Source organism: Pseudomonas sp. PDM22 (assembly GCF_014851965.1).
In the GTDB taxonomy this organism is placed as follows: domain Bacteria; phylum Pseudomonadota; class Gammaproteobacteria; order Pseudomonadales; family Pseudomonadaceae; genus Pseudomonas.
In genome coordinates this window covers 55610-279777 of the sequence record NZ_JACVAR010000001.1, presented here as the reverse complement: position 1 = coordinate 279777, position 224168 = coordinate 55610, and the positions used below count along the sequence as shown (strand labels likewise).

The 224168-nt window shown below is 65.4% G+C and carries 208 protein-coding genes, 9 tRNA genes and 1 pseudogene (2 of these 218 running past the window's edge); 153 read left to right on the top strand and 65 right to left on the bottom strand.

Features of this window, described 5'->3' with window-relative positions:
• Both IB255_RS01365 and IB255_RS01360 read right to left on the bottom strand, forming a co-directional pair.
• Positions 1 to 888 carry the 5' portion of a methyltransferase domain-containing protein gene (locus tag IB255_RS01365; protein ID WP_081519264.1) on the bottom strand. 699 nt of this gene lie to the left of the window's left edge, so the window shows 888 of its 1587 coding nt (coding positions 1–888); it begins with the start codon at positions 886 to 888; its stop codon lies beyond the left edge, outside the window.
• A 91-nt stretch (positions 889 to 979) separates the two neighbouring features.
• Entirely contained in the window at positions 980 to 2617 is a 1638-nt protein-coding gene (locus IB255_RS01360) for a hypothetical protein (RefSeq protein WP_081519265.1), read from the bottom strand.
• Positions 2618 to 2826: 209 nt separating this feature from the next.
• On the opposite strand from IB255_RS01360, the gene IB255_RS01355 reads away from it, so the two are divergent.
• The 17 genes from IB255_RS01355 (at position 2827) to IB255_RS01275 (ending at position 19496) form a co-directional block, all read left to right on the top strand.
• A complete protein-coding gene (locus IB255_RS01355) occupies positions 2827 to 3972 on the top strand; it encodes a flagellin (protein WP_081519266.1) in 1146 nt (381 codons plus the stop codon).
• Between the two features lie 78 nt (positions 3973 to 4050).
• Positions 4051 to 4392, top strand: a complete 342-nt coding sequence (locus tag IB255_RS01350) for a flagellar protein FlaG (RefSeq protein WP_081519267.1) — start codon at positions 4051 to 4053, stop codon at positions 4390 to 4392.
• Between the two features lie 101 nt (positions 4393 to 4493).
• Positions 4494 to 5894: a flagellar filament capping protein FliD gene (gene fliD / locus IB255_RS01345; RefSeq protein ID WP_081519268.1), complete on the top strand. Its 1401-nt coding sequence runs from the start codon at positions 4494 to 4496 to the stop codon at positions 5892 to 5894.
• Between the two features lie 137 nt (positions 5895 to 6031).
• Positions 6032 to 6412 carry a flagellar export chaperone FliS gene (gene fliS / locus IB255_RS01340; protein ID WP_081519269.1) on the top strand — a complete coding sequence of 127 codons (381 nt, stop codon included), beginning with the start codon at positions 6032 to 6034 and terminating at the stop codon, positions 6410 to 6412.
• Between the two features lie 26 nt (positions 6413 to 6438).
• Positions 6439 to 6735: a flagellar protein FliT gene (gene fliT / locus IB255_RS01335; protein ID WP_081519270.1), complete on the top strand. Its 297-nt coding sequence runs from the start codon at positions 6439 to 6441 to the stop codon at positions 6733 to 6735.
• A gap of 269 nt (positions 6736 to 7004) precedes the next feature.
• Positions 7005 to 8480 (top strand): sigma-54 dependent transcriptional regulator, encoded by a 1476-nt coding sequence (locus tag IB255_RS01330; RefSeq protein WP_081519271.1) that lies wholly within the window; start codon positions 7005 to 7007, stop codon positions 8478 to 8480.
• A gap of 122 nt (positions 8481 to 8602) precedes the next feature.
• Complete coding sequence (locus tag IB255_RS01325; RefSeq protein ID WP_412548074.1) at positions 8603 to 9832, top strand: sensor histidine kinase; 1230 nt, start codon at positions 8603 to 8605, stop codon at positions 9830 to 9832.
• Between the two features lie 5 nt (positions 9833 to 9837).
• Positions 9838 to 11253 (top strand): sigma-54-dependent response regulator transcription factor FleR, encoded by a 1416-nt coding sequence (fleR, locus tag IB255_RS01320; RefSeq protein ID WP_081519272.1) that lies wholly within the window; start codon positions 9838 to 9840, stop codon positions 11251 to 11253.
• A 153-nt stretch (positions 11254 to 11406) separates the two neighbouring features.
• Positions 11407 to 11745 (top strand): endonuclease domain-containing protein, encoded by a 339-nt coding sequence (locus tag IB255_RS01315; protein WP_081519273.1) that lies wholly within the window; start codon positions 11407 to 11409, stop codon positions 11743 to 11745.
• 342 nt (positions 11746 to 12087) lie between these two features.
• Positions 12088 to 12417: a flagellar hook-basal body complex protein FliE gene (gene fliE, locus IB255_RS01310; RefSeq protein WP_081519275.1), complete on the top strand. Its 330-nt coding sequence runs from the start codon at positions 12088 to 12090 to the stop codon at positions 12415 to 12417.
• A 19-nt stretch (positions 12418 to 12436) separates the two neighbouring features.
• On the top strand, positions 12437 to 14230 hold the full coding sequence (gene fliF / locus IB255_RS01305) for a flagellar basal-body MS-ring/collar protein FliF (protein WP_081519276.1): 1794 nt from the start codon (positions 12437 to 12439) through the stop codon (positions 14228 to 14230).
• Entirely contained in the window at positions 14223 to 15239 is a 1017-nt protein-coding gene (gene fliG, locus IB255_RS01300; protein ID WP_045212107.1) for a flagellar motor switch protein FliG, read from the top strand. Before fliF ends, fliG begins: the two co-directional genes overlap by 8 nt.
• Before the next feature lies 1 nt (position 15240).
• A complete protein-coding gene (gene fliH, locus IB255_RS01295) occupies positions 15241 to 16038 on the top strand; it encodes a flagellar assembly protein FliH (protein WP_081519277.1) in 798 nt (265 codons plus the stop codon).
• On the top strand, positions 16028 to 17383 hold the full coding sequence (fliI, locus tag IB255_RS01290; RefSeq protein WP_081519278.1) for a flagellar protein export ATPase FliI: 1356 nt from the start codon (positions 16028 to 16030) through the stop codon (positions 17381 to 17383). Before fliH ends, fliI begins: the two co-directional genes overlap by 11 nt.
• Positions 17384 to 17510: 127 nt before the next feature.
• On the top strand, positions 17511 to 17957 hold the full coding sequence (gene fliJ, locus IB255_RS01285) for a flagellar export protein FliJ (RefSeq protein WP_081519279.1): 447 nt from the start codon (positions 17511 to 17513) through the stop codon (positions 17955 to 17957).
• Between the two features lie 61 nt (positions 17958 to 18018).
• Entirely contained in the window at positions 18019 to 18855 is an 837-nt protein-coding gene (locus IB255_RS01280) for an aminoglycoside phosphotransferase family protein (RefSeq protein ID WP_081519495.1), read from the top strand.
• Positions 18843 to 19496 carry a DUF1345 domain-containing protein gene (locus IB255_RS01275; RefSeq protein WP_081519280.1) on the top strand — a complete coding sequence of 218 codons (654 nt, stop codon included), beginning with the start codon at positions 18843 to 18845 and terminating at the stop codon, positions 19494 to 19496. Before IB255_RS01280 ends, IB255_RS01275 begins: the two co-directional genes overlap by 13 nt.
• A 9-nt stretch (positions 19497 to 19505) precedes the next feature.
• Here the strand turns inward: IB255_RS01275 and IB255_RS01270 are convergent, their stop codons facing one another.
• The 3 genes from IB255_RS01270 to IB255_RS01260 all read right to left on the bottom strand — a co-directional run bounded on the left by IB255_RS01270 (position 19506) and on the right by IB255_RS01260 (position 21975).
• A complete protein-coding gene (locus tag IB255_RS01270; protein WP_192209725.1) occupies positions 19506 to 20123 on the bottom strand; it encodes a LysE family translocator in 618 nt (205 codons plus the stop codon).
• Positions 20124 to 20172: 49 nt separating this feature from the next.
• Positions 20173 to 20973: an AraC family transcriptional regulator gene (locus tag IB255_RS01265; RefSeq protein WP_081519282.1), complete on the bottom strand. Its 801-nt coding sequence runs from the start codon at positions 20971 to 20973 to the stop codon at positions 20173 to 20175.
• A 285-nt stretch (positions 20974 to 21258) separates the two neighbouring features.
• Positions 21259 to 21975, bottom strand: coding sequence for a TorF family putative porin (locus IB255_RS01260; protein ID WP_081519283.1), 717 nt, complete (start codon positions 21973 to 21975; stop codon positions 21259 to 21261).
• 252 nt (positions 21976 to 22227) lie between these two features.
• On the opposite strand from IB255_RS01260, the gene IB255_RS01255 reads away from it, so the two are divergent.
• The 29 genes from IB255_RS01255 (at position 22228) to IB255_RS01115 (ending at position 49045) form a co-directional block, all read left to right on the top strand.
• Positions 22228 to 22533 carry an STAS domain-containing protein gene (locus tag IB255_RS01255; RefSeq protein WP_081519284.1) on the top strand — a complete coding sequence of 102 codons (306 nt, stop codon included), beginning with the start codon at positions 22228 to 22230 and terminating at the stop codon, positions 22531 to 22533.
• 28 nt (positions 22534 to 22561) lie between these two features.
• Complete coding sequence (locus IB255_RS01250) at positions 22562 to 24259, top strand: SpoIIE family protein phosphatase (protein ID WP_081519285.1); 1698 nt, start codon at positions 22562 to 22564, stop codon at positions 24257 to 24259.
• A gap of 54 nt (positions 24260 to 24313) precedes the next feature.
• Entirely contained in the window at positions 24314 to 24655 is a 342-nt protein-coding gene (locus IB255_RS01245; RefSeq protein WP_081519286.1) for an Hpt domain-containing protein, read from the top strand.
• Positions 24656 to 24721: 66 nt separating this feature from the next.
• Positions 24722 to 26026 (top strand): flagellar hook-length control protein FliK, encoded by a 1305-nt coding sequence (locus tag IB255_RS01240; protein ID WP_081519287.1) that lies wholly within the window; start codon positions 24722 to 24724, stop codon positions 26024 to 26026.
• A 216-nt stretch (positions 26027 to 26242) separates the two neighbouring features.
• Positions 26243 to 26764, top strand: coding sequence for a flagellar basal body-associated protein FliL (gene fliL / locus IB255_RS01235; protein WP_081519288.1), 522 nt, complete (start codon positions 26243 to 26245; stop codon positions 26762 to 26764).
• A 9-nt stretch (positions 26765 to 26773) separates the two neighbouring features.
• Complete coding sequence (gene fliM, locus IB255_RS01230) at positions 26774 to 27745, top strand: flagellar motor switch protein FliM (protein ID WP_081519289.1); 972 nt, start codon at positions 26774 to 26776, stop codon at positions 27743 to 27745.
• 22 nt (positions 27746 to 27767) lie between these two features.
• Entirely contained in the window at positions 27768 to 28235 is a 468-nt protein-coding gene (gene fliN, locus IB255_RS01225) for a flagellar motor switch protein FliN (protein ID WP_081519290.1), read from the top strand.
• A gap of 1 nt (position 28236) precedes the next feature.
• A complete protein-coding gene (gene fliO / locus IB255_RS01220; protein WP_081519291.1) occupies positions 28237 to 28713 on the top strand; it encodes a flagellar biosynthetic protein FliO in 477 nt (158 codons plus the stop codon).
• 77 nt (positions 28714 to 28790) lie between these two features.
• Positions 28791 to 29501, top strand: a complete 711-nt coding sequence (fliP, locus tag IB255_RS01215; RefSeq protein WP_225594669.1) for a flagellar type III secretion system pore protein FliP — start codon at positions 28791 to 28793, stop codon at positions 29499 to 29501.
• A 34-nt stretch (positions 29502 to 29535) separates the two neighbouring features.
• The gene (gene fliQ / locus IB255_RS01210; RefSeq protein WP_045212070.1) at positions 29536 to 29805 is read left to right on the top strand and encodes a flagellar biosynthesis protein FliQ; all 270 of its coding nucleotides are present in this window, start codon (positions 29536 to 29538) and stop codon (positions 29803 to 29805) included.
• Positions 29805 to 30581 (top strand): flagellar biosynthetic protein FliR, encoded by a 777-nt coding sequence (gene fliR, locus IB255_RS01205; RefSeq protein WP_081519293.1) that lies wholly within the window; start codon positions 29805 to 29807, stop codon positions 30579 to 30581. The genes fliQ and fliR overlap by 1 nt, the downstream gene beginning before the upstream one ends.
• Positions 30581 to 31720 (top strand): flagellar biosynthesis protein FlhB, encoded by a 1140-nt coding sequence (gene flhB / locus IB255_RS01200; protein WP_081519294.1) that lies wholly within the window; start codon positions 30581 to 30583, stop codon positions 31718 to 31720. The genes fliR and flhB overlap by 1 nt, the downstream gene beginning before the upstream one ends.
• An 88-nt stretch (positions 31721 to 31808) precedes the next feature.
• A complete protein-coding gene (locus tag IB255_RS01195; RefSeq protein WP_081519295.1) occupies positions 31809 to 33095 on the top strand; it encodes a TPM domain-containing protein in 1287 nt (428 codons plus the stop codon).
• Positions 33096 to 33197: 102 nt separating this feature from the next.
• Positions 33198 to 33782, top strand: a complete 585-nt coding sequence (locus IB255_RS01190; protein ID WP_192209724.1) for a hypothetical protein — start codon at positions 33198 to 33200, stop codon at positions 33780 to 33782.
• 114 nt (positions 33783 to 33896) lie between these two features.
• Positions 33897 to 36020: a flagellar biosynthesis protein FlhA gene (gene flhA, locus IB255_RS01185; RefSeq protein WP_151187833.1), complete on the top strand. Its 2124-nt coding sequence runs from the start codon at positions 33897 to 33899 to the stop codon at positions 36018 to 36020.
• 15 nt (positions 36021 to 36035) lie between these two features.
• Complete coding sequence (gene flhF / locus IB255_RS01180) at positions 36036 to 37346, top strand: flagellar biosynthesis protein FlhF (protein WP_081519298.1); 1311 nt, start codon at positions 36036 to 36038, stop codon at positions 37344 to 37346.
• 163 nt (positions 37347 to 37509) lie between these two features.
• Positions 37510 to 38337 carry a flagellar synthesis regulator FleN gene (fleN, locus tag IB255_RS01175; RefSeq protein ID WP_017520297.1) on the top strand — a complete coding sequence of 276 codons (828 nt, stop codon included), beginning with the start codon at positions 37510 to 37512 and terminating at the stop codon, positions 38335 to 38337.
• Positions 38334 to 39083, top strand: coding sequence for an RNA polymerase sigma factor FliA (fliA, locus tag IB255_RS01170; RefSeq protein ID WP_081519299.1), 750 nt, complete (start codon positions 38334 to 38336; stop codon positions 39081 to 39083). The genes fleN and fliA overlap by 4 nt, the downstream gene beginning before the upstream one ends.
• Positions 39084 to 39280: 197 nt before the next feature.
• Positions 39281 to 39655 (top strand): chemotaxis response regulator CheY, encoded by a 375-nt coding sequence (locus IB255_RS01165; protein ID WP_085988857.1) that lies wholly within the window; start codon positions 39281 to 39283, stop codon positions 39653 to 39655.
• A gap of 19 nt (positions 39656 to 39674) precedes the next feature.
• Complete coding sequence (locus IB255_RS01160; protein ID WP_045212054.1) at positions 39675 to 40457, top strand: protein phosphatase CheZ; 783 nt, start codon at positions 39675 to 39677, stop codon at positions 40455 to 40457.
• A 31-nt stretch (positions 40458 to 40488) separates the two neighbouring features.
• Positions 40489 to 42729, top strand: a complete 2241-nt coding sequence (locus IB255_RS01155) for a chemotaxis protein CheA (protein ID WP_192209723.1) — start codon at positions 40489 to 40491, stop codon at positions 42727 to 42729.
• A gap of 62 nt (positions 42730 to 42791) precedes the next feature.
• Positions 42792 to 43910, top strand: a complete 1119-nt coding sequence (locus IB255_RS01150) for a protein-glutamate methylesterase/protein-glutamine glutaminase (protein WP_192209722.1) — start codon at positions 42792 to 42794, stop codon at positions 43908 to 43910.
• Positions 43910 to 44650 (top strand): flagellar motor protein, encoded by a 741-nt coding sequence (locus IB255_RS01145; protein ID WP_192209721.1) that lies wholly within the window; start codon positions 43910 to 43912, stop codon positions 44648 to 44650. Before IB255_RS01150 ends, IB255_RS01145 begins: the two co-directional genes overlap by 1 nt.
• 16 nt (positions 44651 to 44666) lie before the next feature.
• Entirely contained in the window at positions 44667 to 45548 is an 882-nt protein-coding gene (motD, locus tag IB255_RS01140) for a flagellar motor protein MotD (RefSeq protein ID WP_081519496.1), read from the top strand.
• Between the two features lie 49 nt (positions 45549 to 45597).
• Positions 45598 to 46386, top strand: a complete 789-nt coding sequence (locus tag IB255_RS01135; RefSeq protein ID WP_151187830.1) for a ParA family protein — start codon at positions 45598 to 45600, stop codon at positions 46384 to 46386.
• 97 nt (positions 46387 to 46483) lie between these two features.
• On the top strand, positions 46484 to 47434 hold the full coding sequence (locus tag IB255_RS01130; RefSeq protein WP_192209720.1) for a CheW domain-containing protein: 951 nt from the start codon (positions 46484 to 46486) through the stop codon (positions 47432 to 47434).
• A gap of 73 nt (positions 47435 to 47507) precedes the next feature.
• Entirely contained in the window at positions 47508 to 47987 is a 480-nt protein-coding gene (locus tag IB255_RS01125; protein WP_015476565.1) for a chemotaxis protein CheW, read from the top strand.
• A gap of 49 nt (positions 47988 to 48036) precedes the next feature.
• Positions 48037 to 48396, top strand: a complete 360-nt coding sequence (locus IB255_RS01120) for a DUF2802 domain-containing protein (RefSeq protein WP_192209864.1) — start codon at positions 48037 to 48039, stop codon at positions 48394 to 48396.
• A 151-nt stretch (positions 48397 to 48547) separates the two neighbouring features.
• Positions 48548 to 49045 carry a hypothetical protein gene (locus IB255_RS01115; RefSeq protein WP_225594635.1) on the top strand — a complete coding sequence of 166 codons (498 nt, stop codon included), beginning with the start codon at positions 48548 to 48550 and terminating at the stop codon, positions 49043 to 49045.
• A gap of 6 nt (positions 49046 to 49051) precedes the next feature.
• Here IB255_RS01115 and IB255_RS01110 read toward each other — a convergent pair whose 3' ends face one another.
• Positions 49052 to 49393 (bottom strand): EscU/YscU/HrcU family type III secretion system export apparatus switch protein, encoded by a 342-nt coding sequence (locus IB255_RS01110; RefSeq protein ID WP_081519305.1) that lies wholly within the window; start codon positions 49391 to 49393, stop codon positions 49052 to 49054.
• Positions 49390 to 51006 (bottom strand): flagellar hook-length control protein FliK, encoded by a 1617-nt coding sequence (locus tag IB255_RS01105; protein ID WP_192209719.1) that lies wholly within the window; start codon positions 51004 to 51006, stop codon positions 49390 to 49392. The genes IB255_RS01110 and IB255_RS01105 overlap by 4 nt, the downstream gene beginning before the upstream one ends.
• Before the next feature lie 271 nt (positions 51007 to 51277).
• On the opposite strand from IB255_RS01105, the gene ccmA reads away from it, so the two are divergent.
• The 10 genes from ccmA (at position 51278) to IB255_RS01055 (ending at position 58692) form a co-directional block, all read left to right on the top strand.
• Positions 51278 to 51934, top strand: a complete 657-nt coding sequence (ccmA, locus tag IB255_RS01100; RefSeq protein WP_139791617.1) for a cytochrome c biogenesis heme-transporting ATPase CcmA — start codon at positions 51278 to 51280, stop codon at positions 51932 to 51934.
• Entirely contained in the window at positions 51931 to 52602 is a 672-nt protein-coding gene (ccmB, locus tag IB255_RS01095; protein WP_017520311.1) for a heme exporter protein CcmB, read from the top strand. The genes ccmA and ccmB overlap by 4 nt, the downstream gene beginning before the upstream one ends.
• A 65-nt stretch (positions 52603 to 52667) precedes the next feature.
• A complete protein-coding gene (locus IB255_RS01090; protein WP_088416741.1) occupies positions 52668 to 53414 on the top strand; it encodes a heme ABC transporter permease in 747 nt (248 codons plus the stop codon).
• Complete coding sequence (ccmD, locus tag IB255_RS01085; RefSeq protein ID WP_081519307.1) at positions 53411 to 53587, top strand: heme exporter protein CcmD; 177 nt, start codon at positions 53411 to 53413, stop codon at positions 53585 to 53587. Before IB255_RS01090 ends, ccmD begins: the two co-directional genes overlap by 4 nt.
• The gene (gene ccmE, locus IB255_RS01080; RefSeq protein ID WP_045212029.1) at positions 53584 to 54069 is read left to right on the top strand and encodes a cytochrome c maturation protein CcmE; all 486 of its coding nucleotides are present in this window, start codon (positions 53584 to 53586) and stop codon (positions 54067 to 54069) included. The genes ccmD and ccmE overlap by 4 nt, the downstream gene beginning before the upstream one ends.
• Before the next feature lies 1 nt (position 54070).
• A complete protein-coding gene (locus tag IB255_RS01075) occupies positions 54071 to 56044 on the top strand; it encodes a heme lyase CcmF/NrfE family subunit (protein ID WP_081519308.1) in 1974 nt (657 codons plus the stop codon).
• Between the two features lie 2 nt (positions 56045 to 56046).
• Positions 56047 to 56589, top strand: a complete 543-nt coding sequence (gene dsbE / locus IB255_RS01070) for a thiol:disulfide interchange protein DsbE (protein ID WP_081519309.1) — start codon at positions 56047 to 56049, stop codon at positions 56587 to 56589.
• Positions 56586 to 57056 carry a cytochrome c-type biogenesis protein gene (locus IB255_RS01065; protein WP_081519310.1) on the top strand — a complete coding sequence of 157 codons (471 nt, stop codon included), beginning with the start codon at positions 56586 to 56588 and terminating at the stop codon, positions 57054 to 57056. Before dsbE ends, IB255_RS01065 begins: the two co-directional genes overlap by 4 nt.
• Positions 57053 to 58264, top strand: coding sequence for a c-type cytochrome biogenesis protein CcmI (gene ccmI / locus IB255_RS01060; RefSeq protein WP_081519311.1), 1212 nt, complete (start codon positions 57053 to 57055; stop codon positions 58262 to 58264). Before IB255_RS01065 ends, ccmI begins: the two co-directional genes overlap by 4 nt.
• Positions 58265 to 58287: 23 nt before the next feature.
• Entirely contained in the window at positions 58288 to 58692 is a 405-nt protein-coding gene (locus IB255_RS01055; RefSeq protein ID WP_081519312.1) for a hypothetical protein, read from the top strand.
• A 31-nt stretch (positions 58693 to 58723) separates the two neighbouring features.
• On the opposite strand, the gene IB255_RS01050 is transcribed toward IB255_RS01055, so the two are convergent.
• Complete coding sequence (locus IB255_RS01050; protein ID WP_192209718.1) at positions 58724 to 59926, bottom strand: GGDEF domain-containing protein; 1203 nt, start codon at positions 59924 to 59926, stop codon at positions 58724 to 58726.
• Between the two features lie 261 nt (positions 59927 to 60187).
• On the opposite strand from IB255_RS01050, the gene IB255_RS01045 reads away from it, so the two are divergent.
• The 3 genes from IB255_RS01045 (at position 60188) to IB255_RS01035 (ending at position 63681) form a co-directional block, all read left to right on the top strand.
• Entirely contained in the window at positions 60188 to 60901 is a 714-nt protein-coding gene (locus tag IB255_RS01045) for a biotin/lipoate A/B protein ligase family protein (RefSeq protein WP_192209717.1), read from the top strand.
• A 58-nt stretch (positions 60902 to 60959) separates the two neighbouring features.
• The gene (locus IB255_RS01040; protein WP_081519315.1) at positions 60960 to 62774 is read left to right on the top strand and encodes a monovalent cation:proton antiporter-2 (CPA2) family protein; all 1815 of its coding nucleotides are present in this window, start codon (positions 60960 to 60962) and stop codon (positions 62772 to 62774) included.
• A gap of 82 nt (positions 62775 to 62856) precedes the next feature.
• Positions 62857 to 63681 (top strand): enoyl-CoA hydratase/isomerase family protein, encoded by an 825-nt coding sequence (locus IB255_RS01035; RefSeq protein ID WP_192209716.1) that lies wholly within the window; start codon positions 62857 to 62859, stop codon positions 63679 to 63681.
• A 19-nt stretch (positions 63682 to 63700) separates the two neighbouring features.
• Here IB255_RS01035 and IB255_RS01030 read toward each other — a convergent pair whose 3' ends face one another.
• Entirely contained in the window at positions 63701 to 63967 is a 267-nt protein-coding gene (locus IB255_RS01030) for a hypothetical protein (RefSeq protein ID WP_151187825.1), read from the bottom strand.
• Between the two features lie 249 nt (positions 63968 to 64216).
• Positions 64217 to 64939: an RNA pseudouridine synthase gene (locus IB255_RS01025; protein WP_151187824.1), complete on the bottom strand. Its 723-nt coding sequence runs from the start codon at positions 64937 to 64939 to the stop codon at positions 64217 to 64219.
• 104 nt (positions 64940 to 65043) lie between these two features.
• Between IB255_RS01025 and IB255_RS01020 the strand changes: the two genes are divergently transcribed.
• Positions 65044 to 65667, top strand: coding sequence for a hypothetical protein (locus tag IB255_RS01020; protein WP_081519319.1), 624 nt, complete (start codon positions 65044 to 65046; stop codon positions 65665 to 65667).
• Positions 65668 to 65689: 22 nt separating this feature from the next.
• On the opposite strand, the gene IB255_RS01015 is transcribed toward IB255_RS01020, so the two are convergent.
• From IB255_RS01015 to IB255_RS01005, 3 genes are all read right to left on the bottom strand, one after another.
• Positions 65690 to 66298, bottom strand: a complete 609-nt coding sequence (locus IB255_RS01015; RefSeq protein WP_168190527.1) for a DUF4893 domain-containing protein — start codon at positions 66296 to 66298, stop codon at positions 65690 to 65692.
• 66 nt (positions 66299 to 66364) lie between these two features.
• Positions 66365 to 67462, bottom strand: a complete 1098-nt coding sequence (locus IB255_RS01010; RefSeq protein ID WP_081519321.1) for an AI-2E family transporter — start codon at positions 67460 to 67462, stop codon at positions 66365 to 66367.
• A 206-nt stretch (positions 67463 to 67668) separates the two neighbouring features.
• Positions 67669 to 67869 carry a hypothetical protein gene (locus IB255_RS01005; RefSeq protein ID WP_024765957.1) on the bottom strand — a complete coding sequence of 67 codons (201 nt, stop codon included), beginning with the start codon at positions 67867 to 67869 and terminating at the stop codon, positions 67669 to 67671.
• A 157-nt stretch (positions 67870 to 68026) separates the two neighbouring features.
• Here IB255_RS01005 and IB255_RS01000 point away from each other — a divergent pair, with 157 nt between their 5' ends.
• Both IB255_RS01000 and IB255_RS00995 read left to right on the top strand, forming a co-directional pair.
• The gene (locus IB255_RS01000) at positions 68027 to 69796 is read left to right on the top strand and encodes an ABC transporter transmembrane domain-containing protein (RefSeq protein ID WP_081519322.1); all 1770 of its coding nucleotides are present in this window, start codon (positions 68027 to 68029) and stop codon (positions 69794 to 69796) included.
• Positions 69797 to 69910: 114 nt separating this feature from the next.
• Positions 69911 to 70747, top strand: coding sequence for a S1 RNA-binding domain-containing protein (locus IB255_RS00995; protein WP_081519323.1), 837 nt, complete (start codon positions 69911 to 69913; stop codon positions 70745 to 70747).
• Between the two features lie 5 nt (positions 70748 to 70752).
• Here IB255_RS00995 and IB255_RS00990 read toward each other — a convergent pair whose 3' ends face one another.
• The 3 genes from IB255_RS00990 to IB255_RS00980 all read right to left on the bottom strand — a co-directional run bounded on the left by IB255_RS00990 (position 70753) and on the right by IB255_RS00980 (position 73454).
• On the bottom strand, positions 70753 to 71166 hold the full coding sequence (locus IB255_RS00990) for a DUF5064 family protein (RefSeq protein WP_081519324.1): 414 nt from the start codon (positions 71164 to 71166) through the stop codon (positions 70753 to 70755).
• Positions 71167 to 71243: 77 nt separating this feature from the next.
• Entirely contained in the window at positions 71244 to 72674 is a 1431-nt protein-coding gene (arcD, locus tag IB255_RS00985; protein WP_081519325.1) for an arginine-ornithine antiporter, read from the bottom strand.
• A 225-nt stretch (positions 72675 to 72899) separates the two neighbouring features.
• Positions 72900 to 73454 carry an NAD/FAD-utilizing enzyme apparently involved in cell division gene (locus IB255_RS00980; protein ID WP_081519326.1) on the bottom strand — a complete coding sequence of 185 codons (555 nt, stop codon included), beginning with the start codon at positions 73452 to 73454 and terminating at the stop codon, positions 72900 to 72902.
• 240 nt (positions 73455 to 73694) lie between these two features.
• Between IB255_RS00980 and def the strand changes: the two genes are divergently transcribed.
• Complete coding sequence (def, locus tag IB255_RS00975; protein WP_081519327.1) at positions 73695 to 74234, top strand: peptide deformylase; 540 nt, start codon at positions 73695 to 73697, stop codon at positions 74232 to 74234.
• Positions 74235 to 74292: 58 nt separating this feature from the next.
• On the opposite strand, the gene IB255_RS00970 is transcribed toward def, so the two are convergent.
• The gene (locus tag IB255_RS00970; RefSeq protein WP_081519328.1) at positions 74293 to 75150 is read right to left on the bottom strand and encodes a MurR/RpiR family transcriptional regulator; all 858 of its coding nucleotides are present in this window, start codon (positions 75148 to 75150) and stop codon (positions 74293 to 74295) included.
• Between the two features lie 186 nt (positions 75151 to 75336).
• Between IB255_RS00970 and zwf the strand changes: the two genes are divergently transcribed.
• From zwf to IB255_RS00955, 3 genes are read left to right on the top strand one after another with little or no spacing between them, the layout of a single operon-like run.
• Positions 75337 to 76806, top strand: a complete 1470-nt coding sequence (gene zwf, locus IB255_RS00965) for a glucose-6-phosphate dehydrogenase (RefSeq protein WP_151187816.1) — start codon at positions 75337 to 75339, stop codon at positions 76804 to 76806.
• Positions 76793 to 77509 carry a 6-phosphogluconolactonase gene (gene pgl, locus IB255_RS00960; protein ID WP_192209715.1) on the top strand — a complete coding sequence of 239 codons (717 nt, stop codon included), beginning with the start codon at positions 76793 to 76795 and terminating at the stop codon, positions 77507 to 77509. Before zwf ends, pgl begins: the two co-directional genes overlap by 14 nt.
• 17 nt (positions 77510 to 77526) lie before the next feature.
• Entirely contained in the window at positions 77527 to 78174 is a 648-nt protein-coding gene (locus IB255_RS00955) for a bifunctional 4-hydroxy-2-oxoglutarate aldolase/2-dehydro-3-deoxy-phosphogluconate aldolase (RefSeq protein ID WP_192209714.1), read from the top strand.
• A 133-nt stretch (positions 78175 to 78307) separates the two neighbouring features.
• On the opposite strand, the gene IB255_RS00950 is transcribed toward IB255_RS00955, so the two are convergent.
• From IB255_RS00950 to IB255_RS00935, 4 genes are all read right to left on the bottom strand, one after another.
• Entirely contained in the window at positions 78308 to 80140 is a 1833-nt protein-coding gene (locus tag IB255_RS00950; protein WP_081519332.1) for an ABC transporter ATP-binding protein, read from the bottom strand.
• 77 nt (positions 80141 to 80217) lie between these two features.
• Positions 80218 to 80778, bottom strand: a complete 561-nt coding sequence (locus IB255_RS00945) for a peptidylprolyl isomerase (protein ID WP_225594666.1) — start codon at positions 80776 to 80778, stop codon at positions 80218 to 80220.
• 29 nt (positions 80779 to 80807) lie between these two features.
• The gene (locus tag IB255_RS00940) at positions 80808 to 81599 is read right to left on the bottom strand and encodes an alpha/beta fold hydrolase (protein WP_081519334.1); all 792 of its coding nucleotides are present in this window, start codon (positions 81597 to 81599) and stop codon (positions 80808 to 80810) included.
• Between the two features lie 31 nt (positions 81600 to 81630).
• Positions 81631 to 82557: a LysR family transcriptional regulator gene (locus IB255_RS00935; RefSeq protein ID WP_081519335.1), complete on the bottom strand. Its 927-nt coding sequence runs from the start codon at positions 82555 to 82557 to the stop codon at positions 81631 to 81633.
• A gap of 55 nt (positions 82558 to 82612) precedes the next feature.
• On the opposite strand from IB255_RS00935, the gene IB255_RS00930 reads away from it, so the two are divergent.
• The 9 genes from IB255_RS00930 to IB255_RS00890 all read left to right on the top strand — a co-directional run bounded on the left by IB255_RS00930 (position 82613) and on the right by IB255_RS00890 (position 90276).
• Positions 82613 to 82927 carry a 3-phosphoglycerate kinase gene (locus IB255_RS00930; protein WP_081519336.1) on the top strand — a complete coding sequence of 105 codons (315 nt, stop codon included), beginning with the start codon at positions 82613 to 82615 and terminating at the stop codon, positions 82925 to 82927.
• Positions 82928 to 83068: 141 nt separating this feature from the next.
• Complete coding sequence (locus IB255_RS00925; RefSeq protein ID WP_151187813.1) at positions 83069 to 83668, top strand: FMN-dependent NADH-azoreductase; 600 nt, start codon at positions 83069 to 83071, stop codon at positions 83666 to 83668.
• A gap of 198 nt (positions 83669 to 83866) precedes the next feature.
• Positions 83867 to 84151 carry an integration host factor subunit beta gene (gene ihfB / locus IB255_RS00920; protein WP_015478091.1) on the top strand — a complete coding sequence of 95 codons (285 nt, stop codon included), beginning with the start codon at positions 83867 to 83869 and terminating at the stop codon, positions 84149 to 84151.
• Between the two features lie 33 nt (positions 84152 to 84184).
• Complete coding sequence (locus IB255_RS00915; RefSeq protein WP_151187812.1) at positions 84185 to 84490, top strand: lipopolysaccharide assembly LapA domain-containing protein; 306 nt, start codon at positions 84185 to 84187, stop codon at positions 84488 to 84490.
• Positions 84483 to 85634: a tetratricopeptide repeat protein gene (locus tag IB255_RS00910; protein WP_192209712.1), complete on the top strand. Its 1152-nt coding sequence runs from the start codon at positions 84483 to 84485 to the stop codon at positions 85632 to 85634. Before IB255_RS00915 ends, IB255_RS00910 begins: the two co-directional genes overlap by 8 nt.
• 55 nt (positions 85635 to 85689) lie before the next feature.
• On the top strand, positions 85690 to 86652 hold the full coding sequence (locus IB255_RS00905; RefSeq protein ID WP_192209711.1) for a UDP-glucose 4-epimerase family protein: 963 nt from the start codon (positions 85690 to 85692) through the stop codon (positions 86650 to 86652).
• Positions 86649 to 87674 (top strand): MraY family glycosyltransferase, encoded by a 1026-nt coding sequence (locus tag IB255_RS00900; RefSeq protein ID WP_192209710.1) that lies wholly within the window; start codon positions 86649 to 86651, stop codon positions 87672 to 87674. Before IB255_RS00905 ends, IB255_RS00900 begins: the two co-directional genes overlap by 4 nt.
• A gap of 72 nt (positions 87675 to 87746) precedes the next feature.
• Complete coding sequence (locus IB255_RS00895; protein ID WP_081519342.1) at positions 87747 to 89735, top strand: polysaccharide biosynthesis protein; 1989 nt, start codon at positions 87747 to 87749, stop codon at positions 89733 to 89735.
• Between the two features lie 193 nt (positions 89736 to 89928).
• Positions 89929 to 90276: a ComEA family DNA-binding protein gene (locus tag IB255_RS00890; protein ID WP_081519343.1), complete on the top strand. Its 348-nt coding sequence runs from the start codon at positions 89929 to 89931 to the stop codon at positions 90274 to 90276.
• Positions 90277 to 90385: 109 nt separating this feature from the next.
• Here the strand turns inward: IB255_RS00890 and IB255_RS00885 are convergent.
• A tRNA-Asn gene (locus tag IB255_RS00885) sits at positions 90386 to 90461 on the bottom strand.
• Between the two features lie 69 nt (positions 90462 to 90530).
• Complete coding sequence (locus tag IB255_RS00880) at positions 90531 to 91727, bottom strand: amino acid aminotransferase (protein ID WP_045211941.1); 1197 nt, start codon at positions 91725 to 91727, stop codon at positions 90531 to 90533.
• Positions 91728 to 91911: 184 nt separating this feature from the next.
• Between IB255_RS00880 and uvrB the strand changes: the two genes are divergently transcribed.
• Positions 91912 to 93927, top strand: a complete 2016-nt coding sequence (uvrB, locus tag IB255_RS00875; RefSeq protein ID WP_192209709.1) for an excinuclease ABC subunit UvrB — start codon at positions 91912 to 91914, stop codon at positions 93925 to 93927.
• 16 nt (positions 93928 to 93943) lie between these two features.
• On the opposite strand, the gene IB255_RS00870 is transcribed toward uvrB, so the two are convergent.
• Together IB255_RS00870 and IB255_RS00865 are read right to left on the bottom strand one after the other, a co-directional pair.
• On the bottom strand, positions 93944 to 95443 hold the full coding sequence (locus IB255_RS00870; protein WP_139791626.1) for an MDR family MFS transporter: 1500 nt from the start codon (positions 95441 to 95443) through the stop codon (positions 93944 to 93946).
• Positions 95444 to 95492: 49 nt separating this feature from the next.
• A complete protein-coding gene (locus tag IB255_RS00865) occupies positions 95493 to 96527 on the bottom strand; it encodes an HlyD family secretion protein (protein WP_151187807.1) in 1035 nt (344 codons plus the stop codon).
• A 110-nt stretch (positions 96528 to 96637) separates the two neighbouring features.
• Between IB255_RS00865 and IB255_RS00860 the strand changes: the two genes are divergently transcribed.
• The 11 genes from IB255_RS00860 (at position 96638) to IB255_RS00810 (ending at position 103711) form a co-directional block, all read left to right on the top strand.
• Complete coding sequence (locus tag IB255_RS00860; protein WP_081519347.1) at positions 96638 to 97558, top strand: LysR family transcriptional regulator; 921 nt, start codon at positions 96638 to 96640, stop codon at positions 97556 to 97558.
• A gap of 61 nt (positions 97559 to 97619) precedes the next feature.
• Entirely contained in the window at positions 97620 to 99104 is a 1485-nt protein-coding gene (gltX, locus tag IB255_RS00855) for a glutamate--tRNA ligase (RefSeq protein WP_081519348.1), read from the top strand.
• A gap of 281 nt (positions 99105 to 99385) precedes the next feature.
• Positions 99386 to 99461, top strand: a tRNA-Ala gene (locus IB255_RS00850).
• Between the two features lie 53 nt (positions 99462 to 99514).
• Positions 99515 to 99590 (top strand) — tRNA-Glu (locus IB255_RS00845).
• A gap of 44 nt (positions 99591 to 99634) precedes the next feature.
• Positions 99635 to 99710: transfer RNA gene (locus IB255_RS00840), tRNA-Ala, on the top strand.
• A 58-nt stretch (positions 99711 to 99768) separates the two neighbouring features.
• Positions 99769 to 99844 (top strand) — tRNA-Glu (locus IB255_RS00835).
• 168 nt (positions 99845 to 100012) lie between these two features.
• Positions 100013 to 100552 (top strand): TetR/AcrR family transcriptional regulator, encoded by a 540-nt coding sequence (locus tag IB255_RS00830; protein WP_081519349.1) that lies wholly within the window; start codon positions 100013 to 100015, stop codon positions 100550 to 100552.
• Between the two features lie 13 nt (positions 100553 to 100565).
• Entirely contained in the window at positions 100566 to 101405 is an 840-nt protein-coding gene (locus tag IB255_RS00825) for an alpha/beta fold hydrolase (protein WP_081519350.1), read from the top strand.
• Positions 101406 to 101572: 167 nt separating this feature from the next.
• The gene (locus tag IB255_RS00820; RefSeq protein ID WP_081519351.1) at positions 101573 to 102223 is read left to right on the top strand and encodes a bifunctional 4-hydroxy-2-oxoglutarate aldolase/2-dehydro-3-deoxy-phosphogluconate aldolase; all 651 of its coding nucleotides are present in this window, start codon (positions 101573 to 101575) and stop codon (positions 102221 to 102223) included.
• Positions 102220 to 102675: an acyl-CoA thioesterase gene (locus tag IB255_RS00815; RefSeq protein ID WP_192209708.1), complete on the top strand. Its 456-nt coding sequence runs from the start codon at positions 102220 to 102222 to the stop codon at positions 102673 to 102675. The genes IB255_RS00820 and IB255_RS00815 overlap by 4 nt, the downstream gene beginning before the upstream one ends.
• Before the next feature lie 76 nt (positions 102676 to 102751).
• Complete coding sequence (locus tag IB255_RS00810) at positions 102752 to 103711, top strand: tRNA dihydrouridine synthase (RefSeq protein WP_192209707.1); 960 nt, start codon at positions 102752 to 102754, stop codon at positions 103709 to 103711.
• A gap of 66 nt (positions 103712 to 103777) precedes the next feature.
• On the opposite strand, the gene IB255_RS00805 is transcribed toward IB255_RS00810, so the two are convergent.
• Complete coding sequence (locus IB255_RS00805; protein ID WP_192209706.1) at positions 103778 to 104524, bottom strand: SDR family oxidoreductase; 747 nt, start codon at positions 104522 to 104524, stop codon at positions 103778 to 103780.
• A 146-nt stretch (positions 104525 to 104670) separates the two neighbouring features.
• Here IB255_RS00805 and IB255_RS00800 point away from each other — a divergent pair, with 146 nt between their 5' ends.
• The gene (locus IB255_RS00800) at positions 104671 to 105117 is read left to right on the top strand and encodes an Hsp20 family protein (protein ID WP_081519355.1); all 447 of its coding nucleotides are present in this window, start codon (positions 104671 to 104673) and stop codon (positions 105115 to 105117) included.
• Positions 105118 to 105212: 95 nt separating this feature from the next.
• Here IB255_RS00800 and IB255_RS00795 read toward each other — a convergent pair whose 3' ends face one another.
• From IB255_RS00795 to IB255_RS00785, 3 genes are read right to left on the bottom strand one after another with little or no spacing between them, the layout of a single operon-like run.
• The gene (locus tag IB255_RS00795; protein ID WP_081519356.1) at positions 105213 to 106280 is read right to left on the bottom strand and encodes a hypothetical protein; all 1068 of its coding nucleotides are present in this window, start codon (positions 106278 to 106280) and stop codon (positions 105213 to 105215) included.
• A 58-nt stretch (positions 106281 to 106338) separates the two neighbouring features.
• The gene (locus IB255_RS00790; protein WP_081519357.1) at positions 106339 to 106713 is read right to left on the bottom strand and encodes a RidA family protein; all 375 of its coding nucleotides are present in this window, start codon (positions 106711 to 106713) and stop codon (positions 106339 to 106341) included.
• Between the two features lie 20 nt (positions 106714 to 106733).
• On the bottom strand, positions 106734 to 107846 hold the full coding sequence (locus tag IB255_RS00785; RefSeq protein ID WP_151187802.1) for an NAD(P)/FAD-dependent oxidoreductase: 1113 nt from the start codon (positions 107844 to 107846) through the stop codon (positions 106734 to 106736).
• A gap of 111 nt (positions 107847 to 107957) precedes the next feature.
• On the opposite strand from IB255_RS00785, the gene IB255_RS00780 reads away from it, so the two are divergent.
• On the top strand, positions 107958 to 108581 hold the full coding sequence (locus tag IB255_RS00780) for a helix-turn-helix domain-containing protein (RefSeq protein WP_151187801.1): 624 nt from the start codon (positions 107958 to 107960) through the stop codon (positions 108579 to 108581).
• A gap of 6 nt (positions 108582 to 108587) precedes the next feature.
• Here the strand turns inward: IB255_RS00780 and IB255_RS00775 are convergent, their stop codons facing one another.
• A complete protein-coding gene (locus IB255_RS00775; RefSeq protein ID WP_192209705.1) occupies positions 108588 to 111464 on the bottom strand; it encodes a GGDEF domain-containing phosphodiesterase in 2877 nt (958 codons plus the stop codon).
• Positions 111465 to 111576: 112 nt separating this feature from the next.
• Positions 111577 to 112470 carry a LysR family transcriptional regulator gene (locus IB255_RS00770; protein ID WP_017520368.1) on the bottom strand — a complete coding sequence of 298 codons (894 nt, stop codon included), beginning with the start codon at positions 112468 to 112470 and terminating at the stop codon, positions 111577 to 111579.
• A 166-nt stretch (positions 112471 to 112636) separates the two neighbouring features.
• Here IB255_RS00770 and leuC point away from each other — a divergent pair, with 166 nt between their 5' ends.
• The 20 genes from leuC to IB255_RS00670 all read left to right on the top strand — a co-directional run bounded on the left by leuC (position 112637) and on the right by IB255_RS00670 (position 133021).
• On the top strand, positions 112637 to 114064 hold the full coding sequence (gene leuC / locus IB255_RS00765) for a 3-isopropylmalate dehydratase large subunit (RefSeq protein ID WP_081519361.1): 1428 nt from the start codon (positions 112637 to 112639) through the stop codon (positions 114062 to 114064).
• A gap of 11 nt (positions 114065 to 114075) precedes the next feature.
• The gene (gene leuD, locus IB255_RS00760; RefSeq protein WP_081519362.1) at positions 114076 to 114720 is read left to right on the top strand and encodes a 3-isopropylmalate dehydratase small subunit; all 645 of its coding nucleotides are present in this window, start codon (positions 114076 to 114078) and stop codon (positions 114718 to 114720) included.
• A gap of 32 nt (positions 114721 to 114752) precedes the next feature.
• Positions 114753 to 115517: a class I SAM-dependent methyltransferase gene (locus IB255_RS00755; RefSeq protein WP_081519363.1), complete on the top strand. Its 765-nt coding sequence runs from the start codon at positions 114753 to 114755 to the stop codon at positions 115515 to 115517.
• A 104-nt stretch (positions 115518 to 115621) separates the two neighbouring features.
• Positions 115622 to 116704: a 3-isopropylmalate dehydrogenase gene (leuB, locus tag IB255_RS00750; protein ID WP_192209704.1), complete on the top strand. Its 1083-nt coding sequence runs from the start codon at positions 115622 to 115624 to the stop codon at positions 116702 to 116704.
• 80 nt (positions 116705 to 116784) lie between these two features.
• Entirely contained in the window at positions 116785 to 117897 is a 1113-nt protein-coding gene (asd, locus tag IB255_RS00745; protein WP_045211887.1) for an aspartate-semialdehyde dehydrogenase, read from the top strand.
• Between the two features lie 282 nt (positions 117898 to 118179).
• On the top strand, positions 118180 to 119343 hold the full coding sequence (locus tag IB255_RS00740; protein WP_177429493.1) for a FimV family protein: 1164 nt from the start codon (positions 118180 to 118182) through the stop codon (positions 119341 to 119343).
• Positions 119344 to 119438: 95 nt separating this feature from the next.
• Complete coding sequence (locus tag IB255_RS00735; RefSeq protein WP_081519366.1) at positions 119439 to 120449, top strand: aspartate-semialdehyde dehydrogenase; 1011 nt, start codon at positions 119439 to 119441, stop codon at positions 120447 to 120449.
• A gap of 168 nt (positions 120450 to 120617) precedes the next feature.
• The gene (locus IB255_RS00730) at positions 120618 to 123491 is read left to right on the top strand and encodes a FimV family protein (RefSeq protein WP_192209703.1); all 2874 of its coding nucleotides are present in this window, start codon (positions 120618 to 120620) and stop codon (positions 123489 to 123491) included.
• A 19-nt stretch (positions 123492 to 123510) separates the two neighbouring features.
• Complete coding sequence (gene truA / locus IB255_RS00725) at positions 123511 to 124368, top strand: tRNA pseudouridine(38-40) synthase TruA (RefSeq protein ID WP_081519368.1); 858 nt, start codon at positions 123511 to 123513, stop codon at positions 124366 to 124368.
• 57 nt (positions 124369 to 124425) lie between these two features.
• Complete coding sequence (locus IB255_RS00720; protein ID WP_081519369.1) at positions 124426 to 125049, top strand: phosphoribosylanthranilate isomerase; 624 nt, start codon at positions 124426 to 124428, stop codon at positions 125047 to 125049.
• A gap of 257 nt (positions 125050 to 125306) precedes the next feature.
• Positions 125307 to 126182 carry an acetyl-CoA carboxylase, carboxyltransferase subunit beta gene (accD, locus tag IB255_RS00715; RefSeq protein WP_081519370.1) on the top strand — a complete coding sequence of 292 codons (876 nt, stop codon included), beginning with the start codon at positions 125307 to 125309 and terminating at the stop codon, positions 126180 to 126182.
• Positions 126179 to 127459, top strand: a complete 1281-nt coding sequence (folC, locus tag IB255_RS00710; RefSeq protein ID WP_081519371.1) for a bifunctional tetrahydrofolate synthase/dihydrofolate synthase — start codon at positions 126179 to 126181, stop codon at positions 127457 to 127459. The genes accD and folC overlap by 4 nt, the downstream gene beginning before the upstream one ends.
• Positions 127460 to 127481: 22 nt before the next feature.
• Positions 127482 to 128138: an SPOR domain-containing protein gene (locus IB255_RS00705; protein ID WP_081519372.1), complete on the top strand. Its 657-nt coding sequence runs from the start codon at positions 127482 to 127484 to the stop codon at positions 128136 to 128138.
• Between the two features lie 104 nt (positions 128139 to 128242).
• Complete coding sequence (locus tag IB255_RS00700) at positions 128243 to 128785, top strand: CvpA family protein (RefSeq protein ID WP_139791618.1); 543 nt, start codon at positions 128243 to 128245, stop codon at positions 128783 to 128785.
• 106 nt (positions 128786 to 128891) lie between these two features.
• Positions 128892 to 130397 (top strand): amidophosphoribosyltransferase, encoded by a 1506-nt coding sequence (gene purF, locus IB255_RS00695; RefSeq protein WP_081519374.1) that lies wholly within the window; start codon positions 128892 to 128894, stop codon positions 130395 to 130397.
• 27 nt (positions 130398 to 130424) lie between these two features.
• Positions 130425 to 131636, top strand: coding sequence for an O-succinylhomoserine sulfhydrylase (locus IB255_RS00690; RefSeq protein ID WP_081519375.1), 1212 nt, complete (start codon positions 130425 to 130427; stop codon positions 131634 to 131636).
• Positions 131637 to 131641: 5 nt separating this feature from the next.
• Complete coding sequence (locus IB255_RS00685) at positions 131642 to 132400, top strand: SDR family oxidoreductase (RefSeq protein WP_192209702.1); 759 nt, start codon at positions 131642 to 131644, stop codon at positions 132398 to 132400.
• A 278-nt stretch (positions 132401 to 132678) separates the two neighbouring features.
• Positions 132679 to 132754, top strand: a tRNA-Val gene (locus IB255_RS00680).
• A gap of 16 nt (positions 132755 to 132770) precedes the next feature.
• A tRNA-Asp gene (locus tag IB255_RS00675) sits at positions 132771 to 132847 on the top strand.
• A 97-nt stretch (positions 132848 to 132944) separates the two neighbouring features.
• Positions 132945 to 133021, top strand: a tRNA-Asp gene (locus tag IB255_RS00670).
• A gap of 252 nt (positions 133022 to 133273) precedes the next feature.
• Here IB255_RS00670 and IB255_RS00665 read toward each other — a convergent pair.
• The gene (locus tag IB255_RS00665; RefSeq protein WP_081519377.1) at positions 133274 to 134311 is read right to left on the bottom strand and encodes an AraC family transcriptional regulator; all 1038 of its coding nucleotides are present in this window, start codon (positions 134309 to 134311) and stop codon (positions 133274 to 133276) included.
• Complete coding sequence (locus IB255_RS00660) at positions 134308 to 135426, bottom strand: carbon-nitrogen hydrolase family protein (protein WP_081519378.1); 1119 nt, start codon at positions 135424 to 135426, stop codon at positions 134308 to 134310. The genes IB255_RS00665 and IB255_RS00660 overlap by 4 nt, the downstream gene beginning before the upstream one ends.
• Positions 135427 to 135634: 208 nt before the next feature.
• Here IB255_RS00660 and IB255_RS00655 point away from each other — a divergent pair, with 208 nt between their 5' ends.
• The 3 genes from IB255_RS00655 to IB255_RS00645 all read left to right on the top strand — a co-directional run bounded on the left by IB255_RS00655 (position 135635) and on the right by IB255_RS00645 (position 140387).
• Positions 135635 to 137668, top strand: coding sequence for an FAD-dependent oxidoreductase (locus tag IB255_RS00655; protein ID WP_081519379.1), 2034 nt, complete (start codon positions 135635 to 135637; stop codon positions 137666 to 137668).
• Positions 137669 to 137971: 303 nt separating this feature from the next.
• A complete protein-coding gene (locus tag IB255_RS00650) occupies positions 137972 to 139432 on the top strand; it encodes a chromosome partitioning protein ParA (RefSeq protein ID WP_081519380.1) in 1461 nt (486 codons plus the stop codon).
• 10 nt (positions 139433 to 139442) lie between these two features.
• Positions 139443 to 140387 (top strand): 1-aminocyclopropane-1-carboxylate deaminase/D-cysteine desulfhydrase, encoded by a 945-nt coding sequence (locus tag IB255_RS00645; RefSeq protein WP_081519381.1) that lies wholly within the window; start codon positions 139443 to 139445, stop codon positions 140385 to 140387.
• Here IB255_RS00645 and IB255_RS00640 read toward each other — a convergent pair.
• A complete protein-coding gene (locus IB255_RS00640; protein ID WP_081519382.1) occupies positions 140375 to 141313 on the bottom strand; it encodes a DUF1853 family protein in 939 nt (312 codons plus the stop codon). The genes IB255_RS00645 and IB255_RS00640 overlap by 13 nt on opposite strands.
• Positions 141314 to 141425: 112 nt before the next feature.
• On the opposite strand from IB255_RS00640, the gene IB255_RS00635 reads away from it, so the two are divergent.
• The 10 genes from IB255_RS00635 to IB255_RS00590 all read left to right on the top strand — a co-directional run bounded on the left by IB255_RS00635 (position 141426) and on the right by IB255_RS00590 (position 155970).
• A complete protein-coding gene (locus tag IB255_RS00635) occupies positions 141426 to 142313 on the top strand; it encodes an NAD(+) kinase (RefSeq protein ID WP_017519352.1) in 888 nt (295 codons plus the stop codon).
• The gene (locus IB255_RS00630; RefSeq protein WP_081519383.1) at positions 142313 to 143293 is read left to right on the top strand and encodes a metallophosphoesterase; all 981 of its coding nucleotides are present in this window, start codon (positions 142313 to 142315) and stop codon (positions 143291 to 143293) included. The genes IB255_RS00635 and IB255_RS00630 overlap by 1 nt, the downstream gene beginning before the upstream one ends.
• On the top strand, positions 143290 to 144156 hold the full coding sequence (locus IB255_RS00625) for a rhomboid family intramembrane serine protease (RefSeq protein ID WP_081519384.1): 867 nt from the start codon (positions 143290 to 143292) through the stop codon (positions 144154 to 144156). The genes IB255_RS00630 and IB255_RS00625 overlap by 4 nt, the downstream gene beginning before the upstream one ends.
• 247 nt (positions 144157 to 144403) lie before the next feature.
• The gene (locus IB255_RS00620; RefSeq protein ID WP_045211838.1) at positions 144404 to 144664 is read left to right on the top strand and encodes a YeaC family protein; all 261 of its coding nucleotides are present in this window, start codon (positions 144404 to 144406) and stop codon (positions 144662 to 144664) included.
• Positions 144665 to 144677: 13 nt separating this feature from the next.
• Positions 144678 to 145505, top strand: coding sequence for a DUF2797 domain-containing protein (locus IB255_RS00615; protein ID WP_081519385.1), 828 nt, complete (start codon positions 144678 to 144680; stop codon positions 145503 to 145505).
• 144 nt (positions 145506 to 145649) lie between these two features.
• Positions 145650 to 148307 (top strand): aminopeptidase N, encoded by a 2658-nt coding sequence (pepN, locus tag IB255_RS00610; protein WP_081519386.1) that lies wholly within the window; start codon positions 145650 to 145652, stop codon positions 148305 to 148307.
• A 488-nt stretch (positions 148308 to 148795) separates the two neighbouring features.
• A complete protein-coding gene (locus IB255_RS00605) occupies positions 148796 to 150763 on the top strand; it encodes a DUF1302 domain-containing protein (protein WP_081519387.1) in 1968 nt (655 codons plus the stop codon).
• A gap of 74 nt (positions 150764 to 150837) precedes the next feature.
• Positions 150838 to 152205: a DUF1329 domain-containing protein gene (locus IB255_RS00600; RefSeq protein WP_081519388.1), complete on the top strand. Its 1368-nt coding sequence runs from the start codon at positions 150838 to 150840 to the stop codon at positions 152203 to 152205.
• Between the two features lie 286 nt (positions 152206 to 152491).
• Complete coding sequence (locus IB255_RS00595; RefSeq protein WP_081519389.1) at positions 152492 to 153574, top strand: WD40/YVTN/BNR-like repeat-containing protein; 1083 nt, start codon at positions 152492 to 152494, stop codon at positions 153572 to 153574.
• Positions 153575 to 153588: 14 nt separating this feature from the next.
• Positions 153589 to 155970: an efflux RND transporter permease subunit gene (locus IB255_RS00590; protein ID WP_081519390.1), complete on the top strand. Its 2382-nt coding sequence runs from the start codon at positions 153589 to 153591 to the stop codon at positions 155968 to 155970.
• Positions 155971 to 156039: 69 nt separating this feature from the next.
• On the opposite strand, the gene IB255_RS00585 is transcribed toward IB255_RS00590, so the two are convergent.
• Entirely contained in the window at positions 156040 to 156837 is a 798-nt protein-coding gene (locus tag IB255_RS00585) for a cyclase family protein (protein ID WP_192209701.1), read from the bottom strand.
• Between the two features lie 112 nt (positions 156838 to 156949).
• Between IB255_RS00585 and IB255_RS00580 the strand changes: the two genes are divergently transcribed.
• Entirely contained in the window at positions 156950 to 157366 is a 417-nt protein-coding gene (locus IB255_RS00580; protein WP_081519392.1) for a carboxymuconolactone decarboxylase family protein, read from the top strand.
• Positions 157367 to 157726: 360 nt separating this feature from the next.
• Here IB255_RS00580 and IB255_RS00575 read toward each other — a convergent pair whose 3' ends face one another.
• The 8 genes from IB255_RS00575 to IB255_RS00540 all read right to left on the bottom strand — a co-directional run bounded on the left by IB255_RS00575 (position 157727) and on the right by IB255_RS00540 (position 166622).
• Positions 157727 to 158827: a chlorophyllase/cutinase-like alpha/beta fold protein gene (locus IB255_RS00575; RefSeq protein WP_081519393.1), complete on the bottom strand. Its 1101-nt coding sequence runs from the start codon at positions 158825 to 158827 to the stop codon at positions 157727 to 157729.
• Between the two features lie 37 nt (positions 158828 to 158864).
• A complete protein-coding gene (locus IB255_RS00570; RefSeq protein ID WP_081519394.1) occupies positions 158865 to 160508 on the bottom strand; it encodes a BatD family protein in 1644 nt (547 codons plus the stop codon).
• Positions 160505 to 162265, bottom strand: a complete 1761-nt coding sequence (locus tag IB255_RS00565) for a VWA domain-containing protein (protein ID WP_192209700.1) — start codon at positions 162263 to 162265, stop codon at positions 160505 to 160507. Before IB255_RS00565 ends, IB255_RS00570 begins: the two co-directional genes overlap by 4 nt.
• Positions 162262 to 163296 (bottom strand): vWA domain-containing protein, encoded by a 1035-nt coding sequence (locus IB255_RS00560; protein WP_081519396.1) that lies wholly within the window; start codon positions 163294 to 163296, stop codon positions 162262 to 162264. Before IB255_RS00560 ends, IB255_RS00565 begins: the two co-directional genes overlap by 4 nt.
• Positions 163289 to 163786 carry a DUF4381 domain-containing protein gene (locus tag IB255_RS00555; protein WP_081519397.1) on the bottom strand — a complete coding sequence of 166 codons (498 nt, stop codon included), beginning with the start codon at positions 163784 to 163786 and terminating at the stop codon, positions 163289 to 163291. The genes IB255_RS00560 and IB255_RS00555 overlap by 8 nt, the downstream gene beginning before the upstream one ends.
• Entirely contained in the window at positions 163783 to 164727 is a 945-nt protein-coding gene (locus IB255_RS00550) for a DUF58 domain-containing protein (protein ID WP_081519398.1), read from the bottom strand. Before IB255_RS00550 ends, IB255_RS00555 begins: the two co-directional genes overlap by 4 nt.
• 1 nt (position 164728) lies before the next feature.
• Positions 164729 to 165688 carry an AAA family ATPase gene (locus IB255_RS00545; RefSeq protein ID WP_045211803.1) on the bottom strand — a complete coding sequence of 320 codons (960 nt, stop codon included), beginning with the start codon at positions 165686 to 165688 and terminating at the stop codon, positions 164729 to 164731.
• Positions 165689 to 165749: 61 nt separating this feature from the next.
• Positions 165750 to 166622: a DUF1353 domain-containing protein gene (locus IB255_RS00540; RefSeq protein ID WP_081519399.1), complete on the bottom strand. Its 873-nt coding sequence runs from the start codon at positions 166620 to 166622 to the stop codon at positions 165750 to 165752.
• Between the two features lie 305 nt (positions 166623 to 166927).
• Between IB255_RS00540 and IB255_RS00535 the strand changes: the two genes are divergently transcribed.
• A complete protein-coding gene (locus IB255_RS00535; protein WP_081519400.1) occupies positions 166928 to 171790 on the top strand; it encodes an NAD-glutamate dehydrogenase in 4863 nt (1620 codons plus the stop codon).
• A gap of 397 nt (positions 171791 to 172187) precedes the next feature.
• On the opposite strand, the gene IB255_RS00530 is transcribed toward IB255_RS00535, so the two are convergent.
• Positions 172188 to 172403, bottom strand: a complete 216-nt coding sequence (locus IB255_RS00530) for a hypothetical protein (protein WP_081519401.1) — start codon at positions 172401 to 172403, stop codon at positions 172188 to 172190.
• A gap of 199 nt (positions 172404 to 172602) precedes the next feature.
• Between IB255_RS00530 and IB255_RS00525 the strand changes: the two genes are divergently transcribed.
• Positions 172603 to 173133: a hypothetical protein gene (locus tag IB255_RS00525; RefSeq protein ID WP_081519402.1), complete on the top strand. Its 531-nt coding sequence runs from the start codon at positions 172603 to 172605 to the stop codon at positions 173131 to 173133.
• Here the strand turns inward: IB255_RS00525 and IB255_RS00520 are convergent.
• Complete coding sequence (locus tag IB255_RS00520; protein ID WP_081519403.1) at positions 173124 to 173336, bottom strand: DNA-binding protein; 213 nt, start codon at positions 173334 to 173336, stop codon at positions 173124 to 173126. The two genes, IB255_RS00525 and IB255_RS00520, sit on opposite strands and share 10 nt — an antisense overlap.
• 121 nt (positions 173337 to 173457) lie before the next feature.
• Here IB255_RS00520 and IB255_RS00515 point away from each other — a divergent pair, with 121 nt between their 5' ends.
• Positions 173458 to 173871, top strand: a complete 414-nt coding sequence (locus IB255_RS00515; protein WP_225594633.1) for a helix-turn-helix domain-containing protein — start codon at positions 173458 to 173460, stop codon at positions 173869 to 173871.
• A 9-nt stretch (positions 173872 to 173880) separates the two neighbouring features.
• Here the strand turns inward: IB255_RS00515 and IB255_RS00510 are convergent, their stop codons facing one another.
• Positions 173881 to 174762 carry a DUF6685 family protein gene (locus IB255_RS00510; protein ID WP_081519404.1) on the bottom strand — a complete coding sequence of 294 codons (882 nt, stop codon included), beginning with the start codon at positions 174760 to 174762 and terminating at the stop codon, positions 173881 to 173883.
• Between the two features lie 149 nt (positions 174763 to 174911).
• On the opposite strand from IB255_RS00510, the gene IB255_RS00505 reads away from it, so the two are divergent.
• Together IB255_RS00505 and IB255_RS00500 are read left to right on the top strand one after the other, a co-directional pair.
• The gene (locus tag IB255_RS00505; protein ID WP_081519405.1) at positions 174912 to 175133 is read left to right on the top strand and encodes a DUF2835 domain-containing protein; all 222 of its coding nucleotides are present in this window, start codon (positions 174912 to 174914) and stop codon (positions 175131 to 175133) included.
• Between the two features lie 53 nt (positions 175134 to 175186).
• Complete coding sequence (locus tag IB255_RS00500) at positions 175187 to 176212, top strand: quinone-dependent dihydroorotate dehydrogenase (RefSeq protein ID WP_081519406.1); 1026 nt, start codon at positions 175187 to 175189, stop codon at positions 176210 to 176212.
• A gap of 103 nt (positions 176213 to 176315) precedes the next feature.
• Here the strand turns inward: IB255_RS00500 and rmf are convergent, their stop codons facing one another.
• Positions 176316 to 176534, bottom strand: coding sequence for a ribosome modulation factor (gene rmf, locus IB255_RS00495; RefSeq protein ID WP_081519407.1), 219 nt, complete (start codon positions 176532 to 176534; stop codon positions 176316 to 176318).
• 480 nt (positions 176535 to 177014) lie between these two features.
• Here rmf and rlmKL point away from each other — a divergent pair, with 480 nt between their 5' ends.
• A complete protein-coding gene (gene rlmKL, locus IB255_RS00490; RefSeq protein WP_081519408.1) occupies positions 177015 to 179198 on the top strand; it encodes a bifunctional 23S rRNA (guanine(2069)-N(7))-methyltransferase RlmK/23S rRNA (guanine(2445)-N(2))-methyltransferase RlmL in 2184 nt (727 codons plus the stop codon).
• A 102-nt stretch (positions 179199 to 179300) separates the two neighbouring features.
• Positions 179301 to 181712 carry a diguanylate cyclase gene (locus IB255_RS00485; protein WP_081519409.1) on the top strand — a complete coding sequence of 804 codons (2412 nt, stop codon included), beginning with the start codon at positions 179301 to 179303 and terminating at the stop codon, positions 181710 to 181712.
• Between the two features lie 40 nt (positions 181713 to 181752).
• Here the strand turns inward: IB255_RS00485 and dacB are convergent, their stop codons facing one another.
• On the bottom strand, positions 181753 to 183189 hold the full coding sequence (gene dacB / locus IB255_RS00480) for a D-alanyl-D-alanine carboxypeptidase/D-alanyl-D-alanine-endopeptidase (RefSeq protein WP_081519410.1): 1437 nt from the start codon (positions 183187 to 183189) through the stop codon (positions 181753 to 181755).
• 255 nt (positions 183190 to 183444) lie between these two features.
• Between dacB and IB255_RS00475 the strand changes: the two genes are divergently transcribed.
• Entirely contained in the window at positions 183445 to 183792 is a 348-nt protein-coding gene (locus IB255_RS00475; protein WP_081519411.1) for a YggL family protein, read from the top strand.
• On the opposite strand, the gene IB255_RS00470 is transcribed toward IB255_RS00475, so the two are convergent.
• On the bottom strand, positions 183773 to 184189 hold the full coding sequence (locus tag IB255_RS00470; RefSeq protein WP_081519412.1) for a response regulator: 417 nt from the start codon (positions 184187 to 184189) through the stop codon (positions 183773 to 183775). The genes IB255_RS00475 and IB255_RS00470 overlap by 20 nt on opposite strands.
• Before the next feature lie 799 nt (positions 184190 to 184988).
• On the opposite strand from IB255_RS00470, the gene IB255_RS00465 reads away from it, so the two are divergent.
• Together IB255_RS00465 and IB255_RS00460 are read left to right on the top strand one after the other, a co-directional pair.
• On the top strand, positions 184989 to 185615 hold the full coding sequence (locus IB255_RS00465; RefSeq protein WP_081519413.1) for a response regulator transcription factor: 627 nt from the start codon (positions 184989 to 184991) through the stop codon (positions 185613 to 185615).
• An 8-nt stretch (positions 185616 to 185623) separates the two neighbouring features.
• Positions 185624 to 189265, top strand: coding sequence for a transporter substrate-binding domain-containing protein (locus IB255_RS00460; protein WP_081519414.1), 3642 nt, complete (start codon positions 185624 to 185626; stop codon positions 189263 to 189265).
• A gap of 14 nt (positions 189266 to 189279) precedes the next feature.
• Here the strand turns inward: IB255_RS00460 and IB255_RS00455 are convergent, their stop codons facing one another.
• From IB255_RS00455 to IB255_RS00435, 5 genes are all read right to left on the bottom strand, one after another.
• A complete protein-coding gene (locus IB255_RS00455; protein WP_081519415.1) occupies positions 189280 to 190611 on the bottom strand; it encodes a deoxyguanosinetriphosphate triphosphohydrolase in 1332 nt (443 codons plus the stop codon).
• A 69-nt stretch (positions 190612 to 190680) separates the two neighbouring features.
• Complete coding sequence (locus IB255_RS00450) at positions 190681 to 191847, bottom strand: EAL domain-containing protein (protein ID WP_081519416.1); 1167 nt, start codon at positions 191845 to 191847, stop codon at positions 190681 to 190683.
• Between the two features lie 82 nt (positions 191848 to 191929).
• Positions 191930 to 192274: a hypothetical protein gene (locus IB255_RS00445; protein WP_081519417.1), complete on the bottom strand. Its 345-nt coding sequence runs from the start codon at positions 192272 to 192274 to the stop codon at positions 191930 to 191932.
• Complete coding sequence (locus IB255_RS00440) at positions 192271 to 192651, bottom strand: phage holin family protein (RefSeq protein ID WP_139791629.1); 381 nt, start codon at positions 192649 to 192651, stop codon at positions 192271 to 192273. Before IB255_RS00440 ends, IB255_RS00445 begins: the two co-directional genes overlap by 4 nt.
• A gap of 15 nt (positions 192652 to 192666) precedes the next feature.
• On the bottom strand, positions 192667 to 192984 hold the full coding sequence (locus tag IB255_RS00435) for a DUF883 family protein (protein ID WP_045211754.1): 318 nt from the start codon (positions 192982 to 192984) through the stop codon (positions 192667 to 192669).
• Between the two features lie 404 nt (positions 192985 to 193388).
• On the opposite strand from IB255_RS00435, the gene IB255_RS00430 reads away from it, so the two are divergent.
• Positions 193389 to 194597 carry an ammonium transporter gene (locus tag IB255_RS00430; RefSeq protein WP_081519419.1) on the top strand — a complete coding sequence of 403 codons (1209 nt, stop codon included), beginning with the start codon at positions 193389 to 193391 and terminating at the stop codon, positions 194595 to 194597.
• Between the two features lie 65 nt (positions 194598 to 194662).
• Here the strand turns inward: IB255_RS00430 and IB255_RS00425 are convergent, their stop codons facing one another.
• From IB255_RS00425 to IB255_RS00415, 3 genes are all read right to left on the bottom strand, one after another.
• Positions 194663 to 195934 carry an OprD family porin gene (locus tag IB255_RS00425; protein ID WP_081519420.1) on the bottom strand — a complete coding sequence of 424 codons (1272 nt, stop codon included), beginning with the start codon at positions 195932 to 195934 and terminating at the stop codon, positions 194663 to 194665.
• Positions 195935 to 196111: 177 nt separating this feature from the next.
• A complete protein-coding gene (locus IB255_RS00420; protein WP_081519421.1) occupies positions 196112 to 196978 on the bottom strand; it encodes an MBL fold metallo-hydrolase in 867 nt (288 codons plus the stop codon).
• A gap of 71 nt (positions 196979 to 197049) precedes the next feature.
• Positions 197050 to 197646, bottom strand: coding sequence for a glutathione S-transferase family protein (locus IB255_RS00415; protein WP_081519422.1), 597 nt, complete (start codon positions 197644 to 197646; stop codon positions 197050 to 197052).
• A 181-nt stretch (positions 197647 to 197827) separates the two neighbouring features.
• Here IB255_RS00415 and IB255_RS00410 point away from each other — a divergent pair, with 181 nt between their 5' ends.
• The 3 genes from IB255_RS00410 to IB255_RS00400 are packed head-to-tail and all read left to right on the top strand — an operon-like array spanning position 197828 to position 199581.
• A complete protein-coding gene (locus IB255_RS00410; protein WP_081519423.1) occupies positions 197828 to 198385 on the top strand; it encodes a TetR/AcrR family transcriptional regulator in 558 nt (185 codons plus the stop codon).
• Positions 198386 to 198413: 28 nt separating this feature from the next.
• Positions 198414 to 198653 (top strand): glutaredoxin family protein, encoded by a 240-nt coding sequence (locus IB255_RS00405; protein ID WP_081519424.1) that lies wholly within the window; start codon positions 198414 to 198416, stop codon positions 198651 to 198653.
• Between the two features lie 52 nt (positions 198654 to 198705).
• Positions 198706 to 199581: an NAD(P)-dependent oxidoreductase gene (locus IB255_RS00400; RefSeq protein ID WP_081519425.1), complete on the top strand. Its 876-nt coding sequence runs from the start codon at positions 198706 to 198708 to the stop codon at positions 199579 to 199581.
• A gap of 113 nt (positions 199582 to 199694) precedes the next feature.
• Here the strand turns inward: IB255_RS00400 and IB255_RS00395 are convergent.
• The 3 genes from IB255_RS00395 to mobA form a co-directional block, all read right to left on the bottom strand.
• Positions 199695 to 199771 (bottom strand) — tRNA-Pro (locus IB255_RS00395).
• 143 nt (positions 199772 to 199914) lie between these two features.
• A complete protein-coding gene (locus IB255_RS00390) occupies positions 199915 to 200136 on the bottom strand; it encodes a YgdI/YgdR family lipoprotein (protein WP_081519426.1) in 222 nt (73 codons plus the stop codon).
• A 91-nt stretch (positions 200137 to 200227) separates the two neighbouring features.
• On the bottom strand, positions 200228 to 200815 hold the full coding sequence (gene mobA / locus IB255_RS00385; RefSeq protein ID WP_081519427.1) for a molybdenum cofactor guanylyltransferase MobA: 588 nt from the start codon (positions 200813 to 200815) through the stop codon (positions 200228 to 200230).
• 70 nt (positions 200816 to 200885) lie between these two features.
• Here mobA and moaB point away from each other — a divergent pair, with 70 nt between their 5' ends.
• Entirely contained in the window at positions 200886 to 201425 is a 540-nt protein-coding gene (gene moaB, locus IB255_RS00380) for a molybdenum cofactor biosynthesis protein B (RefSeq protein ID WP_081519428.1), read from the top strand.
• Complete coding sequence (gene glp / locus IB255_RS00375) at positions 201422 to 202636, top strand: gephyrin-like molybdotransferase Glp (protein WP_081519429.1); 1215 nt, start codon at positions 201422 to 201424, stop codon at positions 202634 to 202636. Before moaB ends, glp begins: the two co-directional genes overlap by 4 nt.
• Before the next feature lie 30 nt (positions 202637 to 202666).
• On the opposite strand, the gene IB255_RS00370 is transcribed toward glp, so the two are convergent.
• The gene (locus tag IB255_RS00370) at positions 202667 to 203695 is read right to left on the bottom strand and encodes an AraC family transcriptional regulator (RefSeq protein ID WP_081519430.1); all 1029 of its coding nucleotides are present in this window, start codon (positions 203693 to 203695) and stop codon (positions 202667 to 202669) included.
• A gap of 159 nt (positions 203696 to 203854) precedes the next feature.
• Here IB255_RS00370 and IB255_RS00365 point away from each other — a divergent pair, with 159 nt between their 5' ends.
• The 7 genes and pseudogenes from IB255_RS00365 (at position 203855) to IB255_RS00340 (ending at position 211646) form a co-directional block, all read left to right on the top strand.
• Positions 203855 to 205450, top strand: coding sequence for an FAD-binding oxidoreductase (locus tag IB255_RS00365; protein ID WP_192209699.1), 1596 nt, complete (start codon positions 203855 to 203857; stop codon positions 205448 to 205450).
• A gap of 4 nt (positions 205451 to 205454) precedes the next feature.
• Positions 205455 to 207029, top strand: coding sequence for a glycerol-3-phosphate dehydrogenase/oxidase (locus tag IB255_RS00360; protein ID WP_192209698.1), 1575 nt, complete (start codon positions 205455 to 205457; stop codon positions 207027 to 207029).
• 26 nt (positions 207030 to 207055) lie between these two features.
• On the top strand, positions 207056 to 208615 hold the full coding sequence (locus IB255_RS00355; protein WP_192209697.1) for an FGGY-family carbohydrate kinase: 1560 nt from the start codon (positions 207056 to 207058) through the stop codon (positions 208613 to 208615).
• A 79-nt stretch (positions 208616 to 208694) separates the two neighbouring features.
• Positions 208695 to 209615, top strand: a complete 921-nt coding sequence (gene yegS / locus IB255_RS00350) for a lipid kinase YegS (RefSeq protein ID WP_192209696.1) — start codon at positions 208695 to 208697, stop codon at positions 209613 to 209615.
• A 15-nt stretch (positions 209616 to 209630) separates the two neighbouring features.
• Positions 209631 to 209774, top strand: a pseudogene (locus tag IB255_RS31145) (hypothetical protein); the annotation flags it as partial.
• Positions 209729 to 210658 carry a chemotaxis protein CheV gene (locus IB255_RS00345; protein ID WP_081519435.1) on the top strand — a complete coding sequence of 310 codons (930 nt, stop codon included), beginning with the start codon at positions 209729 to 209731 and terminating at the stop codon, positions 210656 to 210658. The pseudogene IB255_RS31145 and the gene IB255_RS00345, both read left to right, overlap by 46 nt.
• Positions 210659 to 210836: 178 nt before the next feature.
• Positions 210837 to 211646 carry an MOSC domain-containing protein gene (locus IB255_RS00340; protein WP_192209695.1) on the top strand — a complete coding sequence of 270 codons (810 nt, stop codon included), beginning with the start codon at positions 210837 to 210839 and terminating at the stop codon, positions 211644 to 211646.
• 45 nt (positions 211647 to 211691) lie between these two features.
• Here IB255_RS00340 and IB255_RS00335 read toward each other — a convergent pair whose 3' ends face one another.
• A complete protein-coding gene (locus tag IB255_RS00335; protein ID WP_151187753.1) occupies positions 211692 to 212072 on the bottom strand; it encodes a lysozyme inhibitor LprI family protein in 381 nt (126 codons plus the stop codon).
• A gap of 59 nt (positions 212073 to 212131) precedes the next feature.
• Positions 212132 to 214057 (bottom strand): transglycosylase SLT domain-containing protein, encoded by a 1926-nt coding sequence (locus tag IB255_RS00330; protein WP_151187752.1) that lies wholly within the window; start codon positions 214055 to 214057, stop codon positions 212132 to 212134.
• 210 nt (positions 214058 to 214267) lie between these two features.
• Between IB255_RS00330 and IB255_RS00325 the strand changes: the two genes are divergently transcribed.
• Together IB255_RS00325 and IB255_RS00320 are read left to right on the top strand one after the other, a co-directional pair.
• The gene (locus tag IB255_RS00325; RefSeq protein WP_081519439.1) at positions 214268 to 216181 is read left to right on the top strand and encodes an ATP-binding cassette domain-containing protein; all 1914 of its coding nucleotides are present in this window, start codon (positions 214268 to 214270) and stop codon (positions 216179 to 216181) included.
• A 62-nt stretch (positions 216182 to 216243) separates the two neighbouring features.
• On the top strand, positions 216244 to 216930 hold the full coding sequence (locus IB255_RS00320) for a DUF6901 family protein (RefSeq protein ID WP_081519440.1): 687 nt from the start codon (positions 216244 to 216246) through the stop codon (positions 216928 to 216930).
• 43 nt (positions 216931 to 216973) lie between these two features.
• Here IB255_RS00320 and IB255_RS00315 read toward each other — a convergent pair whose 3' ends face one another.
• Positions 216974 to 217414 carry a universal stress protein gene (locus IB255_RS00315; protein ID WP_024766849.1) on the bottom strand — a complete coding sequence of 147 codons (441 nt, stop codon included), beginning with the start codon at positions 217412 to 217414 and terminating at the stop codon, positions 216974 to 216976.
• A gap of 81 nt (positions 217415 to 217495) precedes the next feature.
• Here IB255_RS00315 and IB255_RS00310 point away from each other — a divergent pair, with 81 nt between their 5' ends.
• The gene (locus tag IB255_RS00310) at positions 217496 to 217930 is read left to right on the top strand and encodes a hypothetical protein (protein ID WP_081519441.1); all 435 of its coding nucleotides are present in this window, start codon (positions 217496 to 217498) and stop codon (positions 217928 to 217930) included.
• Between the two features lie 5 nt (positions 217931 to 217935).
• Here the strand turns inward: IB255_RS00310 and IB255_RS00305 are convergent, their stop codons facing one another.
• The gene (locus IB255_RS00305; RefSeq protein ID WP_081519442.1) at positions 217936 to 218742 is read right to left on the bottom strand and encodes a hypothetical protein; all 807 of its coding nucleotides are present in this window, start codon (positions 218740 to 218742) and stop codon (positions 217936 to 217938) included.
• Positions 218743 to 219216: 474 nt separating this feature from the next.
• Here IB255_RS00305 and fadB point away from each other — a divergent pair, with 474 nt between their 5' ends.
• The 4 genes from fadB to topA form a co-directional block, all read left to right on the top strand.
• The gene (gene fadB, locus IB255_RS00300; protein ID WP_081519443.1) at positions 219217 to 221364 is read left to right on the top strand and encodes a fatty acid oxidation complex subunit alpha FadB; all 2148 of its coding nucleotides are present in this window, start codon (positions 219217 to 219219) and stop codon (positions 221362 to 221364) included.
• 30 nt (positions 221365 to 221394) lie between these two features.
• Positions 221395 to 222570, top strand: coding sequence for an acetyl-CoA C-acyltransferase FadA (gene fadA / locus IB255_RS00295; RefSeq protein ID WP_081519444.1), 1176 nt, complete (start codon positions 221395 to 221397; stop codon positions 222568 to 222570).
• Positions 222571 to 222693: 123 nt separating this feature from the next.
• The gene (locus IB255_RS00290; RefSeq protein ID WP_045211689.1) at positions 222694 to 222957 is read left to right on the top strand and encodes a DUF1653 domain-containing protein; all 264 of its coding nucleotides are present in this window, start codon (positions 222694 to 222696) and stop codon (positions 222955 to 222957) included.
• 92 nt (positions 222958 to 223049) lie between these two features.
• On the top strand, positions 223050 to 224168 hold the 5' end (the start) of the coding sequence (gene topA / locus IB255_RS00285; RefSeq protein WP_081519445.1) for a type I DNA topoisomerase. 1488 nt of this gene lie beyond the right edge of the window; the window shows 1119 of its 2607 coding nt (coding positions 1–1119); it begins with the start codon at positions 223050 to 223052; its stop codon lies beyond the right edge, outside the window.

The following is a 224168-nucleotide window of genomic DNA, read 5'->3' as shown; positions in this document are numbered from 1 at the left end:
CTCGCGCAGGTTGTGCTCGGCCCAGACCTCCAGCACGTCCGGTGAGGTTGGCACGGCGGCGCGGCGGATCAGCACCGGGGCGTGGCGGCCTTCGTATTGCAGGAAGCCCTGGTAGTAGAAGTAGCCCATGCGGATATAGGGCACGTGCTCGTAGGGCGCCGCGTAGATGATGCCGTTGCCGGATTCGAAGAACAGCGGAGCGATCTTCTGCACCAGGTCTTTCGGATCGAACAGCGCCTGCAGGTTCAGGGTGCCAGCTTCGATGCGCTGCCAGCCGGTGACCGCCAGCAGGTCGTCGCGTTGGCTCGGGTTGTTCTCCATGATCGCCTTGGCGCCGGGAGGGCCGCCGACGGTCGCTGCGTGGCTGGAACGGGCGAACACCCGGGCCTTGCCGAAGAAGCTGCTGGCCTCGGCCTGGCGCATGCCCTGGAGCATCTCCAGCTGCGCCAGCAGGTCAGCGGTGTCAGCGCGCTTCTCGTAGGTGGAGAGGCTGGCCAGCCAGTGGTATGCCTCTTCCAGGTGGCCCTGGAACAGCGCCAGGGTCGCCAGGGTGTTGCGTACCTCGAAGTCTTCCGCATCCAGTTGCACCGCCAGGTGCAGGTAGGGGTGGGCCTCGTCGTAGCGACGCAGGCGCACCAGCAGGCGGCCGAGCAGGCTGTTCACCGCGGCGTTGTCAGGCACCGCCTGCTGGATATGCAGCAGGTGGTCGAGGGCTTCGTCGTTGTTCTTGCCGAGCTCGCCCAGGGCGATGGCCAGGCTCAGGCGCACCGGCAGGTCATCAGGACGTTCGCCGTGCAACTCGCGGAAGGCGGCGACGGCCGCTTCACGCTGACCGCTTTGTTGCAGTTGCTGAGCCTGGGCAATGCGGGCTTCAAAAGGTTGGGACACTGGGGTTCTCCTCCAAGCGGAGTCGCTGGCGATCAGGGTTGGCGGGCGCCGCACGGGCGGGCCGGTTGAAAGGTGTTGGCGCGGACGGCGTTCATAGCACGCCACTCCCGCGCATGCGCTGCACGGCCTGGTCCAGGGCTTCGCCCCAGCGGCCCAGCTCGCGGTTGCGGATCAGTTGTACGGATGGGTACCAGTAGCTGGTCGCATCGTCGACAGCCCAGCGCCAGTTCGGATTGAGCTGGAGCAGCACGAAGGTCGGCACGCCCAGCGCCCCGGCGAGGTGGACAGTGGTGTTGTCGATGCTCAGCACGGCGTCCAGCGCGGCCAGTTGGCTGGCCTGGGCATCCATGTCCTTGAGCGGATTGACCGCGGCGTCATGGTGGATATGCAGCCCGAGGCTCTCGGCTTCGGCGCGCTCCGGCTCGGTATTGCCGTACTGCAGGTTGATCAGCTGTACGTTGTCCAGCTTTGCCAGTTGCGCCAGTTCCTGCATCTCGATGCGGCGGCTCTGCATGTCGTTGGCAGTATCGGTGCCGCCACGCCAGGAAATGCCCACCAGGCGTTTACCGGGGAACAGACGCTGGTACTCGGCTCGTTTGGCCTGGGTCTGCTGCTCGTCGGCCTTGAGGAAGGCGCGGGTACCGGCGAAGGAGGCGAGGGTAGGGCGCAGGAACTCGCCCAGGCTGCCCATGGGAATCTGGTAGTCACTGCGTGGCCAGGTCTGCCGGTGCATCATGCGCTGGCCGTTGTGGACCTGGCCGGTGCTTTCGCGCTGGATGATCGACAGGCCCGGCATGCTGCGCTGCAGCAGTGGGCAGAGACGGTCGTAGGTCTCGACATGCACCTGGCCGCCCAGCTTGAGCAGGTCCGGCAGCATGCTGACGAACATGACGTGGTCACCGATGCCTTGTTCGGCCCAGACCAGCAGGGTCTTGCCTTCCAGCGGCTCGCCGCGCCAGCGCGGGGTATTGAACTCCTGGTAGTGCTCCTTCAGCGAGGTCTTCCAGCGCGCCTCGTAGTGCGGCCAGCCGACATCGAACTGCTTGAGGCGCAGTTGCAACAGCGACAGGTTGTTATGCGTGCCCGAATGCTCCGGCATCTTCTCCAGCGTCTGCATATAGAGACGGTAGGCGTCCTGGTAGCGCGCCACCTGCTCCAGGGACAGTGCCAGGTTGAAGGGGCCGAACAGGTAGTTGGGGGCCAGTTCCAGCGTCAGCTGATGGCAGGCGACGCTGTCATGGAAGCGCCCGCACTCGAAGTACAGGGTGCCCAGCAGGCCGAGCAGGATGCTCTGCTGCCATGGCTCCTGCGGCTTTTCCAGCGCCTGGGTATAGAGCGCCTCGGCTTCGTCGAAGCGTTTGCGCAGGCTCAGCGCGGCGCAGTACAGGGCCAGGCGCGGCAGGCTCGGCGAGGCCCGGTACCAGCGTTCGGCACGCTCAAGGTTCTTTATGAACAGCCGATGAGTACGCATCGTGTCCAGCAGCTCTTCATCGACCTTGGGGTCGGTGGTCATGTCGAGCGCGCGCTCGGCCCAGGCTTCCGCCGATTGCGGGTCCTGCAGCTCCAGGTGCAGGCGGGCGATCTTGGCGTGGACCATCGCGGTGTTGGGCACCAGTTTCGCCAGCGCTTCATATAGACGGATCTGTTCCGCGCGGTCTTCGCGGTCTTCGGCAATCTGCAACGCCTGGCTGAGGCGCTGGATCTCGGATTGAAGCTTGTGGTTGGACATGCGGAACCTGCTGGTGACGGAGCTTTGGCGCGTGTCCGGGGGCTTTGCAAGAACGAGGCCAGCCGGGGCCTACAGAGCGGTCTGAAGAAAATTCGAAAAAAAAGTTAAAGCCCGTCCGACTTGGGACGATAACCCTAACGAAGGTTCTCCACGCCATTTCGAATCAAACGGGCAGGGAGGCCACTTAGCCCTAACACGAGGAATTCGTCATGGCTCTTACCGTCAACACCAACATCGCCTCGCTGTCGGTTCAAAAGAACCTGACCAAGGCCGCCAACAACCTGAACACTTCGATGACCCGTCTGTCCACCGGCCTGCGTATCAACAGCGCCAAGGACGACGCCGCCGGCTCGCAGATTTCCAACCGTCTGACCAGCCAGGTCAACGGCCTGAACGTAGCCGTGAAGAACGCCCAGGACGCCAACTCCATCGCCCAGGCCGCCGAAGGCGCCCTGCAGGAGTCCACCAACATCCTGCAGCGTATGCGTGAGCTGTCCCTGCAGTCCGCCAACGGCTCCAACAGCAGCGAAGACCAGACTTCGCTGAACCAGGAGTTCAAGTCGCTGACCGCTGAACTGACCCGTATCTCCAAGACCACCACCTTCGGTGGCGGCACCTCCGGTATCAAGCTGCTCGACGGCACCGCCGGCACCAACGGCACCCTGACCTTCCAGGTCGGCGCCAACGCCAACGAAACCGTCAGCTTCACCCTGAGCGACATGAGCGCCACCGCTCTGAAAGGTACCTCGCAACTGGCTTCCGGCACCCTGGACCTGTCCACCGTACTCAGCGGCTCGGGCGGCGTTGCAGCCACCGCCGGCTCGGTCACCGTCAACGGTACCCAGGTCAGCTACGCCAAGGGCGCCAGCGCCAACGACATCGTCTCGGCGATCAACACCAACATCAGCGGCGTAGCGGCAGTGGCCGGCGCGGCTGGCACCGGCGGCACCACCACCTCCATCTCGCTGACTTCCGGCAAGGACTTCACCGCAGGTGTGGGCACCGGTGCCGGCAGCGCGCACGCTGTGGTCACCTCGAACTCCACCATCCAGGCGCTGGACATCGCGACCGCCAAAGGTGCCCAATCGGCTACCCAGGTGATCGACGCCGCCCTGAAGCAGATCGACAGCCAGCGCTCCTCGCTGGGCGCCATCCAGAACCGTCTGGACAGCACCATCTCGAACCTGCAGAACGTGTCCGAGAACGCCACTGCTGCACGCAGCACCATCCAGGACGTGGACTTCGCCGCAGAAACCGCGGAGATGACCAAGCAGCAGACCCTGCAGCAGGCCGCCACCGCGGTTCTGGCCCAGGCCAACCAGCTGCCTTCCGCTGTCCTGAAGCTGCTCCAGTAAGGGGTTGCCGCAAGGCATAAACGGAAAGGAAGGGCGCTCAGCGCCCTTCCTTGCTTTGCATTCGGAGGGTAATACCTGATGGATACCAGCCTCGGAATCAACACCCTGCGACCGGCCGACAACGCCGCCGCGGGTAGCAAGCCGGCCAGCGGCAACAGCTTGCCGCAGAGCGCCAAGGAATCGCCGGCGGCCAACAACCGTCGCAACCTGAACGAAGCCGTCAGCCGTTTGCGCGAGCAGGCCCAGTCGGTGCAGCGTAACCTGGAGTTCTCGGTGGACGACGCCAGCGGCGAAACCGTCGTGAAGGTCGTGGCCTCCGATACCGGCGAGGTGATTCGCCAGATTCCTTCGGAAGTTGCGCTCAAGTTGGCAGAAAGCCTGAAGGAAGCGGGTAATCTGCTGTTCAGTGAACGCGCCTGATCCCGAGCTTTGAGGGCTCTGGCGCGATTCTTGAATGAAGCGTCACAAGACGCAGGCGGCAATCAGAAAACCGTCAGAAATTTGGACAGGAGGGTAGGCAAATGGCCGGGACTTCGATCAATGGCGTAGGGTCGGGATACGACATCGACTCCATCGTGACTGCTTTGGTGAATGCGCAGAAGGCGCCCAAATCGAACCAGATCGCCACCCAGAAGACCGCGACCAATACCACGCTGTCCGGTATCGGTTCGCTGCAGAGTGCCCTGGATACCTTCCAGACGGCCATGGGCAAGCTCAACGACGCCAACTCCTTCGCTGGTTTGGCCGTAAAGTCGTCGAACGCCGATGCATTGACTGCCACCCTGGGCACCGGCGCTGCCGCCGGTACCTATGCCATCGATGTGGAAAGCCTGGCCACCAGCTCCAAGGTCGCTACCCAGTACATCGACAAGTCCGCCAGCTTCGGTGCCGGCAAGCTGACGATCACCCAGGGCAGCAGCACCTACAACGTCACCGTCAAGGCGGGAGCGAGCCTGTCCGACATCCGCGACAGCATCAATACCCAGCTCAAGGACCAGGGCCTCACCGCCAACATCATCACTGATGCCAGCGGCCCGCGCCTGGTTCTGGGGTCCAGTGTCACCGGTGCAGGCAGCGATATCAGCGTAGCCACCAGCGGCGACTCGAGCCTCGATGTGCTCAAGATCGACGGTGCCGGCACCAAGGCGTCGGCCACCGCCGGCGGCTATGTCAGCGCGCCCGCGGCGAATGCCAAGTACACCATCGACGGCCTGGAAATGAGCAGTTCGGTGAACAAGATCTCCAGCGCCATCAGCGGCGTGGAGCTCAACCTGGTCGCCACGGGCAAGTCGACCGTCACCGTGGATACCAACACCGACGGCCTGAAGACTTCCATCCAGTCTTTCGTCTCGGCGTACAACGCGTTGATGACCAGCATCAATTCGCTGACCAAGGTCACCACCACCACGGACTCCAGCGGCAACCCGACGACCTCGGCCGCTTCGCTGGCCAGCGACTCGATGACCCGCAACCTGCTCAACACGCTGCGCACCCAGTTGGTCGGCTCCTCTACGGAGGGCGGCTCGATCAAGCTGTTGTCGCAGCTGGGCATCTCCACCAAGACCGATGGCACCCTGGACGTCGACGACACCAAACTCGACGCCGCCCTGGAGAAGAACTTCGCCTCGGTGCAGGGCTTCTTCACCGGTGATGGCGGCCTGCTCAATCGCATGAGCAGCAGCATGGACCTCTACACCAAGAGCAACGGCCTGCTTGACCAGCGCAAGGCGTCATTGAACGACACCCTGAGCGACCTGGCCGACCAGTCGACCAAACTGGATACCCGCATGACCAAGCTGACCGAGACGCTCATGGCGAAGTACACCGCCATGGACACCCTGGTCGCCCAGCTCAACGCCACCAAGTCCAGCGTGCTGACCACGCTGAACGCGCTGAACAAGGCCAGCAGTTCCGATAGCTGACGCTTCGGTGGTCCGCCTCTCAAGGGCGGGCTGCGGGGCAGTACGCCAGTGCAGATTTTTGCCTAAAGCTTTTCCCGCCCGCGCCGATACTTTGAATATCGACGATTTGATCGTTCAGCGAATCAAGGGGAAATCAGATGAACGCTTCGGCCGCACTGCGTCAGTACCAGAACGTGAACAACCAGTCGCAGGTGCACGACGCCTCTCCCCACCGTCTGATCCAGATGCTGATGGAAGGCGGCCTGAGCCGCATCGCCCAGGCCCGCGGTTCGATGGAGCGCGAGCAGTTCGCCCAGAAAGGCATGCTGATCGGCAAGGCCACCGCCATCATCGGCGGCCTGCGCGAAGCGCTGAACTTCGAAGCCGGTGGTGAGCTGGCGGAAAACTATGCCAACCTGTACGACTACATGAGTCGTCGCCTGGGCGACGCCAACCGCAGCAACGAAGTCGAAGTTCTCGACGAAGTATCCGGCCTGCTGCGCACCATCAAGGAAGGCTGGGACGCGATTCCGCAGTGATCGCCGCTCGCCAGGAGATACCGAACATGACTCTCGCCGTCCAGCAGATCGAACAGACCCGCCTTGCTTTGGGCGCGGCGCTGGCCCTGGAAGACTGGGAAGCCGTTGCCCAACTCGACCTTCAGTGTCGCGAGCATGTCGATGCCGCCATGGTCGAGCCGATGGACGATGACAGTGACCTCAAGCGCAGCCTCGAAGGGTTGCTGGCGCTGTACCGCGAGCTGGTCCAGGCTGTCACCCGGCAGCGTGAAGAAGTGGCCACCGAGATCGTCCGCGTCAACCGTTCGCACCAGGGCGCCAAGGTCTACCAGATGTTCGGCTGATCCATTCGGATCGGCTCTCTTTCGGCGGTGATCGGCCAGGTGCCGGTGGCCGCCGTCTCTGCTTCGAACTACGCTCCATTTCAGTTGCCATGACAGGGATCAACACCCTTCGTCGGGCCGCACCAAAAAAAACACGCCATAAATTTGACTCGAGCCACAATTTTGACTTAACTAGTGGCCAAATGCTGGCTAGCACGAGGAAATTGTGCTGTGGCCAGGTCGTGTCAGCCGCCGTAGTACGGCCTTCAAGCCCGGGATGACAAGCTAAGATGTGGCGCGAAACGAAAATCCTCGTGATCGATGACAACCAGGACCGTTGCCGGGACCTCTCGGTGATCATCAGCTTCCTGGGTGAAGACCAACTGTCCTGCAGCAGTCGTGACTGGCGCCAGGTCGTCGACCCGCTGCCCAACGGCAGCCGCGACGTACTCTGCGTACTGGTCGGCGCGGTGGACAGCAAGGGCGGGGCGCTGGAGCTGCTCAAGCAGCTCGCGGCCTGGGATGAGTACCTGCCGGTCCTGCTGATGGGCGAGCCGGTGCCCAACGAGTGGCCCGAAGAGCTGCGCCGCCGCGTGCTGGCCAGCCTGGAGATGCCGCCCAGCTACAACAAGCTGCTCGACTCCCTGCACCGCGCCCAGGTTTATCGCGAGATGTACGACCAGGCCCGCGAGCGTGGTCGTCAGCGCGAACCCAACCTGTTCCGCAGCCTGGTGGGCACCAGCCGTGCCATCCAGCAGGTGCGGCAGATGATGCAGCAGGTCGCCGATACCGACGCCAGCGTGCTGATCCTTGGCGAGTCCGGCACCGGCAAGGAAGTGGTGGCGCGCAACCTGCACTATCACTCCAAGCGTCGTGACGCGCCCTTTGTGCCGGTCAACTGCGGCGCGATCCCGGCGGAGCTGCTGGAAAGCGAATTGTTCGGCCACGAGAAGGGCGCCTTCACCGGTGCCATCACCACCCGTGCCGGGCGCTTCGAACTGGCCAACGGCGGCACCCTGTTCCTCGACGAGATCGGCGACATGCCGCTGCCGATGCAGGTCAAGCTGCTGCGCGTGCTGCAGGAGCGCACCTTCGAGCGCGTGGGCAGCAACAAGACGCAGAACGTGGACGTGCGCATCATCGCCGCGACCCACAAGAACCTCGAGAAGATGATCGAGGACGGCAGCTTCCGCGAAGACCTGTACTACCGCCTCAACGTCTTCCCCATCGAGATGGCCCCGCTGCGCGAGCGCGTGGAAGACATCCCGTTGCTGATGAACGAACTGATCTCGCGCATGGAGCACGAGAAGCGCGGTTCGATCCGCTTCAACTCCGCCGCCATCATGTCGCTCTGCCGCCACGACTGGCCGGGTAACGTGCGCGAACTGGCGAACCTGGTCGAGCGCCTGGCGATCATGCACCCCTACGGCGTGATCGGCGTGGGCGAACTGCCGAAGAAATTCCGTCACGTCGACGACGAGGACGAGCAGTTGGCGACCAGCCTGCGCGAGGAGCTGGAAGAGCGCGCGGCGATCACCGCCGGCCTTCCGGGCCTCGACTCGCCGGCCATGCTGCCGGCCGAGGGCATCGACCTGAAGGATTACCTCGCCAACCTCGAGCAGGGATTGATCCAGCAGGCGCTGGACGACGCCAGCGGCGTGGTCGCCCGTGCCGCCGAACGCCTGCGCATCCGCCGTACCACCCTGGTGGAGAAAATGCGCAAGTACGGCATGAGTCGCCGCGAAGAGGAAATGGCGGAGGATTGACGCCTTCGCCTGACTCGTTTTTTCAAGTTATTGAAATATAACGAGTAAATTTTAGGCACGGGGTTTGCTAAGACTCATCCGACCGACAGATTCACGCCGTCGGACGGATGAGGAAAACCCGCATGATGCCCGCCACCAATCGCCAGACTGACCTTGCTCCGCAACTGCCGGCAGAACCGCTGCAGGTGCCGGTGGAGCAGCAGAGCCGTGCCCATCTGGAACAGACCTTCGAGCTGTTCAGCCAGATGTCCAGCCAGCTCAATCAGTCCTACAGCCTGCTGGAAGCCCGCGTCACCGAGCTGAAGGGCGAGCTGGCGCTGGTCAGCGCGCAGCGCATGCAGGAGCTGGCGGAGAAGGAGCGTCAGGCCAACCGCCTGCAGAGCCTGCTCGACGTGCTGCCCGGCGGCGTCATCATGATCGACGGTCAAGGCGTGGTGCGCGACGCCAATCCGGTGGCGGTCGCGCTGCTCGGCAAACCGCTGGTGGGCATGCTCTGGCGTGAAGTCATTGCCCGCAGCTTCGCCCCGCGTGCCGACGACGGCCACGAAGTTTCCCTGCGCGATGGACGTCGCGTGTCCATTGCCATCCGCCCGCTGAACGGCGAGCCCGGCCAGCTCATCCTGCTCAATGACCTGACGGAAACCCGTCGCCTGCAGGACCAGCTCGCCCGCCACGAGCGCTTGTCCGCCCTGGGCCGGATGGTCGCCTCCCTGGCTCATCAGATTCGTACTCCGCTGTCCGCCGCCATGCTCTATGCCGGTCACCTGAGCGAGGGCGAGCTGCCGGTCGAGCATCAGCAGCGCTTCGCCGGGCGCATCAAGGAGCGCCTGCACGAACTGGAAAGCCAGGTGCGCGACATGCTGGTGTTCGCCCGCGGCGAGCTGCCGCTGCCGGATCGCCTCGCGCCCAACCAGTTGTTTGCCAGCCTGCGCGCCGCCGCCGAATCCCATGTCGCCGGCCTCAACCTGCGTTGGCAGTGCGACGCCCGCGTCGGCGAGTTGCTGTGCAACCGCGACACCCTGGTCGGCACCGTGCTCAACCTGGTGGAGAACGCCATCCAGGCCGCCGGCCGCGATGTACGCCTGAAGGTGCACCTGTATCAGCGCGACAACAGCCTGCGCCTGTCGATCAGCGACAACGGCCCGGGCATGAGCGCGGAAACCCTGGCGCGCCTGGGCGAGCCTTTCTTCACCACCAAGACCACCGGCACCGGCCTCGGCCTGGCCGTGGTGAAAGCCGTCGTCAAGGCCCACCAGGGCGAGCTGCGCCTGCGCTCGCGTCCTGGTGTCGGTACCTGCGCCACCCTGATCCTGCCGCTGATCCTGGCTCAACCCGTCGTCCACGAGGAGTGATTTCCATGGCCGCCAAAGTCCTGCTGGTCGAAGACGACCGCGCCCTTCGTGAAGCCCTCTCCGACACCCTGTCGCTTGGCGGGCACGACTTCGTCGCCGTCGATTGCGCCGAGGCCGCGTTGCCTGCACTGGAGAAAGAGGTCTTCGGCCTGGTGATCAGCGACGTGAACATGCCGGGCATGGACGGGCACCAGCTGCTCGGCCTGATCCGCAAGCGCTACCCGCAACTGCCGGTGCTGCTGATGACCGCCTACGGAGCCGTTGATCGCGCCGTGGACGCCATGCGCCAGGGCGCCGCCGATTACCTGGTCAAGCCTTTCGAGCCGCGCGCGCTGCTGGAGCTGGTGGCGCGTCATGCGCTGGGTGCCGTTCCCGCCAGTATCGGCGAAGGTCCGGTGGCGCTGGAGCCGGCCAGCCAGCAATTGCTGGAGCTGGCCGCCCGTGTCGCGCGCAGCGATTCCACCGTGCTGATCTCCGGCGAGTCCGGTACCGGCAAGGAAGTCCTGGCGCAGTACATCCACCAGCAGTCGCCGCGGGTTGGTAAACCCTTCGTCGCGATCAACTGCGCGGCGATCCCGGACAACATGCTCGAGGCCACCCTGTTCGGCCACGAGAAGGGCGCCTTCACCGGCGCCATCGCCGCCCAGCCGGGCAAGTTCGAACTGGCCGACGGCGGCACCATCCTGCTCGACGAAATCTCCGAGATGCCGCTGGCCCTGCAGGCCAAGCTGCTGCGTGTACTGCAGGAGCGCGAAGTGGAGCGCGTCGGTGCGCGCAAGCCGATCAGCCTCGACATCCGCGTGCTCGCCACCACCAACCGCGACCTGCTCGGTGAAGTGGCTGCCGGACGTTTCCGCGAGGACCTCTACTATCGCCTGTCGGTCTTCCCGCTGGCCTGGCGCCCGTTGCGCGAGCGTCCCGCCGATATTCTGCCGCTGGCCGAACGGCTGCTGGCCAAGTACGCACGCAAGATGAACCACACGCCGGTGACCCTGGCCGACGACGCCCGCGCCGCTTTGCTGGCGCATCCGTGGCCGGGCAACGTGCGTGAGCTGGACAATGCCATCCAGCGCTCGCTGATCCTGCAGCAGGGCGGCCAGGTCCAGGCCGCCGATCTGTGCCTGACCGCGCCCATCGGTCTTGCTCCGCGCCCGGTGCTGGCGGCCGTTCCGGTTTCGACTGCGCCGCAGGTTCCGGTCGGCGTCGAAATTCCGTCGCCTGCCGCCGCAGAAGCCGGGCAACTGGGTGAGGACCTCAAGCGCCGCGAGTTCCAGATGATCATCGACACCCTGCGCAGCGAGCGTGGCCGCCGCAAGGAAGCCGCCGAGCGACTGGGCATCAGTCCGCGCACCCTGCGTTACAAGCTCGCGCAGATGCGCGACGCCGGCATGGATGTGGAGGCTTACCTCTACGCCAGTTGAGCCACTGACAGACCCCCTCTTGGCCCGCATTCGTGCGGGCCTTTTCTTGGTTGGGTTCGGCGTTTTCGCTGGCATGTTGACGCCGTGTCCGGCTGCACGCCTCCAGAGAATCGCTGAGCTTTCTCCCTGGTCAGTCAATAGGAGGGGAGAGCCGTGGATGAGGTGGAGTTCGCGCGGCAGTTGCGGCGGCGGCAAACCGACGCTGAGTTCAGGTTGTGGGGATATCTGCGGGATCGCAGATTCCTCGGTTTGAAGTTCAGGCGGCAGGTGCCGAGTGGCCGGTATGTGCTGGACTTCTATTGCCATGAGCTGCGGATGGCGGTGGAGCTCGATGGTGGCCAGCATCTGGAGTCTGCGTACGACATTGAGCGCGATGCCTGGCTGGTGGAGCAGGGAATTCGCGTCGTTCGGTTCTGGAACCATGATGTGCTGGCGCGCACGGACGTCGTGCTGGAGGCGCTTCGATTGACGGTCGAGTCCGGCGCGGGGTGATTGCCCTCACCCCAACCCTCTCCCGGAGGGAGAGGGGGCCGTCTTCTGCCAGGCGGATGTCTGGCGCTTTTCCTGATACTGCGAGGTGTCCGGCTGACTGCCGATCTTCTCGCCTACGCCGACCTGCCCCCTCTCCCTCTGGGAGAGGGCTGGGGTGAGGGGCCTTTGCCACCGCCCCAAAGGACTCAGCCAGGAGCGCCTGAACAGAAGTCCCTGAATCCCCATCCCAGAGCCATCCTGCGCATTTTTCCTACGCCCTAAGAAACTGGCACCCAAGTTGCAATCACCTCTGCAAAGCGCCGCGCAGTGTCAAAAAACCGCGGACAGTCGGAGGGGTAAGTGATGAGTCAGGGTATCGAGTTCAATCGTCTGCTGCTGGAAATGCGCTCCATGCAAATGGAGGCCATGGCCAAGGCGAAGACGCAGGCCGCACCGGCCGAGCCGGGGGCGCCAAGCTTCTCGCAGATGCTCGGACAGGCCGTGGACAAGGTGAACGGTACCCAGCAGGCCGCCTCCGACATGGCGACCGCTTTCGAGATGGGGCAGGGCGGGGTCGATCTCACCCAGGTGATGATCGCTTCGCAGAAGGCCAGTGTTTCTTTCCAGGCGATGACCCAGGTACGCAACAAGCTCGTCCAGGCGTACCAGGACATCATGCAGATGCCGGTTTGAGCGGCGAGGATCGTAGGTAATGTCCCAAGCCTCCGTTGTTGACAGTCAGGTTCCGGCCAAGGTCGGTGCCGACGCGCCGAAGAAGCCGCTGCTCGGCCTGACTTTCCTCGAGAACCTCGCGGACATGCCGGTGCTGCGCCAGGTCGGCCTGCTGGTCGGTCTCGCCGCGAGCATCGCCATCGGTTTCGGCATGGTCCTGTGGTCGCAGCAGCCGGACTACAAGCCGCTGTACGGCAGCCTCAACGGCGTCGACGCCAACAAGGTGGTCGAGGCGCTGTCCGCCGCCGACATCGGCTACAAGATCGAGCCCAACTCCGGCGCGCTACTGGTGAAGGCCGACGACCTGGGCCGCGCGCGCATGAAAGTCGCCGGTGCCGGCCTGGCTCCGACCGACAGCAACGTCGGCTTCGAGATCCTCGACAAGGAACAGGCGCTGGGCACCAGCCAGTTCATGGAAGCGACCAACTACCGTCGCGGCCTGGAAGGTGAACTGGCGCGCACCGTCTCCAGCCTCAACAACGTCAAGGGCGCCCGCGTGCACCTGGCGATCCCCAAGAGCTCGGTGTTCGTCCGTGACGACCGCAAGCCCAGTGCCTCGGTGCTGGTCGAGCTTTACCCGGGCCGCACCCTGGAGCCGAGCCAGGTGCTGGCCATCGTCAATCTGGTCGCCACCAGCGTGCCGGAACTGGATAAATCCCAGGTCACCGTGGTCGACCAGAAGGGCAACCTGCTCTCCGACCAGCAGGAGCTCTCCGAGCTGACCATGGCCGGCAAGCAGTTCGACTTCACCCGTCGGATGGAAACCAACTTCACCCAGCGCGTACACAGCATCCTCGCGCCGGTGCTGGGCAGCGGCCGCTACAAGGCCGAGGTGTCGGCGGACGTCGACTTCAGCGCGGTGGAATCCACCTCGGAGTCGTTCAACCCGGACCAGCCGGCCCTGCGCAGCGAGCAGAGCAACAACGAGGAACGCCAGAACAGCAACGGCCCGCAGGGCGTGCCGGGTGCGCTGTCGAACCAGCCGCCGGGCCCGGCCAGTGCGCCGCAGACCACGGCGCAGAACAAGCCGGCAGACTTCGTCGCGCCGGGCCAGCCGCTGAAGGACGCCAACGGCCAGCCGATCATCGACCCCAAGACCGGCAAGCCGGAACTGGCGCCGTACCCGACCGACAAGCGCCAGCAGAACACCCGCAACTACGAGCTGGATCGCTCGGTGAGCTACACCAAGCAGCAGCAGGGTCGCCTGCGCCGGCTTTCCGTCGCGGTGGTGCTGGATGACCGCATGATCGCCGATCCGAAGACCGGCGAAGTCAGCCACCAGCCCTGGACCGCCGATGAGCTGGGTCGCTTCACCCGCCTGGTGCAGGACGCGGTAGGCTATGACGCCAGCCGTGGCGACAGCGTCAGCGTGATCAACGCGCCGTTCGCCCCGGAACTTGGCGATGAAATTGCATCGCCGCCGTTCTACTCCCAGCCCTGGTTCTGGGACGTGGTCAAGCAGGTGCTGGGCATCGTCTTCATCCTGGTGCTGGTGCTGGGCGTGCTGCGCCCGGTGCTGAACAACCTGTCGGGCAACAAGAGCAAGGCCCTGGTGGCCGGTGGCGCAGCAGGCGAAGGTGGCCTGGGCGAGTTGGGCGGTCTGGAGGGCGAGTTGTCCGAAGACCGTGTGAGCCTCGGTGGCCCGGCCAGCATCCTGCTGCCCAGCCCGTCCGAGGGGTACGATGCACAATTGAATGCGATCAAGACACTGGTCGCCCAGGACCCGGGGCGCGTTGCCCAGGTAGTGAAGGACTGGATCAATTCCGATGAGTGAAGCGCGCATGAACGCCAAACTGAACAAGGTCGACAAGGCTGCCATCCTCCTGCTCTCCCTGGGTGAGACCGATGCCGCGCAGGTGCTGCGCCACATGGGTCCGAAGGAAGTGCAGAAGGTCGGCGTGGCCATGGCGCAGATGCGCAACGTGCACCGTGAGCAGGTCGAGCAGGTGATGGGCGAGTTCGTCGAGATCGTCGGCGACCAGACCAGCCTGGGCGTTGGCGCCGACAGCTACATCCGCAAGATGCTCACCCAGGCTCTGGGCGAGGACAAGGCGAACAACCTCATCGACCGCATCCTGCTGGGCGGCAACACCAGCGGCCTGGACAGCCTGAAGTGGATGGAGCCGCGCGCCGTGGCCGACGTGATCCGCTACGAGCACCCGCAGATCCAGGCCATCGTGGTCGCCTACCTCGACCCGGACCAGGCCGGCGAAGTGCTCAGCCACTTCGACCACAAGGTGCGCCTGGACATCATCCTGCGCGTGTCCTCGCTCAACACCGTGCAGCCGTCCGCGCTCAAGGAACTGAACCTGATCCTGGAGAAGCAGTTCGCCGGCAACGCCAACTCCACCCGCACCACCATGGGCGGCGTGAAGCGCGCGGCGGACATCATGAACTACCTCGACAGCTCGGTCGAAGGCGCGCTGATGGACGCCATCCGCGAAGTCGACGAGGACCTGTCGGGCCAGATCGAAGACCTGATGTTCGTCTTCGACAACCTCGCCGATGTCGACGACCGTGGCATCCAGGCACTGCTGCGCGAGGTGTCCTCGGACGTGCTGGTGCTGGCCCTCAAGGGTTCGGACGAGGCGATCCGCGAGAAGATCTTCCGCAACATGTCCAAGCGTGCCGCCGAACTGCTGCGCGACGACCTGGAGGCCAAGGGCCCGGTGCGCGTCAGCGAAGTGGAAGGCGCGCAGAAGGAAATCCTCACCATCGCCCGCCGTATGGCCGAGTCCGGCGAAATCGTGCTGGGTGGCAAGGGCGGCGAGGAGATGATCTGACGTGGTACCGCCGGCCAAAGACGAAGACAAACTCAGCGAGCTGATCCGCGCGCGCGACGTGGCGGGCTTCGACCGCTGGTCGCTGCCCAGCTTCGACCCGGCGCGGCCGGCCCCGGAGCCTGAGCCCGAACCCGAGCCGGTAGTCGAGGAGCCGCCGCAGATCGAAGAGGTGCCCGAGGAAGAGGTCAAGCCGCTGACGCTCGACGAGCTCGAGGCGATCCGCCAGGAGGCCTACAACGAGGGCTTCTCCACCGGCGAGAAGGACGGCTTCCACGCCGGCCAGATCAAGGCGCGTCAGGAAGCCGACGCGGCGCTGCAACCGCGCCTGCAGAATCTCGAAACCCTGATGTCGCACCTGCTCGAGCCCATTGCCGAACAGGACCAGATGCTCGAACAGGGCATGCTCAACCTGGTGACCCACGTGGTGCGCCAGGTGGTGCAGCGCGAGCTGGCCACCGATTCCAGCCAGATTCGCCTGGTGCTGCGCGAGGCGCTCAAGCTGCTGCCGATGGGCGCCAGCAACATCCGCATCCAGGTCAATCCGCAGGACTTCGAACTGGTGAAGGCCTTGCGCGATCGCCACGAGGAAAGCTGGAAGATCATCGAGGACGACGGCCTGCTGCCCGGCGGCTGCCGCATCGAGACCGAACATTCGCGCATCGACGCCACTGTCGAAACGCGCCTGGCCCAGGCCGTGAAGCAGCTCTTCGAGCAGCAGCGCGACCAGGCGACCCACGCCCTGGAGCCAGACCTGCACGTGATCCTCGAAGCCGATCAGGGCGGCGCCGATGCGTCTTGATCGCGTCAGCTTCGCCCGTCGTCTGCAGGGCTACAGCGACGCCGTGAGCCTGCCGACCCAGCCTGTGGTGGAGGGCCGCCTGCTGCGCATGGTAGGCCTGACGCTGGAGGCCGAGGGGCTGCAGGCCGCCGTCGGCAGCCGCTGCCAGGTGATCAACGACGGCGGCTATCACCCGGTGCAGGTGGAAGCCGAAGTCATGGGCTTTGCCGGCAGCAAGATCTACCTCATGCCGGTGGGCAGCCTCGTCGGCATCGCCCCTGGCGCCCGCGTGGTGCCGCTGCCGGACTCCGGCCGGCTGCCCATGGGCATGTCCATGCTCGGTCGCGTGCTCGACGGCGTCGGCCGGGCGCTGGACGGCAAGGGCGGCATGCGCGCCGAGGACTGGGTGCCGATGGATGGCCCGATCATCAACCCGCTGGCGCGCGACCCGATCCACGAGCCGATGGACGTCGGCATCCGCTCGATCAACTCCCTGCTCACCGTCGGCCGTGGCCAGCGCCTGGGCCTGTTCGCCGGTACCGGCGTGGGTAAGTCCGTGCTGCTGGGCATGATGACCCGCTTCACCAAGGCCGACATCATCGTGGTCGGGCTGATCGGCGAACGGGGCCGCGAGGTGAAGGAGTTCATCGAGCACATCCTCGGCGAGGAAGGCCTCAAGCGCTCCGTGGTCGTTGCTTCGCCGGCGGACGATGCGCCGCTGATGCGCCTGCGCGCCGCGCAGTACTGCACCCGCATCGCCGAGTACTTCCGCGACAAGGGCAAGAACGTCCTGTTGCTGATGGATTCCCTGACCCGTTACGCCCAGGCCCAGCGTGAGATCGCCCTGGCCATCGGCGAGCCGCCGGCGACCAAGGGCTATCCGCCGTCGGTGTTCGCCAAGCTGCCGCGTCTGGTCGAGCGTGCCGGCAACGGCGAGAAGGGCGGCGGTTCGATCACGGCGTTCTACACCGTGCTCAGCGAAGGCGACGACCAGCAGGACCCGATCGCCGACGCCGCGCGGGGTGTGCTCGACGGCCACTTCGTGCTGTCGCGCCGGCTGGCCGAGGAAGGCCATTACCCGGCCATCGACATCGAAGCCTCGATCAGCCGGGTGATGCCCCAGGTCACTACGCCCGAGCACATGCGTGACGCCCAGCGCTTCAAGCAGCTGTGGTCGCGCTACCAGCAGAGCCGCGACCTGATCAGCGTCGGCGCCTACGTGGCCGGCGGCGATCCGGAAACCGACCTGGCCATCCAGCGCTTCCCGATCATGCGCCAGTTCCTCCGCCAGGCCCTGGACGAGAGCCAGAACCTCGACGACTCGCGCCTGCTGCTGGATGCAGTCGTCAGCGGCAAGGCCGGCTGATGAAGCGGCCAGGAACTGCTTTGCGTAGGATGGGTGGAGCTTGCGATACCCATCGTCTTTCAGCTCGTGGCGAGATGCAGCATGGGTACCGTTGCGCTCCACCCATCCTACGGCTCGTGGTGAGCCAATGAACCGCCGCGCCGAACGCCTCGCCCCGGTGGTGGACATGGCGCTCAAGGCCGAGCGCGAGGCCGCGCGTCAGCTCGGCCAGATGCAGGGCCAGCTGCAGCAGGCGCAGCGCAAGCTCGCCGAGCTTGAGCGCTACCGCTACGACTACCAGCAGCAATGGATCACCAACGGCCAGCAGGGTGTCAGCGGCCAGTGGCTGATCAACTACCAGCGCTTCCTCTCCCAGCTCGAAGGTGCCGTCGAGCAGCAGAATCGCTCGGTGGCCTTCCACGAGACCAACGTGGGCAAGGCGCGGGTCATCTGGCAGGAGAAGTACGCGCGCCTCGAAGGGCTGCGCAAGCTGGTGGAACGCTACCGCGAGGAAGCGCGTCTGGCTGCCGACAAGTACGAGCAGAAACAGCTCGACGAATTCGCCCAGCGCCTGAAGCCTTCCGCCGAGCAATAGCGATCGGGTTCCGCGGAGCGCCGTGCTAGGCTCCAGTCAGTCTCCCCGGTTGGACTCCTTCATGCCTCTTCCCACGCCTGTGCCTGTGGATTTCCGGCACGTCTTCTCGTTATGGCGCCTGAGCGCCGAAGGCGATCCGATCATCACGCCGAGCAGCCACCTGCTGCCGGTTCGCTGGCAGGGGCGCTCAGCCATGCTCAAACGCGCCCTGGACATCGACGAACGCCTGGGCTCGAAGGTGCTCGACTGGTGGGGCGGCGACGGCGCAGCGCTGGTCTATGCCTACGACGGCGACACCATCCTCATGGAGCGCGCCGAGGGCACGCGGTCGCTGATGCACATGGCGCTGAACGGCGAGGACGACCAGGCCAGCCGCATCGTCTGCGATGTCGTGCGCAAGCTGCATCAGCCACGGGAAAAGCCCCTGCCGGAGGTGATCGACCTGCGCGAGTGGTTCCGCGATCTCGCGCCTGCCGCCGTGCGCTATGGCGAGCTGTTCCCGCGTTGCCTGGAGACCGCCGAGGCGCTGCTGGCCAGCGAGCATGACCAGTGCGTACTGCATGGCGATATTCACCACGACAACATCCTGGATTTCGCCGAGCGCGGCTGGCGGGCCATCGACCCCAAGCGCCTGCATGGCGAGCGCCTGTTCGACTACGCCAACCTGCTGTGCAATCCGGACCTGCCGACCTCCCGCGAGCGCACGCGCTTCCTGCGCCAGCTCGACGTGATCGTCGAGCACGCACGCGTCGACCGGCGCCGCCTGCTGGAATGGGTGCTGGCTTTCGCCGGTCTCTCCGCCGCCTGGTTCCTCGACGATGGCATGGCCGCCGACAGCGACCTGAGTGTGGCGCACCTGGCCGCCGCCGAGCTGGACCGCATGGCATGCTGCGCCTGAACCGGGCCCTGTTGCAGGCGCATCCGCGGCTGATCAGCTCCGTCGTCATGGGTGTGCTGGTGGGGCTGGCATGCTACCCGTTTTCGCCCATGACCCGTGTGCTGCTGGGCTGGAACTGCATGGCCTGGCTCTACGTGCTGCTGATCGGCTGGCTGGCGCTGCGCGCTGCGCCCGCGGAAGTGCGCCGCCTGGCCGAAATCGAGGACGAGAATGCCGAAGCGGTGCTGGTGCTGATCACCGTTGCCGCCGTGGCCAGCCTGGTCGCCATCGTCGTCGAGCTGGCCACCGCCGGGCATGCCAACGGCGGTGAGAAGATCGTCCGCTACGCCTTTACCGCCAGCACGGTGCTGGGCTCCTGGTTCCTCATCGGTACCATCTTCACCATGCACTACGCCCGGCAGTTCTACTCGGCCGATGCGGCGAAACCAGCGCTGCGCTTCCCCGAGGGCGAGAAGAATCCAGACTACTGGGACTTCCTCTACTTTTCATTCACCCTCAGCGTAGCGGTGCAGACCTCCGACGTTGAGGTCGCCTCGCGTGCGATGCGCAAGGTGGTGCTGGCGCACTCGGTGATCGGCTTCCTGTTCAACACCGCGATCCTGGGGCTGGCGATCAACATGGGCGCGGGGCTGATCGGCTAGCGTGGGTGATCAGGGCTGCAGCGCCTCGACAGCCAGCCGTAGCGCCAGCACGACGAAGGCGAGAGTGAAGCTCCTGCGGATCAGCGTCATCACCGCCGGACGCCCGATCACATAATCGCGCACCCAGGATGCCAGCAGTCCGTAGCCGATGAACACGACGAAAGTCATCAGTGCGAACACCAGGCCCAGCATCAGGAACAGCCCCTGCGTGTCCTCGCTGCCGGCCGGCACGAACTGCGGCAGGAAGGCCAGGAAGAACAGCCCCAGCTTGGGGTTGAGCAGGTTCAGCCAGAGCCCGGTGCCCACCAGTTGCGGGATGCTGCGTGGGCTGCTGGCCGAATCCAGCGCCAGGGCGCCGCTGCCGCGAAACACCTGCCAGGCGATGAACAGCAGGTAAGCCGTGCCCAGCAGCCGGATGAACTGGAAGCTGGCCGCGCTGGCCTGCAGGATCAGCGACAGGCCGAAGGTGGCGAGCAGCAGTTGCGGGAGCATGCCCAGCGTACAGCCCAGCGCCGCAAGGCTGGCGGCGCGGGCGCCCAGGCCGAGACCGACGGCCAGGGTGTAGAGCACGCCGGTGCCGGGCAGCAAAACGACGACGAACGCCGTCAGCAGGAATTCTGCGTTCATTCCCGTGGGTTTCCTGTGTGGAAGAAATGAGGCCGTGAGACCGGAGCAATCAGGGCGTTGGCGGCTGCCTGAACGATGAGCGCCATTGCCCCGGTGTCAGCCCGAGCTGGCGGGCGAAGGCGCGGGTCATATGCGACTGGTCGGCGAAGCCGGCGAGCAGGGCGGCGTCGGCCAGCGTGCGCCCCTCGCCGATGGCCTTGTGGGCCTGTCGCACTCGGTACTGCAGGAGGTAGGCGTGGGGCGTGGTGCCCAGTTCGCGGCGGAAGCGGCGCAGTGCCGCATAGAGCGTCAGCCCGGCAATGCCAGCCAGCTCCGCCAGCGCGGGAGCGTTGCGTGGGTCGTCGTGAATCCGTTCGAGCATGCGCGCCACGCTGCGGGAAGGGAGGGGCGCCACGCTCGTGTCTGGGCGCTGGTCGAGCAACTCGCCGAACAGGTCGAGCACGCCTTCGCTGGCTTCATCGGCACTGGCCCCCGGCAGGTGTTGCAGCAGGCTGGCAATGCGCTGGGCGAGTGGCGGGTAGGCAAGGGCAGGGAGGGTGAACTCGCGCTGGGCCATGTTGCCGCCGGCCAGTTCCGCCAGCAGCGCCGGTTCCACGTAGAGCATCCACCAGCGCCGCGGCGCGCCGCGCAGGGGAATGCCGTCGTGGAGTTCATTGGGGTTCACGGTGATGATGTCGCAGGGCCCGGCCTCGACCTGTCCGCGGCCACTCCACGAGCGGTGCCCGCCTTCGAGCATCACGCCGATGCCGTACTCGTCGTGGGCGTGGCGCGGGAAGCTGCGCTGCGTGAGTATCTCGACGCTGCGCAGGCCGGGCAGGGCGGTCGTGGTGCAGATCACTTGGTGGAGCATTGGGGCAGGCCTGCGGGAGCGGAGGGTGATAGGCAGAGTAGCCCCTCAGACCGGCGCCATCTTGAATGAAATTGACTTTCTTGGAGCCGGGAGCTTTCGGCGCGCGGTCTCGCCCTCACCCCAGTCCTTTCCCAGGGGGAGAGGGGGCCGTTCGGCAGGGATGCGGGCATCGGAGTCAGCTGGGAATGGAGGTGCAGGAAGGGCGCAGGAGTGGCGCCTGGCAGCGGATTGCTCCCTCTCCCTCCGGGAGAGGGCTGGGGTGAGGGGGCCAGGGTGGCAGGCGCCTCAGAAGAACGGCCGCGAAGCCTTGAACATGAACGCCGAGTCGCAATAGGCGTTGTGTCCGGAGTAGGCGCTGCAGTCTCCGCCGGTGAGGCTGCTGCCGCTGTACGAGAAGTTCAGGTCGATGCCGTTCCAGGGGCGGCTGAAGTTCACCGACCAGTCGCCGAATTCGCTGACGCTGCCACCGCTGTTCAGGCTCACGGGGGAGGCGAGGTTGTAGGTGGAATACTTGAAGGTCACGTCGAAGCCGAGGTCAGGCTGCACGCCCAGGTCGGTGAACAGCGTGGTGGTGCTGCGCCCGGCCTGGGCGCTGTAGGCCGCGCCGAGACGGCTGCCGAATACCGAGAGGCCGCCGTACAGGGCCTGGCTGTCGTAGTCGGGTTGTTCCGGCCGGGTGTAGCGCAGTGTGCCCACTTCGTAGCCCAGCTTGCCGTCGCCCAGTGGGTGCTTGAAGCCGGCGTAGCTGTCGATCTCCAGCGGCTTTTCCTGCTCGATGTTCGAGGTCCAGCTGCCGACGTACCAGCCACTGTCGTGGGTGATGTCGAGGCCGCCCTGGGCGCTGTTGGCCTGGCCCGGCTGGACCAGCCCCTGGGCCATGCTGCGCGTTGGCGAGTTGGCGAACTTGAGTTCGAAATCGCCCAGTTCGCGCTGCATCACCTGGGCACCTGCGTACGGCGCCGCGCACAACACGCAGGCCGCGATGAGAATGGACTTGTACATGCTCCCCTCTTCATTTGCCGGGTGCGACTGCGGACGGCTGGTAAGCCTTGGCTCCTTGTCGCCTGGGCCAAGGTTACGGTATTTGTCGGGCTTGTGCGGTCCGGCAGTCCATTTCAGGTATTTCGGACATTGTCAGATTATTCCTGCACTCCAGTGTGGTAGTTGTCTGTCGAATGCCGAGGTTGCCGCTGTCACCGCTAGCTGCTACATCTTCAAGCTCGTGCGCGACCATCGATCGATAAGGAGAATCCCATGGCCATCACTTCCGTTCCCTCCGCTGACGGGCAGGAGCTCACCATCGTGGTCCAGGGACGTTTCGATTTCGGCGCACACCAGGAATTCCGCAATGCCTACGAGCGTGTCGAAACCACACCCAAACGCTACGTGGTGGACCTGAAGGGCGCGACTTACCTCGACAGCTCGGCGCTGGGCATGCTCCTGCTGCTGCGCGACCACGCCGGCGGCGAGAGCGCGCAGATCAGCCTGGCGCACTGCAATCCGGACGTGCGCAAGGTGCTGTCTATCTCCAACTTCGAGCAGCTGTTCAAGATCAGCTGACGCGACGCGCTCTGCAGTGGCAACGGCCATGTCCGAACTCCTCACCGTCCTGATCGCCGACGACAACGCTGCCGATCGCCTGTTGCTGTCGACCATCGTCAGCCGCCAGGGGCATCGCGTGATCACCGCCGGCAACGGGCTGGAAGCGCTCGCGCTGTTCGCCCAGGAGCGCCCGCAGCTGGTGCTGATGGATGCGCTGATGCCGGTGATGGATGGCTTCGAGGCGGCGCGGCGGATTCGCCGGCAGGCTGGCGAGGAGCTGGTGCCGATCATCTTCCTCACGTCGCTGAGCGAGCCCGAGGCGCTGGTGCAGAGCCTGGAGGCGGGCGGCGATGACTTCCTCTCCAAGCCCTACAACCGCGTCATCCTCGAAGCCAAGATCCGCGCCATGGGACGCCTGCATCACCTGCAGCGGATGGTGCTGGAGCAGCGCGACCTGATCGCCCGGCACAACGAGCACCTGCTCAACGAGCAGCGGGTGGCCAAGGCGGTGTTCGACAAGGTGGCGCACTCGGGTTGCCTGAACGCGGCGAACATCCGCTACCTGCAATCCCCCTTCGCACTGTTCAACGGCGACCTGCTGCTGGCGGCGTTCAAGCCCTCCGGCGGCATGCACGTGCTGCTCGGCGATTTCACCGGCCATGGCTTGCCGGCGGCCATCGGCGCCATGCCGCTGGCCGAGGTGTTCTATGGCATGACCGCCAAGGGCTACCCGATGGCGGACATCCTTCGCGAGATGAACGCCAAGCTCAAACGCATTCTCCCGGTGGGCGTGTTCTGCTGCGCCGCGGTGCTCAACCTGAGTTTCCAGCGCGGCCTGGTGGAGGTGTGGAATGGCGGCCTGCCCAACGGCTACCTGCGCCGCCACGCCAGCGGCGAACTGCAGCCGCTGGTGTCGCGGCATCTGCCGCTGGGCATTCTCGACCCGTCCGCCTTCAGCGACCATGTCGAGGTCTACGCGATGGAGGAGGGCGACCGTGTGTTCCTCTTCTCCGATGGCGTGCTGGAGGCGCGCAATGCCACGGGCGAAGCCTTCGGCGAGGAGCGCCTGCGCCAGGTGTTCGGCGAGGGCCTCGCGCCGTCGCGCCTGTTCGACGGCATCCAGGCGGCGGTGGCGCGTTTTCGCGGTGAGGCCCAGGACGACGTCAGCATGCTGGAGATCGCGCTGGTCCCCGAGGACTCGCTGCAGCGCCCGCCGCTGGCGTTCTCCGACAACGGCCTGAGCAGCCCGCTGGACTGGTCCGCCAGCTTCGAATTCCGCGCGCCGACTCTGCGCAACTTCAATCCGCTGCCCTTCCTGTTGCAACTGCTGATGGAAGTGCAAGACCTGCGCCCGCGCGGTGGTGCGCTCTACACCGTGCTCGCCGAGCTGTACTCCAACGCCCTGGAGCACGGCGTGATGGGCCTGGACTCTTCGCTCAAGTGCGATGCCGCCGGCTTCGCCCGCTATTACCAGGAGCGCAGCAAGCGCCTGTCCACCCTGCGCGACGGCTTCGTGCGCTTCCATCTTGATCTCGCCCCCCACGGCGATGGCGGGCGCCTGCTGGTGCGGGTGGAGGACAGCGGCGACGGTTTCGACGTGGGCGCGGTGCTGGCTTCGCAGCGGGCCGCCGGCAGCCTCTGCGGGCGCGGCCTGACGCTGGTCCGGCAGTTGTCTGACCGCTGTCAGTGGTCGGGCGACGGCAAGGCGGTCTCCGTGGAGTTCTTCTGGTCGGCTCAGGCATAATCGGGGCCTTCTTGTCCCCCGCAGGGTGGCGAGCCGTCTTTCAGGGAGTGCCCAATGTCCGAGCCGCATCTCGATGGCGCCGTGCTGAGCAATTTGCTGTCGATCATGGAAGACGAGTATCCGCTCCTGGTGGAAACCTTCCTCAGCGACTCCGAGGAGCGCCTGCGCAGCATCCGCGAGGCCTCCGCCGCCAGTGATGCGCCGGCCTTGCGCCACGCCGCGCACAGCTTCAAGGGCAGTTGCGGCAACATGGGCGCCTTGATACTGAGCAGCCTGTGCAAGCGCCTGGAGGAGGCCGCGCGGCAGAACGACCTGGCCGGCGCGCAAGGCCTGATCGGCAAGGTCGAGCACGAATTTTCCATCGTCCGCACCCTGCTGTTGCCCGGTCGCCCCTGACCTTTTTCGAGTTGGCCCGCGCCTTGCTATCTCCGTGTTGGATATTCACATCAACGGAGAACTCCGATGGCTGTCGCCCCGGATATTTTATTGACGTCGACGCCTGACACCCGGCCCAAGGCGGCGCTCTCCAAGTCTGCGCAAAGTTCGTCGAACAGCAGCAGCGACAAGGGTTCCAGCTTCGCCGACGTCTACGCCAAGGAGCAGCGGCCAGCCGCCAGCGAGCGCGCCGACAAACCGGTGAAGGCGAAGAACGACAAGCCGCGGGACAGTGCCGACAAGGACACCGCGAGCAAGGATTCCACCGCGCCGGCTGCCGCCGACCAGCCAAAGGTTGCCGAGGACGGCAAGGCCTTGCCGGCCGATGGCGCCAGCAAGGCGGAGGAGAAGGTGGCGGATACCGAGACCAGCCCCGACGCGACCCTCGACCCGCTGCTGATGCTCGGTATGACCGGCCAGCTGCCGGAGCCTGAGGCGCCGCCGCTGGTGGTCAGCAGCGGTACCAGCCCGCTCACCGATGCCAGCAGCGATGGCGATCTGCAGAAGCTCAACGAGATTCCGGGGGTGAACCTGACGCTCGCCGTGGGCGCCGACGACCAGGCCCAGCAGGCGCAGCAGACCCAGCTCACCGGTCATCTCGGCGCCAAGGCGGGGGACAAGTCACTGGATGCCAGCGGCAAGAACGATCTGTCCGCCGCCCTCGCTGCACTGAGCCCGGATGCGGCAGCCAAGGGCGCCGAAGGCAAGCTTGCCGAGGGTGCGCTGAAGGATGGCGTCGACCTGACCCAGCAACTGGCAGACGTGCAGGCAGACGCCAAGCCGGAGATGCCGCGCAACGAGGCCTTTGCCGCACGCTTGGAGTCGCTGACGCAGGCGCTGAACACGCCGCAGGCCATGACCAGTCGCCCGGTGAACCCGCTGGTGCCGGGGCAGGCGGTGTCCGTGCAGCAGAACGGCTGGACTGATCAGGTGGTGGACCGGGTGATGTGGATGTCCTCGCAGAATCTCAAGTCGGCCGAGATCCAGATGGACCCGGCCAACCTCGGCCGCCTGGAAGTGCGCATCCACATGACCGGCGACCAGACCCAGGTGAACTTCGTCAGCGCCAACGCCAACGTCCGCGAAGCGCTGGACAGCCAGCAGCATCGCCTGCGCGAGATGTTCAACCAGCAAGGCATGCAACTGGACGTGAACGTTTCCGACCAGTCCGCCCGTGGCTGGCAGCAACAGCAGCAGGGCGACGGCCGTGGCAGCTCGCGGAGCGTGGCGGGTAGTGGCAGCGGTGACGATGAGCCGATGCTCAGTGGCGTGTCCGAGATCCGCCCGCAGACGGCGGCGCAGGGCAGGGGACTGGTGGATTACTACGCGTGATCCCCGCGGGCTTCATGGGGCGTAGAACGGACAGCGTTTTACGCCCCATACCCCGATAAGCCGGCATCGACTGAAATTTCTCTTCGCTCCCCGTGACATCCTCCGTCTAGCCTGTAATATCCGCGGCGTCGCCAGTAGGACTCCTGCAAACTGGCACAGCCCTTGCTGCTACCCCGGTATCAGCGCTTCGCGCCGCAAAAGTGACGGATTATTGGCATGGCCAAGAAAGAACAGACGCCTTCTCTCCCCGATGGCCAGGCGCCCGGCAAGGGCAAGCTGAAGCTCATCATCATCATCGTGCTGGCCTTCCTGCTGGCGGTGGGTGCGTCGGTGGGCGGTACCTGGTTCTTCCTGCACAAGAGCGCCAAGCCCGACGAAGCCGAAGCCAAGGCCGCGGAACACGCCGAGCCGACGAAGAAGCAGGCGGTCTACGAGATTCTCGCGCCGTCCTTCGTGGTCAACTTCAATCAGAACGGCCGCCAGCGCTATCTTCAGGTAGCCGTTGCCCTGATGGGCCGCGACCAGGCGCAGATGGATGCCCTGCGCGAGCAGATGCCGCTGGTGCGCAACCAGCTGGTGATGCTGTTCTCCAGCCAGAATTTCGACAATCTGGTGACCCCGGTCGGCAAGGAGATGCTTCGCCAGCAGGCCACGTCCAGTCTTCAGGAACTGGCGAAGAAGGCGACCGGTCAGTTGACCGTGGAGCAAGTGCTTTTCACCAATTTCGTATTGCAGTAGGTACCCGCCATGGCCATGCAGGATCTACTTTCCCAGGACGAGATCGACGCGCTGTTGCACGGCGTCGACGACGGCCTGGTGGAAACCGAGTCCGACGTCGAGCCGGGGGCGATCAAGTCCTACGACCTGACCAGTCAGGACCGCATCGTCCGGGGCCGCATGCCGACCCTGGAGATGATCAACGAGCGGTTCGCCCGCTACACCCGTATCAGCATGTTCAACCTGCTGCGTCGCTCGGCGGATGTTGCCGTGGGCGGCGTGCAGGTGATGAAGTTCGGTGAGTACGTGCACTCGCTGTACGTGCCCACCAGCCTCAACCTGGTGAAGATGAAGCCGCTGCGCGGCACCGCGCTGTTCATCCTCGATGCCAAGCTGGTGTTCAAGCTGGTGGACAACTTCTTCGGCGGTGACGGTCGTCACGCCAAGATCGAGGGGCGCGAGTTCACCCCCACCGAGCTGCGGGTGGTGCGCATGGTCATCGAGCAGGCCTTCGTCGATCTCGCCGAAGCCTGGCATGCGGTAATGCCGATCACCTTCGAGTACGTGAACTCCGAGGTGAACCCGGCGATGGCCAATATCGTCAGCCCCAGCGAAGTGGTGGTGGTCTCCACCTTCCATATCGAGCTGGATGGCGGCGGCGGCGACCTGCACATCACCCTGCCGTACGCGATGATCGAGCCGATCCGCGAGATGCTCGACGCCGGTTTCCAGTCCGATGTGGACGATCAGGACGAACGCTGGATCAACGCCCTGCGCGAGGACATCCTCGACGTCAACGTGCCGCTGGGCGCCACCGTCGTGCGTCGTCAGCTCAAGCTGCGGGACATCCTGCACATGCAGCCGGGCGACGTGATCCCGGTGGAGCTGCCCGATCACATGATCATGCGCGCCAACGGCGTGCCTTCCTTCAAGGTCAAGCTGGGTTCGCACAAGGGCAACCTGGCGCTGCAGATTCTCGATCCGCTCGTGCGCCCGCGCTGAGCGAATCCCAAGAGGACACACCATGTCAGACGAAGAAAACGTAACTCCCGAAGAGCAGGCGCTGGCCGACGAGTGGGCCGCGGCGCTCTCCGAATCGGGTGACGCCAACCAGGACGACATCGATGCGATGATGGCCAGTGCTGCGGCTCCGGCCGTGCCCGCCGCGCCGCGCGCGCCGATGGAAGAGTTCGGCATGGCGCCCAAGGCACCGACCATTGCTGGGCTCGAAGGCCCGAACCTGGACGTGATCCTGGATATCCCGGTGACCATTTCCATGGAGGTCGGCCATACCGACATCAGCATCCGCAACCTGCTGCAGCTCAACCAGGGCTCGGTGATCGAACTCGATCGCCTGGCCGGCGAGCCGCTGGACGTGCTGGTCAACGGCACCCTGATCGCACACGGCGAAGTGGTGGTGGTGAACGAGAAGTTCGGCATCCGCCTCACTGACGTGATCAGCCCCAGCGAACGCATCAAGAAGCTGCGCTGACATGGGCCGCCTGCTCTCCAGCGTTTGCGCCCTGCCGTTGCTGGGCCTGTCCCTGCTCGCCCTGGGCGAGGAGGCCAAGGCGCCGGCATCCAACCCGGCCATCGTCCATGCCAGCTCCACGCCGAGCCTCATCACCGGTAGTGCCGGCGCGCAGCTGATGCAGTTGCTGCTGGGCCTGGTGCTGGTGGTCGGCCTGATCTTCCTGCTGGCCTGGCTGGTGCGCCGCGTGCAACAGGTCGTGCCGCGCGGCAACCAGGCAATCCGCCTGATTTCCAGCCAGTCCCTCGGCCCGCGTGATCGGCTGGTGCTGGTGCAGGTGGGCGAGGAGCAGGTGCTGCTGGGCCTGACGCCTGGTCGCATCACCCCGCTGCACGTCATGCGCCAGCCAGTGCATGCCGCCGAATCGGAACCGGCGCAGCCGGAATTCGCCCAGCGCCTGCTGGAATTGCTGAACAAGGACAAGGGCCGCCCGCAGTGACCCGCTCGCCGAACCTCTCCGTTCTGATCGGTGCGCTCAAGGCAGTCGCGCCGCTGCTCCTGGGTCTGCTGGCGCTGATGGCGCCGCAGGCCTTCGCCGCCGATCCGACGCAGCTGACGGCGATCACCGTGACCACCAACCCGCAGGGGCAGCAGGAATACTCGGTCAGCCTGCAGATCCTGCTGATCATGACCGCGCTGAGCTTCATCCCGGCGTTCGTCATGCTGATGACCAGCTTCACCCGGATCATCATCGTCTTCTCCATCCTGCGCCAGGCGCTGGGCCTGCAGAGCACGCCGTCGAACCAGGTACTGATCGGCCTGGCGATGTTCCTCACCTTGTTCGTCATGGCGCCGGTGTTCGACAAGATCAACACGACTGCGCTGCAGCCTTACCTGAGCGAGCAGATCCCCGCGCAGGAAGCACTTACTCGCGCGGAAGTGCCGCTCAAGGCCTTCATGCTGGCGCAGACCCGGCAATCGGACCTGGAGCTGTTCGTGCGGCTGTCCAAGCGCACCGACATCGCCAGCGCCGACGCCACGCCCCTGACCATCCTGGTGCCGGCGTTCGTCACTTCGGAGTTGAAGACTGCGTTCCAGATCGGTTTCATGATCTTCATTCCGTTCCTGATCATAGACCTGGTGGTGTCCAGCGTGCTGATGGCGATGGGCATGATGATGCTGTCGCCGCTGATCATCTCGCTGCCGTTCAAGATCATGCTGTTCGTCCTGGTGGACGGCTGGGCATTGATCATCGGCACGCTCGCCGGCAGTTTCGGGACGGTCTAGCGATGAACCCCTCTGCTGAACGACAGGAGCAGCCATGACCCCCGAAGTCGCCGTCGACCTGTTCCGTGAAGCGCTCTGGCTGACCGCCGTGATGGTCGGCATCCTGGTGCTGCCCAGCCTGCTGGTGGGCCTGATCGTGGCGATGTTCCAGGCCGCCACGCAGATCAACGAGCAGACCCTGAGCTTCCTGCCGCGCCTGCTGGTGGTGCTGCTCACCCTCATCGTGCTGGGCCCCTGGCTGCTGCGGCAGTTGATGGAATACACCCAGTCACTGATCACCAGCATCCCGACGCTGATCGGCTGATGCTCGAGCTCAGCAACGCGCAGATCGGCGGCTGGATCGGAGCCTTCCTGTTCCCGTTGTTCCGCATCGCCGCCATGCTGATGGTGATGCCGATCATCGGCACCCAGCTGGTACCGACCCGCGTGCGCCTGTACCTGTCCGTGGCGATTGCCGTGGCGCTGGTGCCCAACCTGCCGCCGATGCCACAGGTGGATGCGCTGAGCCTCAAGGCGATGGTCTACATCGCCCAGGAAATCCTCGTCGGCGCCATGCTCGGCTTCGTCCTGCAGCTGATGTTCCATGCCTTCGTCATTTCCGGGCAGATCATCTCCATGCAGATGGGCCTGGGCTTCGCGTCCATGATCGATCCCACCAACGGCATCTCGGTGCCGGTACTGGGGCAGTTCTTCACCATGCTGGTGACCCTGCTGTTCCTCTCCATGAACGGCCACCTGGTGGTCTTCGAGGTACTGGCGGAAAGCTTCACCACGCTGCCGGTGGGCGAGGGGCTGTCGAGCAACCATTTCATCACGGTGGCCGGCAAGCTCGGCTGGGTGCTGGGCGCAGGCCTGATGATCGCCTTGCCGGCGATCACCGCGCTGCTGGTGGTCAACCTGGCGTTCGGCGCCATGACCCGCGCGGCACCCCAGCTGAACATCTTCTCGATCGGTTTCCCGCTCACCCTGATCATGGGCTTCGTCATTGTCTGGATTGGCAGTGCCGAGATTCTCACCCAGTACCAGGCGCTGGCCAGTGAGGGCCTGCGCCTGCTTCGCGAACTCGTGGGGGCCCACTGATGGCCGAAAACGACAGTAGTAGCGAAGACAAGACAGAGGAACCTACAGAGAAACGGCGCCGCGACGCGCGCGAGAAGGGGCAGCTCCCTCGGTCCAAGGAGCTCAATACCCTGGCCGTGCTGCTCGCTGGCGCCGGAGCCCTGCTGATGTTTGGCGCCAGCCTGGCCGATGCGCTGATGCGCCTGATGCGCGGCAGCTTCGAGCTGGACCGCGCCACGGTGATGAACAGCGAGAGCATGCTCAACCTGTTGATCGCTGGCGGCAAGATCGGCGCCGATGCGGTCTGGCCGGTCCTGGCGGTGTTGCTGGTCGCGGCGCTGGTCGGCCCGGTCGCGCTGGGTGGCTGGCTGTTCTCCGGCGAAGCGCTGGCCCCCAAGTTCAGCCGGCTCAATCCGCTGGCCGGGCTCAAGCGCATGTTCTCGCTGCGCTCGCTGACCGAGCTGCTCAAGGCCCTGGCCAAGTTCGTGCTGGTGCTGATCGTGGCGATCCTGGTGCTCAAGTCCGATCAGGACGACCTGTTGGCCATCTCCCACGAGCCGCTGGAACAGGCCATGGTGCACAGCGCACGGATCGTCGGCTGGAGCGCCTTCTGGCTGGCCTGCAGCATCATCTTCATCGCCGCCGCGGACGTGCCCTTCCAGCTCTGGGACAACCGCAAGAAGCTGATGATGACCAAGCAGGAGGTCAAGGACGAGTACAAGGACTCCGAGGGCAAGCCGGAGGTCAAGGCCAAGGTCCGTCAGATGCAGCGCGAGATGGCCAACCGGCGGATGATGCAGGCGGTGCCCGAAGCCGACGTCATCATCACCAACCCGACGCACTTCGCCGTGGCCCTGAAATACGACGCGGAGAAGGGCGGGGCGCCCAGGCTGCTGGCCAAGGGCAACGACTTCATGGCGCTGAAGATTCGCGAGATCGCCCAGGAACACAAGGTCACGGTGCTCGAGTCGCCGGCCCTGGCACGGGCGGTCTACTACTCCACCGAACTCGACCACGAGATTCCTGCAGGCCTGTACCTCGCCGTGGCCCAGGTACTGGCCTACGTCTACCAGCTCAAGCAGTACCGCTCCGGCAAGGGCAAGCGTCCGGGACCGATGCCGGACCTGCCGATCCCGCCGGATTTGCGACGCGACGAGTGATTCGTCGGCGCTGCTGCTGCGCTAGGATGGTCGGCTCGTGCCCGGCGTCAGAGATGCCGGGCAGCCTGTTCTGCCAAGGGAAAGTGCCATGTTGCAAGGAGCCTTGTTCCAGGGGGCCGGCGCGCGTTTCGCGTTCTGGCTGCTCTTCTGCCTGCTTTGCGCCCCGTTCGCCTGGGCTGCCGAACCTGTCGACGGCGGCGTGCTGCTGCCGCTGAACGAACGTGTGGTGGACGTCACTGGCACGCTCGACCCCGCCGCCAAGTCCCATCTGATCGACAAGCTCAAGGCCCTGGAGGACCGGCGCGGCGCGCAGATCGCCGTGGTGATGCTGCCCACCGTGGGCAAGATGGGCATCGAGGCCTTCTCCAACAAACTCTTCAACCTCTGGAAGCTCGGCCGCAAGGGCGTTGACGACGGTGTGCTGGTGGTGGTGGCGAAGGAAGACCACCTGATGCGCATCGAGGTCGGCTATGGCCTGGAAGGCGCGATTCCCGACGTGCTGGCCGGGCGCATCATCCGCGAGCGCATGGCGCCGGCCTTCCGCGAGGGCGACTATGCCGGCGGCATCGAGTCGGCGGTGGATGCACTGATCCTGCTGGTCGATGGCGAGGCGTTGCCTGAGCCGGCCCCCGAACCTTTGACGTTCCCGCTGCAGGCGTGGCTGCTGCTGGCGTCCTTCGTGGCCGGTGGCGTGGGTGGCGTGCTGCTTGCCGCACGGCGGATCGGCTGGCGCGGCGCACTGGCGTTCTGCGCGGTGGTGGTCGTGCTGGTGGCCATATTGTCCGGCGGCAAGGATGCCCTGGGAGTGGTTGCCGTCACGCCAATCTGCCTGCTGGTCGGCGGCGCTACCTTCGGTGCGCTGTGGACGGTGCGTGTGGTGTTCTACGGCGTGCTGGGGCTGATTGCCTACTGCATCCTGCTCGGCTTCCTGACGCCGCGCTTCGGCGGCCTGCTGTGGGTCTATGCGCTCGCAGCTCCGCTGGGCGTGCTTATGGTCACTGGCCTTTGGTGGCTGCTGATCTCGATGATGCGCGACGTCTGGCGCGGACCTCGCAAGGGGCGCAAAGGGCGCAAGACCGCCAAGGCGCCGGCCGGGCACAAGGCCTTCTACTGGCGCCTGGCGATATTCTTCGGCCTGTACCTGCTGATCGGTTTCTCCGCCGGTGCTCCGGCGGCTCCGTTGAACTGGCTGCTGGTGCTGCCGTTCATGTGCCTGCCGGGGCTGGTGGTGTTCGCGGCGGGGCAGGGCGGCGCGGGCGGCAGCTCGGGCTCCGGCGGTAGTTCGTCCAGCGGGTCATCCGGCGGCAGTTCGGGCGGTGGGTTCTCCGGTGGCGGTGGTTCCAGCGGCGGAGGCGGTGCCTCCGGGAGCTGGTGACCGGCCTAAAGACAGGGGAACCTTTCGCCGGGACGTGCCAGTCGAACCTTCGAGGCGAGGGCTCCAGCCTTCGTGCGCCGGGACACTGCGCGGAGAAGGACGATGAGCGAAGCGGGACACTTCAGGATGCTGGCGATGGCGGTGGGCGTCGGTCTGTGCTGCGCGTGCGCGCCCGATACGCCGACGACGCAGTATCGCCTGCAGGTCTGCGGCACGCAGCACGAGGCGCAGGTGACGGATCGCTGGTGGGGCTCGCTCTATGTCGCCCAGCTCAGCGGCGACAACCAGCTGGTGGTTGGCGTGCCGCTGGCGGTCCAGGGGGAGGGTGGTCGCCCGGCGATGCTGACCGCGCAGTTCCACCTGACCACTGCGCAGGACCAGTTGCGCCTCGATCCTTCGAAGCTCTCCGGGCGCTACGCCATCGGTCCGCAGCACGAGGGCCGGACAAGGCTGGGTGAGGGCGCGGCGGTACTGTTCCAGGAGGTGCCCGAGGATGCCCTGCGCGCCAGCCATGGCGAGCTGGTGATCGACCGCGTGGAGATCGTCCGCAGCGAGGACGACACCGAGTACGGCGTGATGTCCGGGCACTACCGTTTCGAGGCGCGAAGTGACGCCAACCAGTCCACCTGCGCGGTGGCGGGCAGCTTCAATGACGGCACTTTCAAGCTGGTGAAAGACAGTTCCTGAAGCGTTTCGAAGAAGTTGGAACGCTTCCTGCAAAACCCTGTGCGGATGCCCGGTTGGGCGTCAAAAGTTTGATCCGGTGGCCGGCTCGGTCACCAACGCGCAGGGGAAATTCGGGTGGATCGTACGCAACTGATCGGCACTGTTCGCAGCAATCTGGTAGGGCTCAGCCGGGGCAACCTCGGCGTGCCGCTGCTGTTGCTCGCCATGCTGGCGATGATGACCCTGCCCATCCCGCCGTTCCTGCTGGATGTGCTGTTCACCTTCAACATCGCCCTGTCCATCGTGGTCCTGCTGGTCAGCGTGTACGCCCTGCGCCCGCTGGACTTCGCCGTGTTCCCGACCATCCTGCTGGTCGCCACCCTGCTGCGCCTGGCGCTGAACGTCGCGTCCACCCGCGTCGTGCTGCTGCACGGCCACGACGGCCACGCGGCTGCGGGCAAGGTGATCCAGGCCTTCGGCGAGGTGGTGATCGGCGGCAACTACGTCGTCGGTATCGTGGTCTTCGCGATCCTCATGATCATCAACTTCGTGGTGGTCACCAAGGGTGCCGGGCGTATCTCCGAGGTGAGCGCGCGTTTCACCCTCGACGCCATGCCCGGCAAGCAGATGGCCATCGACGCTGACCTCAACGCCGGCCTGATCGAGCAGGCGGAAGCCAAGAAGCGCCGCGCCGAAGTGGCCCAGGAGGCTGACTTCTACGGCTCGATGGACGGTGCCAGCAAGTTCGTCCGCGGTGACGCCGTCGCCGGCCTGCTGATCCTCTTCATCAACCTCATCGGTGGCGTGGCCATCGGCATGATCCAGCACGCGATGAGCTTCGGCGACGCCGGCAAGGTCTACGCCCTGCTGACCATCGGTGACGGCCTGGTGGCGCAGCTGCCTTCGCTGCTGCTGTCCACCGCCGCCGCGATCATGGTGACCCGTGTCTCCAGCTCCGAAGACATGGGCCAGCAGGTCAACCGCCAGATGTTCGCCTCGCCCAAGGCGCTGGCGATCTCTGCCGCCATCCTGATCGCCATGGGCCTGGTCCCCGGCATGCCGCACGTCTCCTTCGTCGGCCTGGGTGGCCTGGCCGCTGCTGGCGCGTACCTGATCTGGCATCGCCAGCGCCAGGCCAGCCAGAAGGCCGAGCAGGAAGCCCAGACCCAGCAGGAACTGCTACCCGCCCAGCGCGCCGAGCAGACCAAGGAACTGGGCTGGGACGACGTGACCCCGGTGGACATGGTCGGCCTGGAAGTGGGCTACCGCCTGATTCCGCTGGTGGACCGCAACCAGGGCGGCCAGTTGCTGGCGCGGATCAAGGGCGTGCGCAAGAAGCTGTCCCAGGACCTGGGCTTCCTGATGCCGTCGGTGCACATCCGCGACAACCTCGACCTGTTGCCCAACGCCTATCGTTTGACGCTCATGGGCGTCAGCGTGGCGGAAGCCGAGATCTACCCGGACCGCGATCTGGCGATCAACCCCGGCCAGGTGTTCGGCACCCTCAACGGCATCGCCGGCAAGGATCCGGCCTTCGGCCTGGAAGCCGTGTGGATCGAGGCCTCGCAGCGTGATCAGGCGCAATCGCTGGGCTACACCGTGGTCGATGCCAGCACCGTGGTCGCCACCCACCTGAACCAGGTGCTGCACAAGCATGCCCACGAGCTGCTGGGCCACGAGGAAGTCCAGCAACTGATGCAGCTGCTGGCCAAGACTTCGCCCAAGCTCGCCGAAGAGCTGGTGCCGGGGATGATTTCCCTGTCGACGCTGCTCAAGGTCCTTCAGGCGCTGCTGCAGGAACAGGTGCCGGTACGTGACATCCGTACCATCGCGGAAGCCATCGCCAACGTGGCGGTGAAGAGTCAAGATCCCGCCGCGATGGTGGCGGCAGTTCGCGTCGCGCTGTCTCGCGCAATCGTGCAAACCATTGTGGGACTAGAGCCGGAGCTGCCTGTGATCACTCTGGAACCCAGGTTGGAACAGATATTGCTCAATAGTCTTCAGAAGGCCGGACAGGGCTCCGAAGAAGGCATGTTGCTGGAACCCGGAATGGCCGAAAAGCTGCAACGCTCGATGGTTGAAGCGGCGCAGCGTCAGGAGATGCTCGGCAAGCCGGCGATTCTGCTGGTGGCAGGTCCCATCCGCGCGATGATGTCGCGATTCGCCCGGATGGCGGTTCCCACCATGAACGTGCTGGCTTACCAGGAAATCCCCGACAACAAACAAGTCACGATCGTTGCCACCGTTGGGCAGAATTGATTGAGGTCGCAGGCCATGCAGGTAAAACGCTTCTTCGCCGCTGATATGCGTCAGGCCATGAAACTGGTCCGTGACGAGCTGGGCCCGGACGCCTCGATCATCGGCAATCGCCGTGTCGCAGGTGGCGTAGAGCTGACCGCGGCGCTGGATTACCAGGCTCCGGTGGCGGCCAGCAAGCCGAACCCGGCGCTGGAAGCCGAGCTGCGCAAGACCCAGGCGAAGATCGCCCAGGCCAAGGCTGACCTGTCGGCTCCGACCCGCGCCAGCGATAGCGTGCGCGGCGACCGTCAAATGTACGGCACCGAGAAGCCGCGTCGCAGCGCCGCCGAAACCCTGGCCGCCGCCATGGATGCACCGGTTGCCCCGGCGCCGGCCGCTGTCGGCCAGCAGGCGCTGGAAGCCATGCGCTTCGAGCTCAACGGCCTGCGCGAACTGATCGAAGTGCAGCTGGGCTCGATTGCCTGGAACCAGCTGCAGAACCAGCGCCCGAAACAGGCCGGCCTGTGGCGTCGCCTGCAGCGCATGGGGCTGCCGGCCGACCTGTCGCGCAACCTGCTGGAACGCGTGGCGTCCATCGCCGATCCGAAGCAGGCCTGGCGCATGCTGCTGGCGCACCTGGCGCGCTCGATCAACACCCCGGAAATCGACCTGCTGGAACAGGGCGGCGTGATCGCCCTGGTCGGCCCGGCCGGCATGGGCAAGACCACCACCCTGGCCAAGCTGGCCGCCCGCTACGTACTGAAGTACGGCGCGCAGAGCATCGCCCTGGTGTCCATGGACAGCTTCCGCATCGGTGCGCAGGAGCAGATCAAGACCCTCGGCCGCATTCTCAATGTGCCGGTGACCCTGGTCGATCCGGGCCAGTCGCTGATCCAGGCCATGGCGCCGCTGGCGCGCAAGCGCCTGGTGCTGATCGATACCGCCGGCCTGCCCGCCAACGATCCGGCGCTGCGCATGCAGCTCGAAGCGCTGTCGTCGCTGAGCCTGAACGTGAAGAACTACCTCGTGCTGGCCGCGACCAGCCAGAGCCAGGTACTCAAGTCCGCCTGGCAGAACTATCGTTCCTGTGGGCTGGCCGGGTGCATCCTGACCAAACTGGACGAAGCGGGAAGCCTCGGCGAAGCTCTGGCTCTGGCTATCAGCCAGCATCTACCGGTAGCCTATCTGGCTGACGGGCCGAAGATCCCGGACGACCTGCATGTGGCACGCGCGCACCAACTGGTCAGCCGCGCGGTGAGCCTACAGTCGCCCGAAGAGCCCTGCGAGGATGCCATGGCGGACATGTTCGCCGGCCTTTACCAACAGCCGGTGCGTCGCGCCAGCTGAAGATTGTGAGCCCCGGGTGGGGCGTGGGGTGGCCGGTTGAGCCGCCCAAGCGATGCGGATGCTCTGCAAGACGATCCGCGAGCGCCGGAGGCGGTAGAGCACTGCAGCCGGATTAGCCGAAACGCCGATGCGTGACGGTCGAACGACGAGACAAGGTATTGATATGGGTATGCATCCCGTTCAGGTAATCGCAGTCACCGGCGGCAAGGGTGGCGTGGGCAAGACCAACGTGTCGGTGAATCTGTCGCTGGCGCTGGCCGATCTCGGCCGCCGCGTCATGCTGCTGGATGCCGACCTGGGCCTGGCCAACGTCGACGTGTTGCTGGGCCTGTCGCCCAAGCGCACGCTGGCCGACGTCATCGAAGGCGAATGCGACCTGCGTGACGTGATCCTCCAGGGGCCTGGCGGCATTCGCATCGTCCCGGCGGCCTCGGGCACCCAGAGCATGGTGCACCTCACGCCGATGCAGCACGCCGGCCTGATCCAGGCGTTCAGCGACATCAGCGACAACATCGACGTGCTGGTGGTGGACACCGCCGCCGGCATCGGCGACTCGGTGGTGAGCTTCGTGCGTGCCGCCCAGGAAGTGCTGCTGGTCGTTTGTGATGAACCCACGTCCATCACCGATGCCTACGCTTTGATCAAGCTGCTCAACCGCGACTACGGCATGACCCGTTTCCGCGTGCTGGCGAACATGGCCCACAGCCCTCAGGAGGGCCGCAACCTGTTCGCCAAGCTGACCAAGGTCACCGACCGCTTCCTGGACGTGGCGCTGCAGTACGTCGGCGCCATTCCCTACGACGAGTCGGTGCGCAAGGCCGTGCAGAAGCAGCGTTCGGTGTATGAGGCGTTCCCGCGCAGCAAGGCTTCCCTGGCCTTCCGTGCGGTGGCGCAGAAGGTCGACAGCTGGCCGCTGCCGGCCAACCCACGAGGGCACCTGGAGTTCTTCGTCGAGCGCCTGGTGCAACATCCCACGGGTTCGGCCGTATGACCGCGGCCTCCGGAGCGCGTATGTACAGCAAGGCACAGGCGCACAACTCCCAGGAACTGCTGATCCAGAAACACGCCCCACTGGTGAAGCGCATCGCCTACCACCTGCTCGGCCGCCTGCCGGCCAGCGTGCAGGTGGAGGACCTGATGCAGGCCGGCATGATCGGCCTGCTGGAGGCGGCGAAGAAATACGATCAGGGCAAGGGCGCGAGCTTCGAAACCTACGCCGGCATCCGTATCCGCGGCGCCATGCTCGACGAGGTGCGCAAGGGTGACTGGGCCCCGCGTTCGGTCCACCGCAACACCCGCATGGTCAGCGACGCCATCCGCGCCGTCGAAGCGCGTACCGGACGCGACGCTAAAGATCAGGAGGTTGCTGCCGAACTCAATATGAGCCTCGAAGATTATTACGGCATCCTCAGCGACACCCAGGGCAGCCGTCTGTACAGCTTCGATGACATGTTGCAGGACGGCGACCAGGGCGGCGGCTTTGCCGAAGACGCCTCGCACCACGAGAACGAGCCGTCCCACGGGCTGGAAGACGAGCGCTTCCAGGCGGCCCTGGCCGACGCCATCACCAAGTTGCCCGAGCGCGAGCGACTGGTGCTGGCGCTGTACTACGACGAGGAACTCAACCTCAAGGAGATCGGCGAAGTGCTGGGCGTCAGCGAATCCCGCGTCAGCCAGCTGCACAGCCAGTGCGCCGCGCGCCTGCGTTCGCGACTGGCGGAGTGGCGCGCTCGCTGAGCATCGGGTAGTTTCGCGTCGGCTGCTTCTGAGAGGCGGTGCTGAAGGGATTTTCCTTAGGCAAGTTATAGGCTTACGAATTTTTGGGTGACGTTCCTTTGACGCGCCCACAGCAAAGAGCGCACGGCGCTCGATGAATTGACGGCACGCCCGCCAGGGCGCGTTTGGTATCGATGGAGGCAGGTTTGGACAAGAACATGAAAATTCTCATCGTGGACGACTTTTCCACGATGAGGCGCATCATCAAGAACCTCCTGCGGGACCTGGGGTTCACCAACACCGCAGAAGCCGACGACGGCACCACTGCGCTGCCGATGCTGCACAGCGGCAACTTCGACTTCCTCGTTACCGACTGGAACATGCCCGGCATGACCGGCATCGACCTGCTGCGTGCGGTCCGCGCCGACGAGCGTCTGAAGCACCTGCCGGTACTGATGGTCACCGCCGAAGCCAAGCGCGACCAGATCATCGAAGCGGCCCAGGCCGGGGTCAACGGCTATGTGGTCAAGCCTTTCACCGCTCAGGTGCTGAAAGAAAAGATCGAGAAGATTTTCGAGCGGGTCGGCAGCTGAGGCTGACCAAGAGGGCGTCATGGATTTCAACGAATCCGCGGGTGACTTCGAGTCGACCCTGAAAAAACACGCGCGCGAATTGGTCGACTGCCTCGAGCAGGGCGACGTACAGACCGCCGTGCAGCTGATCTCCGAGCTCAATCAGGCGCGTGATCGCGGGCTCTACCAAGAGGTAGGCAAGCTTACCCGCGAACTGCACAACGCCATCGTCAACTTCCAGATCGATCCCAGTTCCCCGCGCGCCCAGGAAGTCTCGCAGATTGCCGACGCCACCGATCGCCTGTCCTACGTGGTGACGATGACCGAGAAAGCGGCCAATCGCACCATGGACCTGGTGGAAGAGTGCACCCCGGTGGTCATGCACATCGAGACCCAGGCCAAGGAGCTGCAGGAAGACTGGTCGCGTTTCATGCGTCGCGAGCTGGGCCCCGAGGCCTTCCGTGACCTGGCCAAGCGTGTCGAGCAGTTCCTCTACATCAGTGCCCAGGACAGCCGCAAACTTTCCGCGCACCTGAACGACATCCTGCTCGCGCAGGACTTCCAGGACCTCACCGGGCAAGTGATCAAGCGCGTCACCAAGCTGGTGACCGAGGTCGAGTCGAACCTGGTGAAGCTGGTCTGGATGGCGGGTCAGGTCGATCGCTACGCCGGCATCGAGCATGACCACGAGAGCATGCGCGACGCGGTGGAAAAAGAAAGATCGTCCAAGGGTGAAGGTCCGCAGATTGCTGCCGATACAAGAAAGGACGTCGTATCCGGTCAGGACGATGTCGATGACCTGTTGTCCAGCCTTGGTTTTTAAGCGTCCGCTGACGCTGTAGAGGGAGCACCGAATGAGCTTCGACGCCGATGACGAAATCCTCCAGGACTTCCTGGTGGAGGCCGGCGAGATTCTCGAGCTACTGTCCGAACAACTGGTCGAGCTGGAAAGCCGCCCGGATGACATGGACCTGCTCAATGCAATCTTCCGTGGGTTCCATACCGTCAAAGGTGGTGCCGGCTTCCTCCAGCTGAATGCGCTGGTGGAGTGCTGCCACATCGCCGAGAACGTGTTCGACATGCTGCGCAAGGGCGAACGCCGCGTGGATGCCGAACTGATGGACGTGATGCTGCAGGCGCTGGATACCGTCAACGTCATGTTCCAGCAGGTGCGTGATGCGGAGGAGCCGACGCCGGCGACTCCCGAGCTGCTGGCCGCGCTGTCGCGCCTGGCCGACCCGAACGCTGCTCCCGCCGAAGCTCCCGCTGCGGCTGTTGCCGAGCCTGTCGTGGAAGAGGCTCCGGCCGCTGCGGCCGCTTATGGCGACATCACCGACGCCGAGTTCGAACAGCTGATGGATGCCCTCGAGCCTGCCGCTGAAGCGCCCGCCGCGCCGGTTGGCAGCGGTGGCGACGACATCACCGACGACGAATTCGAAGCACTGCTCGACCAGTTGCACGGCAAGGGCCAGTTCAGCGCTGCTGCCAAGGAACCCGTCAGTGCGGCTCCGGCACCGGTTGCCGAGGCGCCCGCCGCCGGTGCTGGCGACGAGATCAGCGACGACGAGTTCGAAGCGCTGCTCGACCAGTTGCATGGCAAGGGCCAGTTCACCGGTGCGAAGGAAGAGGCACCGGCTGCCGTCGAGGCTGTTGCCCAGACCAAGCCTGAGGAAGCTCCGGCGGTCGGCGGCGACGACAACATCACCGACGACGAATTCGAGAAGTTGCTCGACGAGCTGCACGGCAAAGGCCAGTTTACCGGCGCGAAGGAAGAGCCGGTCGCGGCTGCGCCATCCAATGCACAGCCCAAAGCGGCTGCTGCGCCTGCGCCCGCACCCAAGTCTGCTGCCGCTCCGGCGCCGGCCGCTGCCGCCAAGCCTGCATCGGCCAAGCCCGCCGCTGCGGCTGTGGAGAAGCCGGCCAACGAAGCGGAAACCACCGTGCGCGTGGACACCGCCCGCCTGGACGAGATCATGAACATGGTCGGCGAACTGGTGCTGGTGCGTAACCGTCTGGTGCGCCTGGGCCTGAACAGCGGCGACGAGGCGATGGCCAAGGCCGTCTCCAACCTCGACGTGGTCACCGCCGACCTGCAGTCGTCGGTCATGAAGACCCGCATGCAGCCGATCAAGAAGGTCTTCGGCCGCTTCCCGCGCCAGGTCCGCGATCTGGCGCGCAACCTGAAGAAAGAGATCAACCTCGAGCTGATCGGCGAAGAGACCGACCTGGACAAGAACCTGGTCGAAGCCCTGGCCGACCCGCTGGTGCACCTGGTGCGCAACGCAGTGGACCACGGCATCGAAGGCCCCGACGAGCGCGAGGCCGCCGGCAAGTCGCGTTCGGGCAAGGTGGTGCTGTCCGCCGAGCAGGAAGGCGACCACATCCTGCTGTCGATCTCCGACGACGGCAAAGGCATGGACCCGGATGTGCTGCGCGCCAAGGCCGTGGAGAAGGGCCTGCTGGACAAGGATGCGGCCGATCGCCTGTCCGAGTCCGACTGCTACAACCTGATCTTCGCGCCGGGCTTCTCGACCAAGACCGAGATATCCGACGTCTCCGGCCGCGGTGTCGGCATGGACGTGGTGAAGACCAAGATTTCCCAGCTCAACGGCATCATCAACATCTACTCGACCAAGGGCCAGGGCTCGAAGATCGTCATCAAGGTCCCGCTGACCCTGGCGATCATGCCGACCCTGATGGTGATGCTGGGCAACCAGGCCTTCGCCTTCCCGCTGGTCAACGTCAATGAGATCTTCCACCTCGACCTGTCCAACACCAACGTGGTGGACGGCCAGGAAGTGGTGATCGTCCGCGACAAGGCCCTGCCGTTGTTCTACCTCAAGCGCTGGCTGGTGCCGGGCGCGCAGTATGACGAGCCGGGCGAGGGCCACGTGGTGATCCTCTCCGTGGGCACCCAGCGCATCGGCTTCGTAGTCGACCAGCTGGTGGGCCAGGAAGAAGTGGTGATCAAGCCGCTGGGCAAGATGCTGCAGGGCACGCCGGGCATGGCGGGGGCGACCATTACCGGGGACGGCCGCATCGCGCTGATCCTCGACGTGCCGAGCATGCTCAAGCGCTACGCCCGTCGTATCTGACCGCCATGGGCGAGCCGCAGGGCTCGCCCATGTGATGGAAGAAGTTTTTTTCAGGAGTGTCTATGGCTGTCAAAGTCCTGGTGGTGGACGATTCGGGGTTCTTCCGCCGCCGCGTCTCGGAGATTCTTTCGGCTGACCCGCAGATCCAGGTGGTCGGCACGGCAACCAACGGCCGCGAGGCGATCGATCAGGCGCTGGCGCTCAAGCCCGACGTGATCACCATGGACTACGAGATGCCGCTGATGGATGGCATCACCGCCGTGCGGACCATCATGCAGCGCTGCCCGACGCCGGTCCTGATGTTCTCCTCGCTGACCCACGAGGGCGCGCGGGTGACCCTGGACGCGCTGGACGCCGGCGCCGTCGACTACCTGCCGAAGAATTTCGAGGACATCTCGCGCAACCCGGACAAGGTCCGTCAGCTACTGTGCGAGAAGGTCCACACCATCGCCAAGAGCAACCGCCGCTTCGCCGCGTACTCTTCGTACTCGTCGAGCCCGGCCGCGCCGGCTTCGACTCCCGCTGCCGGCACCGCGCGCACGGCCGCTCCCGCTTCGTCGGGCCCCAGCCATGCGCCGGCCGCTCCGGCTCCGGCGACTTCCGCCGCCCCAAAGCGTAAGCCCTACCGGCTGGTAGCCATCGGCACTTCGACCGGTGGGCCGGTGGCGCTGCAGCGGGTCCTGACCCAGCTGCCTGCCAATTTCCCCGCGCCGCTGGTGCTGATCCAGCACATGCCGGCGGCCTTCACCAAGGCCTTCGCCGAGCGCCTGGACAAGCTGTGCAAGATCACCGTCAAGGAAGCCGAGGATGGCGACATCCTGCGTCCCGGCGTGGCCCTGCTGGCTCCCGGCGGCAAACAGATGATGGTCGACGCCCGTGGCGCGATCCGCATCCTGCCCGGTGACGAGCGCCTGAACTACAAACCCTGCGTCGACGTGACCTTCGGTTCCGCGTCCAAGGCCTATGGCGACAAGGTCCTGGCGGTGGTTCTCACCGGCATGGGCGCCGACGGTCGCGAAGGCGCGCGCATGCTCAAGCAGGGCGGCGCCCAGGTGTGGGCGCAGGATGAAGCCAGCTGCGTGATCTACGGCATGCCCATGGCGATTGCCAAGGCGGGCCTGGCCGACGCGGTGTACAGCCTGGACGACATCGGCCGCCACCTCACCGAGGCCTGCGGCTGATGGATGTCCTCAGCCTGGTCGGCCTGATCCTCGCGATGGTTGCCATCATTGGTGGCAACTTCCTCGAGGGCGGGCACGTCGGTGCCCTGGCCAATGGCCCGGCGGCACTGATCGTGGTGGGCGGCACCCTGGCCGCTGCACTGCTGCAGACCCCGGTCGCGGTGCTCAAGCGCGCCGTGACCATGCTGCGCTGGATGGTCCTGCCGCCCAGGGTGGATCTGGTCGGCGGCATCAACCACGTGGTCGGCTGGAGCATGACGGCGCGCAAGGAAGGCCTGCTGGGCCTGGAGACCGTCGCCGACGCCGAGCGTGACCCCTACGCGCGCAAGGGCCTGCAACTGCTGGTGGACGGCACCGAGCCCGAGGCCATCCGCAGCATCCTCGAAGTCGACCTGTACAACCAGGAAAGCCGCGACCTGGCGGCTGCCAAGGTATTCGAAGCCATGGGCGGCTACTCGCCGACCATCGGTATCATCGGTGCGGTGATGGGCCTGATCCACGTGATGGGCAATCTCGCCGACCCCAGCCAGCTGGGCAACGGCATTGCCGTGGCCTTCGTCGCCACCATCTACGGCGTCGGCCTGGCCAACCTGCTGTTGCTGCCCATCGGCAACAAGCTGAAAAGCATCGTGCTGCGCCAGTCCTGCTACCGCGAAATGCTCATGGAGGGCCTGCTGTCCATCGCCGAGGGTGAGAACCCGCGCTCCATCGAGCTGAAGCTGCAAGGCTTCGTCGGCTGAGGGGGAGGGGATGCGCATGCCTCGCCGCAGACGTCATGAGGAACACGAGAATCACGAACGCTGGCTGGTGTCCTACGCGGACTTCATCACCCTGCTGTTCGCCTTCTTCGTGGTGATGTACTCGATCTCCTCGATCAACGAGGGCAAGTACAAGATCCTCTCGGAAACCCTGACCGGCGTGTTCAACCAGCCGGACCGCTCGATCCGCCCGATCCCTGTCGGTGAGGAGCGCCCGCGCACCCAGCAGCCGGACCAGTCGCTCAACGAGCCGCAGGACGACGGCCAGGCCCAGGGCAACCCCGATACCCTGCAGCAGATCACTGACAGCGTGCGCCAGGCCTTCGGTGACCTGATCTCCACCGATCAGCTGTCGGTGCGTGGCAACGAGTTCTGGATCGAGATCACCCTCAATTCCAGCTTGCTGTTCCCCAGCGGCGATGCCATTCCCAATGACGCCGCCTTCGAGATCATCGAGAAGGTCGCCAGGATTCTGGCGCCTTACCGCAACCCGGTGCACGTCGAAGGTTTCACCGACAACGTTCCGATCCATAATTCGCAGTACCCGACCAACTGGGAACTGTCCGCGGCCCGCGCCGCCAGCATCGTCCGCATGCTCGCCCAGGATGGCCTCGACGCCGGTCGGCTGGCCGCGGTGGGCTATGGCGAATTCCAGCCAGTGGCGGACAATGCCACGGCGGATGGCCGCGCACGCAACCGCCGGGTGGTGCTGGTGATCTCCCGCAACCTGGAGGTGCGCCGCAGCATCAGCGGGGTGGGCAGTGGCAAGGCGCAGCCGGACCCGGCGTTGCGGCATGCTGGCACGCAATCTGCACCAGTGATTGCCAGTGAGGCGCCCGGCAGTGGCGCCGTCAATTCTTCGTCATCGGCAGGGGACTGAACGATATGAAAACCCTGAACCGAATCACGGCCTGCGGGGAGCCAGCACTATGAAAGTCTGGGCGGTAGCCAACCAGAAAGGTGGCGTCGGCAAGACCACATCCTCGATCGCATTGGCAGGCCTGCTGGCGGACGCCGGCAAGCGCGTGCTGATCGTCGACCTGGACCCCCATGGCTCGATGACCAGCTACTTCGGTCATGACCCTGACACCCTGGAACACAGCGTGTTCGACCTGTTCCTGCACCAGGGCAACGTGCCTGAGGGACTGCCGGAGTCGCTGCTGCTGCCCACCAGCCACGAGAACATCCGCCTGCTGCCGTCGAGCACCGCGCTGGCCACCCTGGAGCGCCAGTCGCCGGGGCAGAACGGTCTCGGCCTGGTGATCGCCAAGAGCCTGGCGCAGCTGTGGAACGAGTTCGACTACGCGATCATCGACAGCCCGCCGCTGCTGGGCGTCCTGATGGTGAACGCCATGGCGGCCAGCCAGCACCTGGTGATCCCGGTGCAGACCGAGTTCCTCGCCCTCAAGGGCCTGGAGCGCATGGTCAACACGCTGAAGATGGTCAATCGCTCACGCAAGCAGGCGCTGCCGTTCACCATCGTGCCGACCCTGTTCGACCGCCGTACCCAGGCGTCGCTGGGCACCCTGCGGGTGCTGCGCGATACCTACCCGGATACCCTCTGGCAGGCGTTCATCCCGGTGGATACCAAGCTGCGCGACGCCAGCCGCCTGGGCACGGTGCCCTCGCGCAACGACGGCAACAGCCGTGGCGTGATCGCCTACCGCGCGCTGCTCAAGCATCTGCTGGCCCATGTGCCGGCGAGCCAGGTAGCCTGAAGATGACAGGCCTGAACAAAAGAATCCGACGGATGCGCTCAAGAGCGGCGCGTCCGCTGCCGATAGGCTGGACAGTCACCTTGCGCGGTTATCCATCATGAGTCGTTCCGCTACCGCCACTCGCCCCCAGCTCGCGCTGCAGTCCTACCTGGACGCGCTGCTGCAGGAGGCCACTTTCGAAGACTTCGCCCCGGAACCGGTGGCGCAGCCTGTTGTTGCCCCCGTGGTTCCGGCTCCGGTCGCCCTGGTGGTCAGCGAGCCGGTCGCGCCGCTGGTCGCCGAACCCCAGGCTGCGGTGCTGCAGGCGCCGGAAACCAGCGTCAGCCTCGATGAGTTCGAAGCGGCCGTGCTCGAAGAGCAGGTCCGTGATGCCCGCCTGAGCGTGGCCACCCGCGCGCCAGTTGCCCAGGCTACGGTGGCTGAGCTGCGCCTGCCCGAGCCCGTAGCACCGGTCATCGAAGCGCCCGTTGCCGACGCTCCCGTCGCGGATGAACCACCGGCGCAACTGGCCCAGGTCATCGACCTGCACCAGCCCGGCAGCGCCGAGATGCCCGCCGCGCCGCTGAAGCTGCTCGACGACGGTCGCCCGGTGTGGGCCGCCGAGCCGTTCGAGTGCCTGCTGTTCGACGTCGCCGGGCTGACCCTGGCGGTGCCGCTGGTTTGCCTGGGCTCCATTTATCCACTGGCGGGGCACGACCTGACCCCGCTGTTCGGCCAGCCCGACTGGTTCCTCGGCATCCTGCCGGGCCAGAACGGCAACCTGAAGGTGCTCGACACCGCGCGCTGGGTGATGCCCGAGCGCTACCGCGACGACTACCGCGAGGGGCTGCAGTATGTGATTTCCGTGCAGGGCTACGAGTGGGGGCTGGCCGTGCATCAGGTCAGCCGCTCGGTGCGCCTGGACCCGTCCGAGGTGAAGTGGCGCAGCCAGCGCCAGCAACGCCCGTGGCTGGCCGGCACGGTGATCGACCAGATGTGCGCGCTGCTCGACGTCTCGGCCCTGGCCGAACTGATCGCCAGCGGCGCCGCCAAGCGCCTGCAGCCCTGAGGCTGCGCGCAAGCAGATTTGAAAGACAACCTCCACGCCGCAGGCGGCGTGGAACCAGAAGAGGCGAGGGGATATGAAGAAAACGTCAGCGCAAGGTGCCGAAGATCCGATTCTGCAGTGGGTCACCTTCCGCCTGGACAACGAGACCTACGGCATCAACGTGATGCAGGTCCAGGAAGTGCTGCGCTACACCGAGATTGCGCCGGTCCCGGGTGCCCCGAGCTACGTGCTGGGCATCATCAACCTGCGCGGCAACGTGGTCACCGTGATCGACACCCGCCAGCGCTTCGGCCTGGACCCGGCGCCGGTCTCGGACAACACCCGCATCGTCATCATCGAAGCCGACAAGCAGGTAGTGGGCATCCTGGTCGACAGCGTCGCCGAGGTCGTCTACCTGCGCCAGTCCGAGATCGAGACTGCGCCGAACGTCGGTAACGAGGAATCGGCCAAGTTCATCCAGGGCGTCTGCAACAAGAACGGCGAGCTGCTGATCCTGGTAGAGCTGGACAAGATGATGACCGAGGAAGAGTGGTCGGAGCTGGAGAGCATCTGAGGTGCTGATCGCTCTGGTGGTGCTCGGTATCGCCTGCGCGGGCCTGGCGATGGCCTGCGTCTGGCTGTCCGGCCGGCAGCGTGCCCAGGAAGCCCAGGCGGTGCAGCTGGCCAAGCAGCTGGCGGTGTTCGAGCAGCGCCTGAAGGAACAGGGCAAGCGCATCGAGTCGTACCAGCAGATCAATATCCGCATGGGCGAGGAGCTGCGCGAGCTGAACAAGCAGGTCGCGCCGCTGCCCGAGCGCCTGGTGCGCATCGAGCAGCGCGACCCCACCAGCCTCTCCTTCAGCCAGGCGGCACGTCTGGTTGGCATGGGCGCCAGTCCCGAAGACCTGACCCAGAGCTGCGGCCTGTCCCAGGCCGAAGCCGAACTGGTCGCCCGCCTGCATCAGGGCAAGACGCGGGACTGAGCCCGCGCCGCCGCCTTTTTCGAGCCCGAGCCGCCTGTCGGGATTCCTGGCTTGTAGGAGTTTAACTACAGGCAATTAGGACTCGTCTGATAAGAATCGCGGCAATACGTCGCTAAATTGGCCTCGTCAAAATTTTTCCGAGGCCATCGATATGGCGACCATTTCCCGTCGGGCCATGGTGCTGTGCTCGCACCCCGGCCGGCTACTGAACTACAGCGTGCTGCTCAATCGCCTGGAGTTCTACCACCTGAGCCTCTGCCTGAACCTGGATGAAGTGCGCAAGGCGCTTTCGGGCCGCCAGCGCTACAGCCTGTTCATCCACGACGATTTCCGCCCCGGCCCCAACGAACTGATGAGCCTGAAGGCGCTGAGCCAGAGCAACACCTTCCGCCAGTTCCTGCTGGTGGGGAACTACAGCGCGGAGGAGCGGCGCGGCCTGATGCAGTGGGCCTGGGCCAACCGTGTGCCGCTGCTGGATGTGCTGGACAAGCCGATTTCCCTGGCGCAGCTGCGCGAGGTGACCAGCAGCATGGTGCTCTACCACAGCGAGGACGCGCAGCCGATCTGCAAGGCCGTGCACGATTTCAGTGAGCTCGCTCCGGCCGCCGAGCTGCCGACGTCCCGTACTGTCTGCGACTGGCGCGGCTGAGCAGGCTCACCGGCGACGGGAGTCCGGCCCTTCCAGCAACAGCGGCATCGCGTCCGGCGGCGCCCCTGGCTTATCGTTAAGCGGGCTCTTGCCCTTGAGGTACCAGGCGAAGGCGATGATTTCCGCGATGGTACGGTAGAGCGCCTCGGGAATCGCATCGCCCAGCTCCAGGCGCGCCAGCAAACGCACCAGCTCGCCGTTCTCGTAGATCGGCACCTCGTGGTGGCGGGCGATGGCGAGGATGGTCTCCGCCAGTTCATCGTCGCCCTTGGCGGTGAGCGTCGGTGCGCTCTGCCCGTCATAGTTGAGGGCAATGGCCTGGCGCGGCGCTTTCCTGGATTTCTTCATGCAGTCTCGTCCACCCAGCGTTGTTCCACCGCCGTGCGCGCGCCCTGGGGCGGCTTGCCCTGGCGGCAACTCAGCTCGCCCACACTGAGTCCGGCGTCGTTCAGGCGCTGGCGCAGGGTGCCCAGTTCGCCATCGATCAGGCTGGCGGTGGCGGCGCGCTCGGCCCACAGCTGGGTGCCGATGCTGCCGTGGGCCAGGGTGGCCTGGACCTGCAGCGGGCCGAGGCTGTCCAGGTCGAAGGCCAGATCGACGCGCCAGAGCATTTCCCGCGGCTGCTCGCGCTCGCTCGCCGGGCTGTCTTTTTCTTCCTGCTGGATACGCACCTGGATCGGCACCATCTGCTGTTGATGGCGCAGGGGAATCTCCAGCTGCCAGGTGTTCAATACCGTGCCGTCAGGCAGCACGTCGCTCTGCGCCAGGCTGCCCAACTGGTGGGTCTGCAGGCGGGAGACCGCGGCGGCGGCCAGCTTGAGCAGCGACTCGAGGTCGCCTTCTTCTTCCAGTTCATTGGCCAGCCGGCTGGGGAGCGGGAAGCTGACCGGTGGCGGTGTGCGCCCACTGGTCTGGCCGATCACGCCCAGCGCATTGCGGACGAACGCCGGCATGGCCTGTGCCAGATTGTTGGCACCGGCCAGGGCACTGCCCGGCAGGTTGCCCAGCACCGCGGCCGCCGTACCGCCCTGGACGGTTGGCAGTATCTGGGCAATCAGCCGCAGCAGGTTGGCCTTGAGGTCCTGGGGCAAACCCTCTACGCCGCGCAGCAACTGCCCTTCGAGGAACGCGCCGCTTTGCTGGAAGGCCTGGGCGACACCCTTGGCATCACTGAGCTGGCGGATGTCCGGCAGGGCGCCGAGCAGCTTGTCCACCGACTGGCGCAGCTCCGGGCTCAGGTTCGGGTTGCTGCCGCTACCCTGCAGCGCTTTGAACAGATTATCCAGCGGGCCCTGGCGGTTCTGCTGGGCGCCGAGCTGCAGGCTCAGGTCGAGCTGGTCCATGCGGGCGTTCATCGGCAGGAACTGCAGGGCCTGCTGGTCCTGCACGCGGGCGCTGAGCAGGCTGTTGAGGGGGAGCGGGTTGGGCGATTCGATGCTCAGCTGGCGCCCGGCCAGCGGCGTATTGAGCAACGTCACCAGCACCTTGTAGACCACCTGCTCGGCCTTGCCGAGGGCGATCAACTGGCTGGCGTCCACCTTGCCCTGGATCAGGGTGCCCACGGGCAGCACGTCGAGGTCGAGGCTACCCAGTGGCGCCTGGTTGGTGCCACTCATGCCGAGGGGGCCAAGCGAGCCGAGGCTCGGTTGCGTCAGCAGGGTGGCGGCGAGGCTGGTCTGGTTCAGCGTCGACAGTTGCAGGGTGCTGCCCTTGGGCAGCGCCTGAGGGCTCTCCGCCACCACCAGCGCCTGCTGCCCGCTGGCCATGGTCAGGCGCAGCAGCAGCTGAAAATTCACCTGTCCGTCGCGCACTGCCAGTACTTCTGCGTGGGCCTTGTCTCCCGGCGGCAGCAGATCGCCGAGACTCTGCGCGAGCTTGAGCGTCAGCTCGGCCGCGCTTTGCGTGCTGCGCAGCGGCGGGGTAGGCGGTAGCGGACGGGAAGCGCCAATTTCACTCGGCATCGGGGACCTGCAGGCGGCGTGACGGGGTTGCGCCCAGTGTATCGGCGGCCATTGCGCGCACTTTAGACCGTCCGGCGGCCGGAGGGCAGGGCGGTGGTTGCGCATGGACGCAGCTCAAGGTGCGCTGATTTGACGTTACACCCTGTCGAAAAACCTGACGTCGGGTGTAGGAACCGCTGTGTATAATGCGCCGCCCGAGGCCGTGCTTGGCGGCCCGCGTGGTATGGCCGCGTTTTTGCACTACTGACTGTTTTCTGCCCGACGGTTGCCGATGCCCTTGACCCATCCCCTCCTCGAAACCGTGGCGCTCGCTTGCGAGCGGGACTGGCGCATGCTGTTCGAGCGTCTCGATCTGCGACTGGGCGCGGGCGAAATGCTACAGATCGTCGGCCCCAACGGTAGCGGCAAGACCAGCCTGCTGCGCCTGCTCAGCGGGTTGATGCAGCCTACCGCCGGTGATGTGCTGCTCAACGGCAAGCCGCTGACCGAACAACGCCATGAACTGGCCCGTCAGCTGCTGTGGATCGGCCACGCGGCCGGTATCAAGGGCCTGCTCACCGCCGAAGAGAACCTCGCCTGGCTCTGTGCCCTGCACCAGCCGGCCAACCGCGATGCCATCTGGCGGGCGCTGGAGGCCGTCGGCCTGCGCGGCTTCGAGGACGTTCCCTGCCATACCCTGTCCGCCGGCCAGCAGCGTCGCGTGGCCCTGGCGCGCCTGTATCTGGACGCGCCGCCGCTGTGGATCCTCGATGAACCCTTCACCGCCCTGGACAAGCAGGGCGTGGCGCAGCTGGAAGAACACCTGGCCGGCCATTGCGAGCGCGGTGGACTGGTTGTGCTGACCACCCACCACAGCCTGGAGCGCATGCCGCAAGGCTACCGCGCCCTCGATCTGGGCCAGCACGCACGGGAGGTTGCGGCGCGATGAGCAACGTCTTCACCCTGTTGCTCGCCCGCGAAGCGCGCCTGCTGTTCCGTCGTCCGGCGGAGCTGGCTAATCCTTTGGTGTTCTTCGCCATCGTCATCGCGCTGTTCCCGCTGGCGGTCGGCCCCGAATCGGAAATGCTCAAGAACCTCTCGCCGGGGCTGGTCTGGGTCGCGGCATTGCTGGCGGTGCTGCTGTCGCTGGACGGCCTGTTCCGCAGCGATTTCGAAGATGGTTCTTTGGAACAGTGGGTCCTTTCGCCGCACCCCCTGCCACTACTGGTCCTGGCCAAAGTGCTGGCACACTGGCTGGTTTCAGGGCTGGCCCTGGTGCTGCTGTCGCCGCTGTTCGCCCTGATGCTGGGCCTGCCGGCGCGCTGCCTGCCGGACCTGCTGCTGTCGCTGCTGCTGGGGACACCGATCCTGAGCCTGCTGGGCGCCGTGGGCGCGGCGCTCACCGTGGGTCTCAAGCGCGGCGGCCTGTTGCTGGCCCTGCTGATCCTGCCGCTTTACATTCCGGTGCTGATCCTGGGCAGCGGAGCGCTGCAGGCGTCGCTGCAGGGGCTGCCCACCGCCGGGCACCTGCTGTGGCTGGCCAGCCTGACGGCGTTAGCATTGACGCTGACGCCATTTGCCATCGCCGCCGGGCTGAAGATCAGCGTCGGCGAGTGAACGAACGATCGCCGGGCTGGGAAGCGGCACCGGCGGCAGACTAGAGCTTTGAATTACAGAGCCTGATGATGAACTGGACTTGGTTTCACAAGCTTGGCTCGCCCAAGTGGTTCTACGAGATCAGCGGACGCTGGATGCCCTGGTTCGCGGTCGCCGCGATCCTGCTGATGGTTGCCGGCACCGTCTGGGGCCTGGCCTTCGCGCCGCCGGATTACCAGCAGGGCAACAGCTTCCGCATCATCTATATCCACGTGCCGGCGGCGTTCCTCGCCCAGTCCTGCTACGTGATGCTGGCCGTGGCCGGCGCGGTCGGGCTGATCTGGAAGATGAAGATCGCCGACGTCGCCGTGCAGTGCGCCGCGCCGATTGGCGCCTGGATGACCTTCGTCGCGCTGGTCACCGGTGCCATCTGGGGCAAGCCGACCTGGGGCGCCTGGTGGGTCTGGGACGCGCGCCTGACCTCGATGCTGATCCTGCTGTTCCTCTATTTCGGCATCATCGCCCTGGGCCAGGCCATCACCAACCGTGACAGCGCGGCCAAGGCCTGTGCCGTACTGGCCATCGTCGGCGTGGTGAACATCCCGATCATCAAGTACTCGGTGGACTGGTGGAACACCCTGCACCAGCCGGCCACCTTCACCCTGACTGAAAAGCCGCCGATGCCGCCGGAGATGTGGATTCCGCTGCTGATGATGGTCGCCGGCTTCTACTGCTTCTTCGCCGTGGTGCTGATGATGCGCATGCGCCTGGAAGTGCTCAAGCGCGAAGCCCGCGCGAGCTGGGTCAAGGCCGAGGTGGAGCGCGCGCTATGAGTTTCGAGTCCTTTTCCGATTTCCTCGCCATGGGTCACCATGGCCCTTACGTGTGGTCCGCCTACGCCATCTGCCTGGTGGTCCTGGCGATCAACGTCGTCTCGCCGATCGTGGCGCGCCGGCGTTACCTGCAAGAAGAGGCGCGTCGTCTGCGCCGGGAGGCCAGCAAGTGAATCCGGTCCGCAAGAAGCGTCTGTACATCGTCCTCGCCATCGTCGCCGGCGTTGGCGTCGCCGTCAGCCTGGCGCTGTCGGCCCTGCAGGAAAACATCAACCTGTTCTACACCCCGACCCAGATCGCCAACGGCGAAGCTCCGCACGACACGCGTATCCGCGCCGGCGGCATGGTGGAGAAGGGCTCGCTCAAACGTTCGGCGGATTCGCTGGACGTGGAGTTCGTGGTCACCGACTTCGCCAAGGAAGTGACGGTGAAATACCGCGGCATCCTCCCGGACCTGTTCCGCGAAGGACAGGGCATCGTCGCCCTGGGCAAGATCAACGAAGCCGGCGTGCTGACCGCCGATGAAGTCCTGGCCAAGCACGACGAGAAGTACATGCCGCCGGAAGTCACCAAGGCGCTCAAGGACAGCGGCAAGCTGGAGCACTACGAAGCCAGCCAGAGCGGCAACGCCGCGCCGCAACAGGGGAGCAACTGACATGGTTCCCGAACTCGGTCACCTTTCGCTGATCCTCGCGCTGTGCATGGCGCTGGTGATGTCGTTCTTCCCGCTGGTCGGTGCCTGGCGCGGCGATCGCCAGTGGATGAGCCTGGCGCGCCCGGCAGCCTGGGGGCAGTTCGCCTTCCTGCTGTTCTCCTTCGGCTGCCTGACCTGGGCCTTTCTCCACGATGATTTCTCGGTGGCCTACGTCGCCAGCAACTCCAACAGCGCGCTGCCCTGGTTCTACAAGTTCAGCGCCGTGTGGGGCGCCCACGAAGGCTCGCTGCTGCTCTGGGCGCTGATCCTCGGCGGCTGGACCTTCGCCGTGTCGGTGTTCTCCCGCCAGTTGCCGGAAGTGATGCTGGCCCGCGTGCTGGCCGTGATGGGCATGATCAGCACCGGCTTCCTGCTTTTCCTGATCATCACCTCCAACCCCTTCAGCCGCCTGCTGCCGCAGGTGCCGGCCGACGGTAACGACCTCAACCCGCTGCTGCAGGACCCGGGCCTGATCTTCCACCCGCCGATGCTCTACATGGGCTACGTGGGCTTCTCGGTGGCCTTCGCCTTTGCCATCGCCGCACTGCTCGGCGGCCGTCTCGATGCCGCCTGGGCGCGCTGGTCGCGGCCGTGGACCCTGGTGGCCTGGACCTTCCTCGGCGTCGGCATCGTGCTCGGCTCCTGGTGGGCCTACTATGAACTGGGCTGGGGCGGCTGGTGGTTCTGGGACCCGGTGGAAAACGCATCCTTCATGCCCTGGCTGGTGGGCACCGCGCTGATCCACTCGCTGGCGGTGACCGAGAAGCGCGGTGTGTTCAAGAGCTGGACCGTGCTGCTGGCGATCGCGGCCTTCTCGCTGAGCCTGCTGGGCACCTTCCTGGTCCGCTCCGGCGTGCTGACTTCGGTGCACGCCTTTGCCTCGGACCCCGAGCGCGGCGTGTTCATTCTCGCCTTCCTGCTGGTGGTGGTCGGCGGCTCACTGACGCTGTTCGCCCTGCGCGCACCGGTGGTCAAGAGCCAGGTCGGCTTCGCCCTGTGGTCCCGCGAGACCCTGCTGCTGCTGAACAACCTGATCCTGGTGGTCACCGCCTCGATGATCCTGCTGGGCACCCTCTACCCGCTGGTGCTCGACGCCATCAGCGGCGCCAAGCTGTCGGTCGGCCCGCCGTACTTCAACGCGCTGTTCGTGCCGCTGATTGCCATCCTCATGCTGGCCCTGGCGGTTGGCGTGCTGGTGCGCTGGAAGGACACCCCAACCCGCTGGCTGCGCAACATGCTTACTCCGGTGCTGATCGGCACCGTGGTGCTCGGCGGTGTCGGCAGCTTCCTGTATGGCGAGCTGCACTGGGAAGTACTGACCGTGTTCATGCTGGCCGCCTGGGTCGTACTGGCCGGTCTGCGCGACTTCTTTGACAAGGTCCGTCACAAGGGCGTGATTGCCGGTGCCGCGGGCCTGAACCGCAGCTACTGGGGCATGCAGCTGGCGCACTTCGGTATCGCCATCTGCGCCATCGGCGTGGTGCTCACCAGCCAGTTCAGTGCCCAGCGTGACCTGCGCATGGCGCCGGGCGAGTCGGTGGAGCTGGCCGGCTACCAGTTCCGCTTCGAGGGCACCCATCACTTCGAGGGGCCGAACTTCACCTCCGACAAGGGCACTATCCGCGTGACCCGCAAGGGTTCCGAAGTGGCCGTGCTGCACCCGGAGAAGCGTCTGTACAGCGTGCAGAACTCGATGATGACCGAGGCCGGCATCCACGGCAGCCTGACCCGCGACCTCTACGTCGCCCTGGGTGAGCCGCTGGACAACGGCGCCTGGGCCGTGCGTGTGCACATCAAACCCTTCGTGCGCTTCATCTGGCTCGGCGGCCTGCTGATGGCCCTGGGCGGCGTGCTGGCGGCGCTGGATCGTCGCTACCGCCTGAAAGTGAAAACGCGTGTACGCGAGGCCCTGGGCCTCGCCGGACAGGGAGCCTGAGTGTGAAGCGTGCGATCCTGCTGTTGCCCCTGGCGATCTTCCTGGTCGTCGCGGTATTCCTCTTCCGTGGCCTGTGGCTGGACCCCAGCGAGCTGCCCTCGGCGCTGATCGGCAAGCCGTTCCCGGCGTTCTCCCTGCCCAGCGTCACCGAGCCGGGCAAGACCTACACCGAGGCCGACCTCAAGGGCAAGCCGGCGCTGGTCAACGTCTGGGGCACCTGGTGCCCGACCTGCCGCTTCGAGCACCCGGTGCTCACCGATCTGGCCGCCAAGGGCGTGGTGATCTACGGCATCAACTACAAGGACGACGGCGCCGCGGCGCAGAAGTGGCTCAAGGAGCTGCACAATCCCTACCTGATGAACATCGCCGACGTGCAGGGCACCCTGGGTCTCGACCTGGGCGTCTACGGCGCGCCGGAGACCTACATCATCGACAAGGACGGCATCATCCGCCACAAGCTGGTCGGCGCCGTCGACGAGAAGGTCTGGCGCGAACAGCTGGCGCCGATCTACCAGGGTCTGGTCGACGAAGCGGAGGGCAAATGAAGCGACTTCTCGCCGCCGCCGCGCTCGGGCTGTGCCTGACCGGCATCGCCCACGCCGCCATCGACACCTACGAGTTCGCCAACGACGCCGAGCGTGCGCGCTTCCGCGAACTGACCACCGAGCTGCGCTGCCCCAAGTGCCAGAACCAGGACATCGCCGACTCCAACGCGCCGATCGCCGCCGATCTGCGCAAGCAGATCTACACCCAGATGGCGGCCGGCAAGAGCAACCAGCAGATCGTCGACTACATGGTCGACCGCTACGGCGAGTTCGTGCGCTACAAGCCTGAAGTCAGCGAGCGCACCTGGCTGCTCTGGTTCGGCCCCGCCGCGTTGCTGGGCCTGGGCGTGATCGTCATCGGCGCCATCGTCGCGCGCCGTCGGCGCCCTGCCGCTGCCACCTCCACCACGCTGTCCGCCGAGGAGCAGGCGCGTCTCGACCAATTGCTGGATAACCAAGACAAATGATCGATTTCTGGCTCGCCGCCGGCCTGCTGTTGCTGGTGGCCCTGGCATTTCTCCTCGTCCCTCTGCTGCGCGGCCGCAAGGCCCAGGCTGAGGAAGACCGCACCGCCCTCAACGTCGCCCTGTACCAGGAGCGCCTGGCCGAGCTGGGCTCCCAGCGTGACGCCGGCACCCTCGACGCCGCGCAGTTCGAAGCCGGCCGCGCCGAAGCAGCTCGCGAGCTGCTTTCCGACACCGAAGGCGCCGGCGATGATCGCCGCTCCCGTCTCGGCCGTGCCGCGCCGCTGGTGGTAGCGCTGGTCCTGCCGTTCCTCGCGCTGGGCCTCTACCTGCACTGGGGGGCCAGTGACAAGGTCGAGCTGGCTCGCGAATTCGCTACCGCGCCCAAGTCCATGGAAGAGATGACCTCGCGTCTGGAGCGCTCGCTCAAGGCTCAGCCGGACTCCGCTGAAGGCTGGTACTTCCTCGGCCGCGCCTACATGACCCAGAACCGCGCCGCCGACGCCGCCAAGGCCTTCGAGCAGGCCGCGCGCCTCTCCGGCCGCCAGCCGGAAGTGCTCGGCCAATGGGCGCAGGCGTTGTACTTCGCCGGTGACAAGGCGCTGAGCCCGGAAGTCCGCGCACTGGCCGACGAAGCGTTGAAGAAGGACCCGCAGGAAGTCACCACCCTCGGCCTGCTCGGCATCGCCGCGTTCGAGGACGAGAAGTACGCCGACGCCATCGACTACTGGGGCCGTCTGGTCACCGTGCTGCCACAGGACGATCCGTCCCGCGACGCCATCGCCGGTGGCATCGAGCGCGCGCGCCAGCGGATGGTCGAGAAGGGCCAGACTCCGCCCGAAGCCCCGGTTGCTGCCGCCACTGCTGGCGTGACCCTGAAGGTGAAGGTCGACCTGACCGACGCCGTGAAGGGCCAGGTCAAGCCGGACGACAGCGTGTTCGTCTTCGCCCGTGCCGTGAGCGGCCCGCCGATGCCGCTGGCGGTGAAGCGCCTGAAGGTCTCCGACCTGCCCAGCGAGGTGTCGCTGAGCGACGCCGACGCGATGATGCCGCAGCTCAAGCTCTCCCAGCATCCGCAGGTGCAACTGGTCGCGCGCATCTCCCGCGCGGGCAACGCCACTGCCGGGGAATGGATCGGACGAAGTGCTTCGTTGTCTACTTCCCAGGCGGGCGAGCAGAGCGTGACAATCGACAGCCCGGATCAGAAGTAATCACGACAAGAGAGGGTTGAGCGATGAAGGGCAGATTGCTGGCGCTGGGCGCCATGCTGGTACTGGGTGGTTGCGTGGTGCAACCGCAGCAGCCGGAGCAGCCGCCTTCGCAGATTCCGCCGCCCTCGCAACCGAGCAAGCCGATCCCGCCGGCCAAGACCTCCAGCTCGCCGATCACCCCGCAGCCCAGTGCTGCGCCGGCCGCCAAGCGCCCGACCCAGTTCGCCCCGCCGCCCGGCGGCAAGGGCCGCTGGGACGCCAGCCTCGGCGTCTACGTGATCCAGGGCCAGAAGGACCTCTACTACCGCCAGCGCACCTACTACCACTGGGACAGCGGCTGGTACTGGGGCGTCGGCCCGCAAGGCCCCTGGACCGAGACCGACAGCAGCGGCGTACCGCCGGGGCTGACGCGTAAATACGCCCAATAGGGCGCACCCGGATAGCAGGGAGCCTGGGCGCTCAATCGAACGTCCCCATCTCCGTCCCCAGCTCTATCACCTCCACCCGATTGCGTCCGCTCGCCTTGGCCTTGTACAGCGCCTTGTCCGCCGCCGCGTAGAGCCCCTCATAGGTGCCCGGAATGCCGGCCTCCAGGCAGGCGATACCGAAGCTCGCGGTGAGGTAGAGCAGGCCGTCCTTCATCGGCAGCGGGGTTTCCTCCAGCAGCCGGCGCACCTTCTCGGCGATCACCCGTGCCTGCGGCTGCGAGGTGTCGGGCAGCAGCAGCAGGAATTCCTCGCCGCCCAGGCGCGCCACGCTGTCGCCGGTGCGGGTGTAGTTCCTCAGCAGGCTGGCGGTGTGGCGGATGACCTCGTCGCCCAGCGGGTGGCCGTAGCGGTCGTTGATGAACTTGAAATGATCCAGGTCCACCATGAGCAGGCTGATCGGTGCGGGCTGACGGGCGGCTCGCGAGAGCTCCATGCCCACCAGTTGGTCGAACTGGCGGCGGTTGAACAACCCGGTCAGCGGATCGTGCCCGGCGAGGTATTCCAGCTGGCGGTTCTTTTCCTCCAGTTCCAGCCTTTGCCGGCGGAGGAACTCGCGCTGGCGCAGGTTGCGCACATGGCCGTGCCAGAGGATGAACGACAGCACCAGGCCGATGCCGCAGATGGTCAGCCCGCCCATCTGGTTCGACAGGCGCAACTGCGGGCTGGCCTGCGTCAGGACCATGGTCACCTCGAAGGCGGCCAGGGCGAGGATATAGAGGGCGACGGCCAGGCTCGGGCGCAGCAGGATCAGCAGGGCGGTGGCCACGGAGGACATGAGGAAGGGCGTGATGCTGCTGGTGACCTGCTGGTCGGCACCGGTGATGGCGATGCCGAACCCCAGCACCAGGATGCTGCCGAGCACGGTGAGGGTCTGCATGTAGCGCAACGATGCGCTGCGGCGCGGTGGTGCAGCCAGCCAGGCGAGCAGGCCGAGGAGGGTGAAGAGCACGGCGACCACGGCGTGGACGCGGATGATGTCCACCCGCCAGCCGTCGTACTCAGCGCTTGAACCCTGCAGATTGAGGCGGAATACCAGGATGTGGATCAAGTCGAAAGGCACCGCCAGCAGGGCGGAGAAGTACAGGCGCCGCAGGTTTTCCCGGGCGATCGGCAGCGCCAGTGCGTCGTTGACGGCAATGGCGTGGTGCAGACGCTGAAGCAACGTCCTGGACACGGGCTCTGGCCTCCTGCGCAAGTGCCGGCCACTAGCAGGATAGACGCAGCGCCGCTTCGCTGTGGTGTGGATTGAAATCGACGTGACTTGGCGCGACACCGGCGCAGTCACAGCCCGCTACGCTGAAATTTCCGAGCGTGGCAACAAATTGGCTTGGAACATTGTCGGATAAGCCCTCGGCGGGCATAGTCCGCAACCCGGTTTACCCAAGGACGCTGCCATGAACCCCCAGGACGCTGTGATGAATCCAGGTGCGCTGTCATGAATAGAGTGCAACGACTGTCGGCGCAACAGGGCCTGGATGCCGAGCGCGCACTGCTCGACGCCACCTTCGCCGGTGAGCGCGACAGCGGCCTGCTGTTCTGGAGCCCGCTGGAACAGTCCCTGGTGATGCCGCGCCGGCTGAGCCGCCTGGAAGGCTTTGCCGCCGCCGAGGCCGCCTGCGCCGGGCTGGGCTGGCCGATCGCCCTGCGTGATACCGGCGGCGAGCCGGTGCCGCAGTCCGCCGGGGTGCTCAACGTCGCGCTGGTCTATGCGATCCCGCCGGGCGACAACGAGCAGACGCGCATCGAGACCGCCTACCTGCGCCTGTGCCAGCCGCTGTGCGACTGGCTGGCGGCCTTGGGCCTCGATCCGGGCCTGGGGGAAGTGGAAGGCGCTTTCTGCGATGGCCGCTACAACGTCAACCTGGGCGGGCGCAAGCTGGTGGGTACCGCCCAGCGCTGGCGCCGCCGGCCCAGCGACGGGCGCTACGTGGTGCTGGCTCACGGCGCCATCCTGATGGAGAACCAGCGCGAGCCGATGGTGGCCGCGGTGAACGCCTTCTACGAGCACTGCGGGCTCGATGCCCGTGTGCGCGCCGGCAGCCATGTCGCGCTGGACGAGCGCTACGAGCAGCCCTGGGACCAGGTGGACGCCCTGGCCGGGCAGTTCCAGCGGCACCTGCTGGCCGAGGGCGTGGCGTTGGATGTATGAGATGAACGACGTGGGTGGATCTTCGCTTCGCCCCAACCCTTCCAAGGAGTCTTGATAGATGGAACATGGGACGAATTACCTGCAGTCGGCAGTGGTCTTCCTGCTCGCGGCGGTGTTCATGGTGCCGCTGGCCAAGCGGCTGCAACTGGGCGCCGTGCTCGGCTACCTGCTCGCCGGGGTGTTCATCGGCCCGTCACTGCTGGGGCTGATCGACAACCCCGAAAGCGTCGCCAGCCTGTCCGAACTGGGCGTGGTGCTGCTGCTCTTCATCATCGGCCTGGAGCTTTCGCCCAAACGCCTGTGGGTGATGCGCAAACAGGTGTTCGGCGTCGGCCTGGCGCAGGTGCTGCTCACCGCGCTGGCCATTGGCAGCGTAGCGGTGCTGGCTTTCGACATGCCGGTGAATACTTCCGTGGTGCTGGGCGGCGGCCTGGCGCTGTCGTCTACCGCCTTCGGCCTGCAGATTCTCGCGGAGCGCAAGGAGCTGAACAGCCCCTACGGCCGCCTCGGCTTTGCCATCCTGCTGTTCCAGGACATTGCCGCGATTCCGCTGATCGCCATGATCCCGCTGCTGGGCGCGCGCGCCGATTCGGCGGCGCCGGGCGGTGACCTGGCTCACGTCATGGAAGTGGTCGGCAGCATCGCCGTGGTGGTGATCGGCGGTCGCTTCCTGCTGCGCCCGGTGTTCCGCTCGGTGGCCCGCACCGGTCAGGCTGACCTGTCCACCGCTACCGCGCTGCTGGTGGTGGTCGGCACCGCCTGGCTGATGGAGTGGGCCGGTGTGTCCATGGGCCTGGGCGCCTTCCTCGCCGGCCTGCTGCTGGCGGACTCGGAGTACCGCCACGAACTGGAAGCACAGATCGAACCCTTCAAGGGCCTGCTGCTCGGCCTGTTCTTCATCAGCGTGGGCATGAGCGCGGACCTCGGCCTGCTCAAGAGCGAGCCGCTGGTGGTGCTCGGCCTGACCCTGCTGTTGGTGGGCATCAAGCTGCCGCTGCTGTTCCTCATCGGCCGTCTGGCCGGCGGGTTGGACAAGGTCTCGGCGATCCGCCTGGGCGTGCTGCTGGGCGCCGGTGGCGAGTTCGCCTTCGTGGTGTTCAAGCTGGCCCTGGCCCAGGGGCTGATGGACGGCAAGCTGCACTCGCTGCTGGTGCTGTGCATCACCCTGTCCATGGCGATGACGCCACTGCTGGTGCTGGCCCTGGCGCGCAGCATCAAACCCAAGCCCGCCGTGCTGCGCGAGCCTCCGCCTGAATACCGCCAATTGCCGGACGATGCGCCGCGCGTGGTGATTGCCGGCATGGGCCGGATGGGCCAGGTGGTTGCCCGTATCATGCGCGCCCAGGGCGTGCCCTTCGTCGCACTGGATACCTCGGTGGACACCATCGAGCTGACCCGCAGCTACGGCAATATCCCGATCTTCTATGGCGACCCGCTGCGCCCGGAAATCCTCCGCGCGGCCCAGGTGGAGAAAGCCGAGTTCTTCGTCGTCGCCACCGACGATCCGCAGACCAACATCGAGACCGCGCGCCTGGTGCGCAAGCTCTACCCGCACCTGAAAGTTATCGGCCGGGCCCGCAACCGCCAGCACGTCTACCACCTGCTGGACGCCGATGCGACGCCGGTGCGCGAGACCTTCCACTCGAGCCTGGAGATGAGCCGCCTGCTCCTCACCGGCCTGGGCCTGACCGAGGAGCAGGTCGCCGCGCGCATCCGCCGCTTCAAGCGCCACGACGAAGCGGTGCTGATGGCACAGTACCGGGTCTACGACGACGAGACCGCGGTGATCCAGACCGCCCGCGAGGCGCGCAAGGAGCTGGAGACCCTGTTCGAGGCCGACCACCTGGAAGACCAGGGCATCGGCCACCACTGACCGGCCATTCCGCGCATCGATAGTGCTGGGGCGCCACGCGCGCCCCGGCGCATCCTCGGGCCTTCGCAACGGAGGCCCATCGATGAGCAACTACCGCACTTTCACCCGTGAAGACCGCGACGGCGTTGCCGTGGTGAGCTTCTGCCACCCGCCGATCAACCTGGTCGACCGCGCCATGGTCATCGACCTGCTGCACCTGGCCGATGAGCTGGAGCGAGACAGCGATACCCGCGTGGTGCTGCTGCGCAGCGCCAACCCGGATTTCTTCCTTGCCCACTACGACCTCGGCAGCCAGCTGGACGTGCCGCCGATGAAGCTGCCGGCCGGCATGGCCAGCCCGCTCAGTGCGCTGTTCAGCCGCTTCAGCCGGCTGCCGCAGGTGACCATCGGCGAACTGCGCGGCCGCGCGCGGGGCGCCGGCAGCGAATTCCTCCTGGCGCTGGACATGCGCTTCGCCTCCCGCGAGCGGGCGCTGCTCGGCCAGCCGGAAGTGGCGGTCGGTCTGCTGCCCGGTGCGGGCGGCACGGTGCGCCTTGCGCAAATGCTGGGGCGGGGCAGGGCGCTGGAGGTCTGCCTGGGCGGCGAGGATTTCGATGCGGATACGGCAGAGCGCTACGGCTGGATCAACCGGGCCCTGGCGGACGCGGAGCTGGAGAGGTTCTGCGAGGCCCTGGCGCGACGCATTGCGGCCTTCCCGGCGGCGGGCATCGCCCATGTGAAGGCGCTGGTGGAGCAGGTGACGGCGGCGGATCAGACGGCGTTGGTGGAGGAGTCGCAGCGCTTCGTCGGTGATATGTCGGCGCCGGAAACGCTGGAGCGGGTGCGCTGGATGATGGACAACGGCGGCCAGCAGGACGGGGATCTCGAGCGCGACCTGGGGGCCGCACTCGGGCGCTACCCGGGCTGAATCGCTGGCGAGGACGGCTTCACGCGGTTTTTGCCAGGATCGGTTCGTTCGCTACGGCGACCAGTACGGGGCGGGCCAGCTGATGCTTCACCGCCGGACGCGGCTGGCGGCTGACCGAGGGACGGCGGTCGGGGATCATCACGGCCGAGCCCGGCGAACGCAGGGTCAGCACGGCGATGCCACCGGCCAGCAGGGTGGTAGCGAGTACGACGCTGGCGAGGGCGACGTACAGCAGCAGCTCCACCAGGGAGCCAATGAGCAGCAGGAAATCGAGAATGACTTGCATGGTGGTGTCCTCTTGACGATCCGTTTGGGGGCGTCTCGCGAGTAGCCTGTTCGCCCCTGCGGCCCGACTGCGGGGCCGGCGAATCTCCTGCCAGCGAGTTGATGGGGCAAAGATGCCGCGCGCGGACTATCAAGAGAACTGAATGCGTCGACTGGTGACTATCGACGTTATCGATAGCGGCTGTAAGCCGCGGATTAGAGGGGCGCCCTGGTTATCCGCGGGCGCCCGCGACCTTGGTCGGGTAGACGGTCAGAACTTCTCGCCCGGCTGCAGGAAACGCCACTGGCCGACGGGCAGCTTGCCCATGGCCACGCCGCCCAGGCGCAGGCGGCGGATCGACACGGCGTGCAGGCCGACCGCGCGGCACATAGCGGCGATCTGGCCGGGGCGGAACTGCTTGCCGGCGAAGCGCAGGCGGGTCTCGCTCTGCCAGCTGACCTTCAGCGGCGGCAGTTCGCGGCCGTCGATCAGCATGCCGCGGCAGAGGCGCTTCAGGCCGTTGTCGGCGATCTGCCCGCTGACCTCGACCACGTACTCGTGCTCGATGTTGTCCGCCTCGTCCACCAGCCGGCGCTGCACGCCGCGGCTCTGGGTGTAGACCAGCAGGCCGCTGGCGTCGGTTTCCAGCACGGTGGTGTTGAACTGGTGGCCGAAGTGCTTGCGCAGCAGGCGCTGTTGCAGGTTGTCTTCGGTCCAGCGCTTGTCCGGCGTCAGCAGTTGCTGGGCGGAGTTGGCGCCGTTGCCGCTGCCCAGGCCGACCGGCTTGTGCACGAGGATGGTCACCGGCGGAATCGGGTCGGGAGAGGCGCCCGGCAGCAGTTCGATGCGCTGGGTATCGACCTTGAACTGCGGTTCCTCCACGCGCTGGCCGTCGACCGTGACCCAGCCACCCTCGATGTACAGCTCGGCGTCGCGGCGCGAACAGGGCAGCAGCTCGGCGAGACGCTTGGACAGGCGGATGGCTTCGGACATTTCGGGTAACCAGGCAGGGGAAAGCGTTCATTGTAACCGCAAGCCGGTGGAATGATCCGCGCCGTGTCCGGTCACAACCTCAGACCAAGCAACGAGGAAGCGCGATGCAGATCACCCTGATCGACGGCCTGGGCTGGGACCTGGACGAGCACGGCACCGGCGGCCTGACCAACCGGCGTGGCGAGAAGGTGCACCTGCGCCAGGGCGACATGGACGGCGCCTGCGGGCCCTACTGCCTGGTGATGGCCATGCTCGCCCGCAACCAGCTGGCGCGGCGCCAGGCCAAGGGGTTGGCGCCGGTGGATTCGCGGACCCGCTACGGGCGGCTGATGGAGGCGCTGAACCAGCACGAGACGCTGGTGCGCGTCGGCACCACGGGCGCCGACCTGCTGGAACTGCTCAAGGTCATCAGCGACAAGGAGTACCGCGTCGAGCGTGGCAACGGCACGCGGATGGTCGAGCTGACCCGGCGGCACCTGGAGGAGAACATCCCGGTGGTGCTCGGCTTCCATGGCCGCAAGGACAGTGACATCCGCCACTGGTGCCTGGCGGTGGGGATGAGCGACGACGCCTTCTTCCTCCTCGACCCGGCCCACGACCTGCAGCGCGGGCTGGCCTGGAACGCGGTGCTGACCACCCAGGCCAACGGTTCGCGCTTCGGTTATCGCTACCTGAATGCGAAGGGGACCTGGGCGGTGACGCTCAAGGAGATGGTGGCGCTGCTCTGAGCCTTTCCTGGCGAGAGTGGGCTCAGCGGGTGAAGCGGAACAGGTTGTAGCCACCGAGCTGTTCGGGCACCAGCAACACGAATCCATCGTACGAATTGCGCACTACGCCGACCACGTCGGACTCGCGTGCGGCGGCTTGCTCCAGCCCGCTGTAGCCGACCTGCGGGTCGTCGTTCACCGAAGCGCCGCCGACGAACACCAGCTGCCTGTCGTCCAGGCGCTGCAGGTAGCCGCTGATGCGCTGCGAGCCGCTGGTCTTCTCCAGGAACAGGCCCCTGGGCGTCTGCCGCACCGAGCACTTGAAGTTCGGGTAGCCGTACAGCGCTTGTGCTTCGAGCTGCACCGAGCGGCACTTCCAGTTGCCGGTGAGGGCGGTGTCGGCAAGCGGTTCCGGGTCTTCCAGCACGATGCGGTAGAGGTTCAGCGCTTCGTTGCGGGTGGTTTCGTCCTCGCTCTGCTGGAGCTGGTCGAGCAGTTGCTTGACCTGCGCGTCGAGGGTGGTCAGGCGCTGCTGGTCGGCGGCGTTGACCGCGGCCGGCCAGACGACGGCGGTCTCTTCGGCAAAGGCCAGCGGGGAGAGCAGCAGGCCGGTGGCGAGCAGGGCGGCGGTGAGGGTGCAGCGTTTGGACATCGTGTGCATTCCATTGCGGGTGAATGCCCGTAGCTCATGCCACGGGCGGGTGTCAGGTTTACGGCATCAGGGCGTCGGTTCGACCGGCGGCGCGACCGGCGCCTCGCGCTCGTGGACCCAGGACATGAACAGCTCATAGCCCAGGGCCAGCACCACGGGGCCGACGAACAGGCCGATGATGCCATTGCTGAGCATGCCGCCCAGGGCGCCGATCAGGATCACCGCCATCGGCACCTTGCTGCCACGGCCGAACATCAGCGGCTTGAGCACGTTGTCGGAGAGCCCGCCGGCCACCGTCCAGACGGTGAACAGGATGGACACCAGCAGCGAGTCGTTGGTCATGAACACATAGGCCACTGCAGGCAGGGTGATCAGCACCACCGGCAGCTGGGTGATGCCCAGCAGCAGCACACCCAGAGCCAGCAGGCCGGCGCCGGGGATGCCCATGACGATGAAGCCCAGGCCGAGGATCAGCGTCTGGATGAAGGCCACGCCCACCACGCCCTGGGCCACCGCACGGATGGTGCCGGTGCACAGCTCGGCCAGGCCCGGGCCACGGTCAGGGCCGGAAATGCGTACGGCAATGTCACAAGCGGTACGGCTGCCCAGCTTGCCGTAGGCCATGATCACCCCGGCGATGACGAAGGCGGCGAGGAACTGCATCAGCCCCATGCCGACGCCCGCCGCCTGCCCGGCGACCTTCTTCGCCACGCCCTGCAGGTGCGGCGCCAACTGGTGCGCGACGCCCATGAAGTCGGTGGCCACGCGATGCCAGAAGGGATAGACGTACTGCCCGATCACCGGCCAGTTCTGTACCGAGTCCGGCGGCAGCGGGATCTGCAGGGTGCGGTTCTGGATGGCGTGCACCAGGTCGCGCACCGAATCGGCCATGGACAACCCGATCACCACCACCGGCACCAGCAGGATTACCAGGCCCAGCACCACGATCAGGCTCGCGGCGCTGTTCGGGCGCTCGCCCAGCCAGCCGCTGAGCAACTGGTGCATGGGGTAGAGGGTAATGGCGAGGATCACCGACCAGAGCATCAGGTCGAGGAAGGGATGGAAGATGCGGAAGCAGAAAACGGCCAGCAACAGGATCAGGCCGGCGCGGATCAGCACATCGAGCAGGTTGCGCGACAGCAGCTTTTCCGGAGAGGGCAGCATGGGGTGCTCCTTGCGAGTGGCCTGGGATAGGCCAAGTCCTGACTATGGGCGGACTCTGCCCGAGTGCAAGGCGCACAGGCAACACAGGATCGACGGAATTGCGGAGGCTTTGGTGTAAAGCGGGGTATCAGGGAGGGGGAACGCAGGACGGGCGAAGCGGGGGAGGCGGGCAGCCTGCCGGGAGCCGGCAGGCTTGCCTGCGAATATTACTTCTTGCCGAGGCTGATGTGGCGGCTCGGTGCGCCGTAGTTCTGACCGGTCACGCCCTTGGCGATCTGCTGGATCTCACCGCCGGAGTTCAGGAAGGCCGCGATCTGGGCTTCCAGGGCTTCGCTGGTCGCGGTAGCGGCGGGGGCCTTGGGGGCTGCTTTCTGGCGGGTGGAGGGCTTGGTAGTCATATCTGCCATACCTGTCTGCGCAAATTGGCCGCCCATTGTACATCAAACGAGCACCTTTCGGGGCGGTTATGGAACGAACGGTCCCATTGCTCTGCCTGAATCGTCCTTCACGCGGCTCGCTGCGGCGGTGCTACCCTCTGCCCATTCCGGCCGTTCAGAGCCCGCCATGTCCCTGTTGTCGTCCCGCCAGCGCAATGCCCTGCGCCTGGCTCGTTCGTTTCTCGCTCCCTACCGCTGGCGGGCCCTCGGCGCCTTGCTGGCGCTGCTGTTCACCGCCGCCATCACCCTGTCCCTGGGGCAGGGCATCCGCCTGCTGGTGGACCAGGGCTTCATCACCCAGTCCGAGCAGTTGCTCACCCGCGCCATCGGCATCTTTTTCCTGCTGGTGCTGTGTCTGGCGGTGGGCACCTTCGTGCGCTTCTATCTGGTGTCGTGGATCGGCGAGCGCTTCGTCGCCGATATCCGCCAGCGCGTGTTCGACCACCTGATCGAGCTGCATCCCGGTTTTTACGAGAACAACCGGTCCTCGGAGATCCAGTCGCGCCTGACCGCCGACACCACGCTGCTGCAGTCGGTGATCGGTTCCTCGTTGTCCATGGCGCTGCGCAACGTGCTGATGCTGCTGGGCGGGATCATCCTGATGTTCTTCACCAACGCCAAGCTGACCAGCATCGTGGTCGCTTCGCTGCCGCTGGTGATCGCGCCGATCCTGCTGTTCGGCCGCCGCGTGCGCAGCCTGTCGCGGCTCAGCCAGGACCGCGTGGCAGACGTCGGCAGCTATGTCGGCGAGTCCCTCGGCCAGATCAAGACGGTGCAGGCCTACAACCACCAGGCGCAGGACCGCGCGCGCTTTGGCCGCACAGTGGAGGACGCCTTCGACACCGCGCGCAAGCGCATCATGCAACGCTCCTGGCTGGTCAGCGTGGTGATCCTGCTGGTACTCGGCGCGGTCGGCGTGATGCTCTGGGTCGGCGGCATGGACGTGATCGCCGGGCGCATCAGCCCGGGGGACCTCGCGGCCTTCGTGTTCTACAGCCTGATCGTCGGCATGGCCTTCGGCACGTTGAGCGAAGTGATCGGCGAGCTGCAGCGCGCGGCCGGTGCCGCCGAGCGCATCGCCGAACTGCTGCGCGCGCGCAGCGAAATCCATCCCCCGACCAGCGACCTGCTGCACCTGCCGGAGCGCATCGTCGGCAGTATCGAGTTGCAGGGCGTGCACTTCGCCTATCCGTCGCGCCCGGAGCAGTGGGCCATCGATGGCATCGACCTGCGCGTCGAACCGGGCGAGACCCTGGCGCTGGTCGGACCGTCCGGCGCCGGCAAGTCCACCCTGTTCGACCTGTTGCTGCGCTTCTACGACCCGCAGCAGGGGCGCATCCTGATCGACGGCCAGCCCATCGCCCGGCTCGATCCGACGGACCTGCGCCGCAGCTTCGCGCTGGTGTCGCAGAACCCGGCGCTGTTCTTCGGCACGGTGGAGGAGAACATCCGCTACGGCCGCCCCGGCGCCAGCGATGCGGAAGTCGAGGCCGCCGCCCGCGCGGCCCATGCCCACGAGTTCATCCTGCGCCTGCCGCAGAGCTACCGGACGCACCTGGGCGAGAGCGGCCTGGGCTTGTCCGGCGGCCAGCGCCAGCGCCTGGCGATTGCCCGTGCGTTACTGGTGGACGCGCCTATCCTGTTGCTCGACGAAGCCACCAGTGCGCTGGATGCCGAGAGCGAACACCTGATCCAGCAGGCACTGCCGGGGCTGATGCGCGACCGCACCACGCTGGTGATCGCCCACCGCCTGGCCACGGTGCTCAATGCCGACCGCATTGCGGTGATCGAGCACGGTCGCCTGGTGGCGCTGGGGCGGCACGCCGAGCTGGTGCTCAGCAATCCGCTGTATGCGCGGCTGGCGGAACTCCAGTTCGGCCAGGCGGAACACCTGTAGGAGCGGGCCATGCCCGCGATGCGCGTCGATGACGCGCGCCCGATCCGGCAACCGGCGGCAGCCAGAACGCGCCAATGCGCGTAGAATGCCCGCCCCGTTCACGAGGTAAGCGTCATGGCAGTCATAGGTCGGTTCAATTCGTTGCAGGTGGCCAAGCACACCGATTTCGGTCTCTACCTGGATGGCGAGAGCCACGGCGAAATCCTCCTGCCCAAGCGCTACGTGCCGAAGAACGAACCTACCGAAGTGGGTGACTGGCTCAACGTGTTCATCTACCTGGACAGCGAAGACCGCCTGATCGCCACCACCCAGAAGCCCAAGGTGCAGGTTGGCGGCTTCGCCAGCCTGAAGGTGGTGGAGGTCAACCGCGTTGGCCTGTTCCTCGACTGGGGCCTGCCCAAGGACCTGCTCCTGCCGCACTCGGAAGAGAAGCGCCCGTTGCAGGTCGGCGATTACTGCGTGGTCTACGTCTACCTCGACGAGCGCAGCCGTCGCATCACCGCCACTGCGCGCCTGGACCGCTACCTGGACAATGTCCCGGCCAATTACAAGGCCGGCCAGCAGGTGGACCTGCTCGTCGTCGAGCGCACTGACCTGGGCTACAAGGCCATCATCGATGGCAAACACTGGGGCCTGATCCACAAGAACGAAGTCTTCAAGTTCATGCGCAATGGCCTGCGCGAGACCGGCTACATCAAGGAAATGCGCGCCGACGGCAAGATCAGCCTGAGCCTGCAGCCGGCTGGCGCCGGCCTGTCCGATGCGCTGAGCGAGCAGATCCTCAAAGCCCTGCGCGAGGCTGGCGGCCAGCTGGCGCTCAGCGACAAGAGCCCGCCGGACCTGATCGCGCAGCAGTTCGGCGTCAGCAAGGGCAACTTCAAGAAGGCCATCGGCGGCCTGTTCAAGCAGGGCCTGATCGTCATCCACGACGACGGTATCGAACTGGTCTGACCGGCTCAGCCGCGCCCGCGGACTATGGACTCGGCCACCGCGCAACGCGGTTCGGCCGGGGCCAGCGAGCCCATGCGCTGCAGGTCGACCGGCGTGCCTGGCTCTGCCTTCAGCCGACGACGCAGGTCGTCGAACACCCGGTCATGTTCCCTGCGAAAGCGCAGCACCGGCCCGTGGCAGACCCGCAGGCCGTGGCGGCGCAGGATGCGCGTGGCGCTGCCGGCGAAATTGAAGGCGAGGTCGCCGGGCAGGTCGAAGCCATCCTTGAACGGCTGGCCGTCGATCTCGCCGTCCAGCTCGAACTTCACCAGCGCATCCCGGCTGGCGGCGTTCTCCACCGTGTAGCTCAGGCGGATGCGGTACTGCTGGCGGTCGAGGCCGGTGCTGGAATGGATAGTGACCTCGGTGGGTGTGCTCATTCTCTTCTCCTGAAGTCAGCCATTTCTCCTGGAAAGCAAAAGCCCGCGGCCTGAGCCGCGGGCATCGGCGCTGCACCTCAGAGGCTCAGCTGACCCGCATACAGACCGTAGCCGGCGGCCAGGGTCGCGGCCAGCAGGAGGGCGAAGATCAGCCATTCCGCCTTGCTGAACACGCGCTCGCCGCGCTCGCGCTTGGCCATGATGAACAGCACCACGCCCGGTGTGTAGAGCAGCGCCGAGAGCAGCAGGTGGTCCATGCCGCCGGCATACACCAGCCACAGGCTGTAGATGAGGGCGATGGTGCCGATTACCAGGTCCTTGCGGCGCTCGCGCAGCAGGCCTTCGTAGCCTTCCCCGCGCAGGCTCAGCAGCACGGCATAGCCGGCGGAGAACAGGTAGGGCAGCAGCGCCATGGACGCGGCCAGGTACACCAGGCTGGTGTAGGTGCTGGCGGCAAATAGGGTGACCACCAGGAACACCTGCACCGTGGCGTTGCTCATCCACAGCGCGTTCACCGGTACGTCCTTGTCGTTCTCGCGGGCGAGGAACTTCGGCAGGGTGTGGTCGTGGGCGGCGGCGTACATGATCTCCGCGCTGAGCAGGATCCACGCCAGCAGCGCGCCGAACAGCGAGACGACGAGCCCGGAGATGATCAGCACCGCGCCCCAGTGGCCGACCACGTGCTCCAGCACATAGGCCATGGACGGGTTGGGCAGGCCGGTCAGTTGCGCCTGGCTCATCATGCCCATGGACAGCACGTTCACCAGCACCAGCAGCGCCATCACCGAGACGAAGCCGATCACCGTGGCGGTGCCGACGTCCGAGCGCTTCTTCGCGTGGCCCGAGTAGAGGTTGGCGCCCTCGATGCCGATGAACACCCAGACGGTGATCAGCATCATGTTGCGCACCTGGCTCATCACGCTGTCGAAATCGACGTGGCCATGGCCCCAGAAGTCGGCGGTGAACAGGTCCATGTCGAATGCCACCAGGCCGATCAGGATGAACAGCACGATGGGCACGACCTTGGCGACCGTGGTGACCTGGTTGATGAAGGCGGCCTGCTTGATCCCGCGCAGAATCAGGAAGTGCAGGCCCCACAGCAGCAGGGAAGAGCAGGCGAAGGCGATGACCGTGTTGCCCTCGCCGAACACCGGGAAGAAGTAGCCCAGTGCGCTGAAGATCAGCACGAAGTAGCTGACGTTGCCGAGCATGGAGCTGATCCAGTAGCCCCAGGCCGAGTTGAAGCCGATGTAGTCGCCGAAGCCGGCCTTGGCGTAGGCGTAGACGCCTGCGTCCAGTTCCGGCTTGCGGTTGGACAGGCTCTGGAAGACGAAAGCGAGCATCAGCATGCCGATGCCGCTGATGGCCCAGCCGATCAGCACGGCGCCGGGGCTGGCGCTTTTCGCGACGTTCTGCGGCAGCGAGAAGATGCCGCCGCCGATCATGGAGCCGACCACCAGGGCGGTGAGCGCGGCCAGGCCGAGTTTCTGGTTGGGCGATGAAGACATGTCCCAGCCTCCTGAGTAATGGGGAACTCGAATAGTTTCGAGTTCGACCGGAGGCGCGCGGCTGACATGTATCAATAGCAAGCTAACGGTTTCTGAATGATTCCTGAACGGCAGCCATTCTCGTCCTGCCGACAGTGCTCTGCGCGGCGCACAACTGCCAGGCCGCTGGCCGCACGGGCGCGGAGGGGAGGGTCCGCATAACCACCGGCGCGCGGCCGGTGCGCATCACATCATGTGGCGGAAGCGGTTCCAGGCCTGCTCGACGGAGAGCCACCAGGCCGGCATGGCGCTGCCGAAGCCGGCGATCTCCAGGCGCGGGTGGTGGCGCACCACCATGTCCAGCACCGGTTCCTGCTCGGGCTTCACGTCGACGAAGAACACGTGGCGGCCTTCATGCAGGTTGTCCTGGAAGCGGCGCACGTCGCCGCTGGGGCGCTGCAGGCCGAAGAAGCTGCTTTCCCACAGGCTGAAGCCCAGCAGCACCGCGGCGAGGAAGACCACCGGAATCCAGCCGGCCGCCGTCTGCGTCCAGCCGCTCAGGTAGCCGACCACCATTACCAGCACGGCCAGCGCGGCACCGATCATCAGGCCGATCTTGCCCCAGTGGACGACGTCCTTCTTCATCATCGAGGGCACTTCGTGGAGGCGGTGCTCCTGCAGTTCCGCGTCGCTGTCGCTGAGCACATGCATCTGCTCGATGCCGATGCCGCTTTCGGAGAGTTCCTGCTCGACCTGCTCCAGGTCGTCCAGGTTGTCGCTGATGTAGTAATGCCTGTTCATGACGAACCTCACGCCCCTCGGAATGAAAGTTCCCCCCAGGGTTCGACCGCCATCTGCCGTGAAATTCGGCAAATATCCGTCGTTCGATGGTTGTCGTCGCAGATCAGTCTAACACCGCGGCGCTGCGGGCTCCGGGGCGCTGCCCGGCGGTCGCGGGGTTGCCAAGACCGGTTGCGGGGGCCGAGGATGCAGCTCTCATTGGAAGCATGCCGCTTTCACGCAACGGCGAACGAGGCCGAGATGATCCGCGAGATTCTCAAGATGGGCGATGAGCGCCTGCTGCGCATCGCCCCACCGGTGCCCGAGTCGATGATCGGCAGCGCCGAGCTGCAGCAACTGATCGACGACATGTTCGAGACCATGCACCACGTCGGTGGTGTAGGCCTCGCCGCGCCGCAGATTGGTGTCGACCTGCAGCTGGTGATCTTCGGCTTCGAGCGCAGCGAGCGCTATCCGGACGCGCCGGCGGTGCCGCCGACCATCCTGCTCAACCCGGTGATCACGCCCATCGGCGATGAGCTGGAGGAGGGCTGGGAAGGCTGCCTGTCGGTGCCGGGCCTGCGCGGTGCGGTGAACCGCTACCAGCGCATCCGCTATCAGGGCGTCGACCCGCAGGGCCAGCCCATCGACCGCACCGTGGACGGCTTCCACGCCCGCGTGGTGCAGCACGAGTGCGACCACCTGATCGGCCGCCTGTACCCATCGCGCATTACCGATTTCAGCAAGTTCGGCTTTACCGAGGTGCTGTTCCCGGGGCTCGATCCGGGCGCGGATGACTGATCAGGCACGAATCGAGTCAGAGGCAGGCGCAGGATTCTAACTGCGGGAGCGGCGGCGTTCAGTCTTCCTCGTCGAGCTGGTAGCGCGTCGGCACCAGGCTCTCCTTGATCTTGCGCAGGTGCGGCTGGAAGTCCACGCCACGGCGCAGGGTCACGCCGGTGGCGAGCACGTCGAGTACGGTCAGCTGGATGATCCGAGAAGTCATCGGCATATAGATGTCGGTGTCCTCCGGCAGCGGGATGTCCAGGCTCAAGGTGCTGGCGCGGGCCAGCGGCGAGTCGGCGGCGGTCAGGCCAAGCACCGAGGCGCCGTTCTGCCGAGCCAGGTGCGCCACGTCGACCAGCTCGCGGGTGCGCCCGGTGTAGGAAATCACCACGAACAGGTCGCCGGTGTGCGCCACCGAGGCGATCATTCGCTGCATCAGCACATCGCTCTGCGCCGACACCGCCAGGTTGAAGCGGAAGAACTTGTGCTGGGCGTCCAGCGCCACGGAGCTGGAAGCGCCGAGGCCGAAGAAGTGAATCTGCCGGGCCTGGATCAGCAGGTCCACGGCGCGGTCGATCAGCTTCGGGTCGAGCACCTTGTGGGCGCTGTCCAGCGAGGCGATGGTGCTGCTGAAGATCTTGCGCGTGTAGGCCTCGGGGCCGTCGTCGGCGGCCACCGCCTGGGTTACGAAGGCCGCGCCGCTGGCCAGGCTCTGGGCCAGCTGGATCTTCAGCTCGGGGTAGCCGCTCATGCCGAAGGAACGGCAGAAGCGGTTCACCGTCGGCTCGCTGACGCTGGAGGCCTGGGCCAGCGCGGCGATGCTGAAGCGCGTGGCCTGCTGCGGGTCGCGCAGGATCACTTCGGCGACCTTGCGCTCGGCCTTGTTCAGCTCTTCCAGACGGCTCTGGATCTGCTCCAGCAGGTTTTTCATCCGTGCTCCTTGGGCAATCGACGGTTGGCCGGGTAGGTGCGGCCAGCGGCGCTATCCTAACGTCAGGCCGGCAGGCGACCAACAACGGCGCGAAGCGGCAAAAATATGTTGTTTAATTACTACATATTTGTCTTAATGCCGGCGTAGACGGCTAACTATCGTCCAAAATTTGGTTGGTAACAACAAATGCCTGAAGTCCGTGTTCTGCCCTGCACCCTCGCGTTGTTCGGCGCCCTGGGTGATCTCGCCCTGCGCAAGCTGCTGCCGGCGCTCTACCAGCTTGACCGTGAAGACCTGCTGCACCGCGACACCCGCATTCTCGCGCTGGCCCGCGACGACGGCGCCAGCGAAGCCCCCCTGGCGACCATCGAGAGCCGCCTGCGCCAGGCCGTGCCGGCGAAGGAGTGGGACGAAACCGTCTGGGCCCGCTTCCAGGCGCGCCTGCATCACCTGAGCATGGATTTCCTCGATGCCGGTTCCTACCAGGCGCTGGCCGAGCTGGTGGGTGACGAGAAGACCCTGGTCGCCTACTTCGCTACCGCCGCATCGGTATTCGGCGGTATCTGCGAGAACCTTGCCGCCGCCGGCCTCGCCGAGCGCACCCGGGTAGTCCTGGAAAAGCCCATCGGCCACGACCTGGAATCGTCCCGCGCGGTGAACGACGCGGTGGCGCGCTTCTTCCCGGAAAACCGCATCTACCGGATCGACCACTACCTGGGCAAGGAGACAGTGCAGAACCTCATCGCGCTGCGCTTTGCCAACAGCCTGTTCGAGACCCAGTGGAACCAGAACCACATCTCCCACGTGGAGATCACCGTGGCCGAGAAGGTCGGCATCGAAGGCCGCTGGGGTTACTTCGACAAGGCCGGCCAGCTGCGCGACATGGTGCAGAACCACCTGCTGCAACTGCTCTGCCTGATCGCCATGGACCCGCCGGCGGACCTTACCGCCGACAGCATCCGTGACGAGAAGGTGAAGGTGCTGCGCGCGCTGGAGCCCATCGCCCCCGAACAGCTGGCAACCCGCGTAGTGCGTGGCCAGTACACCGCCGGCTACATCGATGGCAAGGCAGTGCCCGGCTACCTCGCCGAGGAAAACGCCAACCCCAACAGCGATGCCGAGACCTTCGTCGCCCTGCGCGTGGACATCCGCAACTGGCGCTGGTCCGGCGTACCGTTCTACCTGCGCACCGGCAAGCGCATGCCGCAGAAGCACTCGCAGATCGTCATCCACTTCAAGGAACCGCCGCACTACATCTTCGCCCCGGAGCAGCGCTCGCTGATCAGCAACCGGCTGATCATCCGCCTGCAACCGGACGAGGGCATTTCCCTGCAGGTGATGACCAAGGACCAGGGCCTGGGCAAGGGCATGCAACTGCGCACCGGCCCGCTGCAACTGAATTTCTCCGAAACCTTCCAGACCGCCCGGACGCCGGATGCCTACGAGCGACTGTTGCTGGAAGTCACGCAAGGCAACCAGAACCTGTTCGTCCGCAAGGATGAGATCGAGGCCGCCTGGAAATGGTGCGACGGCCTGATCGACGGCTGGGGGCGCCTGGGCGAGGAGCCCAAGCCCTATCCGGCCGGAAGCTGGGGACCGCAGGCCTCGGTTGCCCTGATCGCACGCGACGGGAGGGACTGGTATGGCGATCTTTGAACCCCAACTGGCTGAAGGCATGGCCTGGAAGACCTGGAACAACGCCGCCGAGCAGGCTCGCGGCCTGGCTGAGGCGGTAGCCGATGCGCTGCGCGAGGCATTGATCGAACGCGGCCGCGCGCTGCTGGTGGTGTCCGGCGGGCGCAGCCCGGTGGCTTTCCTCGAAGCCCTGAGTGGCGCCGTGCTGGACTGGTCGAAAGTGGCCGTCAGCCTTGCCGACGAGCGCTGGGTGCCCGAGTCGCATCCGGACAGCAACGCCGGCTTGCTGCGTCGTCACCTGTTCAAGGGCGCGGCAGCCAAGGCGCAGTTCATCGGCATCTACCAGCCGGCAGCCAGCCTGGAAGAAGCGGCCGACAAGGCCGATCGTTACCTGCATGAACTGATGCTGCCCATCGATGTGCTGGTGCTGGGCATGGGCGACGATGGCCACACGGCTTCGCTGTTCCCCGGCAGCACCAACCTGGTGGAGGCGCTCGACCCGGCCGGCACGCGCCGTTGCCTGCCGATGTGGGCGCCGACCGTACCGCACCAGCGCCTGACCCTGACGCGCACCGTGCTTCAGGGCGCGCGGGTGCAGATCCTGGCCATCCAGGGCGAGTCCAAGCTCGCCACCCTGAGCCAGGCGCTCAGCGACAACGACGACCAGCGCATGCCCATCAATGCGTTCCTGCGTTCGCCTCTTTCGATCCACTGGTGCCCCTGAGGCACGGAGTTACCGCAATGTCTGAACAACACATCCAGCAGATCGATGCCCTCGCGCAGCGTGCTCGCATCCTGCCGGTGATCACCATCGACCGCGAGGCGGACATCCTGCCCATGGCGGATGCTCTGGCAGCCGGCGGCATCACCGTTCTGGAAGTGACCTTGCGGACGTCGCTGGGCCTCACCGCGATTCGCCAGCTGAGCGAGCAGCGCCCGGAGCTGATTGTCGGCGCCGGCACCGTGCTCGACCCGGAAACCTTCGCCCAGGCGGAAGAGGCGGGGGCGAAGTTCATCGTCACCCCCGGCTGCACCGACGAGTTGCTGCAGTACGCGGTGACCCGCCCGGTGCCGCTGTTGCCCGGCGTGGCTACCGCTTCGGAGATCATGGCGGCGTACCGTCATGGCCTGCGCCGCTTCAAGCTGTTCCCGGCGAAGGTCGCCGGCGGCGTGGAAGCGCTCAAGGCCTTCGGCGGGCCGTTCCCGGAGGTGCGTTTCTGCCCCACCGGCGGCGTCGGCCCGGACAACCTCAACGACTACTACCGGCTGGCCAACGTGATGTGCGTGGGCGGCAGCTGGATGCTGCCCAAGGCCGCCATCGACAGCGGCGACTGGGCCGCGGTCGAGCGCCTGAGCCGCGAGGCACTGGCGCTGCTGGACACACACTGAGCTGTCCTGATCTGGACATGCCCGGCCTTGTGCCGGGCTTTTTTATGCGTGCTGGATAAAACGGCGCGCCCTGTAGGAACGCCCCATGGGCGCGATCGCGGGCATGGCCCGCTCCTGCAGTGTGGCTCCGGATTCAATCCACCCCGACGAACCCGCCCGTCTGGTGCCGCCACAGCCGTGCATAGAGCCCGCCGTGGGCGAGCAGCTCGGCATGGCTGCCGCTCTCGACCACGCGGCCATGTTCCAGCACCACCAGGCGGTCCATGCGCGCGATGGTCGAGAGGCGGTGGGCGATGGCGATCACGGTCTTGCCCTGCATCAGGGTCTCCAGGCTTTCCTGGATCGCTGCTTCCACTTCCGAATCCAGCGCCGAGGTGGCCTCGTCAAGGATCAGGATCGGCGCGTCCTTGAGCAGCACGCGGGTGATCGCGATGCGCTGGCGCTGGCCGCCGGAGAGCTTCACGCCGCGCTCGCCGACGTGGGCGTCCAGGCCGAAGCGGCCCTCGGCATCACTCAGCTGCGGGATGAACTCCGAGGCGCGGGCCTTCTGGATCGCGTCCTGCAACTCTGCCTCGCCGGCATCCGGGCGGCCGTAGAGCAGGTTGGAGCGGATCGAGCGGTGTAGCAGCGAGGTGTCCTGGGTGACCATGCCGATCTGCGCGCGCAGGCTTTCCTGGGTCACGTGGGCGATGTCCTGGCCGTCGATCAGGATGCGTCCACCCTCCAGGTCGTAGAGGCGCAGCAGCAGGTTCACCAGGGTCGACTTGCCGGCGCCGGAGGGGCCGACCAGGCCGATCTTCTCGCCGGGGCGCACGGTCAGGTCGAGGCCGCTGATCAGGCCGCCACCCTTGCCGTAGCTGAAGTTCACCTGATCGAAGCGCACTTCGCCGTGCTTCACCACCAGCGGCTTGGCGTCCGGCGCATCGGTCACCTGGCGGGGCAGGGCGATGGTCTGCATGCCGTCCTGCACCTGGCCGACGTTCTCGAAGATGCCGCCGACCACCCACATGATCCAGCCGGACATGTTGTTGATGCGGATGACCAGGCCGGTGGCCAGGGCGATGGCGCCCACCGAGATCAGCGACTGGGTCCACAGCCACAGGGCGAGGCCCGTGGTGCCGGCGATCAGCAGACCGTTGAAGATGGTGATGGTGACGTCCATCGAGGTGACCACGCGCCCGGCGCGCTGGGCCTTGCGGGTCTGGTCGTCGATGGCTTCGCGGGCGTAGTCCTCTTCCTGGCGCGTGTGGGCAAACAGCTTGAGGGTGGTGATGTTGGTGTAGCCGTCGACGATCCGACCCATGAGTTTCGAGCGGGAATCCGAGGCGATCACCGAGCGCTGCTTCACCTGCGGAATGAAGTAGCCCAGCGCGCCGACGTAGCCGACTACCCACAGCACCAGCGGAATCATCAGGCGCCAGTCGGCCTCGGCGAACAGCACCAGGGCGCTGATGGTGTAGATCAGCACGTGCCAGATGGCGTCGACCACCTGCACGGCGGAGTCGCGCAGGGAGTTGCCGGTCTGCATGATGCGCTGGGCGATGCGCCCGGCGAAGTCGTTCTGGAAGAAGCCCAGGCTCTGCTTGAGTACGTAGCGGTGGTTCTGCCAGCGGATCAGGTTGGTCATGCTGGGGTTGATGCTCTGGTGCACCAGCATGTCGTGCAGGCCGTTGAACACCGGACGCAGGACCAGTGCGACCACGGCCATCCAGATCAGCTCGCGGCCGTGTACGGTGAAGAAGTCAGCGGGGGCGGTGCCCTGGGCGAGGTCGACGATGCGCCCCAGGTAGCTGAACAGCGCGACTTCGATCAGTGCGACGATCAGCCCGACGAAGAGCAGGGCGAGGAAGACCGGCCAGACCTGGCGCAGGTAGTAGACGTAGAAGCGGACGACGTCGGAAGGCGGCATGCGCTCGGGGACGTCGCGGAAGGGATCGATCAGACGCTCGAAACGACGGTAAAGCATGATGGCTCTCGGGTTGTGTTGGCGAGCCCGTCCCGGGCTCGCCTTGAATGGCCTCCGTCAGCCGTGGTTGCGCAGAATCACAGACGCTTGGCGGAGAGGATGACCACCGGGGTGGTCGGTACGTCCTGGAACATGCCCTTGTTGCCAGTCTTCACGCCGGCGATCTGGTCGACCACGCCCATGCCGCGCACGACCTTGCCGAATACCGCATAGCCGAAGTCGCGGGCGCCGTGGTTGAGGAAGTCGTTGCCGGTCAGGTTGATGAAGAACTGGCTGGTGGCGGAGTTCACGTCGCTGGTGCGGGCCATGGCCAGGGTGCCGCGCTCGTTGAGCAGGCCGTTGTCGGCCTCGTTCTTGATCGGCGCCTGGGTGTCCTTCTCCTTCATGGCTTCGGTGAAGCCGCCACCCTGGATCATGAAGTTGGGGATCACGCGGTGGAAGATGGTTCCGTTGTAGAAGCCGCTGTCGACGTAGGACAGGTAGTTCTTCACGGAAATCGGCGCCTTGTCGGCGTACAGCTCGATTTCGATTTCACCCGAGGTGGTGGACAGCAGCACGTGGGGTTTGTTGGTGTCGGCGGCGATTGCCGAGCCGGCCAGGACCAGGGAGCAGGCAGCGAGCAGGAAGCGTTTGAACAGGGTCATTTGGCGGATGTTTCCTGAAGGTTCTAGGGATGGTCGACCTGCTCGAGGAAGTCGAGCAGGGTGGTATTGAATCTTTCCGGCTGGTCCAGCGGCGTGGCGTGGCGCGAGTCCTCGATCACCACCAGGCGTGCGTTGGGCATGCGCCCGACGTAGGCCTGCTTGAGCGAGACCGGGGTGTAGTCGCGGTCCGCGCTGATCACCAGGGTTGGACAGGTTATGCGCGCCAGGCGTTCCTGCACACCCCAGCCGATGATGGCGTGCAGGCTGGAGAGGTAGGCGCGCTTGTCGTTCTGCGGCCAGCGTTGCTGGATCTTGCGGCGCAGGTCGCTCTGTTCGGGCTTGGGGAACAACATCTTGCCCAGCGCCTTGCCCACCGTATCCAGGCCCAGCACATGGGCGAGGAACAGCCGGCGCGCCACTTCCAGGTACTCGCGCAGGCTGCGTGGCTTCACTTCCGGGGCGCTGTTGACGATGGTCAGGCTGTTCAGCCGCTCCGGCCAGCGGGTGGCGAGTTCGAAGCCGATCATGCCGCCCATGCTGATGCCCACCAGATGCACACGGCCAAGGCCCAGGTGATCGAGCAGGGCGATCACGTCCTCGGCGAAGGCGGCGATGCTGTAACGCTGGCGCGGTTTGTCCGACTGGCCGTGGCCGCGTACGTCGAGGGCGATCACCCGATGACGTTTCTCCAGCTCCGGCACCTGGTATTCCCAGTCGCGGGTGCTGGAACCGAGCCCATGCACCAGCAGCACCGGCGTGCCGAGTCCGCTTTCCTCGTAGTGCAGACGGTGACCGGCGTGGTCGAAGAACGGCATGACGAGCTCCTTGTTCGTGCGGGCTGTGGCTTCAGGCCGGGCTTTCCGGGGCGGCGAAATGGGCGTCGAGGGGCACGTTGGCGAAGGTGGTCAGCAGTTCCACGAGGATCTGCGTGGCCGGGCCCAGGGGCTTTTCCTTGTTCGGGTAAAGATAGAAGCGGCTCTCGCGCACGCCGCCCTGTTTCATCAGCAGCGGCTTGAGCTGCCCGTCGCGCAGTTCGCGCTCGATCATGTGCCGCGGCAGCCAGGCGAAGCCCAGGCCGTTGCTGACGAAGGTGGCGGCGGTGGCGAGGCTGCCGACGGTCCAGCGCTGCTCGGCGCCGAGCCAGCCGACGTCGCGCGGTTGCAGGCGGCCGGAGTCGCGGATGACCACCTGCATCTGGGTTTCCAGGTCCTGGTGGGTGACCTCGCGTTGCAGGCGATGCAGTGGGTGATCGGGATGGGCGACAGCGACGAAGTCGACGATGGAGAGATCGGCGCCCAGGTGGCCGGGAATGTTCAGGCCACTGATGGCGAGGTCCGCGTGGCCCTGCACCAGCGCTTCCTCCACACCCGACAGCACCTCTTCGCGCAGCAGCACGCGGCAGCCGCGGCTCTGTGGCATGAAGGCCGACAGCGAACGCACCAGACGCACGGTGGGGTAGGCGGCGTCGACGACCAGGCGCACTTCCGGCTCCCAGCCCTGTTCCATGTGGTGGGCCAGTTCTTCCAGCTGGCCGGCGGATTTCACCAGTTGCCGCGAGCGGCGTAGCAGTACTTCACCGGCCTCGGTGAGCACGGCCTTGCGTCCGTCGATGCGCAGCAGCGGCACGCCGAGCTGCTCCTGCATACGCGCCACGGTGTAGCTGATCGACGACTGCGAACGGTGCAGGGCTTCGGCCGCCTGGGCGAAGCCGCCGTGATCGACCACGGCCTGCAGGGTTCTCCACTGATCCAGGGTAACGCGGGGCGCTTTCATCCTCGCTTCCTCTTGTCTACTCTGGCGGTCCGCAGAAGACCAACAAGAGACCGCCATGAAAAAATTCTGTTGTGCCGTTCTGGCCATGTTGCCGCTGACCGCCCTGGCCTATCCCATCGAAGTGCAGAAGAGCCTCAATGGCACCGAGATGGACATCGAGACCCAGGATATCGGCGACCAGATGGGGGCGATCCTCCTGCGCAACGGCGGCCAGCAGCCGGTGACCTGCACCGCGGTCTTCGTCAACGGTCCCGAGACACCGCATGTGCGCAAGGCGACCATTGCACCTGGCAAGGAGGCCAATCTGACTTCCAGCTTCAGCCGCGCAGTGATCAAGCTGCGCATCAAGCTGACCTGTAACCCTTCCTGAGTTCCCCCAAGCCTAGAAGCAGTCACGCAAGAAATCAATTTATTCGATAATTAGAAGCGACTATTTACGCTTTTTTATCGATTTGTTCATCTTTAGGATGGCCTCCATCGACACATTCAGCGACCGATGGAGGTCCAGTCCATGTCCCGCGTTCTGGTTATCGAAAGCAGTGCCCGTCAGGAAGGTTCCGTTTCCCGCCAGCTGACCCGCGATTTCATCGCCCAGTGGCAGGCCGCCCACCCGGCCGACGACATCCAGGTCCGCGACCTGGCCGTAGAACAGGTGCCGCACCTGGACGCCAACCTTCTGGGTGGCTGGATGAAGCCGGCGCAGGAGCACAGCGAGATCGAACGCGCCGCGCTGGAACGCTCCAACCAGCTGACCGCCGAGCTGCAGGCTGCCGACGTGCTGGTCCTGGCTGCGCCAATGTACAACTTCGCCATCCCCAGCACCCTGAAATCCTGGCTGGACCACGTGCTGCGCGCCGGTGTCACCTTCCAGTACACCGAGACCGGCCCGCAGGGCCTGCTCACCGGCAAGCGCGCCTTCGTCCTGACCAGTCGCGGTGGCGTCTACGCCGGCGGTGCGCTGGATCACCAGGAGCCCTACCTGCGCCAGGCGCTGGGCTTCGTCGGCATCCACGACGTGACCTTCATCCATGCCGAGGGCCTGAACATGGGCGGTGAATTCGCCGAGAAGGGCCTCGCCAAGGCCAAGGCTCAGCTCGCCGCCATCGCCTGATCTGCTTTTCTCCCTTGCGCGTCCTTCCGCTCCTGGACGCGACCGTGGCCGATCGCCTCCCGGGGATCGGCCATTTTTTATTTGCCAACTACTTGACCGGATGAAAACACATCCTTTCCGTTCGGGCTGTTCAAAGCATGACCAGCATGCTAAAAGAACCTTGAGCTGATCTAGCCGCTTGAAAAAGAAGGGAAAACCATGACCAAGTCGGAGTTGATCGAGAGAATCGTCACCCATCAGGGGCAGCTTTCCGCAAAGGATGTGGAGCTGGCGATCAAGACCATGCTTGAGCAAATGTCCCAGGCTCTGGCCACTGGGGATCGCATCGAAATCCGGGGTTTCGGTAGCTTCTCGCTGCATTACCGTGCGCCGCGCACCGGCCGCAATCCGAAGACTGGCGAGTCCGTGCGCCTGGACGGCAAGTTCGTCCCGCACTTCAAGCCCGGCAAGGAGCTGCGCGACCGCGTCAACGAACCCGAGTGACCCCGGGGTATCCGTCTTCAAGAAGGAGTGTCCATGCTTCGGGCAAAACGTTTCCTGCTGATTCTGGCGCTGGTCGTCCTGGCCGCCGTCGTCGTGGTTTTCGTCCTTGAAAACCTGCAGCCCGCGCAGCTGACCTTCCTCGGCTGGCAGTCGCCGCAGTGGCCGCTGGTGATCTTCATCTCCCTTGCCTTCATCGTCGGCGGCGTGATCGGCCTGCTGCTGAGCATTCCCTTCCGCGCGAAGACGCACGTCCGCATGACCGGGCTGCGCTCCGAGGTCACCCGTTTCCGCAAGGAGAATGACGCGCTGCGTGAAAAGTCGCTGACGGACCATGCCTAGCGTCATTGCCACGCTGTTCTTCTTCTGCGCCCTGGCCATCGGCTGGTGGATGGGGCGTCGCTCGCTTTCCCGCACCCAGCCAGCGCCCGAATCGAACCTCCGGGCGCGCGTCCACAGCATGCACAATCTGCTGGAGCGACATTCCGACGACGCGCTGGAAAGCCTTTCCCAGGGCCTGGTCGTCAGCCCGGAAACGCTCGAAAGCCATCTGCACGTTGGCAACCTGTTCCGCCGTCGCGGCGATATCGAAAAGGCCATCCACATCCACCAGGATTTGCTGGGTCGCGCTGGCGAGGATGGCTCGCTGGTGGCGCAAGTACGCCTGGAACTGGCCCGTGACTACATCGCTGGCGGCTTGCTCGGCAGTGCCGAGGAGTTGCTGGACGAACTGACTCGGCAGCGTGATGAGCCCATCTCTCTCGAGGCGCTCGACGAGCAGCGGCTGATCTGCGAACGCGAGAAGAGCTGGTCGCGCGCCATCGAACTGGCCGCCCGGCTGGTACCGAGCCGCCCCGAGCTGAGCGCCGCGCTGGCCAACTATTACTGCGAGCTCGCTCAGGAAAAAGGCAAGACCGGGGATCGCAGTGCCATGCAGGAATTGCTGCGCGAGGCTCGTCGCGTCGACAAGCGCTGCGTACGCGCTCTGCTGATGCGGCTGGACTGCGAGTTGTGGCGCAAGGATCCGGCCGCTGCTGTCGCTACCATCGGCGAGCTGGCGAGCGATGCCAAGGCCTTCCTGGGCGAGATAGTGCCCCTGCTGCGTCGCCACGACGGCCTTGCCCGGCCCGAAGTGCTGGCCTGTTTACGCGAGCTGGCAGGGGGGGAGGAAGTGCCTCCGGCGATCCTCGCGTTGTTGGCTGAAAGCGATCAGCCAGGGCGTTCTTCCAGCTGGCGCGAAAGCCTGCTGGAACGGGTGGAGCGCCATCCCTCCTGGCAAGGCGTGGGCGAATACCTGGAAGTGGTGGGAAACGACACTGAAAAAGACTCGGCGACGGGAAAAATCGCTCCAATAATCATCGGGTTGTATAAGACAATGCCGCGCTATCGATGCGGCAAGTGCGGTTTTGCCGGTCGCGAACTGCACTGGCAATGTCCCAGTTGTCACGCTTGGAATGCTCTGCGGCCGGTCATTTCGCCGCTCTGACGCGCTCGCTCATACATGGAAGACGCCGTAGGCGTCAGGTTCTGCAGGTACTGGATTGAAGGTTCTACTCACGGGCGCGAGCGGTTTTGTCGGCCGAGGCGTGCTGGCGCGTTTGTGCCGGGAAGACAGCGTGCAGGTTCGCGTCGCCCAGCGTGGCGGCAGCGCGCAATACCCCGAAGGTGTTGAAGTTTCGCTCATCGACGGGTTGAGCGTGGCGCAGTCCTGGACGCAGGCCCTGCAGGGGGTTGATGTGGTGATCCACTGCGCTGCCCGCGTTCATGTCATGGACGAGCAGGCAGCGGACCCGCTCGCCGAGTTTCGTGCGGTGAACGTCGAGGCCACCCGGCATCTGGCGCAACAGGCCGCCGCAGCTGGCGTGAAGCGCTTCGTCTTTGTCAGTTCGATTAAGGTCAATGGCGAGGAGACTGCGCCGGGCCATCCCTTCACTGCCGACGCCGAGCCACAACCGCAGGACCCATACGGGCAGTCCAAGCTCGAAGCTGAGCAGGCTCTGTTCGACGTTGCCCGACAGACCGGTCTCGAAGTCGCCGTGGTGCGTCCGCCGCTGGTCTATGGGCCGGGCGTGAAAGCCAATTTCGCCAGCCTGATGCGCGCCTTGCAATGCCGACTGCCGTTGCCCTTCGGCTCCATCGACAATCGCCGCAGCCTGGTGGCGCGGGACAATCTGGTCGATCTGCTGCTGCTTTGCGCGCGTCATCCGGCGGCCGCCGGGCAGGTGTTCCTGGTGAGCGACGGTGAAGATTTGTCGACGGCAGCGCTGTGCCGTGGTCTTAGCAAGGCTCTGGGCGTTCGCTCGCGACTGCTGCCGGTTCCGGCTGCGCTGCTGCGCCTGCTGGGGCTGCTGACCGGGCGGAGCCAGCAGGTGCAGCGCTTGCTGGGATCGCTGCAGGTGGATATTTCCAAGACGCGCAGTCGATTGGGCTGGAATCCGCCGGTCAGTGTCGAGCAGGCCCTGAGGGCAGCAGCGCAGGGGTGTGGTCAGGAGCAGGGGCGATGAGCATGGGTATTCTGCTGGCGGCCGTATTCATCGCATCCTGGGTGATGACGGCCGGTGTGCGCCGCTACGCGCTGGCGCGCAGCATCATGGACATTCCCAATGCCCGCAGTTCGCACCAGATCCCCACGCCCCGGGGCGGTGGTGTGGCCATTGTGCTGGGTTTCCTGGTCTGTCTGCCGTTGGCCGGTGTTCTAGGTGCGGTGGATGGGAGCAGCCTGTTGGCCCTGTTGCCGGCCGGCGCTCTGGTTGCAGTCATTGGTTTCCTCGACGATCACCGTCATATTCCGGCGCGTTGGCGGCTGCTCGGGCATTTTGTCGCCGCATTCTGGCTGCTTGGCTGGCTGGGTGGGCTGCCTGCGCTGACTATGCCGTGGGGGCCTCTGGACCTGGGTTTGGCCGGTGACCTGCTGGGCGTGGTGTTCCTGGTCTGGCTGCTCAACCTGTACAACTTCATGGACGGCATCGACGGGATTGCCGGCCTGGAAGCTATCAGCGTCTGCCTGGGCGGAGCCCTCTGCGGGTGGTTCGTCGGCGAGTCGCAACTGGTGTGGTTGCCCTTGATCCTGGGCATGGCGGCGGCGGGGTTCCTGGTCTGGAACTTCCCCCCGGCGCGGATCTTCATGGGGGATGCGGGCAGTGGTTTCCTCGGGTTGATGCTCGGAGGATTGGCGCTGCAGGCGGGGACGGTGTTCGCGCCGCTGATCTGGAGTTGGCTGATCCTGCTCGGTGTATTCGTGGTGGATGCCACCTTCACGCTGATCCACCGACTGATGCGTGGCGAACGTGTCTACGAAGCGCATCGCAGCCATGCCTATCAGCGCGCTTCGCGCCGATACGGCAGCCACTTGCGGGTGTCGCTGGCGGTAGCCGCCATCAACGTGCTGTGGCTCATACCGCTGGCGTTGCTGGTGGCACTGGGGCATGTTTCGGGTTTGCTGGGGCTGATTGTGGCCTATGCTCCCTTGGTGCTTGTCGTAGCTCATCTGGGGGCAGGTCGTCCGGATGAACAGGATGTGAGCTGAACTCCGCCGGATTTGGTGGTCAATGTAGCGGGCGAGGAACTTTCCTCCGCTCGGGATTAAGGACAAGCGCTGATGCTTCGAGAACGCCTGCTGAGGCTTCCGAGACGACATAAACGGCTATTGCAGGTCACCACGGATATTCTGCTGGTGTGGTTCTCGCTGTGGCTGGCGTTCATCGTGCGCCTGGGCACCGACGATCTGGAGTATCCGTTCCGGGTCCACAGTTGGCTGTTCGTGGCGGCGCCAATGGTTGCCGTCCCGCTGTTCATCCGCTTTGGCATGTACCGCGCGGTGATGCGCTACCTGGGCAATGACGCGCTGATCGCGATCTGGAAGGCGGTGACGATCTCGGCGCTGCTGCTCTCGCTGGTGGTCTACTGGAACCGCTCGGTGACCGAAATGGTCCCGCGCTCACTGGTGCTGAACTACTGGTGGCTGAGCCTGCTGATGATCGGCGGCCTGCGCCTGGCCATGCGCCAATATTTCATGGGCGACTGGTACAGCACGGTCCAGGCGGTACCCTTCCTCAAGCAACAGGATGGCCTGCCCAAGGTGGCGGTGTATGGTGCCGGTTCTGCCGGTAACCAGTTGGTGGCGGCGTTGCGCCTGGGGCGTGCGATGCGCCCGGTGGCCTTCATCGATGACGATGACGAGATCGCCAACCGCGTCATTGCGGGCCTTCGGGTTTACAAGCCCAAGCATATCCAGCAGATGATCGACGAGACCGGCGTGCAGGAAGTGCTGCTGGCGATCCCTTCTGCCACCCGCGCCCGGCGCCGTGAAATCCTCGGTCTGCTCGAGCCCTACCCGGTTCACGTACGAAGCGTGCCAGGGTTCATCGAGCTGGCTAACGGCCGCGTGCGGGTGGATGACATCCAGGAAGTGGATATTGCGGACTTGCTCGGGCGCGATCCGGTCGAGCCGCGCAAGGAGTTGTTCGAGCACTGCATTCGCGGCGAAGTCGTGATGGTCACCGGTGCTGGCGGCTCCATCGGATCTGAACTCTGCCGCCAGATCCTCGGCTCATCGCCCACCGTGCTGGTGCTGTTCGAGCACAGCGAATACAACCTCTACCGCGTGCACCAGGAGCTGGAAAACCGCATCAAGCGCGAGTCTCTCGCGGTGCAGCTGGTGCCGATCCTCGGCTCCGTACGCAGTGCCGAGCGCCTGCTGGACGTCATGCGCACCTGGAAGGTCGCCACGGTCTACCACGCCGCGGCCTACAAGCACGTGCCCATCGTCGAGCACAACATCTCCGAGGGCGTGCTGAACAATGTGATGGGCACCCTGCATACCGCGCAGGTGGCGGTACAGGCCGGTGTCGAGCACTTCGTGCTGATCTCCACCGACAAGGCGGTGCGCCCGACCAATGTCATGGGTAGCACCAAGCGCCTGGCGGAGATGATCCTGCAGGCCCTGAGCCAGGAGTCCGCTCCGGTGCTGTTCGGTGACAAGTCCGGGGTGCACCAGGTCAACAAGACCCGTTTCACCATGGTCCGGTTCGGCAATGTGCTGGGCTCGTCGGGTTCAGTCATTCCTCTGTTCCGCGAGCAGATCAAGCGCGGCGGGCCGGTCACCGTGACCCATCCGGGTATCACCCGCTATTTCATGACTATCCCCGAGGCGGCTCAACTGGTGATCCAGGCTGGCTCCATGGGGCGCGGCGGCGATGTCTTCGTGCTGGACATGGGGCAGCCGGTGAAGATCCTCGAACTGGCCGAGCGGATGATCCACCTGTCGGGCCTCAGCGTTCGCTCCGAGCGCACGCCCCACGGTGATATCTCCATCGAGTTCAGTGGTCTGCGGCCCGGCGAGAAGCTCTACGAGGAGCTGCTGATCGGCGACAACGTCAGCGCCACCGAGCATCCGATGATCATGAAGGCCAACGAGGAGCTGATGCACTGGGAGGGCTTCAAGCTCGTCCTGGCGGATCTGCTCAAGGCGGTGGATCAGGGCAACTACGCGCGGGTACGGCAACTGTTGCGGGAAACCGTCAGCGGTTATTGCCCCGAGGGCGAGATCGTCGACCTGATTCACCAGCAGCGGCGGATGGAGCCCTGATCCAGGGTTCCTAGCAGACGCGGTCGTCGTCGCGTCTGCGAGCATCGTCAGTCCTTTCCTGGCGATCTGTCGGCGGCGCCGGAAACTGCTGCCGACTCTCTAAACCAAGGTTTTTGCGAGTGTTCCTGGCGATATGGTCACTGGGCGGCGCCGTCGCGCCCGCCTAGAAGCCTCTCATTCCAAGGAATGACTCATGAAGAAGAACCTGCTCTCCATCGCCAGTCTGATTCTGTTCACCAGCCTTTCTTTTGGTGGTTTTGCCCAGGCAGCCACCAGTGCCCAGCCCGCCACCAAGACGGCGGCCGAAGCTCCGGCTCCCGTTGCCAAGGCGCCTGTTTCCCAGGTCGAGGCGGTGAATATCAACACGGCATCTGTCGAAGAACTGCAGAAGTCCCTGAAAGGCATCGGCAAGGTGAAGGCCCAGGCGATCGTTGACTACCGGACCAGTAACGGCCCCTTCACCACGGTCGATCAACTGCTGGAAGTGAAGGGCATCGGCAAGGGCACCCTGGACAAGAACCGGGACAGGATTTCGCTCTGAGCCTTTGCCAGTCGAAATGAAAAGGCCGGTCACTGACCGGCTTTTTCATGGGGGAGCATTCTTTGGCCCAATAAAAAAGCCCCCGGCGTTTGCCGAGGGCTTTGAATTCTGGCTCCGCGACCTGGACTCGAACCAGGGACCCAATGATTAACAGTCATTTGCTCTACCGACTGAGCTATCGCGGAACAACGGGGCGTATCTTACTGATTAAAAAGGGGAAGTCAACATCGTGCCGACGACTTCCCCTGATTTTTTTACAGCACCTGGACGATGGCGCGGGTAACGGTGTCCAGGTTGCCGTTGTTCAGCGCGGCGACGCAGATGCGGCCAGTGCCGACGGCATAGATGCCGAACTCGTTCTTCAGGCGCTCGACCTGCTCGGCGGTCAGGCCGGAGTAGGAGAACATGCCGCGCTGTTCGGCAACGAAGCTGAAGTCGCGCTTGGCGCCCAGGGCGGCCAGTTGCTCGACCATCGCCACGCGCATGGCGCGGATGCGGGTGCGCATTTCGCCCAGCTCTTCTTCCCAGACGGCGCGCAGTTCCGGGCTGTTCAGCACGGCGGCGACGACGCTGGCGCCGTGGGTCGGCGGGTTGGAGTAGTTGGTGCGGATCACGCGCTTGACCTGGGACAGGACGCGGGTGGATTCCTCGCGGCTGTCGGTCACGACCGACAGGGCGCCAACGCGCTCACCATACAGCGAGAACGACTTGGAGAAGGAGCTGGACACGAAGAAGTTCAGGCCCGACTTGGCGAACAGGCGCACGGCGGAGGCGTCTTCGTCGATGCCGTCACCGAAGCCCTGGTAGGCAATGTCGAGGAACGGCACGTGGCCCTTGGCCTTGAGCACGTCCAGGACCTGCTTCCAGTCGTCCATGGTCAGGTCGACGCCGGTCGGGTTGTGGCAGCAGGCGTGCAGCACAACGATGGACTGCGAGGGCAGGGCGTTGAGGTCTTCCAGCAGGCCGGCACGGTTCACGCCGTTGGTGGCGGCGTCGTAGTAGCGGTAGTTCTGCACCGGGAAGCCGGCGGCTTCGAACAGCGCGCGGTGGTTTTCCCAGCTCGGGTCGCTGATGGCGACGGTGGCGTTGGGCAGCAGGCGCTTGAGGAAGTCGGCACCGGTCTTCAGTGCGCCGGTACCGCCGACGGCCTGGGTGGTAACCACACGGCCTTCGGCCAGCAGCTCGGAATCAGCGCCGAACAGCAGCTTCTGCACACCCGAGTCGTAGGCAGCGATGCCTTCGATCGGCAGGTAGCCGCGCGGTGCGTGGGCCTCGATGCGGGCTTTCTCCGCGGCCTGCACGGCGCGCAGCAACGGGAGACGGCCTTCCTCGTTGTAATAAACGCCTACGCCCAGGTTGATCTTGCCCGGACGGGTATCGGCGTTGAAAGCTTCGTTCAGGCCCAGGATCGGGTCGCGGGGGGCCATTTCGACAGCGGAGAACAGACTCATTTTGGCAGCAGCTCTAAGGCGGGAGTGAAGTGCAATTGCAACCCACCCGCACACGGCGCTGGGGGTTGCGTCGACGGGCCGGTATTATATAGGCCTCTACAGCAGGCGGCGAGTTGTCGCGCGTGCTTTTCGACTGGTATGACGCTTTGGCGACCGAAGCGTCACACGCCAAAGCGAGGTTCCCATGTCGATTTTTCAACTGGATTCGCGATTCGAGCCCGCCGGCGATCAGCCCGAAGCCATCCGACAGATGGTGGAAGGACTGGAAGCGGGGCTGTCGCACCAGACGCTGTTGGGGGTGACCGGCTCGGGCAAGACCTTCAGCATCGCCAACGTCATTTCTCAGGTGCAGCGCCCGACCATGGTGCTGGCGCCGAACAAGACGCTGGCCGCGCAGCTCTACGGCGAGTTCAAGACCTTCTTCCCGAACAACGCCGTCGAGTACTTCGTCTCCTACTACGACTACTACCAGCCCGAGGCCTACGTACCGTCCTCGGACACCTATATCGAGAAGGATTCCTCGATCAACGACCACATCGAGCAGATGCGACTGTCGGCGACCAAGGCGCTGCTGGAGCGCAAGGACGCCATCATCGTCTGCACCGTGTCGTCGATCTACGGCCTCGGTGACCCGGCGTCCTACCTGAAGATGGTCCTGCACCTGGACCGTGGCGACAAGATGGACCAGCGCGAGCTGCTGCGCCGCCTGACCAGCCTGCAGTACACCCGCAACGACATGGATTTCGCCCGCGCGACCTTCCGTGTGCGCGGCGATGTCATCGACGTGTTCCCGGCGGAATCGGACCTGGAGGCTATCCGCATCGAGCTGTTCGACGACGAGGTGGAGAATATCGCCGCCTTCGATCCGCTGACCGGCGAGGTGCTGACCAAGCTGCCGCGCTTCACCTTCTACCCCAAGAGCCACTACGTCACCCCGCGGGAGACGCTGCTCGAGGCGGTCGAACACATCAAGGCCGAGCTGAAGCAGCGACTGGACTACCTGCGCACCAACAACAAGCTGGTCGAAGCCCAGCGCCTGGAGCAACGCACTCGCTTCGACCTGGAGATGATCCTCGAACTGGGCTACTGCAACGGCATCGAGAACTACTCGCGCTACCTCTCCGGGCGTGGTCCCGGCGAGCCGCCGCCGACGCTCTATGACTACCTGCCGGACAACGCCCTGCTGGTGATCGACGAATCCCACGTCAGCGTTCCCCAGGTCGGCGCCATGTACAAGGGCGACCGTTCACGCAAGGAAACCCTGGTGGAGTACGGCTTCCGTCTGCCCTCGGCGCTGGACAACCGCCCGCTGCGCTTCGAGGAGTGGGAGTCGATCAGCCCGCAGACCATCTTCGTCTCCGCGACGCCCGGCCCTTATGAAGACCAGCACGCCGGTCGCGTGGTCGAACAGGTGGTACGCCCCACCGGCCTGGTCGACCCGGAAGTGGAAATCCGCCCGGCGACGACCCAGGTCGACGACCTGCTTTCGGAAATCGGCAAGCGCGTGGCGCTGGACCAGCGCGTGCTGGTCACCACCCTGACCAAGCGCATGGCCGAGGACCTTACCGACTACCTGGGCGACCATGACGTGCGCGTGCGCTACCTGCACTCGGACATCGATACCGTGGAGCGGGTGGAAATCATTCGTGACCTGCGCCTGGGCAAGTTTGATGTGCTGGTGGGCATCAACCTGCTGCGCGAGGGCCTGGACATGCCCGAGGTGGCATTGGTGGCCATCCTCGATGCGGACAAGGAAGGCTTCCTGCGTTCCGAGCGCTCGCTGATCCAGACCATCGGCCGTGCCGCGCGGAACCTGCACGGCAAGGCGATCCTCTATGCCGACAACATGACCGGCTCGATGCAGCGGGCGATCAACGAGACCGAGCGCCGCCGCACCAAGCAGCTGGAGTTCAACGCCAAGCACTGCATCGTGCCCAAGGGTGTGAAGAAGGACATCAAGGACATCCTCGAAGGTGCCGTGGTGCCGGGTGCCAAGGGCAAGCGACGCAGCCTGGCGAAAGTGGCGGAGGAGAGCGGGAAGTACGAAAACGAGCTGCGTACGCCCGACGAGATCGGCAAGCGCATCAAGCAACTGGAGGAGCGCATGTACCAGTTGGCCCGCGACCTGGAGTTCGAGGCCGCGGCCGGGGTGCGCGACGAGATCGGCAAGTTGCGCGACCGCATGGTGTCGATGGGGTAAGAGGAGGGCGGGGCGCTCAGTGCGCCCCGGCTCCTGCGCCAGCCCCCATGCCCGCCGGTAGCGGGCGAGTCAGCAGCACTGCCACCATGCTGATCGCCAGCACGATGCCAATGGCGTGGAAGGCATCGTTGTAGGCCATGATCGCCGCCTGCTGGTGGACGATCTCGCTGATCTTGCCCAGCGCCGCCTGTTGCGTGCCCAGTTGCGCGGTCAGCTGCGCCAGTCGCTCGTCCACCGCGCCATTCACCGGCACTACCGCTTCGCGCAGGTAGTCGTAATAGACCTTGGCGCGGCTATCCAGCAGGGTGGCCAGCAGGGCGATGCCGATGGCCCCGCCGAGGTTGCGCAGGATGTTGAACAGGCTGGAAGCCGAGCCTGCGTCCTGCGGCTGCAGATAGACGGTGGCGATCAGCGAGATGGTGACCATCACCATCGGCTGGCCGAGGGCGCGCAGCAGCTGGATCTGGTTGAACTGCGGGCCGGCGAAATCCGGGTTGAGCACGCCGGAGAAGAAGCTCGCCATGCCGAACAGGCCGAAGCCTATAGCGCAGAGCAGGCGCGGTTCGATGATCTTCATCAGCTTGGGAATCAGCGGGATGAGGAACAGCTGCGGCACGCCCATCCACATGATCACCTCGCCGATCTGCATGGCGTTGTAGCCCTGGATCTGCGCGAGATACAGCGGCAACACGTAGATCGAGCCGTACAGCCCCATCCCCAGGCCGATGCTGGATATGCTCGACAGCCCGAAGTTGCGGTTGCGCAGAATCCCCAGGTTGATCAGCGGGTTCGGTCGTGAGGTCTGCAGGATCACGAAGAGGATCAGGCTGACCAGAGCGATGCTGCCCAGGCTGACGATCAGGTTCGACTCCAGCCAGTCCTTGCGGTGGCCTTCCTCGAGGAACACCTGCAGGCAACCGAGGCCGATGGCCATGGTGACGATGCCGGCGTAGTCGGTGCTCTTCAGCAGTTCCCAGTGCGCTTCCTTCTTCTCCAGGCCGTAGAGCAGGCCGGCGATCATCAGCAGGCCCGGCGGGATGTTGATGTAGAAGATGTATTCCCAGCCGAAGTTTTCCGTCAGCCAGCCACCCAGGGTCGGGCCGATGGAGGGCGCGAAGGTGGCGGTGATGGCGAACAGCGCCATGCCCTTGGGGCGGTGGTGCTCCGGCAGCTTGATCAGCGCCAGGGTGAAGGCCAGGGGAATCAGCGCGCCGCCGGTGAAGCCCTGCATGGCGCGGAACACGATCATGCTCTCCAGGTTCCAGGCGAACGAGCAGAGCAGCGAAGAGAACAGGAAGCCGACGGAGATCATCCACGCCAGCCGACGCGCCGAGAGCAGCTGCACCAACCAGGCGGTGAGCGGGATCATGATGATCTCGGCCACCAGGTAGGAGGTGGAAATCCACGAGCCTTCCTCCAGGGTGGCGGCCAGCGCCCCCTGGATGTCTTTCAGCGAAGAGTTGGTGATCTGGATGTCGAGCACCGCCATGAACGCGCCGAGCATGGCGCTGAACACGGCAATCCAGTCGCGGCGGGTCGGCTCGCCGACCGGCCGGATCAGTTGATCACCGGCCACGCAGCTCGACCTCGGCCTCGACCGACATGCCCGGGCGGATCAGCCCTTGCAGCGGGGTGTCGGTGGCGAAGGTAATCTTGACCGGAATGCGCTGCACCACCTTGGTGAAGTTGCCGGTGGCGTTGTCCGGCGGCAGCAGGCTGAACTGCGCACCGGAGGCGGCGAACAGGCTCTGTACCTGGCCTTCGATGGGCTGGTCGGGGAAGGAATCGAACACCAGCCGGACTGTCTGGCCGGGGCGCATCTTGCCGATCTGGGTTTCCTTGAAGTTGGCCTGGACCCAGATACCGTCGTCCGGCACCAGCGACAGCAACTGGCTGCCGACCTGCACGTACTGGCCGACGCGGGCGCCGCGCTGGCCGACCAGGCCGCTGACCGGCGCGTGGATTTCGGTACGGGCGAGGTTGATCTCGGCCTGGGTGATATCGGCGCGGGCGCTTTCGATCTGCGCCTGCAGGCGCTGCACGTCGGTGCCCAGGGTTTCGCGCTGCACGCGCTGGGCCTGCAGGTCAGCCTGGGCCTTGGCCACCTGGGAGCGGGCGACGTTGGAATCGGCGGCCAGGGTGGTCACGCGCTCTTCCGACACGTAGCCGGGCTTGCGCAGGGCCTGGGCGCGGCCGAGGTCGACTTCGGTGCGGCCGAGGGTGGCCTGGCTGGCGTTCACGTCGGCCGCGCTGGCGGCGATCATGCTGGTCTGGCCCTTGAGCTTGCTGCGCGCCTGCTCCAGTTCCGCCTCGCGGGTAGCCAGGGTGGCCTTGGCGCGGTCCAGGGCGAGCTGGAAGTCGGCAGCCTCCAGTTTCACCAGCAACTGGCCTTTCTCGACGTGCTGGTTGTCCTGCACCAGTACCTCGTCGACGCGGGCGCCGAGCTGGCTGGCGATGCGGGTGATCTCACCCTGCACGTAGGCGTTGTCGGTACTCTCGACGAAGCGGCCGATGAAGTACCAGCGCGCCAGGAAGGCGAGGGCGACCACCACGAGGATGACGAAGAATACGGACAGGCGGCGTTTCAATTGTGCAGGCATAGGTAAACGAGCGTTTGGTTGGCCAAAAAAATGTTTGCCAATGTAACAGTGTTCCGTGGCGGCACGTAGCCGCTACACTTCGGAAACTTTGTTGCTTATAGGGAACAATCATGGGGCTGGATGATGCGCTGATCTTCACTCGCGTCGTGGAACTGCACAGTTTCACCCAGGCGGCGCAGAGCCTGGGGATGCAGAAATCCACGGTGAGCCGGCGTATCGCGCTGCTCGAAGAGCGCCTGGGCGTGCGCCTGATCAACCGCACCACGCGCAAGCTGAGGCTGACCGAAGTGGGTCAGGCCTACTACGACCGCTGCCGGCAGATCATGCATGACTTCGCCGAGGCGGAGCAGGCGGTGATGCAGTTGCAGCAGGCGCCTTCGGGATTGTTGCGGATCAGCGCGCCCATCGAGTTCGGCCAGATGTACCTGGCCAAGGTGGTAGGCGACTTCATGAACCTTTATCCGCAGATCACCGCCGAGGTCGAGCTCACCTCGCGTACCGTCGATCCGCTGGAGGAGGGTGTGGACATCGTCATCATGGTCGGCCAGCCGGAGGATTCGACCCTGATCGCCCGGCGCATGCTGACCACCAGCCGCTGCCTGTGCGCCAGTCCCGATTACCTGGAGCTGCATGGTCGCCCGGAAACCGTGGAAGAGCTGGCCGGCCACCGCGCCGTGCTGCTGCAGGCCGACTCCCAGCGCTACTGGCCGTTGCGCGGGGAAACCGTGCCGTGTCACCGGGTGCTGTCGTGCAACAACATCACTTTCGCCCGCGAAGCCGTGCTGGCTGGAGTGGGAATTGCTTCGCTGCCGGAGCTGATCGTCGACGAACAGTTGGCCAGCGGAAGCCTGGTGCGCGTGCTGCCGCAGGTACAGCTGCCGGTGGGCGAGCTGTACGCCGTTTACCCGTCGCGGCGTTTCCAGGCAATGAAGGTAAAGGCTTTCCTCGACTTCATGATCAATAACCTGCCCCTGGATCCCGGTCGCTGGCTGGAGCCGAAGGTGGCCCGCCTGATACCATCGCACCCATGAGCGCGCGCGCCGTCGCGCGCTGTCCGCTTCACACGAAGAATTGCTGCACACGAGAGCCTTCATGACCACAGTCCGCACCCGTATCGCGCCGTCTCCCACCGGCGACCCGCACGTCGGCACCGCGTATATCGCGCTGTTCAACCTCTGCTTCGCCCGCCAGCACGGCGGTCAGTTCATTCTGCGCATCGAGGACACCGACCAGGTGCGCTCGACCCGCGAATCGGAACAGCAGATCTTCGACGCGCTGCGCTGGCTGGGTATCGAGTGGGACGAGGGCCCGGACGTCGGCGGCCCGCACGGCCCGTACCGGCAGAGCGAGCGTGGCGCTATCTATAAGCAGTACAGCGACGAGCTGGTCGAGAAAGGCCACGCCTTCCCCTGCTTCTGCTCCTCCGAGCGCCTCGACGCACTGCGTGCCGAGCAGCAGGCGCGCAAGGAAACCCCGCGCTACGACGGCCACTGCATGCACCTTGCGAAAGAGGAGTCGGCCAAGCGCATCGCCGCCGGCGAATCCCACGTGGTGCGCATGAAGGTGCCGACCGAGGGCGTCTGCGTGGTGCCGGACATGCTCCGTGGCGACGTGGAAATCCCGTGGGACCGCATGGACATGCAGGTGCTGATGAAGGCCGACGGCCTGCCCACCTACTTCCTCGCCAACGTGGTCGACGACCACCTGATGGGCATCACCCACGTCCTGCGCGGCGAAGAGTGGTTGCCCTCGGCCCCCAAGCTGATCAAGCTGTACGAGTACTTCGGCTGGGAACAGCCGGTGCTCTGCTACATGCCGCTGCTGCGCAACCCGGACAAGAGCAAGCTGTCCAAGCGCAAGAACCCCACCTCCATCACCTTCTACGAGCGCATGGGCCTGCTGCCCCAGGCGCTGCTGAACTACCTGGGCCGCATGGGCTGGTCCATGCCTGACGAGCGCGAGAAGTTCAGCCTGGCGGAGATGATCGAACACTTCGACCTGTCCCGCGTCTCGCTGGGCGGCCCGATCTTCGACATCGAGAAGCTCTCCTGGCTGAACGGCCAGTGGATTCGCGAGCTGTCGGTGGAGGACTTTGCGAAAGAAGTGCAGAAGTGGGCGCTCAACCCGGAGTACCTGATGAAGATCGCCCCGCACGTACAAGGCCGCGTGGAGAACTTCAGCCAGATCGCCCCGCTGGCCGGCTTCTTCTTCAGTGGTGGCGTGCAACTGGACGCCAAGCTGTTCGAGCACAAGAAGCTCGACGCCACCCAGGTGCGCCAGGTCCTGCAGCTGGTGCTGTGGAAGCTTGAAGCGCTGCGCCAGTGGGAAAAGGACCGCATCACCGCGACCATCCAGGCCGTGGCAGAGCACCTCGGCCTCAAGCTGCGTGACGTGATGCCGCTGATGTTCCCCGCCATCACCGGCCAGGCCAGTTCGGTGTCGGTGCTCGACGCCATGGAGATACTCGGCGCCGATCTGTCGCGCTATCGCCTGCGCCAGGCCCTGGAGCTGCTGGGCGGTGCGTCGAAGAAAGAAGCCAAGGAGTGGGAAAAGATTCGCGACGCCATCGGCTCCTGAGTTCTTTCCTACAGTGAAAAAGGCCGGGCGCTGCGAAGCGTCCGGCCTTTTTCATGCTGGCTCCGGTGATTGCGGATGAGCCGGAGGAGGGCAGGCGAGCCGCGGATTTCGCCGCGCGGAAACCGGGGCGGTCACATAAGTGATTGTTCTTTGGGAGAAAAAAATAAGAAATCTGAAAAAATGTTGTTGACAGGGGTTCGCCTCACCCCTAAGATGCGCCCCGTTCCAGCGACGAACTGAACTGACAGAACGAAGCGGAACGGTAGATCCAGCGGTACTTTGGGGCTATAGCTCAGCTGGGAGAGCGCTTGCATGGCATGCAAGAGGTCGACGGTTCGATCCCGTCTAGCTCCACCAAATTACCAGTAGGTCTTGCCTGGTCCGGGCAAGACTGAAATCGAAGGTTTTGCGTCCCCTTCGTCTAGTGGCCTAGGACACCGCCCTTTCACGGCGGTAACAGGGGTTCGAGTCCCCTAGGGGACGCCACTTATCCAGCGACGATGCGTTCGCGTCGTCAGCCAGAGTCATCTGGGGCTATAGCTCAGCTGGGAGAGCGCTTGCATGGCATGCAAGAGGTCGACGGTTCGATCCCGTCTAGCTCCACCAAATTCCCATACGGGATGAAGCCAGAATCCACCCTCGGGTGGGTTTCTTCGAAGGATATGTCCCCTTCGTCTAGTGGCCTAGGACACCGCCCTTTCACGGCGGTAACAGGGGTTCGAGTCCCCTAGGGGACGCCATTTTTATCGCTCTGCGATGCCTATAGGGCCACTGAGACTTTCAGTGGCCCTTTTGTTTTTCTCCCTCCAGGAAATGTTCCTCCGACCAGCGGTCGCGCTTTCTGCTTGCCGATTTTTATTATGAGAATAATATTCTGCCCATAATATTTGTCCGAGCGAGAGCCAGCCATGAGCGACAAGAAAGCCCAGACCCGCGAACGCATCCTGTCCGCCGCCACCAGCGCATTGCTCCAGCACGGGCCGGTCGGCCCCAGCGTGGGCGAGGTGATGTCGGCGGCGGGGCTGACGGTGGGCGGCTTCTACTCGCACTTCGAGAGCAAGGACGCGCTGATGCTGGAGGCCTTCCGCGACTTGCTCGCCAAGCGTCGCGAAGGCCTCAAGCGCTTCGATCCGCAACTGAGCTTCGCCGAGCGCCGTGCACTGACGGCGCAGTACTACCTGTCGCGCAAGCACCGCGATACCGAGGAGGAGGGCTGCCCGATCCCCAGTTCACTGAACGAGATCGCCGATCTGCCGGAAGCTTTCCGCCAGACCCTGGAAGAGCACGTGGAGTTGATGGTCGCGGCGCTGGCCGGCCGCCCCGAGGAAATCGACACCGTGCTCAGCGACATGGCCCTGATGATTGGCGGATTGGCGCTGGCTCGTGCCCTGGGCACCGGCGACCTGTCCGATCGTGTCCTGCGTGCCGCGAAGAAAGCGGTGATCTGAGGAGGTACGGCAAATGAACAGTCTGAGCTGGGTTCGAGGAATCAATGCCACCCTGGGCCGCGTCGCCCCGACATGGGCGGCGCAGCGCATGCGTCAGCTGTTCGTGACGCCCAACGAATATGCCCCGCGTGACTGGGAGCTGCCGCTGCTGGCCAGCTCCGAGCGTGTCACCCTGCGTTTCGGGTTGTCTGCCTTGCGCTGGGGGGAGGGGCCGGCTGTGCTGTTGATGCACGGTTGGGAAGGTCGGCCTACCCAGTTCGCCACGCTGATCGAGAAGCTGGTGGGCGCCGGTTATGGCGTGATCGCCCTCGACGGGCCGGGGCACGGCCGCTCGCCCGGCCACGAAGCGGACATCGTGCTGTTCGCCCGCGCCCTGCTGGAGGCAGCCAGCGAGTTGCCGCCGCTGCGGGCCGTGATCGGTCATTCCATGGGCGGCGCCAGCGCACTGCTGGCGACCCAGATGGGCCTGCGTACCGAAACGCTGGTGACCATCGGTGCGCCGAGCAATGTCCTGGGAGTCCTGCGCGGCTTCTCCAGGATGGTCGGCCTGGCGCCGCTGGCACGCTCGCGCTTCATCCGCATGATCGAGGCGCGCGCGGGTATTGCGGCCAAGCAGCTGGACGTCGCGCGTTATGAGCTGGACTTCCCCGGCCTGGTGGTACACGCCGAGGACGACCGGTACGTGCGGGTCGGCGAGGCCACGGCCATCCACGAGGCCTGGCCGCGCAGTAGGCTGCTGCGCTTGAAGGATGGCGGGCATCACCGCGTACTGGCGGATGCAGTGGTCACCGAAGCCATTCTGGAGTTGCTGGAAGAGGTCGAGATGCCTTTACCCCTGGCGCTGGCTTCCTGAGCCATTCACCAGCCTGATAACGGCGGCTAAAGGCCGTCGTTATCGTTGCATGATGGCCCGGTGCGGGTCGTCAGGCCCGGCGCGCTGGCGTAGACTTTCGGGCATTTCCGGCCGCCCCGGCCTGGGCGCGAGGTCTTGCGCACGCGGGTGGTCGATTGGGGGAATGCATGAATCTGTCGCTGGACTGGGTGCTGCAGAAGGCGCGCCCGGTCATGCCGGTATTGGTGATCGATGATGTGGCGCTGGCTGGTGACCTGGCCCGCGCCCTGTACGACGGTGGTGTGCGCGTGCTGGAAGTGACCCTGCGCACACCGCAGGCGCTCGATGCGGTGGCCGAAATCCGCCGTGAGCTGCCGGACATGATCGTCGGCGCCGGTACGCTGATCCACACCGAGCAGTTCCAGGAAGCCCGCGATGCCGGCGCGCAGTTTGCCGTCAGCCCCGGCTGCACGCCGCGCCTGGTGGCCGCCGCCGACGACGCGAAACTGCCGTTCCTGCCCGGAGTGATGACGCCTTCCGAGGTGCTGGTGGCGTTGGAGTACGGTTACCGCTCGCTGAAACTCTTCCCGGCCGACGGCAACGCGGCGATCAAGATGCTCAAGAGCCTGAAGGCGCCTTTCTCCGGCATCCGCTTCTGCCCGACCGGCGGCATCACCCAGGAAAACCTGCTCAACGTGCTGCGCCTGCCCAACGTCGCCTGCGTCGGCGGAACCTGGATCGCGCCGCCCAGCCTGGTCCGCGCCCGCGCCTGGGACCAGATCACCCAACTGGCCGCCGAAGCGATCGCGCTGGCCGCAAGCCTGGAGCACGCTTCATGAGTTGGCAGTTGCCCGACCCGTTCGTCATCGACATCGAGGTCAAGTCCGAGGACATCGACGGCCTCGGCCATGCCAACAACGCCGTCTACGTCAGTTGGCTGGAGCGTTGCGCCTGGCGCCACTCCCAGAGCCTGGGGCTGGACCTGGCCGAGTACCGCCGGCTGGATCGCGCCATGGCCGTAGTGCGCCATGAAGTGGATTACCTGGCGGCCGCCTATGAAGGCGAGCAGCTGCAACTGGCGACCTGGATCGTCCAGTCCGACCAGCGCCTGAAAATGACCCGCCACTTCCAGCTGGTGCGCCCGGCGGACGCCTTGACCCTGCTGCGCGCACAGACCACCTTCGTCTGCATCGAGCTGTCCAGCGGCAAGCCCAAGCGCATGCCGGTGGAGTTCATCGAAGGCTATGGCCGCGCGCTGCTCGCCCCGGAGACCGTGGCCGCCGGCGCGTGATCCGTCGTGCCGCGCTTTTCCCGGCGCGGCGCATTCCCTACAATCCGCGGCCTTCGCCATAGCCCGAGATTCCCCCGTGCAGATCGCCCTGGCCCCGATGGAGGGGCTGGTAGATGACATCCTCCGCGATGTGCTGACCCGCGTCGGCGGCATCGACTGGTGCGTCACCGAATTCATCCGCATCAATGACCGGCTGTTGCCGCCGTCGTCGTTCCTGGCGCTCGCTCCGGAGCTGGAGCATGGCAGTCGTACCCGCGCCGGCGTGCCGATGCGCGTGCAATTGCTCGGCTCCGACCCGCAACTGCTGGCGGAAAACGCCGTGCAGGCCTGCGAGCTGGGTGCTCCGGTCATCGACCTGAACTTCGGCTGCCCGGCCAAGACGGTGAACCGGTCCCGTGGCGGAGCGGTTTTGCTCAAGGAACCCGAGCTGATGTTCAGCATCATCGAGGCGGTGCGCCGCGCGGTGCCGGCTCACATTCCGGTGACCTCGAAGATGCGCCTGGGTTACGACAGCCCGGACGGCGCCATCGACTGCGCACGCGCCTTGGCCGACGCCGGCTCCGCCCATGTGGTGGTGCACGCGCGGACCAAGGCCGACGGCTACAAGCCGCCGGCGCATTGGGAGTGGGTGGCGAAAGTGGCCGATGCGGTGAAAGTGCCGGTGTTCGCCAACGGCGAAGTCTGGACGCTGGAGGATTACCACCGCTGCCGCTCCATCAGCGGCGTGGCGGACATCATGCTCGGCCGCGGACTGGTTTCCCGCCCGGACCTCGCCCGGCAGATCGCCGCGTGGCGCGATGGCCGCGAAGTGGTGCCGATGCCCTGGTCGGAAGTGCGCGTGCTGCTCGACGACTTCTGGCGCCAGGCCCGGCGCAAGCTGGCGCCGCGGTATGCGCCGGGGCGTCTGAAGCAGTGGCTGGGGATGCTTACCCGCAGTTATCCCGAAGCTGTGGAGCTGTTCGCCCAGGTGCGCCGCGAGCACGACTGCGAAGCGCTCGACCGGATGCTGCAGGTCGAGATCGAAGCCGCCGCCTGACGCAACGGCAGACACCTGTAGGAGCGGGCCATGCCCGCGATCGCGCGCATGGCGCGCTCTTACAGGTTATCGCCCGCCGCTGACGTCGATGAAACCTCCGGTGCTGTAGCTGGACTCGTCCGAGGCGAGGAACAGGATCGCCCGCGCCACTTCTTCCGCCTCGCCGCCACGCCCCAGGGGGATCGCCGATTGCAGGCGCTCCACGCGCCCCGGTTCTCCGCCGCTGGCGTGGATATCCGTCCGGATCAGCCCCGGCCGCACGGCGTTCACGCGGATGCCGTCCGCCGCCACTTCCTTGGCCAGGCCGATGGTCAGGCTGTCCACCGCGCCCTTGGCGGCGGCGTAGTCGATGTACTCGTTGGGCGAACCCAGGCGTGAAGCCATGGACGACACGTTGACGATGCTTCCGCCCTTGCCGCCGTGCTGGCGCGCCATGCGCTTCACTGCCTCGCGGCAGCAGAGGAAGGTCCCGGTAACGTTCACTGCAAACACCCGCTGCAGGCGCGCCACGTCCATGTCTTCCAGGCGCATCTGGCGCTCCAGGATGCCGGCGTTGTTTACCAGCGCGTCGAGGCGGCCGAAGGCTTCGTCCACTTCGCGGAACAGGCGCAGCACGTCTTCCTCGTTTGCCACGTCGGCGGCGAAGGCGCGTGCCTTGCCGCCGGCTGCGGTGATCTGCGCGACCAGCGCCTGCGCCGCTTCACGCTCACGGCGGTAGTTGATCGCCACGGCGAAGCCGCGCTCGGCGGCGAGCAGGGCGGTGGCGGCGCCGATGCCGCGACTGGCGCCGGTGATCAGCATGACCTTGTCCATGGAAACTCTTCCTGTTGTGAAGGGGGCTTGAAATGGATTCGCGCAGCCCAATCTATGTTCCTGCGGGAGGCCGAAGACGGGTCCCGCACCGGAGTTCTGACCTCAGGCTCCAGATCATACCTTGCTGAAAATTTCAGGAGATTCGCATGAGCAACGTCCTTTCCCTCGCCCCGCTGTTCCGCCAGTCCGTCGGCTTCGATCGTTTCAACGATCTGTTCGAGTCCGCCCTGCGCAGTGAAGGCGGCAGTTCCTACCCGCCCTATAACGTCGAGAAGCATGGTGACGACCAGTACCGCATCGTCATCGCTGCCGCCGGCCTGCAGGAGGAAGACCTGGAGCTGCAAGTGGAGCGCGGTGTGCTGACCGTCAACGGCGGCAAGCGCGAAAAGGCTTCCGAGAGCGTCACCTACCTGCACCAGGGCATCGCCCAGCGCGCCTTCAAGCTGTCGTTCCGCCTCGCCGACCACATCGAGGTCCAGGGCGCATCGCTGAAGAACGGCCTGCTCAGCGTCGAACTGGTGCGCATCGTTCCGGAAGAAGCCAAGCCCAAGCGGATCGCCATCAACGGCCAGAACCCGGCCATCGAAGGCTAAGCAGCGGCCCGGCATCAGTCGGGCCGTAGCTGCCAGGCAAAACGCCCGTCTCGCAGGAGACGGGCGTTTTCGTTGGTGCCTCGATCAGCTGCCGATCAGACCTTCTGCTGATCCGGCAGCGGCGCCGAGCGGTTGCGCCACCAGGCGAAGACGATGGCTGCCATCAGCACGAAGCCCAGGTAACCCATGGCCGGATAGACCAGGCCCACCAGCTTGACGAAGCCGACCTGGCTGGCGATGAATGCCAGCACCACGGCGACCACGGTCGCCACGCGGAACGGCACGCCGTAGGCGGCGCAGCGCGCGGCCAGGGTGTAGGCAAATCCGCTGGTGGTGCAGTACAGCTTCACCAGCAGCAGGGCCAGCATCACATCGCCGAACCAGGGCGCGATGTTGTTGCTCAGGAGCAGGGTGGGAATGGCGCTGCCGCCGATCACGTCGATCTGCACCAGCATCACCAGGGCCATGGCGAGGATCAGCACGCCCACGCCGATGCCGCCGAACACGCCGCCCATTGCCGCGGTGCGCAGGTTCGCCACGCTGCCGCCCATCACCACCACGGCCGCTGCGGTGGCGGCGACGTTGTAGGAGACGTAGAGCAGCGCGCCGAGCAGCCAGTTGGGCGCCGGGTGCGGCACCGCCAGGGCGATCTGCTCCAGCTCCGCCAGCGGCTTCTGGATATGCGTCAACGCGTAGACGGCAATGATGGCCACGATGACCATCAGCACCGGTGTGATCAGGCTCATCAGGGTGATCACCCGCTTCAGGCCCAGGCACACGGTGATGATGGTCAGCACGCCGAGGACCATGCCGCCGATGGAGTGGCCGATGCCCAGTTGCTGCTCGAAGGAGGAGTTGGCGCCGGCGAACATCACCACCATGGTGCCGAACAGGAAGAAGGTCAGCATCAGGTCGACGACGCGGCCCAGCGGTTTGCCACAGATGTACTCCATGGCTTCCTTGTGCGACTGGGTCTGCAGACGGCTGCCGATCTGGTAGAGGTTCATCAGCAGGAAGGCGAACAGCGCCAGCGCCACCAGCGCGCCGGCCAGGCCCATGATGCCGAAGCCGCCGAAGAACTGGAGGATCTCCTGGCCCGAGGCGAAGCCGACGCCCACCACCAGGCCGATGTAGGCCCCGCCGAGCTTGAGACTGGTTTTCATGATCGAGACTCTGTTGTTGTTATGAGAGCGGCCCCGCTCGCGGCGGGGCCGGAAAGGGTCACGCCTGGCCGACGTAGGCCTGGACTTCCACCTCGACGTCCACGCCCAGCGCCAGTGCCGAAGCCACGCAGGAGCGCACTGGCAGGCCCTGTTCGAAGTAGCGCTTGTACACCTCGTTGAAGCCGGCGAAGTGCGCCATGTCGGACAGCCATACGGTGGCCTTCACCACCTGCGAGTAGTTGGCGCCGCAGGCTTCCAGGCTTTCGGCGATGCGGGTCATCACCGCTTCGGTCTGGGTCTGGATGTCGCCTTTCACCACCTGGCCGTCCGCGGTCATCGGGATCTGCCCGGACAGGAACAGGAAGCCGCCGGCCTTGACGGCGCGGGAGAAGGGGAAGGGCAGGCTGCTGGGGTAACGCTGGATATCGCTCATTCTAAGGTCTCCGGGGGAATTCAACGCAGGCGCGCCGGGCTCAGGCGCTGGGGGTCGACGCCTTCCTGGCGCAGGGATTCGGGCAGCGGCTGGCCGAGCAGCAGCGATTGGGCCAGGCGCGACACACCATCGGCGGACTGGATGCCGTAGCCGCCCTGGGCGGCCAGCCAGAAGAACGCCGGGTTCTGCGCGTCCTGGCCGATCACCAGGTCGCCGTCGGCGACGAAGGAGCGCAGGCCGGCCCAGCTGTGGTTCGGCCGACGGATCGCCAGGGTGGTGTGTTCCTCGATGTGGTAAACGCCCAGGGCGATGTCGAGTTCCTCGGGCTGCACGTCCTGCGCTTCCACTGGGTCGGCATTGGCGGGGGAACCGAGCAACTGGCCGGCGTCCGGCTTGAAGTAAAAGCTTTCGTCGATGCCGATCACCGTCGGCCAGCGGCTGATGTCCAAGCCGTCGGGCACCGGGAAGGTGAAGGCGGTGCGGCGGCAGGGTTGCAGGCCCACCGGACGGATGCCGCAGCGCTCGGCCACGTGGTCGGCCCAGGCGCCGGCGGCGTTGACCAGCTGCGCGGCCTGGACGGTTTCGCCCTGGCTGAGTTCGAGCGTCCACGCGCCATCGGCATAGTCAGCCGACAGCAGCTCGCGGTCGCAGCGCAGTTCGCCGCCGCGCTGGCGCAGCGCGCGCAGGTAGCCCTGGTGCAGCGCATGCACGTCGAGGTCGCGGGCGTCCGGCTCGTAGAGTGCGCCGATGATGGCGTCGGCGCGCAGGACGGGGAGGAATTCCAGCGCCTGTTCGGTGCTGATGCGCTTGACGCCGGGCGTGGCTTCGGCCTGCTTGAGCAGCTCGAGGTGTTCCGGGCCGCCGACGTACAGGCAGCCGCGCGGAGTGAGGATCGGGTGCTCGCTGAAGCCGGCTGGCGGGTTCTCGTAGAAGGCTCGGCTGGCGCGGGTCAGCGCCTGGATCTGCGGCGTACCGTAGGCCTCCATGAACATGGCGGCGGAGCGCCCGGTGGAGTGGTAGCCGGGCTGCTCTTCGCGCTCCAGCACCAGCACCTTGTGCGTCTCGCTCAAGCGGTAGGCGAGGGAGGCGCCAGCAATGCCGGCACCGATGATGACGAAATCGAAATGGCTCACTGCAAGGGCCTTCTGCAGATTTTCTCGTATGTGAGAAATCTAAGATATGAGAATTTTTGCGCGAAAGGCAAGGCCCGGTAAACTTTCGTCGGCCCCCTCACGAGATGTCCCATGAGCGAAACCGCCCAGGCACTACCCAAGCCCCAGCAACTGGATCGAGACGAAGTCGGTGCGCGTCTGCGGGCGGTTCGCAAGCAGCAGAAACTGACCCTGAAACAGCTCTCCGACCTGTCTGGCGTGGCGGTTTCCACCCTGTCGAAGATGGAGCTGGCACAGGTGGCGGTGAGCTACGACAAGCTGGCCGCCGCCGCCCGCGCCTTGCAGGTGGATATCGCTCAGTTGTTCCGCCCTTTGCCGTCCGTCGGCGGGCTGATGGGGCTGAAGACTTTCGTCAAGACTGGCATCGACAACGCTGCCGGTTACGACACCGGCGGCTACGAGTACTACCCCATCGCCGGCGATTTCCCGCAGCGCAGCATGACGCCGCTGTACGCGCGCATCTTTGCCCGCGAGGTGGGTGAGTTCGATGATTACGTCCGCCACCCCGGCCAGGAGTTCGCCATGGTGGTGGCCGGTCGTGTGCGCATCCAGTTCGAGACGGGCGAGTCGGTGTGCATCGGGACGCGCGAGACGGCCTATTTCGACAGCAGCATTGGCCACCTCTACCTCAACGACGGCGAGGCCGACGAAGCGCAGGTGATGGTGGTGATGTCGGAGTTGCGGCCCGCGCAATAGCGGGCCTCAGGTTGCCTGCTGGGTATCGTTGCGGGGCAGCAGGGCGATGAAGTCCTCCAGCGGTACCGGTCGGCCGAACAGGTAGCCCTGGTACAGATGGCAACCCTGTTCCGCCAGCAGCGCCAGCTGCTCCGGGGTTTCCACCCCTTCGGCCACCAGCTCCAGCCCGAGGCTGTGCCCCATGGCGATGATGGCGCGGACGATCTCTGCGTCGTTGCTGTCGTTGGGGGCGTCACGCACGAAGCTCTGGTCGATCTTCAGGCTGTCCACCGGCAGGCGCTTGAGGTAGGTCAGCGAGGAGTAGCCGGTGCCGAAGTCATCCATGGCGAACTGCACGCCGGCTTCGCGCAGGCGCTCCATGCGCGCGATGGTGTCGTCCAGTTGCTGGATCACGATGCCCTCGGTGATCTCCAGTTTCAGCAGGCTGGGCGGGAGCCGGGTCTTGTGCAGCAGGGCCAGCAGGCGCTCGACGAATTCGCTCTGGCGGAACTGCCGGGGGCTGATGTTCACGCTCAGGCTGAAACTCTCGACGTCGATGCGGCCCTCGGCGAGCAGCCGCGCGCCGGTGCGACAGGCTTCCTCGAGTACCCACTGGCCCACTTCGACGATCAGCCCGCTGTCCTCCAGCACGCGGATGAAGCTGGCCGGCGATTGCGGGCCGCGAGTCGGGTGGCGCCAGCGCAGCAGCGCCTCGGCGCCGACGATGCGTGAATCGCGGGCGTCCACCTGCGGCTGGTAGTGCAGGTTGAACTCGCGGCGGGCGAGGGCCATGCGCAGGCCGTTCTCCAGGCGCAGGCGCTCGCTGGCGGCCTGCTGCATGGATTCGTGGAACAGCTGCACGGTGTTCCGTCCGGCGTCCTTGGCGCGGTACATGGCGATGTCGGCGCGCTTGAGCAGGTCGTCCGGGGTCGCGCCGTCGTCGGGAATCAGCGCGATGCCGATGCTCGGGGTGATCTGCAGCCGATGGCCGTCCAGCAGCATGGGTTCGGCCAGCAGGTCGCGGAGTTTTTCCGCCAGCTGGCGTACCTGCTGGGCGGTTTCCAGGCGGCTGCCCTCGATGCCGGTGATCAGCACCACGAATTCGTCGCCGCCCAGGCGCGCCACGGTGTCTTCCTGGCGCACGCTGGCTTCCAGGCGCGCGGTGACCATCTGCAGGATGGAGTCCCCGACCGAGTGGCCGAGCGAGTCGTTGATGTGCTTGAAGTGGTCGAGGTCGAGGAACAGCAGAGCGCCGCGCAGGCTGTGGCGTTGCAGCAGGGCGATCTGCTGCTTGAGGCGGTCCATCAGCAGGGCGCGGTTGGGCAGGTCGGTCAGGGCGTCGTGGTAGGCCAGGTGCTGGATGCGCGCCTCGGCCTCGCGCAGCTCACTGGTATCGCGGGCGGTGAGCAGCAGGCAGTCCACCCCGCCCAGTTCGATCGGTTCTACCGACACGTCCACCGTCTTGATCGTGCCGTCACGGTGGCGGCCGCGCATTTCCAGGTGGTGGACGAAACCGTCGCGGTTCAGCGCGGCGATCATGTTCAGGCGCTCGTCGGGATCGGCCCAGATATTGATGCCCAGCGAGGTTTGGCCGATCACCTCGTCGGTGTGGTAGCCGGTCAGGCGGTGGAAACCTTCGTTGACCTCGATGTAGCGGCCGGTCGCGCGCTCGGTGATGGTGATGGCGTCGGGGCTGGAGTGGAATGCCTTGGCGAACTTCTCCTGGCTGGCCTTGAGTGCGGCCTCGGCCTGCAGCCGGCGGGTGACGTCGCGGAAGCTGGAGAGGATGCACAGCTGGCGGTCGACCCAGATCAGCCGGCTGGCGACCATGCAGGTGATGGTCTGGCCTTCGCGGGTGAGGAACTGCACTTCGACGTTCTGCAGCGAATGGTCGCGCATCAGTTGCTCGAACAGTCGCGAGCGCTGGTGGTGATCGGCCCAGAAGGTCACCTGGTGGGACGAGCGGCCGATGATGTCCTCGGCGAGCCAGCCGAAGGTGCGGCAGAAACTCGGGTTCACTTCGACGAACTCGCCGTCGCGCACTCTCGACACACAGATCGGGTCCGGGCTGCCCTGGAACAGGCTGGCGAATTTCTCCTCCGAGGCCTGCAGGCTGCGTTCGCGCAGCACGCGTTCGGTGATGTCGAGCAGGGTGCCGGCCATGCGCAGCGGTTTGTCGCGGGCGTCGCGGTAGAGCCGCGCGCGGCTTTCCAGGTAGCGCACTTCGCCGGAGTCGAGTTGCGCGCGGTAGGTGAACTGGTAGTCGCTCTCCGGGCCGCGGGCGAGCCGGGCGTAGGCCTGGCGCATGCGCTGGCGGTCGGACTTGTCGACACAGGCGAAGAACTCGCCGAAGGGGCCGTGGAAGTCCCGGTCAGGCAATTCGTGCAGCACGGCGGCGCGGGCCGAGCCGTAGAGCAGGCCGCTGGGGATGTGCCAGTCCCAGATGCCCAGTTGCGCGGAGTCCAGCGCCAGGTCCAGGCGCTCCTGGCTGTCACGCAGGGCGCGTTCCTGGGCGCGCATGCGGGTAATGTCGCGGACCGTCAGCACCAGGCAGGGGCGGCCGTCCTGTTCGATCTGGCAGCCGTAGACGCGGGCGCTGCGGACTTCGCCGGTACGGGTGATGAGGGTGACGTCGAAGCCGTCGATCTGCCGCTCGGCGGTGATCTTGTCGAGCATCCGCTGGCGTTCGTCGAGGCTGTGCCAGAGGCCGAGTTGAACCGAGGTGCGGCCGAGGGCTTCTTCGCGGCTCCAGCCGAAGTGGTCGACGAAACTGGCATTGAGCTCGAGGAATTTTCCGCTGTCCCGGTCGGTGATGACCATGGCGTCGGGCGCGGTATGAAAGGCTTTGGCGAACTTGTCCTGTCCGTCGGAGGCGTGCGGGGGCGTGTGCGGATCGCGGCTCATGCGGCGCTCCCCCTGAGTCTGGCGGCGCCGGCCAAGTGGGGCCGGCTAACGCGAACGGGTGTGCGGACGGGCATTCGGGCCCCTTCTTCTAGTTCTGTCAGAACAATAGAGGTTAGGCCGCGACAGGCGCAAGCCCGGCCGCCTGGGCGTCGAGCAGGCGCATGAAGGCCCGCGCGGCGTTGGACAGCGTGCGTTCGGTATGCAGGATGTAGCCCAGCTGGCGGCTGAGCTGGATGTCCTGCAGTGGCAGGCGCACGACGCTGTCATCGAGCATGGTGCGCGGCAGGACGCTCCAGGCCAGGCCGATGGAAACCATCATCTTGATGGTCTCCATGTAGTTGGTGCTCATGCCGATGTTCGGCGTCAGGCCCTCGGCCTCGAACATGCGCCGCACGATGTGGTGGGTGAAGGTGTTTCCGCCGGGGAACACCGCCGGGTGCCGCGCCACGTCGGCAAGGAATACCGGGCCCTGCACCGACAGCGGGTGCTCGGGGGCGGCGACGAAGTCCAGCGGGTCATCCCACACCGGCACGGCGCGCACCGGTTCGGCGGTTTCCGGGGCGAGGGTGATCACGGCCAGTTCGGCGCGGCCATGGAGAATTTCTTCGTAGGCCACTTCCGAGTCGCAGAACTGGATATCCAGCGCCACCTGCGGGTGGGCCTTGGTGAAGGCGCGCAGCAGCGGCGGCAGTCGGTGCAGGCCGATGTGGTGACTGGTGGCCAGGACCAGCCGGCCGCTCACCTCGCCGTTCAGGTTGGTCAGCGCGCGACGGGTGTCGTCCAGCACGCTGAGGATCTGGTAGGCGCGCGGCAGCAGGGCGCGGCCGGACTCGGTGAGGGTCACTTCGCGGCCGACGCGGTCGAACAGCCTTACTCCCAGCTGGTTCTCCAGCGCGGCGATGCGCTTGCTGACCGCCGGTTGGGTCAGGTGCAGGCGCTCGCCGGCTTCGGAGAAGCTGCCGGATTCGGCGATGGCGAGGAAGGTGTTGAGGCTGGTCAGGTCCATGTCGACTCCCTGCGCTCTGGAAGCGGCGCCCGACTTTTATAACGCACCGTATTCCTCGTGGGAATCCTTTGGATAAAAAATATGAATTTGAGTTATTCGGTGCCTTTCCATAGGATCATCCCCACAAGCCCAAGGGGCATAGAAAGACGCTGATGAGGACTCTCTGATGGCCGGCAAGACGCTCTACGACAAACTCTGGGAAATGCACGAGGTGAAGCGCCGTGACGATGGTTCGTCGCTCATCTACATCGACCGCCACATCCTCCATGAAGTGACCTCGCCGCAGGCCTTCGAAGGTCTGCGCCTGGCCGGCCGCAAGCCGTGGCGCATCGACGCGAACATCGCGACCCCGGACCACAACGTGCCGACCACCCAGGTCGAGCGCAAGGGTGGCCTCGCGGCCATCGCCGATGAAGTGTCGCGCATCCAGGTCCAGACCCTGGACGAGAACTGCGATGACTTCGGCATCCTCGAATTCAAGATGAACGACGTCCGCCAGGGCATCGTCCACGTCGTCGGCCCGGAGCAGGGCGCGACCCTGCCGGGCATGACCGTGGTCTGCGGCGACTCGCACACCTCGACCCACGGCGCCTTCGGTGCGCTGGCCCATGGCATCGGCACCTCCGAAGTGGAGCACGTGCTCGCCACCCAGTGCCTGGTCGCCAAGAAGATGAAGAACATGCAGGTCCGCGTGGAAGGCAAATTGCCCTTCGGCGTGACTGCCAAGGACATCGTCCTCGCGGTGATCGGCAAGATCGGCACCGCGGGCGGCAACGGCCATGCCCTGGAGTTCGCCGGCAGCGCCATTCGCGACCTGTCCATGGAAGGCCGCATGACCATCTGCAACATGTCCATCGAGGCGGGCGCTCGCGTCGGCATGGTGGCGTGCGACGAGAAGACCGTCGAATACGTGAAGGGCCGTCCGTTCTCGCCGCAAGGCAGCGACTGGGCCAAGGCTGTTGAAGCCTGGAGCGACCTGGTTTCCGACGCCGACGCGCACTTCGACACCATCGTCGAGCTGCGTGCCGAGGACATCAAGCCGCAGGTCAGCTGGGGGACTTCCCCGGAGATGGTCCTCGCGGTCGACCAGAACGTGCCGGACCCGGCGGCCGAAGCCGATGCGGTCAAGCGCGATTCCATCGTCCGTGCCCTCAAGTACATGGGCCTGAACGCCAACCAGGCGATCACCGACATCCAGCTGGACCGCGTCTTCATCGGCTCCTGCACCAACTCACGCATCGAAGACCTGCGTGCCGCCGCCGCCGTGGCCAAGGGCCGCAAGGTCGCTGCCACCGTCAAGCAGGCGCTGGTCGTACCGGGCTCGGGCCTGGTGAAGGCCCAGGCGGAACAGGAAGGCCTGGACAAGATCTTCATCGAAGCCGGCTTCGAGTGGCGCGAACCGGGCTGCTCCATGTGCCTGGCGATGAACCCGGACCGCCTGGAGAGCGGCGAGCATTGCGCTTCCACCTCCAACCGCAACTTCGAAGGCCGCCAGGGCGCCGGTGGTCGTACCCACCTGGTGAGTCCGGCGATGGCCGCCGCGGCTGCCGTGACCGGTCGTTTCATCGACGTACGTGAATTGATGCAGGCCTGAGGAGACCGAACATGAAAGCCTTTACCCAGCACACCGGTCTCGTTGCGCCGCTCGACCGTGCCAACGTCGACACCGACCAGATCATCCCCAAGCAATTCCTCAAGTCGATCAAGCGCACCGGCTTCGGCCCGAACCTGTTCGACGAGTGGCGCTACCTCGACGTCGGCCAGCCGAACCAGGACAACTCCAAGCGTCCGGTGAACAAGGACTTCGTCCTCAACTTCCCGCGCTTCCAGGGTGCCAGCGTGCTGCTGGCCCGTGAGAACTTCGGTTGCGGTTCCTCCCGCGAGCACGCGCCGTGGGCGCTGGACGAGTACGGCTTCCGTACCGTGATCGCGCCGAGCTTCGCCGACATCTTCTTCAACAACAGCTTCAAGAACGGCCTGCTGCCGATCATCCTGAAGGACGAGGAAGTCGACGAGCTGTTCGCCCAGTGCGAAGCCACCGAGGGTTACCAACTGACCGTCGACCTCGCCGCGCAAACCGTGACCCGCCCGGACGGCAAGCAGTACAGCTTCGACGTGGACGCGTTCCGCAAGCACTGCCTGCTCAACGGCCTGGACGACATCGGCCTGACCCTGCAGGACGCCGATGCGATCCGCAGTTTCGAAGGCGGCTACAAGCAGCAGCAGCCCTGGTTGTTCCGCGACGCCTGAGCGGCGCCGCATCACTCTGTAAGGAGAGCAGCATGACCGAGAGTCGCCACGAGCAAGTGGTCCAGCGCCAGTTCGGCGCCCAGGCCAACGCTTACCTGACCAGTGCCGTACACGCCCAGGGCGAGGAATTCGCCCAGCTGCGCGAGCGACTGTCGGCGACTACCGGTGCGCGCGTGCTCGATCTGGGGTGCGGGGCAGGGCATGTGAGCTTCAACGTCGCGCCGCTGGCCGGCGAGGTGGTGGCCTACGACCTGTCCCAGCAGATGCTCGACGTGGTGGCCTCGGCCGCCGCCGAGCGCGGCCTGGGCAACATCGCCACGCGCTGTGGTGCCGCCGAGCAGCTGCCGTTCGAGGATGGTGAGTTCGACTTCGTCTTCAGCCGCTATTCCGCGCACCACTGGCGGGATGTCGGCCAGGCGCTGCGCGAAGTGCGCCGGGTGCTCAAGCCGGGCGGCGTGGTCTGCTTCATCGATGTCGCGGCGCCGGGCTTGCCTCTGCTGGACACCTATCTGCAGACTGTCGAGGTCTTGCGCGACACCAGCCATGTGCGTGACTACTCCCCGTCGGAGTGGGCGCGTTTAGTGGGTGAGGCGGGGCTTGCGGTGACTGCGCAGAAGCGCCAGCGCCTGCGCCTGGAGTTCACTTCCTGGGTCGAGCGCATGCGCACCCCCGAGGTGATGCGCCAGGCCATTCGTGCCCTGCAGCTTTCGATGGGTGACGAGGTGCGCGAGTATTTCGAGATCGACGCCGAGGGTTCCTTCAGCACCGACGTGCTGGTGCTCTGGGCGGAGCGCTGATCTCAAGGTTCTGACCGCCCCGGATGGCGCGAGCCATCCGGGGCGTTACGTTATTTGCCAAGCGGCTTTATTTGCCAAGCGACTTTCAAAAAGTGAGCAGAAAGATGAGCAAACAGATTCTGGTTCTCCCCGGCGACGGCATCGGCCCGGAAATCATGGCCGAAGCGGTCAAGGTGCTGGAGCTGGCCAACGACAAGTTCGCCCTGGGCTTCGAACTGACCGAAGACGTGATCGGCGGCGCCGCCATCGACAAGCACGGCGTACCGCTGGCCGACGAGACCCTGGAGCGCGCGCGCAACTCCGACGCGGTGCTGCTGGGCGCCGTGGGCGGCCCGAAATGGGACAAGATCGAGCGTGACATCCGCCCCGAGCGCGGCCTGTTGAAGATCCGCTCGCAACTGGGCCTGTTCGGCAACCTGCGTCCCGCCATCCTCTATCCGCAACTGGCCGATGCCTCCAGCCTGAAGCCCGAAGTGGTCGCCGGCCTGGACATCCTCATCGTGCGCGAGCTGACCGGCGGCATCTACTTCGGCCAACCGCGCGAGCAGCGCGTGCTGGAGAACGGCGAGCGCCAGGCGTACGACACCCTGCCGTACAGCGAAAGCGAAATCCGCCGCATCGCCCGTGTCGGCTTCGACATGGCCCGCGTGCGCAACAAGAAGCTGTGCTCGGTGGACAAGGCCAACGTCCTGGCTTCCAGCCAGCTGTGGCGCGAAGTGGTCGAGGAAGTCGCCAAGGACTACCCGGATATCGAGCTGTCGCACATGTACGTCGACAACGCCGCCATGCAGCTGGTCCGCGCACCCAAGCAGTTCGACGTGATGGTCACCGACAACATGTTCGGCGACATCCTGTCGGATGAGGCTTCCATGCTCACCGGCTCCATCGGCATGCTGCCTTCTGCCTCGCTGGATTCGAACAACAAGGGCATGTACGAGCCTTGCCACGGTTCCGCGCCGGACATCGCCGGCAAGGGCATCGCCAACCCGCTGGCGACCATCCTCTCGGTCTCGATGATGCTGCGTTACACCTTCAACGAAGGCGCCGCCGCCGACGCCATCGAGAAGGCCGTGAGCCTGGTGCTCGACCAGGGCCTGCGTACCGGTGACATCTGGTCCGAAGGCTGCACCAGGGTCGGTACCCGCGAAATGGGCGACGCGGTAGTCGCAGCACTGCGGAATCTGTAATCTGTCCGGCTCGCTCGTTCCCGCGCTCTTGTACGAAGGCGGGAACGACGGCCCTCTAAATATTTGAAGGTGTAGTAGCGATGAAGCGTGTAGGTCTGATCGGTTGGCGTGGCATGGTGGGTTCGGTGCTCATGCAGCGGATGCTGGAAGAGCGGGACTTCGACCTGATCGAGCCGGTGTTCTTCACCACCTCCAACGTGGGTGGCGAAGGCCCGTCCATTGGCAAGGACATTGCCCCCCTGAAGGACGCCTACAGCATCGAGGAACTGAAAACCCTCGACGTCATCCTGACCTGCCAGGGCGGCGACTACACCAGCGAAGTCTTCCCCAAGCTGCGCGAAGCCGGCTGGCAGGGCTACTGGATCGACGCCGCTTCCAGCCTGCGCATGCAGGATGACGCGGTCATCGTCCTCGACCCGGTGAACCGCAAGGTCATCGACAACTCGCTGGATGCCGGCACCAAGAACTACATCGGCGGCAACTGCACCGTCAGCCTGATGCTGATGGCCCTGGGCGGCCTGTTCGAAGCCGGCCTGGTCGAGTGGATGAGCGCCATGACCTACCAGGCGGCCTCGGGTGCCGGCGCGCAGAACATGCGCGAGCTGATCAAGCAGATGGGCGCCATCAACGCTTCCGTCGCCGATGACCTGGCCAACCCGTCCAGCGCCATCCTCGACATCGACCGCAAGGTCGCCGAAGCCATCCGCAGCGACGCCATGCCCACCGAGAACTTCGGCGCGCCGCTGGCCGGCAGCCTGATCCCGTGGATCGACAAGGAACTGCCCAACGGCCAGAGCCGCGAAGAGTGGAAAGGCCAGGCCGAGACCAACAAGATCCTCGGCCGCTTCAAGAACCCGATCCCGGTGGACGGCATCTGCGTGCGCATCGGCGCCATGCGCTGCCACAGCCAGGCGCTGACCATCAAGCTGAACAAGGATGTGCCCATCGCGGACATCGAAGGCCTGATCAGCCAGCACAACCCCTGGGTCAAGCTGATCCCGAACCAGCGCGAGATCAGCATGCGCGAACTGACTCCTGCGGCCGTCACCGGCACCCTGAGCGTTCCGGTTGGCCGTCTGCGCAAGCTCAACATGGGCACTCAGTACCTGGGCGCCTTCACCGTGGGCGACCAGCTGCTGTGGGGCGCCGCCGAGCCGCTGCGCCGCATGCTGCGCATCCTGCTCGAGCGTTGATTCGCCTCTGAGTGACCCCCACGACGCCGGCCCTGAGCCGGCGTCGTGCTTTGAGGAGCACGAGAAGTTCCCTGTGTGTAGGTGAACCGCCGCACAAAAACGCCAGTCCGTCTGACTGTCGGCTCTTTGGCGCCGGTTTCTGTGACGCACCCGGAAAAGCCACCGGGAACCAGTCGTTATCCTCGCAGCCCGTCCATGGGGACAGGTTTCGGCGCGCCTTTCGCGCCGGCCGACGGCAAGCAAGCAGCGGGGGAGAAAATGGCTCGGTTACACAGATTGTGGTTGGCGACGGCAGTCGCCGCGGCGTTCATGCCGGGCATGGCAGGCGCCCTGGAGCTGGGTGACATCTCCTCGCGGGCAGCGCTGGGGCAGACCCTCTCGGCCAATATCGACCTGCGCGGCGTGGCTGACCTGAGCTCCGAGGAGGTGGTGGTGAGTCTTGCCTCGGCAGATGACTTCGAGCGCCTGGGTGTGGACCGCAACGTGGTCACCAGCGGGCTGAAGTTCACGCCCGACGTCGGCAAGAACGGCCGTGGCGTCATTCACGTCAGCTCGTCCAAGCCGATTCGCGAGCCCTACGTGAACTTCGTCCTGCAGGTGGTCTGGCCGCAGGGTCGCCTGGTGCGCGAATTCACCTTGCTGCTGGACCCGCCGACCTATGTGGCCAGTCCCGTGACGCCGCCGGCCATCGCGCCGGTGGCGGCAGTTCGCGCGCCGCAGGCGCAACCGATGGTGCCGGCGGTCGCCAATGCGCCGGCTGACAGCTATCGCATCCAGCGCAACGACGCGCTGTGGGACATCGCTTCGCGCAACCGTCCGTCCAGCAGTGTTTCGGTCATGCAGACCATGGCCGCGATCCAGCGCATGAACCCGGATGCCTTCGTCGACGGCAACGTCAATCGCATCAAGGTCGGCCAGGTGCTGCGCCTGCCCAGCGAGCAGCAGGTTCGCGAGCAGAGCCACGCCCAGGCAGTGGCCCATGTCGAAACCCAGAATTCCGAGTGGAAAGCCAGGCGCAATCCGCAACTGGCCCAGCAGGGGCGCCAGCTGGACGCCACCCACAAGGCGGAGGCGGGCAGCGCGCCGGCAAAGGCCGAAGAGCGCGACAACCTGCGCCTGATCTCCGGCCAGCCGGGCAAGGACAAGGGCAAGGTCGAGGCCGAGCAACTGGCCGTGGCCCAGGAAGGTCTGGACAGCGCCCGTCGCGAGGGCGATGAACTGCGCAGCCGGATTTCCGACCTGGAGAGCCAGACCCAGAAGCTGAACAAGCTGATCGAGCTGAAGGACTCGCAGATCGCCGGCCTGATTGCGCGTCTGGCCGAGCAGGATCGCGCCAAGACCCAGGCCGCTCCGCAGGCAGGCAATCCGCAGGCTGCAGCCGGGGGCGTCGCCCAGGTGACGGCGCCGCTGACCGCCCAGGCTACGGACGGTGCGCCGCGCCCCTGATCTGCGGCGATAGGCGGCGGAGCCCTCAATTGCTTCGCCGCCGGTGGGGGCAGTAAAGTGCTGCGCTACTTTACCCACCGATTGTGAGACACCGGATGCCTGAAACACTCGACATCGCCGTAGTAGGCGCCACAGGACTCGTTGGCGAGGCTTTGGTCGAACTGCTGGAAGAGCGCGACTTCCCCGTCGCCAACCTGTATCTGCTGGCCAGCGGCGAATCCGCCGGCAAGTCGGTTGCCTTCCGCGGGCGCAACATCCGGGTCGGCAAGCTTGATGATTTCGACTTCGCCAAGGTGCGCGTGGCCTTCCTTTCCGTAGGCGCCGAGGCCGCTGCCGATTGCGCCGCCCGTGCCAGCGCCGCCGGTTGCAGCGTGATCGATCTCAGTGGTGCATCGCTGAGCAATGCCGCCGCGCTGCTGGCCCAGGCCTGCGTGAATGCTGAGGCTGTCGAAACCCTGCAGCTGCCCGCTGTGATTGCCGCCCCGGCAGCGCCGGCCGCCGAGGTTGCCGAAGTGCTTGCCGCGCTGCGTGGCGTGCTGGAGCTTCGCCAGGTCACTGTGAGCGCCTGCCTGTCCGCTTCCGCACTGGGGCGCGAGGGTGTGCAGGAGCTGGCGCGGCAGACCGCGGAGCTGCTCAATGCTCGTCCGCTGGAGCCGCGACTGGTGGATCGCCAGTTCGCCTTCAACATGCTGGCGCAAGTGGGCGACGTCGATGCGCAGGGTTATTCCGTGGTCGAGCGCCGCATCGCGGCAGAGCTTGCCGTGCTGTTCCCTGAGCTGAAGGATGGCCTGAGCGTTACCTGCAGTCTGGCGCCGGTATTCTTCGGCGATACCCTGATGCTTTCCATCAGGACGGCAGAGCCGGTTTCCCTGGCGGCAGTCAGCGTTGCCCTGGATGCGGCCGACGGCATCGAGCTGGTGGAAGACGATTACCCGACTGTCATCGGTGATGCACAGGGGCAGGATAGTGTTTACGTCGGTCGCCTACGGACCGGTCTGACAGATTCGTGCGAACTGAATTTGTGGATTGCGTCAGATAATGTGAGAAAAGGCGCAGCCCTAAATGCTGTGAACTTGGGCGAATTGTTGATAAAACACTATCTGTAAAAGATACTTACCGAATATTTGAAGAAGTATTCTAGCTTGGCAATACTGGCCGGGAACGTCGCTGACAGGGGAGAGCACCGCCGTGAAAACGGAAGGTGTAGTGGGCAGCGGCGCCCGTTAGACGTTGTTCTAATCCAGAAAAAAGCTATTAAAACAAGGGATTAATATATGGTCCGGCTTCGCAAACTGGTGCAGGCAATCGCAGCTGCTTCGGCACTGACCTCGGGCATGGCGCATGCGTTGGGGTTGGGGGATATCCACCTGCGTTCGGCGCTGAACCAGCCGCTGGATGCCGAAATCGAGCTGGTCGAAGTTCGAGACCTGTCCGCGGCCGAGGTAATCCCGAAGCTGGCTTCGCCGGAGGATTTCAACAAGGCCGGCGTCGACCGTCAGTACTTCCTGACCGGGCTGAAATTCACGCCCATCGTCAAGCCGAATGGCAAGAGCGTCATCCGCGTGACCTCCGACCGGCCGGTGCAGGAACCCTACCTGAACTTCCTCGTGGAAGTGCTCTGGCCCAATGGCCGTCTGCTGCGCGAGTACACCGTGCTGCTGGACCCGCCGCTGTATTCGCCGCAGACCGCCGCCGCCGTGCCGCGCGCGCCGATGGCCGTACCCGCTCCGGTAGTGCGCCCGTCCGCCACAGCCGCGCCGCGTGCGACTCCCGCGCCCAGCGCTACTCCGCCCGCGCCGGCTCGTCGCCTGGAAGGCAACGAGTACCGCACCGGCAAGAATGACACCCTCTGGGAAATCGCCGCTCGTGCGCGCCCGGATGGCAGCGTTTCCGTCCAGCAGACCATGCTGGCGATCCAGGACCTCAATCCCGATGCCTTCCTCGGCGGCAACATCAACCGCCTGAAGAGCGGCCAGGTGCTGCGTCTGCCCGATGCCGAGCAGATCAAGGCGCGCACCCAGCCGGCTGCAGTGACCGAGGTCAACCAGCAGTACACCGCCTGGCGCGAAGGCCGCAGCCTGCCCACCGGCGGCGCCCGTCAGCTGGATGCCACGCCGCGCGCCAATGCCGGTAACGCTCCGGCCCAGGCCGAAACCAAGGACAGCCTGCGCCTGCTCTCTGGTGAGAATGGCAAGGCCAAGGGTGGCGACAAGGGCAGCAAGGACGGCCAGGCCGTCGCTGACAAGCTGGCCGTCACCAAGGAAAGCCTGGACAGCACCCGTCGCGAGAACGACGAGCTGAACAGCCGCATGACCGACCTGCAGAGCCAGATGGACAAGCTGCAGAAGCTCATCGCGCTCAAGGATGCCCAGCTGGCCAAGCTGCAGAACGAACTGGGCAACGACAAGGCTGCTGCCGCCAATGGCGCCGTTCCGGTTCCCGTGCCGGGCGCCGATTCGGCTGCCCAGCTCGCGACTCAGCCGGCTCCGGCCGTCGCAGAACAACCGGCTGCGCCGGCTCCGGGTGGCGACGCAGGCACCCCGCCGGCACCTGCCGCCGAGGCGCAACCGCAACCGGCTCCGGCGCCCGCACCGGCTCCTGCCGCAGCGACCCCCGCGCCGGAAGCGGAGAAGCCGAAACCGGCTCCCGCTCCTGTTGCCGCACCGGTCGAGCAGGCCGAGACCGGCATCGTGGACGAGATTCTCGCCAATCCGATCTGGCTGGGTGCCATCGCCGGCAGCGCGCTGCTGGCCCTGCTGGTCCTGCTGATGATCATTTCCCGCCGTCGCGCCGCCAAGGAGCAGGAAAGCCTCGCTGCCTACGCCGGTGATGACGAGCCGCATCTCGATGACGACCTGACCCTTGCCGGCAGCGAGCTGGATGCCCTGGTCGTGCCGCAGGCCGCCGAGGTTGCCGCCCCGGCTCAGGCTGCGCCAGAGCGTGTGGCTGCGCAGACCAGCGATGCACTGGGCGAGGCAGACATCTACATCGCCTACGGCCGCTTCAACCAGGCTGCCGAACTGCTGCAGGGTGCCATCTACGACGAGCCGCAGCGCACCGACCTGCGCCTGAAGCTGATGGAGGTCTATGCCGAGATCGGTGATCGCGAAGGTTTCGCCCGTCAGGAAAACGAACTGCGCGAGATCGGCGGTGCCGAGCCGCAGGTGGAGCAACTGAAATCCCGTTACCCGGGCATGGTCACCCTCGCTGCCGTGGGTGGTGGTCTGGCTGCTGCCGCAGCGACTGCTGACGACGACCTCGATGGGTTCAGCCTGGACGACTTCGAAGTGGAGCCGACTCCGCCGGCCGCCGAGCCTGCCACTCAGTCGCACAGTGATCTGGATGACGCCTTCGACCTGGCGCTGGACGACCTCGAGCTGGGTGACGACAAGCCCGCCGCTCCGGTCGCGCAGCAGGGCGACGAACTGTCCTTCGGCAGCTTCGACCTGGACGACGACCTGAGCCTGGGCGGTTCGCCGGCCGCGGCGCCAAGCGCGAAGGCCGAGGACGACTTCGCCTTCGATCTGGATCTGCCGGAAGAGCCGGTTGCCAAGGTCGAGGCTCCGTCGCTGGTCGATGACCTGAGCGACTTCTCCCTGGACCTGGACAAGGATCTGGAGAAAGATACCCAATCCACCTTGGCTTCGGCGGAAGATGACTTCCTGCTGGGCCTGGACGACGACACCGCATCGCTGTCCGGCGTGAGCCCCGAGGAGTTCACCCTGGATATCGAGAGCAAGGCGCCGCAAGCCGACGACCTGCCGGACGATTTCGACCTGTCCCTGGCGGATGACGAGCCGGCGCCGGCCAAGGCCGACGACAGCTTTGCCGCCCAACTGGACGAGGTCAGCGCCGAGCTGGACCGTCTCTCCGGGCAGAACGAAGAGCCGCAGGCTCCGGTCGAGCCGCTGGCAGACGAAGGCTTCGCCGCCAGCGATCTGGACCTGCCGGGCGAAGGTGCTGACGACGAAGACGATTTCGACTTCCTCTCCGGCGCCGACGAAGCGGCCACCAAGCTCGACCTGGCGCGTGCCTACATCGACATGGGCGACACTGAAGGCGCCCGCGACATCCTCGATGAAGTCATCACCGAGGGTAACGACAACCAGCAGCAGGAAGCTCGCGAACTGCTCGGGCGTATCGCCTGAGCCGGAAGGCTCCAGATAGATGATTGAAGCAGTACCCTCAGCGGCGGCCGAATCGGCCGCCGTTGGCGTTTCCAGGATTGCCCTGGGCGTCGAATTCAAAGGCTCGCGCTATCGCGGCTGGCAGCGCCAGGAAAATGGTGTGCCGACCGTGCAGGGCGCGCTGGAAAAAGCGCTGTCCCGGGTGGCTGACCATCCGGTATCCCTGATGTGCGCGGGTCGTACCGATGCGCTGGTGCACGCGAGCGGGCAGGTGGTGCATTTCGACACCACCGCCGAGCGCTCGCTCATCGCCTGGGTCATGGGCACCAATGCCAACCTGCCCAACGACATCAGCGTGACCTGGGCCAAGGTGATGCCGGCGCATTTCCATGCGCGCTTCACTGCCATGGCGCGGCGCTATCGCTACGTGATCTACAACGACCAGATCCGCCCGGCGCACATGGCCGAAGAGGTCACCTGGAACCACCGCCCGCTGGATGTCTCGCGCATGCGCGAGGCGGCCCGCGCGCTGGTCGGCACCCATGACTTCACCTCGTTCCGCGCGGTGCAGTGCCAGGCCAAGTCGGCCATCAAGACGGTGCACCACCTCGAGGTGATCGAGCACGGGCGCTTCATCGTGCTGGATGTCCGCGCCAATGCCTTCCTGCATCACATGGTGCGCAACTTTGCCGGGATGCTGATGACCATCGGTGCCGGCGAGCGCCCGGTGGAATGGGCGGCCGAAGCGCTGGCCGCGCGCGATCGGCGCGCCAGCGGCATCACCGCGCACCCTTACGGGCTGTACCTGGTGGGCGTGGAATATCCGGAGGAGTTCGTGCTGCCCGAGCGGTATGTGGGGCCACATTTCCTTTCAAGTTTGCCGGATATCGTCGGCTGACGATGCCGGGGTCATTTGCTACCATCGATCGATCACTTGCCTGAAGGTTGCTGCATCTTGTCCGCCGTTCGCATCAAAATCTGCGGTATTACCCGAGTCGAGGATGCCCTGGCCGCCGCCGAGGCGGGGGCCGACGCCATCGGCCTGGTGTTCTATGCCAAGAGCCCGCGCGCGGTGAGCATCCAGCAGGCGCGGGCGATAGTCGCTGCGCTGCCGCCCTTCGTCAGTACCGTCGGCCTGTTCGTCGATGCCAGTCGCTGCGAGCTGGGGGAAATCCTCGATGCGGTGCCGCTGGACGTGCTGCAGTTCCATGGTGACGAGACGCCCGAAGCCTGCTCCGGCTGGCACAAGCGCTACCTCAAGGCCCTGCGCGTGAAGCCGGGCGACGACGTGGCGGCGCAGATCGCGAAGTATCCGCAGGCCAGTGGCTTCCTCCTCGATACCTACGTGGAGGGCATTCCTGGTGGAACCGGGCTGGCTTTCGACTGGTCGCTGGTGCCGAAGGATGTGCAGCGTCCTTTGATCCTGGCCGGCGGCCTGACGGTCGCCAACGTGGCAGATGCCATTGCCCAGGTGCGCCCTTACGCCGTGGATGTGAGCGGCGGGGTGGAGGCGAGCAAGGGCATAAAGGATGCGCAGAAGATCCGCGATTTCATCGCGCAGTGTCGTTCGGTGGCGTGACGCGGAATCTTCATGTGACGACGAGCGGCCTGCCGCCGTCCACTACCCAATCGCTGCCCGTGGGTGGCGCTGGGAGTTGTCGGTGTTGGCAGTCTTGTCCATCGGCGACCCGCATCGAGTGCTGTATCCGTGGCGACGCCCCAGGCGGCGCCTTTGTTTGCGAGGGGTTCCGGCCTTGAGGTCGGAACCGCGACGATGAATTTGCTCAGGGGCACGCGCAACCCATCGCGCCGTGCCGCTGCACTGGAGACGAGAGCATGAGCAACTGGCTGGTAGACAAGCTGATCCCTTCCATCATGCGTTCCGAGGCGAAGAAGAGCTCGGTACCGGAAGGCCTGTGGCACAAGTGCCCGTCCTGCGAGGCGGTGCTGTACCGTCCGGAGCTGGAAAAGACCCTCGACGTCTGCCCCAAGTGCGATCACCACATGCGTATCGGCGCCCGCGCGCGCATCGATATCTTCCTCGATGAGGAAGGCCGCGAGGAGCTGGGCGCCGAGCTGGAGCCGGTGGATCGCCTGAAGTTCCGCGACAGCAAGAAGTACAAGGACCGCCTGACCGCCGCGCAGAAAGACACCGGCGAGAAGGACGCGCTGATCTCCATGAGCGGCAAGCTGATGGGCCTGCCGGTCGTGGTCAGCGCCTTCGAGTTCTCCTTCATGGGCGGCTCCATGGGCTCCATCGTCGGTGAGCGCTTCGTGCGTGCTGCCAACTACGCCCTGGAAAACCGTTGCCCGATGATCTGCTTCTCCGCCTCGGGTGGCGCGCGCATGCAGGAAGCGCTGATCTCCCTGATGCAGATGGCCAAGACCTCCGCCGCGCTGGCCCGCCTGCGCGAAGAGGGCATCCCGTTCATTTCCGTGCTGACCGACCCGGTGTACGGCGGCGTTTCCGCCAGCCTGGCGATGCTCGGCGACGTGATCGTCGGCGAGCCGCGCGCGCTGATCGGCTTCGCCGGCCCGCGGGTGATCGAGCAGACCGTGCGCGAGAAGCTGCCTGAGGGCTTCCAGCGCAGCGAGTTCCTGCTGGAGCACGGCGCCATCGACATGATCGTCCACCGTTCGGAAATGCGTCAGCGGCTCGCCAGCCTGCTGGCCAAATTCACCCACACTCCAAGTACCGCGCTCGCAGGATGACCCCACGTACCCTTGCCGACTGGCTCAGCTATCTCGAACAACTCCACCCCACGGCAATCGACATGGGGCTGGATCGCTCCCGTGAAGTAGCTGGCCGGCTTGGCCTGGGGCGCCTCGCGCCCCGCGTGGTGACCGTCACCGGCACCAACGGCAAGGGTTCCACCTGCGCCTTCCTCGCCGCCCTGCTCGGCGAGCAGGGCCAGCGCGTCGGCGTCTACAGCTCGCCGCACCTGCTGCGCTACAACGAGCGCGTGCTCATCGATGGCGTCGAAGCCAGCGATGAGGCGCTCTGCGAAGCCTTCGCCGCTGTCGAGTCGGCTCGCGGCGAAATCTCCCTGACCTACTTCGAAATGGGCACCCTCGCGGCCTTCTGGCTGTTCGAGCGCGCCAACCTGGATGCCGTGGTGCTGGAAGTCGGCCTGGGCGGTCGCCTGGATGCGGTCAACCTGATCGACTCCGACGTCGCGGCGGTCACCAGCATCGGCATCGATCACGCCGACTGGCTGGGCAACACCCGCGAAAGCGTGGCTTTCGAGAAAGCCGGTATCTTCCGCGCCGGCAAGCCTGCCGTCTGTGGTGATCTGGAGCCGCCGGCGCCGATCATGGAGCAGGCTCGCAAGCTCGGCTCGCCGCTGGTCCTGCGCGGGCGTGATTTCGACCTGGCGATGGGCGAGGGCGACTGGCACTGGCGCGGCCGTTCCGCCACCGGCGAGGCGCTGAGCCTGCACAACCTGCCGCTGCTCGACCTGCCGATGGAGAATGCGGCGCTGGCCTTGCAGGTGTATGCCTTGCTGGACCTGCCGTGGCAGTCCGAGCAACTGGTCGCCGCACTGCAGCGCACCCGCGTGACCGGGCGCCTGGATCGCCGAACCGTGCAATGGCATGGCGAAGAGCGCCACTTGCTGCTCGACGTCGGGCATAATCCGCACGCAGCGCAATACCTCGCCAGCCGCCTGCGTGCGGCGCCGCCCAAGGGTGTGCGCCACGCGGTGTTCGGCCTGCTGGCGGACAAGGACCTCGACGGCGTACTGGAACCCTTGCTCGGCTTGGTGCAGGATTGGGCCGTCGCGCCGCTGCCCACCGGGCGCAGCCGTCCGGCCGCAGAGCTGGAGGCCGCGCTGCAGGCACGCGGGGCGCAGGTCAGTGGCCATGGCGATATCGCCGCGGCGCTGGTGGCGCAGTGCGATGCGGCGGGCACCGATGACGAGATTCTGGTGTTCGGTTCGTTCTACAGCGTGGCGGATGCCCTGGAGTGGCTCGCCAAGGCTGCTCAATAAGTAGACCTAAGGGGAGTTGTGCATGGCGTTGCTCGATAAGGGGCTCAAGCAGCGGGTAGTCGGAGCGCTGGTGCTGCTGGCACTGGCTGTGATCTTCCTGCCGATGCTGTTCTCCCGCGAGGATGATGTACGCCAGGTGGTGGTCGAAGCGCCGGTGATGCCCAAGCCGCCGGCGATGCCTACCGTCGAAGTGCAACCCACCGAAGTTCCCGAGCCGCAGGCCGAAGACGCGGATAACGCCGTGCCGCCGGCCGAAGCGGCTCCGGCGCAGGCGCCTTCCGCGCCCATCGCCAGTCTGCCGACCCAGCAGGCCCAGCCCAAGGCTCCGGCCCCGCAGCCGGCTGCTCCCAAACCGGCCGTGCCGGCGCAGCAGCCTGCCCAGGCCGCCGCTCCTGCCGCTCCGGCGCAACAGCCGGCCCAGCGTCTGGATAGCAACAACCTGCCAGTGAGCTGGTCCGTGCAACTGGCCAGCCTGTCCAACCGTGCTCGTGCCGATGAACTGCAGAAGTCGCTGCGCAGCCAGGGCTACAACGCCTACGTGCGCAGTTTCGACGGCATGAACCGCGTCTTTGTCGGCCCGGTGGTCGAGCGCGCCGAGGCGGATCGCCTGCGCGACCAGCTCGGCAAGCAGCAGAAACTCAATGGTTTCGTGGTGCGTTTCCAGCCTGAGCGTGGCTGAGCCCGTTCGTTAGCTTCTCTCAATCAGCCCCATGTCAAACTGGGGCTCTTCTAAATCGAAGGCCTCTGCTAAAATGCGGGGCCTTTCCGTTTCTGGGCCGCAACGTGGCATTTACCTGGGTCGATTGGACGATGATCGGCATCATCGTCGTTTCCAGCCTGATCAGCTTGAGTCGTGGTTTCGTCAAGGAAGCCCTGTCGCTGGTCACCTGGATCGTAGCCGGTGCGGTCGCCTGGATGTTTGGCGGCGCCCTGGCCGAGCATCTCGCACCCTACATTCAGCTGCCCTCGGGGCGTGTGATCGCCGCCTGCGCTCTTCTTTTCGTCGTCACGCTGCTGCTGGGTGCACTCGTCAATTTTCTCATCAGCGAGCTGGTGCGGGTGACCGGCATGTCCGGCACCGATCGCGTGCTCGGCATGGTGTTCGGTGGCGCCCGTGGCGTGCTGCTGGTGGTTTTGCTGGTCGGTCTGCTGAGCCTTGCGCCGGTGCAACAGGACCCGTGGTGGCAGCAATCGGTGCTGATGCCGCATTTCCTGATGGTCGCCGACTGGTCGAAGAACTTCATCCTGACTTTTGCCGGGCAGTGGATGTCCGGCGTTACCATCACTCCGCCTTCCGGAGTGGGTGGCTTGCTGCCGGCCCAGTGACGGGTGGGTGGAGGCGACGGGTAGCCGTCGCCGCTACGGCAGGTCCGGTGGATACTGCCGAATATGGAATTGTTTTAGCCTGAACACCAACTAGGGGTTGCGTCGCATGTGTGGCATCGTCGGTATCGTGGGCAAGTCGAACGTGAATCAGGCGCTCTATGACGCGCTCACCGTTCTCCAGCATCGTGGCCAGGACGCTGCGGGGATTGTCACCTGTCAGGACGACCGTCTGTACCTGCGCAAGGACAACGGCCTGGTCCGTGACGTCTTCCAGCAGCGCCACATGCAGCGCCTGGTCGGCAAGATCGGCATCGGACACGTACGCTACCCGACCGCGGGCAGCTCCAGCTCCGCCGAGGCGCAGCCGTTCTACGTCAACTCGCCCTACGGCATCACCCTGGCGCACAACGGCAACCTGACCAACGTCGAGCAGCTGGCCAAGGAAATCTACGAATCCGACCTGCGCCACGTGAACACCAACTCCGACTCGGAAGTGCTGCTCAACGTGTTCGCCCATGAGCTGGCGGTGCGCAACAAGCTGCAGCCCACCGAGGAAGATGTGTTCGCCGCCGTTGCCGGCGTGCATGCCCGTTGTGTGGGTGGCTACGCCGTGGTGGCGATGATTACCGGCTACGGTATCGTCGGCTTCCGCGATCCCCATGCGATCCGCCCGATCGTCTTCGGCCAGCGTCACACCGAGAACGGCGTGGAGTACATGATCGCCTCGGAAAGCGTGGCCCTGGACGTCCTCGGCTTCACCCTGATCCGCGACCTCGCGCCGGGCGAAGCGGTGTACATCACCGAAGACGGCAAGCTCTACACCCGCCAGTGTGCGGCCAACCCGCAGTACGCGCCGTGCATCTTCGAGCACGTCTACCTGGCCCGTCCAGACTCCATCATCGACGGCATCTCGGTCTACAAGGCGCGTCTGCGCATGGGCGAGAAGCTGGCCGACAAGATCCTCCGCGAGCGTCCGGACCACGACATCGACGTGGTCATCCCGATCCCGGACACCAGCCGCACCGCCGCGCTGGAACTGGCCAACCGCCTGGGCGTGAAGTTCCGCGAAGGCTTCGTGAAGAACCGCTACATCGGCCGTACCTTCATCATGCCCGGCCAGGCCGCGCGCAAGAAATCGGTGCGCCAGAAGCTCAACGCCATCGAGCTGGAATTCCGCGGCAAGAACGTGATGCTGGTGGACGACTCCATCGTTCGCGGCACCACCTGCAAGCAGATCATCCAGATGGCCCGCGAGGCCGGCGCGAAGAACGTCTACTTCTGCTCCGCCGCTCCGGCGGTGCGCTACCCCAACGTCTACGGCATCGACATGCCGAGCGCCCACGAGCTGATCGCGCACAACCGCAGCACCGAGGAAGTCGGCGAGCTGATCGGCGCCGACTGGCTGGTGTATCAGGACCTGCAGGACCTGATCGAATCCACCGAGGGCGGCAAGATCAAGATCGACCACTTCGACTGCGCCGTGTTCAACGGTGAGTACGTCACCGGTGACGTCGACGAAGCCTATCTGAACAAGATCGACCAGGCGCGCAACGACTCCACCAAGACCAAGGGTGCCGCGGTCAGCGCCATCATCGATCTGTACAACGACTGATTCAGACACGAATAGGGAGAGCAGGGCATGGCTCAGGATTGGGAAGCCGGCCGGCTGGACAGCGACCTGGAGGGCGTCGGTTTCGACACCCTCGCAGTGCGCGCCGGGCAACGCCGCACCCCGGAGGCTGAACACGGCGAAGGCCTGTTCACCACCTCCAGCTACGTGTTCCGCAGTGCCGCTGATGCGGCCGCGCGTTTCGCCGGTGAAGTGCCGGGCAACGTCTACTCGCGCTACACCAACCCCACGGTGCGCACCTTCGAGGAACGCATCGCCGCGCTGGAAGGCGCCGAGCAGGCGGTGGCCACGTCCACCGGCATGTCGGCCATCCTCTCGCTGGTGATGAGCCTGTGCAGTGCTGGCGACCACGTACTGGTCTCGCGCAGCGTGTTCGGCTCGACCATCAGCCTGTTCGAGAAGTACTTCAAGCGTTTCGGCATCGAGGTGGACTACCCGCCGCTGAGCGACCTGAAGGCCTGGGAAGCGGCCTGCAAGCCGAACACCAAGCTGTTCTTCGTCGAGTCGCCGTCCAACCCGCTGGCCGAGCTGGTGGATATCGCCGCGCTGGCCGAGATCGCCCATGCCAAGGGCGCGCTGCTGGCGGTGGACAACTGCTTCTGCACCCCGGCGCTGCAGCAGCCGCTGAAGCTGGGCGCGGACGTGGTGATTCACTCCGCGACCAAGTACATCGACGGCCAGGGCCGTACCATGGGCGGCGTAGTCGCCGGTCGGCGCGCGCAGATGGAGCCGGTTGTCGGCTTCCTGCGTACCGCCGGCCCGACGCTCAGCCCGTTCAACGCCTGGATCTTCATCAAGGGCCTCGAAACCCTGCGCGTGCGCATGCAGGCCCACAGCGCCTCGGCGCAACTGGTCGCCGAGTGGCTCGAGCAGCAGCCGGGCGTGGAGCGCGTTTACTACGCTGGCCTGCCCAGTCACTCGCAGCATGAGCTGGCCAAGCGTCAGCAGAAGGGCTTCGGCGCGGTGGTGAGCTTCGAGGTAAAGGGTGACAAAGCCGCAGCCTGGCGCTGCATCGACGCCACCCGGATGATCTCCATCACCACCAACCTGGGTGACACCAAGACCACCATCGCCCACCCGGCCACCACCTCCCACGGTCGCCTGTCGCCGCTGGAGCGCGAGAACGCCGGCATCCGTGACAACCTGATCCGCGTTGCCGTGGGCCTGGAAGATGTCGATGACATCAAGGCCGACCTGGCGCGAGGCCTGGCGGCGCTGTGAGCGTAATGGACGCCCTCGGCAACGGCCAGGTGGTGCTGGTCACCGGTGCAGCACACGGCCTCGGCCTGGGCGTCGCTGCCTGGCTGGTCGCCGAGGGCTGGCAGGTGGTGCTGGCGGACATCGACCGCGAGCGCGGCCCGAAAGTGGCTGCGGCGCTCGGTGAGCGCGCCAGCTTCATCGCGCTGGACGTGGCCAGTGAAGGGCAGGTCGCTGCGGCCGTGGCCGAGCTGATCGGCCAGTTTGGCCGCCTGGATGCGTTGGTGAGCAATGCCGCCATCGCCCGGCCGCACAACACGGCGCTGGAGAGCCTGGGCTTGAACGAGTGGAACCGCACCCTGGCGGTGAATCTCACCGGTCCGATGCTATTGGCCAAGCACTGTGCGCCGTACCTGCGCGCGCACAGCGGCGCCATCGTCAACATCGCATCCACTCGGGCTCACCAGTCCGAGCCGAATTCCGAGGCCTACGCGGCGAGCAAGGGCGGGCTGCTGTCGCTGACCCACGCCCTGGCCAACAGCCTGGGCCCGGATATCCGCGTCAACGCGATTTCCCCCGGCTGGATCGATGCCCGCGACCTGCGCGAGCGCGAGGCCGAGCCGCTGACCGAGCTGGATCATGACCAGCACCTGGTCGGCCGTGTCGGCACGGTAGAGGACATCGCCTCGGCGGTGGCCTGGCTGATCGGCGACAGTGCCGGCTTCGTCACTGGCCAGGAGCTGGTGATCGACGGCGGCATGACGCGCAAGATGATCTACCTCGACTGAGTGTCGGGGTGGGGAAGAGGAGGGCGGCCCGAGGGTCGCCCTTTTTCATTTCCGGCCCGCGCCGGGGAGTGCAGGTGTTGGTCTGTTCGCGAGCAAGCTCGCTCCTGCAGGATTGGCGCCGGAGCTCTTCTGTGGGAGCGAGCTTGCTCGCGAACCTGGGGCCGCACCGAGCTCGGCGCCGGTGCGCCGAACTTTTTTCGCGAGAAATGAAAAAAATTTCAATCAGGGCATTGACTTAGGTTCTGCCGGCTGTAGAATGCGCCCCACTTCGAGACGAAGGGTGATTAGCTCAGCTGGGAGAGCATCTGCCTTACAAGCAGAGGGTCGGCGGTTCGATCCCGTCATCACCCACCACTCTCGCAAGTTACGCGCAGCGGTAGTTCAGTCGGTTAGAATACCGGCCTGTCACGCCGGGGGTCGCGGGTTCGAGTCCCGTCCGCTGCGCCATTTTCCCCCTCCTTGGTTCCTACCCCGAACCGGCTTGTCGAGTGATTCACTCCAGGCGCAAGGAGGTTGCTGTACCGGACGAAAGTCCAACCGACACGCAGCGGTAGTTCAGTCGGTTAGAATACCGGCCTGTCACGCCGGGGGTCGCGGGTTCGAGTCCCGTCCGCTGCGCCATATTCGAAAGCCCTCAGGTAGCAATACCTGAGGGTTTTTTCGTTTCCGCCCGAAAATTCCCACAGTCCTTCTGTAAGACGCTGTCACAGGTCCTTCACCTTTGCCGTCTAGCTTTTTTCCCATGGTCTTTGCTAAAACCGGATCGAACGGTCAGGAGAAAAGCCAATGGACGACTATCAGGAAGAACTGCTGGAGTTGCACGCGGTGGAACAGGATCTGCCGGAGCCGGCTGACGACGCCACGGAAATGTGATCAGGCGCTGTGGCGCTGAGCGCGGCGGAATTCTCCGGGGGGCTGCCCGCTCCAGCGCTTGAAGGCGCGCTGAAAGGCCTCGGCGGAGGCGAAGCCGAGCAGGTAGGCGATCTCGCCGAAGGCCAGGTCGGTGTCGCGAATGTAGATCATCGCCAGGTCCCGCCGGGTGTCGTTGAGGATGCTGCGGAACTGCGTGCCTTCCTCGGCCAGCTTGCGACGCAGTGTCCAGGTCGGCAGCTTGAGCCGCGCGGCCACTTCCTCCAGGTCCGGTTCGCGGCCGTTGAGCATCGGTCCCAGCAACTGGGCGACACGCTCGTGCAGGCTGCGCGTGCGGGTCAGTTGCTCCAGTTCCTTCTCGCAGATATCCAGCAATTGCCGCCAGGTGCTCGGGCAGTGGTCCGGGTTGGCGCGCGCCAGTGTTGCCTGGTCCAGGCGTAGCTGGTTGTGTTCGGCGCCGAACTCCACCGGGCAGCCAAGTCTCTCTTCGAAGCGTGACGCCCAGGCGGGTGCCGGGTACTCGATCTCGACCTTCTCCGGGCGCAGCGGCTGCGCACCGATGCTGCCGAGCATGCTCACCCAGCCGGCCAGAACCGAATCCACCACGAAGCGGTTGTACGCGTTGTACGGGCTGATGGAGTAGAAGCGCAGCCAGGCACCGCTGGCGTCTTCGATGAAGCTGCTCTGGCCGCGGTAGTTCTGCGCGTAGAGCGGCTCGAAGCGGATCAGCGCGCGGGCGGCGGCTCGCAGGTTGGGTGCCTGGGCGGCGGTGACGCCAGCCAGGCCGCTCTGGCTCGGTCGGCTCAACTGCCCCATGCGCAGGCCGAGGGCGGGGTCGCCGCTCTGCTGGATGGCCGCGTGGCCGAGGCGCATGTAGCGGGGGATCGACAGGCGCGCGCCGGGTTCACCCAGGCGCGCGGCATCCAGTCCGTACTGTTGAAGCAGGGGTTGCGGGGCGACGCCGCTTTCCGCCAGCGCATCGGCGAGGCTGTGGACAAAGCCCACCGACAGGTCGCCGAGGCGCATGCTGGGACGGTTCATAGCCAGAGGTTGATCAGGCGCGCGCCGGAGCCGTCGGGCGCCAGGGTGTGGCTGTCGCCATTCACGACCAGGCTGCGACCGTCGCTGCCCAGGTCCCAGAGGTGGCCACGGAAGAACACGGTGATGCCGGCGCGTGCGCCGCTCTCACCGAGACGGCCAGCCAGCGCCAGGCGTTCCCAGGCTTCGCCTTCGGAGAGTTCGCCGGGCTTGAGCGTCACGTCGTTCGGCGTCGCCCCGCCGTTGTAGCCCTTCCACGGTTTGCTCCAGCTGCCGTTGCCGGTAAGGAAGGCCGGTACAGCAATGATGTCGGGCTTGTTCGCGGCCAGCGCGCTGTAGCTGGCCGGGTACCAGCTGTCGGCGCAGACCAGCACGCCCAGGCGCCCGGCCGGGGTCTGCAGGACCTGCAGGTCGTCGGCGTCGCCGCCACGGGTGAAGCCTTTCTCGTCGTCGATGGGGAACAGCTTGCGCTGCGGCTTGCCCAGCGGCAGGCCGTCGCTGCCGAAGACCTGGCTGACGTTATAGAGGCGGCCGTTGCCCGTGCGAATCTGCCCTTCGACGATGCGCGGGTTGGGCAGCACGATGGAGCCGGCGACTATGGTGACGCCGAACTCCTTCGCCAGAGAGCCGAACAGCGTCTGGTAGTCGTGGGCCATGTCCACCGCCTTCATGCGGAACAGGGCGTCGGCCATGCGGTCTTCGCCCTTGGCGCCGAGCCAGCCGCGAGCCAGTTTCAGCGGGTTGCTGGCGGCCATCCATTCCATGGCCTCGGCGAGGTGCTCGGTCTGGTAGACCTCGGGCTTCTCGCCGGCGGCCACCAGCCAGGTGCCGATGTGTTCCGGGAAGACCACCACGGTGCGCGGGTTGATCAGCCCTTCGTCGCGGGCCTTGGCCAGGTAGGCATGGAACTTCAGGCGCAGGCGCTCGACGCTCTGGTAGTCCTGGGTGAACAGCTCCGGCTGCACGCCCAGCAGGTTGCCGCGTTCGGACGGCTGGCCCTGGTTGAGCGAGACTTCGCTGCGCAGGTCGGACAGGTAGTGCCCCACCGGGCGGCGCTCCGCCCAGCCGGCATAACCGGCGAAGAGGATGACCAGGACGAGGAAGATCAGCTTGCGCATAAAGGACGGGTACTCATGGGATGCACCACAGGGTAGGGGTTGAGCCGGGCCTTGCCAAGACGGGGTGTCATCTTTGGTCAGTAACTTGTCATTTACGATCATTGAGCGGCGAGGGTGCGCTCCTTAGAGTCTGCCCCATACCGACCGCGCCCCATGCCTTGCCCCCGCAGGCTGAGGGCGCGGCATCATCGTGAATGCCGGAGGAACCATGACCGCCACTTACCCGCACCTGCTCGCACCGCTGGACCTGGGCTTTACCACCCTGCGCAACCGCACCCTGATGGGTTCCATGCACACCGGCCTGGAAGAGAAACCCCAGGGCTTCGAGCGCATGGCGGCCTACTTCGCCGAGCGCGCCCGTGGCGGCGTCGGCCTGATGGTCACCGGCGGCATCGGCCCGAACGAGGAGGGCGGCGTGTATTCCGGCGCGGCCAAGCTGAGCACCGTCGAAGAAGCCGAGAAGCACAAGATCGTCACCCAGGCGGTGCACGAAGCGGGTGGCAAGATCTGCATGCAGATCCTCCACGCCGGCCGTTACGCCTACAGCCCCAAGTCCGTCGCGCCCAGCGCCATCCAGGCGCCGATCAACCCGTTCAAGCCGCGCGAGCTGGATGAAGAGGGCATCGAGAAGCAGATCGCCGACTTCGTCAATTGCTCGAGCCTGGCCCAGGTGGCCGGCTACGACGGCGTCGAGATCATGGGTTCGGAAGGCTACTTCATCAACCAGTTCCTGGTCGCCCACACCAACCACCGTACCGACCGCTGGGGCGGCAGCTACGAGAACCGCATGCGCCTGCCGGTGGAAATCGTCCGCCGCGTGCGTGAGGCCGTAGGCCCGAACTTCATCATCATCTATCGCCTGTCGATGCTCGACCTGGTGGAGGGCGGCAGCACCTGGGACGAGATCGTCCTGCTGGCCAAGGCCATCGAAAAGGCCGGCGCGACCATCATCAACACCGGCATCGGCTGGCACGAAGCGCGTATCCCGACCATCGCCACCAAGGTGCCGCGCGCGGCTTTCACCAAGGTCACCGCCAAGCTCAAGGGCGAAGTCAGCATCCCGCTTTGCACCACCAACCGTATCAACACCCCGGAAATCGCCGAGCAGGTACTGGCCGAAGGCGACGCCGACATGGTCTCCATGGCCCGTCCGTTCCTGGCTGACCCGGACTTCGTCAACAAGGCTGCCGAAGGCCGCGCCGACGAGATCAACACCTGCATCGGCTGCAACCAGGCCTGCCTGGACCACACCTTCGGCGGCAAGCTGACCAGTTGCCTGGTGAACCCGCGTGCCTGCCACGAGACCGAGCTGAACTACATCCCCACCACCCACGTGAAGAAGATCGCCGTGGTCGGCGCCGGCCCCGCCGGCCTGTCCGCCGCCACCGTGGCGGCCGAGCGTGGCCACGAGGTGACCCTGTTCGACGCCGCCGGCGAGATCGGCGGCCAGTTCAACGTCGCCAAGCGCGTGCCGGGCAAGGAAGAGTTCTACGAGACCCTGCGCTACTTCAAGCGCAAGGTGGAAACCACCGGTGTGAACCTGCAGCTGAATACCCGCGTCAGCGTCGACGACCTGGTCGAGGGTGGCTTCGACGAGATCATCCTGGCCACCGGCATCGTGCCGCGCACCCCGGCCATTCCGGGTATCGAGAATGCCAAGGTGATCAGCTACCTGGACGCCATCCTCGAGCGCAAGCCGGTCGGCAACAGCGCGGCGGTGATCGGCGCCGGCGGCATCGGCTTCGACGTCTCCGAGTTCATCACCCATGCCGGCGAATCCACCAGCCTGGATCGCCATGCCTTCTGGCAGGAGTGGGGGATCGACGAGAACCTGGATGCCCGTGGCGGTATCGCCGGCATCCAGGCGCATCCGCACGCTGCGGCGCGCCAGGTGTTCCTGCTGCAGCGCAAGAAGTCCAAGGTCGGCGACGGCCTGGGCAAGACTACCGGCTGGATCCACCGTACCGGCCTGAAGAACAAGCAGGTACAGATGCTCAACAGCGTCGAGTACCTCAAGGTCGACAATGATGGCCTGCACATCAGCATCGCCGGCGGCGAACCGCAGGTGCTGCCGGTGGACACCGTGGTTGTCTGCGCCGGCCAGGACCCGTTGCGCGAACTGCACGACGGCCTGGTCGCTGCAGGCCAGAGCGTGCACCTGATCGGCGGTGCCGATGTGGCTGCCGAACTGGACGCCAAGCGCGCCATCAACCAGGGTTCGCGCCTCGCTGCCGAAATCTGATTCGGTTGAAGCCCGATCAGGCTGAATCCTGAGTGGGCTGAGATCCGTATCACAAAGCCGGGCCCGGAAAAGTTCCCTTCCGGGCCCGGATATCCCTCCAGAAATCCAACCGCGTCACAGAATTCTCCAACCGGTTAACCGCCCGGCCCAACCGCCGGGGCGGGTGCCAACCGAGTCACATTGCCTGCGACATTAATTCCCCTAGACTTGCTCGGATGTCGGGATTTTCCCGCTGTCTGGGTGCTGCATTTCTGACAGACCCTTTTTTCAGACTTCCTCCCGCACCAGCCCAGAGGTCAATCGATGAGCATGCAGAAGAAGCCTCAAATGGTGGAAGCCGTGGTCTTCTTCAACGACCGTGGCGTCTGCAGGGAAATGCTCTACCCCGAATTCGAGGCGCTGCTCGACAACGTCGTGCAGATGCCGGAATACGCCGATCAGCAGATGCAACTCGCCTATGTGCTGATCAACCCGCGCCTGCTGGTCAAGGCCGTGGTGTTCTTCTACCTGGACTTCGACGAGAAGGGCGAAGCCGACAGAGGCTGGAACCTGCCGCTGCGCAACCTGGCCGACCGTGCCGGCCGTGGCCCCGACATGGGCGCCGGGCCAATCCGCCTGGCCTGCCGCAGCCAGTGCCCGGTGTCCTGGCACCAGATGCACCTGTGGGACCCGACTCTCGACGCCGCCCAGAACCATCTGGTGCAGCTGCGCGAATCGATCAAGCGCAACAACCTCGGTGTGCTGGTGGAAGAAGAGCCTGCCGCCGTGGAGCTCGCGCGCCTGCAGATGGCCGACGAGCACCAGTGGTATGCGCCCGCCGAGGAGTCCCGCGAGGAGGCCGAGAAGCTCGCCCGCGCGATGCTCGAGGAGCACCAGCAGAAGACCGCCGCACTGCTCGGCCAGCATGAAACCCGCCTGTCGCAGATCAGCCAGCAGCACGAGCAGGAACTCAGTCGCCTGAAGCTCGGCGCGCAGGAGCAGGTCAAGGTGCTGCAGGCCGAGCTCGCCGCACTGCGCGAAGGCCTGAAGCGCGAGGAAGAGATCAACGCCGACCTGCGCCGTGAACTGGATGGCCAGGCCAATGGCTTCCAGCGCGGACGCGAGGAGCTGACCGCACAGTTGCGCCATATCGAAGAAAGCGGCCGTGACGAGCTGGAGCAACTGCGCCAGCAGATCGAGGAGGAGTCCCGTACCCGCCTGGCCAGCCTGGAGGCTCGCTACAAGGAGCAGATTTCCGTCCGCGACGTCGAGCTGGGCTACCGCAACGAACTGGACCAGCAGCTGAAGCAGGAGAACCAGCAGCTGCGCCAGGAAGCCGAACAATTGCGCGGGGAAACCGCCCAGTTGCGCGAGCTCGCCGGGCAGCTGCAGCAGGGCGCTGAGGGCTTGCGCCTGGAGCTGGATGCGCTGGCGGCCAAGGCGGCCGACAGCTCGATGCTGGAGCGCCTGGCCGGCATGGGGGTGATCTTCGTGGTGTACCATCCCGGCGCCGGTCATCTGACCCTGTCGCTGCAGGATGTCGCCCGTTACCAGGAAAACCCCATGGCTTACGCCGCGGCCAAGTGCTTCGTCGCCGAAGACCAGTACCGCAGCTGGCTCGCCCACTACCAGCAACCCGCCTGCGAAGGACGCCTGTCCAACGGCGAACGCTGCGCCATGCCCATCGACCGCGTGGAAACCCCCGGCCGCTTCGTCGAAGGCGACAGCAACTGCTGCTCCCGGCACAAGACCGCCGGCCGGCTGCGCAGCGTCACCACCGGCTGACCGGGGCGCCGTGCGGTTCCCCGACTGGCGCCCCGAAGCCCCCCTGCAACGCGTCCACCTGGAATGGCTCGACCGCGCCGGCGTCGAGCTGGCGTTGTTGCGCCTGGACCTCGTGGATGCGCAGGTCTCCGGCAACAAATGGTTCAAGCTCGCGCCTTACCTGAAACAGGCCGCCGACCTCGGCTTGAGCGGCGTGATGACCCTGGGCGGCGCCCATTCCAATCACCTGCACGCGGTTGCGGCGGCCGGTGCGCGCTTCGGCTTCGAGACCGTCGGATTGCTGCGTGGAGGCGAGCAGGAAAATCCCACGGTGGCCGACCTGCGCCAGCTCGGCATGCAGCTCCACTGGCTCGGCTACGGGGGTTATCGCCGACGGCACGACAGCGATTTCTGGACGCCCTGGCGCGAACGCTATCCGCAGTTGCTGGCGGTGGGCGAGGGCGGCGGCGGGCTTGCCGGTGCGCAGGGCTGCTCGCCGTTGATTGCGCAGATTCGTGGGCAACTCGGTGCTCTCGGCTGGGAGGACTATCAGCAGCTCTGGGTGGCGTGCGGCACTGGCACGACCCTGGCCGGCCTGGTGCTCGGCGAGGGTGGAGCGCATCCGGTGGTCGGCGCCATGGCGGTGCCGCCGGGGCACGGTATCGAAACACAGGTGCCCGAGCTGTTAAGGGAGGGTGGCTCCAGCGATGTCGGATACCGTTTGCTGGATGCCAGCCGTGGGGGCTTCGCGCGGATCGACGCGACGCTGGCGCGCTTCATCCTGGCGACCGAAGCCGAGTGCGGCGTGCCGCTGGAGCCGTTGTACACCGGGAAGTTGCTGTTGGCGTTGCACGATGAAATCGCGGCGGGGCGCATCGCGCGCGGTGCCCGCATCGTTGCCATCCACAGCGGCGGTCTGCAGGGGCGCCGGGCGCTGGATGAGCAATTGAAGGCACTGGCGGCTCAGCGCGAATAGCCGCTGTGCACCCGTGGCCAGCGGTCACCCACCAGGAACAGGCGCTCCTGCTCCCGCCAGCGCCCTTCATGGAACTCCATGCGCGCCAGCATCTGCGGGAAGCCGTCTTCCGGCAGTTCCGCCAGCCAGGTGGCGAAGCGCTCCGTGCTCCAGCTTTCATCTTCGGCGGCCGGGGATAGCCAGCCCTTGCGCGACAGCGCCTGCCAGCCATCCGGCTGCTGCGCCTGGTAGGCAGGCCAGGCGCGCCGATGCAGCCAGCGGCCGCGCTGGTGGTTGTCGCTGGCCCCCGCGGGTGGCGGGCAGGGTGTCGGCCAGGAATAGAACAGGTAGCCGCCGAGCCAGAGGCCAGGCCGCGGCTCGGCATCGCTGTGCTCGCGCACCACGGCAAGCCCCTCGACGGTGGCGGAGAGTGGCAGCTGGTGCTGGTAGAAGTGCTCGATCTTGCGCAGCAGATGGTCTTCGGCGCCCGGCCCGAGCCAGGAGTCGGGGCCGTCGTCGCTGGGGCCGAGGTAGAGCTTGATGGCCAGTTCCAGGTGGTGCAGGCCGTCATCGTCCTCCAGCAGCAGGTCCAGCTCGCCGAGGGTCTGGCCGTTGTCGCGCACCGGCAGGTTGGCCGCCAGCAGGCGCAGGCCCGGCGCGCGCTCCAGGGCGTATTGCCAGAGCCGTTCGTAATAGCGGCCCAGGCGCTGGTGCGGCGCGGACTCGAGCTGCGCCAGCAGTTCGCCCGGCGAGCGCTCCTGGGCGCGCAGCCAGTCAGCCAGCAGTTCGGGCTGCGAGTACCAGCGACTGGCGCTCAACGGATGGCGCAGCGCCGGGCTGCCGGGGTGCAGCAGGGGCGGCGAGAGCAGCGTCCAGGCGAGGTCGCGAACCTGCGGCTGGCGCAGGTCGATCAGCAGCTCGTCGAGCAGGGCGGTGAAGTCGGTCATGCCCCAAGACTAGCCGCTGCGCACCCGCTCCGGCCACGCTGCGGTTTGCCGCTGCTTCCGCCTTTCGCCCATAATTCCGCCATTCGAGTAGCGCAACGCCGTCCGGAGTCCCATGGAACCCTTTCGCAATATCGGCATCATCGGCCGCCTGGGCAGCACCCAGGTTCTGGAAACCATCCGTCGGCTGAAGAAATTTCTCACCGAGCGCCACCTGCACGTGATCCTCGAGGACACCATCGCCGAGGTCCTGCCGGGCCACGGCCTGCAGACCTGCTCGCGAAAGATCATGGGCGAGATCTGCGACCTGGTGATCGTGGTCGGCGGCGATGGCAGCATGCTCGGCGCCGCGCGGGCCCTGGCGCGGCACAAGGTGCCGGTGCTGGGGATCAACCGCGGCAGCCTGGGCTTCCTCACCGATATCCGCCCTGACGAACTGGAAACCAAGGTCGCCGAAGTGCTCGGCGGCCAGTACATCGTCGAAAGCCGCTTCCTGCTCGACGCGCTGGTGCGCCGCCACGGCGAATCCATCGGCCAGGGCGACGCGCTGAATGACGTGGTGCTGCACCCCGGCAAGTCCACGCGGATGATCGAGTTCGAGCTGTACATCGATGGCCAGTTCGTCTGCAGCCAGAAGGCCGACGGCCTGATCGTCGCCACCCCGACCGGCTCCACCGCCTACGCGCTGTCCGCTGGCGGGCCGATCATGCATCCCAAGCTGGATGCCATCGTGGTCGTGCCGATGTACCCGCACATGCTGTCCAGCCGCCCCATCGTGGTCGACGGCAACAGCGAGCTGAAGATCGTCGTCTCACCGAACATGCAGATCTACCCGCAGGTGTCCTGCGATGGCCAGAACCACTTCACCTGCGCGCCGGGCGACACCGTCACGGTGAGCAAGAAGCCGCAGAAGCTGCGCCTGATCCATCCCATCGACCACAACTACTACGAGGTCTGCCGGACCAAGCTGGGTTGGGGCAGCCGCCTCGGGAGCAGCGAGTGATGGAACTCGACCCCGCACGTGGCTATGACCTGATCGGCGATATCCACGGCTGCGCGCACACCCTCGACCATCTGCTGGAGCGCCTCGGCTATCGCTCGCAGGGTGGCGTGTGGCGACATGCGCGGCGACAGGCGCTGTTCCTGGGCGACCTCATCGACCGTGGCCCGCGCATCCGTGAGGCGCTGCACCGAGTGCACGACATGGTCGCCGCCGGCGAGGCGCTGTGCATCATGGGCAACCATGAATTCAACGCGCTCGGCTGGTCCACGCCCGCCGCGCCGGGCAGTGGCCGCCAGTACGTGCGCGAGCATACGCCGCGCCATGCCCGGCTGATCCGCGAGACGCTGGAGCAGTTCGAAGGCCACCCGGCGGACTGGCGCGACTTCCTCGGCTGGTTCCAGGAGATGCCGCTGTTCCTCGATTCCGGGCGTTTCCGCATGGTCCACGCCTGCTGGGACCACGACGTGATCGACACGCTGCGCAAGCAGTTTCCTGACGGGCGCATCGACGAAGCCTTCCTCATGGCCACTGCCGAGCCGGGCAGCTTTGCCCAGCAGGCCTGCGACCGCCTGCTGCGCGGCACCGACATGCGCCTGCCCAACGGCCTGACGCTGACCGGCAGCGACGGTTTCACCCGCGCCTTCTTCCGCACCAAGTTCTGGGAAGAAGACCGCGCGCCGGAAACCTACGGCGACATCGTGTTCCAGCCCGACGCGCTGCCTGACGAAGTGGCCAGCGAGCGCCTGAGCGAGGAGCAGAAGTCCCGCCTGCTCACCTACGGCCCCGACGAGCCGCTGCTGTTCGTCGGCCACTACTGGCGGCGCGGCACCCCGGCGCCGATCCGCCCGAACCTCGCCTGCCTGGACTACAGCGCAGTGATGTACGGCAAGCTCGCGGCTTACCGGCTGGACGAGGAAACGCGGCTGGACCGCAACAAGTTCGTTTGGGTGGATGTAAAGCGTCCGGAGGGCGATGAGTGAGCGCGATTGAAGCAATGCGACTGCCTGCGGCGGTCGACCTGGGGCAGTTCGTCACCCTGCTGCAGCGCCTGAACGTGCCGTTCCGGGTCAGCGAGGAATCCGGCGAGCAGGTGCTCTGGGTGCCCAACGCGCAACTGGCGGAGCAGGTCCGCACGCTCTACGAGCGTTATCCGCAGGGCGACCCGCAATTCGCCGTGCAGGCCGAGACCCTGCGCCGCGGCCCGGGTTTCGTCCAGCAACTGAAGATGAGCCGCATGACTGCGGCGGTGCTGCTGGTGACCTTCGTGGTGGCGGCCATCACTCTGCTGGGCACCTCCCCCGAGACGTTGCGTTGGTTCACTTTCCAGAATTTCCAGATGGTCGGCGAGGATCGCGCGCTGTTCTATCCGCTGTCCGACTCGCTGGCGCAGGGGCAGTGGTGGCGCCTGTTCACGCCCATGCTGATCCACTTCGGCTGGCTGCACCTGGCGATGAACGCCATGTGGTACTGGGAGCTGGGCCGGCGCATCGAGTATCGCCAGGGCGCCTGGATGCTGCTGGGGCTGAGCCTGGGCTTCGGCCTGGTGTCGAACCTGGTGCAGTACGGCTTCAGCGGGCCGAGCCTGTTCGGTGGGCTGTCCGGCGTGCTTTACGGACTGCTCGGCCACTGCTGGATCTTCCAGCGCATGGCGCCGACGCCGGCCTATCACCTGCCCAGGGGCGTGGTGGCGATGATGCTGATCTGGCTGCTGGTGTGCCTGTCGGGGGTGATCGACCTGCTCGGCTTCGGCTCCATCGCCAACGGCGCCCACGTCGGCGGGCTGGTGGCCGGTTGCCTGAGTGGTCTGGTCGGCGGGCTGTTGGCTCGGCGCGCGGCGCGCTGAGCCGCATTGCGGCGTCTCATCATCGGCCGATCCTTGCCGGCTGGCGACTTCGCAGGGTGGGTGGAGCCTAGGCGATACCCATGCTGTCGGTGCTGGGAGCGATGGGTATCGCTTCGCTCCACGCCATCCTACGAAAGCAGCCTTCTGGATGAACGGGACCTACGCAACCGATTGACCGGCGTTCGTGCGCGCAAGGCTTTCGCCCGGTAGAATGCCCGCTTCGTTTTTCCCCTGCAGGAGCCGGCCCATGTCGTCCTTCGCCGAAATGATCGAGAACATCACCCCCGAAATCTACGAGAGCCTCAAGCTGGCCGTGGAAATCGGCAAGTGGCCCGATGGCCGCAAGCTGTCCCAGGAACAGAAGGAGCTGTCGCTGCAGGCCATGATCGCCTGGGAGATGGACAACCTGCCCGAGGACCAGCGCACCGGCTACATGGGCCCGCAGGCCTGCGAATCCCACGCCGAGCCGATCCCGAACATCCTCTTCTCCTCCAATTCGCTGCACTGATGGCAGGGTTTTGATGGAAGAGATTGGACGCGGCGCCCTGGACAAGATGTCGGCGCGCCTGGAAAGCCCCGTGCAGTACGCCTTCCGCTTGGGCGATGCGCAGGTCCCGGTGAACCCGCTGATCGGCAAGACCGTGCGCCTGGAGTACCTGGGCGAGATCAACTGCTGCCACTGCGGGCGCAAGACCAGGAAGAGCTTTGCCCAGGGCTACTGCTACCCGTGCTTCACCAAGCTGGCGCAATGCGACAGCTGCATCATGAGCCCGGAGAAGTGCCACTTCGAGGACGGCTCCTGCCGCGAGCCGGAGTGGGGAGAGCGCTTCTGCATGACCGATCACGTGGTCTACCTGGCCAACTCCTCGGGAGCCAAGGTGGGCATCACCCGCGCCACCCAGGTGCCGACCCGCTGGATCGACCAGGGCGCGCGCCAGGCGCTGCCGATCATGCGCGTGGCGACCCGCCAGCAGTCCGGCTTCGTCGAGGACCTGCTGCGTAGCCAGGTCACCGACCGCACCAACTGGCGCGCATTGCTCAAGGGCGAGGCCGAGCCGCTGGACCTGGTAGCCATCCGCGAGCAGATCTTCGATGCCTGCGCCGAGGGCATCGTCGCGCTGCAGCAGCGCTTCGGCCTGCAGGCGATCCAGCCGGTGATCGACATGGACCCCATCGAGATCAGCTACCCGGTGGAGGCCTACCTGCCCAAGATCACCAGTTTCGATCTGGACAAGACGCCGGTGGTCGAGGGTACCCTGCAGGGTATCAAGGGCCAGTACCTGATCTTCGATACCGGCGTGATCAACGTGCGCAAGTTCACCGCGTACCAGCTGGCCATCAGCGCCTGATCGAACCTGCATTGAATTTTCGGCACGAGGAACGCATCTAGGGATAGATGCGTTCCCGACTCGCCCGCGCCGTTCCCAATCGCTAGAGTCAGTATTCCTCCGGCCGGCCCATCCTGCCTGCCGCCTTCCAAGGGGCCAAAAGCCATGCGTACCGAGCAACCGAAAGTCATCTACCTCAAGGATTATCAGGCGCCCGAGTACCTGATCGACGAGACCAACCTGACCTTCGAGCTGTACGAGGACCACACCCTGGTCCACGCCCAGCTGGTGATGCGCCGCAATCCGGAGCGCGGCGACGGCTTGCCGCCGCTGGTGCTCGACGGCCAGCAGTTGGAGCTGCTGTCGGTGGCGCTGGACGACCAGACCCTCGAAGCCGGCCAGTACCAGCAGGACGAGAACCACCTGACCCTGCAGCCGACGGCGAAGACCTTCACCGTCGACAGCACCGTGCGTATCCACCCGGAAAGCAACACCGCGCTGGAAGGCCTGTACAAGTCCGGCAAGATGTTCTGCACCCAGTGCGAAGCCGAAGGCTTCCGCAAGATCACCTACTACCTCGACCGCCCGGACGTGATGAGCAGCTTCACCACCACGCTGTCGGCCGAGCAGCACCAGTATCCGGTGCTCCTCTCCAACGGCAACCCGGTGGCCAGCGGCTCGGAAGAGGGCGGCCGCCACTGGGCGACCTGGCAGGACCCGTTCAAGAAGCCGGCCTACCTGTTCGCCCTGGTCGCCGGTGACCTCTGGTGCGTGGAAGACCAGTTCACCACCATGAGCGAGCGCGAAGTCACCCTGCGCATCTATGTCGAGCCGGAGAACATCGACAAGGTCCAGCACGCCATGGACAGCCTGAAGAACTCGATGCGCTGGGACGAGAAGGTCTACGGTCGCGAGTACGACCTGGACATCTTCATGATCGTCGCGGTCAACGACTTCAACATGGGCGCCATGGAGAACAAGGGCCTCAACATCTTCAACTCCAGCTGCGTACTGGCCAAGGCCGAGACTGCCACCGATGCCGCGCACCAGCGCGTCGAAGGTGTCGTCGCCCACGAGTACTTCCACAACTGGTCGGGCAACCGCGTGACCTGCCGCGACTGGTTCCAGCTGTCGCTCAAGGAAGGCTTCACCGTGTTCCGCGACAGCGAGTTCTCCGCCGACATGAACTCGCGCACCGTCAAGCGCGTCGAGGACGTGGCCTTCCTGCGCACCAACCAGTTTGCCGAGGACGCCGGTCCCATGGCGCACCCGGTGCGCCCGGATTCCTTCATCGAGATTTCCAACTTCTACACCCTGACCGTCTACGAGAAGGGTTCGGAAGTGGTACGCATGATCCACACCCTGCTGGGCGCCGACGGCTTCCGCAAGGGCACCGACCTGTACTTCGAGCGCCATGACGGCCAGGCCGTGACCTGCGACGACTTCGTCAAGGCCATGGAAGACGCCAACGGCGTCGACCTGACCCAGTTCAAGCGCTGGTACAGCCAGTCCGGCACCCCGCGTCTGGCGGTGGAGGAGAGCTTCGACGCCGCCGCGCAGAGCTACACCCTGACCTTCCGCCAGAGCTGCCCGGCCACGCCGGGGCAGAGCGAGAAGCAGCCCTTCGTCATTCCGGTGCAGATGGGCCTGATCGACAAGCTGGGCAACGCCCTGTCGTTGCGCCTGCAGGGCGAAGAGCATGCCCATGGCAGCGATCGCGTGCTGCAGGTCACCGAGGCCGAACAATCGTTCACCTTCGTCGGCCTCGCCGAGAAGCCGCTGCCGTCGCTGCTGCGTGGTTTCTCCGCGCCGGTGAAACTGAGCTTCCCGTACAACCGCGACCAGCTGATGTTCCTCATGCAGTACGACGAGGACGGCTTCAACCGCTGGGAAGCCGGCCAGCAGCTGTCCGTACAAGTCCTGCAGGAGCTGATCGGCCAGCACCAGCGTGGCGAGAAGCTTGTCCTGGATGATCGCCTGATCACCGCCTTCCGCACCTTGCTGCTGGACACCGGCCTGGACCAGGCCATGGTCGCCGAGATGCTCTCGCTGCCCAGCGAGGCGTACCTCACCGAGATCAGCGAAGTGGCTGATGTCGAGGCCATCCACGCCGCCCGCGAGTTCGCCCGCCAGCAGATCGGTGCGGCGCTGCACGAGCCGCTGTGGGAGCGCTACCAGGCCAACCGCAAGCAGTCCCGCGAGACCGCCTACGTCGCCGAGGCTTCGCATATCGCCCGCCGCAGCCTGCAGAACATCGCTCTCTCCTACCTCATGCAGAGCGGCAAGGCCGAGGTGCTCGCCGCCTGCCAGGAGCAGTACAAGGATTGCGACAACATGACCGAGCGCCTGACCGCGCTGGCCGTGCTGGTCAACTCGTCCTTCGAGAGTGAAAAGGCCGAGGGGCTGGCGATGTTCGCCGACTACTTCAAGGACGACCCGCTGGTGATGGACCAGTGGTTCAGCGTCCAGGCCGGCTGCACCCTGCCGGGCGGGCTGGAGCGTGTACAGGAACTGATGAAGCATTCGGCCTTCACCCTGAAGAACCCGAACAAGATCCGCGCGCTGATTGGCGCCTTCGCCAACCAGAACGCGGTGAACTTCCACCGCGCAGACGGCGCCGGCTACCGCTTCCTGGCCGACCAGATCATCACCCTCAACGCGCTCAACCCGCAGATCGCCTCGCGCCTGCTGACCCCGCTGACCCGCTGGCGCAAGTACGCGCCGACGCGTCAGGCGCTGATGAAGGCCGAGCTGGAACGCATCCTCGCGTCCGGCGAGCTGTCCAGCGATGTATACGAAGTGGTCAGCAAGAGCCTCGCGTAACACACCCGCCGCGCCCCGTCCCAGGGGCGCAATGCACTTTCGAAAAGGTGTTACCAACTTTTGTTGGTAACACCTTTTTGTTACCTATCGAAATTAACCGATATCATTCTTATCGCTTTGTGATATTGGGCGAAAAACCCCGATGTGTCTGCGTCGCGCCTTCAGGGGCCGATTGCGCCATCAGGGGTGTCAAATGGCGCAATCAGCCACTTGATTTGATCAGTGAACGACCAGTCACAAAAAGTAGCGCGCAGATTCTTTATTTTTTGTAAGCAGAATCGGATACATCGGTGCTGTTGGCACTGGGGTTGCACCGACGGACCCCGCTTAGCCTTTGCCCGTCCGATGGGGCGGGAGGCATGTCGAGCACCTTGGGGGAGTTTCCTTCAGATCGACGACAACAAGGCCGTGGAATAACGGCTGAAAACGGTGAACCGCCCGCAGTGGCGGCACCGCCAAAGAATGATCAGTCCATGGAGTGAGTCCTAATGGAAATCCCAGTTCGCAAGCCCGTCTTGCGTTATGCGCCTGCTCGTGCGGGCTTCGCCCTGGCAGGCATCCTGCCTCTGCTGATGTCCGCCCCGGCGACCGCCGTGGAGTTCAGCTTCCTCGACAACGAGGTGACCGGCTCGCTGGACAGCACCGTTTCCTACGGCTCGCTGTGGCGCGTACAGGGTCAGGACAAGACCAACAACGACATCAACGGCAACGACGGCAACCGTAACTTCGACACGGGCCTGGTTTCCGAGGTGTACAAGATCACTTCCGACCTGGAAGCGACCTACAAGAACTACGGCCTGTTCGTACGTGGTTCGGCTTTCTATGACACCCAGATCATGGATAAGCGCAACGACTACTACGACAACAACCACCCGGCGCAGCCGAGCCAGACCTACCCCAACAGCGACCGCTTCACCAGCGAGACCCGTGACGCCGCCGGCAACCGCGCCGAGATCCTCGATGCCTACGTCTATGGCAACTGGGACGTGGCCGACCACCCGCTGACCGCGCGCCTGGGTCGCCAGGTGTTCAACTGGGGCGAGGGCATCTTCTACCGTGGTGGCGTCAACACCACCAACCCGGTGGACGCCGCCAAGTTCCGCCTGCCGGGCGCAGAGCTGAAGGAAGTGCTGATGCCGGTTGAGGCCGCGAGCTTCAACATCGGCCTGACCGACAACCTGTCGATGGACGCTTTCTACCAGTGGAACTGGAAGGAAACCCGTATCGACCCGGTCGGCACCTTCTTCTCCGAGACCGACCTGTTCGCCGATGGTGGCAACACCGCCTACACCACCGTGGGTGCGCTCTCCAACCCGCTGTTCCAGACCCTCTACCCGCAGCTGTCGGCAGCCCATGTGGGCGGCCTGCAGGGCACCAGCTACCTGGACTCCAATGGCGTGTTCAAGGTCGCCAACGTCGGCAAGGACATCAACGCCAAGAACGATGGTCAGTTCGGCGTGGCCTTCCACTACGTGGCCGAAGAGCTGAACTCCACCGAGTTCGGCTTCTACTTCGTCAACTACCACTCGAAAGAGCCGACCATCTACGCCGACCTGAACAGCGATTACGCCGGCGTGAACCTCGACCAGCTGGCCGGCATTGGCGGCTTCAGCTCCTACGACCAGCTGGTAAGCGCGGCAGGCGGCGGCAACGCCCTGGCCGGCCAGGTGCTGAGCCTGGTCAACGGCGCGACCTCCGTGGACGTGGCCAACCAGGTCAACGCCCGTCGCGAGTACGTCGAGAACATCCGCATGTACGGCTTCAGCTTCAACACCACCGTGGGCGATGCCTCGGTGTTCGGTGAGCTGGCCTACCGTCCGAACCTGCCGATCGGCATCGCCACCACCAACGACCTGCTCGGCGACCTGCTGGTCCAGGCTCCGGGTCTGGCCAGCGGCAAGACCGTGAATATCGGTGGCGGCCAGGTTTCGATGAGCGACCAGATCCACAACTACGAGCGCGTCGAGGCCTTCAACACCTCGCTGGGTACCATCTACAACTTCGGTCCCTCACTGTCCTTCGACTCGTTGATGGGCGTGGCGGAACTGGCCTCCGAGCACCTGCGCGGCAGCGACCTGAAGTACACCGCGTACGACGGCAGCACCCGCTACTACTCCGGCCGCGGCAACGGCGCCTACATCTCCGGCTACGACCGCGACGATCAGGTGAACAAGAACGCCTACGGCTACACCCTGCTGCTGTCGGGTACCTGGAACGACGTGTTCGCCGGCGTGAACATCTCGCCCTACGCCGTCTACAAGGACGACTTCGAAGGCAACTCCTACCAGACCGGCAACTTCATCGAAGGCCGCAAGGCCTACACCCTGGGCGTCAAGGCGACCTACCTGAACGCCCTGGAAGCCGAGCTGCAATACACCGAGTTCTACGGCGCCGGGCAGAACAACGCCGCACGCGACCGCGACAACGTGGGCTTCAACGTCAAGTACTCGTTCTAACGAAAACAGATCCTATGAAAGCCGCGCGGCGGGGTTCAGAAGTACCCGCCGCGCACACCTCACGGAGAAGCAACATGCGCAACATGCGTACCCTGGTTGGCGCCGCAGTGGCCCTGGCCCTGTCGGCCGGCAGCGCCCTGGCAGCGGTTTCCCCGCAGGACGCGGCCAAGCTGCAGTCGACCCTGACCCCGATGGGCGCGGAAAAGGCCGGCAACGCCGCCGGCACCATTCCGGCCTGGACCGGTGGCATTACCCAGGCGCCGGCCGGCTACAAGCCGGGCCAGCACCACATCGACCCGTTTGCCGCCGACAAGCCGCTGTACACCATCACCAAGGCGAACCTGGACCAGTACAAGGCCAACCTGACGCCGGGCACCCTGGCGCTGTTCGCCACCTACCCGGACACCTTCCAGATGCCGGTGTACCCGAGCCGCCGCAGTGGTTCGGCACCGCAGTGGGTGTATGACAACACCCTGAAGAACGCCACCAGCGCCAAGCTGGCCGAGGGCGGCAACGGCTTCGTCGATGCCTTCGGCGGCATTCCGTTCCCGATCCCGCAGAGCGGCGTGGAGGCGGTGTGGAACCACATCGCTCGTTACCGCGGTACCTTCATCGTGCGTCGTGCGTCCGAAGTGGCCGTGCAGCGCAATGGTGACTACTCGCTGGTGACCTCGCAGCAGGAAGCACTGTTCAAGTACTACGTCCAGGGCAAGAGCTTCGCTGACCTGAACAACCTGCTGTTCTACTACCTGTCGTTCACCAAGAGCCCGGCTCGCCTGGCCGGTGGTGCCGCGCTGGTCCACGAGACCCTGGATCAGGTGAAGGAGCCGCGTCAGGCCTGGGGCTACAACGCTGGCCAGCGCCGCGTGCGCCGTGCGCCGAACCTGGCCTACGACACCCCGATCGCTGCCGCTGACGGCCTGCGTACCGCCGACGACACCGACATGTTCAACGGTTCGCCCGATCGCTACGAGTGGAAACTGATCGGCAAGAAGGAAATGTACATCCCGTACAACAACTACAAGGTTTCCAGCCCTGAGGTTAAGTACAAGGATCTGCTGACCCCCAGCCACCTGAACCCGAAGTACACCCGCTACGAACTGCACCGCGTGTGGGTCGTCGAAGGCACCTTGAAGCCGGGCTCGCGCCACATCTACTCCAAGCGCGTGCTGTTCCTGGACGAAGACAGCTGGGGCGCCGCCGAAGTCGACCAGTACGACGGTCGCGGCGAGCTGTGGCGTGTTTCGCTGGCCTACCTGAAGAACTACTACGAGCTGCCCACCACCTGGACCGCTCTGGATACCTTCCACGACCTGCAGGCCCGTCGCTACCACGTACAGAACCTGGACAACGAAGAGCCGAGCACCATCGACTTCGGCCAGGCCGTACCGGACGACTCCTACTTCAGCCCGTCCGCACTGCGTCGCCGCGGCACCCGCTGAGTTCGTGTCATGCCTGAAAGAGCCCGCCCTTCGGCGGGCTTTTTCATTTGTGGTCGAAAAGTCGCCAGACCCTGTAGGGCGGAGACGAAAAGTGTTACCGCTCAACCCGCTGGAAGCCCCCAGCTGCGCGCCTTTCGGCTGAGATGGCAAAACGCAGTCATCCTTTCGAGTGAGGCGGCCAGGGCTTAACAAAAGATAACGTGCCGTTAATTGTCAGCCTCGGAAAAGGCTGGCTATATAGCTCCAAACTACATACCGCCTGCATAAGAAAAAGAGGTAAAGGCATATGCGTGAGCCCCTGTGGCGCACTTCGAGCGAGCAGCCCGTATCGGGAGTGCGAAGCTCCTTCCCGATGTCGCGCAAGACGGTTTCCCTGCTCGGCGCGTTTTCCTTCCTGATGATGTCCCTGGCTCCGCTGCATGCCGTTGCCGCAACGGACGCCGCCAGTGATTCCAACTCGATCGTTTCCGCCAAGGCCTCCAGCAGCCTGCTGCTGAGCATTGCCCATGCCGGCAAGCGGCTGATCGCAGTGGGTGATCACGGGCACATCCTCTATTCCGACGACGCAGGCAAGAGCTGGACCCAGGCCACCGTGCCGACCCGCCAGCTGCTGACCTCGGTGTTCTTCATCAGCGACAAGAAGGGCTGGGCCGTCGGCCATGACGCCCAGGTCCTGGCCACCACCGATGGCGGCACCACCTGGGTGCGCCAGTTCGAGGACCTCAAGCGCGAAGCGCCGCTGCTGGACATCTGGTTCCAGGACGAGAACCACGGCATGGCCGTGGGCGCCTATGGCGCGCTGCTGGAAACCACCGACGGTGGCCAGCACTGGGAAGACGTCAGCGACCGCCTGGACAACGAAGACCAGTTCCACCTCAACGCCATCACGGCGGTGAAGGATTCCGGCCTGTTCGTGGTCGGCGAGGCGGGCAGCATGTTCCGCTCCAAGGACTGGGGCGAGACCTGGGAAAAACTCCAGGGCCCGTACGAAGGCTCGCTGTTCGGCGCCACCGGCACCACCCAGGCCGGCACCGTCCTGGCCTACGGTCTGCGCGGCCACCTGTTCCGCTCCACCGATTTCGGCAGCACCTGGCAGCAGGTCAGCCTGCCCACCGCCAACGGCGGCGAGCTGGAGTTCGGCCTCTCCGAAGGCAGCCTGCTGGATGACGGCACCATCGTCGTCGTCGGCCATGGCGGCAGCGTGCTGGAGAGCAAGGACGACGGCGTGAGCTTCAGTGTCGTCAACCGTCCGGATCGCCTGTCCCTCGCGGGCGTGAGCGCGGCCGGCAATGGCAACCTGGTCCTGGTCGGCCAGGGCGGTATCCACCTGGCTTCGGCGACCGGCGCCGAGCTGACAGAACAACAATAAGCCGGGGAGCCGCAATGAACGCTCTGAACAAGCATCAACAGGACAAGGCGACTTTCCTGGAACGCATCATCTTCACCCACCGGCCGTTCGTGATCATCGCGTGCCTGCTGGTGACCGTCTTCCTCGCCTGGTCGGCCACGCAAGTGCGTCCGTCCACCAGCTTCGAGAAGATGATCCCGCTGCAGCACCCGTTCATCCAGAACATGCTGGAGCACCGCAACGACCTGGCCAACCTCGGCAACACCGTGCGCATCTCGGTGGAAGCGGTGAATGGCGACATCTTCACCAAGGAATACATGGAGACGCTGCGGCAGATCCATGACGAGGTCTTCTACATCCCCGGCGTCGACCGCTCCGGCATGAAGTCGCTGTGGAGCCCGAGCGTGCGCTGGACCGAAGTGACCGAGGAAGGCTTCGCCGGTGGCGAGGTGATCCCGCAGACCTACGACGGTTCCGCCAAGGCCCTGGACCTGCTGCGCAACAACGTGCTCAAGTCCGGCCAGATCGGCCGCCTGGTGGCCAACAACTTCAAGTCGAGCATCGTCGACGTGCCGCTGCTGGAGGTCTACCCGGACCCGAAGGACCAGGGCAAGCTGATGAAGCTGGACTACCGCCAGTTCTCCCATGAGCTGGAAGAGAAGATCCGCGACAAGTACCAGCTGCAGAACCCCAACGTGAAGATCCACATCACCGGCTTCGCCAAGAAGGTCGGTGACCTGATCGACGGCCTGCTGATGGTGGTCGGCTTCTTCGGCATCTGCTTCGTCATCACCCTGGTGCTGCTGCTGTGGTTCACCAAGTGCGTGCGCTCCACCATTGCCGTGTTGTCCACCACCCTGGTGGCGGTGATCTGGCAGCTGGGCCTGCTGCACATCATCGGCTTCGGGCTGGACCCTTACTCGATGCTGGTGCCGTTCCTGATCTTCGCCATCGGTATTTCCCATGGCGTGCAGAAGATCAACGGTATCGCCCTGCAGTCCAGTGACGCGGAAACCCCGCTGCTGGCCGCCCGCCGCACCTTCCGCCAGCTGTTCCTGCCGGGCATGATCGCGATCCTCGCGGACGCCGTCGGCTTCATCACCCTGCTGGTGATCGACATCGGCGTGATCCGCGAACTGGCCATCGGCGCGTCCATCGGCGTGGCGGTGATCGTGTTCACCAACCTGATCCTGCTGCCGGTTGCCATTTCCTACATCGGCATCAGCAAGAAGGCGGTACAGCGTAGCAAGGAAGACGCCGTGCGCGACCATCCCTTCTGGCGTGCGCTGTCCAACTTCGCCAGCCCGTCGGTGGCGCCGATTTCCGTGGTCATTGCCCTGGCGATGTTCGCCGGCGGCATGTGGCAGGGCCATCACCTGAAGATCGGCGACCTCGACCAGGGCGCGCCGGAACTGCGTCCGGATTCGCGCTACAACCTGGACAACGACTTCATCATCCGCAACTACTCGACCAGTTCCGACGTGCTGGTGGTGATGGTGGCGTCCGAGGCCGAAGGCTGCTCCACCCACAAGACCCTGTCCGCCATCGACGAGCTGGCCTGGCGCCTGGAGAACACCCAGGGCGTGCAGTCGGCCATCTCCCTGGTCACCGTCTCCAAGCAGATGATCAAGGGCATGAACGAAGGCAACCTGAAGTGGGAGTCGCTGTCGCGCAACCAGGACGTGCTGAACAACTCCATCAGCCGCGCCGAAGGCCTGTTCAACAGCAACTGCTCGCTGGCACCCCTGCTGGTGTTCCTCAACGACCACAAGGCCGAGACCCTCGACCGCGCCGTGGCCGTCGTTCAGGACTTCGCCAAGGCCAACGAGAAGGACGACCTGAAGTTCAAGCTCGCCGCCGGTAACGCCGGTATCGAGGCCGCCACCAACGACGTGATCAAGCACTCGGAACTGACCATCCTGATCCTGGTGTACATCTGCGTTGCGCTGATGTGCCTGATCACCTTCCGCTCCTTCGCCGCGACGCTGTGCATCGTGCTGCCGCTGATCCTCACCTCGGTACTGGGCAACGCGCTGATGGCGACCCTGGGCATCGGCGTGAAGGTGGCGACCCTGCCGGTGATCGCGTTGGGCGTGGGTATCGGCGTGGACTACGGCATCTACATCTACACCCGCCTGGAGTCCTTCCTGCGCCAGGGCCTGTCCCTGCAGGAAGCCTACTACGAGACCCTGAAGTCCACGGGCAAAGCAGTACTGTTCACCGGCCTGTGCCTGGCCATTGGCGTCGCCACCTGGATCTTCTCGGCGATCAAGTTCCAGGCCGACATGGGCCTGATGCTGACCTTCATGCTCCTCTGGAACATGTTCGGCGCCCTGTGGCTGCTGCCGGCGCTGGCGCGCTTCCTGATCAACCCGGAGAAGGTGCGCCAGAAGAAGGCTTCGATCCTGGTTCACTGATCGACGCTCGAGCAATAAAGAACGCGGCCCTCGGGCCGCGTTTTTTTATGATCTTCGTAGGGGCCGACTTCACGGCAGAATCGCAAACACCCGCGCCGGGAAGCCCGTACCCTGGGCAATCTTCGGGAAACTCACCACCGCCAGCGCGCCGGCTTCGGGCACCTTGTCGAGGTTGGCGAGCAGTTCGATCTGGTAGTGGTTGGTGCCCAGGATGTAGGACTCCAGCGAATAGTCGTCCTTGCTGGTGGCGATGCCCGGATCGGTGTCGGTGGTCTCGTGGCCCGATGCAGTGATCTTGCGCGTCTCATAGAGGTACACCAGCGCCTCCTTGCTCCAGCCCGGATAGTGCGCCACGCCCTTGGCGTCCTGGTTCTGCATCTTCGCCTGGTCTGGCCAGCGCTGGGACCAGTCGGTGCGTAGCGCCGCGAAGGAGCCTTCCGGTACCGCACCATGCCTGGCCTCCCAGGCCTTCACATCGGCGAGGGTGAGTACGTAGTCGGGGTTCTTCGCCACCTGTTCATGGATGTCGAACACCACCAGCGGCAGGAACTGCTCCTTCACATCGAGCTGGTCGACGCTGCGCAGGCCCTTGTGGAAGTGCACCGGCGGGTCGACGTGGGTGCCCCACTGGCCGACGTGGCTGTACAGCTCCACCTGGAAGCCATCCTTGTCCACGGTGTAGAGCGTCTTGCGGCCCATGGGTTCGAAGCCTTTCCAGTGCGGCGTGTTGTTGTCGAACGAGTGGGTCAGGTCGACGAAAGTGTGTTGCTTGAGGCTGGCGTAGGTGTCCCACAGGCCGGGCTGGGCAGCCTGGCTTGCGGCGGGTAGCAGGGCGGCGGTGAAGAGCAGGGCGGGGAGGCGTTGCATGGGTCTGATTCCTTGACGGGGATGGGAGAAAGCGCCTTATCTTTCTCCATCGTCTGATCCGCCATCCAATTCTGAATTCTGCTTTTCTTATTCCTTTCCGTTAGGAGACCCCATGTCCTTCCAGCTCATCGAGTACGCCGAAGCCAGTCCTGAAGTCCGTGACGTCTACGACGACATCATGGCGACCCGCAAGATCGACTGGGTGAACAACTTCTGGAAGGCCCTAGCCAACCATCCGCAGACGCTCAAGCGCACCTGGGAAAGTCTCAAGGAAGTCATGGGGCCGGGGCAGCTCGATCCGCTGGTGAAGGAGCTGATCTACGTCGCCGTCAGCGTCACCAACAACTGCAATTACTGCATCGGCTCCCACGGCGCCGCGGCGCGCAAGGCCGGGATGGACGACGCCATGCTCGGCGAGCTGATGGCGGTGGTGGCCATGGCCAACGAGACCAACCGCCTTGCCATCGGCTACCAGGTGCCGCTGGACGATGTGTTCAAGGGCGCGGTGATGGAGAGCAGCGCCAACTGAGTCGACTGGGCCCTGTAGGAGCGGGCCATGCCCGCGATCCGTCGGCAGGGCCGACGTTTTTCTGGTGTTGCAGGTTTGCTGCTTCGACTTGGGTATTTCGGCGCCGCTTCAGCATGCGCGTGGACTCCGTGTTTCTCCCCCTCGGGCGACCTTCTTTGGCAAACGACGGATGGCCGCCCCACCCAAAGAAGGCAAAGGTCTTGCCCCGGACATCCGGTTTTTCGCTTAGGCGAAAAATACCCTCGTTGAACGGGGCATTCGGCGCGTGCGGATGTTTCTCTGGAAGTCTCATCAGAGCCAGAGCGGCGTGGCTCTTTGTAAGAGCGAGCTTGCTCGCGAACCCGCCCTGCGCCCGAACCATCAGGGGCGGGATTGGGACAACCGCTGGATCGCCTTGACCGGAGTTCCATCGCTCCAGCGCCCCATGGATAGCTGCGCCGGCCCGCCGCCCAACGCGTAGTCGCGGTCCTGGCCGTAGAAGGCCGCATCGCACAGCGCATCGAACAACTTCCACGGTCCGAACCAGTCCATCGCATCGGTGGCCAGAGCATTGTGCGCCGAGGGTTGCCCCTGCTTGAGCCGCTGCTTCACACGTTCCTGCACGCGGTTGAGCAGCCAGCTGGAAGAGTCGCTGGGCGGGTAGCGCGGATCGAAACGCGGCGCGGTCGGCGCTGCGTGATTGGCCAGCAGCGGCGGGCTGCCGTGGCGGTCGCTGCGCAGCAGGAGCAGGTCCTTGTCGCGCGATGCGACCTGGGTGCTCTCCGCGTAGACGCGTCGCGCGTCATCGCAGGCGACGCGTTCGTCCTCATCACCACAAACAGCCAGCAGCAAGGTGCCGGCGGGAATGTTTGCCAGTGGTTCCAGTGGCACCTGCCGCCAGCGCGGGCCGCTGCTCTTGCCCGGCTCAACTGCCATCAGCGCGCGCGGTTGTGGCACGCCGAGGCGTTGCCAGGAGGCTGCCAGCCCGCTGGCGATCAGGCCGCCCGCCGAGTGACCGATATAGGCGACGTGCTCCAGCTCCGGCTTCACCCCCAGCTTGCCTGCCTGCAGATCGGCGAGAGCGCGGCGCACGGAGTCGGCGGCGTTGGGCAGGAACTCCGCCGCCGGCGTCTTCAGCGTCGCCTGGTAGCGCGGGTAGATGAGGATGGCGCCGCGTCGGACGATGTGCTCGATCCAGGCGCGGTAGAGGTCGGGCTGCATGACGCTCCAGCCGTGGGTGAAGACCACGACGGGCGCCGTGGACGGGACTGGGCGGTCCGGGGTGAACACCCAGTACTCGTTGCCGTCGGTGGTGAAGTGCCACTGGCGCACGTCGGCGTGGGCATAGTTCGAGCCGCCAGGGCCCTGCAGTGGCTGGGTCGGTGGCAGGACCTCGGCAGTGCTCAGCGGGGCTGCCTGGAGCAGGTTGCAGATCAGCAGCAGGCCGGCGGCCAGCGCTGGAGTCAGCCGGTGGGCGGGCATGGAGGCACCTCTGGCGGGGATGCCTCCAGCATAGCTGTCAGCGGGGATAGAGCGGCGGCAGGCTGCTGGCTTCCGGCGCTGGCGGCGCGTCCGGGTCGGCGCCAGGGAGGGTGCGGATGGCGCGCCAGAGGTCTTCGCCCTGCCAGTTGCGGCCGCCTTCGCTGTCGCTGTAGAGCGCGCCGTTCAGACCGTCCAGCGCATCGGACAATGGCACGAAGCGCGCCGCCATGTCGGCCAGGGTTTCCGGCTGCTGGCGGGCCCAGGCATCCAGCGCCTGGCGGGTGGCGTGGGAATCGTTGGCCTGGCAGGCGCGGCGCAGTTCGTCGAGCAGCGTGCGGGTGCTGGGGCCAGCCTGCGCCACACGGATCACCGCCGGCTGGCTACGAGCGCGCCACCACAGGCCGAAGCCGAGCAGGGTGGTCAGGCTGAGCAGGGCGCAGGCGAGCTGCCAGGGCCACAGCAGCGTGTCGCTGACCGGCGCTTCGCTGGGCGCGGCGGGGGGCTCGGCGTGCTCTTCGAGCTGTGCGTTGGCAGCGACCTGCAGCGTGCGCGCCGGCAGGCTGGTGCGCTCGACGCGGCGCTCCTGGGTGTTCCACCAGACGATTTCCACCGGCGGCAGCTCCACCGGGCCGGCCTTGTCGGCGATCAGTGCTTCACGCTCTTCGCGACTGCCGATCATGCCCTGGTCGCTGGCCTCGTTGGCCAGCTGCGGCTGGTCCGGATAATGGCGCAGGCCTTCGGGCAGGCTGATGGGCAACGGCGGCAGCTGGGCGCTGGAGAGGCCTTCCACGCGCAGCATGATGTTGCGGGTCAGCGACTCGCCGGCCTTGGCCTCTTCCGGCTGCGGGCTCCAGGTCTCGGTCAGGCTGAGCGAGCGGGCAGGCAGCCACGGTGCGTCTTTCGGGTAATCGGCGGGCTTGGGATCGACCTGCAGCGGGATGCTCGGCGAGACCACTCGAATCTGTTTGCCCGTTGGCGGGCCGAAGGGATTGTTGTCCTCGTTGCGGCGCTGCGCGACCTGGGTGGCGTTGAAGGTCTGGCCGGGGATTTCCAGGGTGCCGCTGTTCTGCGGGAAGATCGCGTAGCGCACTTCGATCACGCCGTGGCGAACGCCGTTGATGTCCTTCTCGTAGGTGCGCGCCTCACCCAGTTGCTCGACGCGGGCGTCGTTCATGCGCAGCGGGCTGAGGCTGCTGTCGTCGTACAACGACACCGAGTGGTAGATGCGCAGGGTGAGGATCACCTGGGCCTGCACCCAGCTTTCCTCGCGGTCGACGCTGGCGTCGATGAACACCGGGGCGAGCTTCTGGCCCTCGGCGCTGTCCTCGGCCTTGAGCACGTCGAGGCTGATCGGTTCGCTGGCATTGCCGCCCAGGTGGATCGGCGGGATTTCCACCTTGCCTTCGTTGCGCGGCTGCAGGGTGATGATCCAGCGCGTGGTGGCCTGGGACTTGCCGTTGAGCGTGGTCAGGCGGTTGACCTGACGGGTGCCGAGCACCACGAACTGCTCGTCCAGCGGCTTCAGGTCGGGCTTGCCGAACAGCGTGGGGTCGTCGGATTCCAGCGTCAGCTCGACGCTCTCGCCCTGGTTCAGGCGCGCACGGTCGACGCTGGCGGTGAGGCTGGCCTCGGCGCGGAAGGCGACGAGGCAGAGCAGGGTCAGGCAGATCAGCCTTTTCATGGGTTGGGTTCCTGGCGCTGCTGCTGTTGCTGGTACCAGAACTTGCGGCGCAACAGCTCGGACGGATCGTCGGGAATCTGCCGCAGCCACTGTTCCAGGGCCTGACGGCGCTCGTCACCTAGTGGACCGGCATCTTCCGGGTTGGTTTCCTGTTCTTCGCGGGCGTCCTCGCCGGGCTTGTCGCTGTGGCTGGCGGAGGGGCGGTCGGCTTCCTGCGAAGGGTTCTTCGCTGCCGGTGCCGGCTGCGAGTCGCGTTCGCTGGAATGTTCTTCCTCTTGCTGCTGGTCCTGCGGCTTGGCGGCCTGGGGATCGCTGCTCTGGGCGGGGTCCTGGTTCTGCTGCGGAGGCTGGTCGGTGCCATCGCCCGCGGGGTTGTCCTTGCGCTGGCGCAGCAGGTCTTCGAGCAGCGCCTTGTTGCGCTTGGCCGACTCCAGCTCGGGCTCGCGCTCCAGCGCCTGGTCATAGGCGTCGATGGCCGCCTCCAGCTCGTTCTGTTTCGCCAGGGCGTTGCCGCGGTTGTAGTGGTCTGCGGCCTCATCGCCCTGGGCGAAGGCCTGGGCGGCGTCGACATAGTCGCCGGCGCGGTACAGCGCCAGGCCTTTCCAGCGGAAGTCGTCGAAGCGCTCGGCGGCTTCGGCGGGGTGCCCCGCGTCGAGCAGGCGCTGGCCCTGCTGGTCCGGCCGCAGCCAGAGGTCGTTGAACTCGAAGGCGTTGGCATCCTGAGGCGACGCCCACAGCAGCGGCAGCAACAGCGGCAGGCTGAACAGCCAGCCGCGTCGGCCGGCGCAGGCGGCGAGCAGCAGTAGCGGCAACAGCAGCCAGTAGCCCTGGTCGGCCCAGCGTTGCAGGCGCAGCAGGGCATCTTCCTCGCTCACCTGCAGGCCCTGGGTGCTGTCCAGCAGGCCGAGGGAGCGCAGGTCGCTGCTGCTGGCGCGCAGGCGCTGGAAGCGTCCGCCCATGTCGGTGGCGAAGGCACGCAGCGAGTTTTCGTCCAGCCGCGGCACGAGAATGTTGCCCTGGTCGTCCTTGAGGAAGGTGCCGTCTTCCTGGGCGATGGGCGCGCCGCCGGGGGTGCCGACGGCGAGCAGCAGCAAGTCCTTGCCCTTGCCTTTGAGGGCCTGGCGGATGCCCTGGCGTTCGCGGGCGTCCAGCGCACTGGTGATCAGCAGGATTCGGCCGTTGCCTTCGGCGCCATTGTCCAGCAGTCGGCGCGCCTGGGCCACGGCAAGGTCGGCGCGCTCGCCAGGTTCGGGCATGATCGACGGCTTCAGGGCGTCCAGCAGGTTGCGCGCGGTGCCCAGGTCATTGGACAGCGGCACCAGCGTGTGGGCGCTGCCGGCGTAGACGACGATGGCGGTCTGCGCGTCGCTGCGGCTCTGCAGCAGGTCGAGCAGCTTGTGCCGGGCCTGCTCCAGGCGCGTCGGCTTGAGGTCGGTGGCGAGCATCTGCGGGGTGAGTTCCAGCACCACCACCAGAGGGTCGCTGCGCTCCATGGTCGGTTGCTCCACCTGCTCCCAGCTTGGGCCGAGCAGGGCGAGCACGGCCAGCAGCCAGGCGATGCCGAGGTAGATCCATGGGCGGCGCTCATGGCGGCCGCTGCCGCCGGACAGCAGCCACGGATGGAAGGCCGGTGGCAGCAGCAATTGCCAGCGGCCGGCGCGGCGTTCGCGGTGCCAGAGTTTCCACAGCAGCCAGCCGAGCGGCAGCAGCAGGATCAGCCAGAGCGGGTGCAGCAGGTGCGGCCAGACGTGGCTCATGGCCGGCGCTCCTTCTGCAGACGCGCCGTCCAGGCCGGCCAGCGCCAGTCCTCGGGCGGCCACAACGTTCCGACGACCAGCGCCGCGCTGATCAGCAGGGCCAGCAGCAGCGGCCAGCGGTACAGCGCGATGGCCGGGCGTGCCTGGGTCGGCTTCTGTTCCACCGGTTCGAGCTGGTCGAGGCTGTCGGAGATGCGTTGCAGCTCTTCACCGTTGCGCGCACGGAAGTATTCGCCGCCGGTGCTTTCGGCGATGGCCTTGAGTGTCGGTTCGTCCAGGTCCAGCCCCGGATTGAGGCCGAACAGCCCGGCGACGCCACCCTGTTTGGGATCGGCGCCGATACCGATGGTGTAGACCTTCACCTGTTCCTCGGCAGCGAGTTTGGCGGCGGTCTGCGGGGAAATCTCGCCGGCGGTGTTTGCGCCGTCGGTGATCAGTACCAGCACGCGGCTCTCGGCCGGGCGCTGGCGCAGGCGCTTGACCGCCAGGCCGATGGCGTCGCCCAGGGCGGTGTCCTTGCCGGCGATGCCGATCAGCGCCTCGTCCAGCCAGATGCGCACGGTGTGGCGGTCGAAGGTCAGCGGCGCCTGCAGGTAGGCGCGGGTACCGAACAGAATCAATCCGACACGATCGCCCCGGCGGCCCTCGATGAAGTCGCCGAAGAGTTTCTTTACCAGGTCGAGGCGGCTGACTTGCGCGCCGTCCCAGGTCATGTCGGCGTAATCCATCGAGCCGGAGACGTCGACCGCCACCAGCAGGTCGCGGCCGGTGGCCGGGATCGGCAGCGGCTCGCCGACCCACTGCGGGCGCGCGGCGGCCAGCAGCAGGCAGAGCCAGAGCAGGGCGAAGGGCGCCTGCTGGCGCCACGCCGGCAGGCGTGCGCGGGCACGGCGGCCGGCGAGGCCTTCGAGTTCCTTGAGGAAGCTGACCTTGATCGCCGCCTCGCCGTTGTCGGCCGGCGGCAGGATGAAGCGCATCACCCAGGGCAGCGGGGCGAGCAGGAAGATCCAGGGCCAGGCGAACTCAAACATGCTTGCGCACCCAGGTTTCCACCGATGCAGCGAGGCCGTCGATGGCCTTGTCGTCCAGCTTGCACTCGGCGCGGTAGCCGCCTTCCACCAGGATCATCCAGCGGGTCAGGCCGGCGGCCGGGCAACGCGTATCGAGGAAGGCCAGCCAGGCGCGGCCGCTCAGGGTATGGCTGTGGCTCTCCGGCCAGCGGGCGCGCGACAGGCGCTTGAGCAGGCCATTGAGCGATTGCAGCCAGGGGCCGGCCGGCGCGCGGTCGTAAGGGCGTGGCAGGCGCTTGAGTTCCTCCAGCGCGGCTTCGCGCAGCGGGTCCAGTGCCACCTCGGCAACCACCTTGGCCTTGCGCCTGGGCAGCCAGCGCTGGCGGTTGCGCCAGAGCCCCCAGAGCAGCAGCGGCACCAGCGCGGCGAGCAGCCACCAGCCCGGCGCCGGCGGCCACCAGGGCACCGCGGCGGGTTCGATCAGCGGTTGCAGCTGGTCGAGGGGATTCATTTCGCGTAGCCCGGCTGGTGCTGTTCCAGCAGGTTGCGCAGTTGTTCCACCAGTTCTTCCTGGGTGGTCAGCGGCAGCAGCGGCACGCCAAGGCGCAGGGCGAGGCGCTGCCAGCGTTCGCGGCGCGCTTCGCCAAGGGCGCGGTAGGCCAGGCGTTGCTCGTCGATGTGGGTGTCCAGTTCCAGCTGCGCCTGACCCTCGGCGAACCTCAACAGGCCGGCGGCGGGCAGGGCATGGTCGAGCGGGTCGGACACCGGCAACATCACCAGGTCGGTGTGGCGCGCCAGCAGGGACAGCTGTTGCTCGGCGACGTCACTGAGCGCGCGCTCGTCGCACATCACCATGATCAGGCTGCCGGGGCGCAGCACCTCGCGGGCGCGGCGCAGGGCCATGCCGAAGCCGTCGCCAGTGTGGCTGAGGTTGGAGCCGGCGAGCAGGGCGTTGTTGGCGCGCACGATCAGGTTGAACAACTGCAGCAGGCTCTGCTTGCTGCGCCGTGGCTTGATCTCGTGGCATTCGCTGTCGGTGAACACCAGCCCGCCAATGCGGTCATTGTGCGCCAGCGCGGCCCAGCCGACGAAGGCGGCGGCGCGGGCGGCGAGTACGGACTTGAAGCACAGGCCGGAGCCGAAGAACAGCCGGGCGCTCTGCTCGACCAGCACGAACACCGGACGCTCGCGTTCCTCATGGAACAGCTTGGTGTGCGGCTCCTGGGTGCGCGCGGTGACGCGCCAGTCGATGGTGCGCACGTCGTCGCCGGCCTGGTAGACGCGCACCTGGTCGAAGTCCACGCCGCGGCCGCGCAGGCGCGAGTGATGCAGGCCGATCAACGGGCTGCGCCGCGAGGGCGTCGAGAACAGCTGGACTTCGCGCAGGCGGTGACGGATCTCGATCAGCTCGCCGAGCGAGACGGCCACGCCGGGCGCCAGGACGTTGTGCATGTCAGGCGACGGCGACCACGTCGAGGATGCGCTGGACCACACGGTCCTGGTCGATCCCGGCGGCTTCCGCCTCGAAGGTGAGGATCAGGCGATGGCGCAGCACGTCGAAGAGCATCGCCTGGATGTCCTCGGGGCTGACGAAGTCGCGTCCGGCCAGCCAGGCATGGGCGCGTGCACAGCGGTCCAGGGCGATGGAGCCGCGCGGGCTGGCGCCGTAGGACAGCCACTCGGCGAGCTCGGCGTCGTACTTGGCCGGGGTGCGCGTGGCCATGATCAGCTGCACCAGGTATTCCTCCACGGCGTCGGCCATGTACAGGCCAAGGATTTCGTGGCGGGCGGCGAAGATGGCTTCCTGGGTAACCCGGCGCTCCGGCTTCGTCTCGCCATGCAGCGCTTCGCCTCGGGCCTGCTGGAGGATGCGGCGCTCCACGGAGGCTTCCGGGTAGCCGATCTTCACGTGCATGAGGAAGCGGTCGAGCTGGGCTTCGGGCAGCGGGTAGGTGCCTTCCTGCTCGATGGGGTTCTGCGTCGCCATCACCAGGAACAGCGGCGGCAGGTCATAGGTGCTGCGGCCCACGCTGACCTGGCGCTCGGCCATGGCTTCGAGCAGGGCGGACTGCACCTTGGCCGGCGCGCGGTTGATTTCGTCGGCCAGCACCAGGTGGTGGAAGATCGGCCCCTGCTGGAACACGAAGCTGCCGTTTTCCGGGCGATAGATCTCCGTGCCGGTGATGTCGGCCGGGAGCAGGTCGGGGGTGAACTGGATGCGGTGGAACTCGGCCTCCAGGCCTTCGGCCAGGTCCTTGATCGCCTTGGTCTTGGCCAGCCCCGGTGCGCCTTCCACCAGCAGGTGGCCGTCGGCAATCAGGGCGATGAGCAGCCGCTCGATGAGCTTTTCCTGGCCGAGGATCTGGCTGGAGAGATACTGGCGCAGTGCAAGGAGCGACTCACGATGTTCCATCGCGTGGATTTCCTGGACGAAGGGTGGGGCTGTCGGGCCGCCTACTTTACTGCATCGGCCGTCACTCTTGCAGCGCTGCGCTTCGAGCCTTGTGCGGCGCTAGTGGTTCCCGATGGACTTCGAGGCCGGGCAGTGGGGTCAGGCAGCGCAGCGAGGTATTGGGGTTGCGCTGGCGGCGCATGTCGCGCGCGCCGCCATGGACCACCGCGAAGCGGTAGACCCAGGCCGCCAGGCGCGGCATGCCGGCGCGCAACAGCATGCGGTGGAACAGCTCGTCCGCCTCGGCCTTGGTCACCGGGGCAACGTTGAGGAACTGGTACAGCGCGTCATGCACCAGGCTGGCGTGGTGCGCAACCGGCCAGAACATCACGCGCTCCTTCTGCTGGCCATGGCGCAGGCACTGCACGCTTTCCAGGTGTTCCCACCAGTCCGGCGTACCGAGCGTGGCGACCCAGAAGAACGGCACCTTCGGCGAGCAGCCGTCCCAGGCGTAGGTGCGGGTGCAGCCGAAGTCGTAGCCCACGGTACCGGCAGCGAGGTCCACGCTGGCGGGGCCTGGGTTGATGATGATGCGGCCGTCGTGAACCACCAGCCACTCGCTATAGAAGAAACGGCCGTCGAAGACCGGGTCCTCGCAGACCAGCGGGAAGTCGATGTAGTTGATCCACGGGCCGTTGCGGTCGCGGCTGCAGAAGCCCCACTCGCGCACCGAGCGCTCGCGCGCAGCTTCGACACGGCGCAGGCGTTCGGCGCGGCCGACGATGCGCGGCAGCAGTACGCCGAGATAGACCGGGACGGCGCCGATCAGTAGCGGCCGCACGGCCTCGTCAAGGAACAGCCAGGCCAGCACCAGCAGCGCCACGCCCAGCAGGGTGACCAGCAGGTTGTCCAGGTGGCGCAGCAATGGGCGGTGCAGGGGCGGGTGGCGTTGCATGGCGTCCGTTCCAGGGCAGGAATCGCCATGATAGCGCTTTGATATTTCCTGCGGCAGATGCGGAACGATCGTACTGCGAAATCGGTCGTCTCTGCGTGGACATGGCGCCTGCATGCCGTTGACCGAATATGTCGCAGCCCCGTAAGCCAGCGCCGGGTGACTCCCGATAAGCTCGGTGGGATCGGTGACCGCCCGGTCGGGGCTGTCAATCGAGGGTCACACTGCCCGTCTATACCTGTGGCCCGACACAAGACGATATGCGTTCTACGCTCAATCCAACAAAACGAGCCCAGCGGAGTAACAACATGGCGTTCTTCACCGCAGCCAGCAAAGCCGACTTCCAGCAACAACTGAAAGCGGCCCTGGCGCAGCACGTCGACGACAAGGGTCTGCCACAAGTGGCCCTGTTCGCCGAGCAGTTCTTCGGCTTCATCTCCCTCGACGAATTGACCCAGCGCAGGTTGTCCGACCTGGTCGGCTGCACCTTGTCTTCCTGGCGCCTGTTGGAACGCTTCGACCCCGCCCAGCCCGAAGTGGCGGTGTACAACCCCGATTACGAAAAGCACGGCTGGCAGTCCACCCACACGGCCGTGCAGGTGCTGCACCCCGACCAGCCGTTCCTGGTCGACTCGGTGCGCATGGAGCTGAACCGCCGCGGCTACAGCATCCACACCCTGCAGACCAACGTGCTCAGCGTGCGTCGCAACGCCAAGGGCGAGCTGCTGGAAATCCTGCCGAAGAACAGCACCGGCAAGGACGTGCACCAGGAATCGCTGATGTACCTGGAGATCGATCGTGTCTCCCAGGCCGGCGAACTGCGCACCCTGGAGAAGGCCCTGCTGGACGTGCTCGGCGAAGTCCGCCTGGCCGTCGCCGACTTCCCGGCCATGCGCACCAAGGCCGAAGAGCTGCTGGCCTGGCTGGGCAAATCCAAGGCAAAGGCCCGCGCGGAAGAAACCGCCGAGGTGCGCGCCTTCCTCGAATGGCTGCTGGACAACCACTTCACCTTCCTCGGCTATGAAGAATTCACCGTGCAGGAAGAGGCCGACGGCGGCCACCTGGTGTACGACGAGAAGGCCTTCCTCGGCCTGACCCGCACCCTGCGCGCCGGCCTGAACAAGGACGACCTGCACATCGAGGATTACGCGGTCGCGTACCTGCGCGAGCCGGTGCTGCTGTCCTTCGCCAAGGCCTCGCAGCCCAGCCGCGTGCACCGTCCGGCCTACCCGGACTACGTTTCGATCCGCGAAATCGATGCCAAGGGCAAGGTCGTCCGCGAGTTCCGCTTCCTCGGCCTGTACACCTCGGCGGTCTACGCCGAGAGCGTGTTCGACATCCCGTTCATCCGTGGCAAGGTCGCTGCGGTGCTGAAGAACTCCGGCTTCGACAGCAAGGCGCACCTGGGCAAGGAGCTGGCGCAGATCCTCGAGGTGCTGCCGCGCGACGACCTGTTCCAGACCCCGGTGGACGAGCTGTACAACACCGCCATGTCCATCGTGCAGATCCAGGAACGCAACAAGATCCGCCTGTTCCTGCGCAAGGACCCGTACGGCCGCTTCGCCTACTGCCTGGCCTATGTGCCGCGCGACATCTATTCCACCGAAACGCGGATGAAGATCCAGCAGGTGCTGATGGAGCGCCTGAAGGCCAGCGACTGCGAGTTCTGGACCTTCTTCTCCGAGTCCACGCTGGCCCGCGTGCAGTTCATCCTGCGCGTCGACCCGAAGAACCGCATCGACGTCGACGCCGCCCAGCTTGAGCAGGAAGCCATCCAGGCCTGCCGCTCCTGGCAGGACGACTACGCCGCGCTGGTGCTGGAGAACTTCGGCGAAGGGCAGGGCAACAACCTGCTGGAAGATTTCCCGAAAGGGTTCCCGGCGGGCTACCGCGAACGCTTCGCCCCGCACTTCGCGGTGGTGGACCTGCAGCACCTGTCCAGCCTGTCCGAAAGCCGCCCGCTGGTGATGAGCTTCTACCAGCCGCTGGCCCAGGGCGAGCAGCAGCTGCACTGCAAGCTGTACCACGCCGACACGCCGCTGGCGCTGTCCGACGTCCTGCCGATCCTGGAGAACCTCGGCCTGCGCGTGCTCGGGGAGTTCCCTTACCGCCTGCGCCACACCAACGGCCGCGAATACTGGATCCATGACTTCGCCTTCACCTACGCCGAAGGCCTGGACGTCAACATCCAGGAGCTCAACGAGACCCTGCAGGACGCCTTCGTCCACATCGTCAACGGCGATGCCGAGAACGACGCCTTCAACCGCCTGGTGCTGACCGCCGGCCTGCCGTGGCGCGACGTGGCGCTGCTGCGCGCCTACGCCCGCTACCTCAAGCAGATTCGCCTGGGCTTCGATCTGGGCTACATCGCCAGCGCGCTGAACGCCCATGTGGACATCGCCCGCGAACTGGTGCGCCTGTTCAAGACCCGCTTCTACCTGGCCCGCAAGCTCACCGCCGAGGACCTGGAAGACAAGCAGCAAAAGCTGGAGCAGGCCATCCTCACCGCCCTGGACGATGTCCAGGTGCTCAACGAGGACCGCATCCTGCGGCGCTACCTCGACCTGATCAAGGCCACCCTGCGCACCAACTTCTACCAGCCGGACGCGGCCGGGCAGAACAAGAGCTACTTCAGCTTCAAGTTCAACCCCAAGGCCATCCCGGAAATCCCGCGGCCGACGCCGAAGTTCGAAATCTTCGTCTACTGCCCGCGCGTGGAGGGCGTGCACCTGCGCTTCGGTGACGTGGCCCGTGGCGGCCTGCGCTGGTCCGATCGCGAGGAAGACTTCCGCACCGAAGTGCTGGGCCTGGTGAAGGCGCAGCAGGTGAAGAACGCGGTGATCGTGCCCACCGGCGCCAAGGGCGGCTTCATCCCGCGGCGCCTGCCGGTTGGCGGCAGCCGCGATGAAATCCAGGCCGAGGCCATCGCCTGCTACCGCATCTTCATCTCCGGGCTGCTGGACATCACCGACAACATCAAGGAAGGCCAGATCGTGCCGCCGGCCAACGTGGTGCGCCACGACCCGGACGATCCCTACCTGGTGGTGGCGGCGGACAAGGGCACCGCGACCTTCTCCGACATCGCCAACGGCATCTCCGCCGACTACAACTTCTGGCTCGGCGACGCCTTCGCCTCCGGCGGCTCCGCCGGCTACGACCACAAGGGCATGGGCATCACCGCCCGTGGCGGCTGGGTCTCGGTGCAGCGCCACTTCCGCGAGCGCGGCATCGATGTGCAGAAGGACAACGTGACCGTCATCGGTATTGGCGACATGGCCGGCGACGTGTTCGGCAACGGTCTGCTGATGTCGGACAAGCTGCAGATGGTTGCCGCGTTCAACCACATGCACATCTTCCTCGACCCCAACCCGGATGCGGCGGCGAGCTTTGCCGAGCGCCAGCGCCTGTTCAACCTGCCGCGCTCCAGCTGGGCCGACTACGACGCCTCGCTGATCTCCGCCGGTGGCGGCATCTTCCTGCGCAGCGCCAAGAGCATCACCCTGACCCCGGAAGTGCGCGCACGCTTCGACATCGATGCAGAGCGCCTGACCCCGACCGAGCTGATCCACGCGCTGCTCAAGGCGCCGGTGGACCTGCTGTGGAACGGCGGCATCGGCACCTACGTGAAGTCCAGCGATGAAACCCATGCCGACGTCGGCGACAAGGCCAACGACGGCCTGCGCGTGGACGGCCGCGACCTGCGGGTGAAAGTGGTGGGCGAGGGCGGCAACCTCGGCATGACGCAGCTGGCGCGGGTCGAGTTCGGCCTCAATGGCGGCGCCTGCAACACCGACTTTATCGATAACGCCGGTGGTGTGGACTGCTCCGACCACGAGGTGAACATCAAGATCCTGCTCAACGAGGTGGTGACCGCCGGCGACATGACCAGCAAGCAGCGCAACAAGCTGCTGGCGGAAATGACCGACCAGGTGTCCGACCTGGTGCTGGGCAACAACTACAAGCAGACCCAGGCGCTGTCCCTGGCCGAGCGCCGCGCCCGCGAGCGCATCGCCGAGTACAAGCGCCTGATGAGCGACCTGGAAGGCCGCGGCAAGCTGGACCGCGCGCTGGAATTCCTGCCCACCGACGAGGGCCTCGCCGAGCGTATCGCTGCCGGACAGGGTCTGACTCGCGCTGAATTGGCCGTGCTGATTTCCTACAGCAAGATCGATCTGAAGGAACAGCTGCTGGGCTCGCTGGTGCCGGACGACGACTACCTGACCCGCGACATGGAGACGGCCTTCCCGCAGACCCTGGTCGACACCTTCGGCCCGGCCATGCGCAAGCACCGCCTGAAGCGCGAGATCGTCAGCACGCAGATCGCCAACGACCTGATCAACCACATGGGCATCACCTTCGTGCAGCGCCTGAAGGAGTCCACCGGCATGACGCCGGCGAACGTCGCAGGTGCCTACGTGATCGTGCGTGATGTCTTCCATCTGCCGCACTGGTTCCGCCAGATCGAGGCGCTGGATTATCAGGTGCCGGCGGAAGTGCAGCTGACCCTGATGGACGAACTGATGCGCCTGGGCCGCCGCGCGACCCGCTGGTTCCTGCGCAGCCGTCGCAACGAGCAGGACGCCGCCCGCGACGTCGCGCACTTCGGCCCGCGTATCGCCGCCCTGGGCCTGAAACTCAACGAACTGCTCGAAGGCCCGACCCGCGAGCTGTGGCAGGCACGCTACCAGGCTTACGTCGACGCTGGCGTGCCCGAGTTGCTGGCGCGCATGGTCGCCGGTACCAGCCACCTCTACACCCTGCTGCCGATCATCGAAGCGGCGGACGTCACTGGCCGCGACCCGGCCGACGTGGCGCGCGCCTACTTCGCCCTGGGCAGCGAGCTGGAGCTGACCTGGTACCTGCAGCAGATCAGCTCCCTGCCGGTGGAGAACAACTGGCAGGCGCTGGCCCGCGAAGCCTTCCGCGACGACCTGGACTGGCAGCAGCGGGCGATCACCGTCTCCGTGCTGCAGATGCAGGACGGCCCGGCGGAGATCGATGCGCGCGTGGCGCTCTGGCTGGACCAGCACGCCCCGATGGTGGCCCGCTGGCGCGCCATGCTCGTCGAGCTGCGGGCTTCCACCAGCACCGACTACGCCATGTACGCCGTGGCCAACCGCGAGCTGCTCGACCTGGCGCAGAGCAATCAGCAGGGCTCCTGCCCGGTCTGACGCTCAACGCCTTTAAAGCCTTTTCATGCTCCAGCCCCGCCTCGTGCGGGGCTTTTTTTCGGCTATGAGGGGAATCCTGCAGGAGCGGGCCATGCCGTGCCCCGCACCAGTATCACGATGGAGCGCCACCGTAGGATGGCGTGGAGCGTAGCGATACCCATCGATCCGGCGCACCGACAGCATGGGTATCGTCTAGGCTCGACCCATCCTACGAAAGCACCCGCCGGTGGCAGCGGCAGGACGCAGCTTGCTCGCGAACATCAAGGTAAGAGCGTGCCAATCAGTAGGCACGTAGGACTTCAGAACTCCAGAGGAGGAACGCATTCCGCCGCGATGGCTTCGCGGAGAAGCTCCGTTGCTACAGAAACGGAGCGGATAACAGCGACAACCAGCAGGGTCAGCTCCCGCTCCGCCCATCCTCGTGCGGCTCGGTCAGTGCCCGACGGTACTTGGCGTACAGCTCGTCGGACAGGTTGCTGGCACCCAGCATCTTCAGCGCGAAGGACTTCACTTGCTCATCGCTGTAGGGCTCTTGCTGCGGCGCCGGCTGGCTGGCGCAGCCCACCAGCCACAAAGGCAGGGTCATGGAGAGAAGGGCGAGGGCACGGTTCATGGTTTTCACACGCAGGCTGGTTCGGGATGGTTGTCAGGCTATCAACCGCTCGAAGCGAGCAGAAATCATCCCGTTCAATAGTGGGTATCGTTTCTGGCGACTTCGGACGCCTTTTTCTGACAGAAAGTTCCCGGCTGCGGCGTTTTACAGCGAATACGGATATCCTTTCCGGCTGTTCATCTCTCTGCAGGACCTCCCCATGAAAGCGCAACTTGCCGAACTTCTTACGCTGATCAGCTCCGGCTGCCTGGGCGAAGAGGAGATCCAGCAGATCGCCGACGAAGCTTCGCAGGCCTACGCCGATCCGGCGGCCTTCCTCGTCGCCAATCCGGACATCAACTACGACGAGGACTTCCCCATCCCGCTGGGTGAGTGGGTGGTGGTGGGCAGCCTGCCGGAAATCGTGCTGTTCATGGGCGACAGCTTTGAAGAGCTGTTCGGCGAGATCCGCGCTTCCTTCGACCCGAGCGTGAGCTTTGTGCTGCAGGCCAAGCAACTGCGCAAGACCGAGCCGCTGGCCGCGCTGAACCGCATCCAGACCCAGCTCGGCGCGCTTTACCCGGAAAAAGGCGGCTACGTGCTCGTGGACTTCAGCGAGCCGTTGGATACCGAACTGCAGTGCGTGCTGGTCTACCGCAATGACCTGGAGCGCGTCCTGGCACTCTGCGTGGACATCGGCATTCCCGCCGTACCGGCGCTGCAGGCCGCCCAGGAATCGGATCAGGCCTGATCCGGCTGGGTCATCAGCAGCAGGGCGCCCAGGTCGACGAGAACCTGGCCGCCCAGGCGGCGTGTCGGTATCGCCCCCTCATCGATCCAGCCTTGCACAATGGCGGGACGATCTTTGAGACCGACCAGCTCCGCAAAGCGCTGAGGCGTCACGTAATAGCCACCTGCGAGCAGGTCAGGGCTGAATCCGCTTTCATCGTTCATGCTGTGTCCCGCACCATCCCGTCGCTTTGATCCACGGCCTCCGCTACGGCCTGGATCGCGAATTTATCCTAATTGTTAGGGTGTTTTTCCGGGCTTTGGCAGTCTCGGAGATGGATGACGCATGATGAAGAAACGTTTCCTGTTTACTGCGGGAGAAAGACTACGGGCGCTTCGCTCGTTGACCGGGCTGTCGCGCCGCGCCTTCGCCGAGACGGTCGGCATGAAGGCCAAGGATGTGGAGAACATCGAGTACGGCAACCAGCGCATGCGTGACCTGGATTTCCAGAAGGTCTGCAGCGTGTACCCGGACTTCGCCCGCTGGATCACCTATGAAGGGCCGATCGATTCGGACGAGGTGGACTGGAAGGTGGAGGACTCCGCCCAGCGCGCGGCGGTCTACCTGGTGAAGAGCAATCCGCAACTGCTGGCGACCCTGGGGCTCAGCCTGGAAGAGTGGCGAGCCCGGCATCATGAGGTGCTGGAAAGCCTGGACGAGGAAGAGCGCCAGCTCGGTGAAAATACGCTCGAGGAGTGACGCTGCGGGTCAGCCCGCCTTGCCAGCACGGCGCAGGTAGGCGATCACATCCGGCGCGCCGGCCTCCCGCAGTCCCTGGCCGAAGGCATCGGACTGCGGATGGTCCCGAGGCAGCAGCAGGCTCTCCGGGGTTTCCGAGTTGAACAGGCCGAAACGGGCATAGGGCATGCCGGTCTCCAGCAACAGCTCCATGAACGACGCGTCGCTCCAGGCCTTGGCCGGCATGGCCAGCATGTGGAAGTCGCGCTCCAGCTCATCCAGTACCGTGACTTGCAGTTCGAAGCGCTGGATGCTCGCGGGCAGGATGATCTCCAGCCCACGGCGGCGGGCGTAGACCACCGCATTGGCCAGTTCGCAGGGGTGATTGTCGTCGTCCCAGAACAACCGCGCGCCGTGCCAGCCTGCGCTGCGCAATTGCAGAGGTGCCTTGCGCTCGAAGCCGGGCAGGGCCACGCCCAGTACCTTGGTGAAGTCGTTGTAGCTGATGATCCGCACCTTGCGGCACTGCTCGCAGTTGGAAAGCTCTTCGAGCCCCGCCAGGGGGCTGTCGAGCAGGCTGCGGCAGCAGAGACCATCGATGCTTCGAATATCGACGGCGGGATGCTCTTCGCGGTGGCAGGCCATCAGGCGCGTGAGAACGCTATGGATGCGCGCCTTGTCTTCCTGCACCGGCCCGGACAGCGCGCCACGCGGCAGGTCGATCAGCCGGTAGAGCGGCGCGCCGGAATGCCAGCCAAGGCCGGCAGGCCAGTCCGGCAGCGGTTCGAAGGGCAGGGACAGGCTCCGACTGCGTTCGGCTACGTTGCGCCCATCGGCGCTGCCGATGCCCAGGCGCTGGGCGAGGGCGGCCAGCCGGCTGGTCACGCTGCGGGGGCGAGGTGGTTGACTCATGGACGACGCAAGACTCCCGATGGCCGGCTGGTCAGTGCAGGAAGCGCCGGGCCCGATGCGCGGCGAATTGCCCTAAGCATAGAAAACCCTGGCGCTGTTGGGCGCATGCGTTGTGGCAAAATTCTTTCCTTCACTTGCTGGAGGCCTCCATGGCTTGCGTTGTGCTGGATATATCCCTGTCGGCGGACCGGCTGCAAGCGCTCTATCGCGGGCATGCCAATCGGGTCCAGGTGACCGGTCGTGATGGTCGGCGGGTCAATCTGCCGGCGCATCACCTGCGTCCATTCGTCACTCACTCCGGAGTTCACGGCAGCTTCGAGCTGGAATTCGACGATTCCGGGCGGCTGCTGGCGCTGCGTCGCCTCGCGTGAGCGAGGGCGGGCTGGCTATAATAGCGCCCCATTTTGCCGACCGATGCCCGACCATGTACAGCCTGGCCCGCGAGCTCCTGTTCAAGCTCTCCCCGGAAACCTCCCATGAATTGTCCATCGACCTGATCGGCGCGGGTGGCCGTCTGGGCCTCAACGGCCTGTTGACGCAAGCACCCAAAAGCCTGCCAGTAAAGGTCATGGGGCTGGAGTTCGCCAACCCCGTGGGGCTGGCCGCCGGCCTGGACAAGAATGGCGATGCCATCGACGGCTTCGCCCAGCTGGGCTTCGGTTTCGTCGAGATCGGCACCGTCACCCCGCGTCCGCAGCCGGGCAACCCCAAGCCGCGCATCTTCCGCCTGCCGCAAGCTACCGCGATCATCAATCGCATGGGCTTCAACAACCACGGCGTCGATCACCTGATCGAACGGGTCAAGGCGGCCAAGTACAAGGGCGTGCTGGGCATCAATATCGGCAAGAACTTCGACACCCCGGTCGAGCGCGCGGTCGATGACTACCTGATCTGCCTGGACAAGGTCTACGCCCACGCCAGCTATGTCACGGTCAACGTCAGTTCGCCGAATACCCCCGGCCTGCGCAGCCTGCAGTTCGGCGATTCGCTCAAGCAACTGCTCGAAGCGCTGCGCCTGCGCCAGGAAGACCTGGCCGTGCAGCACGGCCGCCGGGTGCCGCTGGCGATCAAGATCGCGCCGGACATGAGTGATGAGGAGACCGCGATGGTCGCCGCTGCGCTGATCGAGTCGGGTATGGACGCGGTGATCGCCACCAACACCACCCTGGGCCGCGAAGGCGTCGAGCACCTGCCGTTCGGCAACGAGGCGGGTGGCCTGTCGGGCGCTCCGGTGCGCGAGAAGAGTACCCATATCGTCAAGGTGCTGGCTGGTGAGCTGGGCGGCCGTCTGCCGATCATCGCCGCCGGCGGCATCACCGAAGGCGCGCATGCGGCGGAGAAGATCGCTGCGGGTGCGAGCCTGGTGCAGATCTATTCGGGGTTCATCTACAAGGGCCCGGCACTGATCCGCGAGGCGGTGGACGCCATTGCGGCGGCCAAGCGGGCGTAAGGACAGGTAGCAGAAATAAGTAGGGCTCCTTTCGGAGCCCTTGGGCTTGCGCCCTTTTCCGCCCGGATGGGGCGGCTTGGGGAAGTCGTGGGTGACCCTGGATTCAGCCTGTTGCGTGCTGCAATTGGTTCACTCGTTGAATACCGGCGGCGCCGGTCAAACCATCCCAGTTGTCGCCGCGGCCCTCACGCCAGCCGTTGAGCCAGGATTGCCGGGTAGTGGGATGGGTAAACGGACAGAGGTCGCGAGATTTTCCAGTAATGCCGTGCTGATAACCACGCAAAAAGGCTCTTTCCAACGGATCACGCTTAAGTCTTCTCATAGGGTGTTGCCCTCACTTGTTGACTGTTATGTCCCGTTGGCCCCCCAGGGAGGCCGGGCGGAATATTCCGCCAATGGGGCGCATTGCCGGCGTGACGCGCCCCGCCCGACACCATTGCGGTGAAGGATTACCCCGAGTTCTATCTAAAGGTTCCGGGGCTGTGAATGACCAATTTGTCATAAGGACGTAACTCTTATGGGTTTGGGCCATAAGGTTCGCCCGGTTTGCAAAATGCCAGTACGGCATAACCCGCCAGGGGCGGGAGCTTGCCGAGGATCAAGAGGAATGTGTGTCTAATTGAGACCACCTCTCGTTCCGACGAGTGGGATGACTTTCTGCGACGCGAGGCCGCAGGCCGGTAGCCGGTCCATCCCTGAAAATGACTACAGGGGTCGCCTGGGTTCACTCGAATGAACCCAAGGTGGCCGACAAGGCCATAAGCGGCTTTGATGAAAGGGCTGCGGCCCGGGAACTATTTGCATGTCGGATTTGCACGATCTCTTCCTCACCTGCCCGAAAGGGCTCGATGGCCTGTTGCTGGAGGAAGCCCAGGCGCTCGGGCTGACCGAGGCGCGCGCCCAGGTTTCGGCCATTCGCGGCAAGGGCGACCTGGAGACGGCCTACCGCCTGTGCCTCTGGTCGCGCCTGGCCAACCGTGTGCTGCTGGTGCTCTCGCGCTTCCCGGTGAGCAACGCCGAAGACCTCTATCTGGGCGTCAACGCCGTATCCTGGAGCGACCACCTGGATGCCGGCGGCAGCCTCGCGGTGGAGTTCAGCGGCAAGGGCTCGGGCATCGACAACACCCACTTCGGCGCGCTGAAGGTGAAAGACGCCATCGTCGACAACCTGCGTGCCGAGTTCGGCAAGCGGCCGACCGTGGACAAGGTCAACCCGGACATCCGCGTGCACCTGCACCTGGATCGCGGCCAGGCCGTGCTGTCGCTGGACCTTTCCGGCCACAGCCTGCACCAGCGTGGCTACCGCCTGCAGCAGGGCGCCGCGCCGCTGAAGGAAAACCTCGCCGCTGCGGTCCTTATCCGCGCCGGTTGGCCGAAGATCGCCGCTGAAGGCGGCGCATTGTCTGACCCGATGTGTGGCGTTGGCACCTTCCTCATCGAAGCCGGCCTGATTGCTGCCGACATAGCGCCAAACCTCAAGCGCGAGCGCTGGGGCTTCAGCAACTGGCTGGGCCATGTGCCGGCGATCTGGAAGAAGCTGATAGAGGAAGCCCAGCAGCGTGCCGAGGCTGGCCTTGCCAGGACGCCGCTGTGGATTCGCGGCTATGAAGCCGACCCGCGCCTGATCCAGCCGGCGCGCAACAACATCGAACGCTCTGGCCTGGCCGAGTGGGTGAAGATCTACCAGGGTGAGCTGGCCACCTTCGAGCCACGCCCGGACAAGGGCCAGAAGGGCCTGATCATCTGCAACCCGCCCTACGGCGAGCGCCTGGGTGATGAAGCGAGCCTGCTGTACCTGTACCAGCATCTGGGCGAGCGTCTGCGCCAGAGCTGCCTGGGCTGGAGCGCCGGCGTGTTCACCGGCGCGCCGGAGCTCGGCAAGCGCATGGGCATCCGCAGCCACAAGCAGTACGCCTTCTTCAACGGCGCTCTGCCGTGCAAGCTGATCATGCTCGAGGTGGAGCCGCGCCAGTTCGTGACCGGCGAGCGTGGCGAACGCAGCGATGCCGCTCCGGCTCAGGGCGCCGCCGTGATCGAACAGGCTCGCCTTAGCGAAGGCGGCCAGATGTTCGCCAACCGCCTGCAGAAGAACGTCAAGGCGCTCGGCAAGTGGGCGCGCAAGGAGAAGATCGAGTGCTACCGGGTGTATGACGCCGACATGCCCGAGTACGCCCTGGCCGTGGACCTCTACCGCGACTGGGCTCACGTGCAGGAATACGCGGCGCCCAAGTCCATCGATCCGGAGAAGGCGCAGATCCGTCTGCTCGACGCGCTCGCTGCGTTGCCGCAGGCGCTGGGCATTCCCACTGAGCGCATCGTGATCAAGCGTCGCGAGCGCCAGACCGGCAAGAAGCAGTACGAACGGCAGAACGCCGAAGGCCGCTTCATGGAAGTCGAAGAGGGCGGCGTGAAACTGCTGGTCAACCTGACCGACTACCTCGACACCGGCCTGTTCCTCGACCACCGGCCGATCCGCCTGCGCATCCAGCGCGAGTCTGCCGGCAAGCGCTTCCTCAACCTGTTCTGCTACACCGCCACGGCCACCGTACATGCCGCCAAGGGCGACGCGCGCAGCACCACCAGCGTCGACCTGTCGAAGACCTACCTGGACTGGGCGCGGCGCAACCTGTCGCTCAACGGCTTCTCCGACAAGCAACGCCTGGTGCAGAGCGACGTCATGGAGTGGCTGCGCGAGGACCGCGGCGAATACGACCTGGTGTTCATCGACCCGCCGACCTTCTCCAACTCCAAGCGCATGGAAGGCGTTTTCGATGTGCAGCGCGACCACGTTGAACTGATCGACCTGGCCATGGCGCGACTGGCCAGGGGCGGGGTGCTGTACTTCTCCAACAACTTCCGCAAGTTCGAACTGGATGAAGGGCTGGCAGCGCGTTACCAGGTCGAGGAAATCAGCGCCCAGACGCTGGACCAGGATTTCGCCCGCAACAGCAAGATCCACCGCGCCTGGCGCATCAGCGTACGTTGAGGCCCGAGCGGCGCGCGGCCTGGGCCGTGCGTCGTGCCAAAGCTGGGCAAATGGCCATCGGCTGCTATAAAAACTGAGTCACCCTGAGAGTTGGGAAAGCGCATGACTCAGTTGCCGGCCTATGAGCAGTTGCCCGCCGCTCAGGGAGTCGCCAGCCAGAAGAAGGCCCTGCGTGCCGCCGGCGTCGTGCTGGTGGCTGGCCTCTTGCTGACGGCGCTGCTCGGCTGGAATGTGTGGCGCAACGCCCGCACCTTTCTGGAACAGCAATTTTCCCTCGCCGCCAACGAGCGGATCGAGCGCGTGCGCGAGCGGCTATCGAATCAGCAGAGCGAGCTGGAGTCGATCCAGCGCTTCTTTGAGAACTCCACGAACGTTTCCCGTGAAGAGTTCGAGCACTTCGTCAGCCCACTGCTGGGCGACACGCTGGGTTACGCCTGGCTGCCGCGCGTGGACCAGCGTCAGCGCGACGCCTTTGAGGCCCGTGCCCATGACGCCGGCATGCTCGACTACATGCTTTTCGAGCTCGACCTTCAGGGCCAGCCGATTCCGGCACAGGTTCGCGAACGCTATTTTCCCGTCCTCTATGGCGCCTCCGAGTACCTGGAAGAGATGCCCCTGGGCCTGGACCTGAACTCGACCCTGCCAGGGCGTGAGTTGACCCAGCGTGTGGTGAAGACGCGCTCGGTGGCTGCCTCGATGCCCGTGGTCCTTCCCGGCGCGCCGCCAGCGGATTCCACCGGTCTGCTGCTGGCGGCGCCACTCTATCGCAGCAGTACGACGCCCAGCCCGACAGCCGAAACCCGCGTCGGAATCCAGGGCATCCTGCTGGCGGCGATCAGCTACCGCCTGCTCATCGAACAGGGTTCGGAAGCGCGCGGTGAGCAGCTGGCGCTGACACTGCGCGATGCCGGCGACCCGCGTCCGGATGTGCCGTTGTATCGCAGCCAGGTAGCGGCTGATCAGACGGCAGGACTGGTTTCCGAGCGACACCTGCCTTTTGCCGGTCGTGACTATCTGGTGCGCGTCGAACCTTCCAGCGACTTTCTGCGGCGCAACCAGGGGCATCCGCAGCTCTGGGTGGCGTTCGCGGGCGGGCTGACTTCGCTGTTGCTGGCGGGATATGTGCTGGCACTGCTGGGCCAGCGCCAGCGGGCCTTGCAGCTGGTGGACGAGCGCACCGCCGAGTTGCGGGCCAACCAGCTGGAGCTGCAGGAGAATCAAGCGCGCCTGCACTTCGCCATGGACAGCGCCGGCCACGGTGTCTGGGACTGGAGCCTGGATACCGGCAACGTGTTCTATTCCCATGCCTGGAAGGCCATGCTCGGCTACCGCGACAGCGAGGTGGGCACGACCACCGACGAGAGCCTGAGCCGGGTCCATCCTGATGACAAGGACGTGCGCTGCGAGGCGCTGCGACGGCATCTTCGCGGGGAATCCTCGCTTTACCAGAGTGAGCACCGGCTGCGCTGCAAGAGTGGGCGCTGGCTCTGGGTGCTGGATCGCGGTCAGGTGGTCGAGCGCGACAACGATGGTTCGCCGCGACGCATGATCGGCACCCAGACCGACATCAGTTCGCGCAAGGCTGCCGAGCTGGAACTGGGCGAGGTCAACAGTCGTCTGCACGGCCTGCTCGATGCGGCGACGCAGGTTGCCATCGTCTCGACCGATCTGCGCGGCTTCGTGCGCAGCTTCAACGTGGGCGCCGAGCGCATGTTCGGCTACAGCGCCCAGGAAGTGATCGGGCGGCCGGTGCCGGAGAATGTCTTCGTCAAGGACGAGATCCGTCGCCGCGCGCAGGACCTGTCGAGCATCCTCGGGCGCGAGATTCGCGGCTTCGACGTCGTCGGCGCCCTCGTGGGCGAGGGGCACGAGGAGCACGAGTGGACCTGCGTGCGCCGTGATGGCCGGCAACTGAAGATCAACCTGATCATTACCGGTGTGCGCGATTCGGCGGGCAACACCACGGCGTATCTGGGCATCGCCACTGACATTACCCGGCGCAAGGAGGCGGAGATGGAGTTGCGTCGCCTGTCGGTCACCGACGCACTGACGGGCATCCACAATCGCCGCTATTTCAAGGAGCAACTGGATCAGGCCATGGCGCGCTGTTCCCGCAATGGCGAGCCGTTGTCGCTGGTGATGTTCGATATCGACCACTTCAAGGACATCAATGACCGCTTCGGCCACGAGGCGGGCGATATCGTGCTGGTCACCCTGTGTCAACGCATTGCGCAGCGCCTGCGCAAAGTCGATGTGTTCTGCCGGATCGGTGGCGAGGAACTGGTGGTGCTCTGCCCGGGAAGCACCACGGACCAGGCCTGGCTACTGGCGGAGGCGCTCTGGAAGGCCTTGCGCGGGCAGCCGATGGAGGGTGTCGGCGTGGTGACGGCAAGCTTCGGCGTTGCCTCCTGGAGCCCCGGCGAAAGCGCGGACGACCTGATGCGCAAGGTGGACCGCGCGGTGTATCGCGCCAAGCGGCTGGGGCGGGATCGTCTGGAGAAGGTCGAAGCCTGATGCGAAAACCCCGGCCAGTTGGCCGGGGTTCGCGTGGGAATCAGCGCTTGGTGCTGCTGTAGAGGTCCAGCAACACCTGGTCGAGGATCGACGAGGCCCCCCACGGCCGGTTGCTGTTGAGGATGGCCACTACGACCCAGGTGCGGCCGTTGGCGTCGCGGCTGAAGCCGGCGAGGGCGCGCACGGTGTTCAGGGTGCCGGTCTTCACGTGGGCTTCTCCGGCCATGGGCGTGCCGCGCAGGCGTTTGCGCATGGTGCCGTCCTTCGCCACGATCGGCAGCGAGGAGATGTACTCCGCGGCGTAGGGGCTGTGCCACGCGGCCTGGAGCATGGCCGCCATTTCGCGGGCGCTGACTCGCTCGTCGCGGGACAGGCCCGAACCGTTCTCCATCACCAGGTGGCTCGCGGTAATGCCCTTGCGCGCCAGCCATTGGCGGATCACCCGCTGGGCAGCCTGGGCATCGTCCGCGTCGGCACCATTGCGATACTGGCGGCCGACTGACAGGAAGAGCTGGCGGGCCATGGTGTTGTTACTGAACTTGTTGATGTCGCGGATGATTTCCACGACGTCCGGCGACATGGCGCGAGCCACCAGAGTGGCGTTCTTCGGCACGGTGCCTTCGCGGTCCTTGCCGAGGATGCTGCCGCCCAGCTCCTGCCAGATGCCGCGCACGGCGCCGGCGGTGTAGGCAGGGTGCTCGAGCAGGGACATGTAGGTCTGGGCGCTGCAGCCCTGGGGAATCTGCCCGGTGGCGACCAGCGAGGTGCCGTCGAACTGGGTCACCGGGTTGAAGCGCAGTTTCGGCCAGGCGGGGCAGGCTGCGGCCTTGCTCACCTGGATCTGGTTGTCGATGCGCACGTTTGCCAGCGGTGGGTCCATCAGCACGGTGGCCTTGCTGCCTTCGGTGCGGATCACCAGTCGCACGCTCTTCAGGTTGACCATCAGCGAGTCCGGGCCGACCAGGAACGGCTTGTTGTCGTCGCCGCCGTCGTCGTTGAAGACCGGCAATTGCGGGATGTTGAAATAGCTGCGATCCAGCACCAGGTCGCCGGTGACCTTGTTCACGCCGTTGGCGCGCAGGTCGCGCATCATCAGCCAGAGCTTCTCCAGGTTCAGCTTCGGGTCGCCGCCGCCCTTGAGGTAGAGGTTGCCGTTGAGGGTACCGTCCTTGAGCTGGCCGTCGGTATAGAACTCGGTCTGCCACTGGTAGGTCGGGCCGAGCATTTCCAGGGCGGCATAGGTGGTGAACAGCTTCATGGTCGACGCTGGATTCACCGAGACGTCAGCGTTGAAATAGGTGGCGTTGCCGGGACCTTCCAGGGGAATCATCACCAGCGACAGGGCGTCGTCGGTGAGCTTGCTGGCCCTCAGCGCCTTCTGTACGCGCTCGGGCAGGGTGGAGTTGATCTGGGCAACAGCCGGCAAGGCGAATGGCAACAATGTAGCGAGAGCGAGGACACGCAGAGACTTGAACATAGAAAAGATGACATCCCAGTGGTCGGGCATTGACTTGAAAAAATGAAAAGATGAAGCGCAACACTACAGATGAAATACTCCCTGTTGGACCGGGAGCTGCGGCACATTATGCCGCAAGCCGTTCGAGGATGCGCTGGCCTTCGGATGCCAGTCGTCTCGGAGAGGTTTGTCGAGTCATTGTTCGTGCAAGTCCCGGATATGTTCCGGACACCCCCGTGCATCGAGCGGCGAAAGCCCTCCTGAGGAGAGATTCAGATGGCGACCCATCGTTCCCGTCGTTTACGCAAGAAGTTGTGTGTCGATGAGTTCCAGGAACTCGGCTTCGAACTGAGTTTTCAGTACAAGGAAGGAACGAGCGAAGAGGCTATTGACGCATTCATCAAGCGTTTTGCAGGTGTCGCGGTCGAACCCAACGACCTGGTCTATAGCGGTTGCGACGAGTACGGGTTCATCTGCCTTGCTCGGCGCGGCTCGGTGAGTGCGGAGCAGCGCGAGTTGATCGACGGATGGCTCAAGCAGCAGCCGGAGCTCGCAGGTTTCAGTCTCAGCTCGCTGATCGATGCGTGGTACCCGGACCAGCCAGTCAATCTGCCCGCATCCTGAGTCTGAGGCTCTCGTCCGCTGCCAGGGACTCCATCAGCGCCCACTCATCGAATGGTTTGGACAGGCAGGCCAGGACGGGTAGCCCCTGGTCGCGGAGGGTTCTGCGCAAGGCCTGCAATTCATCGGCATCTCGGCAACTCAGGAAGACTGCGTGGCGAATATGACCGGCTTCGGCCAGTTCGCCGAGCAGTTCTATGCCGTCAGTGTCCGGCAGGTTGATATCGCAGAGCAGCAAGTCGAAAGGTTCATTGCGACGTGCACACTCCTCGCGCGCCTCACTGGCATCGAGAGCGGGCGTCAATCGGAAGAATCCCAGTCTGTTCAATTGCATTTGCGTAGCGATCAGTTGGAAGGGATGGTCTTCGACTATCAGGATGCTGAATTTGTTTTCCTGCACGTAAGAAACTCCAGGCTGTCAGGGGGATCGACAATTGCAGTTGATAAGTTTGGTGCTTCCCATCTTCGGTGTGTCGATTGATATGCAGCTTGATTGCCGATGGGTAAGTTGATCAGTCAATGTATCGAACTGGTTATCTGGTTGAGTGGGTTTTAAGTTTTCCGGCGAAGGGCTTTCTTGTGCTTGTTTGTTCTGGGTGATTATTTGGTTTTACGATTTGATCTTGTTCGGGCTGTTCCATGTTTACCCTGATTGCTGAGGTTTACTGAGGAGGGGCTGAATTAACTGTTCAGTGTTCGATAGCTGATCTGTCTGGCAAGGGGAAGAGGCAGGGTGCTTGTCAGACGGCGGCCGACAGAAAGTGTGATCAAGGGCAGTGTTGGAGGAGTGCGTCAATGACTGCGGCCAGGCTGAGCTATGGCGAAATAGCTGATCTAGAGCGGGTGGTGTGGTTTCAATGGCTGCCGGGAAGGCGCGCTGATCCCGCGGGCGGAGTGATGGAGGGCGGGTCGCGAGGAAGGCTCAGGCGCCTATCGAGCGTTCGGTAGATGGGATAAGCAGCGATAGGGAAGCGAATTGTCAGGAATCGTGGTCAGATTTTCGCTCGTCTCTCATCAGAAATTCCTTGCCTATTTTGAGGTGACGTCAAAATATTTAAGGTTACTTGTAGGAATTATTTAGATGTTGTGTAGGAAAGCCCTCTAATGGTCAATATTGAGGGTGGGTAATCTCGACAGCGCTGGCTCTGCATATATCTTACCGAAGGACATTTTTAAGAAGGGTCTGAGGGAGGAAGCTGATGAGCAAAGTTCTAATTGTCGATGATCACCCAGTCATTCGCATGGCAATGCGTGTGCTGCTGGAAAAGGAAGGCCATGTCATCGTTGGTGAAACCGACAATGGCGTGGACGCGCTTTCGCTTGTCAAGGACCTGATTCCCGACCTGGTCGTTCTGGATATCGGTATTCCCCGGCTTGATGGCCTGGAGGTGATCAGCCGTATCTCTGCCTTCGAGCTGCCACTCAAGGTGCTGGTGCTGACCGGGCAGAGCGCGTCGCTGTTCGCCATGCGCTGCATGCAGGCGGGTGCATCAGGCTTCGTCTGCAAGCAAGGCGGTTTGTCCGAACTGATCAGCGCCGTCAACGCTGTGGTCGCCGGCTACAACTACTTCCCCAGCACGGCGGTGCGCCAGACTCGTCGCAACAATGGACAGATGGACGATCAGGAGCTGATCCAGCGCCTCTCGGATCGTGAGATGGCTGTCCTCCAGTACCTCGCTAACGGTTATTCGAACAAGGAAATCTCCGAACAGATGTTCATCAGCAACAAGACGGTCAGCACCTACAAGACCCGGCTGCTGCTGAAGCTCAATGCTCATTCGCTGGTTGACCTGATCGAGTTCGCCAAGCGGAACGCGCTGGTCTGAGGTGTTTGATGTGCCGCTTCCGCTTCATCGTCAGTGTGTTGCTACTCGTCTGTTGCGGATGGGTGATGGCGGAGCAGCACGATTGGACCTCGATCAACCTGCTGGCTCGTTCGGGCGACGAGCCAGTCAAGGTGCAACTCAGCGACTCCGACTGGCACTGGCTCAGGGACAAACGTACGCTGCGCCTGGGCGTGACCGCGCCCGATTACGCCCCGTTCGATATCACCAGCAGCGGCACGGACCTTGAGGGCATCACGGCCGACGTCGCGGGAATCATTGCCGACTCGCTCAATGTTCGAATTGAAGTACGACGTTATCCTGACAGGGATGCCGCTGTGGCCGCGCTGTCTCGCGGAGATATCGACCTGTTGAGCCGTGCCACGGGGTATGAGGCTGCGCGACCGGACGTTGTGCTGTCCGTACCCTACTTTTCCAACCAGCCGGTCATCATCGGGCCGGAAGGCACGCGTCTGGAAAGTAGTGAGCAACTCGCCGGCAAACGCATTGCGGTGGTCACCGACTACTTCCCGGAAAATGATCGGGACAGGTTCCTGGCCGGCGCCACCGTACAGAGCTATCAGTCGGTGCGCCGTGCACTGGAAGCGGTCGCTTTCGGCCAGGCGGACCTGTTCGTCGGCGATGCCTTCAGTGCGCAGTACCTGATCAGCCAGGCATACCTGGCCAATCTCAAACTGCTCAACTTTGCCAGCTTCAACGGCCAGGGTTTCAGCTTTGCACTGAATGCATCCGATCGGACGTTGCTGGACATCATCGACCATACCCTGAATGCGATTCCGCGACAGGGCGAGACGGCCATTCAGCGTCGCTGGAGTCCGGGCGGAAGCAGCCCCATTGCCGGCCAGCGCCTTATCCTGACGCCTCAGGAGCAACGCTGGGTGGACCGTCACCCGCGACCGAAAGTCGTGATCGATCAGGCGTTGGCTCCTGTTTCGTTCTTCGATGCCCAAGGCCAGTTCCGCGGAATCGCTGCCGATTTGCTGGAGCTGGTCCAGAGCCGAACCGGGATCGAGTTCGATGTACGCCCGCAGGCCAGCGTCACGGCGATGCTGGAGCAGGTGCGTACGGGCAAGGCCGACGTGATTGCGGCGCTGACTCCAACGGCGCAGCGCGAGGAATGGCTGAGTTTCACACGTCCCTACATGACCGCATCCTTCGTTGTCTTGGTGCCAGAGGGGAGCGACTGGCTGCACAGCCTGGGGGATCTCGATGGCCACACTGTCGCCGTCCCCAGGGGCTCGGTCATCGCGGACTTCATGCGTGCCCGCCACCCTCGGGTGAAACTGCTGGAGGTCGAGAACAATGTCGACGACCTGTCCATGGTCAGTGAAGGCAAGGTGGACGCCGGCATTCACCTGTTGTCGTCGGCCAACTACCTGATCTCCCGCTATTACCCGGACCTCAAGATCGCCCTGGCCCTGGATCGCGAGCCCGGACAGTTCTCGCTGGCGGTGTCACAGTCGGACCCGGAGCTGCTCAGTATCCTGAACAAGGCGTTACTGGCCATCGCGCCCGAAGACCTGAGCAATATCACTACCCGCTGGTCTGCCAGCGTGGACAGGCCAGACAGCGTCTGGCAGGGCTACCGCAAGCAGTTCATCCAGCTTGCCTGGGCGGCAGCGCTGGCATTGCTCATCGTGTTGCTGTGGAACGGTTGGCTCTGGCGCAAGGTGCGCCGGCGCCGGGATTCGGAGAAAGAGCTCAGTTACCGCCTCGAATTCAAGCGTGCATTGATCGATGGTATTCCTCAGCCGGTAGCGGTACGTGATCGTGAAGGGCGGCTGGTTACCTGCAATATCGGCTTCCTGAAGGAAACCGGAATGCCGCGCGAGTCGGTGGAAGGTTCCCGCGTCGTCGATTACCCCTGGCTGCAGGCGCCTGACGCGCTAGCGTTGCAGTTGATTCATCAGCAGGCCATGGAGCAGGACGGAAAAGTGGCCTCCGATCTGGTCCTGCAGATTCACAACGAAGTTCGGGAAATACATTACTGGGCGACTCCCTACCGTGGGTCGGGTGGTGATATCTCCGGGGTAGTCACGGGCTGGATCGATGTCACCGAGCGCGAGCGGCTGCACCACCAACTGGAAGCGGCGAAGGAGCTGGCCGAGGAAGCCAACCGCGCGAAGAGTACCTTCCTCGCTACCATGAGCCATGAAATTCGCACGCCGATGAACGCGGTGATCGGCATGCTCGAGTTGGCGCTCACCCGTGCCGATCAGGGGCATTGGGAGCGGGAGCCAGTCGAGGTGGCTTACGACTCGGCGCGTTCTCTGCTGACGCTGATCGGCGACATCCTCGATGTGGCCAAGATCGAATCCGGGCGTCTGACGCTGATGCCGGAGCGCGCCCACCTGCGCGAGTTGGTGGAGTCCGTTGCGCGCGTGTTCGATGGGCTGGCGCGGCAGAAAGCGTTGGAGCTCAGGATGGAAATCGAGGCGGAAGCCGCCTGTGACGTGCTGATCGATCCCTTGCGGTTCAAGCAGATTCTGTCGAACCTGGTCAGTAACGCCATCAAGTTCACCGACTTCGGGCATGTGAAGATTCGCGTCTACGGCGAGCGTGTCGCCGGCGAGCGCCTGGCCCTCGAGGTCAGCGTGCAGGACAGTGGGATCGGCATTTCTGAGGATGAACAGCGCCAGTTGTTCGAGCCTTTCAGCCAGGTGACCCGCAGTGGCGATGCCAGTCGAGGTGGTACGGGGCTGGGGCTCACCATCTGCCGCAAGCTGGCGGAGATGATGGGCGGCACCGTACGCATGGAAAGCCGTCCCGGCGAGGGCACCACGGTCACGGTGCGCCTGTTGCTGCAGACCCTGGAAAGCCTGCCCGAATGCGAAGTTGGGCCGGCCGTGATGGTCCCGAGGACCGCCCATTCGCTGAAGGTTCTGGTGGTCGACGACCATGTGGCCAACCGGATGCTGCTGACCCAGCAACTGGAGCATCTGGGGCATCAGGTCGAGGTCGCCTCCGACGGCTCCCAGGCACTGCAGCTGTGGCATCCGGGTGACTTCGATCTGCTGATCACCGACTGCAATATGCCGGTGCTCAATGGCTATGGTCTGGCCCGGCGGGTTCGCGAGCTTGAAGCGGAGATGGAAGCCGAACCCTGTGTGATCTTCGGGTTCACCGCCAACGCCCAGCCCGACGAGATCGAGAACTGTCGGCGGGCCGGCATGGATGACTGCCTGTTCAAGCCCATAGGCCTGGATAACCTGCGTGTGCGGCTGGATGCAGTGCCGAAGCTGTCAGCGGCTCACGACGATCAGGCGTCTGTGGAGAAGCAGGTCGATGGCTTCGACCTGAAGCCCCTACGGGAGATGACCGGCGGAAATCCTGGCCTGATCCGCCGTTTGCTGGAGGAGTTGTACAGCAGCAACCGGATCGATATCGACCAGGTCCGGCCGCTCTGGGAGGCCGGCGACTGGAAGCAGCTGGCCGATCTGGCCCACCGTATGAAGGGCGCAGCGCGATTGGTCAATGCGGACACGCTCCAGGACCTCTGCAGCAAGCTTGAAGGTGGCTGCAAGGATGGTCTCGACAGCCGGGAGCTGGGCAACCGGGCTCTGGCGGTGGAACAGGCGATGGCGACCTTGCAGGACGATTTGCTGCAGCAATTGCGCAAGCTGGCCGCCTAGCCCGCGCGGCCGCTTCAGCTCGGGCTGGAGCGGCCGGTCATCTCGCGCGCCATCTCGGTGGCATAGCTGTCGGTCATCCCGGCGATGAAATCCGTTACACGCAAGAAGGAGCGATAGAGCGACCAGCTCGGGTCCGGCGCGTAGTGGCTCAGCAAGTCGAGGATCCGCTGGTTCTTGAATGACGGCGTGCTCTGGCGGTGTTGCTCCAGCACGGCGCCACAGAAAGAGTTCAGCAGGATTTCCAGGGTGGTGTAAGCGCCGATCTCGTGCAGGGTCTTGCGCTTGTCCTGGAATATCTTCTCCCGTGCCATCGCCTTCGCGCGTTGCACGCAGCGCTTGGCCGGGCCATGCATGTGTTCTACCAGGTCGCCTTGCAGGCTTCCCGCGAGCAGGGTCTTTTCCTGTTCGACGAACGCGCGGGCGGCGGCATTGGTCAGGTGTTCGATGGCCTTGCCGCGCAGAATCGCCATCTTGCGCCGGCGCGAGTCCTTCGGGCCGAGCTGGCGGTAGGTTTCCGGCAGATCGTCGCCGACCAGGTCGAGCAGCAGCGCTTCCACTTCGCTGTAGTCGAGCAGCTCCATTTCCACACCGTCTTCCAGGTCGATCAGGCCGTAGCAGATGTCGTCCGCGGCCTCCATCAGGTAGACCAGCGGATGGCGCGCCCAGCGTTCATCTTCCAGCTGCGGCATGCCCAGTTTCTGGGTGATCTGCTCCAGCAGTGGCAGCTCGCTGCGGTAGCAGCCGAACTTGTGCTTCTTGTAGCCAAGAGAGTCGGCGTGGCGTGCCGTCCAGGGGTATTTCAGGTAGGTGCCGAGGGTGGCGTAGGTCAGGCGTGTGCCGCCGTCGAACTGGTGGTATTCGAGTTGGGTGAGGACACGGAAGCCCTGGGCGTTGCCCTCGAAGTGCAGGAAATCCGAGCGTTCCCCGTCGCTCATGCCATCCAGCCAGCCACGACCGGCAGCCTGCTGGAACCAGTGGCGGATGGCGTCTTCGCCGGAGTGGCCGAAGGGCGGGTTGCCGATATCGTGGGCGAGGCAGGCGGACTGGACGATCACGCCCATGTCCCCGGGGTCGCACCATTCCGGCAGGCGGTCACGAATGATCTCACCAACGCGCATGCCCAGTGAGCGGCCGACGCAACCGACCTCCAGTGAATGGGTCAGGCGGGTGTGAATGTGGTCGTTGCTCGATACCGGGTGCACCTGGGTCTTGCGCCCCAGGCGGCGGAAGGCACCGGAGAAGATGATGCGGTCGTGGTCCTTGTGGAAGGCGCTGCGGCCGAGTTCGGCGCTGCTGTGCACCGGTTTGCCGAGGCGCTCCCGGGGGAGCAGGGTGTGCCAATCCATTCTTCTTTCCGCAATCCAGAGAGTTACCGGCAACGCTAGCCGTTCGCGCCGGCAATCTCAATCGCGGCGCTAGAGGCCTTCGGCGTCGATATCGATGAGCAGAAGGCGTCGGCCCTGGTCGATGAACTGGCCGGCGGTCATGCAGTACTGGTTGGTGGTGGCATCGCGATAAGTGTTGGAGAGTGTCAGGCGACGCTCTTCCCAGCCCTCGGCGAGCAACTGGTAGAAGTAGGGGCGCCAGGACCAGTTGTGGCCCAGGTAGCGGCGGTTCTCCTTCCAGAACAGGCCGTTCCATTCCAGGTTCGGCGAAGTCTGGGTGCCGTGGCGGTCGCACTGGTAAATGCGTAGCAGACGGCTGAAGGAATCCGGCGCCGGCGGCAGGCTACTGAGCATGGCACCGCCTTCGGCCCAGGGGCGCAGCATGTTCATCAGTTCGGAGAGTTGCTGGCGCAGTTGGATGAGGTTGGAGCGCTCCTGCAGCTTGCGATGCACATAGTGGTCGCGGCGCTGGGCGAAGGCTTCGCGGAAGGCGTCGCTGGCAGGGAACTCCAGAGCCGGTTTGGCGAACAGGAAGCCTTGCACGTAGCGTGCGCCGCACTCCAGGGCGAAGTCCATTTCCTCTTCGGTTTCCACGCCCTCGGCGATGATCCAGCAGCCCGTCTTCTCCGCCATCTGCGCCAGGGCCTTCACGACTTCGCCGCTGGGGCCACCGCGGGCGGCCTCCTGGAACAGGCGCATGTCCAGCTTGAGGATGTCCGGTTGCAGCGCCAGCACGCGGTCCAGTTGCGAATAGCCGGCGCCGAAGTCATCGATGGCAATGCGCGCGCCGGCATCGCGGTAGCGCGCGACCACTTCCGGCAGGCGCTGGTGGGCGCCGCCCAGCTCGGTGATCTCGAAGACCACTCGCTCCGGCGCTACACCTTGCTGCTGCAGTTGCTTGAGGCTGGGCAGCGGCTGGTTGGGGCGCAGGCGGCTGATCCAGCGCGGCGAGATGTTCAGGCTGAGGAACCAGTCCTTGGGCGCTTCATGGATGCGGGCAAGGGCGGCGTCGCGGATCTGCCGGTCGAGACGGCGCAGTTCGGCCAGGCCGACTCGCGGGTTGAAGAACAGCGGGCCGACCGATTGCAGATCACCGTTGTCCTGGCGCAACCGGCCCAGTGCTTCGACACCGGCGATCAGGCCGGTCGCGGTGTCGATGAAGGGCTGGAAGCAGGCGATGGGTTGCCCGTCGATCAAGGGACACATCCTTAGTGGCGTGACAGGGAAGCGCTCGCGCGCAGCTCACTGTCACTTAGCAAGAATGTGGCCAGTCTAGACGTCAGAGGTGCGTCGAGGGGGCGGGCGGGTCCTTGGGCTCGGGCTTGCTGCGCATCTGCAGGAGGATCGGCAGCAGGGCGATCCCTACGCGCAGCAGCCGCACCCAGCGGCGTTTGCGGCCGAACAGCAGGGCAAGGGCTGCGGCGCCGCCAGCGCCCCACAGCGGCGTGCCGCCGCCCAGGCCGCTGCGCAGGTTCTGGCCGAGATTGCGTGCCTGTTTCAGGGGTTGCAGCAGCAGTTCGCCTTCCTGGCGGATCTGCTGGCGCTGCATTTCCAGGCGCAGGCGGACGATCGCCTTGCGCAGTTCGGCGCGGGTCAGGTGGCGGGCGTCGGGCATTTCGCTCATGGCAACAGTCGCTCCCGGTCACGGGCCAGTTCTTCGAGGGTGGCGCTGAACGGCGAGCTTTCGTCGTTGACCAGCATATGCAGACGCCAGGCGCAGAACAGGCTGCCGCCGACATAGAAGAGGCACAGTCCGATGGCGGCCTGCAAACGGTAGCTGTCCCAGAACAGGATCAGCACCAGCACCGACAGGGCGACCAGCAGGAGCAGAGCGAAAACCAGCGCCAGGCCGGCCATCAGCAGCATCTGCACGGTGCGGGTCTTCTGCTCCTGCAGCTCGATGCCGAGCAGTTCGACGTGCCCGTGCAGCAGGCCGAGGACCGCGGCGCCGAAGCGCCGCGGGGAAGGGGAGTTGGCCGAGGACTTCGGCCCGGCGTCCATTCCATCGCTCATCGATCAGCGCCGGCTGACCAGCAGGCCGAGGAGGAAGCCGACACCGGCGGCGATACCTACGGCCTGCCACGGGTGATCACCGACATAGTCTTCGGTGGCGTCCACGGCGGCTTTGCCCTGGTCGCGCACGGAGTCCTTGGTGGAGTAGATGGCATCGCGGGCGCGCTTGAGGCTCTCATGGATCTGCGCGCGCATCTGGTCGGCTTCGGCGCCAGCCAGGTCGGCCGAGCTCTGCAGGAGTTTCTCGGTGTCGCTGACGAGGGCCTGGAATTCGGCCAGGAGTTCATCCTTGGCGGCGTTCACTGCGGTCTTGCGAGGCATGTGATGCTCCTTGTGCGGGTTGAGGTTCCTAGTTTTCGAGCCCCAGGGTCGCTGGAAAGTTTCTCATAAATTCATCATGGGGCCGCTCTCGCGTGCGAGTTGAAGCCTAGCCGCTGAATGCTGCTCCGGTGGTATGCCGCTTGCATTTCTCTGGTGCGCATGGAGAGCCGAGCGCCCCATGGCGGGGCGTTCCTGGTGTCTGAAACGGCCGGGAATATGAGCTCAAACCACTGAAAAACATAAGGAAGTACAAGAAATTGCGAAGCTGGTCGGATGGCTTGTGAGCCATGCTGGTTCAGCGCTCGGCTCCTCTGTGGTGCGCCGCTGCTTCAGTGTGGTGCGACGCAGGGTCGCCGCGAGCCGTTTTGGTGCTTTCCCCTTGACCTCCGGGGCTGCCTGTAGCGATGGAAAACCTCAATAGTGCCGTAGAGACGCTGGTCCACGGTTCCAACACGCTGTTCCTCCTGATGGGCGCGGTCATGGTGCTGGCCATGCACGCGGGTTTTGCCTTCCTGGAAGTGGGCACGGTGCGCCTGAAGAACCAGGTGAATGCCCTGTCGAAGATCCTCTCGGACTTCGCCATCTCGACCCTGGCCTATTTCTTCATCGGCTACTGGATCGCCTATGGCGTCACTTTTCTGCAGCCGGCGGCGACGCTGGCGCACGAAAACGGCTACGCGCTGGTGAAGTTCTTCTTCCTGCTGACCTTCGCCGCGGCGATCCCCGCGATCATTTCCGGCGGCATCGCCGAACGTGCCCGGTTCGGCCCGCAGTTGTGCGCTACGGCGCTGATCGTGGCCTTCGTCTATCCGTTCTTCGAGGGCTTGATCTGGAACGGCAATTTCGGCTTCCAGGCCTGGCTGAAGGCCGAATTCGGCGCTGCCTTCCATGATTTCGCCGGCTCCGTCGTGGTGCATGCCTTCGGCGGCTGGCTGGCGCTGGCGGCGGTGGTTCTGCTGGGGCAGCGTAATGGCCGGTACCGCGAGGGGCGATTGGTCGCTTTCGCGCCGTCGAACATTCCGTTCCTGGCGGCGGGTTCGTGGATTCTCATTGTCGGCTGGTTCGGCTTCAACGTCATGAGTGCGCAGTCGCTGGCGGGCGCGAGTGGATTGGTGGCAGTGAACTCTTTGCTGGCGATGGTCGGCGGCACCGTGGCGTCGCTGCTGGTCGGTCGCAATGACCCGGGCTTCCTGCACAACGGCCCTCTGGCCGGACTGGTGGCGGTCTGCGCTGGTTCCGACCTGATGCACCCCATCGGCGCCCTGGCCACCGGCATGCTGGCCGGCGCGCTGTTCGTCTGGGCGTTCACCGCGACCCAGGTACGCTGGAAGATCGACGACGTGTTGGGCGTCTGGCCGCTGCACGGCCTGTGCGGCGCCTGGGGCGGCATTGCCTGCGGCATCTTTGGTCAGCAGGCGCTGGGCGGATTGGGTGGGGTCAGCCTGGCCAGCCAGGCGATCGGCACGCTGCTCGGTGTGGCGGTGGCTTTCGCCGGAGGCCTGCTGGTGTACGGCCTGGTGAAGGCGGCTGTGGGCATCCGCCTGACGAAGGAAGAGGAGTACTACGGCGCCGACCTGTCGATCCATAAGATCGGAGCGCTCAGCCAGGACTGATTGCTCCATGGTGAGGCAAAGAAAAAGCCCGGCAGATGCCGGGCTTTTTCGTCACGCCGCGAGGGTTACCAGAGCGGCATGGTGTAGCTGACGATCAGACGGTTCTCGTCGTAATCGTTGGTGTAGTTGGTGCGCATGGTCGCGTTGCGCCACTTCACGCCGAGGTTCTTCAGCGGGCCGTCCTGGAAGACGTAGGCGATGTCGGTGTCGCGTTCCCATTCCTTGCCTTCGCCGTCGGTGGTGATCAGGTCGATGTTGTCGCCTTTCACGTAGCGGGTCATGAAGGTCAGGCCGGGGATGCCGAGGCCGGCGAAGTTGTAGTCGTAGCGCGCCTGCCAGGACTTCTCGTCCTTGTTGGCGAAGTCGCCGATCTGGATGTAGTTCACCAGGTAGGGGTCGGTGCCGTTGATGTAGGCGAAGCCGGTGTCGCCGCTCATCTTCTGGTAGCCGAGGCCGAAGGCGTGGTAGCCCAGGGCATAGGTGAACATGGCGTTGAGCGCCTTGTTGTCGACGTTGCTGCCGCCATCGTCATCGGACTTGGCCCAGCGGATGTCGGACTTCAGCGATTGCTTGTCGGCGATCGGCAGCACATGGATCAGGCCCAGGTAGTGCTGTTTGTAGATGTCTTCCAGGCCGCCGTAGTGGTAGCTGGTGCTCAGGCTGTCGGTCCACTTGTAGGTGAGGCCGCCAAACAGGAACTTGTTGGAGGTGAGGCTATCGCCGAGCTTGATGTTGCGCTTGCCGCCGCCGGTGATGGTCATGTCCTCGTAGTCCGAGGAATCGCGCTGGTTGACCTGGTACAGGCGACCGCCGTCGACGGTCAGGCCGTCAAGCTCAGCGGAGTTCAGGGCGAAGCCGCTGAAGGTCTGCGGCAGCAGGCGGGTGTCGTTGAACTGCACCACCGGCATCTTCGGCATCAGGGTGCCGCCCTTCAGGGTCGTCTTGGACGCACGCAGCTTGGCGGTAACGCCCAGGTCGCCGTAGCTGTCCTCGGCGCGCTTGTCGCTGGAGGAGCGCTGCAGCAGTCCGGTGCCGCTGCGGTCAGGTGACGAATCGAGTTTCAGGCCCAGGGTGCCCAGGGCGTCGACGCCGACACCGATGGTGCCGTCGGTGTAACCCGACTCATATTTGAGGATGAAACCCTGGGCCCATTCCTCGGCCTTGTTCTGGGCAGGGGCCGGGCTGTCCTGGCGGAAGTCGCGGTTGAAGTAGAAGTTACGCAGTTCGACGGTGGCCTTGCTGTCCTTGATGAAGTCAGCGTGGGCGAGTGTCGGAAGGATAAAGCTGGTACCCAGCGCGGCCAAAGCCACGGCACGGGCGATCGGGGTCTTGCTCATTGTTATTGTCTCCTCGAGCGCTTGGGGCAGTTTGATGATGCCGACTGGATCAGGGTCGGCATGTCAATCTGTTACAGCCTATCTACTAAATCATTACCGAATGTTGACGACTCTTAGACCTTAGTCGCTGATTAGTAAGCTGGCTATTGAAGCGCTGGGCGGCGGCGGGCGTGGCTTTCACTGAATCCAGTGGGGGTAGTAGCCGAGTTTGTCCTGCACCTGGGCATCGTGGGCGGGGACAACGGTGAGCTTTGGATAGGCAAGCATCAGTTCGTGGACGCGGGCCACTTCGGCCAGCGTCTGGTCGCGGTTGCTGTCCACCAGTTTGCGGCTGACCCAGAACTTCTCGCGGGGGCCGGTGAAGCCGGACAGGCGCCAGGTGGTGTCGCCGCTGAAGAAGTAGCGCCGGCCGTCGTCGAGGGTGATGAACAGCCCCACCGCGCCCGGCGTATGGCCGCTCATGGGCACCAGGACCAGGCTGCCGTCGCCGAACAGGTCGAGGCTGCGGTCGTAGCTCAGGAAGGGGCCGGAATCGAACTGGAAGGGCACCCATTTCACCGGATGGCGGAACTGGCTGGGGAACACTGCCGGCGGTTGGGCGATATGGGCGTAGTTGATCTCGTCATAGGTCGCCCAGACCGGGACTTCCGGGAAGTCCGACAGCGCCGAGGCGTGGTCCCAGTGCGCATGGGACAGGATGATCCGATCGATGGAAATACCACTGCCCTGCAATTGCTCGTGTGCCGGTTTCAGACCTTCGTACTGGAACAGAGGCTTGTCCCACCAGGGCATGTCCTGCTTGAACTGTGCGTCCGCCTGGCTGCCCAGGCCGGTGTCGAACAACAAGGTGGCCGCGTGGTGCTGGATCAGCACAGCGGTGTGGTTCATCGGGACTTTCTCGGTCCAGTTGCCGCCGGCCACGGTGAACGCATCCAGGGTGGTGACGCCGGAGGTGCGGATCAACGAGAAGCGCAGGTCGGCGGCCTGGACGCTCAGGCAAGAGAGGGCGAACAGTCCGGCCAGCAGCAGGGATGGCAGACGCATCGGAGTTTCCTTTTCGGTGAGCGGAGGGGCGCGCCGCCGTGCAAGCGGCGGCGTGGCCAGTCAGAAGAAAATCAGAAGGCGGGTTGCGCGACGTAACCGGGCAGGGCGCGCACGCGGGCCAGCCAGTCCTGCACATAGGGATAGCCGGATGGCTCCAGACCACCTTCCGTCGCCAGGGTGACGTAGGGGTAGACGGCAATGTCGGCGATGCTCGGCTTGTCCGTCTGCGCCAGCCAGCGGTGGTCGGCCAAAGTAGCGTCCAGCAACTCCAGTGCGTGGCGGCCCTTGGCCTGCGCGGCGGCCAGGTCGCCGGGGCGCTTGAACAGCTGGATCACCCGCGCCATCGCCAGGCCGTGCTGCACCTCGTTGGCCGAGAAGCTCAGCCAGTTGGCAATGCGCCCCTGGGTGAAGGCGTCCTGCGGGTACCAGTGCGGCTCGGCGTACTGCCGGGCGAGGTAGGCGAGGATGGCGTGGGAATCGCCCAGGCGCAGTTCGCCATCCTCCAGCGCCGGCACCTGGCCGCGCGGGTTGATCGCCAGGAAGGCCGGGCGCTTGTGCGCGCCGGCCATCAGGTCCACCGGCAGCAGCTCGGCCTTCTGGCCAATAAGACCGAGGAACAGGCGAACCTTGTAGCAGTTACCGGAAAGCGCGACGTCATGGAGTTTCATGGCGGGAGTCCTTTGCGATGTTGTTGTGGGACGGCTGCGGTGGAGTGGTGGAATAGATATTAGACAGACAGGTCTGTATAGTTCAAGCGAAATGACCGTCCGCTAATCGACCTGGCGCTGCCGCTCTCGCTCCCCACGGGCGCCGAGCCTCGCGCATAATGTCCGGTCAGGAGGTAATGCCATGGCATCCAGCAAACGCGAGCTGCTGCTCGCCACCGCCCAGGATCTGTTCTACCGCGAGGGCTATCACGCCACCGGTATCGACCGCATCCTCGCCGAGTCGGGCGTCGCGAAGATGACGCTGTACAAGCACTTCAAGTCCAAGGACGAGCTGATCATGGCGGCGCTGGAAGAGCGCCACGCCCGCATGGTCGAACGTATGGAAGTCGCCGAACGCATCCTCGCGCCACGCGAGGCGATCCTGGCGGTCTTCGACGGCCTGCAGGAAGTGCTCAACGGCTCGGACTTCTGCGGCTGTGCCTTCATCCATGCCGCCGGCGAATTCCACGACCGCGAACACCCCATCCACCAGCAGGCCGCCGAGCACAAGGCCTTCCTTGGCCGCTTCTTCGCGGCCCAGCTGTTGCACCTGGGGGCGCCGGAGCCGGAAGCCCTGGCGCGTCAGCTGCAGTACCTGCTCGAAGGCGTACTGGTGATGGCGCACATGCAGGGCCCGGCGCAGCAGGGGCGAGAAGCCCGCGCCGTGGCCGACACGCTGCTCAAACATGCCGGAGTCTGAACCCATGTCGCCAACCCAGGAGCCCACCATGCCCCCGGAATGCCAGCTCTTCGGCACCCTTGGCTGCCATCTCTGCGAAGTGGCCGAGGCGGTGCTGATGCCCTTCGTCGAACACGGCCTGCTGGTCGAACTGGTGGATATCGCCGACCGCGAGGAATGGGTCGAGCAATACGGCCTGAGCATTCCCGTGCTGCGTCGCTGCGATTCCGGCGCAGAGCTCAACTGGCCCTTCGACGCCGCACAGGTCGCCGCTTTCCTCGGCTGCTGAAGATTTCGGCGGCTTTCCCTCTCCTCAATCAACCGATGCGAGGCGCATTGCAATGAAGATCGGATTTCTCGGACTGGGCGGCATGGGTGCTGCCATGGCTGCCAACCTCATCCAGGCCGGCCACCATGTCGTCGTGTGGAACCGCTCGCCCGGCGCCGCCGAGCCGCTGGTGGAACTGGGCGCGATCGCCGCTGCCACCCCTGTGCAGGCGTTCGATGTCGAGCTGGTGATCTCCATGCTGGCCGACGATGCCTCCACCCGCGCCGTGCTGCTCGACAGCGGTGCCCTGGCATCGGCCAGGGCCGGCCTGGTGCACTTGAGCATGGCCACGCTGTCCACCGCCTTCGTCGGTGAGCTGATCGAGCTGCACCGCGAGCAGGGCGTTGAGTTCGTCGCCGCGCCGGTATTCGGGCGCACGGATGTCGCCGCCGCCGGCAAGCTAAACATCCTGGTGGCCGGCCCCGAGGCTGCCATCGCCAAGGCGCAGCCGGTGCTCGACGTGCTGGGGCAGAAGACCTGGCCGCTGGGCGACGACCCGCTGCGCGCGGTCGCGGTGAAGATCGCCGGCAACTTCATGATCGCCAGCGCCATCGAGGCGATGGGGGAGAGTGCGGCGCTGGTGAAGACCTACGGCGTCGCGCCGGGCGAGTTCATGGAAATCATGGGCAACACGCTGTTCAACGCGCCGGTCTACCGCAACTACGGCGCGCAGATCGCCGAGCAGCGTTTCGATCCGGCCGGCTTCCGCCTGGTGCTGGGGCTCAAGGATGTTGGCCTGGCGCTGTCGGCCGGGCATGAGCAGCGCGTGCCGCTGCCACTCGCCAGCCTTCTGCGTGACAATCTGCTCGAAGCCATCGCACACGGTGATGGCGAGCGGGACTGGAGCGCCCTGTCGCAGGTCGCGCTGCGCAAGTCCGGTCAGCTCTGATTCGCCCATGAAAAAGCCCGTCCTGGTGGACGGGCTTTTTTGTGCCTGTGACTACTTCTGGGGAAAAATCGCAGGCAATAAAAAACCCGCCGTTAGGCGGGTTTTTCGGGATTTGGTCGGAGCGACTGGATTCGAACCAGCGACCTTCTCGTCCCGAACGAGACGCGCTACCAAGCTGCGCTACGCTCCGTTTGATGGCGCGCATTCTACCGAAAAACTTTTGATGCACAAGGGGTTAGCGAAAAATATTTGAAAAATCTTTTCGCCCCCGTGAAAACGCCAACGCCCCGCAGACCGCTCAGGGCCTACGGGGCGTTTTCACCGCCGGGCGAATCAGAGGTCCTTGACGGTCCGTACCTGATCCTTGTTCACGCGGGCGGTTTTGCCATCCAGCTGTTCGAACTCATAGAAGCCGGATTCTTCGTCGTACTTGGGTTTGTCGACCGACTGAATCTCGCGTCCATCGTTCAGGGTGATGACGGACGGAGTGGAGCAACCAGCGAGCACGCTAAAGCCCAGGGCGAGCAGGAAGGCGGGAAGCATCCGTTTGTTCATGGGTGAATCTCCTGATGAGCGAACAAAAAAGTACGAAAAGTCTGACCGGGTGCCTTGCAGCATAGTTCCCGGAAAATTTTCGACTCTGTCGCTATCGGGCGCGATAGAGCAGCTCCGGGGTGTTCAGATTGGCCAGTCGCGGGTCGTCGGCCGGGCAATCCACCGCCTGCAGGCCGAGGTTCGAGAAAACATGGCGCGGGCTGCGGTCGCCCTGGTTCCAGGCTTCCTCTATCTGGGCGCGCAGCGCCACCGGGATGATGCTGAACAGCGGTTCCCACTGCGTGCCGCAGCGCAGCATGTGCACGACGTCCGGCGCTGCGGCCGATGCGCGCAGCAGGCGCTCAAGCAGGTCGGCGTCCAGCAGTGGCGCATCGCAGGGCAGTACCAACAGGTGGGTATGGTGCGCGCTGACCAGGCCCGCGCGGATGCCGGCGAGCGGGCCGGGGAAGTCCGCACTGTCGTCCTGTACCAGACGGTCGGCGAAGCCGGCGTAGACGTCCGCGTTGCGGTTGCAGGAGATGATCAGGTCGTCGCTGAAAGGGCGGGCGAGGGCGGCGGCGTAGCTCACCAGCGGGCGGCCCTGCCACTCCAGCAGGCCCTTGTCCTGGCCGCCCATGCGCTGGCCGCGTCCTCCGGCGAGAATCAGGACGGAACAGAGGGGCAGCGGGGCTTGTGGCATGTCAGGGTCTCCGGGGCGGGCCTGTGATATAACACCGCGCATTCCAACCTCACAAGCAAGGGCCCTCATCATGAGCCACAAGGCCGAGCAGCCATTCGTCCCGCTGAACATCGCCGTCCTCACCGTCAGCGACACCCGCACCCTGGAAACCGACACCTCCGGCCAGCTGTTCGTCGACCGCCTGAAGGCTGCCGGCCATAACCTGGCCGCCCGCGTCCTGCTCAAGGATGACCTCTACCGCATCCGCGCCCAGGTCGCGACCTGGATCGCCGAGGACGAAGTGCAGGTCGTGCTGGTGACCGGCGGCACCGGCTTCACCGGCCGCGACAGCACCCCGGAGGCCGTGACCTGCCTGCTGGACAAGGTGGTGGACGGTTTCGGCGAGCTGTTCCGGCAGATTTCCGTGGCCGATATCGGCACCTCCACCGTGCAGTCCCGCGCGCTGGCCGGCCTGTCCAATGGCACGCTGGTCTGCTGCCTGCCGGGCTCCACCAACGCCTGCCGCACCGCCTGGGACGGCATCCTCGGCGAGCAACTGGACGCCAGCCACCGCCCGTGCAACTTCGTGCCGCACCTGAAGAAGGCGGCGCCCTGCGAGAGCCGCGGATGAGCTGCTGCGACAAGCCGGGACTGCTCCCGGTCGAGGACGCCTTGGCGCGCCTGCTGAGCCTGGCGGAACAGTCGCCGATCCTCGATACCGAAGCCCTGCCGCTGAGCGAAGCGGACGGCCGCGTGCTCGCTGGGCCGCTGCTCGCCGGGCTGGACCTGCCGCCGTGGCCGAACAGCGCCATGGACGGCTATGCACTGCGCCAGGCCGACTGGCAGGGCGAGCCGCTGTCGGTCAGCCAGAAGATCTTCGCCGGGCAGGCGGGCGAGCCGCTGCTGACGGGCACCTGCGTGCGCATCTTTACCGGCGCACCGGTGCCTGACGGCGCCGATTGCGTCGAGATGCAGGAAAACGTCGAGGTGCTGGAAGACGGCCGCGTGCGTTTCCTCGAAGCGCTCAAGGTAGGTCAGCACGTACGCCCGCAAGGCCAGGAAACCCGCAAGGGCGACTGTGTGCTGCCGGCCGGCACGCGCCTGGGCCCGATCGAGATCGGCCTGGCCGCATCGCTCGGCCAGGCCGAGCTGACTGTGCGTCGTCGTCCGCGCGTGGCGCTGCTGTCGACCGGCGATGAGCTGGTGGAGCCGGGCAAGCCGCTGGCGCTGGGGCAGATCTACAACAGCAACCGCCATCTGCTGCGCACCTGGCTGCAGCGCTTCGGTTGTGAGGTGGTGGACGCCGGTATCCTCCCGGACGACCTGGAGCGCACCCGTGCGGCCCTGTCCGGCCTGTCCGACGTGGACCTGATCCTTTCCACCGGCGGCGTCTCCGTCGGCGAGGCGGACTTCCTCGGTGCGGCCCTGCGTGAAGCCGGCGAGCTGGCGCTGTGGAAGCTGGCGATCAAGCCGGGCAAGCCGCTGACCGTCGGCCATTACCAGCAGGTGCCGGTGATCGGCCTGCCGGGCAATCCTGCCTCCACCCTGGTGACCTTCGCGCTGCTGGCGCGGCCGTACCTGATGCGTCGCCTCGGCATGCAGAAGGTCGAGCCGCTGCGCCTGCAGGTGCCGGCTGGGTTCAACTGGACCAAGCCGGGCAACCGCCGCGAGTACCTGCGCGCGCGCCTGGAGAATGGCCGTGCGGTGCCTTACGCCAACCAGAGCTCCGGTGTGCTGCGCAGCGCCGCCTGGGCCGAGGGGCTGGCGGAAGTGCGGGAGGGGGCGACGCTGGCCGAAGGCGATTGGCTGACCTTCATTCCGTTCAGCGAACTGCTGGACTGAGCGCCAGGAACGCAATGAAAAACGCCGGTCTCAGACCGGCGTTTTTTTATGCTGCTGGCGATACTCGCCGGGCGTCTGGTCGGTCCAGCCCTTGAAGCTGCGGTGGAACGAGCGCGACTCGGTGAAGCCCAGGTACTGGGCGATGTCCTGGATCGGCAGGTCGCTGTGCACCAGGTAATGCTCGGCCAGTTCCTGGCGCAGTTCATCGAGGATCTGCTGGTAGCTGGTGCCGGCCTGCTGCAGGTGGCGCTGCAGGGTGCGCACGGTCATCTCGAAGCGCTCGGCGACGCGCTCCTTGCGCGGCAGGCCGTCCTTGAGCAGCAGGCGCAGGGCGTTCTTCACCCGCAGCGGCAGCGGCTCGTCGTCGTCCAGTTCGGCCATCAGCGCCAGGGCGTGCTCTTCCAGGGTGCGCAGCAGGTTGGCGTCGGCCTGGCGCAGCGGGTAGCTGAGCAACTGCAGGGGCACCAGCAGGGCGCTGAAGGGTTGTTCGAAGCGCACCGGGCAGCCGAACAGCTGCTCGTATTCGGCGACGTCGGCGCCCTCGGGCTGCGCGTGTTCGAACCAGACTTCCTGCGGCGAGCCGTTGGTGTCGGCGATCCAGCGCGCATAAAGCAGCCAGGAAGCCAGTACGTTTTCCACCATGTGCCGGCGGATCTGCGCGGCCTCGTGGCGGCAGTTCCAGATCAGCTTGATGTGGCCTTCGCCTGGCTCCAGGCGGCTGACGCCCATGTCGCCGACCAGCTTCTCGTAGGGAATGATGCGGCCCATGGCCTCGCCCAGGTTGGCGCAGTTCATGGTGATGTAGCCCAGCACGCTCCACGAGCCCGGTTGCACGAAGCGTGCGGAATGCAGGCCGAACAATGGATCGCCCGAGTGCGCGCACAGGTGCTGCAGCAGGCGCTCGTGGGCCTCGCTGGGCAGGCGCTGGCTGTTGTCGCTCAGTTGCGAGCGTTCCAGGCCCGCCGCCTGGAGGGCGATGTCCAGGTCCATGCCGAGAGACTCGGCGTGGCGCAGGTATTTCAGCAGTGCGGGGACGGATGTATAGCCGAGGGAATGCATGGCGTGAGTTCTTGTTCTTCGGTGTCTCGATCGGCAACTGCGCCTGTCTTGATCCGACAGTGACAGGGCAGGGCGGCTGGCTAGTATAGGCAGCCATCAAGCGGCACCGAAATAGCAATCGAATTAGCGGGTTCAGACCCTGAACAAGAAGGAGCGGGCATGCGACGCTGGAACGGCTGGGGTGAAGAAACGACGGTGGTGGAATTGCCCGGCAACGGGCGTGATTTTCTCGCCGAACTGGTTGGCCCCGGCCTGACGCTGCCGGACGCGACGCTGGAGCAGGTGCTGGCCAAGGTGCCGGCCTCGCGCCTGCCCGAGCATCCGCTGGTGGTGCGCGAGGCCCGCGACCGCCTGCTGCACGCCCGTGGCCAGAGCCTGCCGGACTGGCTGGCGATGCGCGAAGGCGAGTTCGGCGTGTTCCCCGATGGCGTGGCCTACCCGCAGACCGCCGAGCAGATCCGCGAACTGCTGAAGTTCGCCGAGCTCTGGGACTGCCTGGTGATCCCCTACGGTGGCGGCACCTCGGTGGCCGGCCACATCAACCCGCCAACCTCCGACAAGGCGGTGCTCACCGTTTCCCTGGAGCACATGAACCGCCTGCAGGAGCTGGACGAGCAGAGCCTGATCGCCACCTTCGGCCCCGGCGCCAACGGCCCGCAGGTGGAAAGCCAGCTGCGCGCCCGTGGCTATACCCTGGGCCACTTCCCGCAGTCCTGGGAGCTCTCCACCCTCGGTGGCTGGGTCGCCAGCCGCTCCAGCGGTCAGCAATCGCTGCGCTACGGGCGCATCGAGCAACTGTTCGCCGGCGGCACCCTGGAAACCTTCGCCGGCAGCCTGGACATCCCGACCTTCCCGGCATCCTCCGCCGGCCCCGACCTGCGCGAAGTGGTGATGGGCTCCGAAGGCCGCTTCGGCATTCTGTCGTCGGTGAAGGTGCGGGTCACGCGCATCGCCGAGGACGAGCGCTTCTACGCGGTGTTCCTGCCGTCGTGGGAGCAGGCGCTGGAAGGCATCCGTACCCTGGTGCAGGCGCGTGTACCGCTGTCCATGCTGCGTCTGTCCAACGCCGTGGAAACCACCACCCAGCTCGCGCTGGCCGGTCATCCGGGGCAGATCGCCTGGCTGGAGCGCTACCTGAAGCTGCGCGGTGCGGCCGAGGGCAAGTGCATGCTGACCTTTGGCGTCACCGGCGACCGTGCCCAGAACGCGACTTCGCTGCGGGCCGCGCGGCGCATTCTCAAGGGCTTCGGCGGCGTGTTCACCGGCACCCTGCTGGGCAAGAAATGGGCGCAGAACCGCTTCCGCTTCCCCTACCTGCGCGAGGCGCTATGGGAGAACGGCTACGCGGTCGACACCCTGGAAACCGCCACCGACTGGTCCAACGTCGACAGCCTGTTGAACCGCATCGAAGCCAGCCTGCGCGATGGCCTGGCTGCCGAGGGCGAGCGTGTGCACGTGTTCACTCACCTGTCCCACGTCTACGGCGAAGGCTCGAGCATCTACACCACCTACGTGTTCCGCCCGGCGGCCAGCTACGCGGAAACCCACGAGCGCTGGCGCAAGCTCAAGCACGCCGCCAGCCAGACCATCGCCAACAATCGCGGCACCATCAGCCACCAGCACGGCGTGGGCAAGGACCACGCTCCCTATCTGCCGGTGGAGAAGGGCCCGCTGGGCATGGCCGCGATCAAGGCGCTGGCCGGGCATTTCGACCCGTCCGGCCGGTTGAACCCCGGCACTCTGCTGCAGGACTGAGCCCATGGGCTGGAATGCGACGTGGCGCGCCAAGGCGCTGCCGGAGCTGGCGGAGCGCGACTGGGACCTGATCGTGGTCGGCGGCGGCATCACCGGTGCCGGCATCCTCCGTGAAGCCGCGCGGCGCGGCTGGCGCTGCCTGCTGGTCGAGCAGCGCGACTTCGCCTGGGGCACCTCCAGTCGCTCATCGAAGATGGTCCATGGCGGCCTGCGCTACATCGCCAAGGGCCAGTTCGGCCTGACCCGCGACTCAGTGCGCGAGCGCCAGCGTCTGCTGGGCGAGGCGCCGGGGCTGGTCGATCCGCTGAGCTTCATCATGCCGCACTACCAGGGCGGCTTCCCCGGCCCGCGCGTGTTCGGCACGCTGCTGTCGCTTTACGACGCGTTGGCGGGGCGGCGCAATCATCTGTTCTATCGCCTGGAAGAGCTGCGTTACCTAGCGCCGGGCTTGAGGGAAGATCGCCTGCTCGGCGGCACGCGCTTCCAGGACGCAGTCACCGACGACGCACGCCTGGTGATGCGCGTGCTCGGAGAGGCTCGCGCTGAAGGCGGCGAAGCGCTGAACGGCCTGAAAGTGATCGAGCTGGATCGCCGCGACGGTCGAGTGCAGGGGTTGGTCGCCGAGGACAGCGAGAGTGGCGAACGCTTCACTTTCCGTGCGCGCGCCGTTGCCCTGGCCACCGGCGCCTGGGCCGATGCCTTGCGGCAGAAACACAGTAGCGAGCACATCCGCCCGCTGCGCGGCAGTCACCTGTTGCTGCCGGCCTGGCGCCTGCCGGTTGCCCACGCCTTCAGCTTCATGCACGGGCAGGACAAACGCCCGGTGTTCGTCTTCCCCTGGGAAGGCGCGACCGTGGTCGGCACCACCGACCTCGATCACCGCGACACACTGGACGACGACACAGCCATCAGCCGCGAGGAAGTGGATTACCTGCTGGCGGCCTGTGCGCAGCAGTTTCCGTCGGCACAGATCAGCGCGGCAGACGTGCGCTCCACCTGGGCCGGCGTGCGCCCGGTGGTCAGCGATGGCGCACCGTCGCTCAAGCCCTCGGATGAAAAGCGCGAACATGCGCTGTGGGTCGAGCCCGGCTGCGTAACCCTGGCCGGCGGCAAGCTCACGACCTTCCGCCTGCTGGCGCTGGAGGTGCTCGCCGCCTGCGCACCGATGCTGGAGCGCTCGCTGGAGGCGGCGGGAGAACAGGTCTTCGAACCTGTCGACGCAGTGGATCTGCCCGGGCTGACTCCGCCGCAACAGACCCGTCTGCGCGGTCGTCATGGCCGCGCATTGCCGGAGCTGGCGCGGGTACTGAAAACCGTGGGCAGCGAGTGCATCGGCCATACCGATTCACTCTGGGCCGAACTGGCCTGGGCGGCGGAAGGCGAGTTGGTGCTGCACCTGGACGACCTGCTGCTGCGCCGTACCCGCGTTGGCCTGCTGCTGGCCGACGGCGGCGCCCACGAGCTGCCGAGAATTCGCGCGCTGTGCCAGCCACGCCTGGGCTGGGACGACCCGCGCTGGAAACGTGAAGAACAGGACTATCTGGCGCTGTGGCGTCGCTGCTACAGCCTTCCAATCTGACCGACGTCTCATTGACCAAGAGCCCCATGGATAACAAGAACTACCTGCTGGCCATCGACAACGGCACCCAGAGCGTGCGCGCGCTACTCTTCGATCTCCAGGGCAACCTGGTGGGCAAGGGCAAGGTCGAGCTGGAAGCCTATTTTTCCTCGCAGCCCGGCTGGGCCGAACAGCACCCGGACTACTACTGGGAACAGTTGGGCGAAGCCTGCAAGCGGCTGTGGGCCAGCGTGGACATTGACCGCAGCCGCATCTGTGGCGTCTCGCTGACGACCCAGCGCGGCACGGTGATCCACGTCGACCGGGCCGGCCAGGCCCTGCGCCCGGCGATCATCTGGCTGGACCAGCGCCGCGCCGAACTGGAAGGGTCGATCAAGGGGCCCTGGGGCTGGCTGTTCAAGCTGGTGGGCGCGCAGGGCGCAGTGGATTACTTCCGCACCCAGGCCGAAGTGAACTGGGTCGCCCAGCAGCAGCCGGACATCCACCAGCGCACGCACAAGGTGCTGCTGCTCTCCGGCTTCCTCACCCAGCGCCTGTGCGGGCGCTACGTGGACTCGGTGGCCTGCAGCGTTGCCTACCTGCCGTTCGACTACAAGAAACTGCAATGGGCCGCGCCGCGCGACTGGAAATGGCAGGTGCTGGACGTGCGCCGCGAGCAGCTTCCGGAGCTGTTCAAGCCGGGCGAGAAGCTCGGTGAGATCACTGCCGAGGCCAGCCGCTTGACCGGGATTCCCGAAGGCCTGCCGCTGATCGCCGCCGGCGCCGACAAGGCCTGCGAGGTGCTCGGCGCGGGCGCCATCGATCCGACTGTGGCCTGCCTGTCCTACGGCACCACCGCGACCATCAACACCACCCGCTCGCGCTACCTGGAGACCATTCCGCTGATCCCGCCGTACCCGGCGGCGATTCCCGATCACTTCAACACCGAGGTGATGATCTACCGCGGCTTCTGGATGGTCAGCTGGTTCAAGCGCGAGTTCGGCCTGCGCGAGATGCAGCGTGCGCAGGAACTGGGCGTCGAGCCGGAGAAGCTGTTCGACGAACTGGTCAACAGCGTGCCCGCCGGCTCCATGGGCCTGATGCTGCAACCCTACTGGACGCCGGGCATCCGCGAGCCGGGGCTGGAGGCCAAGGGCTCGATCATCGGTTTTGGCGATGTGCACACCCGCGCGCACATCTATCGCGCCATCCTCGAAGGCCTGGCGTATGCGCTGCGCCAGGGCAAGGAGCGCATCGAGAAACGCTCCGGCACCCGCATCCAGCGCCTGCGCGTGGCCGGGGGCGGTTCGCAGAGTGACGCAGCGATGCAGCTCACCGCCGACATCTTCGGCCTGCCGGCAGAGCGCCCGCACGTCTACGAGGCATCCGGCCTGGGCGCGGCCATCGATTGCGCGGTGGGGCTGGGGCTCTATCCGGACTTCACCAGCGCCATCGCCGCCATGACCCGCGTCGGCGAGGTCTTCCACCCGAGCCCCGAGGCGCAGCGCACCTACGAGCGGCTGTACAGCGAGGTCTACCAGCGCATGTACAAGCAGCTCAAGCCGCTGTACCAGAGCATCCGGGAGATCACCGGCTATCCGGCCTGAGCGGCAAATCAAGTGGGAGGAATTCCCCTCGCGCTAGTCTGAGTCCATATCCGATGGACTCACCGGGAGGAAACCCGCCATGACGCAACCCAAGGCCCTGCTGATCCTGCATGGCAAGCAAGCCGCCAACGACGAGGTGCGCGCCGCCGTGCTGGCCACGCGCGAGGCGGGTCGGGCGCTGGATGTCAGGGTGACCTGGGAGGGCGGCGACGCCCGGCGGCTGGTGGAGGAGGGGCTGGCGGCGGGCTACACGACGCTGATCGCCGGCGGCGGCGACGGCACCGTGCGCGATGTCGCCGAGGCGCTGGCCCAGGCCGGCGGCAAGGCCAGCCTGGCAATCCTGCCGCTGGGTACCGCCAATGATTTCGCCCGCGCCGCCGGCGTGCCGCTGGAGCCGGCCGCCGCGCTGGCGCTGCTGGACGTGCCGGCACGGCCCATCGACCTGGGCGAAGTGGATGGGCAGATGTTCCTCAACATGGCGACCGGTGGCTTCGGCTCGAAAGTCACGGCCAACACCCCGGAAGACCTGAAGAAGCTGCTCGGCGGCGCGGCCTATCTGCTCACCGGGCTGACGCGTTTCTCCGAGGTGCACGCGGCGCAGGGGCGATTCACCGGGCCGGACTTCAGTTGGGAAGGCGAGTTCCTTGCTCTGGGCATCGGCAACGGTCGCCAGGCAGGTGGCGGGCACGTGCTCTGCCCGCAGGCGACAGCGGACGACGGGCTGCTGGATGTGAGCATCCTGCCGACCCCGCAGGACATGGTCGGCACGCTCGGCGCCCTGCTCGGCAGCGGTTTCGGCACCCAGGATGTGTTTATCCGCGCGCGGGTGCCCTGGGTCGAGGTGGAGGCTCGCGAGGGGCTGGACGTCAACCTCGATGGCGAGCCGCTGGAGGGCCGCAAGCTGCGCTTCGAGGTGCGCCCGGCGGCGCTCTCGATGCACCTGCCGGCGGATTCGCCGCTGCTCTCGGCCACTGGGCGGCTCTGCACGCCGAAGGGCTGATCGGTCTGGCCCGGACCGGGCAAGTCGTGCATGATGGCGCACGGCCAGTATCTTGTTCCGCAAGATGCGGCCGATAGCGTTCCCGCACGACTCATTCCGAATCTGGAGCAGGTATGGCCGGTATTCTCGACACTGTCGATCAACGCACCCAACTGGTAGGCGAGAACCGCCTGGAAATCCTGGTCTTCCGCCTGGCCGGGCGGCAGCAGTTCGCGATCAACGTGTTCAAGGTGCAGGAGGTGCTGCAGCTGCCGCGCCTGACCCTGATCCCGCAGCGCCACCCGATGATCTGCGGGGTGATCAACCTGCGCGGCCAGACTCTGCCGGTGATCGACCTGTCGCGCGCCATCGGCATGCGCGCGCTGACTCCGGATGCCAGCAGCACCATCATCGTCACCGAGTACAACCGCTCGGTGCAGGCCTTCCTGGTGGGCGGGGTGGAGCGCATCCTCAACCTCAACTGGGAGTCGATCCAGCCGCCGCCCGGTGGCGCCGGCCGCCAGCATTACCTGACGGCGATCACCAAGGTGGAAGACCGCCTGGTGGAGATCATCGACGTGGAAAAGGTGCTGGCCGAGATCGTGCCGATGAACACCCGCGTCTCCAGTGACCGCTTGGACGACAAGCTGCTCAGCCAGACCCGTGGTCGCGAAGTGCTGGTGGTGGATGACTCCAGCGTCGCCATTTCCCAGCTGCGCGACACGCTCGGCCAGCTCGGCCTGCGCCTGCATGTGGCCACTGACGGCCTGCGTGCGCTGCAGCAGCTCAAGCGCTGGGCCGACGAAGGCCACGACATGGAAGACAAGCTGCTGATGGTCTTCACCGACGCCGAGATGCCGGAGATGGATGGCTACCGGCTGACCACCGAGATCCGCAACGACCCGCGCCTGCGTGACCTCTACGTGGTGCTGCACACCTCGCTGTCGGGCAGCTTCAACGATGCCATGGTGAAGAAGGTCGGCTGCGACGACTTCCTCTCCAAATTCCAGCCGGACCAGTTGGTGGAAGTGGTGCGTCGTCGGCTGCAGAAAGTCCCTGCCTGATCGCAATGCCTGACCGTCGGCCTTGCCGACGGTTCGCGGGCATGGCCCGCTCCCGCAGGGTGAGCCCCGCGTCGCTTTCGTAGGATTGGGCCATGCCCGCGACAAATGCGCCCCCATTGCTAGACGCCCGTCCCACGCCGTATAAGGTCGCTTCCGTCTGCATGAAAGGAAGCTTCCGATGTACAGCCTGAGCGAGCTCTACCGCTACCCGGTCAAGTCCACCGCCTACGAGCCCCTGGAGTCCGTCCGCCTGGACTCCCTGGGCCTGGAAGGGGATCGACGCTGGATGGTGGTGGAGGCGTCCAATGGCCGCTTCCTGACCCAGCGCCTGCTGCCGCAGATGGGGCGCATCGAGGCGCGCTGGCAGGATGACTTCCATGGTCTGCGCCTGCGTGCGCCGGGAGCGCAAGATATCTTCGTGTCAGTGCCTGAAAGCGACGCCAACCTGCGCGGCGTGCTGATCTGGCGCGACATGCTGCAAGTGCCGGACGCCGGCGATGAGGCGGCACAGTGGCTGAGCAGCTTCCTCGGCCGCGACGTGCGCCTGGTGCAGATGCCCGAGCAGCGCGCGCGCCAGGTGGATACCGCCTACGCCGAACCCGGTGAGCACGTGCATTTCGCCGATGGCTTCCCGCTGCTGCTGATCGGCCAGGGTTCGCTGGATGATCTGTCGGCCAAGGTCGGTCGCCCGCTGGAGATGCTGCGATTCCGCCCGAACCTGGTGGTCACCGGCGCCGAACCCTTCGCCGAAGACGGCTGGAAACGCATCCGCATCGGCGACGTCACCTTCAAGGTGGCCAAGCCCTGCTCGCGCTGCATCCTTACCACCATCGACCCGCACACCGGCGAGCGCGATGCCGCCCGCGAGCCGCTGGCGACCCTGCTGGGCTATCGCAACGTCAATGGCGAGGCTCTGTTCGGCCAGAATCTGCTGGCGGAGAACCGTGGCGAGCTGAAACTGGGCATGCCGGTGGAAGTGCTGGAATGACGCTGAGGCGGCGCGCCCGGACGGGCGCGCCGGTTGACGCGGGATTTACAGCTTGCTGTCGACGCAACCGGTGCTCTGGCACTCGCGCTCACGCTCGCGCAGCACGACCAGGCGCTCGTTGGTCTTGTCCACGGCACACTGCAGGTTGACGAAATAGCCGCCGTCGCGCTCGTAGCTGCACTGGGCGTCGCGGTCCTTGATCCAGGCGATCTGGCTCTTCTTCAGTGCGGCCTTCTGGCCGTCGTTGAGCATCTTGCGCAGGGTGCCGAATTCATTGTTCAGCTCGCGGTCCACCTGGGCGTATTCGGTGCTCAGGCAGTACACGCTGTCGAAGGCGTTGCGCGGTTTCTCGCAGGCGGCGAGGGCCAGATCGGCACTGAGCAGGCCGGCGGCCAGGACGGTGAGGGAGAGGAGCGACTGGCGCATGGAATTTCCTTTTCCTTGAGGGGATGAAGACCGCCCGGCGGTGCCGGGCGGGGGAGGGATCAGAGCTCGTCGAAGAAGCGTTCGTGCCAGTCGACGATGGGTTGCGGCGCGTTGAGCTTCTGCCCGTAGATCACCGCGTAGGACAGCACGTTCTGCACGTAGGAGCGGGTCTCGTCGAACGGAATGGTCTCGACCCAGACGTCGAAGGCCAGGTGACGCGCATCCTTCAGCCACTGGCGCACACGGCCGGGGCCGGCGTTGTAGGCGGCGGTGGCGAGCACACGGTTGCCGTTGAACTGGCCGTGCACCTGGCTCAGGTAGGCGGCGCCGAGCTGGATGTTCACGTCCGGCACGATCAGTTGCTGCTGCGAAGCCAGCGGGATGCCGAACTTGCGCGAGGTTTCCTTGGCGGTGGCCGGCATCAGTTGCATCAGCCCGGTGGCACCGACGCCGGAGCGCGCATCGGACATGAAGGCGCTTTCCTGGCGGGTGATGGCGAACACCCAGCTGGAGTGCAGGCCGCGATTGCGCGCCTCGCGCACCAGGGTGTTGCGGTAGGCCATGGGGAAGCGGATATCGAGGTCGTCCCAGTACTTCGCCTGGCTGATCGCGCGGATCGCCGGGAAGTACCACTGCATGTCGTAGGCGATCTTCGCCTGGGCCAGCAGCTCGTCGTGGCTCAGGTGGCGGGCAGCGTGGTACCACTCGCGGCGGGCGTTGATGATCTCGCCACGGGCGTAGAACTCCAGGGCGCGGCGGGTGCTCGGTGCGTTGCGCACGCGCTGCATAGTCCCGGCATCGGGCGAAACAGGTCGATTGTTCAACTGGTAGGGGGCGTTGATCCGGTCGGCGGCGAGGAAACCGTAGAAATCACGCTCGCCGGCAACCGGCTGGTACAGGCTGATGGCCTGCTTGTTCTGCGGCTGCGCCAGTTGCAGCGAGCGAGCCTGCCAGTATTTCCAGCGGTTGGTCTCGGCCAGCGACGGCGGCAGGGCGCGGGTCAGTTCGTAGGCTTCTTCCCAGCGGCCCAGGCGCAGCAGCAGACGCAGGCGCCATTCGGTGACGGTGTCGTCGCGCAGTTGCGGGTCGTACTTGACCATCATCGGCAGCGCGCGCGGGTCATAGCGGCGCGCCAGGCTCAGGCCGATCTCGCGGGCGATGGAGACTTTCTCGTCGCTGGAGAAGGGCAGCACCGAGCTGTAGTAGTCGAGCAGGCTGATGGCCTTTTCCGGATCCTGCTTGGCCAGGCGGCGCAGGCCCAGGCCGACGACGTCGGCGGTGGCGTGGTCGCGGGCGCCGAAGCGGGTGGTCTGGCTCAGCTGCGCAGGGTTCTGCGCCACATTGACCATCAGCGCGCCCTGGCTGCCGAGGGTCGGCAGGCGCTTGGAGAGCACCGTGGCGAGGCTGTAGTTGCCTTTCTCGGCGGCCAGCTTCAGGCGCTTCCAGACCTTTTCCTCGGTGAGCTGGCCGTCGGCCTGCCACAGGGCGAAGGTCGTGTCGCAGGCATCGGGCTGCGGCTTGCCGACCAGCCAGAGCTTCTCGGCGGTGGCGTAGCCGTCGGCCTTGTTGCCGTGGCCCAGCTGGTACTGGCCATAGAGGCAGTCCAGCTCGGTGAAGTTCATCTTCGGGTCGTAATAACGGACGAAGGTGTTCCAGTCGCCGCGATCCGCGAGCTGGCGCATCCAGCGCAGCTTCAGCCAGTTGATCTGCGGCAGGTCGCCGTGCTGCTCGATGAAGCGCTCGATCTCGGCGTTGCTGGCGCTTTTCAGGCGGTTGGTCAGCTCGTCGTAGGCCAGGTACGGCTGCAGCGGATAATCGGCCAGTGCCGATTGGTAGCTGAAGTACGGGCCGCTGTCGCCGCGTGCCAGGGCCTTCTGCGCCTCGTCGTACATCTGGCGCTGCTGGGGCAGGGACGCTGCGTTGGCTGTCGAAGCGGACAGGCTGAGGATCAGGCAGGAAAACAGTGAGAAAAGGCGACCGCGCATGGCTCTTCCGGGAAGATGATCGGTGGGCGCTGGATGGCGCGCGCCCGCTGCCGGGTAGCTTAGCCTGTTGCGCGCGGGGGGTGAAAGCGCCACCAGGGCTGCCTGGCTCAAAGGCGGACGAATGTCTCGCCCCGGCACTTTGTCCGCACCCCTCTGACTTTTCCGCGCTTTCCCTTAAACTGCGCGCCCTGTTTTACGGAAGATGCCCTCATGACCCTGCTCAAGTTAACCGACGTGTCCCTCGCCTTCGGCACCACTCCGCTGCTGGATAAGGTGTCCTGGCAGATCGCTCGCGGTGAGCGGGTCTGCATCATCGGCCGCAACGGCACCGGCAAGTCGAGCATGCTCAAGCTGGTCAAGGGCGAGCAGAAGCCCGATGACGGCGACATCTGGCGCGCCCCCTCGCTGAAGATCGGCGAGCTGCCGCAGGAGCTGCCGCGGGCCGACGATCGCACCGTCTACGACGTGGTCGCCGAAGGCCTGGCCGAAGTCGGTGAGCTGCTGGCGCAGTACCACCACCTGAGCATGCACATCGAAAGCGAAGAGGACCTGAACAAGCTGGCGCGCGTCCAGCAGGACCTCGAAGCCCGCGATGGCTGGCGCCTGGGGCAACTGGTGGACACCACCCTGAGCCGCCTGCAGCTGCCGGCCGACAAGACCCTCGCCGAGCTCTCCGGTGGCTGGCGCCGCCGCGTGCTGCTGGCCCAGGCGCTGGTGGCCGAGCCCGACCTGCTGCTGCTGGACGAGCCGACCAACCACCTGGACATCGGCGCCATCGCCTGGCTGGAAAACGCCCTGGCGGACTTCCCCGGCGCCGTGCTGTTCATCACCCACGACCGCTCCTTCCTGCAGGCCGTGGCGACCCGCATCCTCGAGCTGGACCGCGGCCACCTGATCGACTGGAACGGCGACTACGCCAGCTTCCTCGTCCATAAAGAGCAGGAACTGGCGGCGGAAGAGGCGGCCAACGCGCTGTTCGACAAGCGCCTGGCCCAGGAGGAAGTGTGGATTCGCCAGGGCATCAAGGCCCGCCGCACCCGTAACGAAGGCCGCGTGCGCGCGCTGAAGGCGATGCGCAACGAACGCGCCGAACGCCGCGAGCGCCAGGGCAAGGCCAGCTTCCAGATGGAGACGGCCGAGAAGTCCGGCAAGCAGGTGATCGTCGTCGAGAAGGCCGGCTTTGCCCATCCGGGCGGCCCGGCGCTGATCCGTGATTTCTCCCTGGTGCTGCAGCGCGGCGACCGTATCGGCCTGCTGGGCGCCAACGGCACCGGCAAGACCACGCTGCTCAAGCTGCTGCTGGGCGACCTGCAGCCGACTTCGGGCAGCGTCAAGGAAGGCACCCGACTGGAAGTGGCTTATTTCGACCAGCTGCGTCACCAGCTGGAGCCGGAAAAGACCGTCATCGACAACATTTCCGAAGGTCGCGAATTCATCACGATCAATGGGCAGAATCGCCACGTCCTCAGCTACCTGGGCGACTTCCTGTTCTCCCCGCAGCGCGCCCGTACCCCGGTGAAAGCGCTCTCCGGCGGCGAGCGGGCACGCCTGTTGCTGGCGAAGTTGTTCAGCAAGCCGGCCAACCTCCTGGTGCTGGACGAACCGACCAACGACCTGGACGTGGAAACCCTGGAACTGCTGGAAGAAGTGCTGCTGACCTTCGACGGCACCGTATTGATGGTCAGCCACGACCGGGCCTTCCTCGACAACGTGGTGACCAGCACTCTGGTGTTCGAAGGCGAAGGGCGCGTGCGCGAATTCGTCGGTGGCTACCAGGACTGGCTGCGCCAGGGCGGCTCGCCCAAGTTGCTCGGCGTGGGTGAGGAGAAGGGCGACAAGCCCGCTGCCGCACCAGTCGCCGAAGTGCCTGTGGCGGCACCTGCTGCGGTGGAAGCGGCGGCGCCGAAGAAGAAGCTGAGCTACAAGCTGCAGCGCGAGCTGGAGGCCATTCCCGGGCAGATCGACGCTCTGGAGGCAGAAATGGCTGCGCTGCAAGCAGAAACCGCAGCGCCGAATTTCTACCAGCGTCCGCCCACCGAGGCGCAGGCTGTTCTGGATCGCCTGGGGTCGCTGCAAGGGGAGCTGGACCAACTGATCGAGCGCTGGGCCGAACTGGAAGAGTGATCCGTTCGGTCCGGTGATGTGCCTGTGCGTATCGCTGATCAAAGACTGTTAGGGATGGCCGAATGGCAATCGAGTACCGCATCACCCTGGATGATGAGCACGAGTTCAGTTACCGCATCGAGCTGGAGCGCCAGTACGACGCCCAGATAGCCGCCCAGACCCCGCGCTGGACGCGTCTGGAGAACAACCGTTGCAGCAACTGCCCGCTGAACCCGGCGCAGTACAGCCACTGCCCGGCGGCGGTGGACCTGCACCGGGTGATCGAGGATTTTCGTGGTTTGCCGGCCTTCAAGAAGGTCTCGGTGCAGGTACGCACGCCGGAGCGCGAGTACATCAAGCACGCGGGGCTGGAAGAGGGCCTGCGCGCGCTGCTCGGGGTGATCATGGCCACCAGTGCCTGCCCGCTGCTGGGCAAGCTCAAGCCGATGGCGCAACAGCACCTGCCGTTCGCCAGCAACCAGGAGTTCATCCTGCGCGCGGTGTCGCTGTACCTGATGCGCCAGTACTTCAATTTCCGTGAAGGGCGGCATGCGGATTGGGAATTGAAGGGGCTGGTGAAGCAGTTCCAGCAGTTGCAGTTGGTGAACCAGGCGTTCTGGCAGCGGATTCACGAGACCTGCGACGGCGACTCGAACCTGAAGGCTTTCCTCAGTTTCTTCTCCATGGCGTCGAGCATGAGCTATTCGCTGGAGGCGCAACTGCAGAAGGTGCGGCCGCTGCTGATGAGCGGGGACATGCTCGGGGCCTGAAACGCAGCGGGCCCCGCAGGGCCCGCCGTCTACCCAGGTTGGCTCAGCTGGTTTTCTGCAGGCGCACGGCGAGGACATCGCAGGGCGCACCGTGCAGCACGTCGTTGGCGGTGGAGCCCAGCAGCAGGGCGAGGCCGTGGCGGCCGTGGCTACCGACGACGATCAGGTCGCAGTCCTGCTCATCGGCAAGGCGGTGGATTTCCTGGCGCGGCTGGCCGTAGACCAGGTGGCACTGGGAGCTGGTGATTTCGGCGTAGGTGAGGGTGAACTGGTGCAGGCGTTCCTTGGCCTGGTCGAATTGCTGCTGTTGCAGCATCGACAGGTCCATCGGCACGTCGCCGCCGAAGGCCATGGCCATGGGCTCGACCACATGCACCGCCGAGAGCCGGGCATCGTTGGCCTTGGCCAGTGCGACCGCCCGCTTCATCACCGGATCGCATTCTTCGGTAAGGTCGACGGCGACCAGAATGTGTTGGTAGGGCATGAGCGTCTCCTCCGGGGGACTCGTTATTAATCAGTATGGCCCCAATGGCCGTGCTTGACCTGTTTGACCGGTATAACCGATATGACCACGTGGATGGTAATCCTGCTCATTGCATTGGTGCTCAGCCCGCTGACCTGGCTGATCCCTTCGCGCGGCCAGCGCGGGCAGATGGACCTGCGCCTGCAGGCGCGACGCCTGGGCCTGGCCATGCAGATGGCGCAGCAGGAATGGCCCCACTGGCTGGAACGGCAGCCGCCGCGCCAGTGCGCGCAGTACCACCGCGCCCGCGGGAAGAACCGCGATGTCTGGTGCTACTGGCAGAGCGAGCCGGGCGTCTGGCTGGATCGCTGGCGCGAGGCGAGCGCCCCTGCCGAGCTGGCCCAGGCGCTGGCCAGCCTGCCGAAGGACGTCTACAAGGTCGAGGCGACACCCCAGTTCCTCGCGCTGTACTGGGGCGAGCGGGGCGACAGCAGCGACCTCGAGCGGGTCGCCAGCTTCCTTAAACAGCATGCCTGAGGCGATCAGCTCTGCTGCGCGGCATAGAGACCGGAGACTTTCTCCAGGTCTTCGATGATGCGGTCGGAGTACTTGTTGATCAGGAAGGGCACGCTGTTCTGGTTGTAGTTCTGCAGCGATTTCTCGATGTAGCGCCACTTGATCGCCACGCCGCGTAGCTCCTGGCCGATCTCCGGCGTGGTCTGCGGCGCCTGCTGCAGCTTCACCAGGTTGATCGCGAAGCGGTTGGCCAGGTCGTCCAGCGGGCGCTCCTCGCCGCCGCCGAAGAAGCTGGCGCCCACCGAGGCGTTGCGCGAGGCGTAGTCCACCGCGATGTCCTGCATCAGCAGGCTCTGCTCGCGGGTCTGCTGGGTCAGCGGCGGGACCTTGCTGCCGCTTTCCTCCTGGATTTTCGCGTAGAGCTGCTCTGCGGTGTCCAGCAGCTTGCGGTTCTGCGCCGCGAGGTCAGCCACCGGTTGCAGGTCGGTGTAGCCGCTCTTGTCCAGCGCGCCGGTGAGGACGTGCAACTGAGCCGCGTAGGCCTTCCATTCGTCCTGCAGTTCGGTCTTGAGCTTCTTCGATTCGGTGCCGGGCATTTCCCCGAGCTTGCCCAGGGCGTCGGTGGCGCTCTGCGACGAGGTCTCGACCATCCTGGCGTACTTCTGGTCGCCCTCCATCGCATTGAACATGAAGAAGTCGCCGAGGCTGCGTTGGGCGGCGAGGCGCGTCTGGTGGACATTGAGCAGGTCGCTGGCGGCGTCGGCGGCAGCGATGAGGGGCAGGGCGGTGAGCGCGAGCGCAGACAGCAGACGCACTAGCGGACGGCTGGGCATCGTTCCAACTCCTTGGAGCCATGGGCTTCTTGTTGTTTTGTATTCCACAGGTTCCAGGCGTCTGCCGGCGTTGGCAGAAGGCAGATCGCCATTGCGCCCGACTCTAGCGCGGGCCATGGGGTTTGAACAGTGGCTGTCGGGACGTCGGTGCCAGGTAACAATTGTCACGATAGGCGTGGTGAATAGCTCATCAGGGTTGCGCTGAATGCTCCGGCCCAGACGCCCCGGCCGCTTTGCGACTGTTACGTCTCGCCGATTGACAAGCATTGGCTTTTGCTAGAAGGTGGGCGCACCCAAATCAAACGGGCGTATGAATCGATCGTTTGCCACGTGCGAAGGATCCAACATAACGCCCCGGCTATCGCGTCGGCGGGTGTGCCGCAAGCTTTGGGACTAACCTCGGCACCGCCGAGCGGTCCCGATACACGGTGTCCGACGTGTGATTTCAAGCTTCCCTAGCGTGGAGATCAGTTGATGATTTACCAAGGTAAAGCCATCACGGTTAAGGCTCTTGAGAGCGGCATCGTCGAACTGAATTTCGACCTCAAGGGCGAGTCCGTCAACAAGTTCAACCGACTCACCCTGAATGAACTGCGTCAAGCAGTCGATACCATCAAGGCCGATGCGTCCGTCAAGGGCGTGATCGTGACCAGCGGCAAGGGCGTGTTCATCGTCGGCGCCGACATCACCGAGTTCGTCGACAACTTCAAGCTGCCTGACGAAGAGCTGCTGGCCGGCAACCTCGAAGCCAACAAGATCTTCAGCGACTTCGAAGACCTGAACGTTCCGACCGTAGCCGCGATCAACGGCATCGCCCTGGGCGGCGGTCTGGAAATGTGCCTGGCTGCCGACTTCCGTGTCATGAGCGCCACCGCCAAGGTCGGCCTGCCGGAAGTGAAGCTGGGCATCTACCCGGGCTTCGGCGGCACCGTTCGCCTGCCGCGCATCATCGGTTGCGACAACGCAGTCGAGTGGATCGCCTCGGGCAAGGAAAACCGTGCTGAAGACGCGCTGAAAGTCGGTGCCGTCGACGCCGTTGTGGCTCCGGAGCAGCTGCAAGCCGCCGCCCTGGACCTGGTCAAGCGCGCCATCGCCGGCGAGCTGGACCACAAGGCCCGCCGTCAGCCGAAGCTGGAAAAGCTCAAGCTGAACGCCATCGAGCAGATGATGGCCTTCGAAACCGCCAAGGGCTTCGTCGCAGGCCAGGCCGGCCCGAACTACCCGGCTCCGGTCGAAGCGATCAAGTCGATCCAGAAAGCCGCCAACTTCGGTCGTGACAAGGCGCTGGAAATCGAAGCCCAGGGCTTCGTGAAGCTGGCCAAGACCTCGGTTGCGCAGAGCCTGATCGGCCTGTTCCTCAACGACCAGGACCTGAAGAAGAAGGCCAAGCAGTACGACGAGATCGCCAAGGACGTGAAACTGGCCGCCGTACTGGGCGCCGGCATCATGGGTGGCGGCATCGCCTACCAGTCCGCTTCCAAGGGCACTCCGATCCTGATGAAGGATATCCGCGAAGAGGGTATCCAGATGGGTCTGAACGAGGCCTCGAAGCTGCTGGGCAAGCGCGTCGAAAAAGGCCGCATGACCCCGGCCAAGATGGCCGAGGCCCTGAACGCCATTCGCCCGACCATGTCCTACGGCGACTTCGGCAACGTCGACATCGTCGTCGAAGCCGTGGTCGAGAATCCGAAGGTCAAGCAGATCGTTCTGGCCGAAGTTGAAGGCGTAGTGAAGGAAGACGCTGTCCTCGCGTCGAACACCTCCACCATCTCCATCAACCTGCTGGCCAAGGCGCTCAAGCGTCCGGAAAACTTCGTCGGCATGCACTTCTTCAACCCGGTGCACATGATGCCCCTGGTCGAAGTCATCCGCGGCGAGAAGTCCAGTGACGTCGCCGTCGCCACCACCGTGGCCTACGCCAAGAAGATGGGCAAGAACCCCATCGTGGTGAATGACTGCCCCGGCTTCCTGGTCAACCGCGTGCTGTTCCCGTACTTCGGCGGCTTCTCCAAGCTGCTGGGCTTCGGTGTGGACTTCGTGCGCATCGACAAGATCATGGAGAAGTTCGGCTGGCCCATGGGCCCGGCCTATCTGTCCGACGTGGTCGGCATCGACACCGGCCACCACGGCCGTGACGTGATGGCTGAAGGCTTCCCGGACCGCATGGCCGTGGAAGGCAAGACTGCCGTCGACGTGATGTACGACGCCAACCGCCTGGGTCAGAAGAACGGCAAGGGCTTCTACGCCTACGAGACCGACAAGCGCGGCAAGCCGAAGAAAGTCACCGATCCGCAGGCTTATGAGCTGCTGAAGTCCATCGTCACCGAGCAGCGCGAGCTGACCGACGAGGACATCATCAACTTCATGATGATCCCGCTGTGCCTGGAAACCGTGCGCTGCCTGGAAGATGGCATCGTCGAGACCGCTGCCGAGGCCGACATGGGCCTGATCTACGGCATCGGCTTCCCTCCCTTCCGTGGCGGTGCCCTGCGTTACATCGACTCCATCGGTGTGGCCGAATTCGTCGCACTGGCCGACCAGTACGCCGACCTGGGTGCGCTGTACCACCCGACCGCGAAGCTGCGTGAAATGGCCAAGAACGGCCAGAAGTTCTTCGGTTGAGTGCGCAACGAATAGAGCGAGAGTGAATTTATGAGCCTGAATCCGAGAGACGCCGTCATTGTCGACTTCGGCCGCACCCCGATGGGCCGTTCGAAGGGTGGCATGCACCGCAACACCCGCGCGGAGAACATGTCCGCGCACCTGATCAGCAAGCTCCTGGAGCGCAACCCGAAGATCGACCCGGCGGAAGTCGAGGACGTGATCTGGGGCTGCGTGAACCAGACCCTGGAGCAGGGCTGGAACATCGCACGCATGGCGTCGCTGATGACCCAGATCCCGCACACCAGCGCCGGCCAGACCGTCAGCCGCCTGTGCGGCTCGTCCATGAGCGCCCTGCACACTGCCGTGCAGGCGATCCAGACCGGCAACGGTGACGTCTTCGTCATCGGCGGCGTGGAGCACATGGGCCACGTCGGCATGATGCACGGCGTCGACCCGAACCCGCACATGTCCCTGTACGCCGCCAAGGCGTCGGGCATGATGGGCCTGACCGCCGAAATGCTGGGCAAGATGCACGGCATCACCCGCGAGGCGCAGGACAAGTTCGGCGTGCGTTCGCACCAGCTGGCCTGGAAAGCGACTCAGGAAGGCAAGTTCAAAGACGAAATCATCCCGATGGAAGGTTACGACGAGAACGGCTTCCTGAAGGTCTTCGACTTCGACGAAACCATCCGTCCGGAAACCACCCTGGAAAGCCTGGCGGCCCTGAAGCCGGCCTTCAACCCGAAGGGCGGCACCGTGACGGCGGGTACTTCCTCGCAGATCACTGACGGCGCTTCCTGCATGATCGTCATGAGCGCCCAGCGCGCCCAGGACCTCGGCGTGCAGCCGATGGCCGTGGTTCGCGCCATGGCCGTGGCGGGCGTTGATCCGGCGATCATGGGCTACGGCCCGGTTCCGTCGACCAACAAGGCGCTCAAGCGTGCCGGCCTGACCATCAACGACATCGACTTCTTCGAGCTCAACGAAGCCTTCGCCGCACAGGCCCTGCCGGTGCTGAAGGACCTCAAGATCCTCGACAAGATGGAAGAGAAGGTCAACCTGCACGGCGGCGCCATCGCCCTGGGTCACCCGTTCGGCTGCTCCGGTGCGCGTATCTCCGGCACCCTGCTGAACGTGATGAAGCAGAACAGTGGCACCCTGGGCGTGTCCACCATGTGCGTGGGCCTCGGTCAGGGCATCACCACCGTCTTCGAACGCGTCTAAGCTTTCGTCGATGGGAGAGCCGGGGCCTTGTGCCCCGGCTTTCGTTTTTGTCGGGCGGGGATTGCCCGATGGCCGCGCAATGAGCACAATCGCCGCCTTTTGGCCGGCCGAGGGAGAACCGACATGCACTTGCAGCCCGGACTGTATCGACATTACAAGGGACAGCAGTACCGCGTTCTCGGCGTCGCCCGGCACTCGGAGACCGAGGAAGAGCTGGTGATCTACCAGGCGCTGTACGGCGAATTCGGCCTCTGGGTACGCCCGCTGAGCATGTTCACCGAGGCGGTGGAAGTGAATGGCGAGAACGTTCCGCGCTTTGCTCTGGTGAGCGCCGAAAACGATCCGCTGGGTCTTCAGACCGGCCCGTCCGGCGAAACCCAAGCTTGACCTTGGCGCGACCGCCACTATATATAGCGGTGCCGCTCCTAGCTCCTCCCTCCTTATAAATTCATCTTTTCGACGCAGGAATATTCCGATCCATGGGTAAATCGCTGGTCATCGTGGAATCACCGGCCAAGGCCAAGACCATCAACAAGTACCTGGGCAACCAGTACGTGGTGAAGTCGAGCATCGGCCACATCCGCGACCTGCCCACCAGCGGCTCGTCCGCGTCGAAGGAGCCTGCGGCAAAAACGCGCAAGACCGCTGCCGAGGCGCCGGCCCTGTCGCCGAAGGAGAAGGCCAAGCGCCAGCTCGTCACCCGCATGGGCGTCGACCCGGAGCACGGCTGGAAGGCCAAGTACGAGATCCTGCCCGGCAAGGAAAAGGTGATCGAGGAACTGCGCCGCCTGGCCAAGGATGCCGACACCATCTATCTCGCAACCGACTTGGACCGCGAAGGGGAGGCCATTGCCTGGCACCTGCGCGAGGCCATCGGCGGCGACGACTCGCGCTACAAGCGCGTGGTCTTCAACGAAATCACCAAGAAGGCCATCCAGGAGGCCTTCTCCCAGCCCGGCGAGCTGGATATCAACCGCGTGAATGCCCAGCAGGCACGCCGCTTCCTCGATCGCGTGGTGGGCTACATGGTCTCGCCGCTGCTGTGGGCCAAGATCGCCCGTGGCCTGTCCGCCGGCCGCGTGCAGTCGGTGGCGGTGAAGCTGGTGGTCGAGCGTGAGCGCGAGATCCGTGCCTTCGTTCCCGAAGAGTACTGGGAAGTGCACGCCGACCTCGGCACGCCGAAGAACGACAAGGTCCGCTTTGAAGTGGTGCGCGAGAAGGGCGAAGCCTTCAAGCCGCTGAACGAAGCTCAGGCCACTGCTGCCCTGGAGAAGCTCAAGGCCTCCAGCTACAGCATCGCCAAGCGCGAAGACAAGCCGACTTCCAGCAAGCCCTCGGCACCGTTCATCACCTCCACCCTGCAGCAGGCCGCGAGCAACCGCCTGGGCTTCGGGGTGAAGAAGACCATGATGATGGCCCAGCGTCTCTACGAAGCCGGCTACATCACCTATATGCGTACCGACTCGACCAACCTGTCGGCCGACGCCATCGACATGGTGCGCGGCTTCATCGACAGCGAATTCGGCAAGAAATACCTGCCGGCCAAGCCGAACTTCTACTCCAGCAAGGAAGGCGCCCAGGAAGCTCACGAAGCGATT

What these genes read in the sequence shown, in the direction of transcription:
- IB255_RS01035 (WP_192209716.1), top strand. Translation starts at nt 62,857, where the DNA reads ATGAGCAACTACCGCACTTTCACCCGTGAAGACCGCGACGGCGTTGCC.
- IB255_RS00685 (WP_192209702.1), top strand. Translation starts at nt 131,642, where the DNA reads ATGGACGCCCTCGGCAACGGCCAGGTGGTGCTGGTCACCGGTGCAGCA.
- pepN (WP_081519386.1), top strand. Translation starts at nt 145,650, where the DNA reads ATGCGTACCGAGCAACCGAAAGTCATCTACCTCAAGGATTATCAGGCG.
- fliF (WP_081519276.1), top strand. Translation starts at nt 12,437, where the DNA reads ATGTCCCAAGCCTCCGTTGTTGACAGTCAGGTTCCGGCCAAGGTCGGT.
- ihfB (WP_015478091.1), top strand. Translation starts at nt 83,867, where the DNA reads ATGACCAAGTCGGAGTTGATCGAGAGAATCGTCACCCATCAGGGGCAG.
- IB255_RS00410 (WP_081519423.1), top strand. Translation starts at nt 197,828, where the DNA reads ATGGCATCCAGCAAACGCGAGCTGCTGCTCGCCACCGCCCAGGATCTG.
- IB255_RS01150 (WP_192209722.1), top strand. Translation starts at nt 42,792, where the DNA reads ATGGCTGTCAAAGTCCTGGTGGTGGACGATTCGGGGTTCTTCCGCCGC.
- IB255_RS00430 (WP_081519419.1), top strand. Translation starts at nt 193,389, where the DNA reads ATGGAAAACCTCAATAGTGCCGTAGAGACGCTGGTCCACGGTTCCAAC.
- IB255_RS00815 (WP_192209708.1), top strand. Translation starts at nt 102,220, where the DNA reads ATGAGTTGGCAGTTGCCCGACCCGTTCGTCATCGACATCGAGGTCAAG.
- folC (WP_081519371.1), top strand. Translation starts at nt 126,179, where the DNA reads ATGACCCCACGTACCCTTGCCGACTGGCTCAGCTATCTCGAACAACTC.
- IB255_RS00320 (WP_081519440.1), top strand. Translation starts at nt 216,244, where the DNA reads ATGGCAATCGAGTACCGCATCACCCTGGATGATGAGCACGAGTTCAGT.
- leuC (WP_081519361.1), top strand. Translation starts at nt 112,637, where the DNA reads ATGGCCGGCAAGACGCTCTACGACAAACTCTGGGAAATGCACGAGGTG.
- IB255_RS00980 (WP_081519326.1), bottom strand. Translation starts at nt 73,454, where the DNA reads ATGAACAGGCATTACTACATCAGCGACAACCTGGACGACCTGGAGCAG.
- def (WP_081519327.1), top strand. Translation starts at nt 73,695, where the DNA reads ATGATCCGCGAGATTCTCAAGATGGGCGATGAGCGCCTGCTGCGCATC.
- IB255_RS00305 (WP_081519442.1), bottom strand. Translation starts at nt 218,742, where the DNA reads ATGCCCAGCCGTCCGCTAGTGCGTCTGCTGTCTGCGCTCGCGCTCACC.
- IB255_RS00755 (WP_081519363.1), top strand. Translation starts at nt 114,753, where the DNA reads ATGACCGAGAGTCGCCACGAGCAAGTGGTCCAGCGCCAGTTCGGCGCC.
- IB255_RS00525 (WP_081519402.1), top strand. Translation starts at nt 172,603, where the DNA reads ATGAAAGCGCAACTTGCCGAACTTCTTACGCTGATCAGCTCCGGCTGC.
- IB255_RS00465 (WP_081519413.1), top strand. Translation starts at nt 184,989, where the DNA reads ATGAGCAAAGTTCTAATTGTCGATGATCACCCAGTCATTCGCATGGCA.
- IB255_RS01160 (WP_045212054.1), top strand. Translation starts at nt 39,675, where the DNA reads ATGGATTTCAACGAATCCGCGGGTGACTTCGAGTCGACCCTGAAAAAA.
- gltX (WP_081519348.1), top strand. Translation starts at nt 97,620, where the DNA reads ATGACCACAGTCCGCACCCGTATCGCGCCGTCTCCCACCGGCGACCCG.
- IB255_RS00635 (WP_017519352.1), top strand. Translation starts at nt 141,426, where the DNA reads ATGGAACCCTTTCGCAATATCGGCATCATCGGCCGCCTGGGCAGCACC.
- IB255_RS00915 (WP_151187812.1), top strand. Translation starts at nt 84,185, where the DNA reads ATGCTTCGGGCAAAACGTTTCCTGCTGATTCTGGCGCTGGTCGTCCTG.
- IB255_RS00895 (WP_081519342.1), top strand. Translation starts at nt 87,747, where the DNA reads ATGCTTCGAGAACGCCTGCTGAGGCTTCCGAGACGACATAAACGGCTA.
- uvrB (WP_192209709.1), top strand. Translation starts at nt 91,912, where the DNA reads ATGTCGATTTTTCAACTGGATTCGCGATTCGAGCCCGCCGGCGATCAG.
- IB255_RS01155 (WP_192209723.1), top strand. Translation starts at nt 40,489, where the DNA reads ATGAGCTTCGACGCCGATGACGAAATCCTCCAGGACTTCCTGGTGGAG.
- IB255_RS00690 (WP_081519375.1), top strand. Translation starts at nt 130,425, where the DNA reads ATGGCTCAGGATTGGGAAGCCGGCCGGCTGGACAGCGACCTGGAGGGC.
- IB255_RS01330 (WP_081519271.1), top strand. Translation starts at nt 7,005, where the DNA reads ATGTGGCGCGAAACGAAAATCCTCGTGATCGATGACAACCAGGACCGT.
- IB255_RS00825 (WP_081519350.1), top strand. Translation starts at nt 100,566, where the DNA reads ATGAACAGTCTGAGCTGGGTTCGAGGAATCAATGCCACCCTGGGCCGC.
- IB255_RS00355 (WP_192209697.1), top strand. Translation starts at nt 207,056, where the DNA reads ATGGATAACAAGAACTACCTGCTGGCCATCGACAACGGCACCCAGAGC.
- ccmB (WP_017520311.1), top strand. Translation starts at nt 51,931, where the DNA reads ATGAGCAACGTCTTCACCCTGTTGCTCGCCCGCGAAGCGCGCCTGCTG.
- IB255_RS01055 (WP_081519312.1), top strand. Translation starts at nt 58,288, where the DNA reads ATGAAGGGCAGATTGCTGGCGCTGGGCGCCATGCTGGTACTGGGTGGT.
- fliJ (WP_081519279.1), top strand. Translation starts at nt 17,511, where the DNA reads ATGAACCGCCGCGCCGAACGCCTCGCCCCGGTGGTGGACATGGCGCTC.
- IB255_RS00415 (WP_081519422.1), bottom strand. Translation starts at nt 197,646, where the DNA reads ATGAAACTCCATGACGTCGCGCTTTCCGGTAACTGCTACAAGGTTCGC.
- arcD (WP_081519325.1), bottom strand. Translation starts at nt 72,674, where the DNA reads ATGTCTTCATCGCCCAACCAGAAACTCGGCCTGGCCGCGCTCACCGCC.
- fliP (WP_225594669.1), top strand. Translation starts at nt 28,791, where the DNA reads ATGGCGCCGCAGGCCTTCGCCGCCGATCCGACGCAGCTGACGGCGATC.
- IB255_RS01000 (WP_081519322.1), top strand. Translation starts at nt 68,027, where the DNA reads ATGTCCCTGTTGTCGTCCCGCCAGCGCAATGCCCTGCGCCTGGCTCGT.
- IB255_RS01125 (WP_015476565.1), top strand. Translation starts at nt 47,508, where the DNA reads ATGAAGAAAACGTCAGCGCAAGGTGCCGAAGATCCGATTCTGCAGTGG.
- IB255_RS00770 (WP_017520368.1), bottom strand. Translation starts at nt 112,470, where the DNA reads ATGGACCTGACCAGCCTCAACACCTTCCTCGCCATCGCCGAATCCGGC.
- IB255_RS00540 (WP_081519399.1), bottom strand. Translation starts at nt 166,622, where the DNA reads ATGCAACGCCACCCGCCCCTGCACCGCCCATTGCTGCGCCACCTGGAC.
- IB255_RS00565 (WP_192209700.1), bottom strand. Translation starts at nt 162,265, where the DNA reads ATGAGCCACGTCTGGCCGCACCTGCTGCACCCGCTCTGGCTGATCCTG.
- IB255_RS00370 (WP_081519430.1), bottom strand. Translation starts at nt 203,695, where the DNA reads ATGCATTCCCTCGGCTATACATCCGTCCCCGCACTGCTGAAATACCTG.
- IB255_RS00440 (WP_139791629.1), bottom strand. Translation starts at nt 192,651, where the DNA reads ATGGACGCCGGGCCGAAGTCCTCGGCCAACTCCCCTTCCCCGCGGCGC.
- IB255_RS00590 (WP_081519390.1), top strand. Translation starts at nt 153,589, where the DNA reads ATGAACGCTCTGAACAAGCATCAACAGGACAAGGCGACTTTCCTGGAA.
- IB255_RS01145 (WP_192209721.1), top strand. Translation starts at nt 43,910, where the DNA reads ATGGATGTCCTCAGCCTGGTCGGCCTGATCCTCGCGATGGTTGCCATC.
- IB255_RS00485 (WP_081519409.1), top strand. Translation starts at nt 179,301, where the DNA reads ATGACTCAGTTGCCGGCCTATGAGCAGTTGCCCGCCGCTCAGGGAGTC.
- IB255_RS00505 (WP_081519405.1), top strand. Translation starts at nt 174,912, where the DNA reads ATGGCTTGCGTTGTGCTGGATATATCCCTGTCGGCGGACCGGCTGCAA.
- IB255_RS00930 (WP_081519336.1), top strand. Translation starts at nt 82,613, where the DNA reads ATGAAAAAATTCTGTTGTGCCGTTCTGGCCATGTTGCCGCTGACCGCC.
- yegS (WP_192209696.1), top strand. Translation starts at nt 208,695, where the DNA reads ATGACGCAACCCAAGGCCCTGCTGATCCTGCATGGCAAGCAAGCCGCC.
- IB255_RS00790 (WP_081519357.1), bottom strand. Translation starts at nt 106,713, where the DNA reads ATGAGCGATATCCAGCGTTACCCCAGCAGCCTGCCCTTCCCCTTCTCC.
- IB255_RS00800 (WP_081519355.1), top strand. Translation starts at nt 104,671, where the DNA reads ATGAGCAACGTCCTTTCCCTCGCCCCGCTGTTCCGCCAGTCCGTCGGC.
- purF (WP_081519374.1), top strand. Translation starts at nt 128,892, where the DNA reads ATGTGTGGCATCGTCGGTATCGTGGGCAAGTCGAACGTGAATCAGGCG.
- IB255_RS00955 (WP_192209714.1), top strand. Translation starts at nt 77,527, where the DNA reads ATGTCTGAACAACACATCCAGCAGATCGATGCCCTCGCGCAGCGTGCT.
- fliA (WP_081519299.1), top strand. Translation starts at nt 38,334, where the DNA reads ATGACCGCGGCCTCCGGAGCGCGTATGTACAGCAAGGCACAGGCGCAC.
- IB255_RS00335 (WP_151187753.1), bottom strand. Translation starts at nt 212,072, where the DNA reads ATGCGCCAGTCGCTCCTCTCCCTCACCGTCCTGGCCGCCGGCCTGCTC.
- IB255_RS00330 (WP_151187752.1), bottom strand. Translation starts at nt 214,057, where the DNA reads ATGCGCGGTCGCCTTTTCTCACTGTTTTCCTGCCTGATCCTCAGCCTG.
- IB255_RS00570 (WP_081519394.1), bottom strand. Translation starts at nt 160,508, where the DNA reads ATGAAAAGGCTGATCTGCCTGACCCTGCTCTGCCTCGTCGCCTTCCGC.
- fliS (WP_081519269.1), top strand. Translation starts at nt 6,032, where the DNA reads ATGAACGCTTCGGCCGCACTGCGTCAGTACCAGAACGTGAACAACCAG.
- IB255_RS00530 (WP_081519401.1), bottom strand. Translation starts at nt 172,403, where the DNA reads ATGAACCGTGCCCTCGCCCTTCTCTCCATGACCCTGCCTTTGTGGCTG.
- IB255_RS01260 (WP_081519283.1), bottom strand. Translation starts at nt 21,975, where the DNA reads ATGTACAAGTCCATTCTCATCGCGGCCTGCGTGTTGTGCGCGGCGCCG.
- IB255_RS00365 (WP_192209699.1), top strand. Translation starts at nt 203,855, where the DNA reads ATGCGACGCTGGAACGGCTGGGGTGAAGAAACGACGGTGGTGGAATTG.
- truA (WP_081519368.1), top strand. Translation starts at nt 123,511, where the DNA reads ATGATTGAAGCAGTACCCTCAGCGGCGGCCGAATCGGCCGCCGTTGGC.
- ccmD (WP_081519307.1), top strand. Translation starts at nt 53,411, where the DNA reads ATGAGTTTCGAGTCCTTTTCCGATTTCCTCGCCATGGGTCACCATGGC.
- accD (WP_081519370.1), top strand. Translation starts at nt 125,307, where the DNA reads ATGAGCAACTGGCTGGTAGACAAGCTGATCCCTTCCATCATGCGTTCC.
- IB255_RS00665 (WP_081519377.1), bottom strand. Translation starts at nt 134,311, where the DNA reads ATGAACCGTCCCAGCATGCGCCTCGGCGACCTGTCGGTGGGCTTTGTC.
- IB255_RS01350 (WP_081519267.1), top strand. Translation starts at nt 4,051, where the DNA reads ATGGATACCAGCCTCGGAATCAACACCCTGCGACCGGCCGACAACGCC.
- rmf (WP_081519407.1), bottom strand. Translation starts at nt 176,534, where the DNA reads ATGAGAAGACTTAAGCGTGATCCGTTGGAAAGAGCCTTTTTGCGTGGT.
- IB255_RS00990 (WP_081519324.1), bottom strand. Translation starts at nt 71,166, where the DNA reads ATGAGCACACCCACCGAGGTCACTATCCATTCCAGCACCGGCCTCGAC.
- IB255_RS00600 (WP_081519388.1), top strand. Translation starts at nt 150,838, where the DNA reads ATGCGCAACATGCGTACCCTGGTTGGCGCCGCAGTGGCCCTGGCCCTG.
- IB255_RS01065 (WP_081519310.1), top strand. Translation starts at nt 56,586, where the DNA reads ATGAAGCGACTTCTCGCCGCCGCCGCGCTCGGGCTGTGCCTGACCGGC.
- mobA (WP_081519427.1), bottom strand. Translation starts at nt 200,815, where the DNA reads ATGCCACAAGCCCCGCTGCCCCTCTGTTCCGTCCTGATTCTCGCCGGA.
- IB255_RS00655 (WP_081519379.1), top strand. Translation starts at nt 135,635, where the DNA reads ATGACCGCCACTTACCCGCACCTGCTCGCACCGCTGGACCTGGGCTTT.
- IB255_RS01270 (WP_192209725.1), bottom strand. Translation starts at nt 20,123, where the DNA reads ATGAACGCAGAATTCCTGCTGACGGCGTTCGTCGTCGTTTTGCTGCCC.
- IB255_RS01010 (WP_081519321.1), bottom strand. Translation starts at nt 67,462, where the DNA reads ATGCTGCCCTCTCCGGAAAAGCTGCTGTCGCGCAACCTGCTCGATGTG.
- IB255_RS00315 (WP_024766849.1), bottom strand. Translation starts at nt 217,414, where the DNA reads ATGCCCTACCAACACATTCTGGTCGCCGTCGACCTTACCGAAGAATGC.
- IB255_RS00705 (WP_081519372.1), top strand. Translation starts at nt 127,482, where the DNA reads ATGGCGTTGCTCGATAAGGGGCTCAAGCAGCGGGTAGTCGGAGCGCTG.
- fliN (WP_081519290.1), top strand. Translation starts at nt 27,768, where the DNA reads ATGTCAGACGAAGAAAACGTAACTCCCGAAGAGCAGGCGCTGGCCGAC.
- IB255_RS00860 (WP_081519347.1), top strand. Translation starts at nt 96,638, where the DNA reads ATGGGGCTGGATGATGCGCTGATCTTCACTCGCGTCGTGGAACTGCAC.
- IB255_RS00455 (WP_081519415.1), bottom strand. Translation starts at nt 190,611, where the DNA reads ATGGATTGGCACACCCTGCTCCCCCGGGAGCGCCTCGGCAAACCGGTG.
- IB255_RS01190 (WP_192209724.1), top strand. Translation starts at nt 33,198, where the DNA reads ATGAGCGAAGCGGGACACTTCAGGATGCTGGCGATGGCGGTGGGCGTC.
- pgl (WP_192209715.1), top strand. Translation starts at nt 76,793, where the DNA reads ATGGCGATCTTTGAACCCCAACTGGCTGAAGGCATGGCCTGGAAGACC.
- IB255_RS01255 (WP_081519284.1), top strand. Translation starts at nt 22,228, where the DNA reads ATGGCCATCACTTCCGTTCCCTCCGCTGACGGGCAGGAGCTCACCATC.
- dacB (WP_081519410.1), bottom strand. Translation starts at nt 183,189, where the DNA reads ATGTTCAAGTCTCTGCGTGTCCTCGCTCTCGCTACATTGTTGCCATTC.
- flhF (WP_081519298.1), top strand. Translation starts at nt 36,036, where the DNA reads ATGCAGGTAAAACGCTTCTTCGCCGCTGATATGCGTCAGGCCATGAAA.
- IB255_RS00890 (WP_081519343.1), top strand. Translation starts at nt 89,929, where the DNA reads ATGAAGAAGAACCTGCTCTCCATCGCCAGTCTGATTCTGTTCACCAGC.
- IB255_RS00880 (WP_045211941.1), bottom strand. Translation starts at nt 91,727, where the DNA reads ATGAGTCTGTTCTCCGCTGTCGAAATGGCCCCCCGCGACCCGATCCTG.
- IB255_RS00640 (WP_081519382.1), bottom strand. Translation starts at nt 141,313, where the DNA reads ATGACCGACTTCACCGCCCTGCTCGACGAGCTGCTGATCGACCTGCGC.
- IB255_RS00775 (WP_192209705.1), bottom strand. Translation starts at nt 111,464, where the DNA reads ATGAGCCGCGATCCGCACACGCCCCCGCACGCCTCCGACGGACAGGAC.
- IB255_RS00560 (WP_081519396.1), bottom strand. Translation starts at nt 163,296, where the DNA reads ATGTTTGAGTTCGCCTGGCCCTGGATCTTCCTGCTCGCCCCGCTGCCC.
- IB255_RS01090 (WP_088416741.1), top strand. Translation starts at nt 52,668, where the DNA reads ATGATGAACTGGACTTGGTTTCACAAGCTTGGCTCGCCCAAGTGGTTC.
- IB255_RS00780 (WP_151187801.1), top strand. Translation starts at nt 107,958, where the DNA reads ATGAGCGAAACCGCCCAGGCACTACCCAAGCCCCAGCAACTGGATCGA.
- asd (WP_045211887.1), top strand. Translation starts at nt 116,785, where the DNA reads ATGAAGCGTGTAGGTCTGATCGGTTGGCGTGGCATGGTGGGTTCGGTG.
- IB255_RS00650 (WP_081519380.1), top strand. Translation starts at nt 137,972, where the DNA reads ATGAGCATGCAGAAGAAGCCTCAAATGGTGGAAGCCGTGGTCTTCTTC.
- IB255_RS00515 (WP_225594633.1), top strand. Translation starts at nt 173,458, where the DNA reads ATGATGAAGAAACGTTTCCTGTTTACTGCGGGAGAAAGACTACGGGCG.
- IB255_RS01110 (WP_081519305.1), bottom strand. Translation starts at nt 49,393, where the DNA reads ATGAAGAAATCCAGGAAAGCGCCGCGCCAGGCCATTGCCCTCAACTAT.
- IB255_RS00500 (WP_081519406.1), top strand. Translation starts at nt 175,187, where the DNA reads ATGTACAGCCTGGCCCGCGAGCTCCTGTTCAAGCTCTCCCCGGAAACC.
- fliG (WP_045212107.1), top strand. Translation starts at nt 14,223, where the DNA reads ATGAGTGAAGCGCGCATGAACGCCAAACTGAACAAGGTCGACAAGGCT.
- IB255_RS00390 (WP_081519426.1), bottom strand. Translation starts at nt 200,136, where the DNA reads ATGAACAAACGGATGCTTCCCGCCTTCCTGCTCGCCCTGGGCTTTAGC.
- IB255_RS00940 (WP_081519334.1), bottom strand. Translation starts at nt 81,599, where the DNA reads ATGCCGTTCTTCGACCACGCCGGTCACCGTCTGCACTACGAGGAAAGC.
- IB255_RS00935 (WP_081519335.1), bottom strand. Translation starts at nt 82,557, where the DNA reads ATGAAAGCGCCCCGCGTTACCCTGGATCAGTGGAGAACCCTGCAGGCC.
- fliE (WP_081519275.1), top strand. Translation starts at nt 12,088, where the DNA reads ATGAGTCAGGGTATCGAGTTCAATCGTCTGCTGCTGGAAATGCGCTCC.
- IB255_RS00795 (WP_081519356.1), bottom strand. Translation starts at nt 106,280, where the DNA reads ATGAAAACCAGTCTCAAGCTCGGCGGGGCCTACATCGGCCTGGTGGTG.
- IB255_RS01355 (WP_081519266.1), top strand. Translation starts at nt 2,827, where the DNA reads ATGGCTCTTACCGTCAACACCAACATCGCCTCGCTGTCGGTTCAAAAG.
- IB255_RS00575 (WP_081519393.1), bottom strand. Translation starts at nt 158,827, where the DNA reads ATGCCCGCCCACCGGCTGACTCCAGCGCTGGCCGCCGGCCTGCTGCTG.
- fliR (WP_081519293.1), top strand. Translation starts at nt 29,805, where the DNA reads ATGCTCGAGCTCAGCAACGCGCAGATCGGCGGCTGGATCGGAGCCTTC.
- IB255_RS00865 (WP_151187807.1), bottom strand. Translation starts at nt 96,527, where the DNA reads ATGCCTGCACAATTGAAACGCCGCCTGTCCGTATTCTTCGTCATCCTC.
- IB255_RS00805 (WP_192209706.1), bottom strand. Translation starts at nt 104,524, where the DNA reads ATGGACAAGGTCATGCTGATCACCGGCGCCAGTCGCGGCATCGGCGCC.
- IB255_RS00555 (WP_081519397.1), bottom strand. Translation starts at nt 163,786, where the DNA reads ATGAATCCCCTCGACCAGCTGCAACCGCTGATCGAACCCGCCGCGGTG.
- IB255_RS00360 (WP_192209698.1), top strand. Translation starts at nt 205,455, where the DNA reads ATGGGCTGGAATGCGACGTGGCGCGCCAAGGCGCTGCCGGAGCTGGCG.
- IB255_RS00925 (WP_151187813.1), top strand. Translation starts at nt 83,069, where the DNA reads ATGTCCCGCGTTCTGGTTATCGAAAGCAGTGCCCGTCAGGAAGGTTCC.
- IB255_RS01105 (WP_192209719.1), bottom strand. Translation starts at nt 51,006, where the DNA reads ATGCCGAGTGAAATTGGCGCTTCCCGTCCGCTACCGCCTACCCCGCCG.
- IB255_RS01165 (WP_085988857.1), top strand. Translation starts at nt 39,281, where the DNA reads ATGAAAATTCTCATCGTGGACGACTTTTCCACGATGAGGCGCATCATC.
- IB255_RS00830 (WP_081519349.1), top strand. Translation starts at nt 100,013, where the DNA reads ATGAGCGACAAGAAAGCCCAGACCCGCGAACGCATCCTGTCCGCCGCC.
- IB255_RS00730 (WP_192209703.1), top strand. Translation starts at nt 120,618, where the DNA reads ATGGTCCGGCTTCGCAAACTGGTGCAGGCAATCGCAGCTGCTTCGGCA.
- IB255_RS01025 (WP_151187824.1), bottom strand. Translation starts at nt 64,939, where the DNA reads ATGTCCGAAGCCATCCGCCTGTCCAAGCGTCTCGCCGAGCTGCTGCCC.
- IB255_RS00445 (WP_081519417.1), bottom strand. Translation starts at nt 192,274, where the DNA reads ATGAGCGAAATGCCCGACGCCCGCCACCTGACCCGCGCCGAACTGCGC.
- IB255_RS00425 (WP_081519420.1), bottom strand. Translation starts at nt 195,934, where the DNA reads ATGAGCAAGACCCCGATCGCCCGTGCCGTGGCTTTGGCCGCGCTGGGT.
- fadB (WP_081519443.1), top strand. Translation starts at nt 219,217, where the DNA reads ATGATTTACCAAGGTAAAGCCATCACGGTTAAGGCTCTTGAGAGCGGC.
- motD (WP_081519496.1), top strand. Translation starts at nt 44,667, where the DNA reads ATGCCTCGCCGCAGACGTCATGAGGAACACGAGAATCACGAACGCTGG.
- IB255_RS01120 (WP_192209864.1), top strand. Translation starts at nt 48,037, where the DNA reads ATGGCCTGCGTCTGGCTGTCCGGCCGGCAGCGTGCCCAGGAAGCCCAG.
- IB255_RS00405 (WP_081519424.1), top strand. Translation starts at nt 198,414, where the DNA reads ATGCCCCCGGAATGCCAGCTCTTCGGCACCCTTGGCTGCCATCTCTGC.
- IB255_RS00910 (WP_192209712.1), top strand. Translation starts at nt 84,483, where the DNA reads ATGCCTAGCGTCATTGCCACGCTGTTCTTCTTCTGCGCCCTGGCCATC.
- IB255_RS00475 (WP_081519411.1), top strand. Translation starts at nt 183,445, where the DNA reads ATGGCGACCCATCGTTCCCGTCGTTTACGCAAGAAGTTGTGTGTCGAT.
- IB255_RS00510 (WP_081519404.1), bottom strand. Translation starts at nt 174,762, where the DNA reads ATGAGTCAACCACCTCGCCCCCGCAGCGTGACCAGCCGGCTGGCCGCC.
- ccmA (WP_139791617.1), top strand. Translation starts at nt 51,278, where the DNA reads ATGCCCTTGACCCATCCCCTCCTCGAAACCGTGGCGCTCGCTTGCGAG.
- moaB (WP_081519428.1), top strand. Translation starts at nt 200,886, where the DNA reads ATGAGCCACAAGGCCGAGCAGCCATTCGTCCCGCTGAACATCGCCGTC.
- IB255_RS00545 (WP_045211803.1), bottom strand. Translation starts at nt 165,688, where the DNA reads ATGGAACATCGTGAGTCGCTCCTTGCACTGCGCCAGTATCTCTCCAGC.
- IB255_RS01245 (WP_081519286.1), top strand. Translation starts at nt 24,314, where the DNA reads ATGTCCGAGCCGCATCTCGATGGCGCCGTGCTGAGCAATTTGCTGTCG.
- IB255_RS00340 (WP_192209695.1), top strand. Translation starts at nt 210,837, where the DNA reads ATGTACAGCCTGAGCGAGCTCTACCGCTACCCGGTCAAGTCCACCGCC.
- fliI (WP_081519278.1), top strand. Translation starts at nt 16,028, where the DNA reads ATGCGTCTTGATCGCGTCAGCTTCGCCCGTCGTCTGCAGGGCTACAGC.
- IB255_RS00660 (WP_081519378.1), bottom strand. Translation starts at nt 135,426, where the DNA reads ATGCGCAAGCTGATCTTCCTCGTCCTGGTCATCCTCTTCGCCGGTTAT.
- IB255_RS00820 (WP_081519351.1), top strand. Translation starts at nt 101,573, where the DNA reads ATGAATCTGTCGCTGGACTGGGTGCTGCAGAAGGCGCGCCCGGTCATG.
- IB255_RS01005 (WP_024765957.1), bottom strand. Translation starts at nt 67,869, where the DNA reads ATGGCAGATATGACTACCAAGCCCTCCACCCGCCAGAAAGCAGCCCCC.
- IB255_RS00900 (WP_192209710.1), top strand. Translation starts at nt 86,649, where the DNA reads ATGAGCATGGGTATTCTGCTGGCGGCCGTATTCATCGCATCCTGGGTG.
- fliO (WP_081519291.1), top strand. Translation starts at nt 28,237, where the DNA reads ATGGGCCGCCTGCTCTCCAGCGTTTGCGCCCTGCCGTTGCTGGGCCTG.
- IB255_RS01115 (WP_225594635.1), top strand. Translation starts at nt 48,548, where the DNA reads ATGGCGACCATTTCCCGTCGGGCCATGGTGCTGTGCTCGCACCCCGGC.
- fliD (WP_081519268.1), top strand. Translation starts at nt 4,494, where the DNA reads ATGGCCGGGACTTCGATCAATGGCGTAGGGTCGGGATACGACATCGAC.
- ccmI (WP_081519311.1), top strand. Translation starts at nt 57,053, where the DNA reads ATGATCGATTTCTGGCTCGCCGCCGGCCTGCTGTTGCTGGTGGCCCTG.
- leuD (WP_081519362.1), top strand. Translation starts at nt 114,076, where the DNA reads ATGAAAGCCTTTACCCAGCACACCGGTCTCGTTGCGCCGCTCGACCGT.
- IB255_RS01280 (WP_081519495.1), top strand. Translation starts at nt 18,019, where the DNA reads ATGCCTCTTCCCACGCCTGTGCCTGTGGATTTCCGGCACGTCTTCTCG.
- IB255_RS01015 (WP_168190527.1), bottom strand. Translation starts at nt 66,298, where the DNA reads ATGTCCAAACGCTGCACCCTCACCGCCGCCCTGCTCGCCACCGGCCTG.
- IB255_RS00595 (WP_081519389.1), top strand. Translation starts at nt 152,492, where the DNA reads ATGCGTGAGCCCCTGTGGCGCACTTCGAGCGAGCAGCCCGTATCGGGA.
- IB255_RS00735 (WP_081519366.1), top strand. Translation starts at nt 119,439, where the DNA reads ATGCCTGAAACACTCGACATCGCCGTAGTAGGCGCCACAGGACTCGTT.
- IB255_RS01075 (WP_081519308.1), top strand. Translation starts at nt 54,071, where the DNA reads ATGGTTCCCGAACTCGGTCACCTTTCGCTGATCCTCGCGCTGTGCATG.
- IB255_RS01360 (WP_081519265.1), bottom strand. Translation starts at nt 2,617, where the DNA reads ATGTCCAACCACAAGCTTCAATCCGAGATCCAGCGCCTCAGCCAGGCG.
- IB255_RS01135 (WP_151187830.1), top strand. Translation starts at nt 45,598, where the DNA reads ATGAAAGTCTGGGCGGTAGCCAACCAGAAAGGTGGCGTCGGCAAGACC.
- IB255_RS00970 (WP_081519328.1), bottom strand. Translation starts at nt 75,150, where the DNA reads ATGAAAAACCTGCTGGAGCAGATCCAGAGCCGTCTGGAAGAGCTGAAC.
- IB255_RS00995 (WP_081519323.1), top strand. Translation starts at nt 69,911, where the DNA reads ATGGCAGTCATAGGTCGGTTCAATTCGTTGCAGGTGGCCAAGCACACC.
- fliT (WP_081519270.1), top strand. Translation starts at nt 6,439, where the DNA reads ATGACTCTCGCCGTCCAGCAGATCGAACAGACCCGCCTTGCTTTGGGC.
- fadA (WP_081519444.1), top strand. Translation starts at nt 221,395, where the DNA reads ATGAGCCTGAATCCGAGAGACGCCGTCATTGTCGACTTCGGCCGCACC.
- IB255_RS01325 (WP_412548074.1), top strand. Translation starts at nt 8,603, where the DNA reads ATGATGCCCGCCACCAATCGCCAGACTGACCTTGCTCCGCAACTGCCG.
- IB255_RS01130 (WP_192209720.1), top strand. Translation starts at nt 46,484, where the DNA reads ATGAGTCGTTCCGCTACCGCCACTCGCCCCCAGCTCGCGCTGCAGTCC.
- IB255_RS00310 (WP_081519441.1), top strand. Translation starts at nt 217,496, where the DNA reads ATGACCACGTGGATGGTAATCCTGCTCATTGCATTGGTGCTCAGCCCG.
- IB255_RS01020 (WP_081519319.1), top strand. Translation starts at nt 65,044, where the DNA reads ATGCAGATCACCCTGATCGACGGCCTGGGCTGGGACCTGGACGAGCAC.
- IB255_RS00400 (WP_081519425.1), top strand. Translation starts at nt 198,706, where the DNA reads ATGAAGATCGGATTTCTCGGACTGGGCGGCATGGGTGCTGCCATGGCT.
- fliQ (WP_045212070.1), top strand. Translation starts at nt 29,536, where the DNA reads ATGACCCCCGAAGTCGCCGTCGACCTGTTCCGTGAAGCGCTCTGGCTG.
- IB255_RS00345 (WP_081519435.1), top strand. Translation starts at nt 209,729, where the DNA reads ATGGCCGGTATTCTCGACACTGTCGATCAACGCACCCAACTGGTAGGC.
- IB255_RS00585 (WP_192209701.1), bottom strand. Translation starts at nt 156,837, where the DNA reads ATGCAACGCCTCCCCGCCCTGCTCTTCACCGCCGCCCTGCTACCCGCC.
- IB255_RS01195 (WP_081519295.1), top strand. Translation starts at nt 31,809, where the DNA reads ATGTTGCAAGGAGCCTTGTTCCAGGGGGCCGGCGCGCGTTTCGCGTTC.
- IB255_RS00325 (WP_081519439.1), top strand. Translation starts at nt 214,268, where the DNA reads ATGACCCTGCTCAAGTTAACCGACGTGTCCCTCGCCTTCGGCACCACT.
- IB255_RS00630 (WP_081519383.1), top strand. Translation starts at nt 142,313, where the DNA reads ATGGAACTCGACCCCGCACGTGGCTATGACCTGATCGGCGATATCCAC.
- IB255_RS00580 (WP_081519392.1), top strand. Translation starts at nt 156,950, where the DNA reads ATGTCCTTCCAGCTCATCGAGTACGCCGAAGCCAGTCCTGAAGTCCGT.
- fliM (WP_081519289.1), top strand. Translation starts at nt 26,774, where the DNA reads ATGGCCATGCAGGATCTACTTTCCCAGGACGAGATCGACGCGCTGTTG.
- flhB (WP_081519294.1), top strand. Translation starts at nt 30,581, where the DNA reads ATGGCCGAAAACGACAGTAGTAGCGAAGACAAGACAGAGGAACCTACA.
- IB255_RS00460 (WP_081519414.1), top strand. Translation starts at nt 185,624, where the DNA reads ATGTGCCGCTTCCGCTTCATCGTCAGTGTGTTGCTACTCGTCTGTTGC.
- IB255_RS00605 (WP_081519387.1), top strand. Translation starts at nt 148,796, where the DNA reads ATGGAAATCCCAGTTCGCAAGCCCGTCTTGCGTTATGCGCCTGCTCGT.
- IB255_RS01250 (WP_081519285.1), top strand. Translation starts at nt 22,562, where the DNA reads ATGTCCGAACTCCTCACCGTCCTGATCGCCGACGACAACGCTGCCGAT.
- IB255_RS00535 (WP_081519400.1), top strand. Translation starts at nt 166,928, where the DNA reads ATGGCGTTCTTCACCGCAGCCAGCAAAGCCGACTTCCAGCAACAACTG.
- fleN (WP_017520297.1), top strand. Translation starts at nt 37,510, where the DNA reads ATGGGTATGCATCCCGTTCAGGTAATCGCAGTCACCGGCGGCAAGGGT.
- IB255_RS00950 (WP_081519332.1), bottom strand. Translation starts at nt 80,140, where the DNA reads ATGCTTTACCGTCGTTTCGAGCGTCTGATCGATCCCTTCCGCGACGTC.
- IB255_RS01240 (WP_081519287.1), top strand. Translation starts at nt 24,722, where the DNA reads ATGGCTGTCGCCCCGGATATTTTATTGACGTCGACGCCTGACACCCGG.
- IB255_RS01040 (WP_081519315.1), top strand. Translation starts at nt 60,960, where the DNA reads ATGGAACATGGGACGAATTACCTGCAGTCGGCAGTGGTCTTCCTGCTC.
- IB255_RS01275 (WP_081519280.1), top strand. Translation starts at nt 18,843, where the DNA reads ATGCTGCGCCTGAACCGGGCCCTGTTGCAGGCGCATCCGCGGCTGATC.
- IB255_RS00290 (WP_045211689.1), top strand. Translation starts at nt 222,694, where the DNA reads ATGCACTTGCAGCCCGGACTGTATCGACATTACAAGGGACAGCAGTAC.
- IB255_RS00615 (WP_081519385.1), top strand. Translation starts at nt 144,678, where the DNA reads ATGGAAGAGATTGGACGCGGCGCCCTGGACAAGATGTCGGCGCGCCTG.
- fleR (WP_081519272.1), top strand. Translation starts at nt 9,838, where the DNA reads ATGGCCGCCAAAGTCCTGCTGGTCGAAGACGACCGCGCCCTTCGTGAA.
- glp (WP_081519429.1), top strand. Translation starts at nt 201,422, where the DNA reads ATGAGCTGCTGCGACAAGCCGGGACTGCTCCCGGTCGAGGACGCCTTG.
- IB255_RS00435 (WP_045211754.1), bottom strand. Translation starts at nt 192,984, where the DNA reads ATGCCTCGCAAGACCGCAGTGAACGCCGCCAAGGATGAACTCCTGGCC.
- IB255_RS00420 (WP_081519421.1), bottom strand. Translation starts at nt 196,978, where the DNA reads ATGCGTCTGCCATCCCTGCTGCTGGCCGGACTGTTCGCCCTCTCTTGC.
- IB255_RS01030 (WP_151187825.1), bottom strand. Translation starts at nt 63,967, where the DNA reads ATGCAAGTCATTCTCGATTTCCTGCTGCTCATTGGCTCCCTGGTGGAG.
- IB255_RS00550 (WP_081519398.1), bottom strand. Translation starts at nt 164,727, where the DNA reads ATGCACAACGTCCTGGCGCCCGGCGTGGCCGTCTCGCTCGGCGAGCTG.
- IB255_RS00620 (WP_045211838.1), top strand. Translation starts at nt 144,404, where the DNA reads ATGTCGTCCTTCGCCGAAATGATCGAGAACATCACCCCCGAAATCTAC.
- leuB (WP_192209704.1), top strand. Translation starts at nt 115,622, where the DNA reads ATGAGCAAACAGATTCTGGTTCTCCCCGGCGACGGCATCGGCCCGGAA.
- IB255_RS01265 (WP_081519282.1), bottom strand. Translation starts at nt 20,973, where the DNA reads ATGCTCCACCAAGTGATCTGCACCACGACCGCCCTGCCCGGCCTGCGC.
- IB255_RS00520 (WP_081519403.1), bottom strand. Translation starts at nt 173,336, where the DNA reads ATGAACGATGAAAGCGGATTCAGCCCTGACCTGCTCGCAGGTGGCTAT.
- zwf (WP_151187816.1), top strand. Translation starts at nt 75,337, where the DNA reads ATGCCTGAAGTCCGTGTTCTGCCCTGCACCCTCGCGTTGTTCGGCGCC.
- fliL (WP_081519288.1), top strand. Translation starts at nt 26,243, where the DNA reads ATGGCCAAGAAAGAACAGACGCCTTCTCTCCCCGATGGCCAGGCGCCC.
- rlmKL (WP_081519408.1), top strand. Translation starts at nt 177,015, where the DNA reads ATGTCGGATTTGCACGATCTCTTCCTCACCTGCCCGAAAGGGCTCGAT.
- IB255_RS01045 (WP_192209717.1), top strand. Translation starts at nt 60,188, where the DNA reads ATGAATAGAGTGCAACGACTGTCGGCGCAACAGGGCCTGGATGCCGAG.